This is a genomic window from Nocardioides aurantiacus (assembly GCF_003752505.1).
GTDB classification, from domain to species: domain Bacteria; phylum Actinomycetota; class Actinomycetes; order Propionibacteriales; family Nocardioidaceae; genus Marmoricola; species Marmoricola aurantiacus.
In genome coordinates, this window is record NZ_RKHO01000001.1 from 2,999,361 (window position 1) to 3,226,112 (window position 226,752).

The window sequence follows — 226,752 nt, forward strand, 5'->3', positions numbered from 1 at the left end:
GACACCAGTTACTCTAGGAAGACGAGACGTCAGGAGTCAACATGACTTTCGCCCATGACACCCAGATGGCGCTGGCCGCGGCCGCCGCGCTGGTCAACACCGACCCCGAGGGCGGGTCGGGCGAGGACACGCTGCAGACCCGCGACGACCTGGCGCGCTTCCTCGACGACCAGGGCTGGTACGGCGTGAGGCTGGGCGACGCCGGCGAGCTGGACGCCGTCCGGGCGCTGCGACCCGGGCTGCGACGGCTGTGGCACCTCGACGAGGCGTCCCTGGTCGCCCGGATCAACGAGATCCTCGCCGAGGCCCGAGCGCTTCCCCAGCTCGTCGACCACGACGGGCTCGGCTGGCACGTCCACGCCGTGCCGCAGCACGCCCCGCTCGACCAGCGGATGGCCGTCGAGGCGGCGATGGCGATGATCGACGTGGTCCGCTCGGGCGAGCTGGACCGCCTCAAGACCTGTGCGGCCGACGACTGCGAGGACGTCGTCGTCGACCTGTCCCGCAACCGCTCACGCCGCTTCTGCGAGGGCGGGTGCGGCAACCGGGAGAACGTCCGGGCCTACCGCGACCGCCGGCGCACCGACCCCTAGCCGGGATCAGTCCTGGGCCTGGCGCTCCGCGGTCGTCGGGCGTCCCGCCCGGTGCCGTACGACGTCGCGGGCGAACTCCCAGCCGGAGGTCAGGGTGAGCACCACGGCGACCAGCAGCGCCGCGGCGGAGAGCCACCACAGCGCGTCGCCGATGGTCTCGAGGCCGCCCTCGAGCAGCCCGAACGGCGCGACGAAGCCGCCCAGCGCCACCACCTGCATCGTGGTCTTGACCTTGCCGCTCTGCTTGGCGGGCATCACGACCTCGCGGGCCACCGAGAGCCGCGCCGCGGTCACCCCCCACTCGCGCACCAGCACCACCACGGTGACCGTCCACCACAGCCACGCCGGCAGGAAGTCGGCGATGATCGCGAGGCCGATGAGGGCCATGCCGGTCATCGCCTTGTCGGCGATGGGGTCGGCGATCTTGCCGAAGTCGGTCACCAGGTCGTGCTTGCGGGCGAGGTCGCCGTCGATCTTGTCGGTCAGCATCGCGACCGCGAACAGCGCCCAGGCCACCCAGCGCCAGGTGAGGTCCTGACCGCCGTCGTGCAGCAGCGCCCAGCCGAAGAACGGCACCATGACGATGCGGAGCGTGGTCAGGGCGTTGGGGACGTTCCAGTTGCTCACGGTGCGTCCGCTGTCGGTCATCGACCCGCCTCCCCCGCTGCTCGGCCCGCGACCTCCGCCACGAGGTCGACGCCGTCGGTCGCGACGACGCGTGCCCGGATCATGTCACCGACCGCGATCCCGGCGAGGTCGCCGCTCAGCAGCGTGCTGCCGTCGACCTCGGGACCCTGGTGCGCGGCGCGGCCCTCGACCTCCTCGTCGTCGACCGACTCCACGAGCACCAGCACCTCCTCGCCGACGCGCTCCTCGGCGCGCTGGGCGCTGAGCTCCTCGGCCAGCGCGGTCAGGTGCTCCACGCGCTCGGCGATGACGTCCTCGTCGAGCTTGTCGGTGAAGCCCTCGGCCTCGGTGCCGTCCTCGTCGGAGTAGCCGAAGACACCGATGGCGTCCAGGCGCGCCTGCGCGAGGAAGTCGCACAGCACCTCGAAGTCGTGCTCGGTCTCGCCCGGGAAGCCGACGATGAAGTTGGAGCGGGCCCCGGCCTGCGGCGCGAGCGCCCGGGCCTGCTCGAGCAGGCCGAGGAACGACTCGCTGTCGCCGAAGCGGCGCATCCGGCGCAGCACCGGGTTGGACGCGTGCTGGAAGGACAGGTCGTAGTAGGCCGCGACACCCGGGGTGCCGGCGATGGTCTGCACCAGCCCGGGCCGCGTCTCGGCGGGCTGCAGGTAGGAGACCCGCACCCGCTCGACACCCTCGACCGCGGCCAGCTCGGGCAGCAGCGTCTCGAGCAGCCGGAGGTCGCCCAGGTCCTTGCCGTAGGACGTGGAGTTCTCGCTCACCAGGAACAGCTCGCGGGCCCCCTGGTCGGCCAGCCACCGCGCCTCGGCCAGCACGTCGGAGGGCCGCCGGGAGACGAAGGAGCCGCGGAACGCCGGGATCGCGCAGAAGGTGCAGCGCCGGTCGCAGCCCGAGGCCAGCTTGAGCGGGGCCATCGGACCGCTGTCGAGGCGACGTCGCTCGCCGTGGCCGGGCTGGTAGGCCGGCGCGTCGGTGCGCTCGGCCGGCGAGATCGGCAGCAGCTTGCGGCGGTCCGACGGCGTGTGGGGGTGCTGCTGCTCCCCGGCGAGGATGCCGCGGAGCCGGGAGGCGATGTCGGGGTAGTCGTCGAACCCGAGCACCGCGTCGGCCTCGGGCAGCGAGGTGGCGAGGTCGGCGCCGTAGCGCTCGGCCAGGCAGCCCACGGCGACGACCGCCTGGGTGGTGGCGCCGCTGCCCTTGAGGTCGGCCGCGGCCAGCAGGGTGTCGACGGAGTCCTTCTTGGCCGCCTCGACGAAGCCGCAGGTGTTCACGACCACCGTCTCGGCCTGCTCGGGGTCCTCGACGAGCACGAACCCGCCGGCCTCGAGGCGGCCGGCGAGCTCCTCGGAGTCGACCTCGTTGCGGGCGCAGCCCAGCGTGACCATCGCGACGGTCGTGGGGGCGTGCGGGCGGGCGGTGGGCGCGGAGGCGGTGTCAGAGGTAGTCATGGGCCTCGTCGAGTATGACGGACGCCCCGCGCTCAGCCGAACTGCCGGTTGTCCGGCTGCTCGCCCTCGCCGACGGTGCCGCGCTTCTTGCCCAGGTAGGTGACCGTCACGGCCTGCCCGTTGCTGGAGGTGACGTCGAACGGCGCCAGGCCGATGACCTGCTGCTGCGACCCGTCGGCCAGGCGCGAGGCCAGCAGGATCTTGCCGTCGCGGTCGCGCACGACCACCTGGGGCGAGGCGCCCCGGGCCGACAGCGAGAGCGCCGCCAGCGTGGACTCCGGCGCCGCCTCGGTGTCCTCGCCGCTGGCCAGGCCGGCCACGTCGACGACGTCGGGCGCGGGGCTGACGAGCTCCTGCGGGGTGTCGTTGAACACGCGGGCCACGCCCCAGATCGCGACCAGGGCCAGCACGCTGGCGGCCAGCAGGCTCCAGCGCGGGCCCGAGGAGGCGGTCCGCACCCCGCCGCCGATCCCGGTGGCCAGCTCGGCCTCGAAGACCTGCCGCGCCTCGATCTCGGCCACGGCGTAGTGGCGGTCGTAGAGGTCCACCAGCTCGGCCGGGTCGAGGCCGAAGACGCGGGCCAGGGTCCGCAGGTGGCCCCGGGCGTAGAAGTCGCCGCCGCAGGCCTCGAAGTCGTCGACCTCGATGCACTCCAGCACGTGCGGCCGGATCCGGGTGCGCTCGCTCAGCGTGTCGATGCTGAGCCGGGCTCGCTGGCGCGCCGCCGCGACGAGCGGGCCGATCACGGGCTCGGCCACCGGGTGCGCCTGGTCCTCGCCCCACCCGGCGGACACGACCTCGCGGCTCGCGGCGTCGTCGATGCGGGCCACCAGGACCGGACCGCCGGGCGAGCGCTGGGCCGGCACGGTGGGCGGGTCGGGCAGGCGGCGTACGGACTCGCGACGGACCTCGGCGCGCGTGGCCGGGCGCGGCGCGCGGGTCGGGTCGACCGGCTCGTACGCCGCGACGCCCTCCTCGGGCTCGGGCTCGGGCTCGGGCTCGGGCTCGACCTCGGGCTCGGGATCCACGGCGACGGGCGCCACGACGGGCGCCACGACGGGCGTGCCGGCAGCCTCCTCGACGGGCCGCTCGGCGGGCCGCTCGACGGGCTCGTCGGCGGTCGCCTCGGCGGGCTCGGCCGGCTCGGCCGCGCGGGCCTCGCGCACCGGGCGGGTGAGCACCAGCACGGGGACCCGGCCCTGGCCGAGCGAGTCGAGGTCGGCGACCAGGTCGCCGGTCAGTCCGTCGTAGTCGATGCGGGTGGTCGGGCCCAGCGGCACCGACAGCGCGCGCAGCGCGACCGGCTCCACGGCGAGGTCGTCGGCAGCACCCTCCTCGGCGGCGGCGAGCGGGTCGGCCGGACGCACCCGCGGGTGGACCACGAGCCGGCCGTCGGAGAGCCACCGGCCGCCGGAACGCACCTCGACGCGGTCGACCGACTCCCACTGCACGCCGTGCCAGGTGACGCCACGACGGACGCGGACGCCCAGCTCGTCGGCGACCAGCAGCGGGGAGCGGGCGTCCCGCACCACGAGCAGCTGCAGCAGCCCGACCGCGGCCGGCACCAGGCACCACACCCAGTCGAACGGGTCCGCGGTGCCGAGCGCCCGGGCGAACCACGCCACGGTCAGGACCCCGGACAGCAGCGCCACGACGGCGGCGATCCTGGCGTCCTGGCGGACCGAGACCCCGATGGGTGTGATGCTCGTCGGTGCGTTCACTGCTCCCCCTGGATGGCGACGATGACCTCGTCGAGGTCGTCGGGCTTGATCAGCACGTCACGGGCCTTGGACCCCTCGCTGGGGCCCACCACCCCGCGGCTCTCCAGGATGTCCATCAGCCGGCCCGCCTTGGCGAAGCCGACGCGCAGCTTGCGCTGCAGCATCGAGGTGGAGCCGAACTGGGTCGACACGACCAGCTCGATGGCCTGGACCACGAGCTCCATGTCGTCGCCGATGTCGTCGTCGAGCTCGCGCTTGGAGGCGGCGGGCGCGGTGACGTCGTCGCGGTAGCTGGGCTCGAGCTGCTGCTTGCAGTCGGCGACCACCTGGGCGATCTCGGCCTCGGTGACCCACGAGCCCTGCACGCGCACCGGCTTGGAGGCACCCATGGGCAGGAACAGCCCGTCGCCCTGGCCGACCAGCTTCTCCGCGCCCGGCTGGTCGAGGATGACCCGGCTGTCGGCGAGCGAGCTGGTCGCGAAGGCCAGCCGCGAGGGCACGTTGGCCTTGATCAGGCCGGTGACCACGTCCACCGAGGGCCGCTGCGTGGCGAGCACGAGGTGGATGCCGGCCGCACGGGCCAGCTGGGTGATCCGCACGATGGCGTCCTCGACGTCGCGCGGGGAGACCATCATCAGGTCGGCGAGCTCGTCGACGATCACGCACAGGTAGGGGTACGGCGCGAGCACGCGCTCGCTCCCGGGCGGCACCTGCACCTTGCCGGCGCGGACCGCCTTGTTGAAGTCGTCGACGTGCCGGAACCCGAAGTTGGCGAGGTCGTCGTAGCGCAGGTCCATCTCGCGCACGACCCACTGCAGCGCCTCGGCCGCCTTCTTGGGGTTGGTGATGATCGGGGTGATCAGGTGCGGGATGCCCTCGTAGGCGTTCAGCTCGACCCGCTTGGGGTCGACCATGATCATCCGGACCTCGTCGGGCGTGGCCCGCATCAGCAGCGAGGTGATCATCGAGTTGATGAACGAGGACTTGCCCGAGCCGGTGGCGCCGGCCACCAGCAGGTGGGGCATCTTGGCCAGGTTGGCGACCACGAAGCCGCCCTCGACGTCCTTGCCCAGGCCGCAGACCATCGGGTGGTGGTCGTTGCGGGCGATCTGGCTGCGCAGGACGTCGCCGAGGGAGACGACCTCCTTGTCGCTGTTGGGGATCTCGATGCCGACCGCGGACTTGCCGGGGATCGGGCTGAGGATCCGCACGTCGGCCGAGGCCACGGCGTAGGAGATGTTCTTGGCGATGCCGGTGATCTTCTCGACCTTGACGGCCGGGCCGAGCTCGACGATGTAGCGCGTCACCGTGGGGCCGCGGGTGTAGCCCGTGACCTGGGCGTCGATGTCGAACTCCTCGAGCACCCGGGTCAGCCGGTCGACGACCGCGTCGGAGGCCTTGGAGCGGGCCTTGTGCACCGAGCCGGGCTTGAGCACCTCGCTGTCGGGCAGCGAGTAGGTGACGTCGCCGGACAACGCGAGCTGCTCCACCCGGGCGGGCAGCGGCGTGTGCGGCGGCGGCTCGAGGGCCTCCTTGGCGGCGGGCTCGGCGACCGCGGCGCGGGCAGGCGCGGCGCCGTCGGTGCCGTCGGTGCCGTCGGTCCCGTCGGTGAGGTCGAGGTCGATCTCGTGGTCCTTCTGCGGGTCCGACTCCGGGTCCTTCTCGACCCGGCGTCGCGAGCGACGCCTGACCTCGCGCTCCTCCAGCACCGGGGAGTCGTAGGCCGGGTCGCCCATCTCCGGGTCGATCTCGTCGTCGACCCGGCCGCGACGGCCGCGCGGGGAGCCCTCGTCCCGGTCCTCGTCGTCGAGCTGGTCGGGGTGGGTGCCCATGATCCGCTCGCCGAGCTCCCGGAAGCGCGCCGGGATCTGGTAGACGGGCGTAGCGGTCACCACCAGCACTCCGAACAGCGCCACCAGGGCCAGCAGCGGCACCACGACGTAGACCGACTGGAGCAGGTCGAGCAGCAGCTTGGAGACCACGAACCCGATGGCGCCACCCGCCTGCTGCAGCGGACGGGTGTCGCCGAGCTCGGGGGCCGGGGAGCCGTTGGCGATGTGCACGATGCCGAGCACGCCGAAGAGCAGCGCACCCCAGCCGATCACCTGCCGCCCGGCGGGACCGTTGCGCTCGGGGTCGCGCAGGTTGCGCCAGGCGACCACGGCGAGCAGCAGCGGCACGAACCAGGCGAGGAGGCCGACGGACCCGGCGACCACCGCGCGGGTGAAGTCGCCGATGCCGCCGGGGAGCTGCCACCACACGGCGGCGGCGACCACGAGGGCGGCGCCGAGCAGGAGCAGCCCGGCGCCGTCGCGGCGGTGCTCGGGCTCCAGCTCACCGGCGGAGTGGCCCAGGCTGCGGACGGCGCCACCGACGGCGTGGGCCAGGCCCAGCCAGGCGGTGACGAGCACGCGCGCGAGCGCGAGGAAGACCCGGGCGACCGGTCCGGTGCCGTTGCGCACCGCGCGGGGTGCCGGGCGACCCGCCCGGCCACGGCCCTTGGCCGGCCCCTTGCCACGGGCAGGGGCCTTGCGGGTGCTGCTTCCCGACGACCGGGTGCGCGTGCCCGCCCCCTTGCTGCCGGTCTTGCGGGCAGAGGAGGTGGAGCTGCGCGACCCCGGCGGGGAAGACGTACGGGTCGCCATGGTCGCGAATGTACCGGCGCACCACTCCCGTCCCGCGCGTCACACGCCGGACGGTCAGGAGGCCTGCGACCGCGCCGTGCCGCCGGGGTGCGCCATCGCCTCGGGCGGGAACGGGGCCGCGGACCCCTCGGGGGCCCCGGTGGGGACGCCGGGGGGGACGCGGGTGGGGGCGCCGGTGGGTCCGCCGCCGATGGCACCGGTCGGCTGCTGGTCGTCCTGGGCGCGCACCGGCAGCCGCAGCCGGAAGCTGCTGCCGCGGCCGAGCTCGGAGGAGACCAGGATCTCGCCGCCGTGCATCTGCGCGATGCGGCGCGAGATCGCCAGACCCAGGCCGGTGCCGGGGATCGACAGCGCCTCGGGGTTGGAGGAGCGGTGGAAGGCCGAGAACAGCTGCACCTGGTCGGCGGCGGAGATGCCGAGGCCGGTGTCGACGACCTCGACGAAGGCCAGCGGCCCGTCCTGGCCGACCGAGACCTCGACCGCACCGCCGGGCAGGGTGTACTTCACGGCGTTGCTGACCAGGTTGTCCACGACCTTGCCGAGCTCGTCGGGGTCGCAGGTGACCAGGACCTCGGCGTCGGGCACCGAGACCCCGATCGTCACCGAGCCCTGCTCGGCCGGCATCGCCATCAGGTCGATGCTCTGGGCCGCCAGCGCGCGCAGGTCGACCGGCACCCGCACCCGCTCGCGCTTGTCCTGGACCTGGGAGTAGTTCAGGAGGTTCTGCACCAGCCGGTTGAGCCGGTCGGCGTTGCGCGAGATCGCGTCGACCGAGGAGATGCCGGTGTCGAGGTCCTCGAGCAGCTCGATGTGGCCGATGATCGAGGTCAGCGGCGTCTTGAGCTCGTGGGAGATGGTCGCGATCAGCTCGCCCTTGTAGCGGTCGAGCTCCTGCAGCTCCCCCACCAGGTGGCGCTCGCGGTCGTAGAGCCGGGCGTTGAGCACGACCCGGCCGAGGGTCCGGCCGACCTCCATCACGGCGTCCTGCTCGTCGTCGCTCCAGGGCGCGCCGTCGTCGCGGGCGAGCAGCACGTAGCCGAGCAGCTCGCGACCCAGCCCGACCGGGGCGAACATCAGGCTCTTGTCGGGGTTCTCGTCGAGCAGCCCGAGCACGTGCTGCTGCTGGTCGGGGTCCAGGTGCGTGGCCAGCTCGTACGACGTCCGCGCGGTCACCACCACCGGCCGACCCAGGCGCGCGGCCCGCGAGGCCAGCTGCGCCTTGACCTGCACCAGGTCGGCGGCCTGCTCGCGCTCGTCGGGCGGGTACGCCGCGGACTGCTCGAGCTGGCCGAGGTCACCGTTGGGGAAGCAGCGGATCCACAGGTGCTCGGTGCGCAGCCCCCGGGCCACCGCCTGCGCGGCCTCGCGCAGCGAGACGTCGAGCTCGGCGAGCTGGCCGGCCGAGGAGACGGCGCGCAGCATCTCGCCCATCCGCACCTGGTCGCTGAGCCGCTCGCGCTGCTGGGCGTTGTACATCGCCAGGCCCGCCTGCACCACGAACATCTCGAGCAGCTCGCGCTCCTCGCGGTTGGGGATGCGGTTGCCCGGCGGCAGGTCGACCGACATGTTGCCGAGCAGCTGACCGGTCGCGGAGTAGAGCGGCGCGTAGAGCGCGTCGAGCGGGTGCCACGCGTCGGGGCGGGCGTCGGGCTCGAACTCCGGCACCCAGGCGGACTCCTCGAGGGCGTCGGGCATCCGGTCGTGCGGCACGAAGCGCAGCACGCCCCACTCGTCGGCCTGGGCGAACTCGTTGAAGATCGAGGCCACCGGCGTACGACGGCCGATGATCTGCTCCTGGACCTCGACCGGGCCCGCGACGGTGGTCATCACGAACGTCTCGCCCTCGAGCCGGGCGATGGCGGCGATGCCGTAGCCGAGGACCTCGACGACACCGCGGGCGATCTCGTCGAGCACCTCGGAGAGGTCCGTCGAGCTGTTGACGCGCAGCATCAGCTCGTACAGACGACGGATCCCCTCGGCCCGAGGGGACTCTGTGAGGTGCATCGGGTGTTTCCCCTACCCATCTCGACGGCAGGACGAGGGCGACCTGTAGGACCAGTCTAGGTGGCATTGTCCGGTTTGACTGCTGATCCTCCTACCCGACGGTACGCGCCGGGCCCCCCGTCGTGCATGGCACTGGGGGGCCATTCCCGCAGGTCGGTCGCGGGTCAGGCCTCCAGGACCACCGGGACGATCATCGGCCGGCGGCGGTGGGTGCCGCTGACCCAGCGTCCGACCACCCGGCGGATGGTCTGCTGCAGCTGGTAGGTGTCGGTCGTGCCCTCGGAGACCGCCCGGTCGATGGCGTCGACGATCGGGCCGGTGATGGAGGCGAACGTGGCGTCGTCCTCGGCGAAGCCGCGGGCGTGGATCTCGGGCCCGCTGACCACCTTGCCGGTCTGGGAGTCGACGACCACGATCACCGAGATGAACCCCTCGTCGCCCAGGATCCGGCGGTCCTTGAGGTCGCTCTCGGTGATGTCGCCCACCGAGCTACCGTCGACGAAGACGTAGCCGCAGTCGACCTTGCCGGTGACCTTGGCGCGCCCGTCGACGAGGTCGACCACGACGCCGTCCTCGGCGATCACGACCCGGTCGGCCGGCACGCCCGTGCGACGGGCCAGGGCGGCGTTGGCCAGCATGTGCCGGATCTCGCCGTGGACCGGGAGCACGTTGCGGGGCTTGACGATGTTGTAGCAGTAGAGCAGCTCGCCCGCGCTCGCGTGGCCGCTGACGTGGACCAGCGCGTTGCCCTTGTGGACCACGTGGGCGCCGCCGCGGGCGAGGCCGTTGATGACGCGGTAGACGGCGTTCTCGTTGCCCGGGATCAGCGAGGAGGCGAGCACGACCGTGTCGCCCTGCACCAGGTGGACGAAGTGGTGGCTGTTCTGGGCGATCCGGCTCAGCGCCGACAGCGGCTCGCCCTGGGAGCCGGTCGAGATGAGCACGACCTTCTCCGGCGGCATGTCGGCCAGGGCCTTGGCGTCGACCAGCAGGTCGGGCGGCACCGTCAGGTAGCCCATGTCGCGGGCGATCCCCATGTTGCGGACCATCGAGCGACCGACGTAGGCCACCTTGCGACCGTGGGCGGCGGCGGCGTCCATGACCTGCTGCACCCGGTGCACGTGGGAGGCGAAGCAGGCCACGATGATGCGCTGCTTGCTGGTGCGGAAGACGCCGTCGAGGACCGGCGCGATGTCGGACTCGGTGGTGGTGAAGCCGGGGACCTCGGCGTTGGTGGAGTCGGTGAGGAACAGGTCGACGCCCTCCTCCCCCAGCCGGGCGAAGGCGCGCAGGTCGGTGATCCGGCCGTCGAGCGGCAGCTGGTCCATCTTGAAGTCGCCGGTGTGCAGCACCATGCCGGCCGGCGTGCGGATCGCCACGGCGAGCGCGTCGGGGATGGAGTGGTTGACCGCGACGAACTCGAGGTCGAAGGGGCCGAAGCTGATCGTCTCGCCCTCGGCCACGATCGCCTTGACGGTGTTGCGCAGCCGGTGCTCGCGCAGCTTGGAGCCGAGCAGGGCCAGGGTCAGGTTGGACCCCACCAACGGGATGTCCTCGCGCTCGCGGAGCAGGTAGGGCACGGCGCCGATGTGGTCCTCGTGGCCGTGGGTCAGGACCAGCGCCTCGACGGTGTCGAGCCGGTCCCGGATGTAGTCGAAGTCGGGGAGGATCAGGTCGACGCCGGGGTGGTTCTCCTCGGGGAAGAGGACCCCGCAGTCGACGATCAGCAGCCGGCCGTCGTACTCGAAGACGGTCATGTTGCGACCGACCTCGCCGAGCCCGCCGAGGGGGACGACGCGCAGCCCGCCCTTCGGCAGCGGCGGCGGGGCGGACAGCTCGGGGTGGGGGTGGCTCACAGGAGTCCTGCCTTCTGGATCACGGCCCGCAGGGCCGCGACCTCGTCGTCGTCGAGCGGCACCAGGGGGCCCCGCACGTGGCGTCCGTCGAGGACGCCGAGCAGCTCGAGGGCCGCCTTGGCGGTCGTCGCGCCGTAGTTGGGCACGCCCATGACGGCGTCGAACACCGGCAGCAGCGTGGTGAACGTGTCGAGCGCGCCCGCCGGGTCGGAGCCGAACTGCTCCACCACGCGGCGCAGCTGCTCGCCGACCACGTGGCCGGCCACCGAGACCACGCCGCAGGCGCCGTGGGCGAGGTAGCCCAGCAGCAGGCTGTCGTCGCCGGCGTAGACGTCGTAGCCGAGCTGCCGCAGCGCGACCGCGTCGAGCGGGTTGCCCGTGGCGCTCTTGACCGAGGTGACGTTCTCGAGCCGGCGGGCGGCCTCGTAGGTCGAGGGCGCGATCGCCTGGCCGGTGCGACCGGGCACGTCGTAGAGCATCACCGGCAGGCTGGTGGCGCGAGCCACCTCGGTGAAGTGGTGCAGCATGCCGGCCGGGCCGGGCTTGTTGTAGTAGGGCGCCACCAGGAGCACGGCGTCGACGCCGACCTTCTCGGCCTGCACGGCGAGCTCCACGGAGTGGGCGGTGGCGTTGGTGCCGACCCCGGCCACGACCGTGCCGCGGTCGCCCACGGCGTCCTTGACGGCGCGGAGGATCTCGGTGTCCTCGGGGACGGTGGTCGTGGGCGACTCACCGGTGGTGCCGCTGACGACGACGCCGTCGTTGCCGTGGTCGAGCAGGTGCGAGGCCACCGCGGCGACCCCGTCGAGGTCGACGGCACCGTCGGCGGTGAAGGGCGTGACCATCGCGGTCAGCACGCGGCCGAAGGGCGCGGCAGGCAGGCTCATGGGCCCTACGTTATCCGGGACGCGGACCGTCGCGAGTCGCAGGCGCACGGCAGCCGTGGCGCGTATCTTGTGCCGCATGACGCAGAGCGACCAGCCCGACCCGTCGTACGACCCCCACGCCGGAGGCGGCCAGGCAGGCAGCGGCTACGGCGGCGGCCAGGGCGGCTACGACCAGGGCTACGGCCAGCCCGGGGTCCCCGCCCCGACCCAGGGCAGCTTCATGCTGGCCCACCTCGGCCAGGAGTACGGCCCCTACGGCTTCCAGCAGCTGCAGCAGATGGCGCTGGCCGGCCAGCTCAAGGGCGACGCGACCCTGCGGGAGTCCACCCAGGGCGGCTGGTTCCCGGCCAAGCAGCTGCCGGGGCTGTTCAGCCACCGCGAGTGGCTCACCGCCACGCTGCTCTCGGCCTTCCTCGGCGGCTTCGGCGTCGACCGGTTCTACCTCGGCCAGACCGGCCTCGGCATCCTCAAGCTGCTGACGCTCGGCGGCTGCGGCATCTGGTCGCTGATCGACTTCATCCTGATCCTGCTGCGCAAGGTCCCCGACGCCGACGGCCGCCCCTTGGCCTAGCGGCCCGGGGCCCCGCGGGCACCCCGGGTCCGCACGGAGATCTCAGTCCCTGCCGACCAGCTCCCCCAGGAGCTCGAGGTGGTCCAGGTCGTCCAGGTCGAGCACCTGCAGGTAGGCGCGGGTGACGCCCAGCTCGGCGTAGCGGCCCAGCTGCTCGCCGATCTCCTGGGGCGTGCCCGTGAGGCCGTTGCGGCGCAGCTCCTCGGGCGCCCGGCCCGCGGCCCGGGCGCGACGGTCCACCTCGGCGTCGTCACGGCCCGCGGCGACCGTGAGGGCCACCGACCAGGTGAGCTCGTCCGCGTCGCGGCCGATCTCCGCGCAGGCGTCGCGGACCCGCCCGACCTGGGTGCGCGTCACGTCCGGCGGTGCGAACGGCAGGTTGAACTCCGCGGCGTACCGCGCCGCCAGGGCCGGGGTGCGGCGCTTGCCGGTGCCGCCGACCACGATCGGCGGTCCCGGGCGCTGCACCGGCTTGGGCAGCGCGGGCGAGCCGGTGACCGGGTAGTGCGGCCCCGGGTGGTCGAACGACTCCCCCTCGGGCGTCGCCCACAGCCCGGTGACCACCGCCAGCTGCTCCTCGAGGCGGTCGAACCGCTCGCCCACGGCCGGGAACCCGATGCCGTACGCCGCGTGCTCGGCCTCGAACCAGCCCGCGCCCAGCCCCAGCTCGACGCGGCCGCCCGACATCTGGTCGACCTGGGCCACGGTGATCGCCAGCGGGCCGGGCAGCCGGAAGGTCGCCGAGCTGACCAGGGTGCCGAGCCGGATCGTGGTCGTCTCCCGCGCCAGGCCGGCGAGCGTCACCCACGCGTCGGTCGGACCGGGCAGCCCGTCGCCGCCCATGGCGAGGTAGTGGTCGGAGCGGAAGAACGCCCCGAAGCCGAGCGACTCCGCGGCCCGGGCGACCCGGAGCTGCTGGTCGTAGGTGGCGCCCTGCTGGGGCTCGACGAAGATGCGCAGGTCCATGGCGCCACCGTAGGTGGCGGGCGGCCGGAGCGGTCGGGCCTAGCGGCGCTCGAGCCAGCGGATCGTCCAGGCCGGGTCGTCGTCGAGGTGCTCCTCGCGGCGCGTCTCGGCCCAGTCGCCCTCGTCGAAGTCGGGGTAGTGGGTGTCGCCCTCGGGGGCGAGGTCGACCTCGGTGAGGACCTGCTCGGTCGCGAACCTGATGGCCTCGGCGTACAACCGACCGCCGCCGCCGACGTTGACGACCTCGTCCAGGCCGGCCCCGACCTCCAACGCCTCCTCGAAGGACCGCGCGACGAGCACGCCCTCGTGGGCCCAGCCCCGGTCGCTGGTGACCACGATGCTCTGCCGGTCGGGCAGCGGGCGGCCGATGCCCTCGAAGGTGGCGCGGCCGAGGACCAGCGGGTGGCCCACGGTGGTGCGCCTGAAGTGGGCGAAGTCGGCCGGGATCCGCCACGGGATGCCGCCCGTCGCGCCGATGACACCGTTGCGGGCGCGCGCGGCCACCAGCACGACCCGGGTCACCGGCCGCTCACCCATCAGACCGCGATGGGGGCGCGGATGCCCGGGTGGGGGTCGTAGCCCTCGAGGCGGACGTGCTCGAGGTCGAAGGCGTCGAGCTCGCGCACGCGGGGGTCGAGGTGGAGCGTCGGCAGCGGCCGCGGGTCGCGGGTGAGCTGGAGCTCGGCCTGCTCGAGGTGGTTGAGGTAGAGGTGGGCGTCGCCGAAGGTGTGCACGAAGTCGCCCACCTCGAGGTCGACGACCTGGGCGACCATGTGGGTCAGCAGCGCGTAGGAGGCGATGTTGAACGGCACGCCGAGGAAGACGTCGGCGGAGCGCTGGTAGAGCTGGCACGACAGCCGGCCCCGCTCCCCCGGCGCCGCCGGCGGGGCGACGTAGAACTGGAAGAGCGCGTGGCACGGCGCCAGCGCCATGTCGGGGATGTCTGCGACGTTCCACGCCGAGACGAGGTGGCGCCGCGAGTCGGGGTCGCGGCGCAGCTGCTCGACCACCTGCGCGACCTGGTCGACGTGGCGGCCGTCGGGGGTCGGCCACGAGCGCCACTGGTAGCCGTAGACCGGGCCCAGGTCGCCGTCGGCGTCGGCCCACTCGTCCCAGATCGAGATGCCACGGTCCTGGAGCCACTTCACGTTGGTGTCGCCCCGCAGGAACCACAGCAGCTCGCCGAACACCGAGCGGGTGTGGACCTTCTTGGTGGTGACCAGCGGGAAGCCGGCGGCGAGGTCGAGGCGGAGCTGGTGGCCGAAGACGCTGCGGGTGCCGGTGCCGGTGCGGTCGGACTTCTCGACGCCGTCCTCCAGCACGCGGCGGAGGAGGTCGAGGTAGGCCTGCATGGGGTCAACCTACCGTCGGTGCCAGGATGGCCCGGTGAGCAGTGCCGACGTCTCAGCCCGTGTCGCCTGGGCCGACGACGCCCCCGCGATCGCGGCCGTCCAGGTCCGCGCGTGGCGGACGTCGTACGCCGAGCTGCTGCCCGAGGAGGTGCTGGCGGCCCTCGACCCCGAGCAGCTCGCCGCCGGCTGGCGCGACGCGCTGGCCCGGCCCGCCGACGCCCGGCAGCGCACCCTGGTGGCGCTGGAGCGCAACACCGTGACGGGGTTCGTGCTCACCGGCCCGACGGCCGACCCCGACCGCGACCCGGTCGCGACGGGCGAGCTGACCGACCTCACCGTCGACCCGCACGTGCGCGGCGCGGGCCACGGCTCGCGGCTGCTCCAGGCCGCCGCCGACACGCTGGTGGCCGACCGCTTCACGCGGGCGGTGACCTGGCTGCCGGCGCGCGACGACGCGCTGCGGGCCTTCCTCACCGAGGCCGGGTGGGGACCCGACGGGGCGCACCGCACGCTGGACCTGCTCGGCGACGGCGCCGTGACGCTGCAGCAGGTCCGGCTGCACACGTCGTTCTCCGACTGAGAGCCCCCGGACGCACCTGACCGCCGGGGTTCCGAGCCACCCGAGAGGGGCCCGGACACGCACCGGCGGTCGGGAGGGTGGACGGGGGGCCACGTGTGCCCAACACGGGCCCCCCGTCCGGGGGAATCCTGACCTTCCAGGGGGGAGGAAGGTCAGGACACGTTGACCGCGCTCCAGGCGGCGGCCACCGTGGTGAACTGGGTGCTGGACGCGCCGTACAGGTCACGGGCGGCGTTCAGCGTGGCGGTGCGGGCCCCGGCGTAGTTCGTGCCGGAGGTCATGTAGACCGACAGCGCGCGGAACCAGATCTTGCCCGCTGCGTCGCGACCGATCCCCGTCACCGACGAGCCGTTGCAGGTCGTCGACGCGTGGGGCTTGCCGCCGATGGTCTTCGAGCCGGAGCCCTCGGCGAGCAGGTAGAAGAAGTGGTTGCCGATGCCCGAGGAGTAGTGCACGTCGGCGGTGCCGGCGGTCGAGGAGTAGCAGTTCAGCGAGCTGCCGTCCGAGGAGGGATTGTCCATCCGGCGGAAGCCGACGCCCTTGGCGAGGTCGAACTCCTCGCCGATGTAGTAGTCGGCCGGGTCGCTGGCGTTGGCGGCGTAGAACTCCACCAGGGTGCCGAAGATGTCCGAGGTGGCCTCGTTGAGGCCGCCGGACTCGCCGGAGTAGGTGAGGTCGGCGGTGTTCTCGGTGACGCCGTGGCTCATCTCGTGGCCGGCCACGTCGAGGGAGACGAGCGGGCCGAAGCTGGTGCCGTCGCCGTCGCCGTACGTCATCTTGGAGCCGTCCCAGAAGGCGTTGACGTACCTGTTGCCGTAGTGGACGCGGTTGAGCGAGCCGGTGCCGTTGCCGAAGATGCCGTTGCGGCCGTGGACCTGCGCGAAGTAGTCCCAGGTCTCGTTGCTGCCGTACTGCGCGTCGGCGGCGGCGCTCGCCCGGTTGGCGTTGGTGCCGTTGCCGAACGTCGTGGTCGAGGAGGTGACCAGCGTGCCGTTGGAGCAGCCGCTGCCGGTGACCTGGCAGATGTAGGAGTCCTGCTTGTTCTTCATGTCGGTGGTGTAGGTGCCGCCACGGACGCCGGCGTTCTTGAGCTGGTAGGACGACCCCGACGGGGTGACGCTCAACGGGACGCTGCCGCTGTAGAGCGTCTGGCCGGAGCCGTCGACGTTGACGATCTCCTGCTCGGTGCGGATGACCTGACCGGTCTTCGCGTCGACGTACGTCGCGAGGCGGCTGGGCGTCTGGTCGGCCTGGGTGCCGCCGCTCATGACCTTCCAGGCCAGGCGCGGCTGCGCGCCGCGGGCGTCGACCACCAGCGAGCTGCCCTCGAGCTCCTCGCCGGCGATGGCGCGGGTGACCTTGCTGGGGGCCAGCGCCTTCGCACCGGCGGCGGCCTTGCCGACGGCCGGGGTGACCGCGAGGGTCAGGTCGTCGGCGAGGGTCTGGCTCGCGCCCTTCCAGCCGCCGGAGGGGCCCTGGTGGACGACGAGGTCGCCGCCGACGACCGGGAGGCCGCGGTAGCTGCGCTGGAACCGGACGTGGCTGGTGCCGTCCGCGTCGACCACGGTGTCGACCGCCTCGAGCTGCTGCGACGCGGCGTAGCGGGTCGCGCCGGGGTGGGCCTCGACGGCGGCCCGGGCCCGGTCGACGCGGGCGCCGGACGGGTCGGCGGTGACCGAGGGGCCGGAGGCGGCGGTGGCCGGCGCGACCTGGGCACCCGCGGCCGCGGCCGAGGCCAGGGCCACAGCGGCAGCGCTGAGGAAGGCGGTGGTGGGACGCATGCAGCTGCTCGATTCGCAGGAGGAGGAAGAGATCCGGGAGGGCTTCCCGGGGGCTCCTCCAGCGTGCCCGTGGAGCGGCCTCCTGGCACCGGGCTGGCGGGTGCACGATGGTGCGTTGCACGTTCGTGCAGAGTTGCGCGTCCCCGACGCGTGCCGATGCGTGCCGGCGTGTGCCGGCGTCCTCAGGCGTCGAGGAAGGCTTCCAGGCCCACGGTGAGGCCGGGGTGGTCGGCGACCCGCCGCAGCCCGAGCAGCACGCCGGGGGTGAACGAGGCACGGTCCATCGAGTCGTGCCGGATGGTCAGGGTCTCCCCCAGCCCGCCGAGCACCACCTCCTGGTGGGCGACCATCCCGCGGATCCGGAGCCCGTGGACGCGGATCCCGTCGACGTCGGCTCCCCGCGCCCCGTCGAGCGCGGTGCTGGTGGCGTCCGGCGGGGCGCCGAGACCGGCCTCGGCGCGGGCGGCGGCCACCAGCTGCGCCGTACGACGTGCGGTGCCCGACGGCGCGTCGGCCTTGTCCGGGTGGTGCAGCTCGACGATCTCGACCGACTCGTAGAACCGCGCCGCCTCCGCGGCGAAGCGCATCATCAGCACCGCCCCGACCGAGAAGTTGGGGGCGATCAGCACGCCCGTGGCCGGGTGCTGCTCGAGCCACCCGCCGAGCGTGGCCAGCCGGTCGTCGTCGAACCCGGTGGTGCCGACCACGGCGTGGATGTCGTGCTCCACGCAGAACCGCAGGTTGTCCATCACCACGTCGGGGTGGGTGAAGTCGACCACCGCCTCGGCGCCCGCCTCGGTCAGCGTCGCGAGGTCGTCCCCGGCATCGACCCGCGCGACCAGCTCGAGGTCCTCGGCCGCCTCGACGGCCGCACAGACCTCACGACCGACCTTGCCCAGCGCGCCCAGCACGCCCACCTTCGTCGTCACGCAGGCGAGGCTATCGACCCGCGGCGGTTCGACGTGCAGTGCGGCGCGGTGCCGTGCGGGCGCCGGCTGCGCCGCGGCGTACGACAGAGGGATGAATCGGGCGGCTCCGGCGCCGAAACTGCCCGCGCCTGACCGTTATGCCCGTTCCCACGGGCAGTTTCACCGGCTAGCCGGTGAAACTGCCCCTCAGGCCGGCCCCACCGTCGCGAGCGTCTGCGGGCGGGAGAACACCTCGGCCGCGAGGGTGCGTACGTCGGTGGGGGTGATCGCCTCGATGCGGGTGAGGACCTCGTCGACGGAGCGGAGGCGGCGCTGGAACAGCTCGGCCTCGCCGAGGCGGGTCATCCGGGAACCGGTGTCCTCCAGCGAGAGCACCAGGCCGCCACGGGCCTGGCCCTTGCCACGCTCGACCTCGTCGTCGTCGAGGCCGTGCCGGGCCACCAGCGCCACCTGCTCGCGCACGACGCGCAGCAGCTCGTCGGCCTTGCCGGGGAGCGAGCCGGCGGCGACGCCGACCATGCCGGCGTCGGAGTAGCCCAGGCCGAAGGAGTAGACGGAGTAGGCCAGGCCGCGCTTCTCGCGCACCTCCTGGAACAGCCGCGAGCTGGAGCCGCCGCCGAGGCCGGCGTTGAGCACATTGAGGGTGAGCCGCCGGGGGTCGGACCGGGTCATGCCCTGCACGCCGAGCACGAGGTTGACCTGCTCGAAGGGACGGGTCGCGAAGACCTCCCCGACGCGGAAGTCGCGGGGCGCCTCGGCGATGCGGGGCCCACGCGGGGACGCGTCGGTGCCGAGGAAGCCGCGACCCGCGAACGCGGCGGTGACGCGACGCACGACGTCGTCGTGGTCGACGTTGCCGGCCACGGCGACCACCGTCGAGGCGGCGACGTAGTGGGTGCGGTAGTAACCCTCGACCTGGTCGCGGGTCAGGGCCCGGATCGACTCGGCGGTGCCGGCGATGGGCAGCGCGAGCGGGGTGCCGGCCCACGCGGTCTCGGCGAAGAGGTTGTGAACGACGTCGTCGGGGTCGTCGTCGTGCATCGCGATCTCGTCGAGGATGACCTCACGCTCGGCCTCGACGTCCTCGCCCGCGACGTGGGAGGAGGTGAGCATGTCGCCGAGCACGTCGAGCGCCATCGGGAGGTCCTCGTCGAGGACGCGGGCGTGGTAGCAGGTGTACTCACGCGCGGTGTAGGCGTTGAACTCGCCGCCGACCTCGTCGAAGGCGGTGGAGATGTCCATCGCCGACCGGGTCGGGGTGCCCTTGAAGAGCAGGTGCTCCAGGAAGTGCGAGGCGCCGTTGAGCTCGGCCGCCTCGTCGCGCGAGCCGACCTGCACGAAGACGCCGACCGCGGCCGAGCGGACGCCCGGCACGTGCTCGGTGACCACGCGCAGGCCGCCCGGCACGACCGTGCGGCGCACGCCGGCGGGCAAGGAGCCCGCCGGCGTGGCAGCAGGGTTCGTCACGCGGTCTCGGGCTCCGAGCCCTCGTCGTCGGCCGCGTCGGAGTCCTCGACCACGGGGGCCAGGGAGAGCTTGCCGCGGTCGTCGATCTCGGAGATCTGGACCTGGAGCTTCTGGCCGACCGAGACGACGTCCTCGACGTTGTCCACGCGCTTGCCGCCGGCCAGCGCACGCAGCTTGCTGATGTGCAGCAGGCCGTCCTTGCCGGGCAGCAGCGAGACGAAGGCGCCGAAGTTGGTCGTCTTCACGACGGTGCCGAGGTAGCGCTCGCCGACCTCGGGCATCGTCGGGTTGGCGATCGCGTTGACCGCGGCACGCGCGGCCTCGGCGGCCTCACCGTTGACGGCGCCGATGTAGACGGTGCCGTCGTCCTCGATCGACAGGGTCGCGCCCGTGTCGTCCTGGATCTGGTTGATGACCTTGCCCTTGGGGCCGATGACCTCGCCGATCTTGTCGACGGGGACCCGCACGGTGATGATGCGCGGCGCGTGGACCGACATCTCCTCGGGACCGTCGATGGCCTCGGCCATCACCTCGAGGATCGCCAGGCGGGCGTCGCGGGCCTGGGTGAGCGCACCGGCCAGGACCTCGGCGGGGATGCCGTCGAGCTTGGTGTCGAGCTGCAGCGCGGTGACGAACTCCTTGGTGCCGGCGACCTTGAAGTCCATGTCGCCGAACGCGTCCTCGGCGCCCAGGATGTCGGTGAGGGCGACGAACTCGTCCTTGCCGTCGACCTGGCCGGAGATGAGGCCCATCGCGATGCCGGCGACCGAGGCGCGCAGCGGCACACCGGCCTGCAGCAGCGACAGGGTCGAGGCGCAGACCGAGCCCATCGAGGTGGAGCCGTTGGAGCCCATGGCCTCGGAGAGCTGGCGGATGGCGTAGGGGAACTCCTCGCGGCTGGGCAGCACGGGCAGGAGCGCACGACGCGCGAGCGCACCGTGGCCGACCTCGCGGCGCTTGGGCGAGCCCACGCGACCGGTCTCACCGGTGGAGAAGGGCGGGAAGACGTACTTGTGCATGTAGCGGCGGTGCTTCTCCGGCGACAGCGTGTCGAGCTGCTGCTCCATCTTGAGCATGTTCAGCGTGGTGACGCCCAGGATCTGGGTCTCGCCACGCTCGAACAGCGCCGAGCCGTGCACCCGCGGGATCACCTCGACCTCGGCCGAGAGGGTGCGGATGTCGGTGAGGCCACGGCCGTCCATGCGGACCTTGTCGCGCAGCACGCGCTCGCGGACCAGCGACTTGGTCAGCGAGCGGAACGCGGCGCCGACCTCCTTCTCGCGACCCTCGAACTGGCCGGCGACCTGCTCCAGCAGCGAGGCCTTGACCTCGTCGAGGCGCTCCTCGCGCTCCTGCTTGCCGGCGATCGTCAGCGCGGAGGCGGTGTCGTCCTTGACGGCCGACTCGACGGCGGCGTACACGTCGTCCTCGTAGTCGAGGAAGATCGGGAACTCCTGGACGGGCTTGGCGGCCTGCTTGGCCAGCTCGGCCTGCGCCTCGCACAGCTGCTTGATGAAGGGCTTCGCGGCGTCGAGGCCCTGGGCCACGACCTCCTCGGTGGGCGCCTGCTGGCCCGACTGCACGAGCTCCCAGGTGGTCTCGGTGGCCTCGGCCTCGACCATCATGATGGCGACGTCACCGGTCTCGGTGACGCGGCCGGCCACGACCATGTCGAACACGGCGGTCTCGAGCTGCGCGTGGGTGGGGAACGCGACCCACTGGCCGTCGATCAGGGCGACGCGGGTGCCGCCGACCGGGCCGGAGAACGGCAGGCCGGAGAGCTGGGTGGAGGCCGACGCCGCGTTGATCGCGAGCACGTCGTAGGGCTGGTTGGGGTCGAGCGCCATCACGGTGATGACGACCTGGACCTCGTTGCGCAGGCCCTTCTTGAAGGTGGGCCGCAGCGGGCGGTCGATGAGGCGGCAGGTGAGGATCGCGTCCTCGCCCGGCCGGCCCTCGGAGCGGAAGAACGAGCCGGGGATCTGGCCCACGGCGTACATCCGCTCCTCGACGTCGATCGTCAGGGGGAAGAAGTCGAAGTGGTCCTTGGGGTGCTTGCCCGCGGTGGTCGCGGAGAGCAGCATCGTGTCGTCGTCGAGGTACGCCGTGACGGCGCCGGCGGCCTGGCGCGCGAGCAGCCCCGTCTCGAACTTGACGGTGCGCTGGCCGTGGGGGCCGTTGTCGATGACGGTCTCGACGGCGAAGACGTCGGTTCCTGTGGTGTCGGTCAAAAGATCGTCGCTTTCGTTGGCGAAGCGATCCGAGGCCGCGTCGTGGCCGATCTTCGATCGAAGCGACTGGTGTCCGGGAGGCGTGCCGCTGGTCACGGACGTGCTGACCTGCTGGCGTCGGTCCTCCGACGAGGACACCAATCCCTACTACCGAGGACCGGGCCGCAGGGCTCGCGGACCACTCCTGGGGGGATCAGGGATGTAGTTGTGTTCTAGCACGAACGGCCCACCCGGGAGGGTGAGCCGTTCGGGGTGTCAGCGTCGCAGGCCGAGGCGGGACACGATCGAGCGGTAGCGCGCGATCTCGGTCTTCTCCAGGTAGTTCAGGAGACGACGGCGCTGGCCGACCAGCAGCAGCAGGCCACGCCGGCTGTGGTGGTCGTGCTTGTGGGTCTTCAGGTGGTCGGTGAGGTGGGAGATGCGGTGGCTCAGCAGCGCGATCTGCACCTCGGGGGAACCGGTGTCGCCCTCGACGGTGGCGTACTCGGCGATGATCTTCTTCTTGGTCTCGGCGTCTGTACCGATCGACACGACGAACTACCCGTCTCTCTTTGTCTCGTTGCGCGGCGCGCCGGGGCCTGTTCACCCGGGCACTACTGGTCCGCGGCCGTTGCACGGCAGTGTCGCCCGGGCCGGGAACCGGCCCTGGGCAACTGCTCAAGGCTATCAGCGCAGGGCACCGCACCCGAAATCGTGCCTCACGCGTGCGCGTGGGCCTCCAGGACACGACGTACGTCGCACAGGGTGGGCCGCGCCGCCGGGTCGGGGCGCAGGCACGCGAGCAGCAGGTCGCCCACGTCGGCGGGCACCAGGCCGGCCGGCAGCCGCGGCGCCCGGGGGGCACGTCGGTGCAGCACCGGCAGCCGCCGCCGGGAGTCCCAGGTCGCCTCGTCGCCGTGGGGCAGGTCCGAGGTGAGGGCCTCGACCAGGGTCACCGCCAGCCCCCAGACGTCGGTGGCGGGACCGAGGCCGGTGCCACGGGCCTGCTCGGGCGCGAGGTAGCCGCGGGTGCCGGCACCCGGTCGTCCCTCCCCCGGTCGTCCGACGAGGCTGAGGTCGATGAGCGTCGCCCGGCCCCCGTCGACCACGACGTTGGCGGGCTTGACGTCGAGGTGCAGCCAGTCGTGGCGGTGCAGGTAGCCCAGCACCGAGACCAGCTGCAGCCCCAGCCCGGCGGTGTCGGCGAGGCCGAGCGGCTCGTCCTCGACCAGCGCCGCCAGCGTGGCGCCGCCGAGCACCTCCAGGACCAGCGCCGGGGGCTCCTCGTGGACCTCGTAGCACCGCACGAGGTGGGGGTGGGCGAGCGAGGAGAGGACCTCGCCCTCGCGTCGGGTCGCCGCGACGACCCGCGGCTCGTGGCGCCGGTCCGCGCGCAGCACCTTGACCACGCTGCGGCAGCCGCGGTCGAGGTCGCGGGCGTCGTAGGTGTCCATGCGGCGGCCGTGGGCGAGCAGCGCCACCACGACCTGCCCCGGCAGCACCTGCTCCCCCGGCGGCACCGTGCCCGCCGGGACCACCGCCGCCCGCCGGCCGCTCACGCCGGCACCGCCTGCAGCGAGGCGAGGTCGATCACGCGGTCGACGTGGGCGAGGACACGCGGGTCGTGGGTCAGCACCAGCACGGTGCGGCCGCGCTCGGCCGAGAGCGGCCCGAGCAGCCGCGCGGCCGCCTCGTCGTCGAGGCCGGTCGTCGGCTCGTCCAGCACCAGCACCGGGGCGTCGCGGAGCAGCGCCCGGGCCACGCACAGCCGCTGCCGCTGGCCGCCGGAGAGCAGCCGGCCCCGCTGGCCGACGCGGGCGTCGTACGCCCCGGGGAGGCGCTCGACGAACTCCTCGGCCCCCGCCCGGCGCACGGCGTCGCGCACCGCGGCCCGCGAGGCTCCGGGGCTGCCGAGGGCCACGTTGTCGTGGACGCTGGCGTCGAGCAGCAGCGTCTCCTGGAGCACGATCGAGACCGACGCCCGCACCGACTCCCGCGTGTGCTCGGCCAGGTCGTGCCCGTCCAGCAGCACCCTGCCCGCACCGGGCTCGAGGTGACGGGTGAGCAGGTAGGCGAGCGTCGACTTGCCGACACCGCTCGGGCCCACCAGCGCGACGCGCTCGCCCGCGGCGACCTCGAGGTCGAGGTCGCGGAGCACGTCGCGACCGGTCCCGGGGTAGCCCACGGTGACGCCCCGCAGGCTGACCGCGCCGGGACCGCGCGGGAGAGCGGTCGCCCCGGGACGGTCCTGCGGCGCGGGCTCGTCGAGCAGCTCGACCACGCGCTCGACCCCGGCCGAGGCGGCGAACATCTCCGGCAGCAGGTCGCCGAGGTCGCGGGCGGGCCGGTAGCACTGCACCAGCAGGGTGAGGAAGGCGAGCAGGCCGCCGAGCGTCAGCCGCTCGGAGTCCAGCGCCCACACGCCCAGGGCGACCACGAGCAGCACGCCGAGCAGCTCGACGAGGTCGACCACGGGCAGGAAGACGGCGCGCACCCGGCTCGAGGCGAGCTCGGCGGCCATGATGGCGCGGTTCTGCCGGTCGTACGCCGCCTCGGTCTCGCGCTCCGCGCCGGCGGTCTGCACGAGCGCCGCGCTCCCGAGGCTCTCCTCGGTGACCGAGCCGAGCGCCCCGCCCCGGCGGCGCCGCTCCCGGCTCAGGTCCTTGACGAGGTGGGCGAAGCGCGAGGAGACCCACCAGAAGGCGGGCACGACGACCAGCGAGGCCAGCGCGAGCTCCCACTGCAGGTAGAACAGCGCGCCGACGAAGAAAAGCAGCCGCAGCGCGGTCCCGACGACCTCGCTGAGCTGCCCGACCATGAAGGTCTCGACCTGCGCGATGTCGCCGCTGAGGCGCTGCAGCACGTCGCCGAGGCGGCGCTGGGCCAGCCGGGGCAGCGGCAGCGCGAGCGCGTGGGCGAAGGAGCGGCCGCGCAGCCGGACCAGGAAGTGCTGGGTGATCCAGGTGGAGAGGTAGTCGTCGGCGCCGGAGACGCCGGCGCTGAGCAGGTTGAGGCCGAGGTAGAACGCGACCAGCAGCGGCAGCGCCTCGAAGGAGGCGGGCACCAGGACGTCGTCGACGAGCCGCTGAAACAGCAGGATCTCGACCACCTCCACCGCCGGCGCCGCGGCCAGCAGGGCCAGCCCGAGCAGCAGGTGGCGGGAGTAGGGCCGCAGGTCGGGCCAGAACCGGCGTACGACCTGGGCGAGGGTGAGCCCGGGGGCCTCCTCGACCACCGGGGCGTCGTCGTGCTGGGGCCGGAGCAGGGCGCCGGCCCGCTGCCACCTCGTCGTCATCTCTCGCGTCCTCGCCGTGGGTTGCCGGTGCGTGCTCGAATGGCCGTCCGGGCGGGTGGCTCCCTGATCGAGCCACCCGCCCGGACCTGTGCCTGCGGTGGTGCCGTGCCGTCAGTCGGTGCTGCGGCTGCGGGCCGCGCGACGGCGACGCAACCGCCGGCGCCGCATGATCCGGCGGCGCCGACGACGCCGGCGGCGACGCTGGTCGTCGGAGCTGTCCGAGCGCGCCGAGCGCGCCATCCGGGCCGGCTGGAGCGAGGCGAGGATCGTGGAGCGTGCCATGGTCGTGCCTTCCTGTGGGGTGGTCTTCCCTGACGAGGAGGACACTCCCGGTGGCGCGTGAGGTGCGGGTGAGGTCAGCGTGAGAGGGCTCTCACGCGTGGGTCAGCGGGTGCTCCGCAGCTCCTCGACGCCCGCGTCGCGCCACTCCCCCGACCGCGGCGCCGGCGCCGCTGCGGAGTCGTCCTCGAGGCCCTCGGGGCGGCGGCGCTGCGTGCGAGGATGCCGGGCATGACGACGGCCCCCACCGATCCCGAGAGCACGACCCGGCTGACCGCCTGCAACCTGTGCGAGGCGATCTGCGGGCTGGTGCTCACGATCGAGCAGCGTCCCGACGGCCCCGCCGTCACCGGCGTGCGCGGCAACGCGGGAGACCCCCTCTCGCGGGGGCACGTCTGCCCCAAGGGCGTGGCCATCGCCGACGTCCAGGCCGACCCCGACCGGCTGCGGACCCCCGTGCGTCGTGTCGGCCGTGGCGCCGACGCGACGTGGGAGGAGATCTCCTGGGACGAGGCGGTCCGGCTCGCCGCGGACGGACTCGCCGACACCCAGCAGCAGCACGGTCGCGACGCGGTCGGCGTCTACCTCGGCAACCCCAACGTGCACTCGCTCGGCGCGATGACCCACGGGGTCCGGCTCGCCAAGACGCTGCGCACCCACAACACCTACAGCGCGACCTCGGTCGACCAGCTCCCCGCCCAGCTGCTCGCGTGGCAGCTCTACGGCCACCAGCTGATGATCCCGGTGCCCGACCTCGACCGCACCGAGCTGTTCCTCGTCGTCGGGGCCAACCCGATGGCCTCGAACGGCTCGCTGATGACGGTGCCCGACTTCCCCGCCCGGGTGCGCGAGCTCAAGGCGCGCGGCGGCCGGATGATCGTGCTCGACCCGCGTCGCACCGAGACCGCCGCGGTCGCCGACGAGCACCACTTCGTGCGGCCCGGCTCCGACGCCGCGGTGCTGCTCGCGATGGTGCACACGCTGCTCGCCGAGGACCTCACCGACGTGCCGTCCTACGTCCGCGGCGTCGAGGCGGTCCGGCTGGCCGTCGCCGACCTGACGCCCGAGCGGGCGGCGGCGGTCTCCGGGCTCGCGGCCGAGGAGATCCGCCGGTTGGCGCGCGACTTCGCTGCGGCCGGGCGCGCGGCGGCGTACGGCCGGATGGGCCTGTCCACGCAGGGCTTCGGGTCGCTCGGCCAGTGGGCGGTCCACCTGCTCAACGTGCTCACCGGCAACCTCGACCGCGAGGGCGGCGTGATGTTCACCGAGCCGGCGATCGACGTCGTCGGCAGGGGCCTGGTGGGCCGCGGCCACCTCGGCGCCTGGCGCAGCCGGGTGCGGGGGCTGCCGGAGTTCTCCGGCGAGCTGCCCGTCAGCGCGCTGCGCGAGGAGATCACCACCCCCGGCGAGGGCCAGGTGCGGGCGCTGCTCACGGTGGCCGGCAACCCCGTCCTCTCCACGCCCGACGGCGCCGGGCTCTCCCGCGCGCTGGAGGGCCTGGACTTCATGGTGTCGGTCGACATCTACCTCAACGAGACGACCCGGCACGCCGACGTGGTGCTGCCGCCGACCACCGCGCTCGAACGCGACCACTACGACCTGGTCTTCCACGCGCTGGCGGTGCGCAACACCGCGCGGTTCTCCCCCGCCGTGCTGCCCAAGCCGGCCGGGTCGCGCCACGACTGGGAGATCTTCCGTGACCTCGCGCTGCGCATCACCGGGCGGCGCCCCGCCCGTGGCACGGCGCGGCTCAGGCGCGTGGCCGACGCCGCGGTGCTGCGGACCAGCCCGACCCGGCTCGTCGAGCTGCTGCTCCTCGCCGGCCGTCGTACGACGCTCCGCGCGCTGCGCGCCCACCCCGAGGGCGTCGACCTCGGCGCCCTGCGCCCGGTGCTGCCCGGCCGGCTGCAGACCCGCGACAAGCTGGTGCACCTGGCCCCCGACCTGGTGCTGGCCGACCTCGACCGGCTCCGCCGCAGCCTCGACGCCCCGCAGGCGGCCGAGGGCGAGCTGCTGCTGATCGGCCGCCGCCACCAGCGCACCAACAACTCCTGGATGCACAACACGCCGCGGCTGACCCGGGGCAAGGCGCGCCACCAGCTCCTCGTCCACCCCGACGACCTGGCCGCCCACGGGCTGGCCGACGGCGACCGGGTGCGGATCACCTCGCGCGTCGGCAGCGTCATCACCGAGGTGCAGGCCACCGACGACGTGATGCCCGGCGTGGTCTCGCTGCCCCACGGCTACGGCCACGGCGGTCCGGGCAACGCGGGCACCCGGCTCGCGCACGCCAACGGCGTCGCGGGCGTCTCGGTCAACGACCTGACCGACCCCGAGCGCCTCGACGTCTCCGGCAACGCCGCGCTCAACGGCGTCCCGGTGACGCTCGCGCCGGCGGACGCCCACGACGACGGGACGGGGCACGACGCCGCCGCGGCGGTCACCGAGCCGACCCCGGCACACTCCTCCCGTGCCTGAGCCGCGCGCCGCCGTCCCCGGCCTCGACGAGGTCCTGGCCCCGCTCCCCGCGCACCGCCGGCAGCTGTTCGAGGCCCGGGTCGCACGCTGGCGACCCGACCTCGACGCCGCCCTGCGCCCGCTGTACGACGCGCCCGCCGCGGTCGGCGACCGGCTGGTGCTGCTCGCCGCCCGGGCGTTCGCCGCCCGGTCCGAGGAGCTGCACGCGCTCGACCTCGAGCGGTCGCTGGCGCCCGACTGGTTCCAGCGGCCCGACGTCGTGGGCTACGCGGCCTACGCCGAGCGGTTCGGCGGCGACCTCGCCGGGGTGGCCGCCCGGGCGTCGTACCTCCAGGAGCTGGGGGTGCGCTACCTGCACCTGATGCCGCTGCTCACGCCTCGGCCCGCGCCGAACGACGGCGGCTACGCCGTCATGGACTACCGCACGGTGCGCTCCGACCTCGGCACCGTCGACGACGTCGCCCGGCTGACCTCCGAGCTGCGCAGCCGCGGCATCAGCCTGTGCCTCGACCTGGTGCTCAACCACGTGGCCCGCGAGCACGACTGGGCCCGGCGTGCGGTGGCGGGCGAGCAGGACCACCGGGACTACTTCCTGGTCTTCGAGGACCGCGACCTCCCCGACGCCTACGAGCAGACGCTGCCCGAGGTGTTCCCCGACTTCGCGCCCGGCAGCTTCAGCCACGACGCCGGGCTCGACGCGTGGGTGTGGACGACCTTCAACGACTACCAGTGGGACCTCGACTGGTCCAACCCCGCGGTGCTGTGCGAGTTCGCCGACATCATCTGCTTCTGGGCCAACCACGGCGTCGAGGTGTTCCGGCTCGACGCGATCGCCTTCACCTGGAAGCGGATGGGCACCAGCTGCCAGAACCAGCCCGAGGTGCACGCGCTGACGCAGGCGCTGCGCACCGTGGCCCGGATCGCGGCGCCGGCGGTGCTGTTCAAGGCCGAGGCGATCGTCGGGCCGCAGGACCTCGTGGCCTACCTCGGCCAGGGCGCCCACCACGGCAAGGTCAGCGACCTGGCCTACCACAACAGCCTGATGGTGCAGCTGTGGTCGATGCTGGCCACCCGCGACGTGTGGCTCGCCAGCCGCGCGCTGCAGCAGCTCCCCGCCCCGCCCTCGACGACGGCGTGGGTGACCTACGCGCGCTGCCACGACGACATCGGCTGGGCCGTCGACGACGGTGACGCCGCGGCGGTCGGGATCACCGGCCACGGCCACCGCGCCTTCCTCTCCGACTTCTACTCCGGCGACTTCCCGGGCTCCTGGGCCCGCGGCCTGGTGTTCCAGGAGAACGAGGAGACCCGCGACCGGCGCATCTCCGGGTCGCTGGCCTCGCTCGCCGGCCTCGAGGCCGGCGACCCCGACGCCCCGGCCCGGATCCGGCTCGCCCACGCCCTGGTGCTCGGCTTCGGCGGGCTGCCCGTGATCTGGATGGGCGACGAGCTCGGGCTGGTCAACGACGCCGCCTGGGACGAGGTCCCCGAGCACGCCGAGGACAACCGCTGGGTGCACCGGCCGCTGATGCCGTGGCCCGATGACGGCTCGACGCCGCGCGACGCCCACGGCATCGGCGACGACCTGCGGCAGCTCGTGGCGGCCCGCCGGGGCCTGCCCCACCTGCACGCCTCGGTGGGCGCCGAGGTCCTCGACCCGGCCGACCCCGGCGTGCTGCTGGTGCTGCGGCGCCACCCCCTCGGACCGATGCTGGGCGCCTACAACGTGACCGGCTCGCCCCGCCCGGTGCCCGTCGAGGTGCTGCACTCCGTCGGGCTCGACCCCGCCGACCTGGTCGACCGGACGACCGGCGAGCAGCCGGTCGTGCGCGGCGGGGCGGTGCTGCTGCCGGCGTACGGCGCGGCCTGGCTGACCTCGGGCAGTTTCACCGGCTAACCGGGGAAACTGCCCTCCGACGTCCGGAATGCCCGGTCTCGCGGGCAGTTTTGCCCGCTCAGTCGCCCCGGGCGGCGAGGTAGGTCGCGCGCGAGGACACGGCGCGGTCGAGCTCGGCCTTGATCTCGGTGAAGAACTGCTCGCGGTAGGTCTCGTCGGTGACGGCGTAGACGGTGAAGTAGAGCCCCGAGAAGGCCGCGAGGAACACCGAGACCTGCACCAGCTCGACGGAGAGGTTGTCGGCCCACGGCAGCGCCGAGATCGAGTCCTGGCCGGTCCACGCCTCCTGCACGCCGTGGGTCATCACCAGGCCGCCGAAGACCATGAAGAAGGCGAACACCGACAGCGCGAGCAGCAGCACCTGCACCGCCTGGGCGACCATCAGCACGAGCACCAGGTTGGCCCGCTCGAGCCCGCTGATCTGCGGGGCGTCGACCTGGTCACCCACCCGGTCGAGCTCCTCGGGCAGCCGCGCCAGCAGGAACACCACGGCGATCGCGGCGAACATCAGCACCGTCAGCCAGAGCACGCCGCCGTCGAGGTTGGCCGAGAGCTGCCACACCTCGGCGTTGATGAACAAGAAGGTGATGAACAGCAGCAGCAGCGGCAGCGCCCGGGTCACCAGGGGCAGCAGCAGGTGCAGGCTGCGCAGCGTGTGGCGGCCGGCCCAGCGGGCGATCGGCCACGCCCCCAGCTTGGTCCCGGCGTACGCCGCCGCGGCGAGGCCGGTGACCGTCAGCAGCGAGGCGGGGGCCAGGCTGGGCGTCCCGGCCAGCCAGGCCAGCGCGATGCCGCCGAGCAGGCTGAGCAGCGCGACGCCGACGAGGCCCACCAGCAGGCGGGGGTCGTGCAGCGCCCGGTGGGCCCGCTCGCGGCGCTCGGGCACGAACCACGGCAGGCCGTGCTCGACGAACCAGCGGTCGTCCTCGGGCGAGGTGGCACGCGGACGGCCACGGAGCCGACCGGGCTGGCCGGGCTGGCCGGGTCGGCCGGGCTGCTCGGGCTGCTCGGGCTGCTCGGGGCCGGCGCTGAACGGGACGGTGGGCGGCTGCTCCTCGCTCACGCGGTGCCCTCCAGCAGCTCGCGGGTGCGCTCGACGTCGAGCGCCATCCGCTCCAGCAGCTCATCGACGCCGTCGAAGCGGACCATGCCGCGGATGCGGGCGGTGAAGGTCACCTCCACGGTGCGGTCGTAGAGCTCGATCCCCTCGTGGTCGAGCACGTAGGACTCCACGCGGCGGTCGCGCTCGCCCTCGAAGGTGGGGTTGGTGCCGACGCTGATCGCGACCGGCAGCCACGCGCCGTGGAGCGGGTCGCCCTCGTCGAGCACGCGCAGCCGGCCGGCGTACACCCCGTCGGCAGGGGCGGCGAGGCCGTGGGTGGGCACGTTGGCCGTGGGGTAGCCGAGCTCGCGGCCGCGCTGGTCGCCGCGGACCACCTGGCCGACGAGCGAGAACGGGCGACCGAGCGCCTCGGCGGCGCCCTCGACGTCGCCGGCGGCCAGGCAGGTGCGGACGTAGGTCGAGGACCACACCTGCGGGCCGCCGTCGAGCTCGATGCCCTCGGCGGTGAACCCGTGCTCGCGCCCGAACTCGCGCAGGAACGTCACGTCCCCGGCGGCGCGGGCACCGAAGCGGAAGTTGGCGCCGACCACGACCGCCCTCGCGTGCAGGCCGTCCACGACCACGCGCTGCACGAACTCCTCGGGCGTCCAGGCCGCCACCTCGCGGTCGAAGGGGAGCACGAACACGTCGTCCACCCCGGCGTCGGCGAGCAGGGCACAGCGGGTGCCGACCTCGGTCAGCGGCTGCGGCGCGTGGTCGGGCCGCAGCACCGCGATGGGGTGCGGGTCGAAGGTGACGGCGACGACGCGGTGCCCCAGCTCGTCGGCCAGCTCGCGGGTCCGACGCAGCACCGCCCGGTGGCCGAGGTGCACGCCGTCGAAGTTGCCGATGGTCACCACGGTGGCGGCGAGGTCGGCGGGGACGTCGTCCAGGGATCGCCAGATGCGCACGGACGAACCTTACTGGCGTCCGCTCAGACGAAGACGGCCACGGCCCGGGCCTGTGGCCCCGCCTGCTCGTAGAGCGCGAGGAAGGTGCCGTCGGGCGCGAACAGCGCCACCGGGCCCGGGCTGCCGAGCTCCAGCTCGAGCTTGCGGCCCACGCGCACGTCGGCCGCCCGCGTCTCGTCGAGGTCGACCGCGGGGAAGCCGCGGCGGGCGGCCGCGGCGATGGGCAGCACCTCCGGCTCGGCCTCGAGCTGCTCGAGGGTGCGGGCCACGTCGAGCGAGAACGGGCCCACCGTCGTACGACGCAGGGCGGTGAGGTGGCCCCCGGTGCCGAGCTGCTCCCCCAGGTCGCGCGCGACGGCGCGGACGTAGGTGCCGGTGGAGCAGTGCAGGGTCAGGTCGACGTCGAGCACCTCGTGGGCGTCGACGGCGGCGCGGCGTACGTCGTGGACGGTGAGCGCGTGGACCGTCACCCGCCGCGAGGCGAGCTCGACCTGCTCGCCGGCCCGCACCCGGTCGTAGGCGCGGCGGCCGTCGACCTTGATGGCCGAGACCGCCGAGGGCACCTGGTCGATCTCGCCGACGAAGCCCGCGAGCGCCTCCCGCACGGCCCCCGCCTCGACCCCCGCGACCGGCGCGGTGGCCAGCACCTCGCCCTCGGCGTCGTCGGTGGTCGTGCTCGCGCCGAGGCGCACCGTGGCGTCGTAGGTCTTGTCGGCCAGCTGCAGGTGGCCGAGCAGCCGGGTGGCGCGGCCGACCCCGAGGACCAGCACGCCGGTCGCCATCGGGTCGAGCGTGCCGGCGTGCCCGACCTTGCGGGTGCCGAGGATGCGACGGGTCCGGGAGACCACGTCGTGGGAGGTCATGCCCCCGGACTTGTCGACGACGACCAGTCCGTCGGGACCGTCGGGACGGCTCACGCCCGCGGGTCGTCCTCGTGCTCGTCCTCAGGGCCCTCGCCGAGGTCGTCGTCGTCGGACTCGGGCTCGCGCGGCTTCTTGTAGGGGTCCGCGTCCCCGGCGTACGCCCCCTCGGCGGCGCGTCGCGCCGCCTCCGCGTCGGCCGCGCGGACCCGCTCGAGCAGGTCGTCGATCTCACGCGCGGTCTCGGGCAGGGCGTCACGGACGAACTCCAGCGTCGGCACCTGCCGGATGCCGAGCTGCTTGCCCACCTCGGAGCGGATCAGCCCACGGGCCGACTCCAGCGCCGCGGCGGTGCCCTCGTGGTCGGACTCCTCGCCGAGGACGGTGTAGAAGATCGAGGCGTGCTGGGTGTCACCGGAGACGCGCACGTCGGTCACGGTGACGAACCCCAGTCGGGGGTCCTTGATCCGGCGCTCGAGCATCTCCGCCACGACCACCTTGATGCGGTCGGCGATCTTGCGCACGCGGGGGCTTGCCATGGTGGGTCCTGTTCTGTGCCTGGGGCCGTCGACGGTTTCCCGAGGTCGCCTGGGAATCCGTCACCTGGCCGGTGTCGCAACACCGGCCAGGCGGCGGTCTGCCAGGCGAACCTGGGAAACCGCCGCCGGGACGACCGGTGCTGCAGCCGTACGACGTGCCGCGGGGATCAGCTCCGCGGGATCTCCTTCATCTCGAAGGCCTCGACGATGTCGCCCTCCTTGATGTCGTTGAACCCGCGCAGGACCAGACCGCACTCGAAGCCCTCGCGGACCTCGGAGGCGTCGTCCTTCTCCCGCTTGAGCGAAGCCAGGTCCAGGTTGTCCTGGACCACGGAGCCGTCGCGGATCAGGCGCACCTTGGCGTTGCGTCGGATGACGCCGCCGGTGACCATGCAGCCCGCGATGTTGCCGATCTTGGAGCTGCGGAAGATCGCACGGATCTCCGCCTGGCCCAGGGTCGACTCCTCGTACTCGGGCTTGAGCAGGCCCTTGAGCGCCGCCTCGATCTCCTCGATGGCCTGGTAGATCACCGAGTAGTAGCGGATCTCCACGCCCTCCTTGTCGGCCATCTCCGTCACCTTGCCCTGCGGGCGGACGTTGAAGCCGATGATGATGGCGTCGGAGGCCGCGGCCAGGTCGACGTTGGTCTCGGTGATCGCACCGACACCGCGGTCGATGACGCGCAGCGAGACCTCGTCGCCGACGTCGATCTGGGCCAGCGAGTCCTCGAGGGCCTCGACCGAACCGGACACGTCGCCCTTGAGGATGAGGTTGAGCTCCTGGCTCTTGCCCTTCTCCATGGAGGCCATGAAGTCCTCGAGGCTGCGACGCACGCGGCGCTTGGCCTGCATGGCCGCCCGCTCGCGGGACTCGCGCTTCTCGGCGATCTGGCGGGCCATCCGGTCGTCCTCGACCACGATGAAGTTCTGGCCCGCACCGGGGACGCCGGAGAGACCGAGCACCATCGCAGGACGCGAGGGGTAGGCCTCCTCGATGTTGTCCCCGTGCTCGTCGATCATCGCGCGGACGCGGCCGTGGGCCGGACCGGCGACGATCGAGTCGCCCACGCGCAGCGTGCCGCGCTGGACCAGGATCGTGGCGACCGGACCGCGACCGCGGTCCAGGTGCGCCTCGACGACCAGGCCCTGGGCGTCCTGCTCGGGGTTGGCGCGCAGGTCGAGCGACGCGTCGGCGGTGAGCACGACGGCCTCGAGCAGCTTGTCGAGGTTGAGCTGCTCCCGGGCGGAGACGTCGACGAACATCGTGTCGCCGCCGTACTCCTCGGGGACCAGGCCGTACTCGCTGAGCTGGCCGCGCACCTTGGTCGGGTCCGCCGCAGGCACGTCGATCTTGTTGACCGCGACCACGATCGGCACGTTGGCGGCCTTGGCGTGGTTGAGCGCCTCGACCGTCTGCGGCATGACACCGTCGTCCGCCGCGACCACGAGGATCGCGATGTCGGTGGCCTGCGCACCACGGGCACGCATGGCGGTGAACGCCTCGTGACCGGGGGTGTCGATCAGGGTGATGTAGCGCTCGTCGCCGTCGACCTCGGCCGCGACCTGGTAGGCACCGATGTGCTGCGTGATGCCACCGGCCTCCTTGTCGACGACGTTGGCGCTGCGCAGCGCGTCGAGCAGCTTGGTCTTTCCGTGGTCGACGTGACCCATGACGGTGACGACCGGCGGCCGCGCCTCGAGCATGTCCTCGTCGCCCTCGTCGGAGCCGAACTGGACGTCGAAGGAGTCGAGCAGCTCGCGGTCCTCGTCCTCCGGGGAGACGACCTCGACGACGTAGTTGAGCTCGTCGCCGATCAGCTGCAGGGTGTCCTCGTTGACCGACTCGGTCGCGGTGACCATCTCGCCCAGGTGGAACAGCATCTGCACCAGCGAGGCGGCGTCGACGCCGATCTTCTCGGCGAAGTCGGTCAGCGAGGCGCCACGCGCCAGGCGGACGGTCTCGCCGTCGCCCTTGCGGACCCGCACGCCGCCGATCGTCGGGGCCTGCATGGCCTCGAACTCCTGACGACGGGCGCGCTTGCTCTTGCGACCGCGACGCGACGGGCCGCCGGGGCGACCGAAGGCGCCCTGCGTGCTGCCGCGCTGGCCGGGACGACCCCGACCGGGACCACCGGGACGACCGGGGGCACCGCCACCGGGCGCACCGCCCGGGCCGCCGCCGAAGCCGCCGCGGCCGGGAGGGCCACCGCGCGCCGGGGCGCCACCGGGACCACCGCGACCGGGACCACCGGGGCCACCGCGACCGGGGCCGCCGGGGCCACCACGGCCGGGACCGGCACCGAAGGCGGCCGGGGACTTGGGCATCATCGCCGGGTTGGGACGCGGCATGCCGTCGCGACCGGCCGGGGGCCGGGGCGGACGCTGGGCGTCGTCGCCGGGAGCGGCGGGCGCACCCGACTGCGGACGCGGCGCCGGGCGGCGACCCATGCCCTGGGTGGAGCTGAACGGGTTGTTGCCCGGACGCGGGGCGCCGGGACGGGGCGGCCGGGGGCCGGGCTTGAAGCCGGCGCCACCGGAGGGACGCTCCTCCTCGCCACCCTCACGGGCGGCGGGCGCCTCGGGAGCCGCGGGGCTCTCGGGGGCGGCCGGGGCCGCGGGGGCGCTCGCCGCGGGGGCGGGTGCCTCCGGGGCCGCGGGCTCGGGGGCGGGCTTGGCCCGGGGACCCGGGCGCGGACCCGGTCGGACGGGTGCGGCCGACGGCGCCTGGGCGGCCGGGGACGCCGGGGCCTCGGCGGCAGGAGCCTCGGGGGCGGGCGCCTCGGCGGCCGGCGCGGCCGGGGACGCGGGAGCCTCCGGCGCGGGGGCCTCGGGGGCAGGTGCCTCGGCGGGGGCCGCAGCCGCGGGGGCGGCGGGAGCCGGGGCCGCAGGGGCCGACGGGGTCGCGGACGGCGCCTTCTTGGCGGCCTTCTTGGCAGCAGCGGCGTCGGCCTTGGCCTTCAGCTCGCTGCCGTAGGTGTCGTTGAAGCGCTTCTCGACGAGGGGGTTGATGCCCGACGACGGCGCCTTGACGAACTCGCCCAGGTCGCCGAGGAGGGTGATGACCTCCTTGCTGGGCACGCCGTACTTCTTGGCGAGATCGCTGACTCGGGTGTTTGCCACGGATTTCCTCCTGGTCCGAGCCCGTCCAGGAGGGCAGCGAACCGCTAGTTGATGTGCTTGCTCATCGCGCGGTACTCATTGCGAGGGGTCTCATCGCAGGCTCATGAGCTCGTGCTCCCGTTCCGGATGGGTGCTGACTGGGTCTGTGCTGGTGTCGCGCGTGCTGGTGGTGCGTCGTGCGGTGCGAGGTGCCGGCGCAGCCGGTCGAGGCTGAGTGCTGCTCGGGCCTGAGCATCATGCCGCAGGGCCCGGGTGAAAGCACGTTTGCGCTCGGCCAGCGCCAGGCACGCGACCGTGGGGTGCAGGTGCGCCCCGCGGCCCGGTGCGGAGCCGACCGGGTCGGGCTCGACGTGCCAGGGGGCCTGGCCATCGGGACCCGCACGGACGACCACCCGCAACAGCTCGCGCTTGGGGGCCTTCTGCCGACACCCGACACAGGTCCGGACGGGTCCGTCGCCGCGCTGCGTGTCCTGCTGGAAAACCACCGTGGGCCACTCTACCGGGCGGCTCGCCCCAGCCCTAACCGGATCTCGGGGCCTCCCGGTCAGTCGGTCGGTGCCTCGTCGGAGCGGATGTCGATGCGCCAGCCGGTGAGGCGGGCGGCGAGGCGGGCGTTCTGGCCCTCCTTGCCGATCGCGAGCGAGAGCTGGAAGTCGGGCACCACGACGCGGGCCGAGCGGGCGGCGAGGTCGACGACGGTGACCTGGGAGACCCGGGCCGGGCTGAGCGCGTTGCCGACCAGCGTGGCGGGGTCGTCCGACCAGTCGACGATGTCGATCTTCTCGCCGTGCAGCTCGTTCATCACGTTGCGCACGCGCTGGCCCATCGGGCCGATGCACGAGCCCTTGGCGTTGACGCCCGGCACCTGGGTGTGGACCGCGAGCTTGGTGCGGTGGCCGGCCTCGCGGGCGATGCCGGCGATCTCGACGGTGCCGTCGGCGATCTCGGGCACCTCGAGCGCGAAGAGCTTCTTGACCAGGCTCGGGTGGGTGCGCGAGAGCATCACCTGCGGACCGCGCATGCCCTTGCGGACGCTGACCACCAGGCACTTGATGCGGGTGCCGTGGGAGTAGTCCTCCCCCGGGACGCGCTCGCCGGCGGGCAGCAGCGCCTCGAGCGAGCCCAGGTCGACCATGACGTCGTCGGGGTTGCGGCCCTGCTGGATGACGCCGGAGACGATGTCGCCCTCCTTGCCGGCGAACTCCCCGAACTTGCGCTCGTCCTCGGCATCGCGCAGCCGCTGCAGCATGATCTGCTTCGCGGTCGTCGCGGCGATCCGGCCGAAGCCCGCCGGGGTGTCGTCGTACTCCCCCACGACCTCGCCCTCGGCGTCGCGCTCCTGGGCCACCACCGTGACGTGGCCGGACTTGCGGTCCAGCTGGACGCGGGCGTGCTCCTGCGCCTCGTTGCTCTTCTGGTACGCCGTGAGCAGCGCCTGCTCGATGGCCTCCACCAGCACCTCGAAGGGGATCTCCTTCTCGCGCTCGAGCATGCGCAGCAGGTTCATGTCGATGTCCATCAGGACTCCTCGTGCTTGGTGAACTCGATCTGGACCTTGGCCTTGGTGACCTCGTCGAACCCGACGCGACGGGCGGTGCCGTCCACGTCGAGGTCGGCACCCTGCTCGTCGGCACCGACCAGCCGGCCGGTCACGTCGTCCTCGCCGGGCAGCGTGACCCTGACCAGGCGGCCGACGTTGCGGCGCCAGTGGCGCGGCAGGGTGAGCGGGCGGTCGACGCCGCGCGAGGACACCTCGAGGGTGTAGGCGCGCTCGCCCATGAGGCCGCGCTCGTCGAGCACGCGGGAGACCTCGCGGGTCGCCTCCGCGATCTCGTCCATGGTGACGCCGCCGTCCTTGTCGACGGCGACCCGCAGCACGCGGCGCTTGCCGGCGGCGGAGACGTCCACGGCCTCGAGGTCGAGCCCCAGCGCGAGCATGGGTGCGACGAGCTCCTCAGCGAGGCGATCCCTGGTGTCGGACGCAGTCATGTCCCAGACCCTCCCTGCTGTGCTGTTGTGGAGTGCCACCCTAACGCCCCGGTGGGGCACGCTCGGCGGCTGCGTCGGGCGGGCGGCCGCCGCCCCTAGGATGCTCGGGTGGTCGACCCGAGCCCGACGCGGCGCACGCTCTCGCGTCGCACGCTGGTCACCGGCGGGCTGGCCGTCGGGGCGGCCGCCACCGTGCTGCCGGGCTGCTCGGTCGACACGCCGCTGCGCGGGGACGACACACCCCGGCCACGCCGGCCCGCCCCCGACGTCGCGGTCGCGACCACCGCCCTCGCCGAGCTGCGGGCGACCCGCCGCGCGCTGGCCGCGACCACCCGCCGCTTCCCCGGGCTCGCCTCCCGGCTCGACCCCGTCGGGTCGATGCATCGGGCTCACGAGGCCTCCCTGGTCGACGCCGTCCCGGCGGGTGCCGACCCGAGCACCCCCGCCAGGCCGTACGCCGTGCCCCGCCGCCGTCCCGCCGCCCTGCGCGCCCTGGAGCAGCGGGAGCAGGAGCTGCACGACCGCCTGGCCACGCTGGCCGCGCAGGCGCAGAGCGGCGAGTTCGCCCGGCTGCTGGCGAGCATGGGCGCCGGCGTGCAGCAGCGCCTCGCCACCTGGCCGGCGTCGTGACCCCGGTCGAGGCGCTGCAGAAGGCGCTGGCCGCCGAGCACGCGTCGGTCTACCTCTACGGCCTGCTCGGGGCACGGGCCTCGGCGTCGGCTGAGCCGGTGCTGTTCGCCCGCCTCGAGCAGGCGTACGCCGACCACCGCACCGCCCGCGACGACCTGGTCGCCCGGCTGGCCCGGCGCGGCGTCGACCCGGTCGCGAGCGAGACCGACTACGCCCCGCCCGGACCGGTCTCGACGCCCGAGGAGATCGAGGCCGTCGCCCGCACGCTGGAGCGCCGGGTGGCGCTGACCTACGGCGAGGCCGTCGCCCACACGGCGGGAGAGGACCGGCTGGCGGCCATGGACGGGCTCGACGCCACCGCCGTCCGCGGCCTCGGGTTCGGCGAGCCGCCGACCGACTTCCCCGGGCTCGGCTGACTCCCGGGTCGCCCCCACGCGGACCGGCACCGGGGGCCCCGGCGCTGTCGGCCGGCCCGTCTAGGGTCGAGGACATGAGCGAGTTCGATGCCGCCCAGGCGGCCGTCCAGGCCGCGCTCGACGCCGGAGCGAGCTATGCCGACGCCCGGCTGATGCACCGGCGCTACGAGTCGATGTCGGCCCGCGACGGCGACGTCGACGACGTCACCCAGGACGCCGACTCCGGCATCGGCGTCCGTGCGCTGGTCGGGTCCGGCTGGGGCTTCTTCGCCACGCCCGACCTGGGCGACCGGTCGCTGCGTGACGCCGGCACCCGTGCCGCCGAGATCGCCCGGGCGAGCGCGCTGGTCAGCCGCGAGGGCCGCGGGATGATCCCCGGTGAGGCCTCGGTCGGCTCGTGGGCCAGCGAGTGCGTGACCGACCCGTTCGAGGTGCCGCTGTCGACCAAGGGCGACCTGCTCGTCCGGGCGACGCAGACGATGCTCGAGCACGGCGCCGACCTCGCGACCGGGTCCTACGACATCTGGGAGACGCGCAAGTGGTTCGTCTCCAGCGAGGGCCACCGCATCGACCAGCACGTCCGCGAGAGCGGGGCCGGCATCCAGGCCACCGCCATCGGCGAGCACGAGACCCAGCGCCGCTCCTACCCCGCCTCCCGCGGCCAGTTCGCCACCCGCGGCTGGGAGTTCGTCGAGGAGATCGACCTCGAGGCCAACGCCGCCCGGGTCGGCGCCGAGGCCCGTGAGCTGCTGACGGCGCCCGCCTGCCCCAGCGGCACCACCGACCTGATCCTGGGCTCCGAGCAGCTCGCCCTGCAGATCCACGAGTCGGTCGGCCACGCCATCGAGCTCGACCGCATCCTCGGCTGGGAGGCGGCCTACGCCGGCACCTCCTGGCTCGACCTCTCCCGGCTCGGCTCGCTGCAGTACGGCTCGGAGCTGATGAACATCACCGTCGACCCGACCATCCCGGGCGCGCTGGGGTCCTTCGGCTACGACGACGAGGGCTCGCCCGCGGTCAAGCGCGACGCCGTCCGCGACGGGGTGTGGGTGGGCGTCCTTGCCGGCCGCGACTCCGCGGCCGCCGCCGGGCTCGACCACGCCGGCTCGGTCCGGGCCGACGGCTGGTCGCGACTGCCGATGGTGCGGATGACCAACGTCGGGCTCGAGCCCGGTCCGCACACCCTGGAGGAGATCATCGCCGCGACCGACGACGGGATCCTGATGGAGAGCAACCGCTCGTGGTCGATCGACGACCGCCGGCTGAACTTCCAGTTCGGCACCGAGGTCGGCTACGAGGTGAAGAACGGCGTCCAGGGTCGGCTGCTGCGCAACCCGACCTACACCGGCATCGGCCCACGCTTCTGGGCCTCGATGGACATGCTCTCGAGCGAGTCGGTGGCCTGGGGCACCCCCAACTGCGGCAAGGGCCAGCCCGGACAGACCGGTCACACCGGTCACCCCGCGGCACCCGCCCGGTTCCGCGGCGTGCGGGTGGGGGTGCGGGCATGAGCACCCAGGAGACGCTGGCCGCACGCGCCGTCGAGCTCGCCTCCGGCGCCCTGGCCGGCGCGGAGGTCGGGGCCGAGGTCGCCCGCCACGAGATGGGGCTGACCCGCTTCGCGGAGTCCGTGATCCACCAGAACGTCGCCGAGGACGTCACCACGGTGCGCCTGGTGGTCCACCACGAGGGCCGCACCACCTCGGGCTCGGCCACGGTGGTCGGCGACGACGACCTGGCCCGCCTGGTCGAGCGGGTGGCTGCGTCCGCCCGGGTCGCCCCGCACGACCCGACCTGGCCCGGGCTGACCGGGTCGGTCGACCCGGCGACCGCCCCCACGCCCGACGCGGCGACGGCCCAGGCCTCCCCCGACGACCGCGCCGCCGTGGTGCGCGGGTTCGTCGAGGGCGCCGGCGGCCTCGAGACGGCCGGCTACTGCCGGACCACCTCCAGCCGCACCGCCTTCGCGAGCTCCGCGGGCCAGCTGGTCTCGGGAGCCGCGGCCGAGTGCGGCCTGGCCGGGGTCGCCCGCGCCGAGGCGACCGAGGGTCGTGCCGACGGCGTGGCCCGGCTGATGCCGCTGCGGCTCGCCGACCTCGACGGAGCCGCCCTCGGCGCCCGTGCCGCGGCCAAGGCCCGGGCGTGGACCGACCCCGTCGAGCTCGAGCCGGGCCGCTACGAGGTGGTCCTGGAGCCCGACGCCGTGTCCGACCTGCTGACCAACTACGCCTTCGCCGCCTTCAACGGCAAGGCCGTCAACGAGCGTCGGTCCTTCGTGCGGGTCGGCGCCGACCAGTTCGACCCGGCGATCAGCGTGGTCGACGACCCGCTGGCGGTGGGGCTGACCTTCGACTCCCAGGGCACGCCGCGCGAGCGCCTCGTGCTGGTCGAGGGCGGCCGCACGGTCGCGGTGACCCACGACCGCCGTACTGCCGCCGAGGCCGGTGACGGTGCCCGCAGCACCGGCCACGACGCCGAGAACCGGTTCGGGGCCGGCCCGTCGGCCCGTCACCTCGGCATCGTGCCGACGGGCGGCCTCGACGCCGTCGCCGCCGAGGCCGACGGGGTGGTGGCCGACGCCTCGGTCGCCGAGCTCGTCGCCGGGATGGAGCGGGGACTGCTCGTCACCGACCTCTGGTACACCCGCGTCCTGGACCCCCGCACGCTGTCGATCACCGGGCTGACCCGCAACGGCGTCTGGCTGGTCGAGGACGGGCAGGTCACGGCGCCGGTCGCGAACTTCCGGTTCACCCAGGCCTACGCCGCCGCGCTGGCGCCCGGCAACGTCCGCGCGGTCGGCCGCACGGCGACGCCGGTCCCCGGCGACACCTACACCGCGACCTCGCCGCGGTTCTCCTGCCCGGCCCTGCACCTCGCCTCGTGGAACTTCACCGGCGGCGCGTCCGGCTGACCCGGCCTCAGCGCCCGAAGTCGGCCTTGGTGATGAGCGCGTGGATGCCGGTCGTGCGGTCGACGACCTGCGAGCACTGGAAGTCGGCCGCCGCGGACAGGTAGGCGTAGGCCACCGGCCCGGCCATGCCCAGCTCGTCGGTCAGGAAGGCCAGCGCCTGCCGCACGGCGGCCTTCATGGCGAGGTCCAGGCTGGTGGCGTTGCCGCCGTTCTCCGGGCCGTCGGGGTCGCTCAGCCCGATCGGGATCCAGTGGTCGGGGGTCTCGGCGAACGGGCCGTCGAAGGCGGGACGCGGAGCACCGCGCGAGCCCCGCTTGACCACCGTGAGCCGGAAGGTCGGCCGCAGCGAGCCCTCCATCGCGGTCAGCGCCACCTCGCCGTCGCCCTGCGCCATGTGGGGGTCGCCGCTGTAGAACATCGCGCCGGGCACCTGCACCGGCAGGTAGAGCGTGGAGCCCACGGTCAGGTCGTTGATGTCGATGTTGCCGCCCGCGTCGGTCGGCGGGACCGAGTCCACCAGGGCCGAGGTGTCCCGGGCCACGCCCATCATGCCCATGAAGGGGTGCAGGTCGAACCCGACCGGCACCGACCCGGGCAGCCGGCCGCGCAGCCCGCCGCGGGAGCGCTCCGCGGCGGCGAAGACGCTGATGTTGCCGCCCTCGTTGAAGTAGCGCCGCGACGCGGGGTCGCCCTCGAACTGCTCCGGGTACTCCCCCGGCAGGGCGCCCTTGCCGTGGCGGTTGGAGATCACGCCGTACGGCACCCGCAGCGGGAGGTCGAGCACCTCGATCTTGAGCACGTCGCCGGGCTCGGCGCCACGCACCGCGATCGGGCCGGTCACGACGTGGGGGCCGGGTCCGTCGTGCCGCGTGCGCGCGGCCACCTCGACGGCGTCGCGGAGCACGGCGCGCTCGGGGACGCCGTACTGCTCGAAGAACTGACGGGGATCCTGGCCCTGGTCCTCGAGCAGGCCCTCGTGGGAGATCGTGTCGAGGGTGACCACGTCGCCGGAGCGCACCACGGCCACCGGCTCGGAGTCGCGGTTGGGCAGCCGACCCCAGAGCACCTCGTCGGCCTTCGCCCGGACGTAGCGTCCCCGGGTGCGACCGACGCCGGGCTGCAGCACCTGGAGCGGTCGGGACCGGGGCGACGGCGCGGCGCTCGCGGCTCCCTGCTCCCCCGTCACGAGGGCGGCGCCGAGGGCGCCGACCGCTGCCGCACGCAGCATCGAGCGGCGGGCCAGGGAGGCGGTGGGGGACGGCAGGGCGGGGTGAGCGGGCACGGGGGTGCTCCTCTGCTTCGGTGACGGGACCACGCCACCGAACCAGGAGAACGTTTCGTCCCGGAGACCTGAGATGTCCGGCAGGTCACGTCCCGCGCACGGCGTACGCCGCTCCGGGGCTCGTGCCGCTCAGAGGTCGGCGATCAGCCGGGGCAGGTCGGCGAGCTCGTGCGCGACCGCGTCGGGCACGCCCTCGGAGTGGCCGACCTGCTCGGTCGGGATCACGCTGTGCGGCACGTGGACGGCCCGCAGCCCGGCGTTCTGCGCACCCCAGACGTCGTCGTAGAGCCGGTCGCCGACGTAGACGCAGCGCGCGGGATCCGTCGCTCCGACGGCGGCCATCGCCGCGCGGAAGACCTCCGGGGAGGGCTTGGTCCAGGACACCTCGCTCGTGTAGACGGCGCCGTCGAGGAGGTCGAGCACCCCGTCGCGACGGAAGAAGTCCTCGTGCCAGGCCCGCGGCCAGATCGTGTTGGACAGCACGCCGACCCGGACCCCCGCCTCGCGCAGCCCGGCGAGCAGCGGCGCCACCTGCGGGTCGGTGGCGGTGTGGGGCTCCCAGAACTCGCGGTAGTGGGTCAGCAGCTCCGGGTCGTGGGGCAGCCCGGCCTCGTCGAACAGGTCGGCCACGGTCGAGCTGCGCTGGTGGTCGCGGCTGCGTCCCCAGATGACCTGGTTGGCGCGCTGCAGGGCATCGACGTGGACGTGCGGTGGGTGGCTCGAGCCGGTCACCGCGTGGGCGAGCGCGAGCGCCTCGGCGTGGAAGTCGACGTCGTGCCAGCGGGTCAGCGTCCCGCCCCAGTCGAAGATGACGGCCTCGGGCTGCATGGCGGCAGGCTAGTGGGGCGGGTGGGCTCCCGTCCGGCCGGTGGTGGGTCCCACGGGACCGGACGGGAGCCGCGGCCTCAGGCCCGGTAGGCCGTCCACATCTGGTCCATCCGGCTGTCCTGGCCGGCGCTGAACGTGGTGTAGCAGCTGTCGTAGCTGTAGTCCATGTAGTTGCGGACCGGGTCGAGGCCGGGCGCCGGGCAGGAGTCGCGGCCGGTGGGGCACCCCGTGGAGGGCGAGGCCTGGGCCGGGGTGTCGCTCACGGAGTCGCCCGGGTCGGCGCAGCCGCCCTGGAAGGTGTGGTAGAGCCCGAGCCAGTGGCCGGCCTCGTGGGTGGCGGTCTCACCGAGGTTGTAGTTGGTGGCCGGACCGCCCGGCAGCGAGGAGTACTGCACCCGGATGCCGTCGATCCTGGGCTGCTTGCTGTAGTCCCACGGGAAGGTGGCGATCCCGAGGTAGTCGAACTCGACGAGCCAGATGTTGAGCGCGTTCTTGCCACCCTGGCGGGTCTTGGCGCGGTACTGGGAGCTCTGCTTGTCCTGGTGCCAGGAGTTGTTCACGATGCGGTCGGTGCCGGCGAGCCGGAAGGCGACGCCGGTGTCGAGCCCGGCGCCGTTGACGTCGGCCCCGCCGTAGGTCTGGTTGAGCACGGCGACCTGCTGGGTGATCTGCGCGTCGCTGACGTTGCCGGCGTTGTTGTTGCCGACCATCACGTGGACGTAGACCGGGATGCTGGCGATGCTGTTGCCCGCCGCCGCCGTGGTGCGGTCGGCCCGCTTGTCCTGCACGATCTTCCGGGTCCGGGCGTCGATGGCCCGCTGCTCGGTCCTGCTCACCTCGCGGGTGTCCGCCTTGGAGCCGGCCTGGCCCGGACGGACCCGCGCCGAGGCGCCTGCCTCGTCGGCGTGCCCGGCATGGTCGGCGTCGGTGTGCTCGACGCAGTCGGCGGCCTTCGTGGCCCCCGACGCGGAGGCCACGGGGGCGGCGGCCGTGGAGGCCGCCCCGGTGGTGAGGGTGGTGGCGAGCGCGGCCGCGAAGGCGGCGCGCAGGAGCGTGCGAGTCATGGGTCTTCCTTCCCGAGAGGACCTCGACCGTAAGCCGCGGCGTACGACGGGCACCAGCCCCCGAGACCGGATCGTTGCCCACCGCAACCGCGGCAGACCCGCACGCTAGCCGCGCACGACCTCCACGAGGTGCGCCACGGCCTCGCCGACGGGCACCTCGGTGCGCTCGCCGGTGCGACGGTCCTTGACCTCGACGTTGCCCTCGACCAGGCCGCGACCGACGGTGACGATGGTGGGCACCCCGATCAGCTCGGCGTCCTTGAACTTCACGCCGGGGCTGACCTTGGGCCGGTCGTCGTAGATCACCTCGACGCCCTGGGCCGAGAGACCCTCGGCGAGCGTGGCGGCGGCCTCGAAGACGGCGGCGTCCTTGCCGGTGGCCACGACGTGCACGTCGGCCGGGGCGACCTCGCGCGGCCAGACCAGGCCGAGCTCGTCGTGGTTGTCCTCGGCGATCACGGGGACGGCGCGGGAGACGCCGATGCCGTAGGAGCCCATCGTGACCGTGACGAGCTTGCCGTTCTCGTCGAGCACCTTGAGGTCGAGCGCCTCGGCGTACTTGCGGCCGAGCTGGAAGATGTGGCCCATCTCGATGCCGCGGGCGGTCTCGAGGACACCGTCGTCGCAGTTCGGGCAGGGGTCGCCGTCGCGCACCTCGGCCGCCTCGATCGTGCCGTCGCCGGTGAAGTCGCGGCCGGCCACCAGGTCGACCACGTGGCTGCCGGGCACGTCGGCGCCGGTGACCCAGCGGGTGCCCTCGCCGACCCGGGGGTCGAGCAGGTAGCGGATGCCCGAGGCGTGGTCCGCGCCGAGCGCTCCGGGGCCGATGTACCCCTTCACCAGCGCCGGGTGGCGGGCGAGCTCGGCCTCGTCCATCGGCGCGACCTCGGTCGGCTCGAGCATCCCCTCGAGGCGCTTCTGGTCGACCTCGCGGTCACCGGGCACGCCGATGGCCAGCGGCTCGCGGGTGCCGTCGGCGTGCTTGAGCACCACCAGGACGTTCTTGAGGGTGTCGCCGGCGTGCCAGGGACGGTCCTCGCGGGGGAAGGCCTCGTTGAGGTGGTCGACCAGCGTGGCGATGGTCGGGGTGTCGGGCGTCTGCTCGGCGTGGGCGGCGGGCGCGTCGTCGTACGGCACGGGGGCGGGCGGGCGCACCTGGACGGCCTCGACGTTGGCGGCGTAGTCGCAGGTGGTGCAGCGGACGTAGGTGTCCTCCCCCACCTCGCTGCTCGCGAGGAACTCCTCCGAGCGCGACCCGCCCATCGCCCCGCTGGTGGCCCTGACGACGACGTAGTCGAAGCCGAGCCGGTCGAAGGTCTTCACGTACGCCGCCCGGTGCGCCGCGTAGGACGCCTCGAGGCCGGCGTCGGTGACGTCGAAGGAGTAGCTGTCCTTCATCACGAACTCGCGACCGCGCATCAGCCCGGCCCGGGGACGCGCCTCGTCGCGGTACTTGGTCTGGATCTGGTAGAGCCAGACCGGCAGGTCCTTGTAGGAGGAGTAGAGGTCCTTCACCACGAGGGTGAACATCTCCTCGTGGGTCGGCCCGAGCAGGTAGTCGCCGCCCTTGCGGTCCTGGAGCCGGAAGATGTTGGGGCCGTACTCCGTCCACCGGTTGGTCGCCTCGTAGGGCTCGCGCGGCAGCAGCGCGGGGAACTGCAGCTCCTGGGCGCCCATCGCGTCCATCTCCTCGCGCACGATCGCCTCGACCTTGCGGAAGACCCGCAGGCCGAGCGGCAGCCAGGTGTAGATGCCGGGGGCGGCGCGGCGGATGTAGCCGGCGCGGACGAGCAGCCGGTGGCTGGGCACCTCGGCGTCGACGGGGTCCTCGCGCAGGGTGCGGACGAACAGCGAGGACATGCGGAGGACGTGGGGTGTTGTCACCGGCACAGGCTAGCGACCGGGACGGGTCCTAGGCTGGGCGAGGTGGGACACCGGGAACGGCAAGCGGAGCAGGCGGGACTGCCGCCGACCCACGACGACGGTCGCCACCGCCGACGTCCCCTGGCGCGCCCCAGACCGCACGCCGGAGGGCGTCCCGGGCTCGCCCGGAAGCCGGGGTGGGGGCTCGCCGCCGGCGCCGCCTGCCTCCTGCTGGTCGCGCTGGTCGGCGTCGTGCCGGTCTGGCAGTGGCTGGTGGCGTACGCCGGGCCGGAGCCCGTCACCGCCTGGTCGCTGCTCGCGCGGCTGGTGGTCCTGGCGGCCACCGGCACCCTGCTCGTGACCTGGGTGCGGGCGCGGCTCAGCGGGTCCGACGACCCGCACGGGCGGCCCTGAGCGCGACCCGCAGCGGTGGCAGCTGGAGCGGCAGCCGGGCCCACGTGGCCGCCTTCACGGCCGTGCTGTCGCTGTGACGGGCGTCGCCGGCCATCTTCAGGTTGGCGGGGTAGACCGCGAGCAGCAGCGCCGCGCTCGCCCAGCCGGCGGCGGGGCGCGTGCGCGGGTGGAGCAGCCCCGCGGCGCACACCAGCTCGGCGACCCCGCTGGCGTACACGAGGCCGCGACGGGCGGGCAGCACCCGGGGCACCATCGGCTCGAAGGTCTGCGGGCGGACCAGGTGCACCACGCCCGAGGACGCGAACGCCGCGGCCAGGCCGAGCACCCCGAGGTCGGGACGACCGGGCTCGCGGCGGTGGGTCGGGCCGGTCAGCAGCGGGCCGAGGTGGGTCACGTCGCGCTCCTCGGGTCAGAACATGATGGTGGAGAAGGTGTCGGTCTGCTCGAACCCGGCCCGGGCGTAGGCCGCCCGCGCGGCGGTGTTGTGGGCGTTGACGTAGAGCGAGACCGCCGGGGCGATCTCGCGCAGGCAGGTGGCCACGACGGTCGCCATGCCGGCGGCCGCCAGCCCCTGTCCGCGCAGCTCGGGGTCGACGTACACGCCCTGGATCTGGCAGGCGCTCGGGCTGGCGCACGCCACCTCGGCCTTGAACAGCACCCGGCCGTCCTCGATGCGGGAGAACGACCAGCCGCGGCCGACGAGCTGGTTCACGCGGGCGCGGTAGAGGTCGCGGCCGCCGTCGACCTCGGGCGAGACCCCGACCTCCTCGGTGTACATCGCCACGCAGGCGGGGTAGAGCACCGCCGCCTCCTCGCGCGTCGTACGCCGGACCTGCTGGTCGCACGCGATGTCGGCCGCCCGGGTCGTGACGAGGTGGGGCTGGTCCCAGCGCAGCTCGCGCGGGCGGGGCCAGCTGTCCTCCAGCCCGGCCCAGAGCACCTCGACGGCGTCGCGCGGCCCCACGATGGTGGAGCTGCGGGGGCTGTTGCGGGTGGCCCGCTCGGCGAACGCCTCGCACGCCGCGGCACTCGCGGCGACGGGGACCAGGTTGGCGCCGACGTGGCACAGCGAGACGAGCTCGTCACCCTCGTGGTAGCCCCACATCTCGCCGCCCAGCCAGCGCGGGTCGAGCTGGGTGATGCGGGTGCGGTAGTCGGCGAAGACGTTGGCCACCGGGTCCCGGGCCACCACGGCGAGCGCGGCCGTCACGTCGGAGGGGCCCAGCACGCGCACGCTCTGGCTCGTCCGGACCACGCGGGGAGCCTACGGCAACGGGGGTCGCCGGGTTCGGGAGTCAGCAGACCCGCGCGAGGTCTACGGTGTGGCCATGTCTCACCCCTGGGCTCACCCCCGCCACCGGCTGCCGGTCCCCCTGCTGGCGCTGGCCCTGATGGGCGGTGTGCTCGCCGGGTGCGGCGGCGGCAGCGACGGCGACGGCGGCGACGGCGGCAGGGCCGAGCCGGCCGCCGAGAAGGTGGACCCGCAGGACGCGGCGTGCCGCACGCAGTGGCGCGAGCTGGCCGACGAGGTCGGCGACCGGTCGCAGGACGAGCACCCCTCCGCGATCGCCGGCCGGTGGACCAGCGTGTCCGCGACCCTCGACTACTACGCCGTCAGCGCCTCGGCCTCGGACTGCGAGAAGACGCTGGACACCCAGCGCGCCCAGGTCACCGCCCTGGAGGAGCTCAGCAGCTCGCTGCGCCGCTACGACGTGCTCTACCAGCACGACCGGCTGGCCGAGGACGCCGCGGCGTACACCCCGCCGAAGGCACGCAAGGGCACGCAGAAGCCCCCGAGCCGCGCCGCGGTCCGGTCCGCCCTGACGACGCTGCAGAAGCAGGCCCCACGGGCCGAGAAGGACCAGCTCGCCGGCTGGCAGCAGGCCACCGCGATCGACCCCACGGTGAAGAAGTCGGTGGCGAAGACCAAGAAGGACCTGGCCTTCCTGTCGCAGGAGAGCGCCGCCTGGCGCAAGGCGCGCACCGCGCAGCGCACGATCGAGCGCGGCCTGCGCGTCGCCGGCTGACCCCGCACGTCCCTCACCGCCGTCCTGCGATGCTTCGGCCGTGACCGACCGCGCCACCCACCCCGACCACCACCGGGCGGACGGCTGGCGCCCGCTGCTCTCCCGGCTGCTCCCCTGGGTGGGCCTCGCGGCCGCGGTGGGCGTCGTGGTGTGGGCGTTCTGGTGGCCGGGCCACAGCGGTGAGCAGGTCTACCCGCGGGCCCCGCGCAACGCCTCCGACCGGGAGGTGCCGCCGCTGCACGGGCTCTGGGAGCCGAAGTGGTGGGGCCCCGGCACGGCTCCCGCGGTGCTGCTGGCCCTGCTCGCCTGGAGGTACGCCGCCCGGGTCGCCGACCGGCTTTCCTGGCGCACGCTGCTGCTGACGTCGTACGCCGTGGGGCTGGGGTGGCTGTGCTCGCTCGCCCTCGTCGACGGCAGCGAGGGCCTGACCCGGCAGCTGGGCAACCCCTACGAGTACCTCGTCACCGCCCGCGAGGTCACCGACGTCCCGGCGCTGCTCGACACCTGGCAGAGCCGCATGCCGCTCTACTCCGACGGCGCGTTCCCGACCCACGTCGCGGGGCACCCGCCCGCGGCGCTGCTGTTCTTCGTCGGCCTGGTCCGCGTCGGGCTCGGCGGCGACCTGGCCGCGAGCGTCGTGGTGGTGCTGGTCGCGGCCAGCACCGCGCCCGCCGTGATGGTCGCGCTGCGGGCGCTGGACGCGGAGGGCACCGCGCGCCGTGCCGCGCCGTTCCTGGTGCTGGCCCCCACCGCGGTGTTCGCGGCGGTCTCCGGCGACGCGGTCTTCGCCGCCCTCGGCGCCTGGGGCATCGCCTGCCTCGCGCTCGGTGCCACGGCCGCCCGCCGCGGTCCCGCGCTCGCCTGGTCGGCGCTCGCGGGGCTGCTCCTCGGGACCGTGGTGATGATGTCCTACGGGCTCCCGCTGCTCGGCGTCGTCGCGGTGGCCGTGCTGCTCGCCGCACGGTCGTGGCTGCCGCTGCCGGTCGCGGCGGCGAGCGCGCTCGTGGTCGTGCTCGGCTTCGCCGCGGCGGGCTGGGCGTGGTGGGACTACTACCCCGTGCTGGTCGACCGCTACGAGGAGGGCATCGCCAAGGACCGGCCCGAGGACTACTGGCGCTGGGCCAACCTGGCACTGCTGTTCCTCAGCGCCGGGCCGCTCGTCGGGGCCGGGGTCGCCCACCTGCTCGCCACCACCCGCGAGGGGCTGCGCCGCCACCGGGCGCCGCTGCTGCTCGCCGCCGCCGGGGTCCTGATGGTCGCCGCCGCCGACGCGTCGGGGATGAGCAAGGCCGAGGTCGAGCGGATCTGGCTGCCCTTCATGCCCTGGCTGCTCGTCTCCTGCGCGCTGCTGCCCGAGCGGTGGCGACGCTGGGGCCTGGCGCTGCAGCTGCTGACCGCCCTGGTCGTGCAGCACCTCTTCTACACGGTGTGGTGACGGGCACCGGTTTCCCAGGTGATGAACCCGAACTGCCTCCTCACACACGTCGCACCGTGTGCGAGGACCCGGTTTCCCTTCATCACCTGGGAAACCGGACCGACGACGGCCGCGCCCACCGACGTACGCCGGCCTGCCGGACCTAGCTGACGCTCACCTGGGCCGACGCGCCCTCCTCGGCCTCCATGGTCTCGGCGATGCGCATCGCCTCCTCGATGAGGGTCTCCACGATCTGGCTCTCGGGCACGGTCTTGATGACCTCGCCCTTGACGAAGATCTGGCCCTTGCCGTTGCCCGAGGCCACCCCGAGGTCGGCCTCCCGGGCCTCGCCGGGACCGTTGACCACGCAGCCCATGACGGCCACGCGCAGCGGGACCTCCATGCCCTCGAGGCCGGAGGTGACCTCCTCGGCCAGCTTGTAGACGTCGACCTGGGCGCGGCCGCACGACGGGCAGGAGACGATCTCGAGCTTGCGGGGGCGCAGGTTGAGCGACTGCAGGATCTGGATGCCGACCTTGACCTCCTCGACCGGCGGGGCCGAGAGCGAGACGCGGATGGTGTCGCCGATGCCCTGCGAGAGCAGCGCGCCGAACGCGGTGGCCGACTTGATGGTGCCCTGGAACGCCGGGCCCGCCTCGGTCACACCGAGGTGCAGCGGCCAGTCGCCGGCCTCGGCGAGCAGCTCGTAGGCGCGGACCATCACCACGGGGTCGTTGTGCTTGACCGAGATCTTGAAGTCGTGGAAGTCGTGCTCCTCGAACAACGAGGCCTCCCACACCGCCGACTCGACCAGCGCCTCGGGCGTGGCCTTGCCGTACTTGTCCATGATCCGCTTGTCGAGCGAGCCCGCGTTGACGCCGATCCGGATCGAGGTGCCGTGGTCCTTGGCGGTCCGCGCGATCTCCTTCACCTGGTCGTCGAACTTGCGGATGTTGCCCGGGTTGACGCGTACGGCGGCGCAGCCGGCCTCGATGGCGGCGTAGACGTACTTGGGCTGGAAGTGGATGTCGGCGATCACCGGGATCTGCGACTTGGTGGCGATCGCCGGCAGCGCGTCGGCGTCGTCCTGGGAGGGGCAGGCCACGCGGACGATGTCGCAGCCCGACGCCGTCAGCTCGGCGATCTGCTGCAGCGTCGCGTTGATGTCGGAGGTCAGCGTCGTGGTCATCGACTGCACCGAGACCGGGTGGTCGCTGCCGACGCCGACCTTGCCCACCTGGATCTGGCGGGTGGGGCGACGCGGGGCCAGCACGGGCGGCGGGGCCGCCGGCATGCCGAGGGACACAGAAGTCATGGCCCCAGTCTAGGAGCGGGTCACGAGAGGGTGATCGGGGCCAGCACGTCGGCGACCACCAGCACGAGGCTGACCACCAGGATCACCGAGGCCATCACGTAGGTGACGGGCAGCAGCTTGGCCGCGTCGACCCCTCCCGGATCCGGCCGGCGGCGCAGCCGCGCGAACGCCCGCCGGACCGTCTCGTAGAGCGTGGTGGCCATCTGGCCGCCGTCGAAGGGCGGCAGCGGCACCAGGTTGACCAGGCCGAGGAACAGGTTGAGCCCGGCCAGGAGCGTGATGATCGCGAAGAACCGGTCGAGCGCGGGCACCCGGTCCTCCGAGGCCAGCTCCCCCGCGACCCGGCCGGCGCCCACGACGCTCATCGGGCCGTTGGGGTCGCGCTCCTCCAGACCGAGCGCGGCCTGGCCGGCGTCCCAGACCCGCGCCGGGAGGGTGCCGATGGTCCTCAGCGTCTGCCAGGTCCCGTCGGCCATCACCGAGACGACGTAGCCGAGGTCCTGGCGCTCCCGCTCCTGGGTGGGCACCACGCCCAGGAACCCGACCTCGGAGACCTCGGTCGGCTTCTCGGCGTCCGTGACCTGGGTGGTGACCGTGGTGGTGGGTCGCAGCGTGACCTCGCGACCGTCGCGCTCGACCACGACGGCGGCGGTCCGCTCGCCGTTGCCACGGATCGCCTGCTGGGTCTGGCGCCAGGTGCGCACCGGCTCGCCGTTGATCGAGACGAACCGGTCACCGGGCCGGAACCCGGCCTCCCGGGCGGGCGAGGCGGGGTCCTCGGCCGTGCAGTCGCGCTGCGGCTGGTCGGCCGTCACCGCGGTCACCGCGATCACGCACTCCGAGACCCGGGAGACCGTCGTGGTGGCCTGGTAGACGCCGTAGCCCATGAAGGTGATCGCGAACAGCACGAACGCGAGCACCAGGTTGATGGCCACGCCCGAGCCCAGGATGACCAGCCGCTGCCACCACGGCTTGTCGTAGAACAGGCGGCCGTGGTCGGCTGCGTCGACGTGCTCGTACTCCGCGTCCCGGGCGTCGCTGGCGAGCTGGGCGAACATCCCGGTGGGCCGGCTGCGGACCATCGTCGCCGTGGCGCCCTCGTCGGCGTTGGGCGGGACCATCCCGACGAGCTTGCAGTAGCCGCCGAGCGGGATCGCCTTGAGGCCGTACTCGGTCTCGCCGCGCTGCCGCGACCACAGCGTGCGGCCGAAGCCGATCATGAACTGCGTGACCTTGACGTGGAACAGCTTGCCCGGGATGAGGTGCCCGGCCTCGTGCAGGGCCACCGAGCCCAGCAGCCCGACCACGAAGACGAGGACGCCGAGGACGAACAGGAGCACGGTCATGCAGGGGCGTCCTTCAGCAGGCTCTGGGTGTGGTCGCGGGCCCAGCGGTCGGCGGCGAGCACGTCGTCGACGGTGAGCCGGGCCGCTGGCTGCTGCGAGGGTACGTCGTGCGCGGTCAGCGCCCGCAGCGTGAGGGCGACCGTGTCGACGATGTCGACGAACCGCAGCCGGCCCCGCCGGAACGCCTCCACGCACACCTCGTTGGCGGCGTTGTAGACCGCCGGGGCGGTGCCACCGCGGGTGCCGGCCTCGCGGGCCAGCCGCACCGCGGGGAAGGCCTCGTCGTCGAGCGGGGAGAACTCCCACGTCTGCGCGGTCGTCCAGTCCACGGCCGGCGCCGTGCCGGGCACCCGGTCGGGCCAGGCCAGGCCGAGGGCGATCGGGATCAGCATGGTCGGCGGGCTCGCCTGGGCCAGGGTCGAGCCGTCGGTGAACTCCACCATCGAGTGCACGACGCTCGTGGGGTGCACCACCACCTCGATGTCCTCGAACGGGATGCCGAAGAGCAGGTGCGCCTCGATCACCTCCAGGCCCTTGTTGACCAGGGTCGCGGAGTTGATGGTCACGACCGGGCCCATCGCCCAGGTGGGGTGGTCCAGCGCCTGCTCGGGGGTCACCTCGGCGAGCTCGTCGCGGGTCCGGCCGCGGAACGGTCCCCCGCTGGCGGTGAGGACGAGGCGGCGCACCTCCGCGGCGCCGCCGCCCCGCAGGCACTGCGCCAACGCGCTGTGCTCGCTGTCGACCGGCACGATCTGGCCCGGCGCCGCGAGGTCGGTCACGACCGGACCGCCGATGATCAGCGACTCCTTGTTGGCCAGCGCCAGCACGTTGCCGGCCTCGAGCGCGGCCACGGTGGGCCGGAGCCCGACGGCGCCGGTGATGCCGTTGAGGACCACGTCGCACCCCAGCCCGGCCGCCTCGACCGAGGCGTCCTCCCCCAGCCCGTGGAAGGCCGGGGCGAGCTCGGCGACCTGCTGCTCGAACAGCTCTTCCTGCGACCCCCCGGCGGTCAGCCCCACCACCCGGAACCGGTCGGGGTGGGCCCGGACCACGTCGAGGGCCTGGGTGCCGATCGAGCCGGTGGACCCGAGGATGACGACGTCACGGCGCTTGCTCACCGCCCCATGGTGGCAGCCGACGCCGGCGGGTGCCTCACGCACCGCTGGCTACGCTGGAGAGTCCAGCCCCGCTCCACCACCGCGGCCCCAGACGCGACGGAGCACCGCACCACCCTGCACCGCCGGCCGGCCCGGCCCGCCCGGGACGGCGCTCCGTCGTCTGCGGCTCCCGACAGGAGCGAGCGACCCCGTGTCCCACCCGTACGCCGCCTCAGCGACGGCGGCGCCAGCGTGCCTTCCCGTCGGCGCGGCGCAGCCGGCCCACCGGCGTCCAGCCGCCCCGCAACCCCTCGCGCCCGGTGTCGGCCGCGAAGACGTTGCCGGGGCCGTCGTCGGTGCTCGGGCCGCGCAGGGCGACCCGGTCGACCAGCGGGCCCGAGATGCGGTCGTAGACGAACGGCAGGTAGCGGAAGCCGAGCACGGCGAGCTTGTTGACCGGCCCGGCGTCCGCGGCCCGGCGCGGCCGGTCGAGCATCGCCAGGCACTTCGTGGCCACCGCCTCGGGCGTGATCACCGGCGGGGGCGCCGACCCGCGGCTCCCGGCGTACGACGCGGCCTGGTGGTAGATCGGGGTGTCGATGGCCCCGGGCTTGACCAGGCAGACGTGGATGCCGCGCTCGTGACGGGTCTCGGCCTGCATCGCCCGCACCAGGCCGAGCTGGCCCCACTTGGCGGCGCTGTAGACGCCCATCGAGGGGACCGCGATCTCGGCCAGCAACGAGCTGACCACCACCAGCGTGCCGCCGCCCTGGCGGCGGAAGACCGGCAGCACCTGCCGGGCCAGGTGGTGGGTGCCCATCACGGCCGTGTCGACCACCCGCTGCACCACCTCGGTCGGCACCTCCTCGACGTCGCCGTAGGCCATCACCTGGGCCGTCGTCACCACCGCGTCCAGCCGGCCGTGGCGCTCGAGCACCTCGGCCACCGCCCGCTCCACGGCCACGCCGTCGACCACGTCGGCGGCGATGCCGAGCGCCGGGCCCGGCAGCCCCGCAGCGACCTCGGCCACCCGGCCGGCGTCGCGGGCCACCACGGCGACGACGTCGCCGCGGGCGCTCGCGGCACGGGCCACGGCCAGTCCGATCCCCGACGTCCCGCCCACGACCATCAGCACGCACCCCGGACCCGCCACACCCTCGTCAGTCGTCACCCCTCGCACCCTACGGACAGGTAGATCACCCATGACCTCACGCACCGTCCTCGTCACCGGCGCCTCCAGCGGCATCGGCCGCGCCACCGCCGTCCAGGCCGCGGAGGCCGGCGACCACGTCGCCCTCCTCGCGCGGCGCAAGGAGAAGCTGGAGGAGGTCGCCGAGGAGTGCGCGGCCGCCGGCGCCTCCGGCACCACCGTCGTCGCGGCCGACGTCGCCGACGACACCGCCGTGGCCGACGCCGTCGCCGAGGTGGTCCGCACGACCGGTCGGCTCGACGCGGTGCTGCACTGCGCCGGCGTCGTCAGCTACGGCCGGACCGAGGACACCACGCCGGAGGACTTCGACTCGGTGGTCTCGACCAACCTGCTGGGGGCCGCCAACGTCGCGCGCCACGTCGTACCCGTCCTCCGGGAGCAGGGCGAGGGCACCCTCGTCCTCGTCGGCTCGCTGCTGGGCCACATCAACGTGCCCGAGATGACGCCGTACGTCGTGAGCAAGTGGGGCGTCCGTGCGCTGGCGCGCCAGCTGCACATCGAGAACCTCGACACCCCGGGCGTCCGCATCGTCCACGTCGCCCCCGGCAGCGTCGACACCCCGATCTACGGCAGCGCGCTCGACGCCGCCGGCGGCGTCAACACCCCGCCCCCGCCGACCATCTCCCCCGAACGCGCCGCCCGCGCCGTGCTGCGCCACGCCCACGGACGTCGTACGCCGACCCGCTCGGTGCAGACGGCCTGGAGCAACTACGCCATGCTGCTCGCCTTCAACCTCGCCCCGGCGATCTGGGACCGCACCGTCGGCCCCGCCTTCGAGCTGGTCTCCCGCCGCCGCGGCTCCTGACGCAGCGGAGCGACCTCAGAGCTTGACGGCGACGTACTTGGTCTCGAGGTACTCCGCGATCCCCTCATTGCCGCCCTCGCGGCCGAGACCCGACTGCTTGACGCCGCCGAAGGGGGCGCCGGCGTTGGAGACCAGGCCCTGGTTGAGGCCGATCATGCCGGTCTCCAGCGCCTCGCTGACCCGCAGCGCGCGGGAGAGGTCGCGGGTGAAGAGGTAGGCCACGAGGCCGAACTCGGTGTCGTTGGCCGCCGCGACCGCCTCCTCCTCGGTCGTGAAGGTGGCGATCGGTGCGACGGGCCCGAAGATCTCCTCCTTGAGCAGCCGCGCGTCCGTGGGTACGCCGGTCAGCACGGTCGGCTCGAAGAAGTAGCCCGCCCCGTCGCGGATCCCGCCGCCGGTCACGGCCGTGGCGCCCTTGGAGACGGCGTCGTCGACGAGCTCGGCGACCTTGCCGCGCTGGTCGGCGTCGATGAGCGGACCGACGTCGGTGCCCTCGTCGGCGCCGTGGCCGAGCGTGAGCGCCTGCATCTTCGCGGTCAGCCTCGCGGCGAACTCCTCGGCGACGGACTCCTGCACGTGGAACCGGTTGGCCGAGGTGCAGGCCTCCCCCATGTTGCGCATCTTGGCCACCATCGCCTGCTCGACGGCGGCGTCGAGGTCGGCGTCCTCGAAGACCACGAAGGGCGCGTTGCCGCCGAGCTCCATCGAGGTCTTCAGCACCTGCTCGGAGGCCTGCGCGATGAGGGTGCGGCCGACCTCGGTCGAGCCGGTGAAGCTGAGCTTGCGCAGCCGCGGGTCGGCGATCAGCGGCTTGGCCAGCTCGCTGGAAGAGGAGGTCGGCACCACGTTGAGCACGCCCGGGGGCAGTCCGGCGTCCTCGAGCAGCCTGGCCAGCGCCAGCATGGACAGCGGCGTCTGCTCCGCGGGCTTGACGACCATGGTGCAGCCCGCGGCGATGGCCGGGGCGATCTTGCGGGTGCCCATCGCGGCCGGGAAGTTCCACGGCGTGATGAACAGGCACGGGCCGACCGGCTGCTTCATCACCAGCACCCGGCTCTGCCCGTTGCCGGCCTGCTTGAAGTAGCCGTCGATGCGCAGCGCCTCGCCGGTGAACCAGCGGAAGAACTCCGCGGCGTAGGCGATCTCGCCCCGGGACTCCGCCAGCGACTTGCCCATCTCGAGCGTCATCAGCAGCGCCAGGTCGTCGCTGCGCTCCTGCATCAGCGTGAAGGCGCGGTGCAGGACCTCCGAGCGCTCGTTGGGCGGGGTCGCCGCCCAGTCGCGCTGCGCCGCGACGGCGGCGTCGAGGGCGGCCGCCCCGTCGGCGACGCTCGCGTCGGCCACCTCGCAGAGCGTCTCGCCGGTGGCGGGGTCCTCGACCGGCATCGTCGCGCCGCCCTCGGCGTCACGCCAGGCGCCCGCCACGTAGAGCTGTCGCGGGGCGGCGTCCAGGACGCGTCGGGCGTCGGGGTGGGTGCTCATGCGGGGTCCTTCCGGGTGGACGGCGTCGTCGCGGGCCCGTCTGCGCGCGGCCCGGCACCCACCCTAGGACCGGGCCTCAGACCTGCAGCAGCCGCCGCAGCGCCTCGGGGGCGTACGGCGCCGGCTCGGCCGCCAGGGCCTCGGCCTGCTCGACCACGCTCCGCGTCGGGGAGTACGCCGCTCCGGGCTCGAGCACCTGGCACGCGGCCGGGTCGGTGCGACCCGCGCGCAGCATCACCGACCAGTCGAGGTCGGGCTCGACCGCCACCTCGCCCTCCCGCGTCCGCACCAGCCGGGTGCGTCCGTCAGGAGCCGCGTCGGTGCCGCCGGAGACCACCGCGACCGGCGCGGCGGGGTCCTCGTCGGTGCGGACCACGCCGCCGACCCGGGCCGTGGCCAGCGCGGCCACGACCGCCTCCACGGCGTGGTCCTCGGCGAGGTCGACGACCACGGGGACGCCGGGGCCGACACCGAGGTGGTGCAGCAGGCCGCCGAGCGCGGCGACCTCCTCGAGCAGCCGGGCGTGGGTCCAGGTGCGCCCGGCGGCCGCCTCCAGGAACGGGTCCTCGCCGCGGCCGTGGATCACGGGGGCGTCGAGGAGGTCCCAGCTGACGTTGGTCACCGAGCGGCTGCGCATGGGACCACGCTAGCCGGGAGCCGCGCGGCGCCCACCGCTGCGGCATGATCGCCCGGTGACCCGCAGCGGCAGCCGGAACTGGCACGAGATCGAGTCCCCCGACGAGCTGGCCCGCGCGGTCCAGCAGGCGGGGGCGGGCGGCTCGATGGCCGGCTGGCAGCTCCAGGACGTCGACGCCTCCGCCCAGGAGGACGCGCTGCTGGCGCTGGACCCCGCCGGTGCCCTGGTGCTGGGCGGCACGATGTCCGCCGACCTCGAGCAGCACCTCCGCGACGGCGGCGCGCTCGTGTTCCCCGACGTGCCGGGGGTCCCGTTCGACCCGTGGCGCCCGCACCTCTACACCCCCGAGGAGCTCTACGCCGGCCTCGACGACGGCGGCTACCCCGGCACCCTCGACGCCCGCGTCTACGGCTGGTCGCGCCGCTCCCACCGCGGCCGGCTCGCCGACCAGCTCGCGATGGCCATCCACGACGCCTCGGTCGACGACGCGCTCGAGGAGCGGCTGCGCGGCCACCACGTCGTGGGGCTGATGGGTGGCCACGCCGTCAGCCGCACCGACGAGGTGTACGGCGCCGCCGCCCGCCTCGCCCACCGGCTCGCGGCCGGCGGGCTGACCGTCGCGACCGGGGGCGGACCGGGCGCGATGGAGGCGGGCAACCTGGGCGCCCGGCTGGGCGACAGCCCGCCCGAGGTGCTCGACGCCGCCCTCGCGGAGGTGGCCGCCGTCCCGTCGTACTCCCCCGACATCGGGTCCTGGGCCCGGACCGGCCTGGCCGCCGTCACCGGCCACGACGACCGGCCCGACAGCGGCCGTTCGGTCGGCATCCCGACGTGGCACTACGGCCACGAGCCGCCCAACGTGTTCGCCACCAGCACCGCGAAGTACTTCCGCAACGCCATCCGCGAGGACGTGCTGCTGGAGAAGTGCCGCGACGGGATCGTCTACCTGCCCGGCGCCGCGGGCACGGTGCAGGAGGTCTTCCAGGCGGCGTGCACCAACTACTACGCCGATGCCGACGACGTCGCGCCGATGGTCTTCGTGGGCGAGCACCACTGGACGCAGGTGCTACCGGTCTGGCCGCTCCTGCGCGCCCTCGCCGACGGACGTCCCATGGCCCGCTCCGTCGTCCTCGTCGACGACCCCGCCGACGCGGCCTCGGTCCTGCTCGGCTGAGCGGTCGCCGCGGCGCAGCGACCACGGCTCGAGGCGGCGGTAGCCCTTGACCGACGTACGCCGCACCCGGCGCAGCTTGAGCCCGTCGCGGTCCTGGAGCTCCTCGGCCAGGGCCCGGTCGACGAGCACGCGGCCGGGCCGCGAGGTGCCGGTGAGCCGGGAGGCCAGGTTGACGACCGGACCGAGCACGTCGCCGAAGCGCGCCAGCGCCCGACCCCAGGCCAGACCCACCCGCAGCTCGGGGAAGTCGCCGTCGCGGTCGGTCTCCTCGACGAGCTCGAGCGCGATCGCGGCGACGTCCTCGGGCCGGTCGGCGACGAAGAGCACCTCGTCACCGATCGACTTGATGATGCGGCCGCCGTGCGCGCTGACGATCTCCAGCGCCCGCTCCTCGAAGCGGTCCACCAGCCGGGCGGTCTCGCGCCGGCTCAGCGAGCGGCTCTGCCGGGTGAAGCCGACGATGTCGGCGAACCCGACGCCCATCAGCACGCCCTCGGAGTCCGTGCCCGCGTCGTCGTCACCGCTCGCCTCCGGGGCGTCGGCCAGCAGCAACCGGCTCGCGGTGGCGACGGTGTGCCGGCGCCAGACGTAGCTCTGCAGCTGCTCGACCGCGGGGGTGATGCGCTCCATCACCGCCGTGAGCTCCTCGACGCTCATCTCGTCGACGTCGACGACCCGGGCGAGCAGACCGAGCTGCCACTCGGTCAGGCGGGCGAAGCTGCGGCCCATGGTCCGCACCAGGGCCGACTGGTCCTCCTCGTCGACCACCCCGAGCTCGACGAGCTCCTGGGTCAGGCGCAGCGCGTCGAGGTCGGCCCGGGTGAAGGCGACCTCGTCGGGGTCCACCTCGGAGAACCCCAGCGAGCGCCAGCGCACGCGGGCGTCCTCGTAGGGGATGCCGACCTGCTCGGCGACCTGGGTCGCCGTCAGCGACGGCTCCTCGCCGAGCAGGAAGACCTCGAGCAGGTCCGCCAGCTCGCGGCGGCCGGCGTGCTCGCTCACCGGTGGGGCGACGGGCGGGTCATGCGGGGCTCATTCGGCCGGTGCGCCCAGGCGGTCCTCGGTGGTGCCGCGCAGCGCGTCGCCGAAGGCGGGCACCTCGTCGAGCAGGCTGGTCAGCGCCTCCTTGGTGAAGTGCACGACCTCGACGGGGGTCAGGCTGACGACGCTCGCGGAGCGCAGCTTGTGGCCCACGATCGCCATCTCGCCGATGACGTCGCCCGGACCGAGGCGGGTGACCTCCTGCTTGTTCTTGCGGACCGACACCTCGCCCTCGACGATCAGGTAGGCCTTGTCGCCGGGGGTCTTCTCCCAGATCAGCGACCAGTTGGCCGGCAGCCGCACGTGGCTGCCCCTGCTGACGACCTTCTTCAGGTCCTTCTGGCTCAGGCTCTCCAGCCGGTTCAACGATCCGAGCTTCTCGGGGTCCAGCTCCTCGGCCATCCGGGGGCCTCCTCACTCGTCGACGAACGTGTTACCGGTGAGTCTCCCGTGACCCCAGGGCCGTGTCCACCGATTCCCAGGGCCCCGAGACGAGGCTCACGTCGCTCGACCGCACGGCTCAGGCGCTGGCGCGGCTGCTCGGGGCGACGGCCACGGCGCGGTAGTGCTCCAGCAGCTCGGCGTTGACGGCCTCCCACGACCGGTGGAGCACGCTACGCCGGGCCGCGTCCGCCAGCCGCGCCCGGAGGGCGGGCCGGGCGCCCAACGCCTCGACGACGCCCGCCAGCCCGGCCGCGGAGCCGGGGTCGAAGAGGAAGCCGTTGCGGCCCTCGACCACCAGGTCGAGCGGTCCGCCGGCGCGCGGCGCCACCACCGGCACCCCGCTGGCCAGCGCCTCCTGCGCGGACTGGCAGAAGGTCTCGGTGCTGCCGGTGTGGGCGAAGACGTCCAGCGAGGCCACCACGCGGGCGAGGTCCTCACCGTGGCGCACGCCGAGGAACGACGCCCGCGGCAGCAGCTGTCGCAGCCGCGCCTCCTCGGGGCCTCCCCCCACCAGCACCAGCCGTACGCCGGCCAGGGCGTGCACGCCCCGGAGCAGCTCCAGCTCCTTCTCGGCGGCCAGCCGACCGACGTACCCCACGAGGAGGTCGTCGCCGGCCCGCAGCTCCTCGCGCAGCGCGCCCGTGCGTCGACGCGGGTCGAACAGCTCAGTGTCCACGCCGCGGCCCCAGCGGTGCACCCGCTGGATCCCGAGGCCGGCGAGCTGCTCGTGGCTGGCGCTGCTGGGGGCCAGGGTGCGGTCGGCCGGGCCGTGCACCCGCCGGGTCAGCGCCCGCATCAGCGACGCCGCTCCCGGGAACGGGTAGCGCTCGGCGAACCCGACCAGGTCGGTCTGGTAGACCGCGACCACGGGCACGCCCAGGCTGCGGGCGGCCTCACCGGCCTGGTGCCCGAGCCACGCCGGGGAGGCGAGGTGCACCACGTCGGGCATCACCTCGTCGACCAGCCGGCGCAGGTGCGCCCGGGTGGCGACCCCCACCGGGAAGTCGCGGTAGGTCGGCATCGCCACGCTGCGGACCCGGTGGAGCGGCGCCCCGGCGTAGGACCCGGGCCCGGAGGGGGCCACCAGGTGCGCCTCGTGGCCGTGGGAGCGCAGGTGCTCCAGGACGCGGCGCACGGAGTTGGTGACGCCGTTGACCTGGGGCAGGAACGACTCGGTGACGACCAGCACGCGCAGCGGCCGGGCAGGAGCCAGGGCGGGGATCCGGGCAGCGGGGAGACGTACGACGGTGTCCACGAACCCGCACGCTAGGAACGGCGGGTGTCCGGACCGCCCGGCCGCGCGGACGTGCCGGTGAACGACCGGTGGCCGTCACGCGGCGCCGGTCGCTCAGTCCTCCGAGACCTGGTCGCGCAGGGTGTCGCGCTGCTCGTGGAGCTTCCAGATGCGGTCGGCGAGGACGTCGGGGTCCTTCTCCGCGTCACCGGCGACGATGGCGCCACCGATGATCAGCTGGCCGACGTAGATGTCCTCCTCGCCGAGCACCTCGTGCAGCAGGTCGACGTAGGCCTTCTGTCCGGCGAACGCGATCGAGGTGCCGGTCACGTTGCGACCCGGCTTGACCGCCGAGCCGCCGTTGACGAACAGGATGCTGGGCTTGGCGCCCTCGGGCAGGAACCGCATGCCCGGGACGACCTGGTGGACGGCGGCGACGGGGCCGTAGATCGAGAACTCGACCGGACCGCGGAGGTCGGCCGGCGTGGTCTCCAGCACGGGGCGCATGAAGTCCTTCTGCGGCAGCGGGCTGTACTGCAGGACCTCGATCGGCCCGAGCGTCTCGGTCACCTGCTCCAGCGCGGCGGCGATGCTGTCGGGGTCGCGGACGTCGGCGGTGAAGCCCTTGGCCTGCACCCCGTCCTGCTCCAGCTCGCTGGCCAGCGCGTCCAGGCGCCCCTGGTGCCGCGAGATCAGGGCGACGGCGAAGCCCTCCTTGCCGAAACGACGGGCGACGGCAGCGCCGAGCCCCTTGCCTGCTCCGATGATGGCGAGAGTAGTCATGCAGGTTTCAACCAGCTGCCCCACCCGAGTCATTCCCGGTGGGGGCGTCGAGACGGTCGGAGCGACCCCTCGGGGAGCCCGGACCGGACCTCGCGACCCCGGGTCAGTCGTCGACCGCGGCCAGCTGGCCGCAGGCGCCGTCGATCTCGCTGCCGCGGGTGTCCCGCACGGTGGTGGGGACGCCCTTGGCCTCGAGGCGGCGGACGAACTCGCGCTCGTCGGCGGGGTCGCTGGCCGTCCACTTCGAGCCCGGCGTGGGGTTGAGCGGGATCAGGTTGACGTGGACCCAGCCCCAGTCGCCGTAGGAGTTGAGCAGGTCGCCCAGCAGGTCGGCGCGCCAGGCCTGGTCGTTGATGCCGCGCATCATGGCGTACTCGATGGAGACGCGGCGCTTGGTGACCCGGGCGTAGTTCCAGGCGGCCTCGACGGCCTCGGCGACCTTCCAGCGGGTGTTGACGGGCACCAGCTCGTCGCGCAGCTCGTCGTCGGGTGCGTGCAGGCTCAGCGCGAGCGTGACCGGGATCCCCTCCTCGGTCAGCTGGTTGATCCGCGGGACCAGGCCGACGGTGGAGACGGTGATGCCGCGGGCCGACATGCCCAGGCCGTCGGGGGTCGGGTCGGTGAGGCGGCGCACGGCCCCGATGACGGCCTTGTAGTTGGCCATCGGCTCGCCCATGCCCATGAACACCACGTTGGAGACGCGGCCGGGACCACCGGCGACCTCGTCACGCGCGAGCGCCCGGGCGCCGGCGACGACCTGCTCGACGATCTCGGCGGTCGACATGTTGCGCTGCAGACCACCCTGGCCGGTGGCGCAGAACGGGCAGGCCATGCCGCAGCCGGCCTGGCTGGAGACGCACATCGTGACGCGGCCGGGGTAGCGCATCAGCACCGACTCCACGAGCGCGCCGTCGAAGAGCTTCCACAGCGTCTTGACCGTGGTGCCCTTGTCGGCCTCGAGGGTGCGCAGCGGGGTCATCAGGTGGGGCAGCAGCCCGTCGACGAGCTCCTGGCGCTGACTGGCCGGCAGGTCGGTCATCTGCGCCGGGTCGTCGACCAGGCGCGAGAAGTAGTGGGTGGAGAGCTGCTTGGCGCGGAAGCCCGGCAGGCCCAGCTCCTCCAGGCGCGCCTTGCGCTCGGCGGCCGTGAGGTCGGCGAGGTGGCGCGGCGGCTTGCCGCGGCGCGGGGGCTCCTCGAAGACGAGGGGCAGGGTCTTGAGGGGTTCACTCATAGCCGGTCCATCCTCCCACCGGACCCGTGCCGCACCCCAATCGAGCGACCTGGGTCACGCGGCTCAGCCCGACGAGCCGAGCACGGCGACCAGGATGACCACGCACGCCCCGGCCAGCACGATCAGCACCGTCGCCGCCCCGGCGAGGAAGCCGATGGCCCACCAGCGGGTGCGCTCCACCACCAGCGCCGCCACCAGCCCGACGAGCTCCAGCACGCCGACGGCGAGCTGCGCGACACCTCCGACGGCGGGGTCCACCGACGGCAGCGCCGACAGCACGGCGGAGGGGATCGAGGTGAGGAAGGCCAGCACGAACATCAGCGGTGCGGCGAGGGCGAAGCCGATCCAGAACCTCGCCTTGTTGCTGAGCCCCGGACGGCCCGGGTGACCGGGCGGCGGGCTGCCGGGCGGGACCGGCGGACCGGCGTACGGCGGCGGCGGCTGCTGGCTCATCGGTGGTCCTCCCGGTGGGGTCGTGGGACGGCGAGGGGGTCAGACACCGACGTGCCCGCCCGTCAGGGCGTACGCCGTGCCGGCCGCTCCGGCGACCGCCAGCGCGACCAGGTAGGCGATCACCAGCCGGGTGTCGCCGAGCCTGCAGCGGGACCGGAGCAGCCCGGCCCGTCGGGCGCGGGTGTAGCCGACCGCGCCGAGCACCGCGAACCCGAGCAGCGCGACGGGACCCAGCAGCCAGGCGAGCAGGGCCACGGTGGCGTAGACGCACAGCCGCAGCGGGTCGAACGACTCGTGCGCCGGCGCCTCCTCGTGGGGCGGCGCGACCTGCCGCGGGTCGCTCACCGCGGCACCAGCGGCAGCCCGGCCGCGCTCGAGATCCGGCTGCGCGACAGCGGCGCCCACGCCTGCACCGCGCAGAACGGCGCGCACTGGTGGGCGGGCTCCCCCGCCTCGTCGCGCCCGACGGTGGCGACGTGCACGCAGCACTGCGTGAGCCGCTCCTCGATCATCGTGTTCATGTCCATGAACGGCTTGACCGTCACGCGCAGCACCCGCTCCCCCAGCAGCCGCCGCAGCCGCTGGTGGCCGCCGGGCAGGCGCGAGGCGGCCAGTGTCGTGAGCGTGCCGATGCCGAGGTCGCAGGCGGTGCAGATGTCCTTCCAGATCGAGCCCATGCTCGGGTGCGACAGCGACGACTGCTCCGAGAGCAGGTCGAGCAGCGACTGCTTGACCACGCCGCGCAGCTGGTCGGGGATGGCGTCGTCGGCGATCCGGTTGGCCAGCACGTCGGGCTCGAGGTCGAGCCACTGCTTGAGGCGCTCGTGGCCGACCAGGGAGACCAGCGAGCGCCAGCTGCCGGAGTCGTCGCGCAGCAGGTAGCCCACCGAGCAGCAGTGCGGGTGCGAGCACGGCAGCGCGGTCAGGTCGCGCCAGGTGACCACCCCGGCCGTCTGCTCCTCCAGCCGCGCGAGCACCCCGGTGTGGGTGAGCCGGTCCATCGGGTCCAGGCCGGCCGAGCGGCCCGAGCCGAAGACCGGCTGGATGGTCACGCCCCCGACGTACGGCGTGTCCAGGGCGCGCTCGAGCACCACGCCGATCTCGTCGTCGTTGACGCCGAGCGCCGCGGTCATGGTCAGCGTGGTGAAGATGCCGGCGCCCGAGAGCCGCTCGACGGCACGCTCCTTGAAGCGGCGGATGTCGGCGCCGCGGTGGTGGACCGAGGCCTCGGCCGACTCCCCGTCGTACTGCAGGTAGACCTCGACCCGCTCCCGGTGCCGCGTCAGCAGCGCCAGCAGGTCGTCGTCCCGGGCGATGGCCAGGCCGTTGGTGTTGACCAGCACCCGCACCACGGGACGGGCGGCGACGGCGTCGAGCAGCTCGGCCAGCCAGGGGTAGAGCGTCGGCTCGCCGCCGCTGAGCATGAGCACGTCGATGCGGCCGCGCTCCCGGGCCAGGCGGGCGTCGATCGAGGCCAGCACCTGCTCCAGCGGCGCCACCGAGGCCAGCGCGGGCGCCGAGGCGGCGAAGCAGGTCGGGCACTTGAGGTTGCAGTGGTCGAGCAGGTCCTCCAGCAGGATGCAGGTGTGCTGGGTCTGCATCTCCGGCAGCCCGTGCTCGTAGGCCGCGGGCACCGGCGCGAAGTTGCCGACCAGGTCGGGCGTGTGGACCTTGGTCGGCGCCGTCCACTGCTCGAGGTAGGTCAGGATCTCCGGCGACTCGTCGTACAGCGTGCGCACCAGGCCGTGGCCGGCGCAGCCGCGCTCGAGCCAGATGCGGCCGTCACGCTCCACCAGCCAGCCCGAGAGCCGCTGCACCTCGGCGAGCGGCCGGTCGGGCCGCTCCTCGTGGCACAGCGGGCAGAAGGCGTTGACGTAGCGGTGGACCCGGTCGCCGCGCAGGGGCATCCCCGGGCCGCGGGCCGGGACCGGACCGGTCGGTGGTGCGGTCATCGGGCGACCAGCTCCTCGGTGGTGGTGCCGGTGGGGCCGCGGTAGGCGCCGGAGCGCCACCGCAGCGCGATGCGCAGCAGCACCAGCGGGACGGTGACGGCGAGGAACAGCTGCGGCCGGGTCAGGCCGGCCCACACCACCTCGTTGCCGCGGGAGAGCTCGATGACGAACCGGAAGATCCCGTACGCCGCGACCCACCACACGAACAGCTCGCCCGGGGGGAGCGACCGGTGCCGCAGCCACCACCAGACCACGGCGAAGCTCGCGACGTGGAAGCCGATCTCGGGGACGAAGGACCAGTTGGTGCCGCCGCCCGGACGTGGCTCGGTCAGCAGGCAGCCGACCCGCCCCACCGCCATCCCGAGCGCCACCGCGGGGGCGAACAGGTCGCCGGTGCGCAGCCGGTAGCCCACCAGCCGCTTGGCCACGTGCACCCCGAGCCAGGCGCCGACCAGGCCGCCGAGGACGCTGCGGTTGCCGCGCAGCCACTGCTCGACCAGCGTCGCGTTGTCGCGGAGGTCGGCGTGCTGCAGCCAGGTGCCGAGCCGCATGAGCAGCGCGCCGCCGACCAGCGCACCGGTGACCACGACGAGCAGCCGGTCGTCGGTGTGCCCGCGCCGGCGGGCCTCGACGACGAAGACGCCGACCGCCACGGCGACCCCCAGCGCCACGAAGGTGCCGTGGGTGTCGACCGGCAGCGGGACGCCCAGCAGGTCACCGAGGGTGGGGAACAACCGCCGCTCCTTCCGGGACGCGTCCGCCGCGTGGGCGACACCCTGCCACGGCGGCCGTCACCACCGTCCACACCACGAGCACGACCCCGACCTCCGCCACGACGTACGCCGGCCAGGGACCGAGCAGGTCGAGCAGCGACCCACCCGACGGCTTGCCGTTGAGGTAGCCGTAGTTGGTGCCGATCGCGGCGTTGAGCACCATCACCGAGACCACCCACGCCAGCGTGGCCGCCACGGCGACGCGCAGCCCGCGCCAGCTCGGACGGCCCTGACCGGTGGCACCGAGGTGGACCGCCGACCAGATCGTCAGCAGGTGCATCGACCAGAACATCAGGTAGCGGGGGTCCGGGAACGTCTCCACCAGCGCCGGGGTGAGCACCGCCTGCGGCACCAGCGTCACGCCCCACAGCAGCAGCACCTGGGCGGGGCGCCGACGTCCCGTCCACAGCGCCCAGGCCGCCAGCATCCAGGCCAGGTCGCAGATCTGCAGCGGCAGCGAGGTGCCGAGCCGGAAGTCGCCGGGCAGCAGCTGCAGCACCTGCAGCGGCACCGTGGTCACGACCAGCAGCACCGCCACCGCGCGCCGGAACGACGGCTCCACCCCCCGAGCACGGAGCCGTCGTCCCAGCCACACGGCTCCCGCGCACCCGACCAGGCAGACCACGAGCCACGCGAGGTGGTCGGGTCCGAAGGCCTGGAACCGGGCGTCGGCGGGATCCATGTCGTGATCCTTCCGGGGTCACGGGGCGACGTCATGGGTGCAGGTACTCAGGACGACCCGGGTACCCGACGTCATCCTGGGGCCCGCCGGCGTCCTCCCGGGGCCATCATGGACCCGTGCCCTGGGTGCTGCACGTCGACATGGACCAGTTCATCGCCGCGGTCGAGGTCCTGCGCCGTCCCGAGCTCGCCGGCCGGCCGGTGGTGGTGGGCGGACGCGGCGACCCGACCGAGCGGGCGGTGGTGGCCACCGCGAGCTACGAGGCGCGCGAGCACGGCGTGCGGTCGGGCATGCCGCTGAAGACCGCCGTACGACGCTGCCCGGACGCCGTCCTCCTGCCCAGCGACCACGCGGCGTACGACGCGGCCTCGGCGGTCGTCATGGACACGCTGCGCGCCCAACCGGGTGCCGTGGTGCAGGTGCTCGGCTGGGACGAGGCGTTCGTCGGCGTCACCACCGACGACCCCGAGGCGTGGGCCCGCGCCGCGCAGGAGGCGGTCCTGGCCGCGACCGGGCTGCACTGCAGCGTCGGGATCGGCGACACCACGGTCCGCGCCAAGACCGCCACCGACCTCGGCAAGCCCCGCGGCCGGTTCCGGCTGACCCGGGAGAACTGGTTCGCGGTCATGGGCGAGCGCCCCGCGCGCGACCTGTGGGGCGTGGGCAGCCGCATCGCGGCGCGGCTGGCCGCGCTCGGCATCGCCACCGTCCGCGACCTCGCGGCGGCGGACGACGGGGTGCTCGCCGCGGAGTTCGGTCCCCGCACCGGCCCCTACCTGGGCCGACTGGGACGCGGGGTGAGCACCGACGTCGTGGACGACACCCCGTGGGTGGCCCGCGCCCACGGCCGCGAGACGACCTACCAGCGCGACCTGCAGCCCGGGCCGGAGGTCGGGGCGGCGCTGCTCGAGCTGGCCACCCGGGTCGTCGACGACGTCCGCGCCGAGGGACGCGCCTGCGTCCGCGTGCACCTCAAGGTCAGGTTCGCGCCGTTCTCCACCGTGACCCGCTCACGCACGCTCCCCACCCCGACGTACGACGCGCAGCTGGTCGCCGCGACGGCAGCCGACCTGCTCGCCGCGCTGGACGACGACCGACCGGTGCGCCTGCTCGGCGTGCGGGCCGAGATGGAGGCCCCGGAGGGCGGCTACTGAGGCGGGACCACGTCGTCGGGGTCGCTGGTGAGGCTGTCGGCGAGGCGGCTCAGCTCGGCCGTCCCGGGCCCGACCACCGAGGGGTCGAGGCGGGCGGTGGAAGGCACCGTGGCACAGCGCGAGGTGGTGGCGCGCATCTGGTCCCAGTAGCCCAGGTAGGCGGTGTGCGCGCCGGCGATCGCCGTCCGCGAGGTCCCGGTCGCAGCCGCGGTGGACAGGCGCAGCACGGCCTCGTCGTTGCGCCTCAGCGCGTTGTAGCCGAGGTTCTGGGCCCCGGTCCAGATGCTCCGGTCGACGCGCCCCAGGCCGTCCACGCCGTCGATGGCGATCAGCTTCTCGTGCACCCCGGTGGTGCAGCGGACGTTCAGACCGTCCTGGAGCATCCGGGCGACACCGGCGGTCTGCGCCGTCCCGACGGGCTGGTTGACCACGACCCGGACGTCGCATCCCTGGGCCTGCAGTCGCGCCAGCGCGTCGAGGATGCGCGGTCGGCTCGGCGTGACGAACATCTGGGCGACCCGGACCGTCCGGTGGGTCGCCGTGCAGGAGAAGCGTTCCAGGGCGTAGGCCATCCGGTCGGAGGTGTGCTGCGGGGAGAAGCTGACGCTGCTGCCGCGACCCGCCGTGCCCGGCCGCTCGGCGCTGGGTTCGGCCCACACCCCGTTGCCGAGGGTCATCGTGTAGCCCTCAGCGGTCGCACCGAAGCTGCGTCGGGCCGTGGCCCAGCTCCCACAGCGCGACGCGTCGGCGCAGCTGAGCAGCTGCTCGAACTGCACGCGGAACTCCCGGGTCAGCACCGGGTCGTCGTACTGCAGGACCGTGCTCTGCCAGTTGTTGTTGAACTGGGCGCGGCTCCAGTTGCCGGTCGAGCTCAGCACCAGGGGGTCGACGTCGCCGGCCCAACGCATGTCGGTGATCGTCATGAACTTGTGGTGCTGGATGCCCTGCGTGCCCCCGGTCGTGCTGACCGGGACGACGCTGTGGCACCCGAAGTCGCAGGTGACGACGTCGGCGAAGGTGCGCAGCTTGAGGTAGCTGGCCCGCAGCTCCAGTCCCGGGCGGACCAGACGACCCTCGAGCAGCACCCGCACCTTCACGCCGCGGTAGCGGGCCATCCGCTCCAGGGAGTCGACGATCAGGTTGGCCTCGGTCCACGAGCTGGCGTAGTAGCGGATGAAGTACATCGCGATGTCGATGCGCGACCCACGCTGCGCCGAGCAGATGGTCTGCGCGATCTTCCGCGCCGCGGTGGACGCGCCCGTCCCACCGGGCCGGTTGAAGAGGACCTCGGTGCCGTTGGCCGGAGCCGAGCGCGAGGTGCAGGACAGCGCGGAGAGGGTGAAGGACCGGGACACCGCGGCGGCGTAGGAGCGACTGCCGGCGTAGCGCACCCGGAAGCTCGCGGTGCTGCTGAGCGTCACGTCGAAGCCGAACCTCCGCACCGAGGTGGTGCGGGTGCTGGCCGCGGTCCTCCACGACGAGCCCACCTTGCGCTGCAGGCTCACCGTGGATCGAGCGGGCGCGCTGGCGACGCCGGTCACCCGCACCCGGTCGCCCTTGAGACCGGCACGGGTGCCGCTGTCCAGGCTGACCGACACCCGGCGCTTGGCGGCCTCGGCCGTGCTGGTCCCGCTGATCACCAGTGCCAGCGCCAGCACCGCGAGCAGCAGCAGCCGCAACGGCCGACCGGACGAGGTGGGCGTCATGGTCACTCCAGGGTTCCGAGCGCTCTGCCGACCAGGACGGCGAGACCCCGCATCCTAGACACTTCCGAGTCGCCGTCACGCCGGTACGACCGAAACGCGACCCTGCGTCCCACCCGTTGGGCAGCGACGCGGGAGCTCGACTAGAAGACGAGGTAGTGCAGCACCAGCCAGATCGGGGCGATGGTGGCCAGCAGCGAGTCGAGCCGGTCCATGAGACCGCCGTGACCCGGGATGATCTGGCTCATGTCCTTGATGCCGAGGTCGCGCTTCATCACCGACTCGCACAGGTCGCCCAGCGTGGCCATCACGACGGCGATCAGGCCGAGCAGGACGCCGATCCACCAGTCGGAGCCGAGCAGCAGCACGACGAGCAGGACGCCCGCCGCGACGCAGGCGAGGGCCGACCCGGCGAACCCCTCCCACGACTTCTTGGGCGAGATCACCGGTGCCATCGGGTGCTTGCCGAACAGCACGCCGGCGACGTACCCCCCGATGTCGGAGGCGACGGTGATCACCACGAAGGTCACGATCCCCTTGACGCCGTCGCTGCCGTCCTCGGCGAGCAGCAGCGCCACGAACGAACCCAGGAACGGGATGTAGATCAGCGTGAACACCGAGGCGGTGGCGTTCTGGACGTAGCCCTCGACCCCGCGGCGCAGCAGCCACAGCATCGTCACCAGGGCGGTGACGGCGGTGGCGGTGATGAGCGCGTCGGGCCCGTCGTCACGCCCGCCGAGGAAGGCGACGACGACCATGATCGAGCCGCCGAGCATCAACGGCTCCTGCGGCAGGTCGATCCCGCGCGCCTGCAGGCCCCGGTGCATCTCCCAGACCGCCACCAGGACGGCGGCGACCACGATCAGCATGAACGCCGGCTTCCAGATCACCAGCGAGAGGATGATCGCCGCGCCCAGCCCGACGCCCGAGGCGATGGCTGCGGGCAGGTTGCGACCTGCACGCGAGGTCTTCACGGCCTCGGCGGGCGGGTGGTCGACGGGGTCGGTCGGCTGCGGGGGCCGCTGTTCGGGCTGCTGCTGAGGCGACGGCGGCTGGGTCACGGGGCGACGGGCCGGACGGGCGAGTGCTCGGAGGTCCTCAGACCTCGAGCAGCTCGGCTTCCTTGGTCTTGAGCATCTCGTCGATCTGGTCGACGTGCTTCTTGGTGGTCCCGTCGAGCTTCTTCTCCGCGCCGGTGACGTCATCCTTGCCGACCTCCCCGTCCTTCTCCAGCTTCTCCAGCGCCTGCTTGGTGTTGCGGCGGATGTTGCGCACGGAGACCTTGCCGTCCTCGGCCTTGGCGCGGGCGATCTTGATGTACTCCTTGCGGCGCTCCTCGGTCAGCTCGGGGAAGACGCAGCGGATGATCTTGCCGTCGTTGGAGGGGTTCACGCCCAGGTCGCTGTCGCGGATGGCGCGCTCGATCGCCGGCAGCGCGCTCATGTCGTACGGCGCGACCAGGATGATCCGGGCCTCCGGCGCCGTGAACGAGGCGATCTGCTGCACGGGGGTGGGCGTGCCGTAGTAGTCCGCGGTCAGCTTGGAGAACATCTGCGGGTTGGCCCGGCCGGCGCGGATCGCGGCGAACTCCTCGCGGGTGACCTCGACGGCCTTCGCCATGCGCTGGTCGGCGTCGGTCAGGGACTGGTTGATCGTCACGGGGTTCTTCTCTCCTAGCGTGGGTGGCGCCCGTCGCTGCCGGGTCCGGCGCTGACGAGCGTTCCGATCTTCTCACCCTGGACGACGCGCAGGATGTTGCCTTCCGGACTCATGCCGAACACGACCATGGGCAGCCTGTTCTCCATGCACAGCGCGAACGCGGTGGCGTCGGCGACCTTGAGGCCCTGGCGCAGCGCGTCGTCGAAGCTGAGCTCGTCGTACTTCACGGCATCGGGGTGGGTGCGCGGGTCCGCGTCGTACACCCCGTCCACGCCGTTCTTGCCCATCAGCACGACCTCGCACTTGGTCTCCAGCGCCCGCTGGGCGGCGACCGTGTCAGTGGAGAAGTAGGGCAGGCCCGCGCCGGCGCCGAAGATGACGACCCGGCCCTTCTCGAGGTGGCGGATCGCCTTGCGCGGGATGTAGGGCTCGGCGACCTGGCCCATGGTGATGGCGGTCTGCACCCGCGTCTCGACGCCCTCCTTCTCCAGGAAGTCCTGGAGGGCCAGGCAGTTCATGACGATGCCGAGCATGCCCATGTAGTCGGCCCGGGCGCGGTCCATGCCGTGCTGCTGCAGCTCGGCGCCGCGGAAGAAGTTGCCGCCGCCGGTCACGATCGCGACCTGGACGCCGGCCTGCTGCACCGAGGCGACCTCGCGCGCGATGCCGCGCACCACGTCGGGGTCGACACCGACCTTGCCGCCTCCGAAGACCTCACCGGAGAGCTTGAGGAGCACCCGCTCGTACGCCATGCGCGATCCCTTCGCTACCCGTGGTCCCGACCCCAGGGAACCTACTCGACGCTCACCCCGAGCCGGAAACCGGTGGCCGGGGCGTCCGCGCCGGGTCGTGGCCGAGCACGACGAAGGGCGCCGTCCGCTGGACGACGCCCTTCGTGGATGACTCAGCGCGTCAGGCGCCGACCTCGAAGCGGGCGAACCGCTTCACGGTGACGCCGGCGGCGTCGAGGACGGCCTTGACCGTCTTCTTGTTCTCCGAGACCGACGCCTGGTCGAGCAGGACGACGTCCTTGAAGAAGCCGTTGAGACGACCCTCGGCGATCTTGTCGATCACCTGGTCGGGCTTGCCCTCCTCGCGGGCGATGGCAGCGCCGATCTCGCGCTCCTTGTCGACCACCTCGGCGGGCACCTCGTCACGGCTGAGGTACTGCGGCTTCATCGCCGCGATCTGCATCGCGGCACCGCGCGCGGCGTCGGCGTCCGCGCCGTCGTACTCCACGAGCACGCCGACGGCGGGCGGCAGGTCGGCCGCACGCTTGTGCAGGTAGACCACGGACTGACCCTCGAAGTGGGCGACCTCGCCGAGCTCGATCTTCTCGCCGATGGTGGCGGCGAGGTCGGCGACGACCTCACCCACGGTCTTGCCGTCCAGCTCGACACCCTTGAGGGTCTCGACGTCGCCGGCACGGGCCTGGTCGGCCGCCTCGGCGATGCGCTGGGCGGTGGCGACGAAGTCCGCGTTCTTGGCGACGAAGTCGGTCTCGCTCTTGAGCTCGACCAGCGCGCCCCCGGAGGAGACCACGAGGCCGGAGGTGGCCTCGCGCTCGGCGCCGCGCTCGGCGGCCTTCTTGCCCAGCTTGATGCGGAGCAGCTCGGCGGCCTTCTCGAAGTCGCCGTCGGCCTCGGTGAGGGCCTTCTTGCTGTCCATCATGCCCGCGCCGGTCTGGTCGCGGAGCTTCTTGACGTCGGCGGCGGTGATCGCCACGCTCAGTCCTCCTTCTTCTCGGTCTCCGCGGGGGCCGCCTCGGCGGCCGCGTCGGCGGTGTTCTCGGTCGGGGCCTCGGTCGAGGTCTCGGCGGTGTTCTCCACGGCGGCGGACTCCTCGGCGGGGGTCTCCGCAGCGGCCTCGGCAGGCGCCTCGGTCGCCGGGGCGGGGGCCTCGACGGCCTCGCTGCTGGCGCCGGTCGCCTCGGTCGCGGGGGTGGCCTCGGTCGCGGTGTCGCCACCGGTCGCGGCGACGGCGGCCTTCTCGACCTTCTCGCCGTCCTGGCCCTGCAGCAGGTCGCGCTCCCAGTCGGCCAGCGGCTCGTCGGCGCCCACGCCCGCGTCGGTGCCGGTCTTGGCGCCGGAGCGGGAGATGAGGCCGTCGGCGACGGCGTCGGCGACCACGCGGGTCAGCAGCGAGACGGCGCGGATCGCGTCGTCGTTGCCCGGGATCGGGAAGTCGACCAGGTCGGGGTCGCAGTTGGAGTCCAGGATCGCGATGATCGGGATCCGCAGCTTGCGGGCCTCCTCGACGGCGAGGTGCTCCTTGTTGGTGTCCACGATCCACACCGCCGAGGGGGTGCGGGTCATGTCACGGATGCCGCCGAGCGTCTTGTCGAGCTTGATCTGCTCGCGACGCATGTGCAGCAGCTCCTTCTTCGTGCGACCGGAGCCGGCCACCGCGTCGAAGTCGACGTCGTCGAGCTCCTTGAGGCGGTTGATCCGCTGGTGCACCGTCTGGAAGTTGGTGAGCATGCCACCGAGCCAGCGCTGGTTGACGTAGGGCATCCCGACGCGCGTGGCCTGCTCGGCGATCGCCTGCTGGGCCTGCTTCTTGGTGCCCACGAACATGATCGTGCCGCCCTTGGCGACGGTGTCCTTGATGAACGCGAAGCTCGTGTCGATGTAGGACAGCGACTGCTGCAGGTCGATGATGTAGATGCCGTTGCGCTCGGTCATGATGAAGCGCTTCATCTTGGGGTTCCAGCGACGGGTCTGGTGCCCGAAGTGGACGCCGCTCTCGAGGAGCTGGCGCATGGTGACGACTGCCATCTGTTTCTTTCCTGTTCGTGGCCCCGCACGCGGGCGCGCGTGGGCCGTGGTCAGTTCTCGCAGGGGCCCGCGGGTGCGGGGTGGCCTGCCCTGACGCTCGTGCGGGACCCCACCCACCGCAGCGGGCTGCGGTGGGACCGAGGGCCTCGCCCGTGGTGCTCCACCGGAGCGGAAGGGCACCGGTGGCACGGTCGACGAGCGTGCGAAGTCAACCCACGGATGGGTTGCTCCGGCCAGTCTAGGCCGGGGGCACAGGGATGTCGAAACGTCCACAGGGCCTGCCGCGGGGCCGTCCGTCCACAGCCCGGGCGGTGGCCCTGGCGCCGCGCGGCGGCGGGGCCGAGCCTGGCACGCATGACCTCCCGCACCCGGCTCCTCCCCCTCGTGGTCGTCCTGTCCGGCCTGGCGTCCCTGGCCGCCCTGCTCACCGGCCCGGTCCCGGCCGCCGGCGCCGCGTGGTGGGAGCCGACCCCGGCCCCCGCCCACGACGGCGCGTGGCCCCTCCTCCCCCGCCCGCGCATCGTGGCGGGCTTCGACCCGCCGGCCGTGCGCTGGGGGGCGGGGCACCGAGGCGTGGACCTCGCCGGCTCGCCGGGGTCGGCCGTCCGCGCGGCGCTGCCGGGCCGGGTCTCCTTCTCCGGGACCGTCGCCGGCCGCGGCGTGGTCGTCGTCGACCACGGCGGCGTGCGGACGACCTACCAGCCCGTGGCCGCCCGCGTCCCCGTGGGTCGGCAGGTCTCCCGCGGCGAGGTCGTCGGCCGACTGGCGCTGGCGGGGAGCCACTGCCTCCCCGCCGCGTGCCTGCACTGGGGGCTGCGCCGGGGCGAGGTCTACCTCGACCCGCTGACCCTGGTCGGCGGTGGTCCCGTGCGGCTGCTGCCGATGGCGGTCTGAGCGCGGCTCAGGCTCGCGGGTGCGCCAGCCGGTAGGCCGAGCGCAGCCGCTCGCTGCTCACGTGGGTGTAGATCTGCGTCGTGGCCAGCGAGGCGTGGCCGAGCAGCTCCTGCACCGTGCGCAGGTCGGCGCCGCCCTCCAGCAGGTGGGTCGCCGCGGTGTGGCGCAGGCCGTGCGGCCCCATGTCGGGAGCGTGGGGCACGTCGGCGAGACGGGCGTGCACCAGCGTGCGGACGGCCCGCTGGTCGACCCGCCCGCCCCGCGCGCCCAGGAAGAGCGCCGCCCCGGAGCCGCTGACGGCCAGCGCCGGACGTCCGGCGCCGAGCCACCGGCCCAGCGCGCGGTCGGCCGGCAGCCCGTAGGGCACGGTCCGCTCCTTGCGGCCCTTGCCCAGCACCCGCACCACCCGGCGCTCGCGGTCGAGGTCGTCCACGTCGAGCCCGCACAGCTCACCCACCCGGATGCCGGAGGCGTAGAGCAGCTCGAGCACCGCGACGTCGCGGAGCCCGACCGGGCTGCCGTCGTCGGCCCGCTCGGCGGCGGCGTCCAGCAGCAGTCGGGCCTGCTCGGCGCTCAGGGCGGCCGGCAGGGTGCGGTGGGCCTTGGGGGAGCCCAGGGAGGCGCCGACGTCCTCGGCGGTCCGGCCCGTACGCCGCGCCCACGCGGTGAACACCCGCACGGCGGTCGCGCGCCGGGCGATCGTCGTACGGGCCCGGCCGAGGGTCTGCTGCCTGGCCAGCCAGCTGCGCAGCGTGCGCAGCTGGAGCTGGTCGAGCTCGACGTGTCCCAGGGCCGCGGCGTGCTCGAGCAGGCTCGTGACGTCGCCGAGGTAGGCACGCACCGTGTGGGCGGTCAGGTCGCGCTCGGACCGCAGGTGCCGCTCGTAGTCGCCGAGGACCCGGGCGAAGGGCTCGGGCAGCCCCGGCTCGTCCAGCTCCCGCTGCTCGTCCTCGTCGCGACCGGCCACCGCCTCAGCGTAGGGAGGACGGCTCGTCGGGGCCCGCAGGCGCGTCGAGGCCGGGCAGCTCGTGGTCGCCGTCGCGCACCCGCCAGCGGCCGAGCCCGTGCTCGACCAGTCCGGCGCGGTGCAGCACGAGCAGCGCCTCCTGCGTGCGAGCGAGCGAGAGGCCGGCGGTGCGCCCCACCGAGCGGGCGTCGGCACCACGCACCAGCGGCACGGCGTCGAGCACCTGGCGCTCGCGGGCGGTGAGCCTGTCCCGGGCGGCCTCCGGCGCGCGTGGCTCGGCCAGCGCGAAGCTGCCTGCGGGACTCACCGCCTCCAGCACCTCCTCGCCGCAGGTGACGAGCAGGGCGTCGCGGGCCCGGACCATCTGGTGCACGCCCGCGGACGGCGCGCTGGTCACGGGCCCGGGCACCCCCATGACGACGCGACCGAGCCCCTGCGTCCAGCTCGCGGTGTTCAGGGCCCCGCTGCGCACCGCGGCCTCGACCACGACCGTCCCACGGGCCAGCGCCGCGATCAGCCGGTTGCGGGCCAGGAACCGGATCCGGGTGGGCGCAGCGCCCGGGGCCGCCTCGGAGACGACGAGCCCGACGTCGGCGACGTAGTCGATCATCGCGCGGTGGGCCGTCGGGTAGGCCCGGTCGGCGCCGCACGCGAGCACCGCCACGGTCGGGCCACGGGCCGCCAGGCTGCCCCGGTGGGCGGCCTGGTCGATGCCGAAGGCGGCGCCCGAGACGACCGTCCAGTCCTCGCGCGCCAGGACCGCGGCGATGTCGGTGGCCACCGCAGCGCCGTACGTCGTGGCCGAGCGGGAGCCGACCACCGCGACCGACCGCGCCACCGCCTCGTCGACCCGGAGCGGCCCGCGGCACCAGAGCCCGACGGGGACGCCACCGCGCTCGTGCAGGTGGGGCGCCAGGGCGAGGGCGTCGAGGCCCTCGGGCCACTCGTCGTCCCCGGGGACCACGAACCGCAGCCCACGCCGGGCGGCCGACTCCAGCTCGCGCCCGGGGTCGACGGAGGCGAGCCGGTCGCGCAGGTCGGCCGCGAGCTCGCCCGCCGCCGCCTGGTCGAGCAGCCCACCGAGCACGGTCGCGGCCCCGAGCTCGTGCACCAGATCGGTCAGCCGCGGGTCACCCGGCTCGCCGATGCGGGAGAGCACCACCCGGGCCAGCCGCTCGTCCGCTTCGCCCCTCACGCGGTCCTCCCCTGCACCGACCGCGGCAGGCTGCCGACCAGCAGCGGGGCCGCCGAGCGCAGCCGCAGGGCGACGTCGAGCTCCTCGGCGCCGGGCCGCTCGAGCCCGGCCAGGTCGGCGACCGACCAGGCGACCCGGTGTGCGCGCACCGCCCCGCGCCGGGTGAGGCGGGCGCGCATCACCTCGTCCTCGAGCCGGGACGCGGCGGCCGGTGCCAGCGGCCACTCCTCGCGCAGCACCGGGCCCGGGGCGTGGGCGTTGAGCCGCCACGGGAGGCCGGCGTAGCGCTCGGCCTGCCGCCGCCGCGCCTCGGCCACCCGGACGCGCACCTCCGCCGAGGACTCGGGACGCTCGTAGGGCAGGCTGCCCGCCGCCCCGTCGCGGACGGGCTCGACGAAGCGCGTGATGTCGATGCGGTCCGCGACCGGGCCGGAGACCTTCGCGCGGTACTCGCGGCGCGCCTGCTCCGAGCAGGTGCAGCGGTGGTCGCGCGCCCAGGGGTGGTACTCGCCGCAGCGGCACGGGTTGGAGGCGAAGACGAACATCGCCCGGGCGGGGAAGGTGGCGTCGTCCTCACCCCGGGAGATCGAGATCTCGCCCGCCTCCAGCGGCTCGCGCAGCGCGTCGACGACGTCGGAGGGGAACAGCGGGAACTCGTCGAGGAACAGCACGCCCAGGTGGGCCTTGCTGACGTCGCCGGGACGCACCCGCCCGGTGCCCCCGCCGAGGATCCCGCTGCGCGACGCCGAGTGGTGGGGGTTGCGGAACGGCGGGCGGACGATCCGGGTCGAGCCCGGCGGCAGCGAGCCGCACAGGGAGTGGACGGCCGTCAGCTCGAGCGACTCGGCGTCGGTGAGGTCGGGCAGCAGCCCCGGGATGCGCTCGGCGATCGTGGTCTTGCCCGACCCCTTGGGGCCGGTGAGCAGCAGGTGGTGCCCGCCCGCGGCGGCGACCTCCACGGCGTAGCGCGTGTCCGGGATGCCGAGCACGTCGGCGAGGTCGAGGTCGTCGAGGCGCTGCTCGCCGCGCCAGGTCAGCAGCGGCGGCCCGGTCATCGCCTCCACGGGAGGCGCGTCGGGCACCTCCTCCCCGGCCAGCAGCGCCACCGTCTGCCCGAGCGAGCGGATGCCGAACACGCTGAGGCCCTCGACCATCCGCGCCTCGTCGACCTGCGGCTCGGGCACGAAGACGGTGTGGATGCCGCGGGCAGCCGCAGCCATCACCATCGGCAGCACACCGGGGACGCAGCGGACGCGGCCGTCGAGGGTCAGCTCCCCCACCAGCGCGGTGCCCCGCAGCGACGACGCGGGGATCGTCGGGTCGGCGGCCGCCAGCACGGCCACGGCGATGGCCAGGTCGAAGTGCGGACCGCGCTTGGGCAGGTCGGTCGGCGAGAGCAGGATCGTCACGCGGCGGGTGTTGGGCCAGCGGCGCTTGTCGCTGTCGAAGACCGTGTTGCCGATCGCGGCCTTGCACCGGTCGCGCGCCTCGTTGATGGAGGTGTCGGGCCGCCCCACGAGGGAGGTGCCGACGACGCCGGCGGCGAGGTCGACCTGCACGTCCACGACGTGGCCGACGGTGCCCTGCAGCGAGACGGTGTGGGTGGTGGCGACCATCAGCCGATCCCCCGCACGTGCTCCACGTCGGCCACGCCGCGGTCGCGCATCAGCACCCCGACCACGTCGATGCGCACGCCGACCGGGCGCACGTCGTGCGCCTCCAGCCAGCGCGCGGCGAGCCGGCGGAGCCGCTGCGCCTTCGTGGCGTCGACCGCCTCCAGCGGGTGGCCGTACGCCGCGGAGCGGCGCGTCTTGACCTCGCAGAACACGAGCACGTCGCCGTCGCGCAGCACCAGGTCGAGCTCGCCGGCGTCACACCGCCAGTTGCGGTCGACCACGGTCATGCCCGCCTCGACGAGGCGACGGGCGGCCAGCCCCTCGCCGTACTGGCCCAGGCTCCTGTTGCGCTCTCCGGTCATGGGGGCAGCAGACACCTGACCGTGGTCGCGTGGCTGCTCGACGCGTGGAGCTGTGGACGGAGCCGGCCGCGGGCGCGGCTGTGGAGGCCGGGGCAGGCGGCGGGGTCAGCCGACGAGCCGGACGATCGTGTCCTCGACCGCCGCGTCGTAGCTGACGGTCTCGTCGGTCTCCGTCGTCGGCACGGCGGCCGGGTTGAAGGTGAAGACGTGCAGCACCTTGACCGAGTTGCCGTTGATCTCGAGGCCGTTGACGTGGCCCGAGGCGTCGTTGGGGCCTGCGGTCACCGTCTCCTCCGTGACGAATCCCGGCACGAAGCCGCGGATCGGCTGGTAGCCCTTCTGGGCCCGGTCGTTGGGGTAGACGACCGGGAGGTAGACGAAGCGGGGCGAGCGCTTGATGGACTCGTCGAGCATCGCGTCGGTCACCCCGGTGTCGGAGGCGATGTCGGCCAGCGTGGTGGAGCCCCGCAGGAAGCACCGGAGCGAGTCGTTGTTGACGAGCCTGCCGCCCACCGTCAGGTTGCTCCGACCGGCGCAGGTGGTGGTGCCGTTGGCCGCGTCGAGCCGACCGCGGAGGGTGTCGACGCCCGCGACCAGGCCGTCGTAGGTCTTGGGCCCGTCGTTGCCGGTGTCGCCGCGGATGCAGTTGGCGCCGTCGCCGGCGGCACCGCCCTGCGTGTCCAGCCTCGCACCGGGAAGCGTCGAGGCACCGGAGCCGCAGTCCTTGGTCTCGGCGAGCGTCGGCGGGAACGTGTAGGTGCGCAGCTGGTGGTCCAGGCCCGCCGCGACGTTGCGGGCGAAGGCCCTCTGCGCGTTGCTCTCGTCGGCCCGCGGGCTCTCCAGCTGGCCGAAGTTGCCGCGGTCCTGGCCCACGCAGCCGTTGTCGACGCTGGCCGGGGTGGTGGTCGTCGCCGTCGGGGCGGGGGTGGTGGTGACGGTGGCACTCGCGGTGGGCGAGCTGGACGTGGTCACCGAAGGCGTGGGGGTCGGCGTGGGGATCGCGGTGGGCGTCGGGCTGCTGGTGACGGGCGGCGTCCCGGTGACCCGGATCACCAGGCTGTTGGCCGAGTAGGCGAACTGGCCGTTGTCCTTGGCGGCCACGGCGAAGAGGTACCAGTCGCCGGTCGTGCCGGTCACGTCGTTGGGCCCGAGCTGGATGGCCGGCAGGGCGCCGTCGCCGTCGGTCTGGGCGGAGAAGTCGACGTACCTCGTGCCGTCGGGGGCGAAGGCCCGCAGCGACACCTTCTTGTACTGCGGGGGCACCCCGGTCACGGAGTAGCCGCTCAGCGTCCTGACGCTGCCGGCCACGACGGTGTTCAACGCGGTGCCGCCGACCCGGTGGTCCGCCGTCGGTTCCGGTGTCGGGGCGGCTGCGGGGGCACCCACCAGGTCGGGCGCGACCGCGCCACGCGGGAGGGTCCAGGCCGAGGACGGGGCCGGTCCGCCGTGGCCGTTGGTGGTGTCGGCGTGGGTGGGCCCGTAGCCGCAGCCGCTGGGCAGCCAGAACGGCAGCATGTCCTCCTTGCGGGGCAGGGACGTCCGGATCTCCACCGTCGCCCGTCGCTGCACCGTCGTCGAGCCGTCGACGTCCTCGAAGACGGTCGCGAAGCCGAAGCCCACGCGTGCCGCGGGGGCCACGACCGTCATCACCGGGCAGGGGCCGTCGGCCTCCAGGCACTCGGGCGTGCCCGCCGTGGCGTGGGCGCGGGTCTTGTAGAAGTGCAGGTCGCCGTTGCGCGGGTCGCCGTCGAGGAGGTCCGCCTCGACCTGGGACACGACCCCCGTGTCGAGGCTCCCGGGCGTGGCGTCGGCGTCGAAGGCGTGCTCCTGACCCACGGTCCCGTTCCTGACCAGGTACTCCGCCACCTGCCGTGCGACGTCGGCCTTCGTGTGGCCGGCGCGTGGCCCCATGGGCAGGGACGCACCGGCCGACACGGCCGACAGGTCGACCTGCTTCTGCACCGTGCGACCACGCGCCCAGGCGTTGCCCAGGTCGACGACCAGACCGGCCATCATGAAGAGCAGCAGGGCCAGGACGCCGACGACGATGGCGGTGGCGCCGGACTCGTCACGGCTTCGCACGGACACATCCCGAGTAGCTGGCGGCGGGGGCGAAGTCGACACGGGCGCTCGCACGCGAGGTCACCTTGCCGTCGTCGATGAAGGGCACGTAGGGCAGGTTGAGGTCGTAGCTGCGGAACTCGACCGTGACCGTCACGGTGCTGCCCACCGACCCGACCGCGCCCGTGCCGACGTAGTCGCGCGTCACGTAGACCTCGGTCGGGTCCGAGCTGATCGACCCCAGGCTGTCGGCCACCTGCGTCCGGAAGTCGCCGCAGGAGGCAGCCGAGCCCACCGACGCCAGCCGGGCGGCGTACCGCGCGGTGTCCGCCCCGCCCTGCATCGACCAGAAGTAGAAGCCGTACTGCATGATCCCGAACACGATGGCCAGCAGCGGCAGCATGATGAAGGCGAACTCCACCGCCGCCGCGCCGTGCTCGCCGCGTGGGCGTCGGGTCCGGTCCACCTGGCTCCGCCTCGTCTCCTGGGGCAGGCGGGGGCCTGCGGAGCCAGAATAGGGCGGCTTATGCCCGTTTCGAGGGGTTTTGGAAGGAGGGTGGGTGCTGGTGCAGTCCAGTCCTCAGACCTTGGGGGGCTCGATCTCGCTGTGGCTGATCTCCTCGACGTTGACATCCTTGAAGGTCAGCACCTTGACGTTCTTGGCCAGTCGGCGGGCGGGGCGGTACATGTCCCAGACCCAGGCGTCGGTCAGCGTCACCTCGAAGAACACGTCGCCGGCCTCGGTGCGGGCCTTCACGTCGACCTGGTTGCACAGGTAGAAGCGCCGGTCGGTCTCCACGACGTACTTGAAGATGCCCACCACGTCGCGGTACTCGCGGTAGAGGGTGAGCTCCATCTCGGTCTCGTACTTCTCGAGATCCTCGGCGCTCATCGCACTGCCTCCTGCAGGTCGTGACGGGTGGGTCGGGGTCCGGTCGCGGAGCCGTCGTCGACCTCGAACAGCTGCGGCTCCAGCGTGAGCGGTGGTGCGTCGACGATCCCGGCGGCGCGCCGTACGTTGACGAAGCGCATCCGGTGCACCGCACTGGGACCGTGCTCGGTGAGCGCGGCGGCGTGCTCGTCGGTGATGTAGCCCTTGTGCGTGGCGAAGTCGTACGCCGGGTGGTGCTCGTGCAGCTCGGCCATGATGCGGTCCCGGGTCACCTTGGCGATGACCGAGGCCGCCGAGATGCACGCGGCGACCCGGTCACCCTTCCACATCGCCAGGCCCGGCACCTCGAGCCCGTCCACGGGGAACCCGTCGGTCAGGACGTACGCCGGACGCGTGGTCAGCCTGGCCAGGGCACGGCGCAACGCCTCGACGTTGGCGACGTGCATGCCGAGCCGGTCGCACTCCCCCGGCGGCACGACGACCACGGACCACGCCGTCGCCCGCCGCACCACCTGCGCGTAGCACCGCTCGCGCGCCCGGGCGGTGAGCAGCTTGGAGTCGGCCAGCTCCGGGACGATGCCGGCCCGTCCCTCGGGCAGGATCGCCGCGGCGGCGACCAGCGGCCCGGCGCACGCCCCGCGACCGGCCTCGTCGACCCCGGCGACGGGCGCGAGCCCGACCCGGCGCAGCGCGCGCTCGTAGCCGTAGAGACCGGCGTCGCGCCGGACGGTGGCACCGCGGGGCAGGGTCGTCACCGCACGCCTCAGGAGGTGCCCGACCGTCGGTCGGGCACGTCGGCGAAGGTGGCGGGGCGGTGGACGAGCTCGGCGCGGTCCCAGGGCCAGATCAGCGAGAACACCTTGCCCACGACGAGGTCCTGGTCGACGAAGCCACCGCCGGGACCGCCCATGTGGCCGCGGCTGTCGTAGGACGCGCCACGGTTGTCGCCCATCATCCACAGGTGCCCGTCCGGCACCGTCTTGTCGAAGGTGATGTCGGAGGGGGCCGTGCCCTCGGGCAGGTAGGCCTTCTCGTCCAGCGCCTGGTCGTTGACGGTGATGCGACCCCGGTCGTCGCAGCACACGATGTGGTCACCGCCCACGGCCATCACCCGCTTCACGAGGTGACCGCCCGCGGGGTAGAGGCCGACGCGCTCCAGGGCCTTGCTGACCGGACTGGTGGGGCCGGCGGAGTCGGCCGGGTCGAGCCAGCCGCCGGGATCGGCGAAGACGACGATGTCGCCCCGCTCGGGGGTGCCCGAGCCCCAGTAGGAGACCTTCTGGACCAGGATCCGGTCGTTCTCCACGAACTGCGGGACCATCGACGGCGAGGGGATGTAGAACGCCTGCAGGAACAGCGTCTTGATCACGATGGCCAGCACGAGCGCCAGCCCGAGCAGCAGCACGCTCTCCTGCCACAGCGGCATCGGCTTGCGGGACCGCGACGACCGCCGGCGACCTCCCGGGCTCTCGGGCGCCGGGGCCGCCTCGTCCACGTTGGTCACCTTCGGGAGCCTAACCGTCGGGGAGCAAGCGGCGGGGCGTCGCGCCTGCTCCGGTCGTCGTCCGGACGCACCACCGGCCGGCCACGAGGGGCCGGCCGGTGATGTCGCGCGCGGGTCAGGACTCGCGACGCTCCTTGATCTTGGCGGCCTTGCCGCGGAGGTTGCGCAGGTAGTAGAGCTTGGCGCGACGGACGTCACCGCGGGTCACGATCTCGATCTTCTCGAAGATCGGGGAGTGCAGCGGGAAGGTGCGCTCGACGCCGACACCGAAGGAGACCTTGCGGACGGTGAAGGTGCGGCCGATGCCGGAACCCTGCACCTTGATCACGACGCCCTGGAAGACCTGCACGCGCGCGCGGTTGCCCTCGACGATGTTGACGTGCACCTTGATGGTGTCGCCGGCCCGGAAGGCGGGGACGTCGTCGCGCTTGACGGCGCTGCTGAGCGTGTCGATGACGTTGGTCATGTGTGTCTCCTCGTGACTGCCACAGGTCACCCACGGATAGGTGTCTCGAATGAATGGTCGACCCGTCGTACGCCGATCCGGTCGTCCCCCTGTGGCAGGTGACCGTGGCAGCCGGGCCAACGGGAGATTCTGCCACGCGGGGCGGCGTACGACGAAATCAGCGGACACCCACCGTCCGCGCGACCTGGTAGATCCTCTTCCATGGAGCTGACCCGCGAGCAGGTGCTGCGCCACCGCGTCCACGTGCAGCAGCTGGACCGCCCCGGGACGCATTCCGACGCCGCCGTCCTCGACCTCGGCGTGCAGGACACCGGGACCGACGGGGCGGGCTGGGCGCTGGCCCTGCGGGGCTGCGAGCCCGACCCGGCGGCCCTGGTCACGGCCTGGACGCTGCGGGGCGCTCCCCACGTCCACCGTCGCGCCCAGGTCGCCGAGGTGGCCACGGCCGTGGCGCCCTGGTCCGAGGCCGACGCCGGCAAGCGCATCTTCGACGCGGCCCGGCCGCTGCGTGCCGCGGGCCTCGAGGTCCGCGGGGCCCTGGCCCGCGTCGCCGAGGAGATGGCCGACGTGGTGCAGCAGCCGACGGTCAAGGGCGCGCTGTCGGCCGAGCTCGGCCGACGGCTGCCGCCGCCCTACCTGCGCTGGTGCCGGCCGTGCGACGCCGAGCACGTCCACGAGCAGACCTTCCGGCTGGCCGCGCTCCAGGCGGGCCTCGAGCTGCGGCCGGGCACCTCGCCCCCGGTCCTCGAGCCGGTGCCCGGCTGGTCGGGGCCGGCGGACGACCCCGACCCGGCGCTCGACCCCGTCCGGGCCGCCCTGCACCTGCTCGGCCCGACCACCCCGCAGCTCGTGGCGGCCTACGTCGACGCCCCCGTCGCCGAGGTGCGCCGGCGGTGGCCGGGGGACGTGGTCGAGGTGTCGGTGGCCGGGGAGCGCCGCTGGGCGCTGGAGGCCGACCGCGACGCGCTCGCCGACCCGCCGTCGGGCGGCGCCGTGCGCCTGCTCGCGCCGTTCGACCTCCACCTCCAGGCCCGCGACCGCGACCTGCTCGTGCCCGACGAGGCGGTACGCAAGGACGTGTGGCGCACCCTCGGCCGCCCCGGCGCGGTCCTCGTGGGCCACGAGCTGCAGGGCAGCTGGCGGCCGCGTGCGAGCGGCGGCGTGCTGCGGCTGCTCGTGGAGGAGTGGGCGCCCCTGCCCGACCGGACCGACCTCGCCGAGCAGGCCGAGCGGCTGGCGGCGCACCGCGGGCTCCGGTTCGGCGGGTTCGTGGACCGCTAGTGCGGCTGTGCCGGTCGGGCGCGGCGGCGCTTGCCGAGGACGACGGCCCCGGGAGGCGCCGTCGCGTCGGGCACCAGGCGGTAGCCCGCCTTGCGGTACATCGCCAGGTTGCGGGTGCTCCCGGCGCCGGTGAAGAGCACGAGCTCCCTCGCCGCGTCCGGCGCGGCGTCCTCGATCGCCGCCAGCAGCACCCGACCGAGACCACGCCCCTGCAGGTCGGGCGCCACCATCAGCCGACCGACGTCCCAGGTGGTGCCCCCGACCAGCCGGCCGCGCACCGCGGCCACCAGCCGGCCGCCGCTGCGCACCACCAGGGTCGTCCACTCCCCCAGCCACGCCACCACGTCGTCGAGGTCCTCGTGCAGCGCCGGGATGCGGGTCCCGGGGTTGGCGAGCTGCTCCTGCACCCAGCACGCGCGCTGCAGCGTGAACAGCTCTCCGGCGTCGCCCACGGTGGCGGCCCGCAGCAGGCCGTCCAGGTCGGCGGCCCCCAGGGCCTGCGCGGGGTGGGCCAGGTCCGGTCGGCGCTCGGCGGTGCGGCGTACGGACTGGTCGTGGCGCCACGCGGCGATCCGCGCGTGGTCGCCGGAGAGCAGCACCTCGGGCACGTCGTGGCCGCGCCAGGAGGCGGGCTTGGTGTAGACGGGGTACTCCAGCAGGCCGTCGGCGTGCGACTCCTCGGCGAGCGAGTCGGCGTTGCCCATGAACCCCGGCAGCAGCCGCACGACGGCCTCGACCACGACCAGCGCCGCGACCTCGCCCCCGTTGAGGACGTAGTCGCCGACGGAGAGCTCGAGGACCTCGAGCCGGCCGGAGGCGTCGTCGACCACCCGCTGGTCGATGCCCTCGTAGCGGCCGCAGGCCACCACCAGGTGCTCGCGCGTCGCGAGGTCCGCGGCCACGGCCTGGGTGAAGGGCCGACCGGACGGGGTGGGCACGACGAGCGTGGCGCCGTCAGGGGCCACCGCGTCGAGCGCCTCGCCCCAGGGGCCGGGCTTCATCACCATGCCGGCGCCGCCGCCGTAGGGGGTGTCGTCGACGGTGCGGTGCCGGTCGTGGGTCCAGGTGCGGAGGTCGTGGACGTGCAGGTCGAGCAGCCCCGCGCGCCGGGCCCGACCCGGGAGCGAGAGGTCCAGGGCGTCGAGGTAGGCGGGGAAGATCGAGACGACGTCGACGCGCACGCCTACTCCAGGTCCAGCAGGCCGGGGGCGTCGTCGAGCACGAGCAGGCCCCCGTCGAGGTCCACCTCGGGCACGAGCGCGGCCACGAAGGGGAACAGCATCTCGCCGCGGTCGGTGCCGATGACCAGCAGGTCCTGGGCGCCGTGGTGCTCCACGCGCAGCAGCTCACCGACGGCCGCGCCGTCGGTGGTGACGACCCGCAGGCCGACCAGCTGGTGGTCGTAGAACTCCTCGGGGTCGGCCGGGCTCTCGGCGGGGTCGACCAGGACCCGGAGCTCGGTGCCGCGCGCCGCCTCGGCGGCGGTCCGGTCCGCGAGCTCCTCGAAGCGGACCAGCAGCCGGCCGGAGTGCATCCGCGAGCTCGCCACGGTCAGCCGTCCGGTGGGCGTGCGGAGCGAGGCGCCGTCGGCGAAGCGCCGCTCGGGCTCGTCGGTGCGGACGTCCACGGCGACGTCGCCCCGGATGCCGTGGGCGCGGCCCACGCGACCGACGACGACCCAGTCACCGGTCGAGCCGCCCTCGCCGGCCGAGCCCGTCGAACCTGTCGAGACCACGCTCACTCCTGTCGTGCACGGCGAAGGCACCACCCCGGACAGGTCCGGGATGGTGCCTTCGGGGGTGTCCTAGCGCCGACGGTCGACGTCGACGAAGTCGATCCTGGCGCCCTCGCGGCCGGCCAGCGACGACACGACCGTGCGGAACGCGGTGGCCGTGCGGCCGCCGCGGCCGATCACCTTGCCGAGGTCGTCGGGGTGCACCCGGACCTCGAGGATCGAGCCACGACGCAGCTGCTTGTCCCGCACGACGACGTCGTCGGGGTGCTCCACGACACCGCGGACGAGGTGCTCGAGGGCGTCGGCCAGCATCGGCTCAGGCCTCCGACTTCTCGGCGGACTCCTGCTCGGCGGGAGCCTTGGCGGCCGGGGTCTCCTCAGCCGCGGGGGTCTCCGCGGCGGGGGTCTCCTCGGCCTTGTCGGCCTTCTTCGTGGACTTCTTGGTCACCGCGGCGCCCTTGGGCTCGTTGGCGGCGTCCTTGAGGGCCTCGTTGAAGAGCTCCTGCTTGTCGCGCTTGGCCTCCTTGACGCGCAGGGTGCCCTCGGTGCCCGGCAGGCCCTTGAAGCTCTGCCAGTCGCCGGTCACCTTCAGGAGGGCCTCGACGGCCTCGGTCGGCTGCGCGCCGACACCCAGCCAGTACTGCGCCCGGTCGGAGGTGATCTCGATCAGCGAGGGCTCCTCCTTGGGGTGGTACTTGCCGATCTCCTCGATGACCCGGCCGTCCCGCTTCTTCCGGGCGTCGACGACGACGACGCGGTAGAACGGCTGACGGATCTTGCCCATGCGCTTGAGGCGAATCTTGACGGCCACGTGTGTGGTGTCTCCTTGACGGTTCGTGTGGTGGTTGGGTCCTCCTCGACCCCGTGGGGACAGGGCGGTGGGACCCGATGGCGTGCACCGGACGGGTGAGAGGGCCCGGTCGGCGTACGACTCAGCCGGTGATTCTGCCACGCCCTGCCCACCACGACCGAATCGAGCCACCTCGACGCCGGTGCGGTGCGACGATCCAGCGGTGAGCCAGCCGTCACCGCAGGTCCCGCCGCCCCCGTACGACGCCCTGCCGGCCAGGCCCCGGCCGCGTCGCGGCTGGTTCGCGGTCGGGGGCGTGCTGCTGGCCCTGGCGGCGGTGGTCTTCGTGGTCGGGCTGGTCACGACGGTCGGCCGCGGCACCGACACCGACGTGGTGGCGTTGGTGCCCGGGCCGGGGCAGCCGATCAGCGCCGGCGTGCCCGTCGGGGAGGAACGGATGCTGTTCGTGCCCGCGGGCGAGCCCGCGCCCCGGTGCCGTGTCGTCGACGGCCGGGGCCGCGAGCTGCCGCTGCGCCCGACGACCGTCGCCACCACGGTGACGACGATGGGCACGACCTGGACGGGGGTCTCGACCTTCACCAGCCCCACCACCGCGGAGGTCCGGGTGGGGTGCGAGGCCCCGGTGGAGCAACTGCGGATCGGGAGCCCGCTGGGTGCGGGGTTCGCGATCGGCCTGGTGCTGACGATCCTGGGCCCGCTGGCGCTGGGCGGCGTGGGCCTCGTGGTCCTGGTCGTCACCACCGTGCTGTGGTCCACCCGACCACCGCGGTCCCCCCGCGGACACCACGGTGGACCGGGCGGCGCGCCAGCACCACCGTCGAGCCCGTCCCGCGGGTGGTGACGACCTCGGCGTCCAGCCCCGCGGCGACGCAGGCCGCCACGGACCCGGGGGCCTGGTCCTCGCTCGTCTCCAGGAGCAGCGCGCCGCCGGGCGCGAGCCAGTCCGGGGCGGCGGCCGCCACGCGACGGTGCAGGTCGAGGCCGTCGGTGCCGCCGTCGAGCGCGACGCGGTGCTCGTGGTCGCGGGCCTCGGGCGGCAGCAGCGCGATCGACCCCGTCGGGACGTACGGCGCGTTGCAGGTCACCAGGTCGACCCCACCGCGCAGCCGGCCGGGCAGCGCCGCGAACAGGTCGCCCTCGTGGACGCCCGCCCCCGGGAGGTTGAGCCGGGCGCAGGCCACCGCGACGGGGTCGAGGTCGGCGGCGTGCACCTCGGCGCCGGGCACCTCCTCGCCGACCACCAGCGCCAGCGCGCCCGTCCCGCAGCACAGGTCGACCACGACCGGCGCGGCGTGGTCGGCCAGGAGCCGGACCGCCAGCGCCGCCACCGCCCCGGTGCGCCGGCGCGGCACGAAGACGCCCGGCAGCACCCGCACCCGCCGCCCCGCGAACTCCGCCCACCCCAGCACCTGCTCGAGCGGCTCCCCCGCGACCCGACGGGCCACCAGGGCCTCGAGGACCGGTCCGGTGGCGCCGGTCCCCTGCAGCAGCGCGGCCTCGTCCTCGGCGTACACGCAGCCGGCGGCCCGGAGCCGGGCGACCAGCCCGGGAGCGGGGTCAGGCGACGACGCGGCCACGCAGCACGACGGCGGTCGGGCGCCGCAGCACCGTGAGGTCCTCGCGCGGGTCGGCGTCGTAGACCACGAAGTCGGCCGAGGTGCCCTCCTGCAGGTAGCCGTCCAGGCCGAGCCACTCCCGCGCCCGCCAGGACGCCGCGCCCAGCGCCTCCTCGGTGCTCAGCCCGAGGTCGTGCAGGGCGACCACCTCGCCGGCGAGGTTGCCGTGCCGCGACAGCCCGCCCCCGTCGGAGCCGGCGTAGAGCGCGACACCCGCCTCGTGGGCGTTCATCAGGGTCTCGCGGCGCCGGGCGTGGAGGTCGGTCATGGTGGCGGCGTAGTCGGGGAACTTCGCGGCCCCGGCCTCGGCGTACTCCGGGAACTTCTCCAGCTGCATCACCGTGGGCACCAGCGCCACCGACCCGGCCACCATCCGCTCCACGAGGTCGGGGGTCAGTCCGGTGCCGTGCTCCACGCAGTCGATGCCGGCGTCGATCAGGCCGCCGAGCACCTCGTGGCCGAAGCAGTGCGCGGTCACCTTGGCGCCGTGCTCGTGGGCGGTGCGGATCGCGTCGGCGAACGCCTCGGGACCGAAGGAGGGCGCGAGGTCACCGCTGTCGCGGGAGATCCAGTCGCCCACCAGCTTGACCCAGCCGTCGCCGCGCTGCGCCTCCTGGGCGACGTACGCCGACAGCTCCTCGGGCTCGACCTCGTGGGCGTAGTTGCGGATGTAGCGCCGGGTGCGGGCGATGTGCCGCCCGGCCCGGACCAGCCGCGGCAGGTCGTCCCGCTCGTGGATCCACGAGGTGTCGGCGGCCGAGCCGCAGTCGCGGATCAGCAGCGCCCCGCCGTCGCGGTCGTCGATCGCCTGCTGCTCGGTCTCGGCCTGACCCAGGGCACCGTCGTCGTCGAGGCCGAGGTGGCAGTGGGCGTCGACCAGCCCCGGCACGATCCACCCCTGGGCGACGGTGTCGGCGCCGGGCTGCCGCTCGTAGGTGACCTGCCCGTCGACGACGTAGAGGTCCCGGGTCTCGCCGTCGGGGAGCACCGGGCCGGCGAATCGCTGCGCTGCCATGGCGGGGACGCTATCGCGACCCAGGACGTCGTACGACGCCGGCGAAGTGTCGCGACTGGCCCGGCTATGACCGCATTTCGCGACCTAGACCGGGGTTGCGGTCTCGAAATGCTCGTGTCCACGGTGTGGGATCCACGTCACACCGCTCCGGGAGCCACCGATGTCACGCACCGTCCGACCCCTCCACCTGACCGCCCTGCTCGGCACCGCGCTCGCGACCGCCGCCGTGGCCCTGACCCCACCGGCCACCGCGGGGACGACCGCCGCCGCCGAGCAGTCCGAGCGCCACGGCCGCACCGTGGTCGCCACCGGTCTCGACAACCCCCGCCAGCTCTCCTTCGACCGCCGCGGCCGGCTCTTCGTGGCCGAGTCGGGCCAGGGCGGCAGCGGCCCCTGCGTGGGAGGCGCCGAGCAGGAGGAGATCTGCCTGGGCGCGAGCGGCGCCGTCACGATGGTCGCCGGCGGCCGGCAGCGCCGGGTCGTCACCGGGCTGCCGTCGCTGGCCGGCGAGGGGGGCGCCCAGGCCACCGGCCCGACCGACGTCTCGGTCGACCGACGCGGCCACTACCGGATCTCGATGGGGCTCGGCGGCGACGAGGCCTTCCGCAACCGGCTCACCCCGCCCGCGCGGCGGCAGCTCGGCACCGTCCTGGCCGGCCGGCTCGGCAGCGCGCCCTTCGTGTACGCCGACCTGGCGGCGTACGAGCAGGACGTGAACCCCGACGGCAGCGTCGATCCCGAGACCGGCGACCCGGCTCCCGACAGCAACCCCGGCGGACTGACCCGCACCGGCCGCGGGCTGCTCGTCACCGACGCCGGCGGCAACAGCCTGGTGCGCGCCCGGTTCGGCCGGGTCACCACCGTGGCGACGTTCCCGAAGCGTGAGGTGGCGAACCCCTTCGGCGGTCCGCCCGTCCCGATGGACGCCGTGCCCACCTCGGTCACGCCCGGGCCGCGCGGCTCCTACTTCGTCAGCCAGCTGACCGGCTTCCCGTTCCCGAAGGGCGGCGCCCGGATCTACCGGGTGGTGCCCGGCCGGGCGCCGACGGTCTGGGCCTCTGGCCTGACCAACGTCACCGACCTGACCTGGAGCAAGGGTCGTCTGTACGCCGTCCAGCTGGCCGACGGCGGCCTGCTGGCCACGCCCGAGGGCCAGCTGCCCACCGGCTCGCTGGTGCGGGTGCCGCCCGGGTCGACGGCGCCGACGACGGTCGCCTCCGGCCTGGCCGCGCCCTACGGCGTGGCGGTGCGCGGGTCCTCGGCGTACGTCACGACCTGCAGCGTCTGCGCCGACGGCGGCACCGTCACCCGGGTCCGCCTGCGGTGACGGGCCGCCCGGTCGCGGCTACTTGAGGTACTTGGACAGGTCGGGCAACTGCGAGGGGTCGAACTCCTCGCCGCCCTGGCCGGCACCGAGGCCGAAGGCCGCGCCGGGCGCCGCCTCGGGCGTCGTGTCGGCCGCGGGCGCCGGGGTGCGCTTGGCGGGGTTGCCGGACTGACGGCGACCCTTGGCCTTGCGCGGCTGCGGCGCCTGGCGGCCCTTGGCCTTCTTGCCCATCCCGACGCCGGGCATGCCGGGCATCGCCGGGGCGCCGCCGCGGGCCATCTGCTGCATCATCTTGCGGGCCTCGAAGAACCGGTCGACGAGCTGGTTGACGTCGCTGACGGCGCGGCCGGAGCCCTTGGCGATGCGCGAGCGGCGGGAGCCGTCGATCATCTTGGGGTTGGCCCGCTCGGCCGGCGTCATCGACTGGATGATCGCCTGGATCCGGTCGATCTCGCGCTCGTCGAAGTTCTCCAGCTGCTCGCGAAACTGGCCCATGCCGGGCAGCATCCCGAGCATCTTGGTCAGCGAGCCCATCTTGCGGACCTGCTGCATCTGCTCGAGGAAGTCGTCGAGGGTGAACTCCCCGCCCTGGCCCTGGAGCTTGGCTGCGGCCTTGGCGGCCTGGTCGGCGTCGAAGGTCTTCTCGGCCTGCTCGATCAGGGTGAGCAGGTCGCCCATGTCGAGGATGCGCGAGGCCATCCGGTCGGGGTGGAAGAGGTCGAAGTCGGTGAGCTTCTCGCCGTTGGAGGCGAACATGACCGGCTTGCCGGTCATCGAGGCGATCGACAGGGCCGCGCCGCCGCGGGCGTCGCCGTCGAGCTTGGTCAGCACGACCGCGTCGTAGCCGACACCGTCGAGGAAGGCCTGCGCGGTGTTGACCGCGTCCTGGCCGATCATCGCGTCGACGACGAAGAGCACCTCGTCGGGCTGGACCGCGTCGCGGATGTCAGCGGCCTGCTGCATCAGCTCGGCGTCGATGCCGAGCCGGCCGGCGGTGTCGACGATGACGACGTCGTGCAGGGTGCGCTTGGCCTCCTCGATGGCCCGGCGGGCCACCGCGACCGGGTCGCCGACGCCGTTGCCGGGCTCGGGGGCGAAGACGGTGACGCCGGCTCGCTCGCCGTTGACCTGGAGCTGCTTGACCGCGTTGGGGCGCTGGAGGTCGGCCGCGACGAGCATCGGGCTGGTGCCCTGGCCCTTGAGCCACAGCGCGAGCTTGGCCGCCAGCGTCGTCTTGCCGGCGCCCTGGAGGCCCGCGAGCATGATGACGGTCGGGGGCTGCTTGGCGAACCGCAGCCGCCGGGTCTCGCCGCCGAGGATCCCGACGAGCTCCTCGTTGACGATCTTGATGACCTGCTGGGCCGGGTTCAGCGCCCCGCTGACCTCGGACCCGCGTGCCCGCTCCTTGACCGAGGCCACGAACTGCTTGACCACCGGCAGCGCGACGTCGGCCTCGAGCAGCGCGAGCCGGATCTCGCGCGCGGTCGCGTCGATGTCGGCCTCGGAGAGCCGACCCTTCCCGCGGAGGTTCTTGAAGGTGTCGGAGAGGCGGTCGGAGAGCGTGGCGAACACGGTGGGCGATTCCTCGGGTGACGACGTCAGGGGCGGCGACGCCCCGGGGGGCCGGTACGCCGGACGGCCAGCCTAGCCCCGCCCCGGACCCGCCGCTCCCGCGCCCGAGGGGGCGTACGTCGTGACGAGGGCCTCGCGCACCGCGTGCGCCGCCGAGGCCGCCCGCTCCTCCGACAGCGCTCCGGCCGAGGCCTCCTGCACGTAGAAGACGTCCACGGCCTGGGGCCCGAGCGTGGAGACGTGGGCCGAGCGCACCGAGACGTCCATCCGGGCCAGGGCCGAGCAGACGGTGTGGATCAGGCCCGGCCGGTCGGCCGAGCGGACCTCGACGACGGTGGCGGTCGTGGAGGCGTCGGTGCGCACGGCCACCGTGGGCTCGAGCCGCACCGGGGTGGGGCGGCGCAGCCGGGCGGCGGCGTCGACCCGGCCGTCGACGACGGCCTCGAGACGCTGGCGCAGCAGGATCTCGTCGAGGCCCGACTCCACGACGTCCCACACCGAGACCCCGACGCCGTCCTGGGTCCAGGCCCGCGCGGCGCGGACCGAGACACGCTGCAGGGCGAGCATCGCCGCGGCGTCGGCCAGCAGGCCGGTCCGGTCGCCGGAGACGACCTGCACCCGGGCCCCGTCGGCGACCTCCTCCACGGTGACGGCCACCGCGCGCGGGTCCTCGCGGACCGACGCGGGCACCTCCACGCGGTCGACCTCGTCGGCCGGGAGCGGCTCGTCGGCCAGCACCGCCCCCGCGCGGCGCACGAGACCCGCGACCAGGGAGGCCCGCCAGCGGGTCCAGGCCTTGTCCGAGGTCGCCCGGGCGTCGGCCTCGGTCAGCGCCGCGAGCAGCTCCAGCTCCTCGCGGTCGCGCACCCGCGCCGTGACCAGGGCGACGGTGGCCGGGTCGTCGGGGTCCCGGGTGGTGGCGGTCTCGGGCAGCAGCAGGTGCCAGCGCACCAGGTCGCCGACCAGGTCGACCTCGTCGGCGTCGAAGCCGATGCGCTGGGCGATCCGGCGCGCGATGGGCTCGCCGGCGACGCAGTGCTCGGTCAGCTGGCCCTTGCCGATGTCGTGCAGCAGCGCGGCCACCATCAGCACGTCGGGCCGGGCGACCCGACGGATCAGCGCGGCCGCCTCGGTGCAGGTCTCGACGAGGTGGCGGTCGACGGTGAACCGGTGGATCGCCGAGGCGTGCGGCAGCAGCCGCACCCGCTCCCACTCGGGCAGCACCGACTCAAGCGCCCCGGTCTCGTCGAGGGTCTCCCAGACGCCGAGCAGGCCGGGGCCGGCGGCGAGCAGCCGGACCAGCAGGTCGCGGGCACCGTCGGGCCACGGGTCGGGCAGCGGGGCGCCCTCGCGCACCAGCCGCGCCACGGTCGGGGGCGCGAGCACCAGGTCGCGCTCCGCGGCCTCGGCGGCGCACCGGAGCAGCAGCAGGGGGTCCTCGGCCACCGGGGCGCCCCGGTCCAGGACGACCTCCTCGAAGGACAGCGCGACACCGGGGGCCACCCGCGTCAGCTGCGGGGCGCGGCGCCGGGTCGGGTGGGGCTCGCGCAACGTGGCCTCGGCGCGACGCCAGGCCAGCCGCGAGAGGTGGGTCAGCCGCCGGGCCAGGCCGCGCGTGTGCGCCTGGGCGGCGTCGGGACCGGGCAGGCCGAGCGCCTGCGCCACGTCGGGCCAGTACTCCGGCACCACCCGGTCGGTGGCCCGTCCGGCCACTTCGTGGACCGCGTCGCGCACGTCGAGCAGCGCCACCCGGCAGCGCTCGAGCTCGCCGTGGGGCACGTCGACGACCCAGCTCGCCACCAGCGCCTTGAGCACGGTGGCGTCGCGGAGGCCGCCGGCCGACTCCTTGAGGTCGGGCACGGAGGCGTGGGCCAGCTCGCCGCTGCGCCGACCGCGCTCGAGCACCAGCTCGCGCAGCTCGCCGAGCCGGGTGCGGGCGTCGCGGCGCCACTGCGTCAGCACGGCGGTGCGCAGCTGCAGCGTCAGCCCCGGGTCCCCCGCCAGGTGGCGTACGTCGAGCATGCCGGCCGCCACCCGCAGGTCGGCCGCCGCCTGCGCGAGCACCTCGCTGACCGTGCGCACCGCGTGGTCGATGGTCCACCCGGAGTCCCAGAGCGGGTACCACAGGTCCCCCGCCCACGCGCCGACCTCGACGTCGTCGGCCAGCACCAGGACCACGTCGAGGTCGCTGTGGGGCGCGAGCTCGCCGCGGCCGTAGCCGCCGACGGCCACCAGCGCCACCCCGGTCTCGGGGCAGCCGGCCGCGCGGAAGGCCTCCAGGCACAGCGCGTCGGCCGAGCGGGTCCGCGCGGCGCGCTCCGCGTCGGTCACGCGCGCGCCCCCGGCAGGGACGCGCGCGGCCCGGTGCTCAGAGCGCCGACCCGTCCCGGTCGCCGGTGCGGACCCGGACCACGGACTCGACCGGGGAGACCCAGACCTTGCCGTCTCCGATCCGGCCGGTGCGGGCCGCCTCGACGACCGCCTCGGTCACCGCCTCGACGTCGGCGTCCTCGAGCACGACCTCCAGGCGCACCTTGGGCACCAGCGACACGTCGTACTCCGCGCCCCGGTAGACCTCGGTGTGGCCCTTCTGCCGGCCGTAGCCGCTGACCTCGCTCACCGTCATGCCGGTCACGCCGACCGCCTCGAGCGCGGTGCGGACCTCGTCCCACCGGTGCGGCTTGATGACCGCCGTCAGGATCTTCATGGCTCCACCCTCTCAGTCCTGCGCGTCCGGCGACATAAGCGCCGGGACGCGCACGACGCCCGCAGCGGCACCGACCGTGACCAGCACGGTGGCACCCCTGCGGGCGTCGTCATCGGATCGCCTCAGATGGCGGCTTCGTCGCGGTCGCCGGTGCGGACGCGGACGACCGACTCCACCGGCGAGACCCAGACCTTGCCGTCACCGATCCGGCCCGTCTGCGCGGCCTTCACGACGATCCCCGACACGTCCTCGACGTCGGCGTCGTCGACGATGATCTCGATGCGGATCTTGGGCACCAGGGCGATGTCGTACTCCGCCCCGCGGTAGACCTCGGTGTGACCCTTCTGCCGGCCGTAGCCGCTGACCTCGCTCACCGTCATCCCGGTGACGCCGAAGGCCTCGAGGGCCGCGCGGACGTCCTCCCACTTGTGCGGCTTGATCACCGCGGTCACGAGCTTCATGCGTTGACCCCCCTCGCCTCGGCGTCGGCCTGGGCGCCCGGCTTGAGGGCACCGCCGCTCAGGATGCTGGAACCGCCCGAGCGCGACACGAAGTCGTAGCCGGTCTCGGAGTGCTCGGTGAAGTCGATGCCCTCGACCTCGTCGTCCTCCTCGATGCGGAACCCGATCGTCTTGGAGATCGCGAGCCCGATGACCATCGTCAGGACGAAGGAGTACGCCAGGACGGCGAACGCCCCGACGGCCTGGCGCCACAGCTGGTCGACGCCGCCACCGAAGAAGAGTCCGTCGACACCCGCGGGGGCGTTCGAGGTGGCGAAGAAGCCCACCGCGATCGTGCCCCAGAGACCGCCCACGAGGTGGACGCCGACGACGTCGAGCGAGTCGTCGACCCCGAAGCGGTACTTCAGGCCGACCGCGAGGGCGCAGAGCACGCCGGCGATCGCACCGAGGACCAGGGCACCGACGGGGTTGACCGCGGAGCAGGCCGGGGTGATCGCGACCAGGCCGGCGACGACGCCCGAGGCGGCACCCAGCGAGGTGGCGTGACCGTCGCGCAGCTTCTCCACCAGCAGCCAGCCCAGGGCGGCGGCAGCGGTGGCACCCAGGGTGTTGACCCAGGTGACGGCGGCGATGGTGTTGGCGCCCAGCGCGGAGCCGGCGTTGAAGCCGAACCAGCCGAACCACAGCAGACCGGCGCCGAGCATCACCAGCGGCAGGTTGTGCGGCCGCATCGGGTCGCGCTTCCAGCCCAGGCGCTTGCCGAGCACGATGGCCAGGGCGAGACCGGCGGCACCGGCGTTGATGTGGACGGCCGTGCCGCCCGCGAAGTCGATGGCCGCGAGCTTGTTGGCGATCCAGCCGCCGACGGGGGCGGTGCCCTCGTCGAAGGAGAACACCCAGTGCGCGACGGGGAAGTAGACGACCGTGGCCCAGATGCCGGCGAACAGCATCCAGGGGCCGAAGCGGGCCCGGTCGGCGATCGCGCCCGAGATCAGCGCGACCGTGATGATCGCGAACACGGCCTGGAAGCCCACGAAGGCGAGCGAGGGGACCGTGAAGACGAGCGAGTCCTCGCTCATCAGGCCCTTGAGGCCGAAGAACTCGGTCGGGTCGCCGAGCAGCCCGCCACCGAGGTCGTTGCCGAACGCCATCGAGTAGCCGTAGAGGATCCAGAGGACGCTGATCAGGGCCAGCGCTCCGAAGCTCATCATCATCATGTTCAGCACGCTCTTCGCGCGGACCATGCCGCCGTAGAACAACGCCAGGCCGGGTGTCATCAGCAGCACGAGGGCTGCCGACGTGAGCACCCAGGCGGTATCGCCCGTATCCATGGGACCTCCAGTGGTGAGTGGACTGCACGGACCGCGCCCCGACCGACGGCATCGTCGGCCGGCGCGGTCCCGGTGGCGTGAACTCTGCGTGCGCGAGGTTTCGCCGACCTGTGACCGGTGTTTCGGCGGTGTCACGCTTGGGTCCCCGGTGTTACGACTACGTGAACGACGAGATTTGCGTAAACCGGGTATACGTGTATTAATCGGACATTACTCTTCACTCGTGGACGCCACTGCGACGGACGCCCGGACGGGCACCCGAACCGAAGCCCTGACGGGGCCCCCCGCCGTCCGCCGCAAGCGCGGCCGGCCGCGTGACCCGGAGGCCGACGGTCGCATCCTCGCCGCTGCCTCCGCGCTGATCCTGCTGCGCGGCTTCGACTCGATGACCGTCGACGAGGTCGCGAGCAACGCGGGCGTCGGCAAGGCCACGGTCTACCGCCGCTGGGCGCGCAAGGAGGACCTCGCCGTCGCGGCGATGGAGCAGCTCTACCGCGACGAGATGCCCACGCCGGACACCGGCAGCCTGCGCGGCGACCTCGTCGAGGCGTTCCGTGCGACGCTGGTCTTCGCCAACTCCCCGGCCGGCGGGGACTACCTGCGCACCCTGGTGCGCGAGTCGATGCGCGACGAGCGGATGGCCGCGCTCTACCGCGAGGCCAGCCGCCGGGCGGCCGAGAGCGCGGAGCAGGTCTTCGAGCGCGCCTGGACGCGCGGCGAGCTGCGTCCCGACGTGCCCGTGGAGGCGGCGGTCCGGCTGCTCACCGGCCTGGTCGTGATGGCCACCGTGATGCGCACCCCGCCGCCGACCATCGCCGACCTCGACGCACTCGTCGACCTCGTGATGGTCGGCGTCAGCGCCTGAGCGAACCCCGGACCCGGGTCGCTCCCCTACGCCGGGTCGAGCAGCGCGTCGACGAACGTGGCGGGGTCGAAGGGCGCGAGGTCGTCGGCCCCCTCCCCCACGCCGACCAGCTTGACCGGCACGCCCAGCTCGCGCTGGACCGCCACGACGATGCCGCCCTTGGCGGACCCGTCGAGCTTGGTCAGCACGATGCCGGTGACGTCCACGGCCTCGCGGAACACCCGGGCCTGGACCAGGCCGTTCTGCCCGGTGGTGGCGTCGAGCACCAGCAGCACCTCGGTGACGGCCGCCTGCTTCTCGACCACCCGCTTGACCTTGCCGAGCTCGTCCATCAGCCCGGCCTTGTTCTGCAGCCGGCCGGCGGTGTCGACCACGACCACGTCCACGCCCTGCTCCACGCCGGTGCGCACCGAGTCGAAGGCGACGCTGGCCGGGTCCGAGCCCTCGGGGCCGGTGACGACGTCGACGCCGACGCGCTCGCCCCAGGTGCTGAGCTGCTCGGAGGCAGCGGCACGGAAGGTGTCGGCCGCCCCCAGGACGACCGTCTTGTCCTCGGCCACGAGCACCCGGGCCAGCTTGCCGACCGAGGTGGTCTTGCCGGCCCCGTTGACACCGACGACCAGCACGACGCCCGGCTTGCCCTCGGCGCCGGTGACGGCGATCCGGCGGTCCATCGAGGGGTCGACGAGCGTCAGCAGCTCCTCGCGCAGCACCGCCCGGGCCTCGCTCGCACCGCCCTCGACGCGCAGCCGGGTGCGCAGCCGACCGACGAGCTCCTGGGTGGGCCCGACGCCCACGTCGGCGGTGATGAGGGTGTCCTCGATCTCCTCCCACGTGTCCTCGTCGAGCCGGTCGCGGGAGAGCAGGAGCAGCAGGCCGCGGCCCAGGCCGCCCTGGGACCCCGAGAGACGCTGACGCAGCCAAACCAGCCGGCCGGCCGTGCCCTCGGGCCGCTCGAGCAGCCGGGTCGCACCGGTGTCGGCCGGGGTCTCGGGCTCCGGCTCGAGCGCCGGGTCCGGCGTGCCGGGCGGTCGCTCCTCGGTGATGACGCCGCCGCCGCGCCCCTCGACCGGGGGCTTGGGCTGCTTGCGCCCGTTGACAAAGGCGACGAGGCCGATGCCTCCGGCCAGGACCAGCAGGGCGACGGCGATGACGACGTACAGGGTGACACCGGAGATCATGCGTCGATCCAAACAGACGCCTGCTCAGCGGCGCGAGGCGGCGTGCTCCCGGGCGTCGTCCTCGGCGTGCGCGACGTCGATGGTGGGCAGCGAGCTGACGCCGCGACTCATCACCTCGCCGATGCGGGGCGAGACCGGGGTGGCCTCGCCGCGGTAGGGGTAGGCGGCGTACACGATGACAGCGGTGGCCAGCACGAGGGCGAGCAGCACCACGACCACGATGGTTCCCATGAGGGCTCCTTCGTCGGGGAAGAGTCGAAGCGGTTCCGCTCGAGCGTGACAGACCCCGCCACGACCGACAAATCCCCCTAGGCCCCGCGCGTCTCCCGCAGCAGCGGGGTCACGGCGTCCCGCACCGCCTCCGGCAGCGGGCGTACGTCGCGGCCGGCGCCGGTGTTGTCGACGTAGACGTGGACGAACCGCCCCTCGGCCGCCGCCGTGGCGCCCTCGCCGTCCGGGTCGCCCTGGAACAGCCCGACCCGGTAGGTCACCGACGACGTGCCGACCCGGTCGACGACCAGGCCGAGGTCGACGGGCCGGGGGTAGCCCATCTCGCGGAAGTAGCGGCACCCCACCTCGGCCACCACCCCGACCGCGTCGAGGCGACGGATGTCGACCCCGGTCGCCTCGGCGAGGTGGGCGTTGACCGCGGTGTCGATGAGGTCGAAGTAGCGGGCGTTGTTCATGTGGCCGTAGACGTCGTCGTCGGACCAGCGGGTGGTGGCCAGCCGCCACACGGCGTACTCCTCGCGGGCCGGGGGCCCCGGGCGGGACGCGCTCACGCGGGCTCGCTCTCGCGCAGCCGCTGGCTGATCACCGCCGAGACGCCGTCTCCGCGCATGGTGACGCCGTAGAGCGCGTCGCCGACCTCCATCGTCCGCTTCTGGTGGGTGATCACGAGCAGCTGCGAGCTCTCGCGCAGCTCCTCGTAGATCTCCAGCAGCCGGCCGAGGTTGGTGTCGTCGAGCGCGGCCTCGACCTCGTCGAGGATGTAGAACGGCGAGGGGCGGGCCTTGAACAGCGCGACGAGGAAGGCCACCGCCACGAGCGAGCGCTCGCCGCCGGAGAGCAGCGAGAGCCGCTTGACCTTCTTGCCCGGCGGGCGGGCCTCGACCTCGACACCCGTGGTGAGCATGTCGGAGGGGTCGGTCAGCACCAGCCGGCCCTCGCCGCCCGGGAACAGCCGGGCGAAGGTCTGGTCGAAGGCGGCGCTGACGTCGGCGTACGCCTCGGTGAAGACCTGCTCGACGCGCTCGTCGACCTCGCGGACGATGTCGAGGAGGTCCTTGCGGGTGCCGCGGAGGTCCTCGAGCTGCTCGGTCAGGAAGCGGTGGCGCTCCTCCAGGGCCGAGAACTCCTCCAGCGCGAGGGGGTTGATGCGCCCCAGCTGCGCCAGGGCGCGCTCGGCCAGCCGGAGCCGGGCCGTCTGCTCCTCGCGGTCGTAGGCGGTGGGCTCGGGCGGCTCCTCGCCCTCGGCGACCTCGACGGTGGAGGGCACCGGCTGCTCGGGGCCGTAGTCGGCCACGAGGGCGTCGGGGTCGAGGCCGAGCTCCTCGAGCGCCCGCTCGGAGAGCTGCTCGATCCGCATCGTCTGCTGGGCCCGCGCCATCTCGTCGCGGTGGCTCTCGTTGACCAGCTCGTCGAGCTCGCGGCCGAGGTCGCGCAGCCGGACCCGTGTCTCGCGCAGCTCGGTCTCGCGCCCGGCCCGGGCCTGCTCGACCCGGGTCCGCTCGGCGGCGGCGCGCTCCACGGACTCCTCGAGCCGGGCCAGGACGACGCCCACGGCGTGGCCGACGGCCTCGCCGACCCGCCCCTCCGCCAGCAGCTGCTCGCGGCGGGCGACCGCGGCGGCGCGGGCCTCGCGCTCGGACCGGGCGCGTCGGCGCAGGCCCTCGGCCCGGCCGGTGATGGCCCGGGCCCGCTCCTCGCTGGTGCGCAGCGCCAGCCGGGCGTCGGTCTCGGCGGCCCGGGCGGTGCGCGCCTCCTCCCCCAGCCGGTCGCGGGTGTCGGTGTCGGGGTCCTCCTCCGGCGCGTGCTCGGCCTCGCGCAGCCGCGTCTCCAGCGCGGCCAGCCCCTCCAGGTCCGTGACCCGGCCCGCCTCGGCCTTGGCGACCGCCTCGGCGAGGCGCTGGGCCTCGGCCTTGGCGTTGCGGACCTGGGAGCCGTACTGGCCGAGCTCCTCGGCGACGGCGGCCAGGGTGGCGTCGGACTCGTGCAGCTTGGCCAGGGCGACGTCGACCCGCCGACGGGCCTCCTCGCGCTCGCGCTCCAAGGTGGCGACGTCGAAGCCGAGCCGCTCGAGCGTGTGGGAGGCGGCGGTGAGCTGCTCGGCCGCCTCGTCGACGGCCGCCTGCACCTCGATCAGGCTGGGTTGGCTGGTCGAGCCGCCCGCCGCGAAGTGCGTGCCCAGGAGGTCGCCGTCCCGCGTCACCGCGGTGACGCCGGGCTGGCGGTCGACCAGCGAGCGGGCGGCCGCGAGGTCGTCCACGACCACGACGCCCGCGAGCAGCCGCTCCAGGGCGGGCCGCAGCCCGCTCGGGCACTCCACCACGTCCAGGGCGTACGTCGCCCCGGTGAACAGGTCGCCGACCGGCGCCGGCCGCAGGTCGACCCCGTCCGGGACGGACCCGGCCAGCAGCATCCCGGCGCGGCCGAGGTCGTCGTCCTTGAGGTGGTCGATGGCGCTGAGCGCGGCCCCGACGTCGGAGACGGCGACCGCGTCGGCGGCACCGCCCAGGGCGGCCGCGACCGCGGTCTCGTAGCCCGACCGGACGCTCAGCAGGGCCGCGACCGACCCGAGCAGGCCGGTGACCTGGTCCGTGGCGGCCAGCAGCGCACCGGTGCCGTCCTTGCGGTTGAGCCCGACCTCCAGCGCCTCCCGGCGCGCGGTCAGGCTGCTCCGCTCACGCTCGGCCGCGGTCACGTCGAGCCGCAGCTTGCCCAGCCGGTCGTCGAGGTCCTGCAGCAGCGCGGTGGCGGCCTCGTGCTCGTGGTCGAGGCCCTCCTCGCCGGCGTCGAGGCCCGCGACCCGGGACTCCAGCGAGGTGAAGTCCTGCTGCGCCCGCTCGGCGCGCGACAGCGCCTGGGCGCGGGCCTCGCCGAGCCGGCCCACCTCCTCCTCGGAGGCGGCGACCCGGCTGCGGAGGCCGCCCACCTGGCCCTGGAGCCGGGCGAGGCCCTCGCGACGGTCGGCGGCGGCGCGCTGCAGGTCCGCGACCCGGCGGTCCTCGGCGGCGGCCGCGGTCTCGGCGGCCTGGCGACCGCTCACCACGCCGTCCAGCGCCGCCCGGTGGCGGGCGACCTCGGCGGCGATCTCGTCCTCCTGCACCTGTACGCGGGCGGCCTCGGCCTCCATCTCGTCGGGGTCGCGGCCCTGCGGCACCTCGGGCTGCGAGGCGGCGTTGCGGACGCGCTCCGCGGCGAGCGAGGCGGTGCCGCGCAGCCGCTCGCGCAGCCCGGACAACCCGAACCACGTCTCCTGCGCCGCGGCCAGCGCGGGCAGGTCCTCGCGCAGCGCCTCCTCCAGCGCCGCCTCGGCCTCACGGGTGGCGGTCAGGGCCTGCTCGACGTCGGCGCGCCGCTGGGCGAGCACGGTCTCGTCGGCCAGCTCCTGCTCCAGCGAGCGGCGGGCCGTGGCCAGGTCGTCGGCGAGCAGCCGCGCCCGGGCGTCGCGGGCGTCGGCCTGGACGACGGCGGCCCGCCGGGCCACATCGGCCTGCCGCCCCAGCGGCTTGAGCTGGCGCCGGATCTCGACCAGCAGGTCCCCGAGCCGGGCGAGGTTGGCCGAGGTCGACTCCAGCTTGCGCAGCGCCTTCTCCTTGCGCTTGCGGTGCTTCAGGACGCCCGCGGCCTCCTCGATGAAGCCGCGCCGGTCCTCCGGCGTGGCGCGCAGGATGGAGTCGAGCTGGCCCTGGCCGACGATCACGTGCATCTCGCGGCCGATGCCGGAGTCGCTGAGCAGCTCCTGCACGTCGAGCAGCCGGCAGCCGTGCCCGTTGATGGCGTACTCCGAGCCGCCGTTGCGGAACATCGTGCGGCTGATGGTGACCTCGGCGTACTCGATCGGCAGCGCACCGTCGGTGTTGTCGATGGTCAGCGCGACCTCGGCGCGACCCAGCGGCGGCCGTCCGGCCGTGCCCGCGAAGATGACGTCCTCCATCTTGCCGCCGCGCAGCGACTTGGCGCCCTGCTCGCCCATCACCCAGGCGAGGGCGTCGACGACGTTGGACTTGCCCGAGCCGTTGGGGCCCACGATGCAGGTGATGCCCGGCTCGAGCTGGAGCGTGGTCGCGGAGGCGAAGGACTTGAAGCCCTTGAGCGTGAGGCTCTTCAGGTACAACGTCTGCTCCCTGTGGTCGACCGGCCCTCGGCGCTGGACGCGGCCCCCGACCCGGCGCACCGTGGGGCGGGGCCGGACCGTGCTGTGCCGCGCCGGGGAAGCAGCGCGCCGCCGACCCTACCCGCGGAGGGCCGCCGTGTCGGGCAGGCGTGCCGGGGCCGGACGCGGGTGCCCGACGGCTGGCGCGACGGCTGCCTCAGCGGCTGCCCAGGAGCATCAGCACGCCGCCGACCAGCGCGCTCACGGTGCGGACGTGGTTGGCCCCGGTCCAGCGGCGGGCCCAGTGGCGCCACTCCCGGTGGGCCGCCTCGTCGTCCATCGACTCCAGCCGCACGTTGCGCGGCACGTGGTAGCCCACCGTCACGCCCACCACCCCGAGGACGTACGTCGCAGCGCCGACCAGCTCGAGGACGGACCGCTCCCCCTGCCACACGAGCAGGGCGTGGACCGCGACGGAGAGGCTGAGCAGCCCGGGCCCGAACAGCGTGGCCATGAACAGCGGCGACCGCGGGGCCGCGATGTTGACCTGCCGCATGGCGTGGACGCCCTCGTCGGCCCCCAGCCGACCCAGCCCGGACATCACGAAGGTGGAGAAGGACAGGAACACGCCCGCGCTCACCAGCGCCCAGGCTCCTGCCAGACGCTCCACCACGTCCCACACGCGCCACACCCTAGGTGCTGGCCGGCTCCTGCGCGTCGGTGTGGGCGATGTGGACCAGCTGCCGCCAGATCAGCACGAGGAACACCGCCGAGCCGCCGAAAGCGAACCAGAACGGTGCCGTGACGCCCCAGCGCGAGGCGATCACGCCGCCCAGCAGCGAGCCCACCACGATGCCGCCGGTGACCCCGATGAGGTAGACGCTCTGCACCCGACCCTGCATCGCCATCGGCACGGCCCGCTGCCGGACGGCCGCCGAGGTGGTCCCCCAGACGAAGGCGTGGACGCCGAAGACGAAGAAGATGGCGAGCGCGACGGCGGGCGTGGTGGTCAGGGCGAGCCCGAGGTGGGTCAGCGTCTCGACCACCAGCCCGACCCGCATGATGTTGCCCAGGCTGACGTGGCGCTCCAGCCAGCCGTAGGAGAAGGTCCCGAGGATGCCGCCGGCGGCCAGGGCCGAGGTGAGCAGGCCGAACCCGAGGGCACCCATGTCGAGCCGCTCCAGCGAGTAGAGCACCAGCACCGACCAGGCCGCCCCGAAGGTGACGTTGAAGGTCACGATGGTGAGCACGAGCGTGCGCACCGCCGCGTGGTGGCGCACCCACCGCAGCCCGTCGGCGATGTCGCGGCGCACCGACGTCGTCCGGGTGGTCCCCCGCCGGCCGTGGCTCGGCAGCCGCAGCCGGCGGACCATCACGACCGCGGCGAGCACGCACACCACCTGCACCAGGAACGGTGCGGCGCGACCCAGCCCGAACAACAGCGCCCCCAGGGGCGGGCCGACCAGCTGGTTGAGGGTGACCACCCCCGCCAGCAGCCGGGCGTTGCCGGTCCCCAGGTCCTCCCGGTCCACCAGCATCGGCAGCAGCGTCGCCGAGGTGGTGTCGGCGAAGGTCTCGGCCACTCCCACGCAGAACAGCGCGACGAGCACCACGGCGATGCTCACGTGCCCGGTGAGGACCGTGGCCGACAGCGCGCCCACCAGCACCACGCGGCACAGGTTGGCGACGGTGATCAGCAGCCGGCGGTCGACCCGGTCGGCGACCACGCCCGCGAGCAGGCCGAGGAGCAGGGGCGGGGCGAACCCCAGCGTCCAGGCCATCGCGACCAGGAACGGGTCACGCGTCTCCGAGGCGACCAGCAGCGGACCCGCGGCGATGACGATGCCGTCGCCGAGGTTGCTCGCCCAGCCGGCACCGACCAGCCACCGGAACGAGGTCCCCATCCGGGGTGGGAACACCCGCTCGAGGAGTCCAGCAACGGCGACGGGCACGAGGGTCGATGCTGGCACCCGTCCTCGGCCGGGGCAACACGGGTCGGGCGGGCAACCGCACCCCCGGGAGGTCGACGCGGTCGTCGTCGGGCCCGCGCAGCAGGTCCGCGGAGCGGGCCAGGTCGGTCCAGCGCGGCGCCGTCACGCCGCGCCGGTCGTGGACCGGCGCCCAGCAGCCGTCCGCGCACCCACCCACGCCACGAGGCCCCGCCCGGGTGGTCGCCCGGGCGGGGCCTCGTGGAGGTGCTGCGTCGTGCGCGCTGCGGGAGCGGCGGGCTCAGACGGGCTGCTTCTCCGGCTCCGGCTCGTCGCCCTCGAGCGCCTCGATGACCTCGGTGTGCTCGCCGCGGGCGCGACGGACCGCGATGGCGAGCAGGGTCGCGGCGACGACGCCCAGCACGGCGTACGCCCCGGCGCTCTCGGCGTCGAAGGCGCGCAGCAGCGTGCGCGAGTTGGTGATGAGGATGACGCTGCCGACCAGGGCGCCCAGGACGGGCAGCGAGACGTGCCGCACGAGGTACGCCGCGAACGGTGCCGCGACGACGCCACCCAGCAGCAGGCCGCCGACCACGCGCCAGTCGATGGCCTCGCTGCCGAGGCCGATCAGGAAGCCGACGCTGGCGGCGACGGTGACCGCGAACTCCGCGGTGGAGACCGAACCGATGACCTTGCGGGGGTGCAGCCGACCGCTGGAGATCAGCGTGGGCGTCGCGACCGGACCCCAGCCGCCGCCGCCGGTGGCGTCGACGAAGCCGGCGAACAGGCCGAGCGGGGCGAGGAAGCGGGTGCCGGGCCGTCGGGTGACCACGACCGGCTTCTTGCCGAACACGAACCGCGCCACGATGTAGACGCCGAGCAGGAGCAGCAGCACGGCCACCCAGGGCGTCGCCGACTCGGTCGAGAGGTTCGAGAGCACGCTGGCCCCGACGAACGCGCCGATCGCGCCCGGGACCGCCAGCCGGGCGACCACGCCCCACTCGACGTTGCCGAAGCGCCAGTGGGAGAAGCCCGACACCGCCGTGGTGCCCACCTCGGCGAGGTGCACCGAGGCCGAGGCCACGGCGGGGGCGACGCCGTTGGCGAGCAGCAGCGTCGAGGCAGTGACGCCGTACGCCATGCCGAGGGACCCGTCGATGACCTGCGCGAGCAGGCCGACGAAGGCGAAGACGAAGAGACGTTCCACGGGGCTGGCTCCTGTGTCAGACGATCAAATTTAGTAATCGACTAGACTTTAAACCCATAAGCGTCGGATCGCCTAACCGCCGCGCGGCGGAGAGGACCGGCGGGTCGCTCAGGCGCGGCTGAGGGAGCCGTCGCGGGCGACGGCCTCGTCGACCGAGGCGGAGGCCACGGCGGCCAGCGCGTCGTTCTCCTGCTGGAGCCGGAGGACCAGGTCCTCGAGGTCCGCGACCCGCTGCCGGAGGACGCGGTTGTCCGCCGTGAGTCGGTGGACGAGGTGCGGATCGGTGCCGGTCGAGAAACCGAGAAGCGCCTTGGCCATGTGGTGTGTGCCTTCCGAACGTCCGTGCTCAGGCCCGATCGGGCCGTCTAGAAGAGTCTCACGCCGGAGCCTCCGGCATCAAGATCGCGAGCGCGGCGGGGGCTGGCACACCGGGCAGAAGTACGACGAACGGTTGGTGAACGCCACCCGCCGCACGGGCGTGCCGCACCGCGAGCACGGCCGGCCCTCCTGCCCGTAGGCCTCCAGCGACCGGTCGAAGTAGCCGCTCTCCCCGTTGACGTTGACGTAGAGCGCGTCGAAGGAGGTGCCGCCCTGGTCGAGTGCTGCGCCCATCACCTCGCGGGCGCCGTCGAGCACCCGCTGGACGTCGAGGACCCGCAGCCGCGAGCCGCGGCGCTCGCCGTGCACCCGGGCGCGCCACAGCGCCTCGTCGGCGTAGATGTTGCCGACCCCGGAGACGACCGCCTGGTTGAGCAGCAGCCGCTTGACCCCCGACTCGCTGCGCCGGACGCGGCGCACGAAGGCCGCGTCGTCGAAGGCGGGGTCGAGCGGGTCGAGCGCGATGTGCGCGAGCTCGGGCGGCACCACCGCTCCCCCGGACGAGACGAGCAGGCCGCCGAACATCCGCTGGTCGACGAAGCGCACCTCGCTCGCCGCGCCCGCGTCGGCCCCGGTCTCGGGGACCAGCGCGAAGCGGACCCGGAGGTGACGCTCGTCGAGCGCGCCGGCGGGCTGCACCAGCACCTGGCCGGACATGCCGAGGTGGCCCAGCACGGCGTCGCCGTCGTCGAGGGCCAGCCACCAGAACTTGCCGCGGCGGTGGGCCCCGGTGACGGTGCGACCGCGCAGCCGCTGGGCGAAGTCGTCGGCGCCGGCGAGGTGACGGCGCACCGGACGGGGGTGGAGCACCTCGACGTCGGCGACGGTGCGGCCCACGACGTGGGTCTGCAGACCGCGACGGACGACCTCGACCTCGGGCAGCTCGGGCACGGGCGGGTCAGGCGTCCGAGCCGACGGCGGGGTCGGGCTCGTCGGCGACGACGGCCGGCGGGGCCGTCAGCTCCGCGTGCAGGGTGCGGTAGGCCGCCTCGGCCGCCTGCTGCTCGGCCTCCTTCTTCGACCGCCCCACCCCGTGGCCGTGGAGCCGGCCGGCGACGCGGACGCGGGCGGTGAAGGTCTTCATGTGGTCGGGGCCCTCGGCCTCGATGACGTACTCCGGGACACCCAGGTCGTGCAGCGCACCGAGCTCCTGGAGGCTGGTCTTCCAGTCCAGGCCGGCGCCGAGCGCGGCGGCCGCCTCGAGCATCGGGTCGAAGAGCAGGTGGACCACGTCGGCCGCGGCCGGGAAGCCGCCGGAGAGGTAGACCGCCCCGATCAGGGCCTCGACGGTGTCGGAGAGGATCGAGGCCTTCTCGCGGCCGCCGGTGCTCTCCTCGCCCTTGCCGAGGTGGATGTGCGGGCCGAGCCCGATGGTGCGGGCGACCTCGGCCAGCGCGCGGGCGTTGACCACGGCCGCGCGCAGCTTGGCCAATCGACCCTCGGAGAGGTCGGGGTGGCCGCGGTAGAGCGTCTCGGTCACGACGACGCCGAGCACCGAGTCGCCGAGGAACTCCAGGCGCTCGTTGGTCGGCAGGTTGCCGTTCTCGTAGGCGTAGGAGCGGTGGGTGAGGGCGAGCCCAAGGAGCTCGGGGTCCAGGACGGGGTCCCCGAGCGCCTCACGCAGGTCGTCGGCCGCCGCCCGACCGGCTGCCGACGTCGTCATGTCGCCGGACGTGGTCAGAGGACCTGACGGCGGTCGGCGCGTGCGCCGTACTGACCGCACTCGGGGCAGGCGCGGTGGGGCAGGTGCTTGCTGCCGCACGCGGGGTTGCTGCAGGTCACCAGCGACGGCGCCACGGCCTTCCAGGCCGAGCGCCGGTGACGGGTGTTGCTGCGCGACATCTTCCGCTTGGGGACGGCCACGGTTGCTCCTTGGGTCTCAGGTGGTGCTGGTGGGGTGGTGCGGTTCGGGTGGTGCTGGTCAGTCCTGCGGTCGGTCCGCGGGGACCTCCTGGGCCACGGCGACCTCGCCGAGGGCGGCCCAGCGGGGATCGATCGGGTCCTCGTGCCCGTGGTCCGGGTCGTCCGCGAGCCGCGCGCCACACTCGACGCACAGGCCCGGGCAGTCGTCCCGGCACAACGGTTGGTAGGGCAGTGCGAGCACGACCGCGTCCCGCAGCAGTGGCTCGAGGTCGAGCAGGTCGCCCTCGAGCCGGCTGACATCAGCGTCCTCGTCGTCCCCGCGGGGGGCGCCGTGGTCGTCGTCGTAGACGAACAGCTCCTGGAGGTCGACCGTGATGCGTTCGTCGATCGGCTCCAGGCACCGCACGCACTGGCCCTCGAGGTCGGCCGTGGCCGTCCCGGTGACCAGCACGCCTTCCATGACCGCCTCGAGGCGCAGGTCGAGGTCGACCGTGCTGCCCTCGGGGACGCCCAGGACGTCGATGCCGAGTCCTGCCGGAGCCTCGACGGAGGTCGACTTGGTGCGCTGGGTCCCAGGGCGGCGGCCGAGCTCGCGGGTGTCGAGCACGAGCGGCGCTCTCGGGTCGAGGGTGCGCAAGAGGTCAACTCCGTCGTGGTACAGGCAGAACCTGCTGGACTCTACCGGTGCAGGCACCGCGGGGCCAAAACGCACCACCCCGACCCGGACCGCGGGGCGGGGACGGGCTCAGGACCCGTCGGCGGCGGCTGCGCGCTCGGCCAGCCGCGCGGTCAGCCGCTCGAGCACGTCGGGCGGCACGAGCGCCGAGACGTCGCCCCCGAAGGTCGCGACCTCCTTGACCAGCGAGGACGCCAGGAAGGAGTACTCCGGGCTGCAGGGCACGAACACCGTCTCGACCTCGGTCAGCGAGGCGTTCATCTGCGCCATCTGCAGCTCGTAGTCGAAGTCGGTGACCGCGCGCAGGCCCTTGACGATGGCCTGCACGTCGTGGTCGGCGCAGAAGGTGGTGAGCAGGCCCTCGAAGCCGGCGACCGAGACGTTGGGGAACGGCTCGACGACCTGCTCGAGCATCGCCATCCGCTCCTCGGGGCTGAACAGCCGCGCGGAGGACTTGGACTTGTTGACGCCCACGGCCACGACGACCTCGTCGAAGAGCCGCGAGGCGCGCTCGATGATGTCGAGGTGACCGTTGGTCACCGGGTCGAAGGAGCCCGGACACACGGCTCGTCGCACGGCTCGGCGCACTGGTCGTCTCCTCGGTCGGTCACGGCTCGGTGACGCAGTGGGACTCCCCGGCGTCGGGCCGGCCGGGATCGGCGCGAACGTACCAGAGCGTGGTCTCGCCGTAGTCCTTCCGGCGCTCGCTCCCCCACCCCGGCGGCCAGGCCGGCTCGGGGCTGCGCGCGGACCGCTCCACGACCAGCACGGCGTCGGCGTCGAGCCACCCGTGGGAGGTCAGCAGGTGGAGCACCTGGCCGAGCTCGACCTCGGCCACGGCGTACGGCGGGTCCACCAGCACGAGGTCGTACGCCGCCCGCGGCTGCTGCGCCAGGAAGCGGGCCACCGGGAGCGCGACCACCTCGACCATGGCGAACCCCAGCTCCCGGGCGTTGTCCTGCACCAGCCGGGCGGTGCGCCGGTCGGACTCCACGCTGGTCAGCACCTGCGCCCCGCGCGAGACCGCCTCGAGGCCGAGGGCCCCCGACCCGGCGTACAGGTCGAGGACGCGCAGGCCCTCCAGGCTGCCGAGGGCCGACTCGAGCGAGCTGAACATCGCCTCGCGGACGCGGTCGCTGGTGGGCCGGGTGCCCGACCCCGGCGGGGTGCGGAGCCTCCGACCGCCCGCGGCGCCGCCGATCAGCCGGGTCACGTCATCTCCAGGTACTCGGCCTGCTCGGAGTCCTCGAGCCGCCGCACCGCCGCCGCGAGGTCGGGCGAGCCGACGAGCGCGGGGTCGGCGCGCAGCACCTCGAAGGCCGCCTCGCGGGCGTCGGCGATGACGGCCTCGTCGCGCAGCACCGAGAGCAGCTTGAGCCCGCCGGCCCGGCCGCCGCTCTGCTGGGTGCCGAGCACGTTGCCCTCGCGGCGCTGCTCCATGTCGATGCGCGAGAGCTCGAAGCCGTCGCGGGTGCCGGCCACGGCGAGCAGCCGCTCCATCGACGGGCCGAGCGGGTCGGCGGCGGTGACGAGCAGGCAGAGGCCGGCGTGGCCACCGCGGCCGATCCGGCCGCGCAGCTGGTGGAGCTGGGAGACGCCGAACCGGTCGGCGTCGAGGATCACCATCACGGTCGCGTTGGGCACGTCGACCCCGACCTCGATGACGGTCGTGGACACCAGCACGTCGACCTCGCCGGCCGCGAAGGCCGACATCACGCGGTCCTTGTCCTCGGGCGGCATCCGGCCGTGCAGCACCTCGACGCGCAACCCGGCCAGCGGGCCCTCGGCCAGCTCGGGCGCCAGCTCGTCGACGGCGTAGAGGGTGCGCGGCGCGTCCTCGGGCGCACCGGCCGGGGCGTCCGCGGTGGAGACCTCGTCGTCGCCGGGGTCGATCCGGGAGGCCACGACGTAGGCCTGGTGGCCGGCGGCGACCTCCTCGCGGACCCGCTGCCACGCGCGCTCGAGCCAGGCGGCCCGGGCCCGGATCGGCACCACGGTCGTCTGCACCTCGCCGCGCCCGGCCGGGAGCTCGGACAGGGTGGAGGTGTCGAGGTCGCCGAAGACGGTCATCGCCACCGTGCGCGGGATCGGGGTCGCGGTCATCACCAGCACGTGCGGCGGCGTGCCGGCCTTGGCGCCCAGCGCGGAGCGCTGCTCCACGCCGAAGCGGTGCTGCTCGTCGACGACGACGAGGCCGAGGTCGGCGAACTGGACCCGGTCCTCCAGCAGCGCGTGGGTGCCGATGACGATGCCGGCCTCGCCGCCTGCCGCGGCGGCCAGTGCCGTACGCCGGGCCGCCGCCCCGAGCGACCCGGTCAGCAACGCCACCCGGGTGCCGTGCTCGGACCCGCCGAGCATGCCGCCCTGGGCCAGCTCGCCGAGCATCCTCTCCAGGGAGCGCTGGTGCTGCTGGGCGAGCACCTCGGTGGGCGCGAGCAGGGCCGCCTGCCCCCCGGAGTCGACGACCTGCAGCATCGCGCGCAGCGAGACCACGGTCTTGCCCGAGCCGACCTCGCCCTGGAGCAGCCGCTGCATCGGGTGGTCGCGCGCGAGCTCCTCGGCGATCTCCTCCCCCACCCGGACCTGGCCCTCGGTGAGCGCGAACGGCAGCCGGGCGTCGAAGGCGTCGAGCAGGCCGCCCGGCCGGCCCGGACGCGGGTTGGCGACGGTGCCCTCGACGAGCAGCCGGCGCCGGGCCAGCACGCTCTGGGCGACGAACGCCTCGTCGTACTTCAGGCGCTTCTCGGCCATCGCCTTCTGGGCACGGGTGTCGGGCCGGTGGATCCACCGCAGCGCTTGACGGGTGGGCAGCAGGTCGCGCGACTGCACCACCGCGGGCGGCAGCACCTCGGGGACGCGGTCGAGCAGCGTCAGCGCCAGCTCGATGGTCTCCTCGAGCTGCCAGGTGGTGATGCCGCCGACCGAGCTGTAGATCGGGATCAGGTCGGGCATCGTGTCGACCGCGTCGTCGCCCTCCTCGTAGAGCCGCGACGCGGGGTTGGTCAGCTGCCACTCGTCGCGGAACCACTTCAGCCGGCCGCTGAACACCCCGACGCGGCCGACGGGGAGCTCGGTCTGCAGCCGCCAGTCGGCGGTGTGCTTGGCCTTGTCGAAGTAGGTCATCAGCAGGGCGCCGTCCTCGGCCCGGACCCGGACCTCGAGGCGGTAGGCCGTGCGGCGGGTGCGCTTGTCCTGGTAGCTGAACTGCCGGGCGCTCGCGACCTCGCCGACGAAGGAGACGAGGTCACCCGCGGTGAGCTCGTCGAGCTGGCTCAGCGAGCCCTTCTGCACGTGCTGCTTGGGGTAGGTGGCGACGAGGTCGCCGACGGTCGCGATGCCCGGCAGCTTCGCGAGCTTGGCCGCGTGCTTGCCGCCCACCGCCGTCACGGGGCTCTCCCAGGTCACCTCCACGCCGACCATGGTGGCTCACTCCACCGACACGAGCAGGGGGTAGTGCTCCTGGCCGCCGGCCAGCACCATCACGTCGACGCCCGGGTGGGCGTGGCCGACCCAGTGCTCGCACGCCTGCGCCAGGTCCCCCGCCTCGGCGCCCGCGACCAGGGTGACCAGCTCGCCGCCCGTGCCGAGCAGCCGCTCCAGCACGCCGGTGGCCACCTCGAAGAGGTCCTCGCCCACGATCACGAAGTCGCCCTGCACCGCTCCGAGGACGTCGCCCGGGGAGCAGGGGCCGGCGGTCGTCATGGCCGGCTCGGTGGCCACGGTGAGCGCGCCGTGACGCGCACCTCGCGCGGCGTCGGTCATGTGCACCACGTCGTTGTCGAGCGAGCGGCCGGGCTCGTGCACGGCCAGCGCCGCGATGCCCTGCACCTGGGCGCGGGTGGGGACGACCACGACCCGGCGGCCGCGCTGTGCCGCCTCGTGGGCGGCCGCCTCGGCCACGGCGACGGTGCCGGCGTGGTTGGGCAGCACCACGACCTCCTCCGCCGGGCAGTCGAGCACCGCCCGCAGCAGGTCGGCGCTGGTGGGGCGCCGGGTCGTGGTGACCTCGAGCACCTCGGCACCGGCCTCCCGGAACAGCGCCGCCAGCCCCGGCCCCAGCGCGAGGGCGAGCACGGTCCGGCCGCGCGGCCCGTCGTCGCCGGCCCGCCCGGCCCGGCCGGCGCGGGCGCGCTCGACCTGCTCGGCGAAGTGGACGACCTCGACGCGACGCGGCGTGCCGGCCCGGATGCCGGCCTCGATCGCGGCGCCCACGTCGTCGACGTGGACGTGGACGTTCCACAAGCCGTCGCCGCCCACCACGACCAGCGAGTCGCCGAGCGGTGCCAGCTCGGCGCGCAGCGCGGGCACGGCGGCGTCGTCGGCGGCGAGGAGGTACATCACCTCGTACGCCGGCCCGTCGGCCGTCAGGTCCCCGGTCGGCAGCGCGGCCACCGGCAGGTGCGGGGAGCCCAGGACGTGCAGCGGCGCGACGGTGTGCTCGCCGGTGACCGCCGACTCCATCGCGGCGAGCACCACGCACAGCCCGCGGCCACCGGCGTCGACCACCCCGGCACGGGCGAGGACGGGCAGCTGCTCGGGGGTGTGGCCGAGCGCCTCGCGGGAGGCGCGCGCGGCCGCGTGGACCACGTCACCGAGCCGGGCGCCGGGCTCCTCCACGGCCACGGCGGCGGCCTGCGCGGCGGCGCGGGCGACGGTGAGGATGGTGCCCTCCACCGGCGTCCCGACCGCGTCGTACGCCGCGTCGACGGCCAGGCGCATCCCGTCGGCGAACACCGCGGCCGACCGGTCGCCCGGCCCCGCCCGGCCGATCCGCCGCACCAGGGCGCCGACGAGCTGGCTCAGGATCACCCCGGAGTTGCCGCGGGCGCCCAGCAGCGCCCCGTGGGCGTAGGCCCGGATGGCGCCCCGGAGGTCGTCGGGCTGCTCCTCCAGCCGGGCGAGCAGCGCCTCGCGGGCCGCCTCCACGGTGAGGAACATGTTGGTGCCGGTGTCCCCGTCGGGCACGGGGTAGACGTTGAGGGCGTCGACCTCCTCGCGGGCGGCCCCCAGCGCCTCGACGGCCAGGTCGGCGAACCGGCGTACGGTCACGAGGTCGAAGGTGGCCACGTCGTCGCGGCGGCCCTGCCGGTCGTCGTGCTGGTTCGCCGTCACGCCCCGCTCCCCTCCTCCACCGCTGGTCAGGAGCGCTCACCGTAGTGGGTGGATCGCTCGATTTCCGTCCGGAGGCCGGGCTGAGTTATTCTCGTGCGGTTGTCCGGCGGCGTCGCCCCGGACCCCTGACTCTCGTTTCCCAGTCCTACCCGAGGAGTGCACGGTGGCTGCCGTCTGCGACATCTGCGCCAAGAAGCCCGGCTTCGGCAACAACCGCCCGTGGTCGCGCAAGATCACGAAGCGCCGCTTCGACCCCAACATCCAGCGCGTGCGTGCCACCGTCAACGGCACCCCCAAGCGTCTCAACGTCTGCACCGGCTGCCTCAAGGCCGGCAAGGTCACCCGCTGACCGCCTGAACGTCCGCGACGACGCCCCCGACCTCCGGGTCGGGGGCGTCGTGCTGTTCCCCGGGCCGCTCGGGCCTCCCCGGGCTCAGCTGCTGGTGGCGAAGTGGGTCCAGCCCCTCGGCCCGTCGTACGCCGCCCCGTCGACGGTCACGACCGGTCCGGGCTCCCCCGGCTCGGCCACCGTGCCGATGACGGTGAAGCCGTCCGGCAGGGTCGCGTCGGCGGCGAAGGTCGCCGCGATGGCGTGGTCGTCCCCGCCGCCGAGCACGAACCGCAGCGGGTCGACCCCGAGGGCCGCCCCGACCGCGCGCATCGGCTCGGCCAGCGCGAAGGCGTCGCGGCGCACGTCGAGGGCCACCCCCGACGCCTCGGCGACGTGGGCCAGGTCGGCGAGCAGGCCGTCGGAGACGTCGATCATGGCGGTGGCGCCGGCGACGGCGGCGGCCGCGCCCGCGTCGTACGGCGGCTCGGGACGCTGGAAGGCCTCGACGAGCGCGCGCGGCGAGCGGAACCCGCGGGTCAGCACGGCCAGTCCGGCCGCGGCCCAGCCCTGGCGACCGGCCAGCGCGACCACGTCGCCGGGGCGGGCGCCGCTGCGCAGCACCGGCGCCTGGTCGCAGGTGCCGAGCACGGTGACGGCCACGACCACCTCGCTGCCCGTGGTCAGGTCGCCCCCCACGATGCTCGCGCCGACCAGCCCGGCCTCCTCGGCGATGCCGTCGGCGAGGTCGCTGAGCCACTGCGCCGGCAGGTCGGCCGGAGCGGCCAGGCCGACGGTGAGGGAGTGGGCGCGGCCGCCCATCGCGTTGACGTCGGAGAGGTTGGCCGCGGCCGCCTTGCGCCCGATCGAGCGGGCGTCGGCCCACTCGCGGCGGAAGTGCCGGCCTTCCACGAGCACGTCGGTGGAGACCACCACGTGGCCGCGCGGGGTGCGGAGCACGGCGGCGTCGTCCCCCGGCCCGACGTACACGTGGTCGCCCTGGGGGAAGCGGGTGGTGAACGAGCCGACCAGGCCGAACTCCCCCACGTCGGCGAGGGTCGACCCGGGCGCGAACGGAGGCGGTGAGGTCATGGCGCCATCCCACCAGACGGGTCCGCGGGACCTCGGGGACGGCCGAGTTCCACGCGGGGCGGGTGTCGGGTAGGTTGCCCCGAGGTGCTCCCCGGTCGACCGGGTCCGGGGGCAGCAGCACCGCCACCGACACCTGACCTGAGGGAGTGCACATGGTCGTCCAGGCCTACATCCTGATCCAGACCGATGTCGGCAAGGCCGCCGAGGTCGCCCAGCAGATCACCGACATCAAGGGCGTCATCCTGGCCGAGGACGTCACCGGTCCCTACGACGTGATCGTCCGCGCCGAGGCCCGCAACGTCGACGAGCTGGGCAAGCTCGTGGTCGCCAAGGTGCAGACCCTCGACGGCATCACCCGCACCCTGACCTGCCCGGTCGTCCACATCTGAACGCGCTGAGCACCACCGCGCGACCCCGGCGCCCGTCACCCCTCGTGGTGGCGGGCGTCGTCGCGCTCGGGGCCCTGCTGGCCGGCTGCGGCGGCGGCGTCGAGGTCTCCCCCAGCCGCACCGACGGCGCCCTGCCCGCCGCCGAGCGGCGGGCCTGCGAGCGCCTGGTCGACGACCTCCCCGACGCCGTCGGCGACCAGCCCCGCGAGGAGGTCTCCGGCAACCCGCTGGCGGCCGCGTGGGGCGACCCGCCGGTGGTGCTGCGCTGCGGCGTCGGCAGCCCCGCCGACTTCACGCCGCTCTCGACGTGCCAGGAGATCAACGGCGTGCTGTGGTTCGTGCCCGAGGGCCAGATCACCGACCAGGGCGCCGACGTGGTGGCGACCTCGATGGGCTCGCTGCCCCGGGTCGAGGTGGCGGTCCCCGCCGCCCTGCGCCCGCCCCAGGGCATCCTCACCGACCTCTCCGACGCGCTGCGCGCGCAGGGCCGCACGCCCGACCCCGACGAGCCCTGCAGCTGAGCCGGACGAGGTCCCGTCGCCCGAGACCACCCGAGCCCGCCCGAGACCCTGGGGCCACCCGGGACCACCCGGGCCTGCGCGGCTAGCGCAGGCCGGTCTCGCGCTGCGCGGCCAGCGTGACGAGGCGCTCGACCAGCGCCGGGTAGTCCAGGCCCGACTCCCGCCACATCAGCGGGAACATCGAGGTGGCGGTGAAGCCCGGCATGGTCTCGACCTCGTTGACCACGACCCGCCCGTCGGCCATCACGAAGAAGTCCACCCGGGCGAGGCCCTCGACGTCGAGCGCCTCGAAAGCCCGCACCGCCAGCGCGCGCACCTGGGCCCGGACCTCCTCGGGCACCGAGGCGGGCAGGGTGAAGCTCTGCTCGAGGTACTTCGCCTCGAAGTCGTAGAACGCGTGCTCGGCACCCACGGTGATCTCGGCCAGCTCGCTGGTCTCGGGGTCGCCGCCGTCGAGGCCCTCCAGCACGCCGACCTCGATCTCGCGGGCGCCGACCGCGGCGGCCTCGACGAGCACCTTGGGGTCGTGTCGCCGCGCCTCCTCGATCGCCGCGTCGAGGTCGGCGAGGTCGTCGACCCGGCTGATGCCGAAGCTCGACCCGGCGCGGGCCGGCTTGACGAAGACGGGCAGGCCCAGCGCCGCGACGGCCTCGCGCACCGCACCGGGGTCGCGCTCCCAGGTCCGGGGCCGGACCAGGACGTAGGGCAGCACCGGCAGCCCGGCCGCGCTGAAGACCTGCTTCATGAAGTGCTTGTCGGTGCCGACCGCGCTCGCCAGGACGCCGGCGCCGACGTAGCGGACCCCGGTCATCTCCAGCAGCCCCTGCAGCGTGCCGTCCTGGCCCCACGGCCCGTGCATCACCGGGAAGACCACGTCGACCTGGCCGAGCACCTCCGGGACGTCGCCGGCGTCGGTCACCACCAGGCCCTGCCCGGCGGTCAGCGTGACCTCACGGTCGCCCGTCACCGTCGGCAGCTCGCCGGAGGGACCCAGGGCGAGGCGGGCGGGGTCGGCGGACTCCAGCACCCAGCGGCCGTCGGTGGCGATGCCGACGGGCACCACGTCGTAGCGCTCGGGGTCGAGCGCCGCGATGACGCTGCCGGCCGAGATGCACGAGATGGAGTGCTCGCTCGACCGACCTCCGAAGACGACGGCCACCCGGGGCCGACGGGCGGGTGCTGGCTGCTCGCTGGTCACGCGGCGACCCTACGGCGTACGCCGGACGCGGCACCGGACCCGCACCGCGCGCCCCACCGCCTGCTTCCTAGGCTGGACCGATGCGCCCCGCCACCCAGGCCGTCCACGTCGGCCGCCCGCCCCACGAGCCCGACCAGCCGCTGAACACCCCGATCACGATGGCCTCGACCTACGTCGCGGGCGGCGACCTGGAGTACGGCCGCTACGCCAACCCGACCTGGGACGCCTTCGAGCAGGCGCTCGGCACCCTCGAGGGCGGCCGCTGCCTGGCCTTCTCCAGCGGCCTGGCCGCCGTGGCGACCATCCTCGACCTCGTCGGGCAGGGCCAGAAGGTGGTCGCCCCGCGGCACTCCTACACCGGCACCGTGATGCAGCTCAACGACCTCGAGCTGCGCGAGCGCGTGGCCCCGGTGCTGGTGGACATGACCGACCTCGACGCCGTCGTCGCCGCCTGCGACGACGCCTCGCTGGTGTGGCTGGAGTCGCCGTCCAACCCCGCGATGGAGGTCGTGGACGTCGAGGCGATCACGAAGGCGGCCCACGCGGCCGGGGCCTACGTCGTGGTCGACAACACCTTCGCGACGCCGGTGCTGCAGCGGCCGCTGGAGTGGGGCGTCGACCTGGTCGTGCACTCGGCCACGAAGTACCTCTCCGGCCACTCCGACGTCCTCATGGGCGCCGTGGTCACCCGCGACGAGGAGCTGCTGCGGGTGCTCAAGGGTCGCCGCGACCTCCTCGGCGCCATCCCCGGCACGTTCGAGGCGTGGCTGGCGCTGCGCGGCCTGCGCACGCTGCACCTGCGCGTGGAGAAGGCCCAGGCCAACGCCCAGGAGCTGGTGCGCCGCCTGGGAGAGCGCACCGACCTGACCGAGGTCCGCTACCCCGGCTTCGGCGGCATGGTCTCGATCGTGCTGCCCACCGGCGACCACGCCGACCTGGTGCAGCACTCCACCCGGCTGTGGGTCTACGCCACCTCGCTCGGCGGCGTCGAGTCGACGCTGGAGCGCCGCCGCCGCTGGCAGGCCGAGGCGCCCACCATCCCCGACGGCCTCCTCCGCCTCTCCGTCGGCATCGAGGACGTCGAGGACCTCTGGGACGACCTCTCCCAGGCGTTGGACGTGGCGGGGCGGTAGGTCCGTGGGGCAGTTTCACCGGCTAGCCGGTGAAACTGCCCTCCGGAAGGGGCGAACCGGGCGTTCGTGGGCAGTTTCGCTGCACCCGTCGCCCGATACGCGTCCTTCGTCCGTACGCCGCCCCGCGGCGTACGTCCTGGACTCTGGTCACCCCGACGTCCGAGGAACCGGTCGCTCACCGGGACACCACGGTCGCTGGCGACCCCCACGTCCGAGTCATCCGCGCCCACGCCGCACCAGGCCCGCCGGACCCCCATGTCCGGACGACGGGCCGCAGCGCCCGGCGGTCAGTCCTTCTCGTGCTTGGTGTCGCGCGCGATGAAGGCGTACATCATGTCGCGGGCGCTGATCTCGCCCCGGACGACACGGTCGACGTGCTCGGCCACGGGGGCGTCGACGCCGTGCTTGGCGGCGAGGTCGTAGATCGAGGCGCACGACTTGGCGCCCTCGGCGACCTGGCGGGTGGAGGCGATGATCTCCTCGGTGGTCATCCCCTGGCCCAGCTTCTCGCCGAAGGTGCGGTTGCGGCTCAGCGGCGAGGAGCAGGTGGCGACGAGGTCACCGAGGCCGGCCAGGCCCATCAGCGTCATCGGGTCGGCGCCGAGGCGCTGGGCGAGCCGGGCGGTCTCGGCGAGGCCGCGGGTGATCAGCGAGGCGGTGGTGTTGTCACCGAACCCCAGGCCGACCGCCATGCCGACGCACAGCGCGATGACGTTCTTGTAGGCGCCGCCGAGCTCGCAGCCGAGCACGTCGGTGCTGCGGTAGGGCCGGAACGCCTGGGTGTGGCACAGCTGCTGCACGCGGTGCGCGACGTCCTCGTCGGCGCACGCGACGACGCTGGCGGCGGGCTCGCGCAGCGCGATCTCGCGGGCGAGGTTGGGACCGCTGACGACGCTGATCCGCTCGGGGCCGGCGCCGGTCACCTCGGCGATGACCTCGCTCATCCGCTTGGTCGAGCCGAGCTCGACGCCCTTCATCAGGGAGACGAACACGGCGTCGGGCGGCAGCACGCCGGTCCAGGTGGTGAGGTTCTCGCGCAGCTTCTGCGAGGGCACGGAGAGCACCACGAACTCCGCCTCCCAGGCGGCCTCGCCCGGGTCGGTCGTCGCGCGCACGGTGTCCGGCAGCTCGATGCCGGGGAAGTACTCCCGGTTCTCGTGCTGCTCGTTGATCGAGGCGCACACCTCCTCGCGGCGGGCCCAGATCGTCACCTCGTTGCCCGCGTCGGCCAGCACCCGGCTGAACGCCGTGCCCCACGAACCGGCACCGAACACGGCCACCTTGGTCATCGACGCCCTCGCTTCTTGTGGTGGGGGTTGCCGATCACGCGCGCGCCGGTGGTCGACGGGTCGAAGCGTACGGCGGGTGCGGGCTCGCCCCGCAGGTCGGCCACGAGCACGGTGATCGCGGCCATGATCCGGTCGGTCGCCTCGGCCAGCACCTCGGGGGTCAGCTCGCGCCCGGCCAGGTCCTGCAGGTCGACGGGGTCGCCCACCTTGTAGTGCGTCGTACGCCGGGGCAGCACGTGCGGCCTCGCGGTGTACGCCGGCAGCACCTCCTGCGCGCCCCACTGGCCGATCGGAACCACCGGCGCGCCGGTCGCGAGCGCGATCCGCGCGGCTCCGGTCTTGCCGCGCATCGGCCAGCCGTCCGGGTCGCGGGTGATGGTGCCCTCGGGGTAGACGCCGACGCACTCGCCCCGACGTACGGCCTCCACGGCGGCGTCGTAGGCGCTCACCGCCCGGTCGGTCTGCCGCGCGACGGGGATCTGGCCCGCGTCGCGCACGATGTGCTTGAGCACCGGGGTGCGGAACAGCGCGTCCTTGGCGAGGTAGCGCACCAGCCGGCCGTGCTCGTAGAGGAAGTGGCCCAACGTCATCGGGTCGAGGTGGGAGACGTGGTTGACCACCACGATGCAGCCACCGGTCGCCGGCACCTTCTCGCCGTCGATCCAGTCGCGCTTGGTGGTGAGCACCAGGGTCGGCTTCACGATCGAGACGACCACGGTCCACGCCCAGCCGCGTCGCTCCTGCAGCCTGCGGACCTTCGTCACCCGACGCTCACCTGACCTCCCACCGACGCACCTCGTCGTGCGTCTCGGACACCGTTCTCCTGCCGCCGGGCCCTGCCTGGGCCCGCGCCGGACGCGAGCCTATCGCCGGGCGGCGGTGTCGCCCGGGTCTGCCGCTCTGGGATGATCGGGCGGATGTCCACGTTCGTCCTGCTGGTCCCGGTCAAGACCCTGGCCCGGGCCAAGACCCGGCTCTCGCCCCGGCCGGACCGCGACCTGCTGATGCGGGCCTTCGCCCTCGACGCGCTCGCCGCCGTCCGGAGCAGCGCGTCGGTCGCGCACACCTACGTGGTCACCGACGAGGACGGCTTCGGCGAGGCGATCGGTGACGAGGGCGACGGCGACCTCAACCTGGCGCTGCGCGTCGCCGAGCGCGAGGTGCGGCTGCGTCACCCGGGCCTGGGCGTCGCAGCCCTGCTCGCCGACCTCCCCGCGCTGCGCACCTCCGACCTCGACACGGCGCTCGGCGCCGGGCTGCACGCGCGGTGGTACGTCGCGGACGCCGACGGCACCGGTACGACGCTGCTCGCCGCGGGCCCCGGCACCGACCTCGACCCCCGCTTCGGCGACGGCTCGGCCGCGCGCCACGAGGTGTCCGGCGCGGCGCCCGTGCGTGCGGAGGTCCCCACGCTGCGTCGCGACGTCGACACCGACGTGGACCTGCGGGCCGCCCTCGACCTCGGCGTCGGCGTCCACACCCGCGCCGCCCTGGGCGTCACTCCGGCCGGGTAGCCCCGGGCCGACCGGGTGGTCCCTGACGTTCGCGCCCCTCCCGGGGTGGTTCCAGGGCGACAACGTCAGGGACTACCGCCTCAGCTGCCGGACTTCTTCGCCGCCGACTTCTCGGTGGTCGACTTCTTGGCGGGCGACTTCTTCGCCGTCGACTTCTTCGCCGAGGACTTCTTCGCCGGGGACGAGGCGGCGGAGGACTTCGCGGTCGTCGACTTCTTGGCCGGCGAATTCTTCGCCGTCGACTTCTTCGCCGTCGACTTCTTGGCGGGGGACTTCTTCGCCGAGGACTTCTTGGCGGGAGACTTCTTCGCCGGGGACGAGGCGGCGGAGGACTTCGTGGTCGTCGACTTCTTGGCCGGCGACTTCTTCGTCGTCGACCTCGTCGCGGGCGTGGAGTCGGAGGAGCCGCCACCGGCGGCCCGGCGGGCGACGGCCGCGGCCTGGGCGATGGCGGGCTGGGCGACGGCGGGGGCGGCGGCCTCGACGGCGGCCAGCGTCAGCGCGGGCAGCTTCTTGGCCCCCGACACCACGTCACGCAGCTGCGCTCCGGGCTTGAAGGCGGGCACGGCCTTCTCCGAGGACTGCATCCGCGCGCCGGTGGAGGGGTTGCGCACCCAGCGGGCTCCGCGGACGCGCTTCTCGAACGAGCCGAAGCCGGTGATGGCGACCTTCTCGCCCTTGGCCACCTCACGGGTGATCGTGTCGAGCACGGAGTCGAGGGCGTGGGCCGCCGCCTTGCGGTTGCCCTCGAACCGTGCCGCCAGGGTGTCGATCAGCTGGCTCTTGTTCACGCTGGTCCCCTTCGCGGACGCACCGACGGGGCCTCGTGCCCGGCCGTGCAGAGCACGCTAGGGGGTCGTGACGCGCACCACAACGAGGCGTCCGAGGTGGCGGCTCAGTGCTGGGTGACCGGCTTCCAGGACGGCCGGTGCTGCTCGAACGCGGTGATGTCGTCCGCGTGCGAGAGCGTGATGCCGATGTCGTCGAGGCCCTCGAGCAGCCGCCAGCGGGTGTAGTCGTCGATGTCGAAGGAGTCCTCGATCGCGTCGGGGCCCTCCCCCGCACGCACGGTGCGGGTCTCGAGGTCGACGGTCACCGTCGCACCCGGGTGCTCCGCGAGGTGGTCCCACAGGCGCTGCACGACCTTCTCGTCGACCTGGGCGGCGAGAAGCCCGGCCTTGCCGGAGTTGCCGCGGAAGATGTCGGCGAAGCGGGAGCTGATCACGGCCCGGAAGCCGTAGTTCTGCAGCGCCCACACCGCGTGCTCGCGCGAGGAGCCGGTGCCGAAGTCGGGCCCGGCGACGAGGACCGAGCCCTCGGCGTACTCCGGACGGTTGAGCACGAACTCCGGGTCGTTGCGCCAGGCGGCGAACAGCCCGTCCTCGAAGCCGGTGCGGGTCACCCGCTTGAGGTAGACCGCGGGGATGATCTGGTCGGTGTCGACGTTGCTGCGCCGCAGCGGTACGCCGACCCCGGTGTGGGTGGTGAAGGGGTCCACGGCTCAGGCCTCCTGGGTCTCGACGGGCTCGAGGTCGGCGGGCGAGGACAGCGTGCCGCGGACCGCGGTGGCGGCGGCGACCGGGACGGAGACCAGGTGGGTGCGACCACCCTTGCCCTGGCGGCCCTCGAAGTTGCGGTTGGACGTGGACGCGCTGCGCTCGCCGGGGGCGAGCTGGTCGGGGTTCATGCCCAGGCACATCGAGCAGCCCGCGCCGCGCCACTCCGCACCGGCCTCCTTGAAGATCACGTCGAGGCCCTCGTCCTCGGCCTGCAGCCGCACGCGGGCCGAGCCCGGGACGACGAGCAGACGGGTGTCGGCGTCGACGGTGCGACCGCGCAGGATCCCGGCGGCCAGACGGAGGTCCTCGATGCGACCGTTGGTGCACGAGCCCACGAAGACGGTGTCGACCGCGACCTCGCGCATCGGGGTGCCGGCCTCGAGGGCCATGTAGCGCAGGGCGTTCTCGGCGGCCACGCGGTCGTCGTCGTCCTCGAAGGACGCGGGGTCGGGGACGGCGCCGCCCAGCGGCACGCCCTGGCCGGGGTTGGTGCCCCAGGTGACGAACGGCGTCATGGTCGAGGCGTCGAGGACGATCTCGGCGTCGAACTGGGCGTCGTCGTCGGTGCGCAGGCTCGTCCAGTGCTCCACCGCGGCGTCCCAGTCGGCGCCCTTCGGCGCCTCGGTCCGGCCCTCGATGTAGTCGAAGGTGGTCTGGTCGGGGGCGATCAGGCCGGCCTTCGCGCCCCACTCGATGCTCATGTTGCACACGGTCATCCGGCCCTCCATGGAGAGCTCCTCGATGGCCTGACCGCGGTACTCCACGATGTAGCCCTGGCCGCCGCCGGTGCCGGTGTGGGTGATCAGCGTGAGCACGAGGTCCTTGGCGGTGACGCCCTCGGGCAGCGAGCCGTTCACGGTGACGGCCATCGTCCGGGGCCGGGTCTGCATCAGCGTCTGGGTCGCGAGCACGTGCTCGACCTCGGAGGTGCCGATGCCGAAGGCGATCGCACCGAAGGCGCCGTGCGTGGAGGTGTGGCTGTCGCCGCACACGATCGTCATGCCCGGCTGGGTCAGGCCCAGCTGCGGGCCGATGATGTGGACGATCCCCTGCTCCTTGTCGCCGAGCCGGTGCAGGCGCACCCCGAACTCCTCGGCGTTGGCCCGCAGGGTGTCGACCTGGGTGCGGGAGACGGGGTCGGCGATCGGCTTGTCCCAGTCGACCGTGGGCACGTTGTGGTCCTCGGTGGCCAGGGTCAGTTCGGGCCGACGTACGCCGCGACCGGCGAGCCGCAGGCCCTCGAAGGCCTGCGGGCTGGTCACCTCGTGGATGAGGTGGAGGTCGATGAACAACAGGTCCGGCTCGCCGTCGGCACTGCGGACGACGTGCTCGTCCCACACCTTCTCGGACAACGTGCGTGGCGGTGTGCCGCCAACCTCGGTATTCCCGGCTGCTGTGGCCATGACCTCTTCCGACCCCTCTCGTTTCACATGCTGAACGCCTGCGGACCCTCGCCGGCGTCCTGGATCCAACTGAACGACAAGTCCGGCGCCGCCGCGAAATCCCGCGGCTTTGCATCCCAACATCTGAGACGGCAGTATTACATCATGGACAACTCCAGCGGAGTGGGCGTGCTCGACAAGGCCGCCCTCGTGCTCACGGCCCTCGAGTCCGGCCCGGCGACCCTCGCCGGTCTCGTGGCCGGGACCGGTCTGGCGCGCCCCACGGCCCACCGCCTGGCGGTCGCGCTCGAGCACCACCGGCTCGTGGCACGGGACATGCAGGGACGGTTCGTCCTGGGGCCCCGGCTCTCCGAGCTCTCGGCCGCCGCGGGCGAGGACCGCCTGCTCGCCACCGCCGGCCCCGTGCTGGCGCGACTGCGCGACATCACCGGCGAGTCCGCCCAGCTGTGGCGCCGTCAGGGCGACCACCGCGTGTGCGTCGCCGCCGCCGAGCGCCCCAGCGGGCTGCGCGACACCATCCCCGTCGGGTCGCAGCTGACGATGCGCGCCGGGTCGGCCGCGCAGGTCCTGCTCGCGTGGGAGGACCCCGAGCGGATGCACCGCGGGCTGCAGCACGCGGCGTACTCCGCCACCGCCCTGGCCGGCATCCGCCGCCGCGGCTGGGCCCAGTCGATCGGCGAGCGCGAGCAGGGCGTGGCCTCGGTCTCGGCCCCGGTGCGCTCCCCCAGCGGCAAGATCATCGCAGCCGTGTCGGTCTCGGGCCCCCTCGAGCGGCTCTCGCGCCAGCCCGGGCGGATGCACGCCCCGGCGGTGCTCGCCGCGGCCGAGCGGCTCTCGGAGTCGCTGCGCCGCTCCTCCTCCGACTAGTCACAGGGTCGGCGCACGGCGCGGGCTCACCCCTTCGGGGCCGGTGAACTGTAGTGTCCTGATGGTCTTTTCCCGGTCGTCCGCCCTCACCTTGGAGGCCCCGATGCCGCTCCCCGACGTGCGCGGGCGCGGGTCGGGTGCGGCCGTGGACGACGACGGTCTCCTCGTGCCCGACGTCGAGGGCTCGGTGGTGGTGCGGTTCGAGGACCAGTTCGTGTGGTCGTTCACGCCCCGCCGCGACGGCGACGTCGTGGGCGGCGCCCGCCGCGTCGCCTGGCCGGTCGTCCTCGGGGAGAGGCTGCGCGGCACCACCCGGGTGCGGGTCACCGACGCCGCCGGCACCGTGCTGCACCTCGACGAGGTGGTCCGCTTCGGCGGGGTCGCCGAGCCGCTGCGGCTGGTCGACCGCCACGGCCACCCGCTGGCCGTGGACCGGGCCCACCACCTCACCCGCGTCTTCTCCGAGACCTCCGACGACGGGCGCCGCCAGGTCGCCCTCGGTGCGGCGCGGGCGCTGGCCGACCTGCGGGACCACCTCGGCGTCGACGCCCACCTCAGCTACGGCTGCCTGCTCGGCGCGGTGCGCGACGGCCGGATGATCGGCCACGACTCCGACGCCGACCTGGCCTACTACAGCCACCACGCGCACCCCGTCGACGTGGTGCGCGAGTCCTTCGCGATGGAGCGGGGCCTGCGCCGGCTCGGCTGGAAGGTCGTGCGGATGTCGGGCGCCGACCTCAAGCTGTTCCTCCGGCTCGACGACGGTCGTGTCGTCCAGATCGACGTGTTCGGCGCCTTCCACGCGAACGGCGTGTACTACCAGCTCGGCGGCCGCAGCGGCGCCCTGCCCGCCGAGGCGCTGACCCCGGCCTCCACGGTGGTGCTGGAGAGCGTCGAGCTGGCCGCGCCGGCCGATCCCGAGCGCGTGCTGGCCTTCCTGTACGGCGACTCCTGGCGGGTGCCCGACCCGGCCTTCGTCCCCCTCGACCCGGCCGCCGGCATCTGGCGCCTCGACGGCTGGCTGCGCGGCCCCCGCGACGGGGTGGCGGAGTGGAACGAGCTCTACCGCTCCCGCGGCCCCGACCTGCCCAAGGGCGGCAGCGACTTCGCCCGGTGGGCCGCCGAGCGGGTGCCCGCCGGGGCCGTCGTCGTCGACGTCGGGTCCGGCACCGGCCGCGACGCCGCCTTCTTCCGCCGCCGCGGACACCGCGTGACGGCCCTCGACTACGCCGGCGCCGCGCTGACCCACTCGCGGCGGCGGATCGCCCGGGCGGGCGCGGCCGCGCCCGACGTACGCGTGCTGAGCCTGAACGACGCCCGCACCGCGCTCGTCGCCGGCGCCGAGCTGGCGCGCGAGGAGTCCCCGCCCTGGCTCTGCGCCCGGGGGCTGCTGGGGTGCCTGGACCTGGAGGCCCGCACCCACCTGTGGCGGGTGTGCTCGATGGCGCTGCGTCGCGGCGGCGCGCTGCTGCTCGAGCAGGCCGCCACCCGCGCCGACCTGCCCCCCGACCGGCTCGGCGGCATGGTCTCGCGCGTCTCCACCGACGCGCTCCGGGCCGAGGTGGAGGCCGCCGGCGGGCGCGTCACCCACGAGGAGCACGTCGCCGGGCACGACGTCCTCGGCGCGGACGACCCCTGGGTGTCCCGGCTCGAGGTCCGCTGGGACCACCTCCGCCCGACCCGCCCGCCCCGTCCTGTCACCGCCACCCCCGAGGAGACCCCGTGAGCCGCTTCAGCGACGCGGTGCGCAGCCGTCGTACGACGATCCGCGCGACCGCCGGAGGACGTCTGGTGCTCGACGGGGCACCGCCCGTGCGGCGCGGCCGGATCGCCGCCCTGCTCTCGTTGCCCGAACGCCTGCGCGAGGTCGAGGCCGCGGTGCACGAGAACCGCCGGCTGCAGCGCCGCGTGGCCGAGCTGACCGACGTGGTGGCCGAGCTCCTGGTGCCGCTCGCGGACCGCGACGAGGAGAAGGTGCGCGAGCTGCTGCAGCGCTACCGCGACGAGTCCTTCCCGCCCTAGCCGGTCGTGGACGGACCCTCGACCGGCGACCCACCCTCGGGCAGGTCGGAGTCGCGGTGCGGCGGGGGGCCGACCTCGAACAGGCCGGGGCGCTCGAGGTCGAGCAGCAGCTGCTTGCGCTCCAGCCCGCCGGCGTAGCCGGTCAGCCGGCCGTCGGCCCCGACGACGCGGTGGCAGGGCACCACGACGGGGATCGGGTTGCGGCCGTTGGCCAGCCCGACCGCCCGGGAGGCGGCGTGGGTCATGCCCAGGCGGCGGGCCACCTCGCCGTAGGACGTGGTGGTGCCGTAGCCGATCTGAGCGAGCTCGGCCCACACCCGCTGCTGGAACGGCGTGCCGCCGGGGTCGAGCGGGAGGTCGAACTCGCGCAGGTCGCCGGCGAAGTACGCCGCGAGCTGCTCGGCCGTGCGCCGCAGCACCGGCAGGTCGTCGTCGCGCTCGCCCACGGCCTCGACCTCGGCCGGCGGCCAGGGGCTGAACCCGATGGCCCGCAGCGCCTCGCCGCGGGCGACCAGGCGGAGCGGCCCGATCGGCGAGCCGACCTCGGTCCAGGCGCTGCTCGCGTCGCCGCGGGCCGGCTCGGCGGCCGCCTCGTCGGCCGCCCCGTCGGGGGCGGTGGCCAGGGTGTCGTGGGTGCTCACGGGTGCCTCCTCGTGGTGTCGCGGCGCTGCTCGCGCTCGCGGAGCTGGTCGAGCACGACCGACCACAGCCGCAGCAGCGCGTAGGAACGCCACGGTCGCCAGTCGTCGCTGCGCCGGGTGACGTCGTCGATCCCGAGCGCGGTGGCGGCGTTGCGCACGCCGATGTCGGTGGGCAGGTAGACGTCGGGGTCGCCGAGGGCGCGCATGGCGACGTAGTCGGCCGTCCAGGGGCCGATGCCGCGCAGGCCGGTCATCGCCGCCCGGGTCTCGGCGCGGTCCACGCTGCGGTCGAGCACGACCGTGCCGTCGGCCAGGGCGCCGGCCAGCGTGGTCAGCGCCCGGGCGCGGGCACGCGGCATCCGGAGCACCTCGGGGTCCTCCGGGTCGAGCGCGGCCAGCGTCTCCGGCGACGGGAACAGCCGGGTCACCTCGTGCGGGCCCTCGAGGCCCAGCGGGTCGCCCCAGCGCTCGACGAGGCGGGCGGCGGCGGTACGGGCCGAGGCCAGGCTCACCTGCTGCCCCAGGACGGTCTGCACGGCCACCTCGGCGCCGTCGAGCTGGCCGGGGACCCGCAGGCCCGGACGCGCACCCACCAGGGGCGCCAGCAGCTCGTCCTCGGCGAGCGCGGCGTCGACCGCGAGGGGGTCGGCGTCGGCGTCCAGCAGCCGCCGGGCGCGCTCGGTGGCCGGCGCCAGGTCGCGGGTGTCGGCCAGCGTCAGGGTGCACGGCACCACGCCCGGCGTACGGCCACTGAGGTCGACCCGGACCACGCCCGGGCCGTGCGGCAGCCGCAGCGAGCGCTCGTACCAGTCCTCGCCCACCGCCTCCAGGCCCGGCACGGCGTGCACGGCGAGGAACCAGTGCAGGTCGGCCGCCGCGAACGGCTCGCGCACCGCGACCCGGGTGTGCAGCGTGCCCGGCACCAGGCTGGGGCGGTGCCCGGAGGCGGCGGCGCGCAGCTGGGTGGGCGAGGCGGCGTACACCTCGCGGACGGTGTCGTTGAACTGCCGCACGCTGGTGAAGCCGGCGGCGAAGGCCACGTCGGCGAAGCGGAGGTCGGTGGTCTCGATCAGCACCCGGGCGGTCTGCGCGCGGCGCGACCGGGCCAGCGCGAGCGGCCCGGCGCCGTACTCCCCGGTGACGACGCGGTGCAGCTGACGCACCGAGTAGCCCAGCCGGGAGGCCAGCCCCTCGACGCCCTCGCGCTCCACGACCCCGTCGGCGACCAGGCGCATGGCGCGGCCGGCGGCGTCGGCCACGACGTCCCAGCGGGGCGACCCCGGGGTGGCGTCGGGCAGGCACCGCCGGCACGCCCGGAAGCCGGCGTCCTGGGCCCCCGCCGCCGTCGGGAAGAAGGTGACGTTGTGCCGGCGCGGGGTGATCGCGGGGCAGGAGGGGCGGCAGTAGATGCCGGTGGTGCGGACCGCGGTGTAGAACATGCCGTCGAAGCGGCGGTCGCGCCCCTGCACGGCGCGGTAGCGCGCCTCCCACTCGGTGTCGGTGCCGGTCATGGCACCAGTGTGCCTGCCGACCCGACCCGGTCCTCGCGGGAATCGGACGCGCACGCACGAGCCCGGCAAGCACAGCAGCCCGGCCTCTGCGAGACCGGGCTGCTGGGTGGTACCCCCGACGGGATTCGAACCCGCGCTACCGCCTTGAGAGGGCGGCGTGCTAGGCCACTACACAACGGGGGCCTGAGCCAGCGGAACTGTATCGGCTGGTTGAACCAGCCACCAAATCCGTGACATCGCTGGGGTACTAGGACTCGAACCTAGACTAACTGGACCAGAACCAGTCGGGCTGCCAATTACCCCATACCCCATGGGATCGGTCCGCCTGTCAGGCCCGGAGGCTGTGGGGCGAACCGAGGGTCAAAGATACACATCCGGCTCCGGCGCCACCAATCGGGGGCGCCCTCAGACGGTGTGAGGTACGCCGCCCCGCTCCACCTGGGGCGGGCTGCTGGTCCGCTCGAGGCCCATCCGCCGCGCCACGACCAGCACCAGCACGAGGTAGAGGCCGTTCTGCACGACGGTCACGGGCAGCTGCCACCACGAGGCCTCGGAGACCGTCAGGGTCCCGGAGAGCTGGTCGAAGGCGATCGCGAAGCCGAACGCGACCAGGTTGTTGACCACGTGCAGCGCGATGCCGGCCTCGAGGCCGCCGAGCAGGATCACGGTGGTCCCGGCGATCATGCCGAAGGCGAACCGGTCGAAGAACAGCGGGAAGTTCTGCGCGCCGTGGGCGAAGGCGAACAGCACCGAGGTGGCGACCAGGGCCACCCAGGGATTGCCGAGGAGCGAGCCGAAGGCCTGCATCAGGTAGCCCCGGAAGGCGTACTCCTCCCCGATGGCCTGCAGCGGCGTCGTCAGCAGGATCACGACGGTGGTGGCGAGCAGCTGCCCCGTCGGGAACGCCGCCTGCCCGCTGACGGTGTCCTGCGGCCCGGCGGGCAGCAGCAGGCTGATCGCCGTGGAGACGACCAGGGCGACCACCGACAGGCCCGCACAGGCCCACAGGAAGCGCCAGCGGATGCCCGGCCGCACCGAGGCCAGCCACCTCGGCCGCATGCCGTGGACGACCCGCACGATGAGCATCGCCAGGACGGTCAGCGACGCGAGCGCGAGGTTGAGGTAGAGCATCGAGCTGGGCGTGACCGAGGTCAGCGACGCCGCGGCCTCGACCCGGTCGCCGTAGGAGCCCTCCCCGCCCTCGAGGGCGACCCCGATGAACAGGATCGGGATCAGCACGAGCGGGAAGACGATCAGGCCGCCCACGACCATGGTGAGGATGCCGACCACCGGGCGCCACCAGGCATAGCTCCAGGTGCGGAGCATGAGGGGGTAGGAGCGGGGCTCGGGGTGCGGGTGGCTCGGGCGTGGGGCCCACCCGGGCGGCGGACCCTGCTGCGTCCCCTGGGGCGGACCCTGGGGCGGACCCTGCGGCGGGGGGTAGCCGGGCGGCCCGGCGTACGGCGGGGGCGGGTAGCCCGCGCTCACGAGGCGGGCGCCTCGGGACGGGGCGCCCCGGCCAGCCGGGCCAGCGACGCCTCCCGCCCGAGCAGCTCGAGGGACTCGAAGAGCGGCGGCGACACCCGACGCCCGGTCACGGCCACCCGCACCGGCCCGAAGGCGACGCGGGGCTTCAGGCCGAGCCCGTCGATCAGCGCCGCGCGCAGCGCCTCCTCGATGGCCGGGGTGGTCCAGTCGTCGAGGGCCGCCAGCGCGTCGTGGGATGCCTCGACGATGCGGCCGCCGTCGCCCGAGAGGAGCTTGGCCACGTCGGCCTCGTCGTAGACCGGCTCGTCCAGGAACAGGAAGGCCAGCATGTCGGCTCCCTCCCCCAGCGTCCCGACGCGCTCGTGGACCAGCACGCTCCCCTCGGTGAGCTTCAGCTGCTCCTCGGGCGTCGGCGGGTCGGCGACGAGGTCGGCCTCGACCAGGAACGGCAGCAGCCGCTCCTCGAGCTCCTGCACGCTCAGCAGCCGCATGTGGGCGGCGTTGATCGCCTCGAGCTTCTTGAGGTCGAAGCGGGCCGGGTTGGGGTTGACCCGGCGGATGTCGAAGGCCTCGGCCATCTCGGCCATCGTGAACACGTCGCGGTCCTCGGCGATGCCCCAGCCGAGCAGCGCGAGGTAGTTGAGCAGGCCGGCCGGCAGGAAGCCGCGCTCGACGTACTCCGCGAGGCCCGAGCCGGCGTCGCGCTTGGAGAGCCGCTTGTTGCCCTCCCCCATCACGATCGGCAGGTGGCCGAAGCGCGGGGCGCCGGTGCCGATCCCGATCGCCTCGAGGGCCTCGTAGAGCGCGACCTGGCGCGGGGTGCTGGAGAGCAGGTCCTCGCCGCGGAGCACGTGGGTGATGCCCATGAGGGCGTCGTCGACCGGGTTGACCAGCGTGTAGAGCGGGTCGCCGTTGGCGCGCACGATCGCGAAGTCGGGCACGTGCTCGGGCAGGAAGGTGACCTCGCCGCGGACCAGGTCGTCGAAGACGATGGGACGGTCGGGCATCCGCACGCGGACGACGTGGCTGCGACCCTCGGCCTCGAGGGCGGCGCGGTGCTGGTCGGTGAGCGCGCGGCAGTGGCCGTCGTAGCCCTGGACCTTGGAGCCCGAGGCCTTGCGGCGCGCCTCGACCTCCTCGTTGGTGCAGTAGCAGTCGTACGCCGCTCCCGACTCCCGCAGCCGCGCGACGACGTCGCGGTAGGTGTCGAACCGCTCGGACTGCAGGTAGGGGCCGGACGGCCCGCCGACGCCCGGGCCCTCGTCGTAGTCGATGCCGAGCCAGGCCAGGGCGTCCATCACCGAGGCGTAGCCCTCGGGGGTGTTGCGGGCGAGGTCGGTGTCCTCGATGCGCAGCACGAGGGTGCCGCCGTGGTGACGGGCGAAGGCCCAGTTGAACAGCGCCGAGCGGACGTTGCCGACGTGGAGGTTGCCGGTCGGGCTCGGGGGGAACCGCACCCGGACCTGCTCGGGGGCGAGGTCACCCAGGACGGAGTCGGTGCTCATCGGCGTACCACCTTGTTGGTCAGGCTGCCGATGCCCTGGACGACGACCTCGACCTCGTCACCGGCCTCCATCGGACCGACACCCTCGGGGGTGCCGGTGAGGATCACGTCGCCGGGCAGCAGCGTCATCACGCTGGTGACGTGGGCGATCAGCGTCGGGACGTCGAAGATGAGGTCGCTGGTGCGGCCGTCCTGCTTCACGTCGCCGTTGAGGAAGGTCTGCACCCGCAGGTCGCTGACGTCGAGCTCGGTCTCGACCCACGGGCCGAGCGGGCAGAAGGAGTCGAACCCCTTGGCCCGGGTGAACTGGCCGTCCTTGCGCTGCAGGTCGCGCGCGGTGACGTCGTTGCCGATGGTGAAGCCGTGGACCACGTCGGCCCACTTCTCCTTCGGCACGTCGCGGCAGATCCGGCTGATCACGACGGCGAGCTCGCCCTCGTAGTGCAGCTCCTCGGTCTGGCGGGGGTAGAACACCGGGTCGCCCGGGCCCACCACCGAGGTGTTGGGCTTGAGGAACATCAACGGCTCCTCGGGCAGGTCGTGGCCCAGCTCGGCGGCGTGGGCGGCGTAGTTGCGACCGATGCCCACCACCTTGCTGCGCGGCAGCACCGGCGACAGCAGCCGGGCGTCGGCGAGGCGGACCTGCTCGTCGGTCGGCTGCAGGCCGACGTAGAGCGGGTCACCCACCAGCGCGGTGATCAGGGAGTCCTCGTCGGGGATCCCGTGGTCGTCGACGTCTCCGGTGACGAGCCCGAAGCGGGGGTCGTCCCCGGTGGTGAACCTGGCGATACGCACCACGTGAGCCTACCGAGCGCCGACGGGGCCGGAGGAACTACCGTCGTCGCCTGTGGAGATCCTCGCCCGCGACGCCTGGCAGGCGCGTGCCCGCGCGCACGCCGAGCGCGTCGACGTCTGGGTGCAGCCCCACCTCGAGCGCCGCCGCAGCGGCGAGAAGCACCCCGTCCACGACTTCCTGTTCACCTACTACTCCCAGCGCCCCGCCGCGCTCCGCCGCTGGCACCCGGGCTGGGGGGTGGTGCTGCTGGACGCGCCGGAGTTCGACGGTGCGCGGGGATACTCCGAGACGTTCGGCACCCCCACGTCCCCTTCCGACGGTGCCGAACGTCTCGGACTATCCGTCGGCCGCGACCACCTCGCCAAGCAGCGGCCGGTGGTGGAGGCGATCCACCGGCTGCTGGTGGCCACCCAGGGGCGGCCGGCGACGCTCGGGTGCTTCGGGCTGCACGAGTGGGCGATGGTGCACCGGCTGCCCGACGACGGCACCCGGCACGACCTGCCCCTGCGGCTCGGCGGCGCCGGCACCGACGCGGTCGTCGAGGGGCACCGGATCGCCTGCTCGCACTTCGACGCGTTCCGCTTCTTCACCGACACCGCCCGGCCGCTGAACACCCTCTCGCCGGGCCGCGACGACCGGGCGGCGTACGAGCAGCCGGGGTGCCTGCACGCGGGGATGGACCTCTACAAGCACGCCTTCCGCCTCAGCCCGCTCGTGCCCAGCGAGCTGGTGGCCGACTGCTTCGCGCTGGCGTGGGACATCCGCGAGCTCGACATGCGCGCCTCGCCGTACGACCTGGCCGGGCACGGCTACACCCCGGTGCGGATCGAGACCGTCGAGGGCAAGCAGGAGTACGCCGCGGCGCAGCGCGGGTTCGCCGAGCGCGGCGCCCCGCTGCGGGCGGCGCTCGTCACGTGGTGCGAGCGGCTGCTCGCCGCCGCCGAGCACCCCGTGGCAGAGCCGGCCGGACCGGTTCCGACCGGCTCCTGGCCCGGGCGCACGAGCGGTCCCGCGGGCTCCGACGTGGTCGGTCGCCCTGCGCGGTCCGTCGGGACCGGCACCTCCTGAGCGAACCCGAGGTCGACGACGCGCTGCGGGTCCTCGGGCCGGCCGCGGCTGCCGCCGCAGCGGCGGCAGCGTCCCGGTGCGGCCGCGCCGGTGTGGTCCACTGGCCCCCGCCATGACCGCCCGCCCGGAAGGCCCCCGGTGAGCCACTCGCACGTCCACGACCCCGCCGACCTGGCCGAGGTGGCCGTCCGGCCCGCCGCGCGTGTCGCCCTGCTGGTCTCATTGGCCGTCGCGGGCCTCGCCACCGTGCTGGGGCTGGTGCTGCTCTGGCCGTCGGGCGACCCCCAGGTGGAGGACCCGAGCGCGGCGTTCGCGGCCCCCGGTGTGACCTTCCACAAGGCCGACGTGACCGCGGTCGCCCCGGCCTGCGAGAGCGCGGAGGCCAGCGCGCAGGGCGGCGAGGACGGCCAGCGCTGCGGCGCGGTCCGCGCGACCGTGCTCTCGGGCAGCCGCGAGGGCGAGCGGATCTCGATCCAGGTGCCGCCCGAGGTCAGCAGCTCGGGGCTGCGCGCCGGTGACCGCATCGAGGTGATGCAGCTGCCCGACAGCGGCGCCGAGCCGACCGGCACCGAGCAGCAGTTCTCCTTCTTCAGCGTCGACCGCAACGCACCGGTGGGCTGGCTCGCGCTCGCCTTCGTGCTCGCGGTCGCCGCCGTCGCCCGGCTGCGCGGCGTCCTGGCGCTGGTGGGCCTGGGCTTCGGTGCCTTCGTGCTGGTGCGGTTCATGCTGCCCGCGCTGCTCGAGGGGTCCGACGGCCTGCTCGTGGCGGTGGTCGGCTCCTCCGCGATCATGTACGTCGTCCTCTACCTCGCCCACGGCCTGTCGATCCGCACCAGCGCGGCGCTGGCCGGCACCCTGCTCGGCGTCGCCGTCACCGCCCTGATCGGCGTGCTGGCCATCGACCGGACCCGGCTCAGCGGGGTCAGCGACGAGACCGGGTCGCTGCTCTCGACCTTCGTCACCGACCTGGACTTCCAGGGCCTCCTGACCTGCGCGGTGATCGTCGCCGGCCTCGGCGTCCTCAACGACGTCACCATCACCCAGGCGTCCTCGGTCTGGGAGCTGCGCGGCGTCGCCCCCGAGCTCGGCCGGGCCGAGCTGTTCTCGCGCGCCATGCGGATCGGCCGCGACCACATCGCCTCGACCATCTACACCGTCGTGTTCGCCTACTCCGGCGCGGCGCTGTCGGTGCTGCTGCTCCTCTACTTCTACGAGCGTCCCGCCCTCTCGCTGGTCTCGACCGAGGAGATCGCCGAGGAGATCGTCCGCACCCTCGCCTCGGGCATCGGCCTCGTCCTCGCCGTCCCGATCACCACCGCCATCGCCGCCCTGACCGTCGAGGGACCGCGGGTCCGGGTCGGTGCGGGCGCCACGTCCCACCGCGCGGGGTAGCGGCTCGTCGAGCGGTGGGGCTGCGGGCGGTGGACCGCGCCGTGCGCACGGACGTCCCGGGCGCCCGGCCACACCGATCCCGCCGCCCGACGCCCCTCACCACCCGGGCGGCACCCGGTCGCGCCAGGCGCGCCCCTCCTCGGCGTACGACGCCTCGACCTGGGCGGCGACGGACAGCAGGAGCGCCTCCTCGCCGGGGCGGGCGGCGAGCATCGTGCCGACAGGGAGGCCCTCGGGGGTGTGGTGGGTGGGCAGCGAGACCGCGGGGCTGCCGGTGAGGTTCCACAGCGAGGTGTACGGCGTGAACTGCTTCTGCGCCTCGAAGTCGGCCGCGGGGTCGGCGTCGTCGCGGATCGCGCCGACCGGGAGCGGCGGGGAGGCGAGCGTCGGCGTCAGCACGAGGTCGTACGCCGCGAGCCGGGTCAGCGCCCCGGCGGCGAGCCGTCGCAGCTCGCCGATCGCCAGCCCGAACGCCACCCCGGAGACCTCCTCGGCGCGGTCGGCCAGCCACCGGGTCAGCGGCCGGATGACCGCGCGCTGCTCCGGTGACAGGCCGACGACCGACTGCGCGGTCAGCACCGACCAGCAGGTCTCGAACACGGGCACGGCCTCGTGGGGCAGCGGTGAGGGCACGTCGACGACCTCGTGACCCAGCGCCTCCAGCCGGGCGCTCAGCTCCTCCCACGCCGCGACGCACCCGGGGTCCACGGCCACGTCGGCGATGACCGGATCGACGAAGCGCGCCACCCGCAGTCGGCCCGGCTCCCGGTCGCACGCGGCGAGGAACGGCGTGGCCGGCGGGGGCGCCCACGACGGGTCGCCGACGGCCCGGCCGGCGAGCACGTCGAGGAGCGCCGCCGCGTCGCGCACGGTGCGGGCGAGGGTGCCGCTGGTCGAGAGCCCGACCGGGTCGCCGTACGTCGGGGCGGCGCTGATCCGGCCCCGGCTGGGCTTGAGCCCGACCAGGCCGCAACAGCTGGCCGGGATCCGGATCGACCCGCCGCCGTCGGATCCCTGCGCGACCGGCACCAGGCCGGCGGCGACGGCGGCCGCCGCTCCCCCGCTGGAGCCCCCGGCCATCCGGGTGGGGTCCCACGGCGTGACGGCCGGCGGCCGACCCTCGGGCTCGGTGTAGCAGGGCGAGCCGAACTCGGGCGTCGCGGTCTTGCCCAGCACCGGCATCCCGGCCACCCCGATCCGTCGCACGACCTCGTCGTCGACGTCGGGCACGAACCCGGCGTACGCCGCGGAGCCGAGCTCGGTGGTCACGCCGGCGGTGAGGTTGAGGTCCTTGACCGCGGTCGGCACCCCGGCGAGCGGACCGTCCCCGTCGGTCGACGCGGCCCGCGCCCGGTCGGCGGTGACGGTGACGAAGGCGCCGTACGGCTCGGTCTCGATGCGTCGCAGGTAGTGCTCGACGAGCTCGGCGCTGGTGGTCTCCCCCGCCCGGATCGCGGCTCCCTGCTCGAGGGCGGTCAGGTCGTGCAGCTCGGCCATGGCCCGACGCTAGCCCGATCGCCGGGCGGTCGTGTGGCTCAGGAGAGCTGCGGCAGCTTGGTCAGCGCCTCGGCGACGGCCGACTGGAGGGCGTCGTCCTCCCAGGAGGTGTCCTCGATGGTGCCGGCGAGGTAGGAGGCGTAGGCCGGGAGGTCGAGGTGGCCGTGGCCGCACAGGGCGGTGAGGATGACCTTCTCCTCGCCGGTCTCCTTGCAGCGCAGCGCCTCCTCGATCGCGGCGGCGAGCGCGTGGGTCGGTTCGGGCGCCGGGACGATGCCCTCGGTGCGGGCGAAGAGCACACCGGCGGCGAAGCACTCCGACTGGGGCTTGGCCACCGCGCCGATCTCGCCGGTCTCGTAGAGGTGGCTGATCAGCGGGCTCATGCCGTGGTAGCGCAGCCCACCGGAGTGGATCGGGTCGGGCACGAAGTCGTGGCCCAGCGTGTGCATCTTCATCAGGGGCGTCATGCCCGCGGTGTCGCCGAAGTCGTAGGCGTAGGTGCCCTGGGTCAGGGTCGGGCAGGCGGTGGGCTCGACGGCGCGCACCTCGGGCGACATCCGCCCGGCCCACTTCTCGCGCAGGAACGGGAACATCAGCCCGCCGAAGTTGGAGCCGCCGCCGGTGCAGCCCACCAGCAGGTCGGGGGTCTCCCCCACCTTGGCCAGCTGGAGCAGCGCCTCCTCCCCGATGATCGTCTGGTGCAGCAGCACGTGGTTGAGCACGCTGCCGAGGGCGTAGTTGACCGTCGGGTCCTGCGCGGCGACCTCGACCGCCTCGCTGATCGCGATGCCGAGGGAGCCGGTGGAGTCGGGGTGCTCGGCGAGGATCGCCCGGCCGGCCTCGGTCAGCTCCGAGGGGCTGGGGTGCACGGTGCCGCCGAAGGTCTCGATCATCATCCGGCGGTAGGGCTTCTGGTCGTACGACGCCCGCACCTGCCAGATCTCGCACTCCATGTCGTACTGCGCGCACGCGAACGCCAGCGACGTGCCCCACTGGCCCGCACCGGTCTCGGTGGTGAGCTTCGAGATGCCCGCCTGCTTGTTGTAGAACGCCTGCGGCACGGCGGTGTTGGGCTTGTGGGAGCCGGCGGGCGAGACGCCCTCGTACTTGTAGTAGATCCGCGCCGGGGTGCCGAGCGCCTTCTCGAGGCGGTGCGCCCGGAACAGCGGGCTGGGCCGCCACAGCCGGTAGACGTCGAGCACCTCCTCGGGGATGTCGAGGTACTGCTCGGTGGAGACCTCCTGCTCGATCAGCGCCATCGGGAACAGCGGCGTGAGGTCGTCGGGGCCGATCGGCTGGCCGGTGCCGGGGTGCAGCGGCGGCGGCGGGGGCGTGGGCAGGTCGTGGAGCACGTTGTACCAGCGGGTGGGCATCTCGCCCTCGTCCAGCAGGATCTTGTGCTGCTTCACGTCCGTCATCGCGTGGCCTCTCGGGGTCGCCGGGCCGCTCGCCCGGGGTGGTGCGCGTGAATCTAGCGGGAGGCACCCACGGCGGCAGCCGGGTCAGGCGTCGTGGCGGCGCAGCCCGAAGGTCAGGCCGTCGATGAGCGCGTGCCAGGACGCCTCGATGACGTTGGGCCCCACCCCGACGGTGACCCACGAACCCTGGCCGTCGGTGGTCTCGATGAGCACCCGGGTGATCGCGTCGGTGCCGTGGCCCTGGTCGAGGATCCGGACCTTGTAGTCGATCAGCTCGAACTTCACGATCTCGGGGTAGAGCTGGCTGATCGCCTGCCGCAGCGCCGAGTCCAGCGCGTTGACCGGGCCGTTGCCCTCGCCGGTCACCACGATCCGGGCGCCCCCGGCCCGCAGCTTGACCGTCGCCTCGGACAGCGCGTCGGCGGCGACCCGGGTCTCGGTGATGACGCGCCACGACTCCACCTCGACGTACGACGGCCGCGTCCCCTCGACCTCCTCGAGGAGCAGCAGCTCGAACGACGCGTCGGCCGCCTCGAAGGTCCAGCCGCGCGACTCCAGCTCCTTGACCCGCCCGGTGACCCGCTGCACCAGCTCGGGGCCGAGCTCGAAGCCGAGCTCGCGCCCCTTCAGCTCGATCGAGGCCCGTCCGGCCATGTCGGAGACCAGGAGCCTCATGTCGTTGCCGACGCCCGCGGGGTCCATGTGCTGGTAGAGGTCGGGGTCGACCTTGATGGCGCTGGCGTGCAGGCCGGCCTTGTGCGCGAAGGCCGAGGTGCCGACGTAGGGCTGGCGCGAGGCGGGCGGCACGTTGGTGACCTCGGCGACGGCGTGCGCGACCCGGGTGGCCTCGGCGAGCAGGCCGGGGGGCAGCACCTGCCGGTCGAGCTTGAGCTCGAGGTTGGCCACGACCGTGACGAGGTCGGCGTTGCCGGTGCGCTCGCCGTAGCCGTTGAGCGTGCCCTGCACGTGGGTGGCGCCGGCGTCGACGGCGGCCAGGGTGTTGGCGACGGCGCAGCCGGTGTCGTTGTGGCAGTGGATGCCGACGCGGACGCCGGTGGTCTCCACGACGTCGTGCACCACGTCGCCGACCCAGCCCGGCAGCATGCCGCCGTTGGTGTCGCACAGCGCGGCGACCTCGGCGCCGGCCTCGAAGGCGGTGCGCAGCACCTCGAGGGCGTAGTCGCGGTTGTCGCGGTAGCCGTCGAAGAAGTGCTCGGCGTCCAGGAAGACGCGCTGTCCCTCCGCCCGCAGGTGGGACACGGTGTCGCGCACCATCGCGAGGTTCTCGGCCAGCGTGGTGCGCAGGGCCAGCTCGACGTGGCGGTCGTGCGACTTGGCCACGAGCGTCACCACGCCGGCGCCGGAGTCGCGCAGCGCGGCCACGAGCGGGTCGTCGGCGGCGGCCAGGCCCGCGCGCCGGGTCGCACCGAAGGCCGCCAGCCGGGCGTGCTCGAGGTGGAGCTCCGCGCGGGCCCGCCGGAAGAACTCCGTGTCACGGGGGTTGGCCCCCGGCCACCCGCCCTCGATGAACCCGACCCCGAGCCCGTCGATGTGCCGCGCGACCGCGAGCTTGTCGGCGACCGAGAGGGTCAGGCCCTCCTGCTGGGCACCGTCGCGCAGCGTCGTGTCGTAGACGTGGAACAGGTCACCGGTGGGGGTCATGGACCAGGTCCTTCGGGGTGCGGGAGTGTGCGGGGGACGTGCCGGGGCAAAGAAAAAGACCCCCCGTGAGGACGAGAGGTCGGCGCGACGGCCAGGTGAGCGGGGCCGTCGCGCTAGGCGATGATGCGGGTGCGGTGCTGCATGGCGGCGAGTCTGCCACGGATGTCCGGCGCTCGGAACGCCCGACCGGCATCCGGTCCGGCGTACGACGCGTCAGGGCGCGGCGGGCGCGACCGGGGCCACCGCGACGGCACCCGCGGAGACGATCCCGCCCGTGAGCGTGCGGGCCAGCCCGTAGCGGTTGACCAGCCCGACGGTCACGCAGTCGCTGTCGAGCCCGGACGGCTCGACCCAGGCGCCTGCGGACACCGGCGCGAACTCGCGCACGACGTCGACCGGCTGCTGGGCGCAGTCGCCGGTCCACAGCCGGAGCTCGACGAGCGACCCGGCCGGCACCGACGTCGGCGGCCGCCAGGTGACCGCGAGGCCGCCGGCCCGGACCGAGATGTCGACCCCGCCGAGGCTCCCGGGCAGCGGGTCGATGAGGCACCAGCCCCGCGGGGCAACCCGCGGGGAGCCGCCGTAGAGCCGCACCAGGCGGGAGGCCAGCGGTGCGTCGATGGTCCGGCAGCCGTAGGCGCCGGGGTGCTCCGCGGCGACCACGCCGCACCCGGCGACGTCGAGCACGGGGGCCATCAGCGAGCAGGCCGTGGTGGTGTGGTCCAGGCCGAGCACGTGGCCGAGCTCGTGGGCGAGGACGTTCATCACCTCGACGCGGGTGTGGGCGCTGGTGGCATCGGCCACGCGGTACGCCGAGCTGAGCTCGACGAACGCGCCGCGGGTGCGTCCCACCGTGGCCAGGCCGGCCGCCCCGCCGGTGTCGCCGTAGGACACGGTCACCTGGGCGACCCGGCGGCTGGTCGTGCGGACGAGCGTGATCCGCGAGCCGGAGGCGTTCCACGTGGCGATGGCGGTGCGCAGGCTCCAGTCCCACCGGGCCGGCAGGGTCTCGCGGACGTAGAGCCGCGACCCGCGCCACGCGATGGCCGCCCGGGCGGTGCCGGAGGTGCGCGCGTGGACCGCGTCGTCACCGAGGTGCAGGGCGTCCGCGCCGTCGGCGTCGTCGCGGCCCGGGGTGGCGGCCGGGGTGACGGCCGGGGCGACGGCCGGGGTCACCGCGGGGCTCGTCGCGGCGGACGCCGGGGCGAGCGGGGCCAGCAGGCCCGCCAGCACCGCGAGCACGACGGCGCTCAGCAGGGCGGCCGGCGCTACCGACGTACGACGGGGACTCATGTCCGTATCGTGGCGTGCTGGCCGGGATAGGTGAACTGCCCGGATTCTGCGCACTAGACCGGTTCTGCGGACTCAGCCGAACCGGTGGCGGAACGCCCCGGGAACCGCTGCGCGACCCGTGTCGGGGCGCGCGGGCCCGTCCGGGTCCGTTCGGGTCGGTCCGTGCCGAGGACGGCTAGCGCCAGGGAGCACCGACGCCGGGGGCCCAGTTGGGGCCGCCGGAGAACAGCAGGCCGAGCACGACCGCAGCGCCGAGCAGCGCCATCACGCCGACGAACCAGCCGACGAACTCCGTCCGCGCGGTGCGGGTGACCGTCGCCCGGGTGGTCTCGCGCAGCCGCTGCGACCCCGGACCCCACCACAACGTCGGCACGAAGCCGACGCCGGCGAGGACCAGGCAGGTGCTGAGCGGCTGCTGGAGCAGGTAGCCGACCGAGAACGCGGCCAGGGCCACGACGGCGGCGACCACCACTCCGGACACGGCGCCGACCAGGGCCACGGCGGCGTACCCCGGGGAGGCGACGACCGAGGCGGGCACGTCCCACCAGCGCTCGCGGCCGCGCAGCCGGCGGCGGCGCTCGTGGCGCTGGCGGGTGACCGACGCGGTGCGCAGCACCAGCACGACCAGTCCGACCAGGGCGGTGCCGAGGTAGGGCGCGTAGGCCACGACCGACCCGGCGAGCGCCCCGAGCCCGACGAGCTGGAGCAGCCGCTGCGGCCGGCTCGCCTCGCGCGGCGTCGGCGCCAGCCACGGCGGCGGACCGGCGGGCAGCGGGGTGGCGCGGGTCGGGTCGGTCTGCGGGACCGAGGTCGTGGGCGCGGAGGTCGTGGGCGGGGAGGTCGTGGGCGGGGAGGTCGGGGTGGGGCGGGCCGGGGCGAGCACCTGGGTGGCCGCCTCGGGCCGCGCGGCCGGCGGCTCCTGGTAGGGGGTCGCCTCGCGGTAGGCGGGGATCTCGGTGGTCGCCGGGTCGGCGTACGACGCGGCGACGGGAGCAGCGGCGTGACCGGCGGCGGGCGCGCCGGTGGGGGTGGCCTCGGGAGCCGGGTCGGGCGCGGCAGCGGCCGCGGTACCGGCCGCCGCGAACGGCATCGTCCACTGCTCCGGCGCCGGGGCCGGGCGGCTCCCGGTCCGGGCGGCGCGCGGCTCCTGGCCGGCCTGCAGCTGACCGACCCGGTCGCGGATCTCGCGCAGCGTCGGGCGCTCGTGGGGCTCCGTCGCCAGGCACGCCGTCAGCAGCCCCGCCACCGGCTCGGGCACCCCGGTCAGGTCGTGCTCGCCGCGGCGGACCCGGTCCATCACGCCCATCCACGGTCCCCCGCCGTACGGCGATCGGCCGGTCGCGGCGAAGACCAGGGTCGCCGCGAGGGCGTGGACGTCGGACGCGGCGGACGCGTCCTCGCCGTAGAGCACCTCGGGGGCGAGGTAGCCGGGCGTGCCCAGCAGCCACCCGGTGCGGGTCAGCCGCGGGTCGTCGGAGACCCGTGCCAGCCCGAAGTCGATGAGGACCGGCGAGCGTCCCTCCATCAGCACGTTGGTCGGCTTGACGTCGCGGTGCAGCACCCCGACGTCGTGGACCGCCTGCAGCGCCTCGGCCAGGCACGCGGTGGCGTGGAGCAGGTCGCGGCCCTGGACCGGACCCTCCTCGTCGACGTGGTGGTAGAGCGAGAGGCCGGGGACGTAGCGCGTCACGACGTAGGGCATCGGGCCGTCGGGGTCGGCGTCGATGATCTCGGCGATGCGCGGGCTGCGGATCCGGCGCAGCGAGCTGACCTCGAGCGCGAGCCGCTCGCGGGCCTCGCGGTCGCCGATGACGTGGGGACGCAGCACCTTCAGCGCCACCCGGCTGCCGTCGGGGGCCATCGCGAGGTGGACCACGCCCATGCCGCCCTCGCCGAGCTGGGCGAGCAGCCGGTAGGGACCGACGTGCTCCTCCGGTTCGTCCCGGCGTGCGCTGCTGGTCACCGGCACACGGTAGCCCGCGGCCCGGCGCCGGCCCCGTCGTCGGCGCCGGTGTCGTGACCTGCGCGACACCCGCGGCGACGCTCGACGTAGGCTCGGTCCTCATGACCACCGACGAGGGCACGACCGAGACTCCCGCCGAGGCCTCGGTCGGGAACCCGACCGGCACCGCCCGGCACCGCACCGCCCGCGTCAGCATCGACGTGTTGGCCGAGCCCGAGCGGATCTGGACCGCGCTGGTGCGCCCGATGAGCCTGGCCACCTGGCTGGGTCGCGTCGTGGAGGGCAACCCCGGCCCCGGCCCCGGCTTCGCGCTGGAGCACTCGCGCGGCCAGCGCTCGCGCCACACCGTGCGCCGCTGGGAGCGGCCCCGCCGCTTGGCGCTGACCTGGGACTTCCCCGACGAGCCGCGCAGCACCGTCGGCTTCGACCTCGAGGTGCTCCCCGAGGGCACCCGCGTCACGGTGGTTCACGAGGACCTCGACGACCCGGCGTCGTACGCCGCGGGTTGGCACCGCCACCTGCAGTACCTCGCCGCCCACGTCGACGGCGACGCGCTGCCGTGGGACGAGTTCTGGGACGGCTACGACGAGCTGCGGGCGGCGTACGCCGCGACGGCGTAGCGCCCCCTGCCCCCGGACACCTCCGGGGCCGACCCCGCGGTCACCCGCGGGTGGTTCAGACGACCCGGTGCATCCAGGCGAAGGTGTCCTCGGCGCGGCCGTACTGGATGTCGACCAGGTCCTGGCGGATCTCCAGGGTGAGCGGACCGGCCTCCTCGGTGGCCTGGCCGCTGACCTCGCCACCGTCCCAGCGCAGTGTGCCCACGGGCGTGACCACGGCGGCCGTCCCGCAGGCGAAGACCTCGGTGATCTCGCCCGACGCGACACCCTCGCGCCACTCGTCGATGGCGAACTTGCGCTCCTCGACCCGGTGGCCCTTCTTCTGGGCCAGCTCGATGATGGCCGAGCGCGTGATGCCCTCGAGGATCGTGCCGGTCTCGGGGGTGACGACGTGACCGTCGGCGTGGACGAAGTACAGGTTCATGCCGCCGAGCTCCTCGACGTACTTCCCCTCCGCGGCGTCGAGGAAGACGACCTGGTCGCAGTCGTGCGCGCTGGCCTCCTGCTGCGCCACCAGCGAGCTGGCGTAGTTGCCGCCGGTCTTGGCCGCACCCATCCCGCCGCGGCCGGCACGGGTGTAGTCCTCGGTCAGCCACAGCGACAGCGGCTTCACGCCGCCCTTGAAGTAGGCCCCGGCCGGCGAGGCGATGACCATGAACGTCACGTGCTGCGAGGGCCGCACGCCGAGGAACGCCTCGGAGGCGAACATGAACGGCCGCAGGTAGAGGCTCTTCTCGCCGGTGCCCTCCGGCACCCAGCGTCGGTCGGCCTCGACCAGCGCGTCGACGCAGCGCACGAAGTCCTCGGGATCGAGCACCGGCAGCGCCAGCCGGTGGCTCGAGCGCGCCATCCGCGCGGCGTTCTCGCCGGGACGGAAGGTCCAGACCGACCCGTCGTCGTGACGGTAGGCCTTCATGCCCTCGAAGATCTCCTGGGCGTAGTGCAGCACCGCGGTCGCCGGGTCCAGGCTGAGCGGGCCGTACGCCGTCACCCGCGCGTCGTGCCAGCCCTGCTCCGGGGTCCACTCCACCGTCAGCATGTGGTCGGTGAAGTGGGTGCCGAACCCCGGGTTGGCCAGGATCTCGGCCAGCTCGGCGTCGCTGCGCGGGGAGGTCGACGTCGTGACGGAGATGTCGAGGGTCATGGGGGCACGGTATCTCTCGGGTCGGGGCTGTCCGGGTGGGGTCGTCGGGCCGCCCTGCCGGCCTCAGCCGGCGACGCGGGCGGCGACCGAGTCGCCGACCTCGGCGGTGACGACCGGGGCGCCCGGGGTGCGGGCGGCGAGCTCCTCGACGACGGCGCGTTCGACCGCGGCGGCCGCGTCGTCGAGGCCGAGGTGCTCGAGCAGCAGCGCTCCGGAGAGGATCGCGGCGACCGGGTCGGCCGTGCCCTGGCCCGCGATGTCGGGCGCCGAGCCGTGGACCGGCTCGAACATCGACGGGGTGGTGCGGTCGGGGTTGACGTTGCCGCTCGCGGCCAGGCCGATGCCGCCGGTGATCGCGGCGGCGAGGTCGGTGACGATGTCACCGAAGAGGTTGTCGGTGACGAGGACGTCGAAGCGCGAGGGGTTCGTGACGAGGTGGATCATCGTCGCGTCCACGTGCATGTAGTCGACCGTGACGTCGGGGAACTCCGGCGCGACCTCCTGCACGAGCCGCCACCACACCGCGCCGGCGTGGACGAGCACGTTGGTCTTGTGGACCAGGGTGAGCTTGCGGCGACGCTTCTGGGCGCGGGCGAAGGCGTCGCGGACGACGCGCTCGACACCGAAGGCGGTGTTGACCGAGACCTCGGTGGCGACCTCGGCCGGGGTGCCGACGCGCAGGGCGCCGCCGTTGCCGGTGTAGGGACCTTCGGTGCCCTCGCGGACGACCACGAAGTCGACCTCGCCCGGATCGGCCAGGGGTGAGGCCGCACCGGGGAAGATGCGCGAGGGGCGCAGGTTGACGTAGTGGTCGAGCTCGAAGCGCAGCCGCAGCAGCAGGCCGCGCTCGAGGAGGCCGGGCGGGAGGTTCGGGTCTCCCGGCTTCCCCCCGACGGCGCCGAGGAGGATCGCGTCGTGGGCGCGTACCTCCTCGAGCACCGTGTCGGGCAGCACCTCGCCGGTGGCGAGGTAGCGCTCGGCGCCGAGGTCGTAGCGGGTGGGCTCGAACTTCACGCCGGTGGGCGTGGCCTCGAGCACCTTCAGGGCCTCGGCGGTCACCTCGGGCCCGATCCCGTCGCCGGGGATGACGGCGAGCTGGACGGAGCGGGAGGCGTCGGGGGTCACGGGGGCATCGGGCATGCGGGCGATGCTAGTTGTCGTCGGGCCGCTGCCCGCCGCCGTCCCGCAGGTCGAGCGCGGTCTGGAGGGCCCGGTAGGTGGGGCTCTCGGGGTTGTTCTTGGCGGGTCCCCACTCGGGGTAGAGGTCGTACATCGTCGTGTCTCCTGGTTCGCGGATCGGATGTGGATCGACGCGAGGGAGGTGGACGGTCTCGACAACCACGGATCACGCGGAGGAGGCCCGTCCGGCGAGAGGTGAGGGGTGGACGTCTCTGTCTCGCTCGCGGAGAGGGTGACAGGCCGTCAGTGGCGTGTGCGTACGCCGGACTCCGCGGCGAGGTGGCCCGTCAGTCAGGCCCCGCCACGGCAGCGAATAAGTACGCACTGGTTCCGCATGGTCGGACCAGCCTGACCCCGCTCGTCCGCGGTGACCACCCCTCGGATGATCCGTCCCACTGAGTGAGACGGATTCTCGCCACCGGGGCCGGTGGCCACGATTTGCGAGACTGGTCACATGAGTGCCCCACCCGACCTGCCGCCGATCGTGTCCCGGGCCTTCGACGTCTCCCGGCGGGCCGGCTACGTGTCCTTCTGCCGCAACGAGACCGGCCGCCTGCTCGCGGCGCTCGCCGCCACCCGCAGCGGGATCATGGCCGAGTTCGGCACCGGCTGCGGGGTCGGCACGGCCTGGCTGCGGTCGGGCGTGCGCCCCGGCGCCCACATCCTCTCCGCCGAGCTCGACCCCACGCTCGCCACCGCGGCGCAGGACATCTTCACCGACGACCCGCAGGTCGAGGTCCTGGCCGCCGACTGGTCGACGCTGCGCAACAAGGGCCCCTACTCGCTGCTCTTCCTCGACCCCTCGGTCCCCGAGGACGCGAGCGCCGAGGCCGTGGCCGACCTCGTCGAGCCGGGCGGCATCGTGGTGCTCGACGACTTCACCCCGTGCGAGTTCTGGCCGCCGATCACCGGTGGGCGCGTCGACGTGCTGCGCGAGACCTGGCTCACCGACGAGCGGTTCACCGCCGTCGAGGTGATGGTCGCCCCCGACGCGGCGGTGCTGCTCGCGACCCGTCGCTGACGGCCCTCAGCGAGCCGGGGTGTCGGGGAGCTCGACGACGCACCAGGGCAGCATCAGCTGCACCAGCGGGCCGACGGCGAGGGCGTAGAGCAGGGTGCCGAGACCGACGACGCCGCCGAGCAGCCAGCCCAGCGCGACGACCGTGGCCTCGATGCCGGTGCGGACGACCCCCACCGGCAGGCCCGTACGACGGTGCAGCCCGGTCATCAACCCGTCCCGGGGACCGGGGCCGAGCTGCGAGCCGATGTAGAGCGCGGTCGCCAGGCCGTTGAGCACCACACCACCGACCAGCAGCACGACCCGGAGCCACGGCTCGTCGGGCGCGGCCAGCACGGCCAGCGCCCGGTCGGCGACCAGGCCGACGACGAAGGAGTTGGCGACCGTGCCCAGGCCGGGCTTCTCGCGCAGCGGGATCCACAGCAGCAGCACGAGCAGGCTCATCACGATCACGGCCGTGCCGATCGACATCGGCAGGTAGCGCGCCAAGCCCTGGTGCAGCACGTCCCACGGGGAGTTGCCGAGGGTCGCACGGATGACCATCGCCAGGGTGACGCCGTACAGCGTGAGGCCGACGGCCAGCTGGCCCAGCCGGCGCGGGAGCCGTCCGGCGCGCAGCTGGGCGACCGGGCCGAGGGCGGCGAGGCGGCGGTCGCGCCGCGCGGTCGGCGCGGTCCCGTCCAGGGTGGGGCAGGTCGTCATGGCTCCATCCTGAATCAGAAGTGGCCTGGTTGGACATGGCCAATCGTGATTCACTGGCCTGCATGTCCCGTCACCTCGCCGCCTCCCGGGTGGCCACCCTGCTCGGCGACTTCGACCGCTCCCCCGCCTACCGCGGCCTGGCCGAGGGCCTGCGGGTGCTCATCACCGACGGCCGCGTGCCCGTCGGCGTGCGCCTGCCCAGCGAGCGCGACCTCACCGAGGCGCTCGAGGTCAGCCGCACCACCGTGGCCCGGGCGTACGCCGAGCTGCGCGACCACGGCTTCCTGGTCTCCCGACAGGGGTCCGGCAGCGTCGCCCACCTGCCGGCCGGGCGCCGTGGCCAGGACGACCACCTGCTGCGCCTGACCGAGCACCCCGACGGCAAGGCCGACCTGACCTGCGCGGCCCCGCTGCCGGGACCCGGCCTGCTCGCGGCCTACGAGCGGGCGGTGGCCGAGCTGCCCCGCCACCTCGCCGGGCCGGGCTACTTCCCCACCGGGCTGCCGGTGCTGCGCGAGGCCGTCGCCGACGCCTACGCCGCCCGCGGGCTGCCCACCGGTCCCGACCAGGTGATGGTCGTGCCGGGCGCCCAGGCGGGGGTGGCCATCGCCGCCCGGGCGCTGCTGGGGGCCGGCGACCGGGCCGTGACCGAGAGCCCGACCTACCCCAACGCCATCGCCACGCTCGCCGGGAGCGGCGCCCGCGTCGTGGGGGTCGAGGTGCCGCGCGACGAGACCGACACCGAGGCGATGACCACGACGCTGCGCCAGGTGGTGCCGCGCGCGGCGTACCTCATCCCGGACTTCCACAACCCGACCGGCTCGCTGCTGCCCGACGAGGCGCGCGAGCGGGTCGCGCACGCGCTGGCCCGCACCCGGACGACGGCCGTGGTCGACGAGTCGATGGCGATGCTGCCGCTGGAGGGGCAGCGGATGCCGGCACCGTTCGCGTCGTACGCCGCGGACGCGGTGAGCGTCGGCAGCGTCAGCAAGCCGTTCTGGGGCGGGCTGCGGATCGGCTGGATCCGGGTGCCGGCGGCCCGCGCCGACGCGGTGTTCCGGGCGCGCCTCACCCTCGACCTGGGCACCTCGCCCCTGGAGCAGCTCGTGGCCGCCGACCTGCTGCGCGACGGCGAGGACCTGCTGGCGCACCGCCGCGAGCAGCTGCGGACCTCCCGCGACGCGGCGCTGCTCGCGCTCGCCACGCACCTGCCTGACTGGCGCCCGACCCGACCGACGGGCGGGCTCAACCTGTGGTGCGAGCTCCCCGAGGCGCTCTCGACGGCGCTGGTGCCGCGGGCCGAGCGCCACGGCGTGCTGCTCGCGTCGGGACCGAGCTTCGCGCCCGAGGGCGGGCTCGACCGGTTCGTGCGGATCCCGTTCACCCAGCCCGCGCACGTGCTCACGGCCGCGATCGAGCGGCTCGCCCCCGCCTGGCGCGAGACGCTGGCCGACCCCTACCCGCGGCCCCGCCGCGCCACCCCCGGACTGGTGGCCTGACGTTCACCCAGGGGTCGGCCACCCGTCCCCACGGGGGTCTTGGCTCGCGCCATGGACATCTCTCGGACCCCGCTCGCCGCGCCCACGCGCCGTACGCTCGTCAGGACGGGGCTGGTCACCGGCGCCGTCGTCACCGCCGGCGGCCTGCTCGGCCCCCGCCCTGCCGTGCTCGACTCGCGGGCCAGCGCCGCCTCGCCTCCGCTGGCGCGCAACCCCTTCACGCTCGGCGTCGCCAGCGGCGACCCCAGCCCCGGCGGCGTCGTGCTGTGGACCCGGCTGGCCGTGGACCCCCTGGACGACTCGGGCCTGGGTGGGATGCCCGAGCGCGACTACGAGGTCCGCTGGCAGCTCGCGCGCGACGAGCGGTTCCGGCGCGGTGTCCGCTCGGGCACGGTCCGGGCCACCGCCGGCGCGGCGCACTCGGTGCACGTCGAGCTGTCAGGGCTGCGGCCGGGCACGGAGTACTTCTACCGCTTCCGCGTCGGTCGGTGGGTCTCCCCCGTCGGTCGCACCCGGACCGCGCCGGCGTACGACTCCCTGGGCAGCGCGCTGGCGATGTCCTTCGTCAGCTGCAGCCAGTACGAGCACGGCTTCTTCACCGCCTACCGCCGCCTCGCCGAGGACCAGCCCGACCTGGTGCTCCACCTGGGCGACTACCAGTACGAGTACCGGGCCGGGGGCTACGTCGCCCCGGGCGGCAACGTCCGCGACCACCGTGGGCCCGAGACCACGACGCTGGCCGGCTACCGCCAGCGGCTGGCGCAGTACAAGTCCGACGCCGACCTCCAGGCCGCCCACGCCGTGGCGCCGTGGCTGGTGGCCCTCGACGACCACGAGGTCGACAACAACTGGGCCGACGACGTCGCCGAGAAGCCCGCGGAGAGCGCCGCGCTCCCGGCCCGACGCGCCGCGGCGTTCCAGGCGTACTACGAGAACATGCCGCTGCGCCGGGCCTCGGTCCCCCGTGGCCCGGACATCTCCATCTACCGCCGGCTGCGCTGGGGCAGGCTGGCCAGCTTCCACATGCTCGACACCCGGCAGTACCGCGACGACCAGGCCTGCGGCGACGGCTACAAGGACTGCGCGGACGCCGACGCCCCCGAGCGCTCCCTGCCCGGCCTCGAGCAGGAGCGGTGGCTGGCCGACGGATTCTCCCGGTCGCAGGCGCGCTGGGACGTGCTCGGCCAGCAGGTGTTCTTCGGCCGCCGCGACAGCACCGCGACCCCCGACGACACCGTCTCGATGGACTCCTGGGACGGCTACCGGCCCTCGCGGGACCGTGTGGTGCGGTCCTGGCAGGACGCCGGCGTGCGCAACCCGGTCGTGCTCACCGGCGACGTCCACGCCCACTGGGCCTCCGAGGTGCTCCAGGACTTCCGGGCGCCCGACTCCCCCGTCGTGGGCTCGGAGTTCGTCTGCTCCTCGGTCACCTCCGGCGGCGACGGGTACGACGAGCCGACCGGACAGCACCCGTGGGCGGCGTACAACCCGAACCTGCGGTTCTGGACCAACCTGCGCGGCTACGTGAACACCCGGATCACGCCGGAGTCGTTCCAGGTCGACTACCGCTGCGTGACGCGGGTCAAGATCCCCGACCAGCCGGTCTTCACCCGCGCCAGCTTCGTCGTCGACGACGGCGTGCGCGGCATGCGGCAGACCTTCGACAACCCGCTGCCCACGCAGGGCTCGACCCTGCGCGCCCTCCCGGCCCCGCGCACCGACGCCCAGAAGATCGCCGACACCCTTGAGGCCGAGACGCAGTAGGTGGTGGGTGGGCCGGTCCTACAGGTCGATCGTCCGGGCGGTCTCCGCCTGGATCGTCACGCGGATCTCCTCGAGCACCTCGGCCGGCACCGAGGAGTCGACCGAGAGCGCGACCAGGGCGTGGCCGCCGCGGCGGTCCCGGGAGACCTGCATGCCGGCGATGTTGACGCCGGCGCGGCCGAGGATGCCGCCGACGGTGCCGATCACGCCGGGGCGGTCGGCGTACCGCAGGAAGGCGAGGTGGTCGCTGGGCTCGAGGTCGACGTCGAACCCGGCGACCTCGACGACCCGCTCGCGCTGGGTGATGCCGACCAGGGTGCCCGACACCGACACCGAGGACCCGTCGGCGAGGGTGCCGCGCAGGGTGATCAGGTTGCGGTGGTCGGGGCTCTCGGACTCGGTCACCAGCCGCACCTCAACACCGCGCTCGGCGGCCAGGAGCGGGGCGTTGACGTAGGACACCGTCTCCCCCACGACGTCGGCGAAGACGCCCTTGAGCGCAGCCAGCTCGAGCACCTTGACGTCGTGGTCGACGATCTCGCCGCGCACCTCGACGTCGACCTGCTGGGCGACCTCGCCGGCCAGGGCCGTGAAGATGCGGCCGAGCTTCTCGGCCAGCGGGATCCCGGGTCGCACCACCTCCGCGATCGAGCCGCCCTGCACGTTGACGGCGTCGGGCACCAGCTCGCCGGCCAGGGCCAGCCGCACCGACCGCGCGGCCGCCAGGCCGGCCTTCTCCTGCGCCTCGTGGGTGGCGGCGCCGAGGTGCGGGGTGGCCACCACGTTGTCGAGGCCGAGCAGCGGCGAGCCGGTCGCGGGCTCCTCGGCGAAGACGTCGAGGCCGGCTGCGGCGATGCGACGGGTCTTGAGCGCGTCGTAGAGGGCTGCCTCGTCGACGATGCCGCCGCGCGCGGCGTTGACCAGGATCAGGCCGGGACGGGCGAGCGCGAGCTCCGCGGCCCCCACCATCCCGACGGTCTCCGCGGTGCGCGGCAGGTGGACGCTCAGGGCGTCGGACCCACGCAGCAGCTCCTGCAGCCCGACCATCCGCACCCCCATCTGCGCGGCCTTGCCGGCGCGCACGTAGGGGTCGTGCGCGATCACCTGCATCCCGAAGGCGGCCAGCCGCTGCGCGACGAGCACGCCGACGCGGCCCAGGCCGAGGATGCCGACGGTCTTGCCGTGCAGCTCGGTGCCGGTGAACCGGCCGCGCTCCCACTCGCCGCGCACCAGCGCGGCGTGGGCGGGCCCCACGTGGCGAGCGGCGGCCAGCAGCAGCGCCACGGTCAGCTCGGCCGCGCTGACGACGTTGGAGGTCGGCGCGTTGACCACCATGACGCCGGCCTGGGTGGCCGCGCGCACGTCGACGTTGTCCAGCCCGACCCCGGCGCGGGCCACCACGCGCAGCCGGGGCGCCAGCGCGAGCGCCTCGGCGTCGATCCGGGTCGCCGAGCGCACCAGCACCGCCTCGGCCTCGGGCAGCGCGGCGAGCAGCGCGGCGCGGTCGGCGCCGTCGAAGCGGCGCACGTCGGAGGAGTCGCCGAGCGCGGCCGCCGTGGCCGGGCTGAGCTCCTCGGCGACGAGGACGACGGGCCGGCGGGCCGGCGGGGGTGCAGGCGTGGTGGTCACGGCAGTCCTGACGTAGGGCCTGACGGGTGAGGGGCACGACGCTGTGCGCGTCGGCCAGCCTACGCGAGGACGGGGGCGAGCCGGTCGGGTCCGGGGCGGGTCAGATCGCGCAGCCGTCGGGCCCGCAGGCCTCGTCGGTGCCGCCGACCGTCTGCAGCCGGGGGTGGGTGTCGTCCCAGGCCTGGGTCAGCACCTGCGTGAACGTCTCCGCAGGCTGGGCGCCCGCGATGCCGTAGCGGCCGTCGACGACGAAGAACGGCACGCCCGTAGCGCCGTACGCCGCGGCCTGCCGGATGTCGGCCTCCATCGCGTCGGCGTACTCCCGGCTCCCGAGGACCTCCTCGACGCGCGCGGTGTCGAGGCCGACCGTCGCGGCGGCGGCGCGCAGCACGTCGTGGTCGGCGACGTTCTCGGCACGCACGAAGTACGCCGCCAGCAGCTCCTCCTTGAGCGCCACCTGCGTGGTCGGGCCGTCCTCCAGCGCGAGGTGGAGCAACCGGTGGGCGTCGACGGTGCCCACGTGCTGGGCCTCGCCCAGGCGGAACAGCAGCCCCTCCTCGGCGGCGACGGCCTCCATCTGGTCGACCATCTTCTGACCGGCGGCCGGGCCGCCGCCGTACTTGCGGCCCAACGACGCGGCGACCGTCTCGGTGGGCACCAGCGGGGCCGCCGGGTCGAGCTGGAAGGACCGGTAGACCAGCTCGACGTCGTCGGCGTGCTCGAAGGCCGCCAACGCGGTCTCGAGCCGGCGCTTGCCGACGTAGCACCAGGGACACACGACGTCAGACCAGATCTCGATTCTCACGTGCGTCCCAACCGCTCGGGGTGGTCGACTGTTCCCGTGAGCGGACACAACGACGTGGTGGTGGCGACCGAGCGGCTCGACGTGCGTCCCTGGCGGCACGAGGAGGCCGACCGGCTGCTCGACATCCTGAGCCGGGTCGAGGTGGTGCAGTGGCTCGACGACGGGCCGCCGAGGCCGATGGCCGACCTCGACGCCGCCCACGCCGCCATCGACCGCCAGCACGCGCGCTCGACCACGCCCCCGCTCGGGTTCTGGGCGATCGTGCCACGCGCCACCGGGGTCCCGGTCGGGTCGGTGCTCACCCTCGAGCTCCCCGACGCCGAGGCCGGCGAGGTCGAGATCGGCTGGCACCTGCACCCCGACAGCTGGGGCCAGGGGTGGGCGCGCGAGGCGGCCGCGGCGGTCCTGGGCCGCGCCCTGGACCACGGCCTCGAGGAGGTGTGGGCGCTCACCCACGTCACCAACCACCCGTCGCGGGCGGTGGCCGCCGCCATCGGGATGCGCGACCTCGGGGTGCACACCTGGTGGTACGAGGAGCCCTCCCAGGTCTTCCGCGCCGACCGCGTCACCCACCCCCGACCCTGACCCGACCCCGGGGGTGACCGGGGTCGGTCCCAGGGGTGGGTCCAGGGCGTCACCCGATGTGGCCGGGCCCGGTAGCGGCGAGGCTGCAGCCATGATCAGCATCGAGTCCCTGACCAAGAGGTACGCCGGCTTCACCGCCGTCGACGACGTCAGCTTCACCGCCCGTCCGGGCCGCGTGACCGGGTTCCTCGGTCCCAACGGCGCCGGCAAGTCGACCACCATGCGCGTCATGGTCGGCCTGACTCCCGCCACCTCCGGGACGGCGACGATCGACGGGCGGCGCTTCGCCGAGCTGCCCAACCCCGGCCGCGAGGTCGGGGTCCTGCTCGACGCCTCCGCCCAGCACGCCGGCCGGACCGGTCGGGAGATCCTGCGGATCGCCGCGGCCACCATGGGCCTCCCCCGGGCCCGCGTCGAGGAGATGCTCGACCGGGTCGGCCTCACCGACCGCGAGGCCGAGCGGCGGGTGCGCCACTACTCCCTCGGCATGCGGCAGCGGCTCGGCGTCGCCACCGCGCTGATCGGCGACCCCCGGGTGCTGGTGCTCGACGAGCCGGCCAACGGCCTGGACCCCGCGGGCATCCGCTGGATGCGCGACCTGCTCCGGGGGTACGCCGACGCCGGCGGCACCGTGCTCCTCTCCTCGCACCTGCTGCACGAGATCGAGGTCGTCGCCGACGACCTCGTCGTGATCGGCCACGGCCGGATCGTCGCCCAGGGCACCAAGGCCGAGCTGCTCGCCGGCGCCGGGAGCGTCGTACGGGCCCAGGACGCGACGGCGCTCGCCGCCGCCCTGGCCGGCGCCGGGATCGAGCACACCGTGGCGCCCGACGGCGCCGTCCTGGCCACGGCCGAGACCGCCCGCATCGGGACGGTCGCGCACGCCGCCGGGGTGCCGCTGACCGAGCTCCGGTCCGCGGACAGCGCGGGTCTCGAGGAGATGTTCCTCGAGCTCACCGCCTCCAGCCAGCGCGAGGGAGTCGCAGCATGAGCACCGCCACCACCGCCAGCACCGCCGTCCCCCGGTCCGCCGAGGCGACGCCCACCGACCTGGCCGCACCGCGGCCCGACCTGCCGCCGATCCCGTTCACCCGGCTGCTCGGGGTCGAGGCGCGCAAGACCTTCGACACCCGCTCGGGGTTCTGGCTGCTCGCCGGCATCGGCATCGCGGCCACCCTGGCCACCGCCGCGGTCATCGTCTTCGCCCCCGACTCGGCCCAGGTCTACGGCAGCTTCGCCCAGGCCGTCGGGTTCCCGATGGCGCTGCTCCTGCCGGTCGTGGCCGTCCTCGCGGTCACCAGCGAGTGGTCCCAGCGCAGCGGCCTGACGACCTTCACCCTCGTCCCGCACCGCGGGCGCGTGCTGCTGGCCAAGGGCGTGGTCGCCGTGGCCGTCGGCGTGGTCTCGATGGTGCTCGCGATGGGCATCGGCGCGCTGGGCAACCTGCTCGGCGCGGCGATCAACGGCGTGGACCCGGTCTGGGACTCCTCGGTGCAGCAGCTCGCCATGATCGTGCTGGCCAACGTGCTCGGGCTGCTCGTCGGCTTCACCCTCGGAGTGCTGCTGCGCAGCTCGCCGGCGGCCATCACGGCCTACGTCGTCTACTGGTTCCTGCTGCCGACGATGTTCGGGCTGCTCGCGGCCTACCAGTCGTGGTTCGCCGACGTGCAGGGCTGGATCGACTTCCAGTACTCCTCGACGTTGCTCTACGAGGGCGACCTCGGTGCCACCGAGTGGGCCCACCTCGGCGTCTCGGGACTGCTCTGGCTGGTCCTGCCCCTCACCGTCGGGGTGCTGCTCGTGCGGCGGTCGGAGGTGAAGTAGCCCTGGGGCCAGGCTGCGTCCTGCGGGGAGCCGGCGCCTAGTCGGGTCGGTGACCCCGGGCCGAGCGGGCCGTCAGCAGCCCGCCGAGCGCCCCGCCCGCGTGGGCCTGCCAGGAGATCCCGGCGTCGGTCGGCAGCACGCCCCACAGCAGGCCGCCGTAGAACAGGAACAGCACCACCCCGGTCGCCACCTGGCCGGGGCTGCGGGAGTAGAAGCCGCGGACCATCAGGTAGGTCAGCCAGCCGAAGACGACCCCGCTCGCGCCCAGGGTCAGCGAGCCGGGCGGGGAGAACAGCCACACGGCGGCGCCGGAGACCAGGACCACGACCAGGCTGGTGCGCAGCCAGCGGCCCCAGCCGTCCATCAGCACGATCACGCCCAGCACGAAGAACGGCACCGTGTTGGAGACCAGGTGGGCGTAGCCGCCGTGCAGCCACGGCGCGTAGAACACGTTGTCGAGGCTGTCGAGCTGCCGCGGCTCGATGCCGTAGGGGTCCAGCGCGTTGTCGGTCGCCTGGTCGACCCCCTCGAGCACCCACAGCACCACGACGAGCACGCCCATCGCCACGCCGGCCGGCACCAGCCCCATCCGTCGGCTCCGGGCGGGCGTGTCCAGCTGGCTCATGGGGCCAGTGTCGCGGGTCGCCCAAGCGGCGTACGGCGGCTGCTCGGCCCGGCACTGCGCCGGAGACACGGACGCTCCGCCGGGACCGTGGTCCCGGCGGAGCGTCTGCTTCCCAGGCGGACCTGGGGATCCGTCGACGAGCGACGGGTCGATCAGCGCGTCGAGGTGCCCTCGACGTAGTCCGAGTCGTGGCTCTTGACCCAGGCCATGAGCTTGCGCAGCTCGCGGCCGGTCGACTCGATCGGGTGCGACTCGCCCTTCTTGCGGAACTCGGTGAACTCCGGGGAGCCGTTGTCCATGTCGGTGATGAACCGCTCGGCGAACGCGCCGTTCTTGATGTCCTCGAGGACCTCGACCATGTTGGCCTTGACGTCGGGGGTGATGACGCGGGGGCCGGAGACGTAGTCGCCGAACTCGGCGGTGTCGGAGACCGACCAGCGCTGCTTGGCGATGCCGCCCTCGTACATCAGGTCGACGATCAGCTTCAGCTCGTGGAGGCACTCGAAGTAGGCCACCTCGGGCTGGTAGCCGGCCTCGGTGAGGACCTCGAAGCCGTACTGCACCAGCTGCGAGGCGCCGCCGCACAGGACGGCCTGCTCGCCGAACAGGTCGGTCTCGGTCTCCTCGGTGAAGGTCGTCCTGATGCCGCCGGCACGCAGGCCGCCGATGCCCTTGGCGTAGGACAGCGCGAGGTCCCAGGCCGTGCCGGAGGCGTCGGCCTCGACGGCGACGAGGACGGGTACGCCGCGCCCGTCGACGTACTCGCGGCGCACCAGGTGACCGGGGCCCTTGGGGGCGACCATGAACACGTCCACGCCCTCGGGCGGGGTGATGTAGCCGAAGCGGATGTTGAAGCCGTGGCCGAAGACCAGGGTGTCGCCGGGGGCGAGCTGCGGCTCGATCTCCTCGGCGTACAGCGTGCGCTGGTGCTGGTCGGGGGCGAGGATCACCACGACGTCGGCCTCCTCGGCCGCCTCGGCGGGGGTCACGACGCGCAGGCCCTCGGCCTCGGCCTTGGCGCGGGACTTCGAGCCGGGCTGCAGGCCGACGCGGACGTCGACGCCCGAGTCGCGCAGCGACAGCGCGTGGGCGTGGCCCTGCGAGCCGTAGCCGATCACGGCCACGTTCTTGCCCTGGATCAGGGACAGGTCGGCGTCGTCGTCGTAGAACATCTCAGCCACGGGGGGCTTCTCCTTCGGTAGGGGTGGATCTGACTTCGCGAGGGTGGTGGACGGTCTCGGCCCGGCAGGAGCCGTGTTGAGCGTCCATAACCCCGATTTACATGTGGGGGGCGGGCTCAGCCGCGGACGGCGGTGGCCACGGGGACCGGCACGGGGACGGGGCGGACGGTGCGCTCGGAGATCGAGCGGCTGCCGCGGCCGATGGCGACCATGCCCGACTGGACGAGCTCGCGGATGCCGAAGGGCTCCAGCACCGCGAGGAAGTCCTTGAGCTTGTCGGAGTTGCCGGTCACCTCGATGGTCACCGCGTCGGGGGCGACGTCGACGACCTTGGCGCGGAACAGCTGCACCGCGTCGACGACCTGGCCGCGGGTCTCGGCGTCGGCGCGGACCTTGACGAGCAGCAGCTCGCGGGTGACGGCCTCGCGGTAGTCGAGCTCGACGATCTTGAGCACCTCGACCAGCTTGTTGAGCTGTTTGGTGACCTGCTCGAGCGGGAGCCCCTCGACGCTGACCACGATGGTCATCCGCGAGATCTCGGGATGCTCGGTCGGGCCCACGGCCAGCGAGTCGATGTTGAAGCCGCGGCGGCTGAACAGCGCCGCGACGCGGGTCAGCACGCCCGGCTTGTTCTCGACGAGGACGGAGAGGGTGTGGGTGGTCATCGGACGGGGTCCTCGCGAAGGTGGGGGCGGAAGGAGCGCAGCGGGAGGAGCCCGCAGCTTCGTGGGGTGCTCACAGGTCGTCCTCCTCGAAGTCGGGGGCCAGGTCGCGGGCGTACTTGATCTCGTCGTTGGACGTGCCCGCGGCGACCATCGGCCAGACCATGGCGTCGCGCTCGACCCGGAAGTCGATCACGACCGGCACGTCGTTGATCTCCATCGCCTTGCGGATCGTCGCGTCCACGTCGGCCGGGTCGTCGCAGGTGAGGCCGACGGCACCGTACGCCTCGGCCAGCTTGACGAAGTCGGGCACCCGCTTGGAGTGCAGGTCGGTGTTGGAGTAGCGACCCTCGTAGAACAGGGTCTGCCACTGCCGCACCATGCCGAGCGACTCGTTGTTGATCAGGGCGACCTTGATCGGGATGCCCTCGATGGTGCAGGTGGCCAGCTCCTGGTTGGTCATCTGGAAGCACCCGTCACCGTCGATGGCCCACACGACCGCCTCGGGTCGGGCGACCTTGGCGCCCATGGCGGCGGGGACGGCGTAGCCCATGGTGCCCAGGCCGCCGGAGTTGAGCCAGGTGCGGGGGTGCTCGTACTGCACGAAGTGCGTCGCCCACATCTGGTGCTGCCCGACGCCGGAGACGTAGACCGCCTCGGGACCGGCGATGGCCGAGAGCCGCTCGATGACGTACTGCGGGGCCAGGCCCTCCTCGGGGGTGTCGTAGCCGAGCGGGTAGCGCTCCTTGACGCCGGTCAGGAAGCTCACCCAGCCGGCGTAGTCGCCGGTGCGGCCCTGCTGCTGCTCGGCGCGCAGCGCGGTGACCAGCTCGCTGATCGTCTCGCGGGCGTCGCCCACGATCGGGACGTCGGCGATGCGGTTCTTGCCGATCTCCGCCGGGTCGATGTCGGCGTGGACCACCCTGGCGTTCGGGGCGAACGAGTCGAGGTTGCCGGTGACGCGGTCGTCGAAGCGGGCGCCGAGGCTGATCAGGAGGTCGCTCTTCTGCAGCGCCGCGACGGCCGCGACGGTGCCGTGCATGCCCGGCATGCCGAGGTTCTGCGGGTGGCTGTCGGGGAACGCGCCGCGCGCCATCAGCGTGGTCACGACCGGCATGCCGGTCAGCTCGGCGAGCTCGAGCAGCTCGGCCGAGGCGTCCGCGCGGATCACGCCGCCCCCGACGTAGAGGACCGGCTTGCGGGCCTCCAGGACGTGGCGGGTGGCCTCGCGGATCTGCTTGGCGTGCGGCTTGGTGACGGGCCGGTAGCCGGGCAGGCTCAGCTCGGTCGGCCACACGAAGGTGGTCGTCGCCTGGAGCGCCGACTTGGCGACGTCGACGAGCACCGGGCCCGGACGACCGGTCGAGGCGATGTAGAACGCCTCGGCCACGACGCGCGGGATGTCGGCCGGGTCGGTGACGAGGAAGTTGTGCTTGGTGATGGGCATCGTGATGCCCCGGATGTCGGCCTCCTGGAAGGCGTCGGTGCCGATCATGCTGGCGCCGACCTGACCGGTGATGGCCACGATCGGGACCGAGTCCATGTGGGCGTCGGCCAGCGCGGTCACCAGGTTGGTGGCACCGGGGCCCGAGGTCGCCATGCACACGCCGACGCGGCCGGTCGCCGCGGCGTACCCCTGGGCGGCGTGGCCGGCGCCCTGCTCGTGGCGCACCAGGATGTGGCGGATGGAGGAGTCGAAGAGCGGGTCGTACGCCGGGAGGATGGCGCCGCCGGGGATGCCGAAGATGTCGGTCACGCCCGCGTGCTCCAGCGACTTGATCAGGCTCTGGGCGCCGGTCACGGTGGGCGCCTCGGGGACCGCGGGGCCCTGCGCCACGCCCTGGGCCAGCCGCTGACCGGGGTTGGGACGTGTCGTCTGACCCGCGTGCTGCTCGCTCATCTGCTCATCTCTTCGTCGGTCGTCAGGTGGTTCGGTGGCAACAAAAAACCCCTCGAGCCGGTCGGCTGACGAGGGGTCGACGCGTGGCCGCGAGTCCGGCTGGGGACTCAGCTCACGCGTCGCGTGCGTACGAGGAGGTCGGAACGCATGGCTCCAGCATGCCCCCACCCCCGTCAGGGCTCAACCCAGTGTGACCGGCGTCCCAAGGAGTGGGACGCCGGTCCCGGATGTCGGACACCCCGGCCACGGCGCACGCCGGTCAGTCCCGCGCCTGCCAGGTGGTGATGCACGACCGGTTGCCCTCGGGGTCCTCGACCACCCAGAAGGCCGGTGCCCGCTCGTCGTCGACCAACCGACCGCCGGCGCCGAGCACGGCCCGCAGCCGGTCCTCGGCCTGGTCGTGGGGCACCCGGACGTCGAGGTGCCAGCACTGCCGGCCGGCCTCGGAGGAGTCGCTGTGCTGGAACCACACCGACGGCCCGCGCGAGCCCGGGTCGACCACGTCGTCGGGCGAGGACCGGTCGTAGCCGAGCAGCGCGGCGTAGAACGGCGCCACCCGGTCCTGGTCGGCGGTGTCGAGCGCGAGCTCGAGGGTGTCGGGGACCTGGCCGGGCTCGACACCGAGCTCGGTCGCCGCCGCGGCGATCGCCGCCGCCAGCCGCAGGTCCCGGCGCGTCACCGCACCGACGTCGTGGCTGCTCAGCCCCACGGTCACGTGGGGGTAGCGCAGGTCGACGTCGGGGTGGTGGTCGGCCTCGTCGGCGAGCTCGGCGACGCGCTTCACCAGCCGCGCGCCGGTGGTGAAGTCGCCGGTGGCGTAGCGCACGACCACCTGGCCGAGCAGCAGCCGCCACCCGTCGGGGAGGCCGTCGCTGACCTCCTGGGAACGCAACGGCTGCCGGTCCTGCTCGCTGATCGCCATGCGAGCGACCCTAGACCCGGCTGCGGACAGCCCGGGTCCTAGAGCTCCAGCTCGTCGGCGAGCGCGCGCAGCAGCTTGGCCGTCGGCTTGGCGGTGCGGGCGTCGGGGTGGCGACCGTGGCGGTAGCCCTGCTCGACACCCTCGAGCAGCCCGATCAGGTCCTCCACGATGGTGACCATCTCGTCGGGCTTGCGGCGCTGGGCGGCGCGGCGGTTCTGGCTCACCGAGGCCGGCGCCTCGAGGACGCGCACCTGGTGGGCCTGGTCGCCCTTGCGGCCCGAGAGCACGCCGAACTCGACGCGGGTGCCGGCCTTGAGGGTCTCGACCCCCGAGGGCAGGTTGGACGAGCGGACGTAGACGTCCTCGCCGTCCTCGCGCGAGAGGAAGCCGAAGCCCTTCTCGGCGTCGTACCACTTGACCTTTCCGGTGGGCACCGCAGCGGCCTCTCTGTGCGTCGGGGGTGGGTCGCGGTCCTGGAGGCCGCGACGGCCCAGCGTAGTGGGTGGTCGGCCGGGGCGGCCACGCAGTTCAGCGCCAGCGCTCGGGGTCCGGGAGCAGCGCGTTCATCGAGCCGGACCGGAAGCCCAGCGGGTCGACCTCGACCGCGTCGAAGCCCGCGGCCCGCACCACGTCGAGGTGGTGGGCGGCCTCGTCGACCAGGTCGCGATCGACCTCGACCCGGGCGGTCTCCCCCAGGTCGCGCACGCGCACGTCGCGCACCGCGTGCCCGGCCGTCTCGAGCGAGGCCCGCAGGTCGGCCTCCGCGCGCTCGACCCGAGCCAGCCGCGACGGGGTGATCTCGATGCCGTAGGCCACCCGCGAGGACAGGCAGGCCGCGGCCGGCTTGTCCCAGGTCGGCAGGCCCCACGCCCGCGAGGCGGAGCGCACCTGCTCCTTGGTGATGCCGGCGTCCAGCAGCGGCGTCACCGCGCCGCGGTCGGCCGCGGCGGCGATGCCCGGGCGGAACCCGGCGCGGGCGTCGTCGGCGTTGGTGCCGGTGGCCACGACGGCGTACCCCTCGGCGGCGGCCAGCGGGCCGAGCACCTCGAGCAGCTCGGACTTGCAGAAGGCGCAGCGGTCGCCGGCGTTGGCGCGGTAGCCCTCGCGGTCCATCTCGTGGGTCTGCGGCGTCAGCACCCGCACCCCCAGCGACTCGGCGAAGGTGCGGGCCGGGTCGCGCTCGGAGAGCGGCAGCGAGCTGCTGTACGCCGTCGCGGCGCCGACGCGGTCGGGCCCGAGCGCGCGCACGGCGGCCGCCAGCAGGAACGCGCTGTCGGCTCCCCCGCTGAACGCCACCAGCACCCGCTCGTGGGCGCGCAGCGACGCCGCCAGGCGCTCGAGCCGGGCCTGCAGCACGAAGTCGTCGAGCCAGGCGGGGAACCCCGACAGGTCGTCGAGCACCACGTCGGTGCCGGCGGAGCGCAGCTGCTCGGCCGTGCAGCCGCCGGTGAGCACGGAGACGCTGGGCACGCCGGCCGCCTGCGCGCCCTCGACGTCGTGGACGTGGTCGCCGACGTAGAGGTGGGCGCCGTGGCGGCGCAGCACCTCGCCCTTGGCCCCGCCCCACACCTCGCCCTCGACCACGTCGACGTCGAGGCCGAGGTGCTCGACGTGCAGCCGGGCGTTGGGGGTGAACTTGCCGGTGACCAGCAGCGTGCGGCCGCCGTGGCGGCGTACGGCGGCCAGGGCCTCCGCCGCGCCCGCGGTCGCCGGGGTCGGGACGACCGCGGTGCCGGGGTAGATCTCGCGGAACCGCGCGATGGCGGCCGGCACCTCGTCGGCGGGCAGGTGCGGCCCCAGCAGCAGGTCGAGGGGCGGGCCGAGGTTGCCGGTCAGCTCCGCCACCGGGAGGTCCACGCCCAGCTCGGAGCCGAGCACCTCCAGCGTCGCCGCGAAGCCGGGGACGGTGTCGATCAGCGTCATGTCGAGGTCGAACCCGACCACCAGCTGCTCGTCCACGACTCCAGGCTACGTCCGTGTCCCGGGTCCGCGACGGGCCAGGGTCGGCCCCCTAGATTCGCAGTGTGCTGATCACCAACCACGTCCTGTCCGGCGCGCTGGTCGGCCGTGCGGCCCCCGGTCCGGTCTCGGCGTTCGCGCTGGGCGTGGCCTCGCACTTCGCGATCGACACGGTCCCCCACTGGGGCGACGACCGGATCTTCCTCCAGGTCGCGGTGCCCGACGGCCTGGTGGGCCTGGGCGCGATGGCCTGGGTGTGGCGCACCACCGAGGCGTCCGCCCGCGTGCGGGTCCTGGCCGGCATGGCGGGCGCGTGCCTGCCCGACGCCGACAAGCCCAGCACCCTGTTCTTCGGCCGTTCCCCGTTCCCGGCGGCCGTCGACGAGTGGCACCGCGGCATCCAGCGCGAGTCGGTGCGCCGGCTCCCCCAGGAGTTCGCGGTCGCGGCGCTCGGGGTGCTCGTGGTGCGGCGGCTCAGCCGCGCAGCAGGCCGTCGCGCAGCGCGACCGACGTCGTCGGGCTGAGCGGCAGCCGGGGCACGAGCGTGGCCCCGACGGCGTGGTAGACGTCGGGCTTGCCCGCCCAGGTAGTGGCGCTGGGCCGGTTGCCGGGGTCGAGCTCGTGGTGCCAGGAGCCGCGCTCGTGGTCGAGCAGGTGCGTCTCGGCGTACGACCACCAGGCGGCCTCGTGAGCGGCGTACGACGCCTCGCCGGTCGCCTCGTGCAGGGCCGCCGCGGCCGCGAGCGCCTCGGCGACCACCCAGTGCATCCGCTGGCGCACGACCGGGCGGCCGTCCCAGTCGACGGTGTAGACGAACCCGTCGGCGCCGTCGGCGTGCCAGCCCTCGCGGACCGCGGCGTCGAAGAGCCCGACGGCGTGGTCGAGCATCCAGGCCGGCGCGTCGGCGCCGAGCGCGGCGCGCAGGTGCAGCGTCAGCCGGGACCACTCCAGCCAGTGGCCGATGGTGGCGCCGTACGGCCGGAAGGGGTGGGCGGGCTGGTCGTGGTGGTAGTCGGGCAGCGGTGTCCAGGTGGCGTCGAAGTGCTCGGGGATCCGCCAGTCGTGGGCCGGGGCGAGGTCGTGGACGACGCGGGTGAGGATGCGCCCGGCCCGCTCGCGCAGGGTCGGGTCGTCGAGCACGTCGGCGGCCGCGAGCAGCGCCTCGACGCCGTGCATGTTGGCGTTGACGCCGCGGTAGCCGTCGAGCGCGGTCCAGGCGGCGTCCCACTCCTCCACCAGCATCCCGGCGTCGTCGTCCCAGAAGTGGTCCAGCAGCACCGCGACCGCGTCGGCCAGCAGCTCGCCGGCGCCGGGTCGACCGGCGGCGGCCGCGCTGGAGGCGGCCAGCACCACGAAGGCGTGCTCGTAGGCCGTCTTCGCGGTCGTCAACGGGCCTTCGGCGTCCACCTGCGCCCACCAGCCGCCGTGCTCGGCGTCGTGGAACCGGCCCCGGAGCCCCGCCAGCCCGACGTCGGCCAGCGTGGCCGCGCCGGGACGCCCCAGCAGGTGGCCGAGGGCGAACACGTGGGTCATCCGGCAGGTGATCCACAGCTCCAGCGGCCGGCCCGGCACCGGGCGCCCGTCGTCGTCGAGGTAGCCGAACCCGCCGTCCGGGTCGGCCGCCGCCTCGGCGAACCGCAGCAGCCGGTCGAGCTCCGCGGCCAGCCAGCGGTCGCCGCCGACCGCGCCGGCCGCGCCCGGGGTGCCGGCCCCGGTGGTCACGACAGCCGGCTCCGCACCACGTCGTCGAGCACGCCGAGCGGCAGCGAGCCCGAGTCGAGCACCGCGGAGTGGAAGGCCTTGACCGAGAAGCCCTCCCCCTGCCGCGCCTGGGCCTCGGCGCGCATCCGCTGGATCTCCACGCGGCCGACCATGTAGGAGCAGGCCTGGCCGGGCGTGACGGCGTAGCGGTCGATCTCGGGACGCACCATCGACTCCCGCAGCGGCGAGTGGGCGACCATGTAGTCGATCGCCTCGCGGCGGCTCCACCCGAGCGCGTGCATGCCGGTGTCGACGACGAGCCGGCAGGCGCGCATCGAGTCGGCGGCGAGCATGCCGATCCGGTCGACGGGCCCGGAGTAGAGCCCCATCTCGTCAGCCAGCCGCTCGGTGTAGAGGCCCCAGCCCTCGGCGTACGCCGCGTTGTGGAGGTGCTTGCGGAACTCCGGCACGCCGGTGAGCTCGCCGGCGATGGTGAGCTGCAGGTGGTGGCCGGGGATGCCCTCGTGGAAGGCCATCGACTCCAGCTCGAAGGTGCCCCACGACGACGGGTCCTCGACGTTGATGAAGAACGTCCCGCCACGGCTGCCGTCGGAGGCGGGAGGGAAGTAGAACGCCTTGGCACCGGTGGTGGTGCCCTGGACGCCGCAGGGCGCCTGCGGGAGCACCTCGAACCAGTCCGGCATCGCCTCCCAGGCGCGCGCCATCGCGACCTCGGAGGCCTCCACCAGCTGCTCGCCGCGCTCGAAGTGCAGCGCCGGGTCGGTGCGCAGCGCGTCGAAGATCCCCTGGAGGTCGTCGGTCCCGACGACGTCGGGACCGAGCGCGCGGTACTCCTCGGCCAGCGCGGCCACCGTCTCCAGCCCGAGGTCGTGGATCTCCTGGGCGCTCTTGTCGGTCGTGGTGAAGTAGCGCAGTGCCGCGGCGTAGGACGCGTCGCCGCCCGGCAGGTGGGTCAGGCCGACCCGCTCGTCGGAGCGGGCGTGCTCGAGCAGCTCGTCGCGCAGCACGTCGCGGTAGGCCGCCATGCCGGGCCGGACCTCGTGCTCGACGACCTGGCGCAGCCGCGCCTTCCAGCCGTCGACGTCGAGCCCGTCCGGCGGGCGGGTGGTCAGCAGCAGGCCGTCGTCGGCCACGGGGGTGCCGAGGATCCGCTCGAGCTGCACCAGGGTGTCCTCGACCGCGAACGCGGCCGGGAGCCGGCCGGCCGCGACGCCCTCGCGGAGCCGCTGGGCGGCCTCGCGGTAGGAGCGGCCGACGCCGGCGTACTTGTCCACCAGCGCCTCGGCGACCTCCGGGGTCGGCAGCGCGAGCATCCCGGCGAGCAGCGGCATCGTGACCTGCGGCCCGAAGATCGGGTCGACCGCGATCTCGGCCAGCCGCTCCTCGAGCAGCGCCGAGCGGGAGCGGGCATCGTCGAGGAGCACGGCCCGGGTGATCCGGTCCTGCTCGTCGAGCCCGTCCGCGGGCACCGCCTCGGCGCGCTGCGCCAGGTCGCGCAGCGCCGCGACGTCGGCGTCCTCCGACGCCCGGTCGCCGCGCTCGAACTCCCCCGGCGCGCGGTAGTCGCCGATCAGGTGGGCGCTGGTCGGGTTGGTCGCGAGGTGGTGCTGCCAGTACTCCTCGGCCAGGCGGGTGACGGACTCGTGGGGGGTGGGGTCGGTGCTCACCGGTCCAACCTACGAGGTCGGCTGGCCCTGCTGGTCCGGTCGGTCGGCCCGGCCCGGCGAGGGCGAGGCAGGCCCGGACCGCGCGACCAGGGACGCCGCGGCCAGCGCGAGGGCGATGAGGGCCCAGCCTCCGAGCTCGAGTCCTTCCTCGACGACGGCCTCCCACTCGTAGCCGATCTGGCCGTGGTCGAACCCGAGGGCGAAGAGTGCCGGGGAGGCCATCTCGAGCAGCACCGCCGCACCCAGGCCGAGCAGCGCCGCCACCACCAGCCGCCCCTCGGCCCGTCTCATCCTGGTGGCGAGGGCGAGCAGCACGAGGAGGACGAAGGCGAGGAGGGGGAGGTAGACGAGGGGCCAGAACGTGCGTGAGAAGTGGGCGATGGGCCCCAGCTGCGTCTTCCACTCCGAGACCCGCTCGTGCAGCTGGACCGAGTCGTCCAGCGAGAGGAAGGCGACCGCCCCCGCGACCGCCACCAGGAGCGCGGCGCGTCGGGTTGCCTGCGCTGCCAGCACCAGCAGCTGGAAGGCGACCGCGAACGTGACGACCACCGACGCCCACGAGAAGACCCCACCGTCGATGTCGAGGTTGAGGAGGTCGATCCCGAGGTCGAAGACCACCAGGTTGACGAGGTGCACGGCGCTCTGGACGAGGACGGCGAGCAGCACGAGCGGGACGCCGAACCGTCTCAGCCTCGCGGCGCCCGAGGGCTCGGGCAGGTCGTGGCCCAGGTCGGGCGCCCAGCTGCCGAGCACGCGGCCCGCAGCAGCGAGGATCCGGTCGATCATCTCCCCAGCATGCCGCAGATGCTCCCGACCGCCCTCCTCGGCGACGCCGGCGCGGTCGCCTCAGGCGTGCCCGGCGCCGAGGCCCAGCTGGCGGGTGGTCTCCTCGCGCATCTGGACCTTGCGGATCTTGCCGGTGACGGTCATCGGGAACTCCTCGACGAGCAGCACGTAGCGCGGGATCTTGTAGTGCGAGAGCCTGCCGGTGGCGAACTCCCGGACGCCGGCCGCGTCGAGCGGCGAGGCACCGGCGCGCAGCTTGACCCAGGCGCAGAGCTCCTCGCCGTACTTCTCGTCGGGGACGCCGATCACCTGGACGTCCTCGACGTCGGGGTGGGTGTAGAGGAACTCCTCGATCTCGCGGGGGTAGATGTTCTCCCCGCCGCGGATGACCATGTCCTTGATGCGGCCGACGATGTTGCAGTAGCCGTCCTCGCGCATCTCGGCGAGGTCGCCGGTGTGCATCCAGCCGTCCGCGTCGATGGCCTCGTCGGTCTTCTCCTCGTCCTGCCAGTAGCCGAGCATCACCGAGTAGCCGCGGGTGCACAGCTCGCCCGGGGTGCCCCGCTCGACGGTCTCGCCGGTGGCCGGGTCGACGACCTTGACCTCGACGTGGGGGTGGACCCGCCCGATCGTGGCCGTACGCCGCTCCAGGTCGTCGTCGGCACGGGTCTGGCACGACACCGGCGAGGTCTCGGTCATGCCGTAGGCGATCGACACCTCGGCCATGTGCATGTCGTCGATGCAGTGCTTCATCACCTCGACCGGGCAGATCGACCCGGCCATCACGCCGGTGCGCAGCCCCGACAGGTCGTGCTCGGCGAAGGTGGGGTGGTTCTGCATCGCGATGAACATCGTCGGCACGCCGTACAACGCCGTGCAGCGCTCCTCGACCACGCAGCGCAACGTCGTCTCGGGGTCGAACCCGGGCGAGGGGATCACCATCGTGGCCCCGTGGGTGGTGCAGCCGAGGTTGCCCATCACCATGCCGAAGCAGTGGTAGAAGGGCACCGGGATGCAGAGCCGGTCGGCGTCGGTGAAGTTGACCAGCTCGGTGGTGAAGAAGCCGTTGTTGAGGATGTTGGTGTGGCTCAGCGTGGCGCCCTTGGGGTAGCCCGTGGTGCCGCTCGTGTACTGGATGTTGATGGCGTCGCCGGGCGACAGCGTCGCCATCCGCTCGGCCACGGCGTCCGCGGGCAGGCCCTCCCCGTCGGCCAGCAGCGCGTCCCACTCCTCGGTGCCGATGTGCACCGTGCGCTCCAGCGAGCCGGCCTCGCCCGCGGCCACCACGTCGGTGACCATCGCGCGGTAGTCGCTGCCCTTGAAGCTCTCCGCGCTGACCAGCAGCCGCATCCCCGACTGCTGCAGCGCGTAGGACAGCTCGTGGGTGCGGTAGGCCGGGTTGACGTTGACCAGCACCGCGCCGGCCTTGGCCGAGCCGTACTGCGCGATCGTCCACTCCGCGCAGTTCGGCGCCCACACGCCGATCCGGTCGCCCTTGGCGATGCCGGCGCCGATCAGCCCGCGGGCGAAGGCGTCGACGTCGCGGTCGAGCTCGGCGTAGGTCCAGCGCCGCCCGGTGGCGTGCTCGACCAGCGCCTCGTGGTCGGGGTACGCCGCCACCGCCGCCTCGAAGTTGGCCCCGATCGTCTGCTCGATGAGCGGCGGGGTGGTCTCTCCGGCGGCGTAGGACTCCATGCCCGGCACCCTAGCCACGCGGTGTGACCCGGGTCACGGGTCCTCTCGCCGACTACTCGGGGAGCGGACGGGCCGCCGTCTCGGGCATCCGGACGTAGACCACGAGCGAGACCAGGCACAGCGCCGCGACGTACCACCCGAACAGCCCCGGGTTCCCGAGCGTGGTGAACAGCGTCCCCACGTAGGGCGCGGTGCCACCGAACAGCGCCACCGTCAGCGGGTAGGGGAAGCCGATGCCCGCGGCGCGGACGTGGCCGGGGATCAGCTCGGCGTTGACGGCGGCGCTGACCGAGGTCCACAGGCCGACCACGACCATCCCGACCGCGCGCGTCATACGGAACGGTCGACCCGACCACCGCTCCGCATGACGCACCCCGTGGCGTCATACGACGTGGTCGGCCGAGCGACGAGGACGTATGACGCTCCGCCGACCCACGGCCGGCGCCAGATGGCCACGACCAGGCCGGCGACGGCGAGGTTGGCGAGGTTGGCGAGGTTGGCGAGGTTGGCGAAGCCGACCAGGGCACGCCGAGCAGCCACGCGGGGATCCCTCCGAGGTCGGCCATGGCGCCGACCGTCCCAGCCCGTGGGACCTCGGAAAGAAAAGTCGCCGACCGTTCAACACGGGCGGGGGCCGAGCCGTACCCACGGGTGCACGCACACTCCACCGACCCGTAGGAGCTCCACGATGCACCGCACCTCCACCGTCCTCGTCGCCGGCGGCATCGCCGCCGCGCTCGTCCTGCCCCTCGGCCCCGCCGTCGCCGGCGGACGCGACTCCGACCGCTCGCACGGCCACCGCCACGGCGGCACCACCGCCGTCGGCCTCGCGGGCGACACCCTCGTGTCGTTCTCCACCACGAAGCCCTCCAAGCCGCGCGTCGTCGGTGAGGTCAGCGGCCTGAGCGGCGACACCCGCCTGGTCGGCATCGACCACCGCGTGCAGGACGGCAAGCTCTACGGCGTGGGCGACCGCGGCGGCGTCTACACGATCAGCGGCAGGGCCGTGGCCACCAAGGTCAGCCAGCTCACGGTCGCGCTGGCCGGCTCCACCTTCGGCGTCGACTTCAACCCCGCCGCCGACCGGCTGCGCGTCATCAGCGACACCGGCCAGAACCTGCGCCACGACGTCAACCCCGGTGGCGCGACCATCGTCGACGGCACCCTGACCTACCCGGCGACGCCGACGGCCCCCGCCGCGACCGGGACCGGCGTGACGGGTGCGGCGTACACCAACAACGACCTGGACGGCGCCACGGCCACGACGCTGTTCGACATCGACACCGCCCTCGACCAGGTCGTCACCCAGGTCCCGGCCAACGCCGGCACCCTGTCCGCGACCGGCAAGCTGGGCGTCGACGCCGGCACCGACGCGGGCTTCGACATCGACCAGGAGAACCGCGGCTGGGCGGCGCTCAGCGTGGGCGGCGCGTACGGTCTCTACGAGGTCGACCTGCTCACCGGCGAGGCCGACCGCACGGGCTCGTTCCCGAGGTCGCTGCAGGTCAGCGACGTCTCCGTCCCGTTCCGCCGCTGACGCAGGGAGCCACCCCGACCCGATGGCGCTGACCCGCCGCACCTCGCGCGCCCCCACCTTCTCGCGGGAGGAGGGGGTGCGCGAGGCGTACGCCGCGCACGGCGGCGAGCTCTACCGCTTCGCGCTGCGCGGGCTGGGTGACGTCGGGCTGGCGCAGGACGCGGTGCAGGAGACCTTCCTGCGGGCCTGGCGCGCCCGGGAGCGCTACGACCCCCAGGTCGCCGCGCTGCGCACCTGGCTCTTCGGGATCGCCCGCAACGTCGTGGTCGACCTGCACCGTGCCCGTGGCGCCCGGCCCTGGCTGCGCAGCCTGGCCGACCACGAGACGCTCGCGGAGTCGCCCGAGGTCGGGCCCGACGCGTGGGAGGCTCTGGTGCACCGCTGGTTGGTGGAGGAGGCGCTGCGGCGCCTGGGCCAGGACCACCGGGTGGCGCTGGAGCAGACCTACCTGCTGGACCGGTCCTACGACGAGGTGGCGGCCGAGCTGGGCATCCCGGCGAGCACGTTGCGCAGCCGGGTCTTCTACGGCCTCAAGGCGCTGCGCGTGGTGATGGAGGAGATGGAGGTGTCACCGTGAACGAGCACGAACGACTGCGGACCGACCTGGGCGCCTACGTGCTGGGCCAGCTGGACGAGGCGTCCGCGGCCCGGCTGGAGCAGCACCTCGACGGGTGCGCCACCTGCACCGCCGAGCTGGGGGAGCTGACCCCCGTGGCAGCGGCGCTGGCCGACCTGCGCGTGCGCCCCGCCCCGGCGGCCGGCGACGTGCCGCCCGGCCTGGCCGACCGGGTGGTGGGCACCGTGGAGCTCGCGGCGCGGTCCGAGCGGCGTACGACGTGGGCGCGGACGGCGGGGGTCGCGGGCGTCGCGGCCGCCCTGGCCCTGGTGCTCTCCTTCGGTGTCCAGGCGCTGCGCGACGACCCCACGCCGACCACCCCCTCGGTGCCCACCGAGGCGGTCGGGATCCGCGACGAGGCGCCCGGGGTGCAGGCCTCCGCCGCCCTGGTCAACCACACCTGGGGGGTCGAGGTGAAGCTGCGCGCCAGCGGCTTCGAGGACGGCGGGCGCTACCGCGTCGACGTCCTCGGCACGGGCGGGCGGCGCTACCCGGCCGGCGAGTTCGTCGGCACCGGCGCCCGGGAGATGGACTGCAACCTCAACAGCGCGGTGCTGCGCGACCGGGCCGCCGGCTTCGAGGTCACCGACAGCGACGGCCGGGTGGTCGCCGCCTCGACCTTCAGCTAGGCGGCACGGTGCCGCGGACGCGGTCGACGTACGCCGCGAAGCGCGCCTCGTCCCAGCCGCGCGACTCCCGCAGCCCGGTGGCGAGCATCGCGAGGTAGTGCGGCGCCGGCTGCGTGTGCGGCACCGCGTCGATGCCGTGCGGCGAGGTGAAGACCAGCAGCGGCAGCCCCTCGAGCCGCCCCACCTCGAGCAACGTCTCGTAGCGCCCGGGCCCGACCTCGTGGCGGCCCTCGAAGCCGTCGAGGAGCACCTGCTCGACGGGATCCCCCTCGGCGGGCACGCGATGCATCTCCTGCGCCGCCACGTCGGCGAACTGCGCGGCGGTCACGAGGTAGGCGCGCGCGGCGGTCGGGCCGCGGTCGGTCGCGTCGTGGTCGTAGAACGCCACTCCCCCGCCCCACTGCGGCGACTCGCCCGCGAAGTAGAGCGCGCCCGGGAGGTCGACCGGCTCGCTCCGTCGTGGCGGGGTGGCGTCGCGGGCGCCGGGGTTGGCGCGGCGACCCCCGGCCGGGACGCCGCCGGCCAGGTAGGCCGCGAGGCGGTCGGCGGCCATGTTGGAGCCGTAGCTGACGTACCAGACCAGGGGTGCTTCGGGAGTGACGGACATCGGCGTCGAGGCTAGCGTCGGGCCATGGCGGTCCGGGACGGGGAGCAGCTCCACGTCGAGCGCGCGGAGCAGTGGCGCGACTGGCTCGCCGTCCACCACGACCGCGGCACCGGCGTGTGGGTGGTGTGGTGGAAGCGGTCGACGGGTCGCCCTGCCCCGTCGTACGACGACCTGGTGCTCGAGGCCCTCGCGCAGGGCTGGATCGACGCCACCTCCAAGGGCCTCGACGACGAGCGCACGATGATGTGGTTCACGCGTCGACGTCCGGGCAGCGGCTGGTCGCGGCCCAACAAGCAGCGCCTCTCCCGGTTGCACGACGAGGGCCGGATGCGCCCGGCCGGGCAGGCGGTGGTCGACGCCGCGGTCGCCGACGGCTCCTGGACGCTGCTCGACGACGTGGAGGACCTCGTCGTGCCCGACGACCTGGCCGCGGCCCTCGACCACCGCAGCGCCCGTGCGACGTGGGACGCGCTCGGTCGCTCGGCCCGCCGCGCCGCGCTGGTGCACCTCGTCGGCGCCAAGCGGCCCGCGACCCGTGCCCGCCGCGTCACCGAGGTCGCCGACCGGACCGCGGCGGGCGAGCGCCCGGCGGGGTGATCCGGTTTCCCAGGTGATGAAGGGAAGCTGCCTCCTCGCACGCAGAACTGCCTCTCCACACACGACGTGCCGTGTGCGGAGAGGCAGCTCGGGTTCATCACCTGGGAAACCGGCAGGCCCGGCCCCCGGACGGATCAGTCGTGCGCACCCCGCACCACGCGGTCGTGGCGCAGCGAGGTGTTGCGGGTCTCCTTGGCGGCCAGCACGGCAATGATCGTCAGCACGGAGGTGACGGTGATGTAGAGGCCGACCGCGAAGGTGTTGGACTCCTCGACCGAGCCGAGCAGCTTCAGCGCCACGATCGGGGCGATGGCGCCGGCCAGGATCGAGGCGAGCTGGTAGCCCACCGAGGCGCCGGTGTAGCGCACCGAGGTGCCGAACAGCTCGGAGAAGAACGCCGCCTGCGGGGCGTACATCAGCCCGTGCAGCATCAGGCCGACGACCACGGCGATGATCAGGTTGCCCTGGGTGCCGCTCTCGACCAGCGGGAAGAAGAAGAACAGCGTCCACACGGCGACGCCGACGGCACCGGCCAGGTAGAGCGGCTTGCGGCCGACCACGTCGGACACCGCGCCGACGATCGGGATCCACACGAAGTGCACGACCGAGCCGATCAGCAGCGCCTGCAGGATCGGGCCACGCTCCTGTCCGTCGTACGTCGTGACGAAGGTGATGACGATGATCGTGAAGATGTAGTAGCTGGTGTTCTCGGCCAGGCGCATGCCCATCGCGGAGAAGACCTCGCGGGGGTAGTTCTTGAAGACCTCCAGGATCGGGATGTGGTTGGCCTCCTGCTTCTTCTCCACGATCTCGGCGTGGGCCTCCTTGAAGACCGGGGACTCCTCGATCGACAGGCGCACCCACAGGCCGATCAGCACGAGCACGGCGGAGAGCAGGAACGGGATCCGCCAGCCCCACGCCTCGAAGGCGGCGTCGCTCTGGAAGGCCGCGAGCACGAATAGCACGCCGGTGGCGAGCAGGTTGCCCAGCGCCACGCCGGCCTGCGGCCACGACGACCAGAAGCCGCGCTGGCTGTCCTTGCCGTGCTCGGCCGCCATCAGGACCGCGCCGCCCCACTCGCCGCCGACGGCGAAGCCCTGCACCAGCCGGCAGACCAGCAGCAGGATCGGCGCCGCGATGCCGATGGTGGCGTACGTCGGCAGCAGGCCGATCGCGAAGGTCGCGATGCCCATCATCAGCAGCGAGGTGACGAGCATCTTCTTGCGGCCGACCCGGTCGCCGAAGTGGCCGAACACGACGCCGCCGAGCGGTCGGGCGACGAAGCCCAGGGCGTAGGTGCCGAACGCGAGCAGGGTGCCGGTGACCTCGTCGCCCTCGGGGAAGAACAGCACCCCGAAGACGAGAGCCGCGGCGGAGCCGTAGAGGAAGAAGTCGTACCACTCGACGGCGGTGCCGATCAGGCTGGCGAAGACGACCTTGACGATGCCCGGTCCGGGCTTCTCGGTCTGGGGGCTGGTGGCCCCGGTGGTGGGTGCTGACATGGGTGGATCTCCTGTGGTGTGGGCGGTGGTGCGGTGCAGACGGGTGGTGCGTGGTGGTGCGGGGGCTGTGGTGGGGACGGCCGGCGCTACTGCGCGGTCCAGCCGCCGTCCATGAGGAAGGAGGAGCCGTTGACCGACTGCGAGCCGGGGCCGCAGAGGTAGGCGACGGTGCGGGCGACCTCGTCGGGCTCGACGAGCCGCTTCACCGGCGTACGGGCGAGCAGGACGGTGTCGAGGACCTCGTCCTCGGGGATGCCGTGGCTGCGCGCCTGGTCCGCGATCTGGCCCTCCACGAGCGGGGTGCGCACGTAGCCGGGGCAGACGGTGTTGCTGGTGACGCCCTTCGCGGCGCCCTCGAGGGCGAGGACCTTGGACAGGCCCTCGAGCCCGTGCTTGGCGCTGACGTAGGCCGACTTGTACGCCGAGGCACGGTGGCCGTGCACCGAGGAGACGTGGACCAGCCGACCCCACCCCGCGGCGTACATCCCGGGCAGGACGGCGCGGGCGAGCAGGAACGGCGCCTGCAGCATGATCCGGTGGATCAGCGCGAACCGGTCGGGGTCGAACTCCTCGACGGGGGCGACGTGCTGGATGCCGGCGTTGTTGACGAGCACGTCGATGCCGCGCGAGCCGAGCCCGAGCGCGTCGATCGCGGCCGGGTCGGACAGGTCGGCCACGAGGGCCTCGCCGCCGACGGCCCGGGCGGCCTCGGTGGCCCGGTCGCCGTCGACGTCGAGCGCGAGCACGGTGGCGCCCCGGTCGGCCAGGGTCTCGGCCACGGCGCGGCCGATGCCGCTGCCCGCGCCGGTGACGAGGGCGGTCCGGCCGGCGAGCTCGGGCGCACCGGGTGTGAGGGAGGTCATGCCCCGGGACGCTACGGCGGGTCACCGCCGCGTGGCCATGTGACGGGGACCACCATCCAGCGGGATGTGTGTGCCCGGGTCACATGAGGTCGCGGAGACGGTGCGTCTGCACCGCCAGGTGCACGTCGAGCCGCCGGGCGCCCTGGCGCCAGTCGGGGCCGAGCAGCCGGCCCACCCGGTCCAGCCGCTGGGTGACGGTGTTGGGATGCACGTGCAGCCGCTCCGCGGTGTCGCGCAGGCCGCCGCTGGCGTCGAGCCAGACCGCGAGCGTCTCGACCAACCGGGTGTCGCGCTCGGCGTCGTAGCGCAGCAGCGGGCCGATGGTGCGGTCGACGAACTCCTCGACCTCCGCGGGCCCGTTGTCGCCGAGCAGCAACCGGGCCAGCCCCAGCGCTGCGGGGTCACCCACCTCGCCGGTGCGGCCCAGGCGGTAGAGCACCCCCAGGGTCCGGCGGGCCTCCCGCCACGCGGCGGCCACCCCGGTGAGCCCGCCCTCGACGTGGCTGACCCCGACGGTGGCACCGCCCAGCCGGTCGCGGAGCTGCTCCCCCAGCGCCACCGGCTCGGCGCGCGCGACCAGCACCACCTGGCCCTCGTGGACCGTCCCGAGCCCGCGCAGCTCGCGCGCCAGGCTGCCGACGACGCGCTGCCCGGCGCGCTCGGAGGCGTGCCGGGCGACGGCCACGGCCAGGTCGCCGTCCACGTCGGCCCCCTGCTGCCGCGCCCGCACCCGCAGCCGCTCCGGGTCCTGCGACCGGGCGGCCAGCAGGTCGGCCACCAGCTCGCCGCGCACCCGGCTCTCGGCCTCGGCCTCGCTGCGGCCGAAGAGCAGCACCATCGCCGTCACGAGCGCGGCCCGCTCCAGGGTGCGCCGCTCGGGCAGCCCCATCGGGCCGTCGGTGCGCAGCACCAGGGTGGCGAGGTGCTCGTCGCCCGCGGTGGCCGCGGCGACCCAGACCCCCGCGTCGGTGCGGGTGCAACGTCCCGAGGTCCGGGCCCGGGCGACGGCGTCGGCCAGACCGTCCGGCGGCGCGGCCGGCTGCCCGGCGAGCTGGCGGTCGTCCTCGTCGTACGCCTCGACGTGGCCGCCGAGCACCTCGGCCAGCACCTGTCCGACCTCGACCACGCCGCCGCGGTGCAGCAACACGTCGGTCAGCAGGTCGTGGGCGTGCGCGGCGCGCTCCGTGGCCGCGGCGCGAGCCCGCAGCTCGGCGCTCGCCGCGTCCGCCGCGGCCGCGGCGTCGCGCGCTTGCTGGAACAGCCGCGCGTTCTCCAGCGCCACCGCGGCGTGGGCCGCGAAGGAGGTCAGCAGCGTCACCTCGTCGGCCGGGAACGGCCGCACCCGGCGGTGCACCGCGAGCAGCGCCCCGATCACGGTGCCCTCGACCTCCAGCGGCACCCCGAGGATGGCCCGGATCTGCTCGCCGTCGACGGCGGTGTCGATGTACTCGCGGTGCACGAAGCGCTCGTCGGCCTGGTAGTCCTCGGTGAAGTACGGCGCCCCCGCCTGCGCCACCAGCCCGAGCAGCCCGGTGCCGAACGGCAGCCGCAGCGTGCGGAACTCGGGGGTGAGCGCCCCGTCGGTCACCTTCATGTACGACGCCCCGTCGGCCTCGTCGTTGAGCGAGAGGTAGGTCATGTCGGCGCCCAGCAGCTGGCGCGCCCGTCGCACGATCGCGGCCAGGATCTCGTCGAGGTCCCGGATCGCGGTGAGGTCGCGGGCGGTCTCGTAGAGACCCGACAGCTCCGCCTCACGGCTGCGCTGGCGCTCCATCTGGTCCCGCACCCGGGCGGCGAGGTCGCGCACCCGCGCCAGCTCGCGCGGCTCGACCTCCCGCTCGGCGCGGGCGAGGGTGGCCTCGAGCTCCTCGCGGCCGGCGCCGGCGAGCAGCTGCTCCAGGATGTCGCCGGCCACGTCCACGACCCCGATCCTGCCAGCGACGCTCGCGGGGCGACGACCCCACGAGCGGGCCCGTAGAATTCGACGGATGTCCACCGCCGCCCCCCGCTCCCTCGCCGACCAGCTCCGCGGCTGGCCCGACGAGCGGCTGGCGGCGCTCCTCCTCGCCCGTCCCGACCTCGCCACCCCGGCGCCGCACGACTCCTCGCAGCTCGCCGCGCGGGTGGTGGTCCGCAGCTCGGTGCTGCGCGCGCTCGACGGCCTCGACCTGCTCGAGCTGACCGTGCTGCAGGCGCTGGTGCAGCAGACCGACCCCCACGACCTGCCGGCGGCCGCCGGGTCGGTCGACGCGGCGCTCGACCGGCTCGACCTGCTGGCGCTGGTGTGGGGCACCCCCTCGCGGCCGGTCAGCGTGGTCACCGACCTGCTCGCCGTGCCCCCCGGTCCCGACGCCGCGCGCGTCCCCGACCTGCTCGCGGGCCTCGACCCGCAGGCCCGGGCCATCCTCGACCACCTCGTGACCACCCTGGCCGACGGCCGCTGGGGCGGGCGCCCCGGCCCGACCGCCGACCTCGTCGCCGCGGGCCTGCTGGCCCGGCGCGACGAGCGCCACGTCGTGGTGCCGTGGACCGTCCGGCTCGGGTGGTACGCCGCCGCCGAGCACCCGCTCGACGCCCCGCCCGCCCTGGCCACCTCCGACCGGGGCGCGGCGCTCGTCGACCGGGCCGCCGCCGGCGCCGCCTTCGAGGCCGTACGACGCACCGAGCTGCTCCTCGACCGCTGGGGCACCCACGCCCCACCGGCGCTCAAGGGCGGCGGCCTCGGCGTCCGCGAGCTGAAGGCGACCACCGGGCTGCTCCACGTCGAGAGCGACGTCGCCGCCCTGGTCGTCGAGACCGCCGCCGCCGCCGGGTTGCTCGCCCAGGGCATGACCGACGACCTCGACGGGGCCTGGCTGCCGACCGAGGCGTACGACGCGTGGCTGGTCGGCGACGCCGCCCACCGCTGGCTGCGGCTGGCGCGGGCCTGGCTCGACTCGCCGCGCCTGGTCTCGCTCGTCGGCGCCCGCGTGGCCGACAAGCCCGTCAACGCCCTCTCCCCCGACCTCGAGCGCAGCTGGCTGCGCGACCTGCGCCACGACGTGCTCGCCGAGCTGGCGACGCTGCCGCCGGGCGAGGTGCTGGCCCCGGTCACCGGTGTCCCGTCGCTCGTCGAGCGGCTGCGCTGGCGTCGCCCCCGCCGGCCCGCGTCGCGCTGGCAGCAGGTCGCCCCGCTGCTCGCCCAGGCCGCGCTGCTGGGGCTCACCGGGCTCGACGGCCCGCCCGACCACGCGCGCCGCCTGCTCGCCGGCGACGAGCAGGGCGAGGTCGTCGACGCCCTCGCCGCGCTGCTGCCGACCCCCGTCGACCAGGTGCTGCTCCAGGCCGACCTCACCGCCGTCGCCCCGGGTCCGCTCGAGCACGACGTCGCGCGGCGGCTGGCGATGGTGGCCGACGTCGAGTCGCGCGGCGGCGCCACCGTCTACCGCTTCGCCGGCTCCTCGGTGCGACGCGCCTTCGACGCGGGCTGGTCCGCGGCCGAGGTCCACGACTTCGTCGGCAGCGTCTCGCGCACCCCCGTGCCGCAGTCGCTGACCTACCTCGTCGACGACGTCTCGCGCCGGTTCGGCACGCTGCGCGCCGGCCGCGCCGAGTCGTTCCTGCGCAGCGACGACGAGACCGCGCTGACCGAGCTGCTCCACGCCCCCGGCGCGGCCACGCTGCGGCTGCGCCGGCTCGCCCCGACGGTGCTGGTCTCCGACGTCGCGCTCGGCACGCTCCTGCCCCGGCTCCGCGAGCTCGGCCTCGCGCCCGTCGTCGAGGCCGCCGACGGCACCGTCCAGGTCGCCCGCCCCGACGTCTTCCGGGCCCGCGCCCCGCGACGCGGCTCCCCGCCGGCGGTCCGCACCGCCGCCCGCACCGGCGCCGTGGTCGCAGCCGTCCGCTCCGGCGACCGCACCACCCGCACCCGGACCGGGCGCACCCTGAGCGCCTCCACCCCCGCCGACGTGATCGCCCTGCTCCGCGAGGCCGTCGAGACCCGCGGCGAGCTGGTCATCGGCTACGTCGGCAACGACGGCACCGTCGCCGAGCGCGTCGTGACGCCCGTCCGCGTCGAGGGCGGCCAGCTCACGGCGTACGACGAGCGCAGCGACGCCGACCGCACCTTCGCCGTCCACCGCATCACCGCCGTCACCCGCCAGCCGGGGTAGCCGCTCCCGATCACCCGGACGTCCGGGTGATCGGGGACATGTCCGCTGTCGTGACGGCGGACATGTCCCCAGGACGGCTGACAGGTCACCGATGAGTACGCCCCGCACGCCCCCTCCGTAGGCTCGAGCGGTGAACGACGGCCCCCTCATCGTCCAGTCGGACAAGACCCTCCTCCTCGAGGTCGACCACGAGCAGGCCGACGCCGCCCGCAAGGCGATCGCGCCGTTCGCCGAGCTCGAGCGCAGCCCCGAGCACATCCACACCTACCGGCTCACCCCGCTCGGGCTGTGGAACGCCCGCGCCGCGGGCCACGACGCCGAGCAGGTCGTCAACGTGCTGCTCACCTTCAGCCGCTACGCCGTGCCCCACGCGCTGCTGGTCGACGTCGCCGAGACGATGGACCGCTACGGCAGGATCCGCCTCGACAAGCACCCCGTCCACGGCCTGGTGCTCTCCAGCTCCGACCGCGCGGTGTTCGAGGAGGTGATCCGCTCCAAGAAGGTCTCCGGCATGCTCGGCGAGCGGCTGGACCCGGAGAACGTCGCCGTCCACCCCAGCCAGCGCGGCAACCTCAAACAGGCGCTGCTCAAGCTCGGCTGGCCCGCCGAGGACTTCGCGGGGTACGTCGACGGCGAGGCCCACCCGATCGAGCTCGACCAGGCCGACTGGCAGCTGCGCCCCTACCAGCGCGAGGCGGCCGAGTCGTTCTGGCACGGCGGCTCCGGCGTCGTGGTGCTGCCCTGCGGCGCCGGCAAGACCCTCGTCGGTGCGGCCGCGATGGCCCAGGCCAAGGCGACCACGCTGATCCTGGTCACCAACACCGTCAGTGCCCGGCAGTGGAAGAGCGAGCTGGTGCGCCGCACGTCGCTCACCGAGGACGAGATCGGCGAGTACTCCGGCGCCAAGAAGGAGGTCAAGCCGGTCACCATCGCGACGTACCAGGTGCTCACGATGCGTCGCAAGGGCGTCTACCCCCACCTCGAGCTGCTCGACGCCAAGGACTGGGGCCTGATCGTCTACGACGAGGTCCACCTGCTGCCCGCCCCGATCTTCCGGATGACCGCCGACCTCCAGGCCCGTCGCCGCGTCGGCCTCACCGCCACCCTGGTGCGCGAGGACGGCCGTGAGGGCGACGTGTTCAGCCTGATCGGCCCGAAGCGCTACGACGCCCCCTGGAAGGACATCGAGAGCCAGGGCTGGATCGCTCCCGCTGACTGCGTCGAGGTGCGGGTGACGCTGCCCGACTCCGAGCGGCTGGCCTACGCCACCGCCGAGCCCGAGGAGCGCTACCGCCTCGCCAGCTGCACCCACGAGAAGGTCAAGGTCGCCGAGCACCTCGTCTCCCAGCACCCGGGCGAGCCGACGCTGGTGATCGGCCAGTACCTCGACCAGCTCGACGAGCTCGCCGCCCACCTCGATGCCCCCGTGATCAAGGGCGAGACGAGCGTGAAGGAGCGCGAGCGGCTCTTCGAGGGCTTCCGCCACGGGGAGATCCCGCTGCTGGTCGTCTCCAAGGTCGCCAACTTCTCCGTCGACCTCCCCGGTGCCGCCGTCGCGATCCAGGTCAGCGGCTCCTTCGGCTCCCGCCAAGAGGAGGCCCAGCGCCTCGGCCGGCTGCTGCGCCCCAAGGCCAAGGGCGCCGACGGCACCCAGAAGCCTGCCCGGTTCTACACGATCGTGTCCCGCGACACCGTCGACGCCGACTTCGCCCAGAACCGCCAGCGCTTCCTCGCCGAGCAGGGCTACGCCTACCGGATCCTCGACGCCGGCGACCTCTGAGGCGGCTGGGTACGTCGGGCCGGTCCGAGCCCGGTGATCTGCACGGATGAGTACCCAACTCATCCACCTAGCCGGCAGAGTCGGACGAACCCGGACACGAACCAGGCGGGTTGGCGGCTTGGGTACGCATCCGTGCAGGAGGCGCCACCGGGCGCCCGCACCACCGCCACTCGGGCCGGACCAGGACCGCGACGAGTCCGCCGGTCACCGGTCGCACCCCCACTCCCACACCCTGGACCCGGTCGGGAGAGATCCTCGACGGCCGTAAACTCGGGGCCGTGACCAAGCCCGAAGTCCTCCTGCTCGAGAACATCCACCCCGTCGCGACCGAGGTGTTCGAGCGCAACGACGTGCTGGTGCACACCCGCGCCGGTTCGTTGGGCGAGGACGACCTGATCGAGGCGCTGCAGGGCAAGACCATGGTGGGGATCCGGTCCAACACCAAGGTCACCGAGCGCGTGCTGGACGCCTGCCCCGACCTGCGGGCGATCGGCGCGTTCTGCATCGGCACCAACCAGATCGACCTGGCGGCCGCGGCGGCTCGCGGCGTGGCGGCGTTCAACGCGCCGTACTCCAACACGCGCAGCGTCGTGGAGCTGGTGATCGGCGAGATCATCGCGCTGGCCCGCCGGCTCCCGGAGAAGACCGAGAAGATGCACGCCGGCGTCTGGGACAAGTCGGCGCAGGGCAGCCACGAGGTCCGCGGCCGCACGCTCGGCATCATCGGCTACGGCAACATCGGCACCCAGCTGTCCAACCTCGCGGAGTCGATGGGCCTGCGGGTGATCTTCTTCGACACCGCCGACCGGCTCGCCCACGGCAACGCCCGCCGCGTCTCCACCATGGAGCAGCTGCTCGAGGAGGCCGACGTGGTCTCGCTGCACGTCGACGGGCGCCCGGGCAACGCCGGCATGTTCGGCGCCGCGCAGTTCGCGCAGATGAAGCCGCGCTCGCTGTTCATCAACGCCGCCCGCGGCATGGTCGTCGACGACGTCGCGCTGCGCGAGCACATCCTCTCGGGCCACATCGCCGGCGCCGCGCTCGACGTGTTCCCGGTCGAGCCCAAGGCGCAGGGCGACGAGTTCGAGTCGGCGCTGCGCGGGCTGCCCAACGTCATCCTCACCCCCCACGTCGGCGGGTCGACGCAGGAGGCGCAGGAGGAGATCGGCTACTTCGTCTCCGGCAAGCTCTCGCGCTACCACGCCGGCGGCAGCACCGAGCTGTCGGTCAACCTGCCCGAGGTGCCGGTCCCCGCGCTCACGCACGGCTCACGGATCGCGCTGCTGCACCACAACATCCCCGGCGTCCTCGCCTCGGTCAACCAGGTCCTGGCCGAGCAGCAGGCCAACGTGACCGCGCAGTACCTCGCCACGCGCGGCGAGCAGGGCTACGTCGTCACCGACGTCGAGACGGCGCTGTCGGACGCCGCTATCGCCGGCCTGCGCGACGCGGCGTCGACGATCTGGTTGCGCACCCACCACGCCTGAGCCGTACGCCGCCCGCGACCGCCCTCGGTGCGGCACCATGTCCGGGTGAGCGGTCCCCACCTCCGTGCCTCCGAGCAACCCGAGCCCCTGCTCGTGAGGTCGCCGCTCGGCCAGGACCTGGTCGCAGCCGTGGTGGGGCTCGCGACCGCCGCCGGACTGGTCTGGCTGGTCGCCGGTGGCTGGTTGACCGCGACCGGCAGCCCGCGGGCGGGTGCGGGTGTGGTCGCTGCCGTGGTCGCCGCTGCCCTCGCCGGCCCGGCCGGCGCCTGGTTCCTGGTGCGGGCGCTGCTGCGGCTGCCGCTGCTCCGGGTCGACGAGCGCGGCATCACCACGACCTGGACCTGGGACGCCACCGGCCTCGTCCCGTGGGAGGAGGTGACCCGGATCAGGCTCGGCAGCGAGCACGTCGTCGTCCGGGTGCGCGACCCCGAGGCGGTCCTGCGGCGGGTGCCGTCCCACCGACGCGGCTCGCTGCGCCTTCGGCAGCGACGCCACGGCAGCCCGGTGACGCTCCAGCTCGGGCCGCTGCGACCACGGGTCAGCCAGACCGTGGCCCTGCTGCACCACTGGCGCAGCCACGCCGCCTGGGCCCGCCGCAGTCGGTCGGGCTGACCTAGCCGGCCGGCACGCCCAGCGCGAGGTCCACGGCGTCGTCGAGCAGCATCCGCCAGGTGCGTACCCGGGTGGCGTCGACCGACGCGCGGTTCCACGAGCCGCCCTCACGGGCCGAGGCCCCGACGGCGAAGCGGCGTACGCCGGCACGCGCGAGCCACGGCACCAGCGCCGGCGTCAGGCCGCCACCGGCGACCACGAGCGGGGCGAGCGAGGGGTCGGTGTGGAGCCGGGCCAGCAGCTCCTCGGCGCCGTGGTCGAGCCCGCGGGTGGACCCGGCGGTGACCACGCCGTCGAGCCCGGGCAGGTGGCGCACGTCGCGCCAGGCGGTGCGCTGCTCCAGGGTCGCGTCGAAGCCGTCGAACAGCCACGGCACGTGGCCGAGCTCGCGCGACATCTCCGCACAGGAGGCACCGTCGACCTCGAGGTCACGGTCGAGGAAGCCGAAGGCGAGGCCGGCGGCCCCGAGCTCGAGGTACGTCGCCCCGAGCGCCACCAACCGGTGGAAGGGCAGCTCGTCGTGGCGCAGCACCACCCACACGGGCAGGTCGGTCTCGCGCACGACGGTCGAGAGCAGGGCCGGCTCGGGCGAGTGGTGGCCCTGGTCAGGGGCCCCGCCAGGGAACGAGCCGAGCAGCAGCCGGTCGGCGCCACCGGCCTGGGCGGGCGCCGCGTCGCGTCCGCGCGTGACGACGACGTCGAGGCGTGCGGGGTCAGGGGTCACAATGGTCATCGTGACATCCCCCGACCCCGTCATGGCGGCACGCGCCCTGGTGTTGCACGACCTGGAGGCCAGCGGGGTGGCCGACGCGGCCTCGGTGTCTCTCCTCGAGTCCGCCCTCGCCGACCGGGGGTGGTGGCTCGAGCAGTGGGCCGAGGGCCGCGACTTCGTCGTCGGCCTGGTGGCGCAGGACGTGCAGGACGCGCTGCTCGACTCCCGCGGCCGGTGGCCGCTGTGCCACTGGTGCGACCACGCCGACCCCCACCCGGTCCACGTGCAGCCCGACCTCGGCGGCCCCGAGCCGACCTGGGTCTGCGAGGTCTCCCAGACCGCCGTGGCCCCCGTGGGCGAGCTGCCCACGACCCGGGCGGGCTAGCGCGAGGCGGGTCGGGTTCCCCCTTGTAAATCGGGGTTATGGACGCTCATCAGGCGTTGATCCGGCACGAAGGAGTCCACAGACCCGCGGTAGATCCTGTTCAGAGGCGCGGGCGGGCCACGCGCATCCTGCGGACCCCGCGGCGTACCCAGCATGGGTCTTGGCGAGGGTTGTGGACGGTTCGGGACCGGCACAGCCCGTGGAGCGTCCATCACCCGATCTACATGCCGTACGACGCGCCGCCGCGCCCCCCGCCGCCTCTCAGCGCAGGTGCTCGGGCCGGAGCACCGGCACCCACAGCGTGTAGCGGTCGGCGCGGTAGACGCTGCGCGTCACCTCGACGACGTTCTCGCGGCAGAACGCCCGCCGTGAGATGTGCAGCACCGGCGCGCCGGGCTCGAGCTCGAGGTGCTCGGTCTCGTCCTCGGTGGCGATGCCCGCCAGCACCGAGTCCTCGCCCCAGGTGGGCATCAGGTCGCGCATGGCGAACCAGAAGTAGAGGCTGCTGGGCAGGGCCTCGTCGAGGAAGGTCGGGAACAGGTCGAGCGAGAGGTAGACGTGCTGGATCGCCATCGGCACGCCGTCGGCGAGGCGGAGCCGCTGCCAGTGGACGATCGAGGACCCCTCCTCGATCTCCAGCGCGCGGGCCACGCCGGGGCCGGCGCTCTCGCGCCGGGCGAGGAGGGTCTTGGACTCCGGCTTCTTGCCGCGCCGCTCCATCTCCTCGGTGTACGCCGAGAGCCGCATCTGCATGTCGATCAGCGGCTTGGTCACGAAGGTGCCGCGGCCGGCCACCCGCTCGAGCAGCCCCTGGGCCACGAGCGCGTCGATGGCGTGCCGCACGGTCATCCGGGCGACCCCGAACTGCTCGGCCAGGTCGCGCTCCGAGGGGGCGGGCGTGCCCGGCTCGGCGCTGACGATCACCGACCTGACGTACTCGCGGACGAGCACGTGCTTGCGGCCACGACGGCCCCCGCCGCGCGTCGAGCGCTCCTCTGTCACGTCGGTGACTCCTTCTCCGGGTCGGTCCAGCGTGCCACCCGAGCAACCTAGCCGGGGTCGGTGCCGCCGTGGGCGCTCGGGCCCGAAAATCTTGGTCCGGACGGGGTGATCGGCGTCATCACTCGTGGGACACCGCGTCGAGGACGTCCAGCCGCGCGGCCCGGCGGGCCGGCAGCACCGCGGCGACCAGGCCGATGACGACCGCGGCGAGCAGGTAGCCCGCCAGGCTCCACCAGGGCACCCGGGTCACCTCCAGGCCCTCGTCGCGCAGCGACTGCATCAGCGCCAGCCCGAAGACCAGGCCGAGGCCCAGCCCGAGGAGCGCCCCCAGCACCGCGATCGCCACCGACTCCAGCCCGATCATCCGCCGCAGCTGCCGACGGTCGACACCGATGGCGCGCAGCAGGCCGATCTCGCGGGTGCGCTCGACCACCGACAGGCCCAGGGTGTTCACGACCCCCAGCACGGCGATCACCAGCGCCAGGCCGAGCAGGGCGTAGATCATCAGCACCAGCCGGTCGATCGGCTCGCGCTGCTCCGCGGCGTACTCCACCTGGTCCTTGACGGTGAGGATCGGCAGGTCGGCGGTGACGTCCTCGATGCCGGTCTTGACGGCGGCGGCGTCCGCTCCCGGGGCGACGGCGACCAGCAGCGCGGAGTCCTCCGGCGGGTAGCCGCCCTCGCGCAGCACCTGCAGCGTCGTCAGGTAGCCCGCGACGGTCGCGTCGTGGATGCCCACGACCCGGAGCTCGCGCGGGCCGCTGGGGAAGCGGAAGGTGACCTCGTCGCCGACCGCCAGGCCCTCCTCGCGCGCCCTCTCCTCGCCCACCAGCAGGGTGTCGCCGCGCAGGTCCGCGAGCGACCCGGCGACCAGGTCGAGCCGCAGCACGTCGGGCAGCGTGCGCGGGTCGGCGGCGGTCAGGAAGGCGCGGCCCTCGTCGGTGCGGCTCTCCGCGGTCCGCAGCCGGGTCACCGACCCGACGCCCTCGACCCCCTCGACGCGCGAGGCCACCTCGGCGCTGAACGGCTGGCCCACCGCGTTGCTGACCACGACGTCGCCGAGGAAGCTGCGGGCCACGGTGCGGTCGACGCTGGCCCCGGCCGAGCTGCCCGCCACCGACATCGTGGTGACCAGGGTCAGCCCGATCATCAGCGCCGACGCGGTGGCGGCGGTGCGGCGCGGGTTGCGCAGCGCGTTCTCGCCGGCCAGGCGACCGACCGTCCCGAAGCCCCGGGTGTACGCCGCGCCCACGACGCGCAGGAACGGCCGGGCGAGCACCGGGCTGGCCGCGGCGACCCCGAGGATCGCCAGCAGCGCCCCGACCCCGACCCAGTAGCCGGGCTGCGACACCGCGGCCAGCAGGCCGACCGCCCCGAGGGCCGCTCCGGCCAGCACCAGCAGCAGCCCGGCCCAGCCGCGCAGCCGCAGCGTCGACTCCGGCATCGCCACGTCGTCGCGCAGTGCGGCGACCGGGGCGATCCGCGCCGAGCGACGGGCGGGGAGGTACGCCGCGACGACGGTGACCAGCACCCCGACGCCGAGGGCGGCGACCGGCGTACGCGTCTCCACGACCAGGGGCTGCGAGCTGAGGTCGAGCCCCAGCCGGGAGAACAGCGCCTGGATGCCGAGCGCCAGGAGCACGCCGAGACCCAGCCCCACCGCGCTGCCGAGCAGCCCGACCACCAGCGCCTCGAAGAGCACCGACCGGGTGACCTGGCCGCGCGAGGCGCCCAGGGCGCGCAGCAGCGCCAGCTCGCGGCTGCGCTGCGCCACCAGCATCGAGAAGGTGTTGACGATGAGGAACGAGCCGACCACCAGCGCGATCCCGGCGAAGACGAGCAGGAACACCGTGAGGAACGAGATCGCCTCCAGCAGCCCGCTGGCGGAGGCGGCCGCGGCCCTCTCCCCGGTCTGGGCGGTGAGCCCGTCGGGGAGCACCCGCGCCACCTGCGCGCGCAGCTCGTCCTGGCTCACCCCGGGACGTGCGGTGACCCATACGCTGGTGAAGACGTCGCGGTCCTCGAGGAAGAGCCGCTGGGTGGTCGCCGTGTCGAACAGGGCCACGCTGGCCCCGTTGAGCGAACCACCGTCGGGGAAGCCGGCCAGCCCGACCAGCGTCGGGGTGAGCAGCGCCCGCTCGCCGACGCTGACCAGCCGGACGCGGTCGCCGAGCGCGTAGCCGGCCCGGCGGGCGGTAGCGGTGTCGACGGCCACCTCCTGCTCCCCGCGGGGGGAGCGTCCCCGGAGCACCTGCAGCGGCTCGACGCCGCCGGCGGCCGGGGCCGTGGAGTCGTTGCGCCAGATGCCGGGGGCGCCCTGGCCGCCGACCACCCGGCCGTTGGCGCCGACCACGAAGACGCCCGAGCCCGAGGCCCGGCCGTCGGCGCGGGCGGCCCCCGGGAGCGCGGCCAGGTCGGCGACCACGCCGGCGGGCACGGTGAGCGTCGTACGGTCCGAGCCGCTGCTGGCCGCGCCGGTGGGCTGCACGACGACGTCGCCGACCGAGCTGTCGAAGATGGAGGTGAAGCTGCGGTCGAGGGTGTCGGTGAAGATCAGCGTGCCGGCGACGAAGGCGACGCCGAGCACGATGGCGAGCGTGCTGGTCAGCAGCCGGAGCCGGCGTCCGAGCAGGCTCCGCCACGCGGCGCGCAGCACGGTCAGGCGCCCCGCTCGTGGTCGGCCATCCGCGCCAGCACCGTCTCGCGCGTGGGCGAGCGCAGCTCGCCGGCGACGCGGCCGTCGGCGAGGAAGACCACCCGGTCGGTCCACGCGGCGGCGACCGGGTCGTGGGTGACCATGACGATCGACTGGCCGAACTCGTCGACGGCCCGCCGCAGCAGGGCCAGCACCTCCGCGCCCGACCGGGAGTCCAGGTTGCCGGTCGGCTCGTCGGCGAACACCACGGTGGGCCGGCTCATCAGCGCCCGGGCCACGGCCACCCGCTGCTGCTGGCCGCCGGAGAGCTGCTGCGGCCGGTGGGAGAGCCGGTCGGCGATCCCGACGGCGTCGACCACGAGGTCCCACCAGGCGGGGTCGGGACGACGGCCCGCGATGGCGAGGGGCAGCGCGACGTTCTCCTCGGCCGACAGCGTCGGGACCAGGTTGAAGGACTGGAACACGAAGCCGATCCGGTCGCGGCGCAACCGCGTCAGGCGGGCGTCGTCGAGCCGCGCGAGGTCGTCGTCGCCCAGCAGCACCTGGCCCGACGTGGGGGTGTCCAGCGCCGCGCAGCAGTGCATCAGGGTCGACTTGCCCGAGCCGGAGGGACCCATCACGGCCGTGAACTCGGCCCCACCGAGGTCCAGGCTCACCCCGTCGAGCGCACGGACCTCGCCGGCGCCCGTGCCGTAGACCTTGGTCAGGTCGCGGACCACCACCACCGGCGCCACCGGACCCGCCCGGACCGCGCCCACCTCCCCCGCCACCATGCGGTCCAGTCTGCCCCGGTGCGCCACGCCGGGCCCGGGGCGTGTCCCGCGCGTGGCCCCGCAGGCGCGCGGGTGCGCCCGGGTTGGGTCGCTGGCTAGGGTCGGGGTAGCCGCATCCCACCCAGGAGCTCTGCCCCGTGACCGTGCGACCCGCGTCCACCTCGACGGCCGTCCCCGACGACGTCGTCCTGCTCGACGACGACGGCACCCCCACCGGCACCGCGCCCCGGCTGGCCGTGCACGACACCGACACGCCGCTGCACCTCGCCTTCTCGCTGCACCTGCTCGACCCCGAGGGCCGCACGCTGCTCACCCGGCGCGCGCTGCCCAAGCGCACCTGGCCCGGCGTCTGGACCAACTCCTGCTGCGGCCACCCCCGGCCCGGCGAGTCCCCCGCGGCCGCGTCCCGCCGCCGCGTCGCCGAGGAGCTCGGCGTCGACGTGGGCGAGCCGACGCTGGTGCTGCCCGACTTCCGCTACCGCGCCGTCGACGCCGGCGGCGTGGTGGAGAACGAGATCTGCCCGGTCCACGCCGTGGCCGTCGAGCCCGACCTCGCGCTGCGGCCCGACCCGGCCGAGGTGGCCGAGACCGCCTGGGTGCCGTGGGCCGACCTGCACGAGGCCGTGACCCGCACCCCGATGGTCTTCAGCCCCTGGATGGTGCTGCAGGTCCGCGCCCTGGGTCCCGACCTCCCGCTGCCCGCGACCCGCGAGGGCGGCCCGCGACCGTGAACGCCGCCCTGGCGCCCGTCCCGCAGCCGGTCCACGACGCGGAGGCCTCGCTGCAGGCCGTCGAGACGCTGCTCCACCAGCGGCTGGCGGCGCTGCGCGAGGAGTGGCACGCCGGCGCGGAGGCACGCGACACGGTGCTCGGCGACCACGACGTGCCCGACCTGCTGAGCGACCTGGTGGTGGCCGGCGGCAAGCGGTTCCGGCCGCTGCTGTGCCACTGGGGCTGGGTGGCCGTGCCCGAGGCCGCACCGGGCACCCACGACGACATGGTCGCGGTGGGCGCGGCGCTGGAGCTGCTGCACGCCTTCGCCCTGGCGCAGGACGACGTGATGGACCGGTCGGGCACCCGGCGCGGCCGCCCGGCGGTCCATGTGCTCGCCACCGAGCGCCACCGGGCGGCGCACGGCCACGACGACGCCGAGCGCTACGGCGACTCGATCGCGGTGCTGGCGGGCGACCTCGGTCACGCGGAGGCCGACGACCTCGTGGGCGAGCTGCCGTCCGACGTACGCCGGCTGTGGCGACGCACCTGCGTGGAGCTGGTGCGCGGCCAGGCCCGTGACCTCGCCGACGCCGCCCGCGGCGGCGACGGCGACGCGCTGCGCCGGGCGCTCGAGGTGGCCCGCGCCAAGTCCGGCGCCTACACGATCCAGCGGCCCGTCGAGCTCGGCGCCACCGTCGCCGGCGCCGATGCCGCGACCCTGGAGCCGCTGGGCGACTACGGCCGCCACCTCGGCGAGGCGTTCGCGCTGCGCGACGACCTGCTCGGCGTCTGGGGCAGCCCCGAGGCCACCGGCAAGCCGGTCGGCGACGACCTGCGCCTGGGCAAGTCCACCGTCCTGCTCGCCCTCGCCGAGCAGCGCCTCGGCGGCACCGGAGCCGCCGCACTGCGACGCGTGCGCCGCCAGACCCACGACGAGGCCGACGTCGTCACCCTCGCCGAGGCGATGGTGGCGGACGGCGTCCGCGACGAGGTGGAGGAGATGGTCGAGCAGCGCGTCGACCGCTCCCTCGCCGCCCTCGACCACCACCGGCTCAGCGACGAGGGTGTCGCCGGGCTGGCCGAGGTCGCCCGCCGTGTCGCCTGGCGACAGCGGTGAGCGCCACCCCCCACCCCCCTGAGGACTCCCCATGAGCACTGTCGTCGTCATCGGAGCCGGTCTCGCCGGACTCGCCACCGCCTGCCACCTCGTCGGCAGCGGCCACGAGGTCGTCGTCGTCGAGCGCGGCACCATCCCGGGCGGTCGCGCCGGCCGCATCGAGCGCGACGGCTTCACCTTCGACACCGGCCCGACCGTGATGACCATGCCCGGGCTGCTCGAGGACGCCACCCGTGCCGCCGGCAGCGACCTGTCCGACGTGATCACGCTGCGCCAGCTCGACCCGGCGTACCGTGCCCGCTTCGCCGACGGCAGCGAGATCCACGTCCGCGCCGGCCACGAGGCGATGCGCGCCGAGATCGAGCGCACCTGCGGCAGCAAGGACGCCGTGGCCTTCGACGGCTTCGTCGACTGGCTGCAGCGGCTCTACGCGATCGAGATGCCGCACTTCATCGACACCAACTTCGACTCCCCGCTCGACCTGCTGCGCAACCCCGGCGCGGCGGCGCGCCTGGTCGCGATGGGCGGCTTCGGCAAGCTCGGCCCGGCCGTGCGCCGGCGCTTCTCCGACGAGCGGCTGCGACGGCTGTTCACGTTCCAGGCGATGTACGCCGGCCTGCCGCCCAGCTCCGCGCTGAGCCTGTACGCCGTGATCACCTACATGGACTGCATCGAGGGCGTCTACTTCCCCGAGGGCGGCATGAGCGAGGTGCCGCGCTCGCTGGAGCGGGCCGCCACCCGCGGCGGCGTCGACCTGCGCTACGGGCAGACCGTGACCCGGATCCTGCGCCGCGGCGTCGACGGCGGCGTGGCCGGTGTGGAGGTCGACGGGGGTGAGCAGCTGCGCGCCGACGCCGTGGTCTGCACGCTCGACCTGCCCGTCGCCTACGAGCGGCTGCTGCCCGACCTGCGCCCGGGGCGCGTCGTGCGGGGCGGCACCTACTCCCCCTCCGCGGTGGTCTGGCACGTCGGCGCCCGCGGCCAGGTCGCGCCCGGCACCGACCACCACAACATCCACTTCGGCGAGGCCTGGGACAGCTCCTTCGACGCGCTGATCAACCAGGGCCGGCTGATGCCCGACCCGTCACGGCTGGTCACGGTGCCCTCGCTCAGCGACCCCTCGCTGGCCGCGCCCGGCGGCACCACGATGTACGTCCTGGAGCCGGTGCCCAACCTCGCCGGCAAGGTCGACTGGTCGGCGCAGCGGGCGCCGATGCGCGACTCGCTGCTGCGCTTCCTGGAGACCGAGGGCTACCCCACCGACATCGTGGCCGAGGAGCTCGTCGACCCGCTCGACTGGCAGGCCGACGGCATGGCCCAGGGCACGCCGTTCGCGCTGGCCCACACCTTCGCCCAGACCGGCCCGTTCCGGCCGCCCAACGTGGAGAAGCGGGTGCCCGGGCTGTTCTTCGCCGGCTCCGGCACCACCCCCGGGGTGGGCGTCCCGATGGTGCTGGTCTCGGGCAAGCTCGCGGCGCAGCGCGCCACGGCGTACCTCCCGACGACGCGGCGCCAGGCGGTGGTGGCCTCGTGACCCTGCTCGACCCGACGCTCGAGGTCGGCTACCGCCAGGCGGCCGACCTGACCCGCAAGCACGGCACGACGTACTTCTGGGGCGCGGCGCTGCTGCCCGCCGCCCAGCGCCGCCACGTGCACGCCGTCTACGCGCTGTGCCGGCTCGCCGACGACATCGTCGACGACGCCGTGGCGCTGGGCCGCGACACCGCGCAGACCCGCGCCGAGCTGGCGTCCTTCCGGGCCCGCTTCACCGAGGCCGTGGCCACCGGCGGCAGCCCCGACCCGGTGCTGGCCGCGGTGGCCCGCAGCGTCGAGGAGTGCGGCATCGACCCCGGCTGCTTCGACCGGTTCTTCGACGCCATGGCGCAGGACCTCGACACCAGCAGCTACCGCAGCTGGGAGGACCTGCTCGGCTACATGGACGGCTCGGCGGCCGTCATCGGCGAGATGATGCTCCCGGTGCTGCAGCCGCGCAGCACGGCGGCCTTCGAGCCCGCCCGCGCTCTGGGCCTGGCCTTCCAGCTCACCAACTTCCTGCGCGACGTCGCCGAGGACCTCGACCGCGGCCGGGTCTACCTGCCCCAGGAGGACCTCGAGCGGTTCGGCGCCGACCCCGCCGCCCGCACCGTCACCGAGGACTGGCGCCGGCTGATGCGCTTCGAGATCGAGCGCAACCGCGAGCTGTACGTCGAGGCCGACCGCGGCCTGGCCCACCTCACCGGTGCCGCCGAGCGCTGCGTGCGCACCGCCCGGGTCCTCTACTCCGGCATCCTCGACAAGATCGAGGAGTCCGACTACGACGTGTTCAGCCAGCGGGCCCGGGTGCCCACCTGGCGCAAGGCCGGCACCGCCGCGCGCACCGTCGTCGCCCGGCGCCCCGCGGCGCCGGCGCCCTCCCCCGCAGCACCCGCGGCCCCGGCGGCCCCGGCGCGGTCGCGGGTGCCGGTCGAGCTGCGCCGGATGCCGCCGCGCGACCGGCTGGCCCCCAGCTGGCGCGACGCGTCCCCGCGGCGCATCGCTCGCTCGCTCGACGCCGCGCTCGCCCGGGACCCCGGCGGCTGGTACGTCGTCGGCGCCAGCGACGACCTGCACGACCGCTCGATCGTGCGCATGCTCGGCGGGCGCGAGGTCACCCTGTGGCGCTCCTCGACCGGGGTCGTCGCCGGCCCCGGCAGCTGCCCCCACCTCGGCGCGCTGCTGGAGGACTGCGAGGTGCTCGGCGACCAGCTGCACTGCCGGTGGCACGGCCTGGCGATCGGTGCCGACGGGGCGCCCGGCTGGACGCCGTACACCGCCCACGACGACGGCGTGCTGCTCTGGGTCCGGCTGCCGACCCAGGGCGAGACCCCGCTGCCCCGACCGCGCCTGACCGCGCGCCCCGAGACCTTCGACTCGGTCGCCGCCGTGATCGAGGTCGAGGGCGTCTGCGAGCCGCGCGACATCATCGCCAACCGGCTCGACCCCTGGCACGGCTCGTGGTTCCACCCCTACTCCTTCAGCCACCTCGCGGTGGTCGAGGAGCTCAGCGACGACCATGTGCTGACCGTCGACGTCACCTTCCGGCTCAGCCGCACCTGGGGGGTGCCGGTCCGCGCGGAGTTCGCCTGCCCCGACGCCCGCACCATCGTCATGACCATCACCGAGGGCGAGGGCGCCGGCAGCGTGGTCGAGACCCACGCGACCCCGCTCGGCCCGGGCCCCGACGGCCGGCCGCGCACGATGATGACCGAGGCCACCATCGCCACCTCCGACCGCGCTGGCTTCGCCGTCGCCCGCCACCTCGCCCCGGCGCTGCGCCCCGCGATGCGCAAGGTCGCCCGACGCCTCTGGGTCGACGACCTCACCTACGCCGAGCGCTCCTACGAGCTGCGTCGTCGCGGCGAGCACTACGGCATCTGACCCGCGGCTCGGGTCGTTGTGGCTTGCGGTCGGGAGCCGGTCATCGGGCGCGGTGTACGGCATGTAAATCGGGGTTATGGACGCTCCACACGGGTCCTGACAGCGTGAAACCGTCCACAACCCTCCCCCAGAGCTTCACGGCGTACGCCGCGGGCCAACCGACGGCCCGACCGCGACTACCGCGGGTCTGTGGACGCTCCGGGGCCGGAACAGCGCTTGTCCAGCGTCCATAACGCCGATTTACAAGCGGGCCCGGGCCCGCCCGCCCACCTACCCCCGGCGGTCGAGCAGCCGGGCGAGGGCGGGGACGACGCGGTGGCGGTGGGAGGTGGGCACGGTCCAGACACCGTGGCCCGTGACGCCGTACGACGCCAGCAACCGGTCGGCCGCCTGGAAGCCGGTCGTGGCCGCCCGCTCCATCAGCGCCACCGGGAGCTCACAGCGCACCCCGTCACCGGCCAGCACCACCCGTGGGTCGGGGGTGACGACGCCGGGTCGGGAGGCCCACGGCTCGGTGCCCACGAGCGGGCAGTCGTCGCGCCAGAGCCACTCCTCGTGGCGGATCCGGGCGCCGTCGAGCTCGGGGTGCAGCACCAGCAGCTCGCGCCAGAGCCGTTCCCGCAGCGCCTGCACGTCGGCGCCCGCGTCGACGGCGTAGGCGTGCAGCTCCACCACCGAGCCGTCGTGCTCGCCCGTCCAGCGCGCGGCGCCCTCCTCGAGCAGCTCGAGGACCGAGACGTTGTCGAGGGGGCCGAACCCGCTGGTGGCGCGGAACGGTGCCGAGCCGGGCGCGACGCGGCGGTCGAGCCACAGCCGCCAGACCGCGAAGGGCGGCGCCGAGCGCTGCGCGGCCAGGGAGGCGCGCCAGGCGTCGTCGCCGAGGCCGGGCGAGGCCGCGACCAGCTGCTGGAGCGGCGTGCGGTCGAGCGCGAGGACGACCCCGTCGACGCGGGTCGAGCCGGCGCCGGTGAGCACGTCGAGGGCGCCGTCGCCGGCCGAGGTGACCGACTCGACGGCCTCGCCGGTGCGGACCTCGGCGCCGTGCGCGTCGAGGTGACGACCCAGCGGCGCCCACAGCGCGGTGTCGTAGTCGTCGACCGGCACGTCGAAGAGCAGCCCCTCGGCCGAGCCGAGGAAGTAGGAGTGGAACATCGCGACCAGCTCGCCGGCCGAGAAGTCCCGGGCGTCGGCGAAGAAGCTCCGGGCGAACACCTCGAGCGCCAGGTGACGGGCCTGGTCGGGGAACCGCAGCCGGTCGAGGTACGCCGCGGCGCTGACGCCGTCGTAGCGCTCGAACGTCGCCGGGAAGTCGACGTCGAGCAGCTCCATCGCCGCGCCCACGTCGACGGCCGCGAGGTCTCGGAGCCGGAAGGTCGGCGAGCGCAGCACGAAGGACATGATGTTCAGCGGCGGCGTCAGCGCGATGCCGGTGAAGGAGTCGGTGGGGCCGCCCTTGAGCGAGAGCGGGTAGTCCTCGACGGCGTGCAGCCGCTCCAGCGCGGGGTCGGTGCGGCGCAGCAGCGAGCGCAGGTTGTAGTACTGCCGGAAGAAGGCGTGGAACCCGCGGCTCATCGCCGTCGTGGTGCCGTCCACCGTGACCGGCCACGAGGCCACCCGGCCGCCCAGGCGGTCACCGCGCTCGAGCAGGGTCACCCGGACCCCGCGCTCCGCCAGCGCGGTGGCGGCGGTCAGGCCGGCGATGCCCCCGCCGACGACCGCGACGTGGTGGCGCTGCCCGTCGTGGCTCGCCCCGCCCGCAGGGGCGTGCCACTCGGCACGACGGTCCCGGCCGGGGCGCCAGCCGGGTCCGGCGGCTCCGCTCACGCGGGCCGGCGTCCGACGAACGTGTGCAGCACGCCACGCTGCCAGCCGCCGAAGCTGCGGCTGCGCACGTCGACGAGGCCGGCGGCGACCATCCGGCTGCGCAGCAGGTGCGTGCTGTCGAAGTCGACCACGCTGCGCCACAGGTAGCGGTAGATGGGGCTGCGCGGCGCCGTCAGCAGGCCCAGCGGCACCACCACGCCCCACGAGACGGCGTCCCAGACCCGCCGGCCGACGCGGCTCTCGGCGACGCTGTACTCGTGGACCACCACGGCCCCGCCGGGCACGAGCAGCCGCACGATCCCGGCCAGCAGCGCGTCGCGAGCGGTCACGTTGCGCACGAGGTACGCCGCGAACACCCCGTCCACGGTGCCCTCGCCGTCGAGGTGCGAGCGGCCCCACGTGCCGGGGTCGAGGTGCTCGGCGTCGTCCTGCACGAAGTGCACCGGGCTCGTCCACGTCTTGCGCCGGGCCTGCTCGAGCATCCCGGCGGAGCCGTCGACGCCGACGATCTCGTGCGGCACCCCGGCGGCCTGGAGCGCGGCCTCGAGGGCCCGCGTCGAGGCGCCCGAGCCGCACCCGAGGTCGACGACCCGGACCGGTCGGTCGGCGGGCCGCGGCAGCGCGGCCACGAGCACCTCGGCGGACCGGCGCAGCTGGGCGTGGTAGCCGGGGTTGAGGGCGACCATCAGGTCGTACGTCGGGGCCACCCCGTCGAAGGTCTCGGGGACGCTGGGGGCGGTGGCGGTGGTCATGGGGTCCTCTGCTCGGACGTGGTGGTGGTGGACGTGGGGTCAGGGCGGTGACCCAGGCGCAGCCAGAGCAGCAGCGTCAGGGTGACCATGCTGAAGCCGAAGGCGAAGTCCTCGACGGGGATGTCCCAGGGGATCCGCCACCCGGTCATCTCGCGCTCCTCGTAGAGCACGATCGGGTCGGAGAGCTTGGTCAGCCAGCCGTCGACGGGCACCTGGAAGCCCATCACGATCGCCATCGCGAGCCAGTACTGCAGCGAGCGGAAGACGCCGGTGCGGAACCACAGCAGCTCCAGCGCGACCACGACCACGACCGACAGCACGGCGAAGACGGTGTACTCCAGCATCAGGCACCCCGCTCGGCCGGCGCCGTCGCGGTCGTACGCCGCCGGGCTCGCCACCAGCCCAGGGTGTTGCCGACCGCCTCGTAGGTCAGCAGCCCGCAGATGGGGATGACGACGAAGAAGACGAGCTCCTCCAGCGGCATCTCGAAGGGCAGCAGGACGCCGGTGGTGTAGCGCTCGCTGTAGTCCCAGGTGCCGCGGGCGATGGCCACGACGTCCCAGACGCCGTAGACGACCACGACGGGGAGCAGCGCGAGCAGCAGGCGGCGCGGCCGGCGCCACACCCGCGCCCCGAGCACGAGCTCGAGGGGAAGGGTGAGCAGCAGGCAGCCCGCCATCAGCAGGAGGTACTGGTACTGGTCCACCGCGGACAGCCTAGGAGGCGGGTGGTCGTGACCACCCGCCCCCCGTGACTAGGACGACCGGCGGCCCAGCAGCTTGGACAGGACCCACAGCACGACGAGCCCGCCGAGGGCCTGCCTCCAGTAGAGCTTGGCCAGCACCGGGAGCACGGTGGCCCCCAGGTCGAGGGCGTCGTCGTTGCTGCCCGAGCCGCCCGACGCTGCCGCCGGAGCCGCCTGGCGACCCGTCGAGGAGGGCGCGGAGCCGCCCCCGTCGGTGGAGGCCAGCCGCCGGACGTTGCCGGCGCCCTCCTCGGTGGCCCGGCCGGCGTCCGCCGGTGTGGCCGGGGCCGGGTCGGCCGCTCCCGCCGGCGGCTCCGGCTCGGAGACCGGGCCGGCGGGGGCGCCCACCTTCTGCTCGAGGCAGGCGGTGAACTGGCCGAGCAGCTTGTCGCTGACGTCCTGGATGACGCCGCGACCGAACTGCGCGGGCTTGCCGGTGATGTTGAGGTCGGTGGTGACCTCCACCCGCGTGGACCCGCCGCCCACGTCGCTCATCCGGGCCAGCACGTCGGCGCCGGCGGTGCCGTTGCCGCGCTTGTCCTTGCCCTTGGCCTCGATCTTCATCGTGCGCGCCGACTCGTCCTTCTCCAGGAACGTGCCGGTGCCGCTGTAGACCAGGGCGATCGGGCCGAGCTTGACCTTGACCGTGCCCTTGAACGTGTCACCTTCGACCGAGGTCACCTGCGCGCCGGGGAAGCACTCCCCCACGCTGGCGATGTCGTTGAAGGCGTCCCACGTCTCCTGGAGCGTGGCCGGGACCGTGAACTCGTGCTTGAGGTCCATGTCAGCTCGAGCCTGCCGCCTTGAGCACCGCGCGCCGGGTCAGCACCGTGGCGAGGTGCGAGCGGTACGCCGCGTCGCCGTTGAGGTCCGAGGGCGGGTTGGTGCCCTGGGCCGCCAGGTCGCACGCGGCGCGGACGCCGTCCTCGGTGGCCTGCTGGCCGACCAGCGCCTGCTCGGTCGCGGTGGCCCGCAGGGCGGTGGAGCCCATGTTGACCAGGCCGATCCGGGCCTCGCTGATGGTGCCGCCGTCGACCTTGACCGCGGCGGCCACCGACACGATCGGCCACTGGTGGGCGACGCGCACGAACTTCTCGTAGTGCGAGCCCCAGCCGTCGTGCTTGCGGAACCGGACCGCGGTGAGGATCTCGTCCTCGCCGACGGCGGTGGTGAAGAGGTCCTCGAAGAAGTCCGTCGCCGCCACCGTGCGCTCCCCGCCCGGGCCCTGGATGACCAGGTCGGCCTCCAGCGCCAGGGTCGGCGCCCCGCAGTCGCCCGCGGGGTCGGCGTGCACGAGCGCGCCGCCCAGGGTGCCGCGGTGCCGGATCTGCGGGTCGGCGACCTCGGTGATCGCCTTGTGCAGCAGGCTCAGGCTGTCCCGGATGCCGGCGTCGCCCAGGATCTGGGCGTACGTCGCCATCGCGCCGATGCTGATCGAGTCGCCCTCGTCGCGGATCTCCCGCAGCGAGTCGATCTTCCCGATGTCGATGACCACCTCGGGGGCGTTGAGGCGCATCCGCAGCACGGGGAGCAGCGACTGCCCCCCGGCCAGGATCTTGGCCTCGTCACCGTGCTCGGCCAGCGCCGCGAGGGCCTCCTCGACCGACGTGGGTGCCACGTAGGCGAACTGGGTGGGGATCACTGACCTGCTCCTTCGCTGCTGTTGCCGTCGTGGCGCTGGGACTGGCCCTCGCCGTCGGTGGCGGGGTCGAAGTGGGCGGCCGCGGCCCCCACGGTGTCCTCGGTGGCGCCGGCGGTGCCCTGCTGGATGGCCTTCCACACCCGCTCGGGCGTGCAGGGCATCTGGATGTCCTTGACGCCGAACTGCCGGATCGCGTCGAGCACGGAGTTGACCACGGCCGGCGTCGAGGCGATGGTGCCCGCCTCGCCGACGCCCTTGGTGCCGAGCGTGTTGGTCAGCGACGGCGTGGTGTTGTGGCCCACGTCGTAGTTGATCGTGTCGGCGGCCGTCGGGACCAGGTAGTCCACGAACGAGGCCGACACCAGGGTCCCGGAGTCGTCGTACACCGCCTCCTCCCACAGCGCCTGGGCGATGCCCTGGACGAGGCCACCGTGGACCTGGCCCTCGACGATGAGGGGGTTGATGACGTTGCCGATGTCGTCCACGCAGGTGTACTTGCGCATCTTGACCTGACCGGTCTCGGTGTCCACCTCCATGGCGCACAGGTGCGTGCCGTGGGGGTAGTTGAAGTTGATCGGGTCGTAGGTCGCGTCGGAGTCCAGCGAGGGCTCCATGCCGTCGGGCAGGTTGTGCGCGACGAACACCGCGCCCGCGACGTCCTGGATCGAGACCGCGGCGTCGGTGCCGCGGACCCCGAAGCTGCCGGCCTTGAACTCGATGTCCTCGACGTTGGCCTCGAGGAGGTGGGCGGCGACCGGCTTGGCCTTCTCGACCACCTTGTCGGTGGCCTTGACCAACGCCTCGCCGCCGACGACGAGCGAGCGCGAGCCGTAGGTGTCCAGGCCCTTGGCAGCCACCTGGGTGTCCCCGTGCAGCACCTCGACGTCCTCGAAGGGCACGCCGAGCCGGTCGGCGACGATCTGGCTGAACGCCGTCTCGTGGCCCTGGCCGTGCGCGCTGGCGCCGGTGACGATCTCGACCTTGCCGGTCGCGAGCATCCGCACCGAGGCGTGCTCCCAGCCGCCGGCGCCGTAGTCGAGCGACCCGAGCACCCGGCTGGGGGCGAGGCCACACATCTCGGTGAAGGTCGAGACGCCGATGCCGAGCTGGACCTTGTCGCCGGACTCGCGACGCTGCTTCTGCTCGGCGCGGAGCTCGTCGTAGCCGAACATCTCCTTGGCCTTGGCGGTCGCGGCCTCGTAGTTGCCGGAGTCGTACTCCAGGCCGGCCACCGTGGTGAAGGGAAACTCCTCGGCCTTGATCCAGTTCTTCTCGCGGACCTCGAGCGGGTCCACGCCGAGCTCGAGGGCGAGCTCGTCCATGATCCGCTCGATGCCGAACGTGGCCTCGGGCCGGCCGGCGCCGCGGTAGGCGTCGGTCCAGGTCTTGTTGGTGAGCACCGTCTGGCAGGCGAAGTGATAGGCCGGGAACTTGTAGATCGCGTTGAACATGAACGCGCCCAGCACCGGGACGCCGCCGCCGACGAGGCTGACGTAGGAGCCGAGGTCGGCGAGGAGCTCGACCTTGAGGCCGGTGACGGTGCCGTCCTTCTCGGCGGCCAGGGTCAGCTTCTGCCACTGGTCACGACCGTGGTGGGCCGACATCAGCGACTCCGACCGGGTCTCGGTGAACTTCACCGGCTTGCCCGTGCGGCGGGCCACCGCGACGGTGATCCACTCCTCGGGGGTGGTCTGCAGCTTGCCGCCGAACCCGCCGCCCACGTCGGGGGCGATCACGCGGATCTTCGACTCCGGCATGCCGGTGGTCGCGGCGAGCGCGAAGCGCAGGATGTGCGGGATCTGGGTCGCCGACCACATCGTCAGCTGCTCGCCGGTGGGGTCGACCACGGTGGAGCGGGGCTCCATGAAGGCGGGGATCAGGCGCTGCTGACGGAACTCGCGCTCGACGACGACACCGCTCTCGCGGGCCTTGCTGATCGCCTCCTCGACGTCGCCGCCCGTGCCGGCCTCGGCCGAGTCGAACTTCCACAGCGCCGACTTGTTGGTGCCGAGGTCGGGGTGGGCGAGGACCGTGTCGGCGGCCGCCTCCTTGAGGTCGAGCGCCGCGGGCAGCTCCTCGTAGTCGACGTCCACGAGCTCGGCGGCGTCGCGGGCCTCGGCCTGCGAGCGCGCCACGACCACCGCGACGATCTCTCCGGCGAAGCTGACCCGGTCGGCCGGGACCGGCAGGTGGGTCGGGGTGACCTGGTCGGGCGTGATGGGCCAGGCGTTGATGAGCACGCCCTGGGTCTCGGCCAGGTCGGCGCCGGTGAGCACGTCGACCACGTTGCGCGAGGCCTTGGCCTCTGAGACGTCGATGTTGGTGATCTTGGCGTGGGCGAAGGGGCTGCGCACCATCGCGAGGTGCAGCATGCCGTTGATCTGGATGTTGTCGGTCCACTTGGTGCGGCCGGTGATGAGGCGCTGGTCCTCCTTGCGGCGGCGGTCGCGACCGATCTCGAGGCGGGGCTCGGTGGTGGGGGCGTCCTGGGTGGCGGTCATCTCAGGCCTCCGTCTTCTGGCCGGCCGCGGTCTGCACGGCCTTGACGATGTTGTGGTAGCCGGTGCAGCGACACAGGTTGCCCTCGATGCCGACCCGGATCTCCGCCTCGGAGGGGTTCGGGTTGTCCTTGAGCAGGTCCACGGACTGCATGATCATGCCGGGGGTGCAGAAGCCGCACTGGAGCGCGTGGCACTCGTGGAACGCGGCCTGCACGGGGTGCAGCTCGCCGTCCGTGGCGAGGCCCTCGATGGTGGTCACCTCGGCGCCGTCGGCCTGCACGGCGAGCACGTTGCAGGACTTCACGCTGCGGCCGTCGAGGTGCACGGTGCAGGCACCGCAGTTGCTGGTGTCGCACCCGATGACGGTGCCGGTCTTGCCGAGCTTCTCGCGGAGGTACTGCACCAGCAGCATCCGCGGCTCGACGTCGTCGGAGACGGTCGCGCCGTCGACCTTGAGTTCGATCCTGGTCATGTGTGAGGACTCCTCGGGACAGGTGAGCACAGACGTCGTGTGACGCCGCTCACGCTAGGTCTCCGTGGTTGGACAAAGGTTGGTGGCCGGTAGCCTGGCGCGCATGTCCCAGCACCCCGCCGACAGCCCCGAGGACCACACCGACGGACCCGCCGACGACGCCACCCGGGCCTGGGGCCACGGGGTCGCGACGATCGCCGCGGACGGCACCGTCCTGGACACCTGGTACCCCTCCCCCGCCCTGGGCCGGGCGCCCGCCGACGCCGCCACCGAGGTGCCGGCCGGGCTGGCCGCGCTGGCCGGGGAGCACCCCGAGCGCCGGGTCCGGACCGAGGTCGTCACCACCGACATCGAGCTCGCCGCCGCCCCCGCCGACGCCGCCGACGCCTACCTGCGGCTCCACCTGCTCTCCCACCGCCTCGTGCGCCCCCACGGGCTGTCCTTCGAGGGCGTCTTCGGCACGCTCGCCAACGTGGTGTGGACCAGTGCCGGTCCCTGCGCCGTCGAGGGCTTCGAGGACGTCCGGGTCGGCCTGCGCGCCTTCGGCCACGTCCAGGTGTTCGGGATCGACAAGTTCCCCCGGATGACCGACTACGTCGTGCCGAGCGGCGTACGCATCGCCGACGCCGACCGCGTCCGGCTCGGGGCCCACCTCGCTCCCGGCACCACCGTGATGCACGAGGGCTTCGTGAACTACAACGCCGGCACGCTCGGGTCCTCGATGGTCGAGGGCCGCATCAGCGCCGGCGTCGTGGTCGGCGACGGCTCCGACGTCGGGGGCGGCGCCTCGATCATGGGCACGCTCTCGGGCGGCGGCACCCAGGTGATCTCGCTGGGCGAGCGCTGCCTGCTCGGCGCCAACGCCGGCATCGGCATCTCGCTCGGCGACGACTGCGTCGTCGAGGCCGGCTGCTACGTCACCGCCGGCACCAAGGTCACGCTGGTCCGACCCGGCGAGGAGCCGACGGTCGTCAAGGCGCTGGAGCTCTCGGGCAGCGACGGCGTGCTGTTCCGGCGCAACTCGGTCACCGGCGCCGTCGAGGCGGTGCCGCGCTCCGGGCACGGCATCACGCTCAACGACGCCCTGCACGCCAACTAGCGACCCGCTGCTCCGTCGTGCGCCTGCCCACCCTCGTCCTCCTCGTGGTGCTCGCCCTCGTCGTGGGCGTCGGCGTCGCCACCTGGCGCGGGTCCGGGCCCCTGCCCGACCCCGAGGGATGCGCGGCCGAGCTCGACGGCCTGCGGGTCGAGCTCTCCCCGGAGCAGGCCCGCAACGCCACGCTGATCGCGGCGGTCGGCGTACGCCGCGGCCTCCCCGCCCGCGCGGTGTCGATCGCCCTGGCCACGGCCTACCAGGAGAGCAAGATCGTCAACATCGACTACGGCGACCGCGACTCCCTCGGGCTGTTCCAGCAGCGACCCTCGCAGGGCTGGGGCACCGCCGAGCAGGTGCAGGACGAGTACTACGCGACCAACGCGTTCTACGACGCCCTGGAGAAGATCGACGGCTACCAGGGCATGCGGATCACCGAGGCGGCGCAGCTCGTGCAGCGCTCGGGCTTCCCCGAGGCCTACCAGGACCACGCCGCCGACGCCCGGGCGCTCGCCTCGGTGCTGACCGGCTACAGCGGCGGGGGCCGGTTCAGCTGCGTGGTGCGCGAGCCCGACTCCCCCGGTCGCGCCCCGCGGGTGGTGCGCACGCTGGAGCGCGCCTTCGGTCCGCTCGACACCTCCGTCGGGCCGCGTCGCGACGTGACCGTGCGGGTGGCCGGCGACGAGGCCGGCTCCCGGCGGGGCTGGGCGGTGGCCCAGTTCGTGCTGGCCCACGCCGCCGACCTGGGACCGGCGGCCGTGGAGCACGACGGTCGCCGGTGGCGCACCGGCGACGACTCCGAGGCCGGCTGGGTCACGGCCGACGGGGTCGCCGGCCCGCGCTCGGTCGCCGTACGGCTGGGGTAGCTGCGGCGTACGCCTGGGGCGGGGGTCCGCGTGGGTCCGGTTTCCCAGGTGATGAACCCGATCTGCCTCCTCACACACGACGCACGGTGTGTGAGGACCCGGTCTGGGTTCATCACCTGGGAAACCGCCGCCGGCGTCAGGCCCGGGCCAGCCTCTCGGCGGCCGCGGCGACGCGCTCGTCTGTGGCGGTGAAGGCGACGCGGACGTGCTGCTCGCCGGCGCGGCCGTAGAAGGACCCGGGGGCGACCAGGATGCCGCGCTCGGCCAGCGAGGCGACGGTGTCCCAGCAGGACTCGGCGCGGGTGGCCCAGAGGTAGAGCGAGGCCTCGGAGTGGCTGATCGCGAAGCCCGCGCCCTCCAGCGCCTCCCTCAGCACGCCGCGGCGCGCGGCGTAGTGGGCGTGCTGCTCCCGGGCGTGGTCGTCGTCGTCGAGGGCGGCCACCATGGCGCGCTGCTGCGGGCCGGGCATCATCAGGCCGAGGTTCTTGCGCACGGCCAGCAGCTCGGCGACGACGACGGGGTCACCGGCCACGAAGGCACAGCGGTAGCCGGCGAGGTTGGACCGCTTGGACAGCGAGTGCACCGCCAGCAGCCCCTCGTGGGAGCCGCCGCTGATGTCGGGGTGGAGGACCGAGAGCGCCTCGCCCTCCCAGGTGCACTCGAGGTAGCACTCGTCGCTGACCAGCAGCACACCGCGCTCGCGGCACCACTGCACCACCTTGCGCAGGTGGTCGGGCGGCAGCACGCGACCGGTCGGGTTGGACGGGGAGTTCAGCCACAGCAGCGCGGGGGTGCGCGGCCCGATCGCGGTCAGCGAGTCGGTGGCGAGCGTCTCGGCCCCGACCAGCGCGGCGCCGACCTCGTAGGTCGGGTAGGCGACCTCGGGCAGCACCACGAGGTCGCCGGGACCCACGCCGAGGTGGGTCGGCAACCCGGCGATCAGCTCCTTGGAGCCGACCACGGGGAGCACGCCGTCCAGGCCGAGCCCCGTCACGCCGTGGGAGCGGGCCAGCCAGTCGACCGCCGCCTGACGGGTCGCGGGCAGCCCGAGCGTCGTCGGGTAGCCCGGCGAGTCCGCCGCGTCACGCAGGGCCTGCTGCACCACCTCGGGCGTCGGGTCGACCGGCGTGCCGATGGAGAGGTCGACGACCCCGTCCGGGTGGGCACGGGCCGTCGCGGCGTACGGCAGCAGCTGGTCCCAGGGGAAGTCCGGGAGCCGGCGGGAGACGGGGGTGCGCGTCACTCCTGGTTCTGGGGCGGCAGCGCGGCGACCAGGGCGTGGTCCTTGTCGATCTCACCCATCTTGGCCGCACCACCGGGAGAGCCGAGGTCGTCGAAGAAGTGGACGTTGGCGTCGTAGTACTCCTTCCACTCCTCCGGGGTGTCGTCCTCGTAGTAGATGGCCTCGACCGGGCACACCGGCTCGCAGGCACCGCAGTCGACACACTCGTCGGGGTGGATGTAGAGCATCCGCTTGCCCTCGTAGATGCAGTCGACGGGGCACTCGTCGACGCACGCACGGTCCTTCAGGTCCACACAGGGCTGGGCGATGACGTAGGTCACCTGGATCCTCCTACACGCAGATGGGGTCCGGGAGCGGACCATGCTGAGCCTAGTATCCCCTCGTGCCTGGCTCGGACGGACCCTCTTGCAACACGGCGGACGATCCCGTCGGCGCCCACACCCTGGGACCCCACGTGGTCGGGACCCGCGTCGTCGTGCGGCGGCTGGTGCGTGGCGAGACCGGCCCCTCGGGAGGCCCCGCGATGACCGACGTCCTCGGCGAGTGCGTGGCGTGGGCCGACGGTGTCGTGGCCGTGCGCCGGGAGAACGGCGACGTCGTGCGGATCCCGCTCGCCGACCTCGTCGCCGGCAAGCCGGTGCCGCCGCGCCCCTCGGTCCACCACCGCCTCGACCCCGGCCGCGCCGACCGGCTGGCCGCCCCCGGCTGGCCGGCGGCGGAGCAGGAGCGCCTCGACGACTGGCTGCTGCGCGCGTCGGGAGGCTTCTCCTCGCGGGCCAACTCGGTGCTCGCCGTCGGCGACCCCGACCGTCCCCTCGACGACGCGGTGGCCCACGTCGAGGAGTGGTACGCCGCCCGCTCGCTGCGCCCCCGGGCGCACGTGCTGCCCGGCAGCGCGCAGATGCACGCCTTCGAGGACGCCGCGTGGGCGCCGTACGAGACGACCTCGCTGATGCTCGCCTCCCTCTCCCGCGTCGTACGCCGCCTCGAGGCGCCGGACGTCGTGGTCACCGAGCACCGCCACCTCGACGACGGCTGGCTCGCGACCGACGAGCGCGCCGCCCGCTTCGGCGGGGCCGCCCGGGCCGTGATGGAGGCGGGCGAGGTCACCCTGGCGACCGTCCGCGACGAGGAGGGCCGGGTGCTGGCCCGGGGCCGCGGCACGGTGCACGGCGACTGGTGCGGCGTCTCCGGGCTCTGGACCCGCGAGGACCGGCGCGGCCAGGGCCTGTCGCGGGCCGTGCTCGCCGCCCTGCTGGAGCGGGGCGCCGAGGCGGGCGCAACCACGGCGTACCTCCAGGTGGTGGAGTCCAACGAGACCGCGCGCGGGCTCTACGAGACGCTCGGCTGGGCCGAGCACCACCAGTACGTCTACCTCGCCGCTCCCTGAGGGCCCGCACCTCCGCGCCCGGCGTCACCCAGCACCGCCACGGCGATCAGACGGATCACCGTCAGCACCACGAGCATGACAAGAGCCATGCCGGTCATCAGCCACCGGTACCCGGCCGGCTGCGCCAGCCAGCCCGGCGTGCCCGCCAGGGTGGGACAGGTGACCCGGACCCCTGCCTCGGTGGACCCGAGGTGCGCGACGACGTGGGGCGATGCCGAACCCCAGGACCATCACGGCCAGGAACACCGCGGCGACGGGGTAACCGGCGCGCGCGAAGCCCGCCGGGTCGGAGGGCACGCCGTCGGGCCTGCCCGACCCCGAGCGGCCGCTCACGGCAGGCACGACGGCCGGTACGTCGGACTGGCCGGCCCACGACGGGCCAGCGCGTGCAGCACCACCCGGACTGCCACCCCGTCGGAGGGCAGCAGCAGGTGGCCCGGGAGGTGCACCCGGCACTTCTGCTGCACCACGACGTTGGTGGCGCCGTCGAGGAAGCCGGACGTGTACGGCACCACCACCTCGTCGAGGCGGGTGACCACGGTGGTGTAGCTGACCGGGCCCGGCGTCTCGTCGCCCGCGTTAAGCCGCTGCAGGAACGCCGACCCGGCGGCCTGCTGCCGGCAGGCGGGGCAGAGCACCGACAACCCCGGGGCGAGCAGCAGCGGGGTCCGGGTGCCGTGGTTGGACGGGGCCAGCCCGACGAGGTCGTCGACCTTGGCCGCACCGCCGAGGAAGCGCAGGTAGTAGCGCGGCATCATGCCGCCCTGGGAGTGACCCACCAGCGAGACCTTGCGGGCGCCGGTGGCGGCCAGCACCCGGTCGACGACGTCCCGCAGCTCGGCCGCGGACCCCTCGATCGGTGCGGTGGCCCGCCGGCCGTAGTCGATCGAGAACACGCAGTACCCCGCCGCCAGGAGCGAGCCGCGGAGCCGCCGCAGCAGGGTGGCGCCGTCACCGAACGTGCCGTGGACGACCACCACCGGCGTCGGCCGGGCGGCCGTCGGCCGGCAGGACCAGTCGTTGACGGCGGCGACGCGGACGGGCAGCGCGGTCGGCGCGGCCGCGGTGGCCGGCGCCGCGGGAGGCACGACGAGCATCCCGGCGAGGGCGACCGCCACGACCAGCAGGCCGCGGACCGCCCTGCTCGGGTCAGAGGGTCGGCGCACGGCGGCCTCCAGGGTCTCAGCCCGGCGGCTCGCAGACGACCGTGTCGGCCGGGATGTAGTCGGTGTGGAACTTCTCGGTCCTCAGCACCTTGGCAGAACCGGGCCGCTTGAAGTCGCGGAACACGTCGACGCTGAACCCGCCGGTGCCGGTCGCGGCTTCGCAGTCCTCGTCGTCCAGGGTGCGTGTCGCCGGCGAGGTGAAGGCGTAGCGGTCGCTCGTGCGCGACTCGACGTCCCACCGCTTGGTCGACCACATCTCCACCGTCGCGGCGCCCTGGGTGCCCGGGGTCGAGGGCGTGACCGAGGCCGTGACCAACACCCCGTGCGGGCTGTCGTTCTTGAACGACATGTCGAGCGTCGGCCAGGCCACCGTCGCCTCGCGCCCCTCGGGGTAGCGGTCGATGTAGACCGAGTGGGGCTTGTGCTCGACGTCCTGCAGCCCGGCGAAGAACATCGCGTTGAAGGTCGTGGTCGCGATCTGCGAGACACCGCCGCCGAGGTCCTTGCGGAAGATGCCGTCGCTGACGACGTAGCCCTCGGTGAAGCCGTTCTCGGCCGTCCGCTCCCCCACGATCCCGTTGAGGCTGAAGGTCTCGCCGGGCAGCAGCAGGGTGCCGTCGATCAGCTCGGCGGCCCGGGAGAGGTTGACGTTGCGGTACTCGGCGTACGGGAAGTTGGTGGTGAAGCTGCTGACCTTCTCGCGCACGCCCAGCTCACGGGCCTCGCCCGTGGTGAGGTCGGGTCGGGCGCGGCGGCCGTCCACCTGCAGCCGACGCTTCTCCCCGGATGCCGTGGCGGCCTCGACGAAGCCCTCCTCCAGCTCGGCGGGGTCGAGCTCCAGCCCCGGCCGGGAGGGTACGACGCGCGGCCGGCCGTCGCGGATCTCGACCGTCGCGTCCACCGGTGCCCGACCGACCTGCGCGACCACCGGGGCGAGCGCCTCGATCATGCGTTCGCCGTCGACCTCGGGGACGAGGTCGCCGTCGCGCTCGACCATCCGCAGGCCGCGACCGAACAGCCGCGGCGGAGCCTGCAGCTCGCGGCCCTCGAGCACCAGCGCGACCGGTCCCGACATCGCCGGCCGCGCGACGTCGCGCATCGCGGCCCGCACCTCGGCCTCGGACACGTCGGGCTCCACCTCGACGACCGGCAGCGGCACCCGGCCCCCGCGCAGGAAGCGGTCCTGCAGCAGCTGCTCGGTGGCGTCGCGGTCGACGGCGGCGCCGGCCCGCCCGATCACGGGACGCGCCTCGCCGTCGCGGAAGCGCACGGTGCCCTCGACGGCGGGACGGCGCAGCCCGTCGGTCAGGGTGTCGAGCGTGGCGTCGAGGCGGGCGCTGTCGAAGCGCACCGTGGGAGCGAGCTGGTCGCCCCCGGCGACCAGCGCCCACACGCGGGCCGGCGCGAACCGGGCACCGCCCGAGGCGCGGTCGAGGGTGTCCTCGAGGTCGAGCCGCCCACCCGCCTCACGGAGGTCGACGGGCTCGACGCGACCGTCGGCGTAGGTGAGCCGGACCTGGCGCGCGGCCCGCTCACCCAGCTCGGACTCCAGCCGGGCCTGCGCCCGGTCACGGTCGAGGCCGCCGACGGCGACCCCGCCCACCGAGGTGCCGCGGGGCATCCGGTCGCCGCCCCACAGCCCCACGCCGAGCCACACCAGGGCGACCAGACCGACCAGACCGACGCCGCCGAGCGCGGCGCGGCGACGCCGAGCGGGTCCACGCGACGTCGGGTGCTCCTCGGCCACGCTCAGACCAGCCCGGCGAAGAGGTCGTCCTCGAGCGCGTCGCCCTCGGTCGGTGCGGGGACTCCCTTGGCGATGCGGAAGTACTCCGTGCCCCAGATGTTGGCGCCCTGGTTGTTCGACAGCGCGAAGAACGGGCCGTCCACGGCGATCTGGGTGCGGTGGGCCTTGAGCGCCTCGGTCTTGGCGGCGGCGTAGTCGGTCGCGTCGACGGCCGCAGTCAGCGCCGCGTCGGGGACCATGAACGCCGGCAGGTCACCGTCGGGCTCCATGCCCTCGAAGGTGGTGGTGTCGCCCGCGTCGCGCAGCGCGCGCAGGCCCTCGCGGACCTTCTCGGCCGACATCGCGCCCCAGTAGACCTTGGCCACGTCGTGGTGCTCGCCGAGGTCGGGGCGGTAGGAGGGCACGGCGGCGAGGGCCACGGCGTACGTCGCGACGCGGTGGGCCTGCACGTGGTCGGGGTGGCCGTAGCCGCCGAACTCGTCGTAGGTGACCAGCACCTGCGGTCGCACCTCGCGGATCACCTCGACCAGCAGCGTGGCCGCCTCGGTCAGGTCGGCGTGCCAGAACGCGTTGGCGGGCACGTCGTCGGCGGCCACCGCGTGGCCGTCGGCGTGCCACTGCATGCCGGAGTCGCGGAACCGGCCGAAGCCGCCGAGGTAGCGGTGGTCGGTGACGCCCAGGGCCTTCATCGCGTTGGCCAGCTCACCGCGGCGGTGCTCGCCGAGGCCGTCGTCACGGTCGGCGGCGAGGTGCTCGAGCTCGGGCACCAGGATCTCGCCCATCTCGCCGCCGGTGCAGGTCACCAGGGTGACGCCGACCCCCTCGGCGACGTAGCGGGCCATGGTCGCGCCCTGCCCGATGCTCTCGTCGTCGGGGTGGGCGTGCACGAGAAGCAGGTGCTTGTCCATGCCCTCAGCCTAGGCGTGGGTCCCGACGGTCCCCCGGGGTGTCGCGGTGCAGCCGCCTCGGCGCCTGCGGCAGCACGAGCGGCGCGGGCGGCGGTGGGGCCGCCTCCTCCTCGAGCCAGCCCTCGTGGGCCTCCACCAGCAGCTCCAGCATCACCGCCGGGGCATCGGTCACGACCACCCACGGGTGGTCCTCGTCGTCGTCCTCGCCGGCCAGCGGCTGGCGGGCGACCTCGGCCTCGAAGCCGTCGCGGCGCAGCCGCTCGGCGGCCCGGCGGGCGTCGTCGCCGTCGAAGAAGACGCCCCGCACCCCGGCCACCTAGAGCCACCCCCGCACGAGGTCCAGGAACGGTCGGTCGCCCTCGAGCCAGCCGACCTCCTCGAGCTGGTCGGCCGCCAGCCAGCGCACGGCGTCGTGCTCCTGCGGCACCGGCTCGCCGTCGACGAGGTCGGCGACCACGACGTGCAGCACCAGCGGCCACGCGAGCGGCACCTGGCGCGGGAGCACGCCGACGCAGCGGACCTCGCAGCCGAGCTCCTCGCGCACCTCGCGGACGCCGGCCTGCTCGAGGGTCTCGCCCGGGGCGACCTTGCCGCCGGGGAGCTCCCAGCGGCCGGCCAACGCCACGGGTGCCGTACGCCGCGCCGCCAGGACCCGCCCCCCGGCGCGCACCGCCACTCCCACCACGCTCACGACGACGATCGTAGGCGGGCTCCTAGATTGGGGCCGTGACCATCCACCTGCGCCGCACCGACGAGAACGTCGACGAGATCGAGGCCGTCGCCTCCCAGCTCGGCCGTCGCGTGGGGGTGGCCGGGCTGCTGCCGCACCTCAACCGGCAGGCCGAGCTCGCCCGCGTCCCCGGGCGGGCCGTGGAGTGGGGCTGGACCTGGCAGCCCAGCGACGTGCGCAACCGCCGCTGGTGGCCGCAGGGCATCACCACCTCCGCCGACGCCGACGACCCCGCCGTCACCGCGGGCAGCCGGCTCGTGGTGGTCAGCTGGTACGCCCACGAGGTCGACGGGCAGCACCACGGCAGCAGGATCACGGTCGTGGACCTCGACACGCTGCGCTACCGCCACGTGCTCCTGGTCGAGCCGGTCGTGGACCGTCACGGCCGGGCACGGTTGAGGCCGGTGCAGGTGCACGCGGGCGGACTGGTGTGGTGGGGCCCCTACCTGCACGTGGCCGGCACGCGGCGCGGCCTGGTCAGCTGCCGCCTCGACGACCTGGTGCGGGTCGACGACGTCGAGGACGCGCTCGGCTACCGCTACGTGCTCCCGGTGCGCTTCGCCTACCGGGCCGAGCACGACGACGACACCGAGGAGATGCGCTACTCCTTCTGCTCGCTGGACCGCGGCGCCGACCCGCCGCAGCTGCTGGCCGGCGAGTACGCCCACGGCAGCGACCAGACCCGGCGCATCGCGCACTTCCCCCTCGACCCCGAGACGCACCTGCTCAGCACCACCGAGGACGGTCGCTGCTCGGCGCTGCAGCTGCACGACAGCGGCCTGGGCCAGATGCAGGGCGCCGCAGTGGTCGGCGACACCTACTACGTCACCAGCAGCCGGGGCCGGTTCCGCCACGGCACGTTGTACGTCGGCCGGCCGGGCCGCTTCCGGGGCTTCCCGGGCGCCCTGCCGATCGGGCCCGAGGACATCGCCTACTGGCCCGAGCTCGACCTGCTGTGGTCGGTCACCGAGCACCCGGGGCGGCGCTTCGTGTTCGCGATGCGCCGCGGCACGGTCGACATGGGCTGACCGGCCCGGCCCCGAGGGGACCGGTCGGTCCCGGTCAGGCCGCGGGGGTGCCCTGGCAGAGCTGCTCGAGCCTCACCAGGGTCCCGTCGGGGAGCACCACGGTGCCCTCGGCCTCGCCCAGCGTGAGCTGCGGGTGGGTGGCCGCGTCGACCGGCGCGGGCTCCGGCAGCGCCGGGTCGGGCTCCACGCACACCGGCAGGTCGGCGAGCGCCGGGACCGCCGGGGCCGGCGTCGGCTCCGGGTCGGGCGTCGGCGTCGGGTCGGGAGTGGGCTTCGGGTCGGGGGTCGGCGTCGGGCTGCCGGGCTCGGTGGGCGCCGGGCCGGCCGGGTCGCTCGGGGACGGCGTGCCGCCCGGGGTCGCCGGGGTCGTCGGGGTGGCCGGGGTGCTCGGCGAGGTGCCCGGGGTCGCCGGGTCGCTCGGGGTGGTGCCGGGCGTGCTCGGGGTGGTGCCGGGGGCGCTCGGGGAGGTGCCGGGGGCGCTCGGGGTCGCGCCGGGGGTGCCGGGCGAGGCCGGGCCGGAGGGCGTCGGCCGCGAGGGCGTGCCGACGGCGCTGCCGCTGCCGGTGCTGCCGGAGGTCCTCGTGCTCGTGGGGCGCGACTCGCGGGCCCCGACCGGGACGGGACGGACGGCCTCGGCGACGTCGACGCGCGACGCCTCGACCGGGGTCGAGACGGCCCAGGACGAGAAGGCCGGCATCGAGGTCAGCTGGTCGAGCTCGGCGGCGTCGAAGGTGGTCTTCCAGCGCAGCACCTGGGAGAGGTAGGCCTGCGAGCGGTTGTAGGAGAGCACCGCGTCGCGGAGGTCGGCGTCCTGGGCCAGGTCGCGGCCCTCGCCGCACAGGTAGACCATGGCGCCGCCGGCGGCGTCGTAGATGCTCTGCGGGTCGCGGGTGCCGTCGGCGTCGAGGTCGACGCCCACCGAGCGCCAGGTCGAGGGCAGGAACTGCAGCGGCCCGAGGGCCCGGTCGAACTTCCGGTCGCCGTCGAGCTGGCCCTTGTCGGTGTCGGCCACGGCCGTGAACGCGCCGCCGTCCAGGCGCGGGCCGACGAGGGCGGGGGTGACCCGGTGGCCCTCGTCCATCGCCCGGCCGACGAGGTTGCCGCTCTCGACCTGGCCGATGGCGGCGAGCAGCGGGACGGTCAGGTGGCAGCGCTCGGGGGCGAGCGCGGCGGCGCGGGTGTAGGCGTCCAGGACGACCGAGGAGAGCCGGTCGGGGGCGACCCCGGTGGGGGCGGCCCCGGACGCCCAGGAGCGAGCACCGGTGGCGGCGGGGACGACCACGGCGTCGGGGAGCGGGACGTCCGTGGTGGCGGTCGAGGTGGCGGTGGGGACGGTCTCGGCGGCGGCCTGCTCGGGCTGCAGCGCGGTGGGGCCCTGGCTGGAGGACGCCACGGGAGCGGCGAGCAGCGCGCATCCCAGCAGTCCGGCCACGGTCGTTCGACGGCTCATGCCCCGAGTCTCCACCTTTGTCCTGATTTACGGGCCTTTTTGCCCGGGTTCGAGCCTCTATCTTGCGGTGCTCCGGGTCACAGCGGAACACCCACAGGGCCAACACGCGGCAAACAGGCACCGGATCGTGACGGGCGACTAGACCGGCCCCGGGACGCATGTGACGCGTGGGTCAGGAAGGGGTCCGAGGGGCGCGTGGGAGGAGCGCCAGCTGCCGCGCCTGGGCGACGAGATGGCCCGCCTCGTCCCAGATCTCGCAGTCCTCCTCGAAGCTCCCACCGGCGACGGTCCGGGTCGCGTGGCGCACCCGCAGCCAGCCGTCCACCGGACGCTGCCGCACGTGCACGGTGAGCTCCACCGTGGGGGCCCACCCGGGCAGGCCCAGGTCGAAGCTCACCGGCGGCAGGGCGTCGGCGACGACGAGCAGCGACCAGGGGTCGGGCGGGCGGTGGTCGGCCAGACGCAGCCAGCCCTGGACCACGCCGGCCCGGCTGGGTCGCCCGACCGCCCAACCGGCGTACGCCGGGTCGAGGCGGAGGTCCAGCCGCTGCATCAGGGGCGGCGCGAGGCGGGCGCCGTCAGGGTCGTCGGCGGCACTGACGCACTCCTCGACCGGTGGCAGGTCGACGGGCGCAGGCTCGCGGCGTACGGCCTCGAGGGCCGCGTCGGACGCCGGGGCGCCGCCCGCCTCGACCGTGCCCAGGACCGCCAGCACCGTCAGTCGGTCGACCTCGACGCCGTCCTGCTCCTGGCTCAGCGTCGCCGCCACCGTCGAACGACGGCCGCCGGTGCGCAGCACACGGGTGCGGACCGTGGCCGGGCCGGGCACGCTGGGCGAGAGGTAGTAGCCGCTCGTGCTCACCGGGTCGAGGTGGCCGACCCCGGCGAGCTCGGCGCGCAGCGCGGCGGTCGCCACGGCCAGCACGTAGCCACCGTTGACCCCGCCGCCGACGACCCAGCCGGGGTCGAGGTGGGCGGCGTACGCGCCCGCGCCGAGGGACGTGACGGCGGCGGTGCGATCGAGCTCGTGGGTCATGGCCGCAAGGCTAGAGGCGCCCGTGGTGGGGGCAGCGGTCGGTCGACCCCTTCACCTGGGGCCCCGGCCCGCCTAGATTGGGAGGGCTGGCCACCGGGCATCGCGACGGGGCCACGGGGGTGGAGAGGTGACGGCGATGGATTCCTCCGGGGCTGCACCGGCAGCGGTCGACGACGTCCTCCGCGTCCTCGCGGGGCCCGACGACGTCGACCTGCAGGACCTGCTGCGGCTCGCGGCCGTGCTGTGCGACGCCGAGGCCGCGGGAATGACCATCCGCCGCCAGGACTGCTTCCACGTCCCGCTGACCTTCGGCATCGAGCCCTTCGTCTGTCCCGCCGACGACACCTTCTGCGCCACGGTGATGGACCGCGACGAGGTGGTCGTGGTCCCCGACGCGCAGGAGCGCGCCGAGTTCCGCACCATCAGCTGGGTCGACGGCACCCGGGCCAGCACCCGCTTCTACGCCTCCGCCCCGCTGCACTCCCCCGACGGCGGCTCGCTGGGACGGCTGTGCGTCATCGACCCGCGCCCGCACGACCTCGGACCGTTGCAGCGCCGGTCGCTCGGGACCCTGGCCGCGAGCGTGACCCAGCTGATCGAGCTGCGGCTGCGTCGCGAGACCGACCTGGGCACGAGCCGCCCCGAGGGCGAGGCCGCCACCACGGTCGTCAGCCAGATCGCCGCCGAGCTCAGCCACGACATGCGGGTCCCCCTCGCGGCGCTGACCGCGGGGGTGGAGCTGTTGGAGGACCAGCTGGCCGACCACCGGACCCCGACCGTCGACACCCTCCTGGAGCGGATGCGCAGCTCGGCCGGCCGGCTGCTGCGGATGCTCGAGCAGAACCTCGACCTCGACCCCGCCGAGACCCGGCGCACGAGCACCGACGTCGACCTCGGCCGCGTGGTGGAGCGGCTCGTCGCCGACTCCGCCCACGTGCTGGACCCCGTCGGCGCGGTCGTGGAGACCCGGAACCTGCCGGTCGTCCGGGCCGACCCCGACGCGATGTACGCCGTCCTCCAGAACCTGCTGGGCAACGCCGTGAAGTTCGCCCGTCCCGACGTGGCGCCCTGGATCCGCGTGACCGCGCGGCGCCGCCCCGGGGGCTACCGGATCGCGGTGCGCGACAACGGCGTCGGCATCCCCGACGAGCGGCGGGCGCAGGCGTTCGCGCTGTTCCAGCGGGGCGACCACGACGTCGAGGGCCACGGCATCGGGCTGGCCACGGTCTCGCGGCTGGTCCGGGCCCACAGGGGCGACGTCGGCATCGACGCGGTGCCCGAGGGCGGCACCGAGGTGTGGTTCGAGCTGCCCGACGAGCCCTGAGGACCACACCCGACCGACGGCCTCGCGCCCGGCTGGCTACCGTCGCGGCATGACGAACTCCGACCTGGGCTCCCTCGGCTCCCTGCCCGTCCACCGCAGGGGGTACGGCGCGATGCAGCTCCCCGGCCCCGGCGTGATGGGCCCGCCCCGCGACCGCGACGAGGCGCTCGGCGTGCTCCGCCGGGCCGTCGAGCTGGGCGTCGACCACGTCGACACCTCGCAGTTCTACGGGCCCGACGTCGCCAACGAGCTGATCCACGACGCACTGCACCCCTACCCGGAGTCGCTGGTGCTGGTCTCCAAGGTCGGCGCCCGGCGCGACGCCGAGGGCGCCTGGCTCCCCGCGCAGCGGCCCGAGGAGCTGCGGAGCGGGGTCGAGGACAACCTGCGCACGCTCGACGTCGAACGGCTCGGCGCGGTCAACCTGCGGCTGATGGACGCCGGCCACGACGTGCCGGCCGACCAGCTCGTGCCCCTGGAGGACCAGCTCGCCGAGATGGTGGCGCTGCGCGAGGAGGGCAAGATCGGCGGTGTCGGGCTGTCCAACGTGACGCTCGAGCAGGTGCGCGCGGCCGTGGAGACGACCGAGGTCGTCTGCGTCCAGAACCCGTTCAGCCTCGTCGACCAGCACGACCTCGACGTGCTCGACCTGTGCGCCGGGCTCGGCATCGCCTACGTGCCGTTCTTCCCGCTCGGCTCGGCCTTCCCGGGCATGCCCAAGGTCAGCGACGACCCGCGGGTCGTGGCGGTGGCGAGGCGCCGCGGCATCACCCCCGCCCAGGTCGGCCTGGCCTGGCTGCTTGCGCTCCGCGACAACGTGCTCCTCATCCCGGGCACCTCGCGGGTGGCCCACCTCGAGGAGAACCTCGCCGTGCGCGGCGTCGAGCTCACCGAGGACGACCTGGCCGAGCTCGCCGGCTGAGGGCTCAGCGCTCCCCGGCGAGCAGCGGCTCGAGGGTGAGGTCGGGGTGGTCGCGCTCCATCACGCTCATCCGCCACTTGTCGGGCGCGAGCACCAGCAGGGTGCCGTCGTTGCGCTCGAGCACCTCCACCCCGCGGACGCCGGCGAAGGTGGGTGCCGAGGCGGCATCGGTGCGGCGGGCCTGGCTGTAGCCCAGCGTCTCCAGGCGGATCGCCGCACCGAACTCGTCGGCCATCCGCGCCGAGGCGACCTCGAACTGCATCGGGCCGACCGCGGCGAGCACCGGCGACTGGTTGCCCCGCAGGTCCGAGCGCAGCACCTGCACCACGCCCTCGCCGTCGAGCTGGTCGATCCCACGCTGGAACTGCTTGAACCGACCGCGGTCGACGGCGGTCGCCACGGCGAAGTGCTCGGGGGCGAAGGTCGCGATCGGCGGGAACTGCACCGGCTCGTCGACGTAGATGGTGTCGCCGATCTTGAGGGCGTTGGCGTTGACCAGGCCCACGATGTCGCCGGGGTACGCCGTGTCGAGGACCGCTCGGTCGCGACCGAAGACGCTCTGGGCGTACTTGGTCGCGAACGGCCGGCCGCTCTGCGCGTGCACCACGACCATGCCGCGCTCGAAGACGCCGGAGCAGACCCGGGCGAAGGCCAGCCGGTCGCGGTGGTTGGTGTCCATCCCCGCCTGGACCTTGAAGACGAAGGCGCTGAACGGCGCGGTCACCTCCCGTACCTCGGCGGGCCGGCCGTCGGCGTCCTCCGTGCCGTGGTGGAACGGCGCCGCCGGGGGCGCCAGCTCGACCAGCGTCTCCAGGATGGTGGCGACGCCGAAGTTGAGGATCGCCGAGGCGAACAGCACGGGTGTGGTGAACCCGGACAGGAAGAGGTCCTGGTCGTGGTCGGCGCCGTCGGCCGCGAGCAGCTCGGACTCCTCGACGCTGGTCGTCCAGACGTCGCCCTCGCGCTGCTCGGCCGCGCCGGCGTCCAGCCGCTCCTCCGGAGCGCGGGTCGCACCGCCCGCGGTGCGGGTGTAGGCGACGTAGCCGCCGGTGCGGCGGTCGAGCACACCGCGGAAGTCGCCCGCGATGCCGACCGGCCAGGTCAGCGGCGTCGGCACCAGCCCGATCTGGTCCTGGATCTCCTCCATCAGCGCCAGCGGGTCCAGGCCCGGACGGTCCCACTTGTTGATGACGGTGATGACCGGGATGCCGCGGGCCTTGCAGACCCGGAACAGCTTGAGCGTCTGCGGCTCCAGCCCCTTGGCCGCGTCGACCAGCATCACGGCCGCGTCGACGGCCGAGAGCACGCGGTAGGTGTCCTCGGAGAAGTCGGAGTGACCGGGGGTGTCGACCAGGTTGACGACGTGCTCGCCGTAGGCGAACTGCAGCGCCGCCGAGGTGATGGAGATGCCGCGGGCCTTCTCCATGTCCATCCAGTCCGAGACGGTCGCGCGGCGGCCGGCCTTGCCGTGCACGGCACCCGCCTCGTTGATGACCTGGGCGTGCAGCGCCAGCGCCTCGGTCAGCGTCGACTTGCCGGCGTCGGGGTGGCTGATGACGGCGAACGTGCGGCGGCGCAGCGCCTCCCGGCGTACGTCGTCGGTGGCGTGCTGCGAGGCGGACTGCGAGGCGGGCGGCCTGGCGTCGGTGGGCGTGGGGATGACGGGTCCTGGGTTCTCGTGGGCGGGCAGCCTCCCATGCTACGTCGGCGGGCGGCTCACCCCGCCGGGCAGCGGGGGTAGAGCGCCCGGGTGGGGAACAGCCCCGGCGAGGCGTACGCCGCGGGGTCGGTGAAGCGGCAGCCGTACGTCGGGGAGGCGACCGTCGACGCGGTCAGCACGTCGTCGCCGGCCGGGCGTGCGACCGGGCGGCCCTTCGCGAGCCCGCGGCCCGGGCCGCGCGACTCCACCCAGCGGGTCAGGTCGTCCCAGGCCCGGCCGACCTCGGTCGGCGTGAACTCGCAGTGGCCGGCGGCGCGGACGGCGCGCTGGACCAGCAGGTCGGAGCGTCCCTGGCGGGCGACCTCGCGGCGGTAGACCTGCTCCATCGAGAACGGCACGAACAGGTCGCCGAGGCCGTGCAGCGTCATCACCGGCACGCGCGGGCGGCCCTCGATGCGCGGCACCTGGGTGAGCCGGTGGGTGCGGCGCGACACCGGGTCGGTCGGCGCCACCCGCTGCACGCTGGCGTTCACGTCGACCGGGGCGTTGGGCGCGTAGGTGGTGCGCAGGTTCTGCGCCAGCCGGCCGGCGTTCTGCGACAGCGGGCCGCCGTTGTCGGGCGTGTAGAGCGTGAACAGGAAGTCCTTCCAGACCGCGAAGGCCTGGTCGGCGCCCGGACGCGGACCGCCGGAGAGGTTGGTGGTGACCGCGCGCAGCTGCTTGCCCAGCGCGTTGGTGGTGTCCGGCCCGCCCGGCCGCAGCCCGGCCAGCCCCAGCCGCTGCTGGATCACGGGCACGTCGGCGGTCAGGTAGTCCGCGGGCGGCGGGTAGACCTGGCGGTCGGCGAGGTCCTGGGCCACCAGGTTGTAGCCCAGGAAGTAGTCGAACAGCTCCTGGTCGCCGAGCACGCCGCACATCGGCAGCGCCCCGTCGTACGCCGTGGGGTACTGCTCGAGCGAGCGGCCGATGACGTGGCCGCCCATGGAGACCCCGGCGAGGTAGGTGCGCCGCGGCTCCCGACCGAGCGTCCTCGCGGCGAGGTCGGCCAGGCCCTTGGTGGTGGTGACGCCGGTGCGGACGTCGTAGTCGTTCTCGGCGTAGCTCGACGCCGCCCAGGCGTAGCCCTGGCGCAGCAGCCGCTCGCGCAGCCCGAACTGCGGCGGGTCGACGGTGAGCACCCGGCCGGTGCCGCGGTAGCCGTGGGCCCACATCACCAGCTCGCCGTTCCAGCGGGCCGGCACCTCGATGTCGTACGCCGCGTGCTGGTGCACGCCCTGGACCACCCGCGTCGGGCGGCCGTCGACGACCAGCGGCGCGAGCGGCGGGTTGACGATCGTGTAGCCCGGCAGCGGCTGGTCGCCCGGGACGGCTGCGGGACGCCCGGCCTGCCGGACCTCGGCGACGCCGGTGCCCGGCACGAGCGCGAGGGTGGTGGCCGCGGTGACGGCGGCGAGCGCGCCCGCGAGGGCGCGGCGGTGACGGACCAGCATGACGACCTCCGAGCAGGACGTGACGGGCGTCACAGTGGCGCCCGGCGCCCACCCTAGACCCGATCCCCACCCGTGGCGCCCCCTGTCGCCGGTAGCGTCCGCCGTGTGAACCGCAGCTGGGCCCTCTCCCCGTGGTTGCAGCTGCCGGTCGGGCTCGTGCTGCTCGCGGCCGGCCTCTACGCCCCCTGGCTCTTCGACGAGGACCGGCAGCGGGCCGAGGTCGTGGCCTCCGACCGGGTCTGTGCCACCGGCACGGCCGTCGGCGCCGACGACTGCCTGGTGCCGGTGCCCGGGAGCCTCACCGACCGCCGTGGCCGCACCTCCCAGCGCTACCACTTCGAGCCGGACGACCCGGCGGTCGACGACGCCTGGGTGCGCTTCTCGGGTGACGAGACCAGCCGGGGCGGGGCGATGCCCACGCTGCTGGCGGGGGCTCCCGTCACGGCGCTGTACGCCGGCGACACGGTCGTCGCGTTCGACGTCGACGGCGAGCGGGTGGTCGAGATGTCGGGCGAGCCCGGCAGCGACCGGACCACCCTGTGGGCGGGCCTCTGGCTCGGCTCGCTCGGCGCGATGATGCTGCTCGGCGTCTGGCACCGCCGCACCTCCTGGGACGACTTCCCCCGGCGGGGGCGGACCGGCCTCGTCGGCGCGACCCTGACCACCGTCATGCTCGGGTCGCTCTGCGCTTTCTTCGCCGGCTCGCTGCGCGCCGAGCTCGTCACGTTCGGCGTGGTCGCCGGTCCGGTGGCGCTGCTCCTGCTCTGGGGCCGGTGGCGGACGCGTCGCCGGACGCAGCGGTGGCCCGCCTAGCGCGGGAAGACTCCCGCCAGGTCGCGCCGCACGATCCGGGCGCGGGTCATCAGGCGCAGCATCACGGCGTTGGTGACGGCCTGCCCCGCCATCAGCCCGACCAGCACCAGCACCTGGGCCGAGGCCGCCTCCAGGGGCGTACCGCCGCCGAGCAGCACGCCGATGAAGGCGCCGGGCAGCGTCACCAGGCCGACGGTGCGGGTCTGGTCGATGCCGGGCACCAGTGCCTCCCGGGCCGAGGGCTCGACCACCAGGAAGGCCGCCTCGTGCTGCGGCAGCCCGAGGGCGAGGGCGGCCTCGTAGCGTCCGTGCTGCTGCGCCAGCTCGTCCGACGTACGCCGCCCGGTCAGCGTCGCCGCCGTCATCGTCCCACCGACGACGATGCCGGCCACCGGCACGATCCCGGCCCCGGAGAACGGGACCACGCCCGACCCGAGGCTGAGCACCAGCACCGGGAGCGCGCCCGCGGCCACGGCCAGGCCGACCCACCCGGCCTGGCGCGCCGGCACGTCGACCCGCCTCGTGGCGGTGGCCACCGCCACGGCGTACATCCCGAGGACGACCAGCAGCGACCACCAGACCGACGAGAGCGCGGCCGCGATGACCAGCGAGACGGCCGCGAGCTGCACCACCGCCCGCACCGCCGCGACGAGCTGCTCGCGGGCGACGCCGGTGCGGGCCAGGAGCGAGACGCCGACCGCCAGCGCGACGAGCAGAACCAGCACCACGCCCAGCCGCCAGTCCGGTGCCGGCGCGACCGACCCCGCGAGCAGGATCATGAGCGCAGACCCAGGACGACCGCGGCGCGGCCGTGGACCACGGCCTCCTGCTCGACCCGCAGCCCGACCTTCTCCGCGACCCGGCGCGAGGGCGCGTTGTCCGGGACGACGATCGCGACCACGCGCGACTCCCCCACGGCACCGAGGGCCAGCTCCACACAGGCTCGGGCGGCCTCGGTGGCGTACCCGCGCCCCTGCAGTGCCGCCACCACGTGGTAGCCGACCTCGAGCACCTGCGCCCCGCCCACCGGTTGCCAGGTCAGCCCGCAGTCACCGACGAACTCACCCTCGTGGGTCTCCAGGACCCACAGCCCGTGGCCGTGCTCCGCGTAGCCGCGCCGGCTCCAGCGGATCCACTCCAGCGCCTCGTCGCGGGTCTTGGGCGCCGGGTAGAAGCGCATCACCTCGGGGTCGCCGAGCAGCGCGGCCATCGCGTCGAGGTCGGCCTCCTCCATCTCGCGGAAGCGCAGACGTTCCGTCGGGGCCGGGATCACGCGGTCAGGCTAGGCGGAGACGCCCCTCCCCCGAGTCGTGTGGTCCAGCGGGCGCGCTGGCGCCCCCTCACCCACACGACTCGCTCGCCGCGGACGCCTCAGACGTTGAAGCGGAACTCCACGACGTCGCCGTCGGCCATGACGTAGTCCTTGCCCTCCATGCGCACCTTGCCGGCGCTCTTGGCGGCGGCCATGGAGCCGGCCTCGACGAGGTCGTCGAAGGAGACGATCTCGGCCTTGATGAAGCCCTTCTGGAAGTCGGTGTGGATGACGCCGGCGGCCTCGGGCGCGGTGGCGCCCTTGCGGACCGTCCAGGCGCGCGACTCCTTGGGGCCGGCGGTGAGGTAGGTCTGCAGGCCGAGGGTGTCGAAGCCGACCCGGGCCAGGACGTCGAGCCCGGGCTCGTCGACCCCGGTCTCGGCGAGCATCTCGCGCGCCTCCTCGTCGTCGCCGAGCTCGACCAGCTCGGCCTCGAACTTCGCGTCGAGGAAGATCGCCTCGGCCGGCGCGACGATGTCGCGCATCCGCTGCTTGAGCTCCTCGTCGCCGAGCTCGTCGGCGTCGCAGTTGAAGACGTAGATGTAGGGCTTGGCGGTCAGCAGCGACAGCTCGCGGACGAGGTCCCGGTCGATCTTCGTCGAGCTGATCGGCGTACCGGCCTCGAGTGCCTCCAGCGCCTCGCGGGCGGCGGCGAGGTTGGCCGCCTTGGCCTTGTCGCCGCGGGCCTCCTTCTCCAGCCGCGGCACGGCCTTCTCGACCGTCTGCAGGTCGGCGAGGATCATCTCGGTCTGGATGGTGGAGATGTCCGAGGCGGGGTC

At 74.0% G+C, this 226,752-nt stretch carries 215 protein-coding genes and 2 tRNA genes (1 of these 217 cut by a window edge); 58 read left to right on the forward strand and 159 right to left on the reverse strand.

The features are described from left to right. Positions 1 to 41 precede the first annotated feature (41 nt). On the forward strand, positions 42 to 593 hold the full coding sequence (locus tag EDD33_RS14565; RefSeq protein WP_123391686.1) for a CGNR zinc finger domain-containing protein: 552 nt from the start codon (positions 42 to 44) through the stop codon (positions 591 to 593). A 6-nt stretch (positions 594 to 599) separates the two neighbouring features. Here EDD33_RS14565 and pgsA read toward each other — a convergent pair whose 3' ends face one another. The 7 genes from pgsA to dapA form a co-directional block, all read right to left on the reverse strand. Continuing rightward, positions 600 to 1,241 (reverse strand): CDP-diacylglycerol--glycerol-3-phosphate 3-phosphatidyltransferase, encoded by a 642-nt coding sequence (pgsA, locus tag EDD33_RS14570; RefSeq protein WP_123391687.1) that lies wholly within the window; start codon positions 1,239 to 1,241, stop codon positions 600 to 602. Further along, complete coding sequence (rimO, locus tag EDD33_RS14575; RefSeq protein WP_123391688.1) at positions 1,238 to 2,686, reverse strand: 30S ribosomal protein S12 methylthiotransferase RimO; 1,449 nt, start codon at positions 2,684 to 2,686, stop codon at positions 1,238 to 1,240. The genes pgsA and rimO overlap by 4 nt, the downstream gene beginning before the upstream one ends. A 32-nt stretch (positions 2,687 to 2,718) precedes the next feature. After that, positions 2,719 to 4,407, reverse strand: coding sequence for a helix-turn-helix domain-containing protein (locus EDD33_RS20365; RefSeq protein ID WP_123391689.1), 1,689 nt, complete (start codon positions 4,405 to 4,407; stop codon positions 2,719 to 2,721). After that, on the reverse strand, positions 4,404 to 7,052 hold the full coding sequence (locus EDD33_RS14585) for an FtsK/SpoIIIE family DNA translocase (RefSeq protein ID WP_123391691.1): 2,649 nt from the start codon (positions 7,050 to 7,052) through the stop codon (positions 4,404 to 4,406). Before EDD33_RS14585 ends, EDD33_RS20365 begins: the two co-directional genes overlap by 4 nt. A 54-nt stretch (positions 7,053 to 7,106) precedes the next feature. Then, entirely contained in the window at positions 7,107 to 9,056 is a 1,950-nt protein-coding gene (locus EDD33_RS14590; RefSeq protein WP_123391692.1) for an ATP-binding protein, read from the reverse strand. A gap of 164 nt (positions 9,057 to 9,220) precedes the next feature. Further along, complete coding sequence (locus tag EDD33_RS14595) at positions 9,221 to 10,912, reverse strand: ribonuclease J (RefSeq protein ID WP_123391693.1); 1,692 nt, start codon at positions 10,910 to 10,912, stop codon at positions 9,221 to 9,223. Further along, complete coding sequence (gene dapA, locus EDD33_RS14600; RefSeq protein WP_123391694.1) at positions 10,909 to 11,799, reverse strand: 4-hydroxy-tetrahydrodipicolinate synthase; 891 nt, start codon at positions 11,797 to 11,799, stop codon at positions 10,909 to 10,911. Before dapA ends, EDD33_RS14595 begins: the two co-directional genes overlap by 4 nt. Before the next feature lie 76 nt (positions 11,800 to 11,875). Between dapA and EDD33_RS14605 the strand changes: the two genes are divergently transcribed. After that, the gene (locus EDD33_RS14605; protein WP_211332559.1) at positions 11,876 to 12,370 is read left to right on the forward strand and encodes an NINE protein; all 495 of its coding nucleotides are present in this window, start codon (positions 11,876 to 11,878) and stop codon (positions 12,368 to 12,370) included. A 42-nt stretch (positions 12,371 to 12,412) separates the two neighbouring features. Here the strand turns inward: EDD33_RS14605 and EDD33_RS14610 are convergent, their stop codons facing one another. The 3 genes from EDD33_RS14610 to EDD33_RS14620 are packed head-to-tail and all read right to left on the reverse strand — an operon-like array spanning position 12,413 to position 14,688. After that, on the reverse strand, positions 12,413 to 13,336 hold the full coding sequence (locus tag EDD33_RS14610; protein WP_123391695.1) for an LLM class F420-dependent oxidoreductase: 924 nt from the start codon (positions 13,334 to 13,336) through the stop codon (positions 12,413 to 12,415). Positions 13,337 to 13,375: 39 nt separating this feature from the next. Continuing rightward, entirely contained in the window at positions 13,376 to 13,873 is a 498-nt protein-coding gene (locus tag EDD33_RS14615) for a dihydrofolate reductase (RefSeq protein WP_123391696.1), read from the reverse strand. After that, positions 13,873 to 14,688, reverse strand: coding sequence for a thymidylate synthase (locus tag EDD33_RS14620; protein WP_123391698.1), 816 nt, complete (start codon positions 14,686 to 14,688; stop codon positions 13,873 to 13,875). Before EDD33_RS14620 ends, EDD33_RS14615 begins: the two co-directional genes overlap by 1 nt. A gap of 34 nt (positions 14,689 to 14,722) precedes the next feature. Between EDD33_RS14620 and EDD33_RS14625 the strand changes: the two genes are divergently transcribed. Beyond that, a complete protein-coding gene (locus EDD33_RS14625) occupies positions 14,723 to 15,268 on the forward strand; it encodes a GNAT family N-acetyltransferase (RefSeq protein ID WP_246003530.1) in 546 nt (181 codons plus the stop codon). A 152-nt stretch (positions 15,269 to 15,420) separates the two neighbouring features. Here the strand turns inward: EDD33_RS14625 and EDD33_RS14630 are convergent, their stop codons facing one another. From EDD33_RS14630 to EDD33_RS20115, 8 genes are all read right to left on the reverse strand, one after another. Continuing rightward, positions 15,421 to 17,049, reverse strand: a complete 1,629-nt coding sequence (locus EDD33_RS14630; RefSeq protein WP_123391700.1) for a M4 family metallopeptidase — start codon at positions 17,047 to 17,049, stop codon at positions 15,421 to 15,423. A gap of 182 nt (positions 17,050 to 17,231) precedes the next feature. Continuing rightward, complete coding sequence (gene dapB, locus EDD33_RS14635) at positions 17,232 to 17,978, reverse strand: 4-hydroxy-tetrahydrodipicolinate reductase (protein WP_123391701.1); 747 nt, start codon at positions 17,976 to 17,978, stop codon at positions 17,232 to 17,234. Between the two features lie 186 nt (positions 17,979 to 18,164). Beyond that, complete coding sequence (locus EDD33_RS14640; protein ID WP_123391702.1) at positions 18,165 to 19,445, reverse strand: M16 family metallopeptidase; 1,281 nt, start codon at positions 19,443 to 19,445, stop codon at positions 18,165 to 18,167. Next, on the reverse strand, positions 19,442 to 21,676 hold the full coding sequence (locus tag EDD33_RS14645) for a polyribonucleotide nucleotidyltransferase (protein ID WP_123391704.1): 2,235 nt from the start codon (positions 21,674 to 21,676) through the stop codon (positions 19,442 to 19,444). The genes EDD33_RS14640 and EDD33_RS14645 overlap by 4 nt, the downstream gene beginning before the upstream one ends. Before the next feature lie 255 nt (positions 21,677 to 21,931). Beyond that, entirely contained in the window at positions 21,932 to 22,207 is a 276-nt protein-coding gene (gene rpsO / locus EDD33_RS14650) for a 30S ribosomal protein S15 (RefSeq protein WP_123391705.1), read from the reverse strand. 167 nt (positions 22,208 to 22,374) lie between these two features. Then, positions 22,375 to 23,214: a serine/threonine-protein kinase gene (locus EDD33_RS14655; protein WP_123391706.1), complete on the reverse strand. Its 840-nt coding sequence runs from the start codon at positions 23,212 to 23,214 to the stop codon at positions 22,375 to 22,377. Next, positions 23,211 to 24,950, reverse strand: coding sequence for an ABC transporter ATP-binding protein (locus EDD33_RS14660; RefSeq protein WP_123391707.1), 1,740 nt, complete (start codon positions 24,948 to 24,950; stop codon positions 23,211 to 23,213). Before EDD33_RS14660 ends, EDD33_RS14655 begins: the two co-directional genes overlap by 4 nt. Before the next feature lie 111 nt (positions 24,951 to 25,061). After that, the gene (locus tag EDD33_RS20115) at positions 25,062 to 25,232 is read right to left on the reverse strand and encodes a hypothetical protein (RefSeq protein WP_170169837.1); all 171 of its coding nucleotides are present in this window, start codon (positions 25,230 to 25,232) and stop codon (positions 25,062 to 25,064) included. A 228-nt stretch (positions 25,233 to 25,460) separates the two neighbouring features. On the opposite strand from EDD33_RS20115, the gene EDD33_RS14665 reads away from it, so the two are divergent. Both EDD33_RS14665 and EDD33_RS14670 read left to right on the forward strand, forming a co-directional pair. Further along, entirely contained in the window at positions 25,461 to 27,707 is a 2,247-nt protein-coding gene (locus tag EDD33_RS14665; RefSeq protein WP_123391708.1) for a molybdopterin-dependent oxidoreductase, read from the forward strand. Beyond that, entirely contained in the window at positions 27,700 to 29,604 is a 1,905-nt protein-coding gene (locus EDD33_RS14670; RefSeq protein ID WP_123391709.1) for an alpha-amylase family protein, read from the forward strand. Before EDD33_RS14665 ends, EDD33_RS14670 begins: the two co-directional genes overlap by 8 nt. Before the next feature lie 58 nt (positions 29,605 to 29,662). Here EDD33_RS14670 and EDD33_RS14675 read toward each other — a convergent pair whose 3' ends face one another. The 8 genes from EDD33_RS14675 to rimP form a co-directional block, all read right to left on the reverse strand. Beyond that, complete coding sequence (locus EDD33_RS14675) at positions 29,663 to 30,667, reverse strand: hypothetical protein (RefSeq protein WP_211332560.1); 1,005 nt, start codon at positions 30,665 to 30,667, stop codon at positions 29,663 to 29,665. Then, positions 30,664 to 31,617, reverse strand: coding sequence for a bifunctional riboflavin kinase/FAD synthetase (locus EDD33_RS14680; RefSeq protein ID WP_123391711.1), 954 nt, complete (start codon positions 31,615 to 31,617; stop codon positions 30,664 to 30,666). The genes EDD33_RS14675 and EDD33_RS14680 overlap by 4 nt, the downstream gene beginning before the upstream one ends. A gap of 23 nt (positions 31,618 to 31,640) precedes the next feature. After that, entirely contained in the window at positions 31,641 to 32,534 is an 894-nt protein-coding gene (gene truB, locus EDD33_RS14685; RefSeq protein WP_281274179.1) for a tRNA pseudouridine(55) synthase TruB, read from the reverse strand. Next, the gene (gene rbfA, locus EDD33_RS14690) at positions 32,531 to 33,016 is read right to left on the reverse strand and encodes a 30S ribosome-binding factor RbfA (protein ID WP_123391712.1); all 486 of its coding nucleotides are present in this window, start codon (positions 33,014 to 33,016) and stop codon (positions 32,531 to 32,533) included. Before rbfA ends, truB begins: the two co-directional genes overlap by 4 nt. A 167-nt stretch (positions 33,017 to 33,183) precedes the next feature. Further along, the gene (gene infB, locus EDD33_RS14695) at positions 33,184 to 36,135 is read right to left on the reverse strand and encodes a translation initiation factor IF-2 (RefSeq protein WP_123391713.1); all 2,952 of its coding nucleotides are present in this window, start codon (positions 36,133 to 36,135) and stop codon (positions 33,184 to 33,186) included. Between the two features lie 101 nt (positions 36,136 to 36,236). After that, a complete protein-coding gene (locus EDD33_RS14700; protein WP_123391714.1) occupies positions 36,237 to 36,620 on the reverse strand; it encodes a YlxR family protein in 384 nt (127 codons plus the stop codon). A 59-nt stretch (positions 36,621 to 36,679) separates the two neighbouring features. Continuing rightward, positions 36,680 to 37,654 carry a transcription termination factor NusA gene (gene nusA / locus EDD33_RS14705; protein WP_123391715.1) on the reverse strand — a complete coding sequence of 325 codons (975 nt, stop codon included), beginning with the start codon at positions 37,652 to 37,654 and terminating at the stop codon, positions 36,680 to 36,682. Further along, on the reverse strand, positions 37,654 to 38,124 hold the full coding sequence (rimP, locus tag EDD33_RS14710) for a ribosome maturation factor RimP (RefSeq protein WP_123391717.1): 471 nt from the start codon (positions 38,122 to 38,124) through the stop codon (positions 37,654 to 37,656). Before rimP ends, nusA begins: the two co-directional genes overlap by 1 nt. Positions 38,125 to 38,232: 108 nt before the next feature. Between rimP and EDD33_RS20120 the strand changes: the two genes are divergently transcribed. From EDD33_RS20120 to EDD33_RS14725, 4 genes are all read left to right on the forward strand, one after another. Further along, on the forward strand, positions 38,233 to 38,754 hold the full coding sequence (locus tag EDD33_RS20120; RefSeq protein ID WP_170169838.1) for a hypothetical protein: 522 nt from the start codon (positions 38,233 to 38,235) through the stop codon (positions 38,752 to 38,754). Then, positions 38,751 to 39,170, forward strand: coding sequence for a ferritin-like domain-containing protein (locus EDD33_RS20125; RefSeq protein ID WP_170169839.1), 420 nt, complete (start codon positions 38,751 to 38,753; stop codon positions 39,168 to 39,170). The genes EDD33_RS20120 and EDD33_RS20125 overlap by 4 nt, the downstream gene beginning before the upstream one ends. Positions 39,171 to 39,244: 74 nt before the next feature. Further along, the gene (locus EDD33_RS14720) at positions 39,245 to 40,681 is read left to right on the forward strand and encodes a TldD/PmbA family protein (protein WP_123391719.1); all 1,437 of its coding nucleotides are present in this window, start codon (positions 39,245 to 39,247) and stop codon (positions 40,679 to 40,681) included. Beyond that, a complete protein-coding gene (locus EDD33_RS14725) occupies positions 40,678 to 42,081 on the forward strand; it encodes a TldD/PmbA family protein (RefSeq protein ID WP_123391720.1) in 1,404 nt (467 codons plus the stop codon). Before EDD33_RS14720 ends, EDD33_RS14725 begins: the two co-directional genes overlap by 4 nt. A gap of 7 nt (positions 42,082 to 42,088) precedes the next feature. Here the strand turns inward: EDD33_RS14725 and EDD33_RS14730 are convergent, their stop codons facing one another. The 4 genes from EDD33_RS14730 to EDD33_RS14745 all read right to left on the reverse strand — a co-directional run bounded on the left by EDD33_RS14730 (position 42,089) and on the right by EDD33_RS14745 (position 47,115). Further along, positions 42,089 to 43,363 carry an acetamidase/formamidase family protein gene (locus tag EDD33_RS14730; RefSeq protein WP_246003531.1) on the reverse strand — a complete coding sequence of 425 codons (1,275 nt, stop codon included), beginning with the start codon at positions 43,361 to 43,363 and terminating at the stop codon, positions 42,089 to 42,091. Positions 43,364 to 43,492: 129 nt separating this feature from the next. Then, the gene (locus EDD33_RS14735; protein WP_123391721.1) at positions 43,493 to 44,191 is read right to left on the reverse strand and encodes an HAD family hydrolase; all 699 of its coding nucleotides are present in this window, start codon (positions 44,189 to 44,191) and stop codon (positions 43,493 to 43,495) included. A gap of 77 nt (positions 44,192 to 44,268) precedes the next feature. After that, positions 44,269 to 45,255, reverse strand: coding sequence for a zinc metalloprotease (locus EDD33_RS14740; RefSeq protein WP_123391722.1), 987 nt, complete (start codon positions 45,253 to 45,255; stop codon positions 44,269 to 44,271). Between the two features lie 105 nt (positions 45,256 to 45,360). Beyond that, positions 45,361 to 47,115 carry a proline--tRNA ligase gene (locus EDD33_RS14745; RefSeq protein WP_123391724.1) on the reverse strand — a complete coding sequence of 585 codons (1,755 nt, stop codon included), beginning with the start codon at positions 47,113 to 47,115 and terminating at the stop codon, positions 45,361 to 45,363. A 66-nt stretch (positions 47,116 to 47,181) separates the two neighbouring features. On the opposite strand from EDD33_RS14745, the gene EDD33_RS14750 reads away from it, so the two are divergent. Further along, a complete protein-coding gene (locus tag EDD33_RS14750) occupies positions 47,182 to 47,532 on the forward strand; it encodes a hypothetical protein (protein ID WP_123391725.1) in 351 nt (116 codons plus the stop codon). Here EDD33_RS14750 and EDD33_RS14755 read toward each other — a convergent pair. Both EDD33_RS14755 and EDD33_RS14760 read right to left on the reverse strand, forming a co-directional pair. Continuing rightward, positions 47,498 to 47,926, reverse strand: coding sequence for a DoxX family protein (locus EDD33_RS14755; protein ID WP_246003532.1), 429 nt, complete (start codon positions 47,924 to 47,926; stop codon positions 47,498 to 47,500). The genes EDD33_RS14750 and EDD33_RS14755 overlap by 35 nt on opposite strands. A gap of 15 nt (positions 47,927 to 47,941) precedes the next feature. After that, positions 47,942 to 48,787, reverse strand: a complete 846-nt coding sequence (locus EDD33_RS14760) for a GNAT family N-acetyltransferase (RefSeq protein WP_123391726.1) — start codon at positions 48,785 to 48,787, stop codon at positions 47,942 to 47,944. Between the two features lie 73 nt (positions 48,788 to 48,860). On the opposite strand from EDD33_RS14760, the gene EDD33_RS14765 reads away from it, so the two are divergent. Continuing rightward, a complete protein-coding gene (locus EDD33_RS14765) occupies positions 48,861 to 49,559 on the forward strand; it encodes a hypothetical protein (protein WP_148077106.1) in 699 nt (232 codons plus the stop codon). Between the two features lie 40 nt (positions 49,560 to 49,599). Continuing rightward, entirely contained in the window at positions 49,600 to 50,994 is a 1,395-nt protein-coding gene (locus EDD33_RS14770; RefSeq protein ID WP_246003533.1) for a hypothetical protein, read from the forward strand. Positions 50,995 to 51,136: 142 nt separating this feature from the next. Here the strand turns inward: EDD33_RS14770 and ispG are convergent, their stop codons facing one another. From ispG to EDD33_RS14790, 4 genes are all read right to left on the reverse strand, one after another. Continuing rightward, positions 51,137 to 52,288 (reverse strand): flavodoxin-dependent (E)-4-hydroxy-3-methylbut-2-enyl-diphosphate synthase, encoded by a 1,152-nt coding sequence (ispG, locus tag EDD33_RS14775; RefSeq protein ID WP_123391728.1) that lies wholly within the window; start codon positions 52,286 to 52,288, stop codon positions 51,137 to 51,139. A gap of 20 nt (positions 52,289 to 52,308) precedes the next feature. Further along, complete coding sequence (locus EDD33_RS14780) at positions 52,309 to 53,634, reverse strand: M50 family metallopeptidase (protein ID WP_123391729.1); 1,326 nt, start codon at positions 53,632 to 53,634, stop codon at positions 52,309 to 52,311. Then, positions 53,631 to 54,752 (reverse strand): 1-deoxy-D-xylulose-5-phosphate reductoisomerase, encoded by a 1,122-nt coding sequence (locus tag EDD33_RS14785; protein WP_123391731.1) that lies wholly within the window; start codon positions 54,750 to 54,752, stop codon positions 53,631 to 53,633. Before EDD33_RS14785 ends, EDD33_RS14780 begins: the two co-directional genes overlap by 4 nt. Before the next feature lie 211 nt (positions 54,753 to 54,963). Beyond that, a complete protein-coding gene (locus EDD33_RS14790) occupies positions 54,964 to 55,902 on the reverse strand; it encodes an SDR family NAD(P)-dependent oxidoreductase (RefSeq protein WP_170169840.1) in 939 nt (312 codons plus the stop codon). 31 nt (positions 55,903 to 55,933) lie between these two features. On the opposite strand from EDD33_RS14790, the gene EDD33_RS14795 reads away from it, so the two are divergent. After that, complete coding sequence (locus EDD33_RS14795) at positions 55,934 to 56,746, forward strand: SDR family NAD(P)-dependent oxidoreductase (RefSeq protein WP_123391733.1); 813 nt, start codon at positions 55,934 to 55,936, stop codon at positions 56,744 to 56,746. A gap of 15 nt (positions 56,747 to 56,761) precedes the next feature. Here EDD33_RS14795 and EDD33_RS14800 read toward each other — a convergent pair whose 3' ends face one another. Next, complete coding sequence (locus EDD33_RS14800; protein ID WP_123391734.1) at positions 56,762 to 58,228, reverse strand: NAD-dependent succinate-semialdehyde dehydrogenase; 1,467 nt, start codon at positions 58,226 to 58,228, stop codon at positions 56,762 to 56,764. A gap of 76 nt (positions 58,229 to 58,304) precedes the next feature. After that, a complete protein-coding gene (locus EDD33_RS14805; RefSeq protein WP_123391735.1) occupies positions 58,305 to 58,865 on the reverse strand; it encodes an AMP-binding protein in 561 nt (186 codons plus the stop codon). Positions 58,866 to 58,920: 55 nt separating this feature from the next. On the opposite strand from EDD33_RS14805, the gene EDD33_RS14810 reads away from it, so the two are divergent. Next, positions 58,921 to 60,039 carry an LOG family protein gene (locus tag EDD33_RS14810; RefSeq protein WP_246003534.1) on the forward strand — a complete coding sequence of 373 codons (1,119 nt, stop codon included), beginning with the start codon at positions 58,921 to 58,923 and terminating at the stop codon, positions 60,037 to 60,039. Here EDD33_RS14810 and EDD33_RS14815 read toward each other — a convergent pair. The 10 genes from EDD33_RS14815 to EDD33_RS14860 all read right to left on the reverse strand — a co-directional run bounded on the left by EDD33_RS14815 (position 59,932) and on the right by EDD33_RS14860 (position 68,632). Then, positions 59,932 to 61,041, reverse strand: coding sequence for an adenylate/guanylate cyclase domain-containing protein (locus EDD33_RS14815; protein ID WP_246003535.1), 1,110 nt, complete (start codon positions 61,039 to 61,041; stop codon positions 59,932 to 59,934). The two genes, EDD33_RS14810 and EDD33_RS14815, sit on opposite strands and share 108 nt — an antisense overlap. A gap of 30 nt (positions 61,042 to 61,071) precedes the next feature. Next, positions 61,072 to 61,482, reverse strand: coding sequence for a Crp/Fnr family transcriptional regulator (locus EDD33_RS14820; protein WP_123391736.1), 411 nt, complete (start codon positions 61,480 to 61,482; stop codon positions 61,072 to 61,074). Positions 61,483 to 61,600: 118 nt separating this feature from the next. After that, the gene (locus EDD33_RS14825; RefSeq protein ID WP_246003536.1) at positions 61,601 to 62,779 is read right to left on the reverse strand and encodes a glycosyltransferase family 4 protein; all 1,179 of its coding nucleotides are present in this window, start codon (positions 62,777 to 62,779) and stop codon (positions 61,601 to 61,603) included. 93 nt (positions 62,780 to 62,872) lie between these two features. Beyond that, complete coding sequence (locus tag EDD33_RS14830) at positions 62,873 to 63,541, reverse strand: SDR family NAD(P)-dependent oxidoreductase (protein WP_123391737.1); 669 nt, start codon at positions 63,539 to 63,541, stop codon at positions 62,873 to 62,875. A 103-nt stretch (positions 63,542 to 63,644) separates the two neighbouring features. Next, on the reverse strand, positions 63,645 to 64,772 hold the full coding sequence (gene rlmN, locus EDD33_RS14835; RefSeq protein ID WP_123391739.1) for a dual-specificity RNA methyltransferase RlmN: 1,128 nt from the start codon (positions 64,770 to 64,772) through the stop codon (positions 63,645 to 63,647). 63 nt (positions 64,773 to 64,835) lie between these two features. After that, positions 64,836 to 65,225 carry a hypothetical protein gene (locus EDD33_RS14840; RefSeq protein ID WP_123391740.1) on the reverse strand — a complete coding sequence of 130 codons (390 nt, stop codon included), beginning with the start codon at positions 65,223 to 65,225 and terminating at the stop codon, positions 64,836 to 64,838. 39 nt (positions 65,226 to 65,264) lie between these two features. Then, a complete protein-coding gene (locus tag EDD33_RS14845; RefSeq protein WP_123391741.1) occupies positions 65,265 to 65,570 on the reverse strand; it encodes a hypothetical protein in 306 nt (101 codons plus the stop codon). Then, positions 65,567 to 67,177, reverse strand: a complete 1,611-nt coding sequence (locus EDD33_RS14850; RefSeq protein ID WP_211332561.1) for a radical SAM protein — start codon at positions 67,175 to 67,177, stop codon at positions 65,567 to 65,569. Before EDD33_RS14850 ends, EDD33_RS14845 begins: the two co-directional genes overlap by 4 nt. Next, positions 67,174 to 67,911: a prolipoprotein diacylglyceryl transferase gene (locus EDD33_RS14855; protein WP_123391742.1), complete on the reverse strand. Its 738-nt coding sequence runs from the start codon at positions 67,909 to 67,911 to the stop codon at positions 67,174 to 67,176. The genes EDD33_RS14850 and EDD33_RS14855 overlap by 4 nt, the downstream gene beginning before the upstream one ends. Then, positions 67,892 to 68,632 (reverse strand): YwaF family protein, encoded by a 741-nt coding sequence (locus tag EDD33_RS14860; protein ID WP_123391743.1) that lies wholly within the window; start codon positions 68,630 to 68,632, stop codon positions 67,892 to 67,894. Before EDD33_RS14860 ends, EDD33_RS14855 begins: the two co-directional genes overlap by 20 nt. 116 nt (positions 68,633 to 68,748) lie before the next feature. On the opposite strand from EDD33_RS14860, the gene EDD33_RS14865 reads away from it, so the two are divergent. Further along, the gene (locus EDD33_RS14865; RefSeq protein ID WP_246003537.1) at positions 68,749 to 69,786 is read left to right on the forward strand and encodes a DNA polymerase IV; all 1,038 of its coding nucleotides are present in this window, start codon (positions 68,749 to 68,751) and stop codon (positions 69,784 to 69,786) included. Here the strand turns inward: EDD33_RS14865 and EDD33_RS14870 are convergent. The 6 genes from EDD33_RS14870 to rpsB form a co-directional block, all read right to left on the reverse strand. Further along, positions 69,780 to 71,492: a phospholipase D-like domain-containing protein gene (locus tag EDD33_RS14870; RefSeq protein WP_148077107.1), complete on the reverse strand. Its 1,713-nt coding sequence runs from the start codon at positions 71,490 to 71,492 to the stop codon at positions 69,780 to 69,782. The genes EDD33_RS14865 and EDD33_RS14870 overlap by 7 nt on opposite strands. Positions 71,493 to 71,632: 140 nt before the next feature. After that, complete coding sequence (locus tag EDD33_RS14875; protein WP_342773624.1) at positions 71,633 to 72,550, reverse strand: phosphatidate cytidylyltransferase; 918 nt, start codon at positions 72,548 to 72,550, stop codon at positions 71,633 to 71,635. Positions 72,551 to 72,587: 37 nt separating this feature from the next. Beyond that, positions 72,588 to 73,142 carry a ribosome recycling factor gene (frr, locus tag EDD33_RS14880; protein WP_211332721.1) on the reverse strand — a complete coding sequence of 185 codons (555 nt, stop codon included), beginning with the start codon at positions 73,140 to 73,142 and terminating at the stop codon, positions 72,588 to 72,590. 20 nt (positions 73,143 to 73,162) lie between these two features. Beyond that, a complete protein-coding gene (gene pyrH / locus EDD33_RS14885; RefSeq protein WP_123391748.1) occupies positions 73,163 to 73,900 on the reverse strand; it encodes a UMP kinase in 738 nt (245 codons plus the stop codon). Between the two features lie 160 nt (positions 73,901 to 74,060). Next, positions 74,061 to 74,873 (reverse strand): translation elongation factor Ts, encoded by an 813-nt coding sequence (gene tsf / locus EDD33_RS14890; RefSeq protein WP_123391749.1) that lies wholly within the window; start codon positions 74,871 to 74,873, stop codon positions 74,061 to 74,063. A 2-nt stretch (positions 74,874 to 74,875) separates the two neighbouring features. Then, positions 74,876 to 75,925: a 30S ribosomal protein S2 gene (rpsB, locus tag EDD33_RS14895; protein ID WP_123391751.1), complete on the reverse strand. Its 1,050-nt coding sequence runs from the start codon at positions 75,923 to 75,925 to the stop codon at positions 74,876 to 74,878. Between the two features lie 354 nt (positions 75,926 to 76,279). On the opposite strand from rpsB, the gene EDD33_RS14900 reads away from it, so the two are divergent. Then, on the forward strand, positions 76,280 to 76,819 hold the full coding sequence (locus EDD33_RS14900; protein ID WP_123391752.1) for a peptidoglycan DD-metalloendopeptidase family protein: 540 nt from the start codon (positions 76,280 to 76,282) through the stop codon (positions 76,817 to 76,819). Positions 76,820 to 76,826: 7 nt separating this feature from the next. Here EDD33_RS14900 and EDD33_RS14905 read toward each other — a convergent pair whose 3' ends face one another. From EDD33_RS14905 to rplS, 10 genes are all read right to left on the reverse strand, one after another. Continuing rightward, a complete protein-coding gene (locus tag EDD33_RS14905) occupies positions 76,827 to 77,786 on the reverse strand; it encodes a tyrosine recombinase XerC (protein ID WP_123391753.1) in 960 nt (319 codons plus the stop codon). 4 nt (positions 77,787 to 77,790) lie between these two features. Then, positions 77,791 to 78,981 (reverse strand): DNA-processing protein DprA, encoded by a 1,191-nt coding sequence (dprA, locus tag EDD33_RS14910; protein ID WP_123391754.1) that lies wholly within the window; start codon positions 78,979 to 78,981, stop codon positions 77,791 to 77,793. Continuing rightward, positions 78,978 to 80,597, reverse strand: coding sequence for a YifB family Mg chelatase-like AAA ATPase (locus EDD33_RS14915; protein WP_246003538.1), 1,620 nt, complete (start codon positions 80,595 to 80,597; stop codon positions 78,978 to 78,980). Before EDD33_RS14915 ends, dprA begins: the two co-directional genes overlap by 4 nt. After that, positions 80,597 to 80,959, reverse strand: coding sequence for a YraN family protein (locus EDD33_RS14920; RefSeq protein WP_123391756.1), 363 nt, complete (start codon positions 80,957 to 80,959; stop codon positions 80,597 to 80,599). The genes EDD33_RS14915 and EDD33_RS14920 overlap by 1 nt, the downstream gene beginning before the upstream one ends. A 105-nt stretch (positions 80,960 to 81,064) precedes the next feature. Beyond that, positions 81,065 to 83,041, reverse strand: coding sequence for a TadE/TadG family type IV pilus assembly protein (locus EDD33_RS14925; RefSeq protein WP_123391758.1), 1,977 nt, complete (start codon positions 83,039 to 83,041; stop codon positions 81,065 to 81,067). Further along, positions 83,028 to 83,486, reverse strand: coding sequence for a TadE/TadG family type IV pilus assembly protein (locus tag EDD33_RS14930; protein WP_123391759.1), 459 nt, complete (start codon positions 83,484 to 83,486; stop codon positions 83,028 to 83,030). Before EDD33_RS14930 ends, EDD33_RS14925 begins: the two co-directional genes overlap by 14 nt. Before the next feature lie 114 nt (positions 83,487 to 83,600). Continuing rightward, positions 83,601 to 83,912 (reverse strand): DUF2469 domain-containing protein, encoded by a 312-nt coding sequence (locus EDD33_RS14935; protein WP_056542209.1) that lies wholly within the window; start codon positions 83,910 to 83,912, stop codon positions 83,601 to 83,603. Beyond that, on the reverse strand, positions 83,909 to 84,667 hold the full coding sequence (locus EDD33_RS14940; protein WP_123391760.1) for a ribonuclease HII: 759 nt from the start codon (positions 84,665 to 84,667) through the stop codon (positions 83,909 to 83,911). The genes EDD33_RS14935 and EDD33_RS14940 overlap by 4 nt, the downstream gene beginning before the upstream one ends. Before the next feature lie 8 nt (positions 84,668 to 84,675). Further along, on the reverse strand, positions 84,676 to 85,416 hold the full coding sequence (gene lepB, locus EDD33_RS14945) for a signal peptidase I (protein WP_246003539.1): 741 nt from the start codon (positions 85,414 to 85,416) through the stop codon (positions 84,676 to 84,678). Between the two features lie 115 nt (positions 85,417 to 85,531). Next, on the reverse strand, positions 85,532 to 85,882 hold the full coding sequence (rplS, locus tag EDD33_RS14950; protein WP_123391761.1) for a 50S ribosomal protein L19: 351 nt from the start codon (positions 85,880 to 85,882) through the stop codon (positions 85,532 to 85,534). A gap of 201 nt (positions 85,883 to 86,083) precedes the next feature. On the opposite strand from rplS, the gene EDD33_RS14955 reads away from it, so the two are divergent. Beyond that, complete coding sequence (locus EDD33_RS14955) at positions 86,084 to 87,163, forward strand: DNA glycosylase AlkZ-like family protein (RefSeq protein ID WP_123391762.1); 1,080 nt, start codon at positions 86,084 to 86,086, stop codon at positions 87,161 to 87,163. Here EDD33_RS14955 and trmD read toward each other — a convergent pair. The 4 genes from trmD to rpsP form a co-directional block, all read right to left on the reverse strand. Further along, complete coding sequence (gene trmD / locus EDD33_RS14960; RefSeq protein ID WP_123391763.1) at positions 87,160 to 88,344, reverse strand: tRNA (guanosine(37)-N1)-methyltransferase TrmD; 1,185 nt, start codon at positions 88,342 to 88,344, stop codon at positions 87,160 to 87,162. The genes EDD33_RS14955 and trmD overlap by 4 nt on opposite strands. A 2-nt stretch (positions 88,345 to 88,346) precedes the next feature. Continuing rightward, entirely contained in the window at positions 88,347 to 88,898 is a 552-nt protein-coding gene (gene rimM, locus EDD33_RS14965) for a ribosome maturation factor RimM (protein WP_123393501.1), read from the reverse strand. A 69-nt stretch (positions 88,899 to 88,967) separates the two neighbouring features. Then, positions 88,968 to 89,210: an RNA-binding protein gene (locus EDD33_RS14970; protein ID WP_123391765.1), complete on the reverse strand. Its 243-nt coding sequence runs from the start codon at positions 89,208 to 89,210 to the stop codon at positions 88,968 to 88,970. Between the two features lie 4 nt (positions 89,211 to 89,214). Then, positions 89,215 to 89,709, reverse strand: a complete 495-nt coding sequence (gene rpsP, locus EDD33_RS14975; protein ID WP_123391766.1) for a 30S ribosomal protein S16 — start codon at positions 89,707 to 89,709, stop codon at positions 89,215 to 89,217. Positions 89,710 to 89,911: 202 nt separating this feature from the next. On the opposite strand from rpsP, the gene EDD33_RS14980 reads away from it, so the two are divergent. Further along, positions 89,912 to 90,550: a hypothetical protein gene (locus EDD33_RS14980; RefSeq protein ID WP_123391767.1), complete on the forward strand. Its 639-nt coding sequence runs from the start codon at positions 89,912 to 89,914 to the stop codon at positions 90,548 to 90,550. Here EDD33_RS14980 and EDD33_RS14985 read toward each other — a convergent pair. Together EDD33_RS14985 and EDD33_RS14990 are read right to left on the reverse strand one after the other, a co-directional pair. Then, positions 90,444 to 91,286, reverse strand: coding sequence for a putative protein N(5)-glutamine methyltransferase (locus EDD33_RS14985; RefSeq protein ID WP_123391768.1), 843 nt, complete (start codon positions 91,284 to 91,286; stop codon positions 90,444 to 90,446). The two genes, EDD33_RS14980 and EDD33_RS14985, sit on opposite strands and share 107 nt — an antisense overlap. Beyond that, entirely contained in the window at positions 91,267 to 92,340 is a 1,074-nt protein-coding gene (locus EDD33_RS14990; RefSeq protein ID WP_123391769.1) for an amidohydrolase family protein, read from the reverse strand. The genes EDD33_RS14985 and EDD33_RS14990 overlap by 20 nt, the downstream gene beginning before the upstream one ends. Before the next feature lie 160 nt (positions 92,341 to 92,500). Here EDD33_RS14990 and EDD33_RS14995 point away from each other — a divergent pair, with 160 nt between their 5' ends. Then, positions 92,501 to 93,667 carry a ScyD/ScyE family protein gene (locus EDD33_RS14995; RefSeq protein ID WP_123391770.1) on the forward strand — a complete coding sequence of 389 codons (1,167 nt, stop codon included), beginning with the start codon at positions 92,501 to 92,503 and terminating at the stop codon, positions 93,665 to 93,667. A gap of 18 nt (positions 93,668 to 93,685) precedes the next feature. Here the strand turns inward: EDD33_RS14995 and ffh are convergent, their stop codons facing one another. From ffh to EDD33_RS15020, 5 genes are all read right to left on the reverse strand, one after another. Beyond that, the gene (ffh, locus tag EDD33_RS15000) at positions 93,686 to 95,239 is read right to left on the reverse strand and encodes a signal recognition particle protein (RefSeq protein ID WP_123391772.1); all 1,554 of its coding nucleotides are present in this window, start codon (positions 95,237 to 95,239) and stop codon (positions 93,686 to 93,688) included. Between the two features lie 72 nt (positions 95,240 to 95,311). Further along, positions 95,312 to 97,570, reverse strand: a complete 2,259-nt coding sequence (locus tag EDD33_RS15005) for a [protein-PII] uridylyltransferase (protein ID WP_123391773.1) — start codon at positions 97,568 to 97,570, stop codon at positions 95,312 to 95,314. Between the two features lie 37 nt (positions 97,571 to 97,607). Next, positions 97,608 to 97,946, reverse strand: a complete 339-nt coding sequence (locus EDD33_RS15010) for a P-II family nitrogen regulator (RefSeq protein ID WP_123391774.1) — start codon at positions 97,944 to 97,946, stop codon at positions 97,608 to 97,610. Positions 97,947 to 98,068: 122 nt separating this feature from the next. Further along, entirely contained in the window at positions 98,069 to 98,407 is a 339-nt protein-coding gene (locus EDD33_RS15015) for a P-II family nitrogen regulator (RefSeq protein ID WP_123391775.1), read from the reverse strand. Beyond that, positions 98,404 to 99,738, reverse strand: coding sequence for an ammonium transporter (locus tag EDD33_RS15020; RefSeq protein WP_123391777.1), 1,335 nt, complete (start codon positions 99,736 to 99,738; stop codon positions 98,404 to 98,406). The genes EDD33_RS15015 and EDD33_RS15020 overlap by 4 nt, the downstream gene beginning before the upstream one ends. A 223-nt stretch (positions 99,739 to 99,961) precedes the next feature. Between EDD33_RS15020 and EDD33_RS15025 the strand changes: the two genes are divergently transcribed. Continuing rightward, on the forward strand, positions 99,962 to 100,603 hold the full coding sequence (locus tag EDD33_RS15025) for a TetR/AcrR family transcriptional regulator (protein ID WP_170169841.1): 642 nt from the start codon (positions 99,962 to 99,964) through the stop codon (positions 100,601 to 100,603). A gap of 26 nt (positions 100,604 to 100,629) precedes the next feature. Here the strand turns inward: EDD33_RS15025 and ftsY are convergent, their stop codons facing one another. The 16 genes from ftsY to EDD33_RS15105 form a co-directional block, all read right to left on the reverse strand. Then, positions 100,630 to 101,784, reverse strand: coding sequence for a signal recognition particle-docking protein FtsY (gene ftsY, locus EDD33_RS15030; protein WP_123391782.1), 1,155 nt, complete (start codon positions 101,782 to 101,784; stop codon positions 100,630 to 100,632). A 24-nt stretch (positions 101,785 to 101,808) separates the two neighbouring features. Then, the gene (locus tag EDD33_RS15035) at positions 101,809 to 102,015 is read right to left on the reverse strand and encodes a hypothetical protein (RefSeq protein ID WP_123391784.1); all 207 of its coding nucleotides are present in this window, start codon (positions 102,013 to 102,015) and stop codon (positions 101,809 to 101,811) included. Positions 102,016 to 102,092: 77 nt separating this feature from the next. Next, positions 102,093 to 102,566: an acyl-CoA thioesterase gene (locus EDD33_RS15040; protein ID WP_246003540.1), complete on the reverse strand. Its 474-nt coding sequence runs from the start codon at positions 102,564 to 102,566 to the stop codon at positions 102,093 to 102,095. Beyond that, positions 102,563 to 106,123 (reverse strand): chromosome segregation protein SMC, encoded by a 3,561-nt coding sequence (smc, locus tag EDD33_RS15045; protein ID WP_123391786.1) that lies wholly within the window; start codon positions 106,121 to 106,123, stop codon positions 102,563 to 102,565. The genes EDD33_RS15040 and smc overlap by 4 nt, the downstream gene beginning before the upstream one ends. Before the next feature lie 196 nt (positions 106,124 to 106,319). Further along, positions 106,320 to 106,784 carry an anthrone oxygenase family protein gene (locus tag EDD33_RS15050; RefSeq protein ID WP_148077109.1) on the reverse strand — a complete coding sequence of 155 codons (465 nt, stop codon included), beginning with the start codon at positions 106,782 to 106,784 and terminating at the stop codon, positions 106,320 to 106,322. A 10-nt stretch (positions 106,785 to 106,794) separates the two neighbouring features. Next, entirely contained in the window at positions 106,795 to 108,006 is a 1,212-nt protein-coding gene (locus tag EDD33_RS15055; protein ID WP_123391790.1) for an MFS transporter, read from the reverse strand. A 325-nt stretch (positions 108,007 to 108,331) separates the two neighbouring features. Further along, positions 108,332 to 109,237, reverse strand: a complete 906-nt coding sequence (locus EDD33_RS15060; RefSeq protein ID WP_123391792.1) for a sulfite exporter TauE/SafE family protein — start codon at positions 109,235 to 109,237, stop codon at positions 108,332 to 108,334. 108 nt (positions 109,238 to 109,345) lie between these two features. Next, positions 109,346 to 109,555, reverse strand: coding sequence for a hypothetical protein (locus tag EDD33_RS15065; protein ID WP_056542163.1), 210 nt, complete (start codon positions 109,553 to 109,555; stop codon positions 109,346 to 109,348). 78 nt (positions 109,556 to 109,633) lie between these two features. Continuing rightward, positions 109,634 to 110,506, reverse strand: coding sequence for a bifunctional DNA-formamidopyrimidine glycosylase/DNA-(apurinic or apyrimidinic site) lyase (gene mutM, locus EDD33_RS15070; protein WP_123391794.1), 873 nt, complete (start codon positions 110,504 to 110,506; stop codon positions 109,634 to 109,636). A 7-nt stretch (positions 110,507 to 110,513) separates the two neighbouring features. After that, on the reverse strand, positions 110,514 to 111,278 hold the full coding sequence (rnc, locus tag EDD33_RS15075; RefSeq protein ID WP_123391796.1) for a ribonuclease III: 765 nt from the start codon (positions 111,276 to 111,278) through the stop codon (positions 110,514 to 110,516). Positions 111,279 to 111,292: 14 nt separating this feature from the next. Further along, a complete protein-coding gene (gene rpmF / locus EDD33_RS15080) occupies positions 111,293 to 111,478 on the reverse strand; it encodes a 50S ribosomal protein L32 (RefSeq protein WP_056542157.1) in 186 nt (61 codons plus the stop codon). 58 nt (positions 111,479 to 111,536) lie between these two features. Further along, on the reverse strand, positions 111,537 to 112,115 hold the full coding sequence (locus tag EDD33_RS15085; protein ID WP_123391798.1) for a YceD family protein: 579 nt from the start codon (positions 112,113 to 112,115) through the stop codon (positions 111,537 to 111,539). Positions 112,116 to 112,223: 108 nt separating this feature from the next. Then, on the reverse strand, positions 112,224 to 112,730 hold the full coding sequence (gene coaD, locus EDD33_RS15090) for a pantetheine-phosphate adenylyltransferase (RefSeq protein ID WP_123393504.1): 507 nt from the start codon (positions 112,728 to 112,730) through the stop codon (positions 112,224 to 112,226). Between the two features lie 31 nt (positions 112,731 to 112,761). Then, a complete protein-coding gene (rsmD, locus tag EDD33_RS15095; protein ID WP_123391800.1) occupies positions 112,762 to 113,367 on the reverse strand; it encodes a 16S rRNA (guanine(966)-N(2))-methyltransferase RsmD in 606 nt (201 codons plus the stop codon). Beyond that, positions 113,364 to 115,565 carry an ATP-dependent DNA helicase RecG gene (locus tag EDD33_RS15100; protein ID WP_246003541.1) on the reverse strand — a complete coding sequence of 734 codons (2,202 nt, stop codon included), beginning with the start codon at positions 115,563 to 115,565 and terminating at the stop codon, positions 113,364 to 113,366. Before EDD33_RS15100 ends, rsmD begins: the two co-directional genes overlap by 4 nt. Before the next feature lie 15 nt (positions 115,566 to 115,580). Next, on the reverse strand, positions 115,581 to 117,266 hold the full coding sequence (locus EDD33_RS15105) for a DAK2 domain-containing protein (RefSeq protein WP_246003542.1): 1,686 nt from the start codon (positions 117,264 to 117,266) through the stop codon (positions 115,581 to 115,583). Between the two features lie 163 nt (positions 117,267 to 117,429). Here EDD33_RS15105 and rpmB point away from each other — a divergent pair, with 163 nt between their 5' ends. Then, positions 117,430 to 117,615 carry a 50S ribosomal protein L28 gene (rpmB, locus tag EDD33_RS15110; protein ID WP_011756723.1) on the forward strand — a complete coding sequence of 62 codons (186 nt, stop codon included), beginning with the start codon at positions 117,430 to 117,432 and terminating at the stop codon, positions 117,613 to 117,615. A gap of 84 nt (positions 117,616 to 117,699) precedes the next feature. Here rpmB and EDD33_RS15115 read toward each other — a convergent pair whose 3' ends face one another. After that, positions 117,700 to 118,686 (reverse strand): thiamine-phosphate kinase, encoded by a 987-nt coding sequence (locus tag EDD33_RS15115; protein ID WP_123391803.1) that lies wholly within the window; start codon positions 118,684 to 118,686, stop codon positions 117,700 to 117,702. 152 nt (positions 118,687 to 118,838) lie between these two features. Between EDD33_RS15115 and EDD33_RS15120 the strand changes: the two genes are divergently transcribed. Both EDD33_RS15120 and EDD33_RS15125 read left to right on the forward strand, forming a co-directional pair. Beyond that, the gene (locus tag EDD33_RS15120) at positions 118,839 to 119,075 is read left to right on the forward strand and encodes an Lrp/AsnC family transcriptional regulator (protein WP_123391805.1); all 237 of its coding nucleotides are present in this window, start codon (positions 118,839 to 118,841) and stop codon (positions 119,073 to 119,075) included. Positions 119,076 to 119,122: 47 nt separating this feature from the next. Then, positions 119,123 to 119,596, forward strand: a complete 474-nt coding sequence (locus EDD33_RS15125) for a DUF3515 domain-containing protein (protein WP_170169842.1) — start codon at positions 119,123 to 119,125, stop codon at positions 119,594 to 119,596. 82 nt (positions 119,597 to 119,678) lie between these two features. Here EDD33_RS15125 and EDD33_RS15130 read toward each other — a convergent pair whose 3' ends face one another. After that, on the reverse strand, positions 119,679 to 120,794 hold the full coding sequence (locus tag EDD33_RS15130) for a D-alanine--D-alanine ligase family protein (protein WP_123391809.1): 1,116 nt from the start codon (positions 120,792 to 120,794) through the stop codon (positions 119,679 to 119,681). An 80-nt stretch (positions 120,795 to 120,874) separates the two neighbouring features. Between EDD33_RS15130 and EDD33_RS15135 the strand changes: the two genes are divergently transcribed. Continuing rightward, positions 120,875 to 121,927, forward strand: a complete 1,053-nt coding sequence (locus EDD33_RS15135) for a trans-sulfuration enzyme family protein (RefSeq protein ID WP_123391810.1) — start codon at positions 120,875 to 120,877, stop codon at positions 121,925 to 121,927. Between the two features lie 287 nt (positions 121,928 to 122,214). Here the strand turns inward: EDD33_RS15135 and EDD33_RS15140 are convergent, their stop codons facing one another. Continuing rightward, entirely contained in the window at positions 122,215 to 123,216 is a 1,002-nt protein-coding gene (locus EDD33_RS15140) for an NAD(P)H-dependent glycerol-3-phosphate dehydrogenase (RefSeq protein ID WP_123391811.1), read from the reverse strand. Further along, positions 123,213 to 123,980, reverse strand: coding sequence for a lysophospholipid acyltransferase family protein (locus tag EDD33_RS15145; protein WP_211332562.1), 768 nt, complete (start codon positions 123,978 to 123,980; stop codon positions 123,213 to 123,215). Before EDD33_RS15145 ends, EDD33_RS15140 begins: the two co-directional genes overlap by 4 nt. 153 nt (positions 123,981 to 124,133) lie before the next feature. Here EDD33_RS15145 and cofC point away from each other — a divergent pair, with 153 nt between their 5' ends. Further along, positions 124,134 to 124,730, forward strand: a complete 597-nt coding sequence (cofC, locus tag EDD33_RS15150; protein WP_123391812.1) for a 2-phospho-L-lactate guanylyltransferase — start codon at positions 124,134 to 124,136, stop codon at positions 124,728 to 124,730. An 80-nt stretch (positions 124,731 to 124,810) separates the two neighbouring features. Here the strand turns inward: cofC and EDD33_RS15155 are convergent, their stop codons facing one another. The 3 genes from EDD33_RS15155 to leuC all read right to left on the reverse strand — a co-directional run bounded on the left by EDD33_RS15155 (position 124,811) and on the right by leuC (position 127,692). Then, complete coding sequence (locus EDD33_RS15155) at positions 124,811 to 125,521, reverse strand: HU family DNA-binding protein (RefSeq protein WP_123391813.1); 711 nt, start codon at positions 125,519 to 125,521, stop codon at positions 124,811 to 124,813. 104 nt (positions 125,522 to 125,625) lie between these two features. Then, entirely contained in the window at positions 125,626 to 126,228 is a 603-nt protein-coding gene (gene leuD / locus EDD33_RS15160; protein ID WP_123391814.1) for a 3-isopropylmalate dehydratase small subunit, read from the reverse strand. 3 nt (positions 126,229 to 126,231) lie between these two features. Further along, entirely contained in the window at positions 126,232 to 127,692 is a 1,461-nt protein-coding gene (leuC, locus tag EDD33_RS15165) for a 3-isopropylmalate dehydratase large subunit (RefSeq protein WP_123391816.1), read from the reverse strand. A 144-nt stretch (positions 127,693 to 127,836) separates the two neighbouring features. On the opposite strand from leuC, the gene EDD33_RS15170 reads away from it, so the two are divergent. The 3 genes from EDD33_RS15170 (at position 127,837) to EDD33_RS15180 (ending at position 130,581) form a co-directional block, all read left to right on the forward strand. Beyond that, positions 127,837 to 128,559: an IclR family transcriptional regulator gene (locus EDD33_RS15170; protein ID WP_123391817.1), complete on the forward strand. Its 723-nt coding sequence runs from the start codon at positions 127,837 to 127,839 to the stop codon at positions 128,557 to 128,559. Positions 128,560 to 128,662: 103 nt separating this feature from the next. Beyond that, entirely contained in the window at positions 128,663 to 130,285 is a 1,623-nt protein-coding gene (locus EDD33_RS15175) for a methyltransferase domain-containing protein (RefSeq protein WP_123391818.1), read from the forward strand. Continuing rightward, positions 130,282 to 130,581 (forward strand): DUF6752 domain-containing protein, encoded by a 300-nt coding sequence (locus tag EDD33_RS15180; RefSeq protein ID WP_123391819.1) that lies wholly within the window; start codon positions 130,282 to 130,284, stop codon positions 130,579 to 130,581. Before EDD33_RS15175 ends, EDD33_RS15180 begins: the two co-directional genes overlap by 4 nt. On the opposite strand, the gene EDD33_RS15185 is transcribed toward EDD33_RS15180, so the two are convergent. The 7 genes from EDD33_RS15185 to EDD33_RS15215 form a co-directional block, all read right to left on the reverse strand. Continuing rightward, positions 130,578 to 131,222, reverse strand: a complete 645-nt coding sequence (locus EDD33_RS15185; RefSeq protein ID WP_342773626.1) for a methylated-DNA--[protein]-cysteine S-methyltransferase — start codon at positions 131,220 to 131,222, stop codon at positions 130,578 to 130,580. The two genes, EDD33_RS15180 and EDD33_RS15185, sit on opposite strands and share 4 nt — an antisense overlap. Further along, the gene (locus EDD33_RS15190) at positions 131,219 to 132,733 is read right to left on the reverse strand and encodes an AlkA N-terminal domain-containing protein (protein WP_123391820.1); all 1,515 of its coding nucleotides are present in this window, start codon (positions 132,731 to 132,733) and stop codon (positions 131,219 to 131,221) included. The genes EDD33_RS15185 and EDD33_RS15190 overlap by 4 nt, the downstream gene beginning before the upstream one ends. A gap of 107 nt (positions 132,734 to 132,840) precedes the next feature. Further along, positions 132,841 to 132,916: transfer RNA gene (locus tag EDD33_RS15195), tRNA-Glu, on the reverse strand. 56 nt (positions 132,917 to 132,972) lie between these two features. Further along, a tRNA-Gln gene (locus tag EDD33_RS15200) sits at positions 132,973 to 133,044 on the reverse strand. A gap of 94 nt (positions 133,045 to 133,138) precedes the next feature. Continuing rightward, positions 133,139 to 134,221, reverse strand: a complete 1,083-nt coding sequence (locus EDD33_RS15205) for a CPBP family intramembrane glutamic endopeptidase (RefSeq protein WP_148077110.1) — start codon at positions 134,219 to 134,221, stop codon at positions 133,139 to 133,141. Next, positions 134,218 to 135,726, reverse strand: a complete 1,509-nt coding sequence (gene gltX / locus EDD33_RS15210) for a glutamate--tRNA ligase (protein ID WP_123391822.1) — start codon at positions 135,724 to 135,726, stop codon at positions 134,218 to 134,220. Before gltX ends, EDD33_RS15205 begins: the two co-directional genes overlap by 4 nt. After that, positions 135,723 to 136,520 (reverse strand): fumarylacetoacetate hydrolase family protein, encoded by a 798-nt coding sequence (locus EDD33_RS15215; protein ID WP_123393512.1) that lies wholly within the window; start codon positions 136,518 to 136,520, stop codon positions 135,723 to 135,725. The genes gltX and EDD33_RS15215 overlap by 4 nt, the downstream gene beginning before the upstream one ends. A 52-nt stretch (positions 136,521 to 136,572) precedes the next feature. Here EDD33_RS15215 and EDD33_RS15220 point away from each other — a divergent pair, with 52 nt between their 5' ends. Continuing rightward, the gene (locus EDD33_RS15220; RefSeq protein ID WP_246003543.1) at positions 136,573 to 137,589 is read left to right on the forward strand and encodes a 3-methyladenine DNA glycosylase; all 1,017 of its coding nucleotides are present in this window, start codon (positions 136,573 to 136,575) and stop codon (positions 137,587 to 137,589) included. 138 nt (positions 137,590 to 137,727) lie between these two features. Continuing rightward, positions 137,728 to 138,981, forward strand: coding sequence for a YibE/F family protein (locus EDD33_RS15225; protein WP_246003544.1), 1,254 nt, complete (start codon positions 137,728 to 137,730; stop codon positions 138,979 to 138,981). A 96-nt stretch (positions 138,982 to 139,077) separates the two neighbouring features. Here EDD33_RS15225 and EDD33_RS15230 read toward each other — a convergent pair whose 3' ends face one another. The 5 genes from EDD33_RS15230 to EDD33_RS15250 all read right to left on the reverse strand — a co-directional run bounded on the left by EDD33_RS15230 (position 139,078) and on the right by EDD33_RS15250 (position 146,814). Next, positions 139,078 to 140,478: an amidase gene (locus tag EDD33_RS15230; RefSeq protein WP_123391824.1), complete on the reverse strand. Its 1,401-nt coding sequence runs from the start codon at positions 140,476 to 140,478 to the stop codon at positions 139,078 to 139,080. A gap of 38 nt (positions 140,479 to 140,516) precedes the next feature. Then, the gene (locus EDD33_RS15235; protein WP_123391825.1) at positions 140,517 to 141,896 is read right to left on the reverse strand and encodes a TrpB-like pyridoxal phosphate-dependent enzyme; all 1,380 of its coding nucleotides are present in this window, start codon (positions 141,894 to 141,896) and stop codon (positions 140,517 to 140,519) included. Positions 141,897 to 141,980: 84 nt separating this feature from the next. Further along, a complete protein-coding gene (gene cimA, locus EDD33_RS15240) occupies positions 141,981 to 143,558 on the reverse strand; it encodes a citramalate synthase (protein WP_123391827.1) in 1,578 nt (525 codons plus the stop codon). A gap of 213 nt (positions 143,559 to 143,771) precedes the next feature. Continuing rightward, complete coding sequence (locus EDD33_RS15245; RefSeq protein WP_148077111.1) at positions 143,772 to 144,851, reverse strand: matrixin family metalloprotease; 1,080 nt, start codon at positions 144,849 to 144,851, stop codon at positions 143,772 to 143,774. A 175-nt stretch (positions 144,852 to 145,026) separates the two neighbouring features. Next, complete coding sequence (locus tag EDD33_RS15250) at positions 145,027 to 146,814, reverse strand: serine/threonine-protein kinase (protein ID WP_148077112.1); 1,788 nt, start codon at positions 146,812 to 146,814, stop codon at positions 145,027 to 145,029. A gap of 101 nt (positions 146,815 to 146,915) precedes the next feature. Here EDD33_RS15250 and EDD33_RS15255 point away from each other — a divergent pair, with 101 nt between their 5' ends. Next, complete coding sequence (locus EDD33_RS15255; RefSeq protein ID WP_123391832.1) at positions 146,916 to 147,434, forward strand: SRPBCC domain-containing protein; 519 nt, start codon at positions 146,916 to 146,918, stop codon at positions 147,432 to 147,434. A 55-nt stretch (positions 147,435 to 147,489) separates the two neighbouring features. On the opposite strand, the gene EDD33_RS15260 is transcribed toward EDD33_RS15255, so the two are convergent. The 3 genes from EDD33_RS15260 to EDD33_RS20725 form a co-directional block, all read right to left on the reverse strand. Beyond that, entirely contained in the window at positions 147,490 to 148,578 is a 1,089-nt protein-coding gene (locus EDD33_RS15260) for a branched-chain amino acid aminotransferase (RefSeq protein WP_123391834.1), read from the reverse strand. Between the two features lie 63 nt (positions 148,579 to 148,641). Next, positions 148,642 to 149,718 (reverse strand): 3-isopropylmalate dehydrogenase, encoded by a 1,077-nt coding sequence (locus tag EDD33_RS15265; RefSeq protein ID WP_123391836.1) that lies wholly within the window; start codon positions 149,716 to 149,718, stop codon positions 148,642 to 148,644. Between the two features lie 10 nt (positions 149,719 to 149,728). Continuing rightward, positions 149,729 to 149,851 (reverse strand): hypothetical protein, encoded by a 123-nt coding sequence (locus EDD33_RS20725; protein ID WP_281274181.1) that lies wholly within the window; start codon positions 149,849 to 149,851, stop codon positions 149,729 to 149,731. A 360-nt stretch (positions 149,852 to 150,211) separates the two neighbouring features. Between EDD33_RS20725 and EDD33_RS15270 the strand changes: the two genes are divergently transcribed. After that, the gene (locus EDD33_RS15270; RefSeq protein WP_056542101.1) at positions 150,212 to 150,778 is read left to right on the forward strand and encodes an O-methyltransferase; all 567 of its coding nucleotides are present in this window, start codon (positions 150,212 to 150,214) and stop codon (positions 150,776 to 150,778) included. 6 nt (positions 150,779 to 150,784) lie between these two features. Here EDD33_RS15270 and yczE read toward each other — a convergent pair whose 3' ends face one another. Beyond that, positions 150,785 to 151,477: a membrane protein YczE gene (gene yczE, locus EDD33_RS15275; RefSeq protein WP_123391838.1), complete on the reverse strand. Its 693-nt coding sequence runs from the start codon at positions 151,475 to 151,477 to the stop codon at positions 150,785 to 150,787. Between the two features lie 62 nt (positions 151,478 to 151,539). Here yczE and yczR point away from each other — a divergent pair, with 62 nt between their 5' ends. Further along, the gene (gene yczR / locus EDD33_RS15280) at positions 151,540 to 152,976 is read left to right on the forward strand and encodes a MocR-like transcription factor YczR (RefSeq protein WP_123391840.1); all 1,437 of its coding nucleotides are present in this window, start codon (positions 151,540 to 151,542) and stop codon (positions 152,974 to 152,976) included. A gap of 51 nt (positions 152,977 to 153,027) precedes the next feature. Beyond that, on the forward strand, positions 153,028 to 154,740 hold the full coding sequence (locus EDD33_RS15285; RefSeq protein WP_123391841.1) for an alkaline phosphatase D family protein: 1,713 nt from the start codon (positions 153,028 to 153,030) through the stop codon (positions 154,738 to 154,740). An 18-nt stretch (positions 154,741 to 154,758) separates the two neighbouring features. Here the strand turns inward: EDD33_RS15285 and serA (EDD33_RS15290) are convergent, their stop codons facing one another. Beyond that, positions 154,759 to 156,369 (reverse strand): phosphoglycerate dehydrogenase, encoded by a 1,611-nt coding sequence (serA, locus tag EDD33_RS15290; protein ID WP_123391843.1) that lies wholly within the window; start codon positions 156,367 to 156,369, stop codon positions 154,759 to 154,761. Between the two features lie 100 nt (positions 156,370 to 156,469). Continuing rightward, the gene (locus EDD33_RS15295) at positions 156,470 to 157,174 is read right to left on the reverse strand and encodes a DsbA family oxidoreductase (RefSeq protein ID WP_123391845.1); all 705 of its coding nucleotides are present in this window, start codon (positions 157,172 to 157,174) and stop codon (positions 156,470 to 156,472) included. A 36-nt stretch (positions 157,175 to 157,210) separates the two neighbouring features. Here EDD33_RS15295 and EDD33_RS15300 point away from each other — a divergent pair, with 36 nt between their 5' ends. From EDD33_RS15300 to EDD33_RS15310, 3 genes are all read left to right on the forward strand, one after another. After that, the gene (locus EDD33_RS15300; RefSeq protein ID WP_123391847.1) at positions 157,211 to 157,759 is read left to right on the forward strand and encodes a GNAT family N-acetyltransferase; all 549 of its coding nucleotides are present in this window, start codon (positions 157,211 to 157,213) and stop codon (positions 157,757 to 157,759) included. A gap of 91 nt (positions 157,760 to 157,850) precedes the next feature. After that, a complete protein-coding gene (locus EDD33_RS15305) occupies positions 157,851 to 158,750 on the forward strand; it encodes an ABC transporter ATP-binding protein (RefSeq protein ID WP_123391849.1) in 900 nt (299 codons plus the stop codon). Next, positions 158,747 to 159,583, forward strand: a complete 837-nt coding sequence (locus EDD33_RS15310) for an ABC transporter permease subunit (protein WP_123391851.1) — start codon at positions 158,747 to 158,749, stop codon at positions 159,581 to 159,583. Before EDD33_RS15305 ends, EDD33_RS15310 begins: the two co-directional genes overlap by 4 nt. A gap of 37 nt (positions 159,584 to 159,620) precedes the next feature. On the opposite strand, the gene EDD33_RS15315 is transcribed toward EDD33_RS15310, so the two are convergent. The 7 genes from EDD33_RS15315 to larE all read right to left on the reverse strand — a co-directional run bounded on the left by EDD33_RS15315 (position 159,621) and on the right by larE (position 166,832). Continuing rightward, positions 159,621 to 160,208, reverse strand: coding sequence for a rhomboid family intramembrane serine protease (locus EDD33_RS15315; protein WP_211332563.1), 588 nt, complete (start codon positions 160,206 to 160,208; stop codon positions 159,621 to 159,623). A gap of 152 nt (positions 160,209 to 160,360) precedes the next feature. Further along, complete coding sequence (gene ilvC / locus EDD33_RS15320) at positions 160,361 to 161,389, reverse strand: ketol-acid reductoisomerase (RefSeq protein ID WP_281274182.1); 1,029 nt, start codon at positions 161,387 to 161,389, stop codon at positions 160,361 to 160,363. Positions 161,390 to 161,505: 116 nt separating this feature from the next. Beyond that, positions 161,506 to 162,054 carry an acetolactate synthase small subunit gene (gene ilvN, locus EDD33_RS15325; RefSeq protein ID WP_123391854.1) on the reverse strand — a complete coding sequence of 183 codons (549 nt, stop codon included), beginning with the start codon at positions 162,052 to 162,054 and terminating at the stop codon, positions 161,506 to 161,508. Between the two features lie 70 nt (positions 162,055 to 162,124). Then, entirely contained in the window at positions 162,125 to 163,951 is a 1,827-nt protein-coding gene (locus EDD33_RS15330) for an acetolactate synthase large subunit (protein ID WP_123391856.1), read from the reverse strand. A gap of 259 nt (positions 163,952 to 164,210) precedes the next feature. Beyond that, positions 164,211 to 164,873: a VOC family protein gene (locus EDD33_RS15335; protein WP_123391858.1), complete on the reverse strand. Its 663-nt coding sequence runs from the start codon at positions 164,871 to 164,873 to the stop codon at positions 164,211 to 164,213. Between the two features lie 38 nt (positions 164,874 to 164,911). Next, positions 164,912 to 165,307 (reverse strand): cold-shock protein, encoded by a 396-nt coding sequence (locus EDD33_RS15340; RefSeq protein WP_123391861.1) that lies wholly within the window; start codon positions 165,305 to 165,307, stop codon positions 164,912 to 164,914. 94 nt (positions 165,308 to 165,401) lie between these two features. Then, positions 165,402 to 166,832, reverse strand: a complete 1,431-nt coding sequence (larE, locus tag EDD33_RS15345) for an ATP-dependent sacrificial sulfur transferase LarE (protein WP_246003545.1) — start codon at positions 166,830 to 166,832, stop codon at positions 165,402 to 165,404. Between the two features lie 65 nt (positions 166,833 to 166,897). On the opposite strand from larE, the gene EDD33_RS15350 reads away from it, so the two are divergent. Next, positions 166,898 to 167,356, forward strand: a complete 459-nt coding sequence (locus EDD33_RS15350; protein WP_211332564.1) for a hypothetical protein — start codon at positions 166,898 to 166,900, stop codon at positions 167,354 to 167,356. Here EDD33_RS15350 and EDD33_RS15355 read toward each other — a convergent pair. From EDD33_RS15355 to EDD33_RS15380, 6 genes are read right to left on the reverse strand one after another with little or no spacing between them, the layout of a single operon-like run. Continuing rightward, on the reverse strand, positions 167,307 to 168,554 hold the full coding sequence (locus EDD33_RS15355; protein WP_123391863.1) for an AGE family epimerase/isomerase: 1,248 nt from the start codon (positions 168,552 to 168,554) through the stop codon (positions 167,307 to 167,309). The genes EDD33_RS15350 and EDD33_RS15355 overlap by 50 nt on opposite strands. Continuing rightward, positions 168,551 to 170,221 carry a DUF885 domain-containing protein gene (locus EDD33_RS15360; protein WP_123391865.1) on the reverse strand — a complete coding sequence of 557 codons (1,671 nt, stop codon included), beginning with the start codon at positions 170,219 to 170,221 and terminating at the stop codon, positions 168,551 to 168,553. The genes EDD33_RS15355 and EDD33_RS15360 overlap by 4 nt, the downstream gene beginning before the upstream one ends. Before the next feature lie 9 nt (positions 170,222 to 170,230). Next, on the reverse strand, positions 170,231 to 171,007 hold the full coding sequence (locus tag EDD33_RS15365) for a hypothetical protein (protein WP_123391867.1): 777 nt from the start codon (positions 171,005 to 171,007) through the stop codon (positions 170,231 to 170,233). A 60-nt stretch (positions 171,008 to 171,067) separates the two neighbouring features. Continuing rightward, positions 171,068 to 172,702 carry an AMP-binding protein gene (locus EDD33_RS15370; protein WP_123393520.1) on the reverse strand — a complete coding sequence of 545 codons (1,635 nt, stop codon included), beginning with the start codon at positions 172,700 to 172,702 and terminating at the stop codon, positions 171,068 to 171,070. A gap of 52 nt (positions 172,703 to 172,754) precedes the next feature. Then, positions 172,755 to 173,036, reverse strand: coding sequence for an MFS transporter (locus tag EDD33_RS15375; RefSeq protein WP_211332565.1), 282 nt, complete (start codon positions 173,034 to 173,036; stop codon positions 172,755 to 172,757). Continuing rightward, positions 173,033 to 173,242 carry a hypothetical protein gene (locus tag EDD33_RS15380; RefSeq protein ID WP_123391869.1) on the reverse strand — a complete coding sequence of 70 codons (210 nt, stop codon included), beginning with the start codon at positions 173,240 to 173,242 and terminating at the stop codon, positions 173,033 to 173,035. The genes EDD33_RS15375 and EDD33_RS15380 overlap by 4 nt, the downstream gene beginning before the upstream one ends. A 148-nt stretch (positions 173,243 to 173,390) precedes the next feature. On the opposite strand from EDD33_RS15380, the gene EDD33_RS15385 reads away from it, so the two are divergent. The 3 genes from EDD33_RS15385 to EDD33_RS15395 are packed head-to-tail and all read left to right on the forward strand — an operon-like array spanning position 173,391 to position 175,484. Then, the gene (locus EDD33_RS15385; protein ID WP_123391870.1) at positions 173,391 to 174,239 is read left to right on the forward strand and encodes a DUF4394 domain-containing protein; all 849 of its coding nucleotides are present in this window, start codon (positions 173,391 to 173,393) and stop codon (positions 174,237 to 174,239) included. Positions 174,240 to 174,261: 22 nt separating this feature from the next. Continuing rightward, positions 174,262 to 174,816, forward strand: coding sequence for a sigma-70 family RNA polymerase sigma factor (locus EDD33_RS15390; RefSeq protein ID WP_123391871.1), 555 nt, complete (start codon positions 174,262 to 174,264; stop codon positions 174,814 to 174,816). Beyond that, entirely contained in the window at positions 174,813 to 175,484 is a 672-nt protein-coding gene (locus EDD33_RS15395; RefSeq protein WP_123391872.1) for an anti-sigma factor family protein, read from the forward strand. Before EDD33_RS15390 ends, EDD33_RS15395 begins: the two co-directional genes overlap by 4 nt. On the opposite strand, the gene EDD33_RS15400 is transcribed toward EDD33_RS15395, so the two are convergent. Then, the gene (locus EDD33_RS15400; RefSeq protein WP_123391873.1) at positions 175,477 to 176,091 is read right to left on the reverse strand and encodes a histone deacetylase; all 615 of its coding nucleotides are present in this window, start codon (positions 176,089 to 176,091) and stop codon (positions 175,477 to 175,479) included. The two genes, EDD33_RS15395 and EDD33_RS15400, sit on opposite strands and share 8 nt — an antisense overlap. 24 nt (positions 176,092 to 176,115) lie before the next feature. Between EDD33_RS15400 and EDD33_RS15405 the strand changes: the two genes are divergently transcribed. Next, positions 176,116 to 176,688: a YdeI/OmpD-associated family protein gene (locus EDD33_RS15405; RefSeq protein ID WP_123391875.1), complete on the forward strand. Its 573-nt coding sequence runs from the start codon at positions 176,116 to 176,118 to the stop codon at positions 176,686 to 176,688. A 134-nt stretch (positions 176,689 to 176,822) separates the two neighbouring features. Here the strand turns inward: EDD33_RS15405 and EDD33_RS15410 are convergent, their stop codons facing one another. The 3 genes from EDD33_RS15410 to EDD33_RS15420 form a co-directional block, all read right to left on the reverse strand. Next, on the reverse strand, positions 176,823 to 178,190 hold the full coding sequence (locus EDD33_RS15410) for an MFS transporter (protein WP_123391876.1): 1,368 nt from the start codon (positions 178,188 to 178,190) through the stop codon (positions 176,823 to 176,825). Positions 178,191 to 178,276: 86 nt separating this feature from the next. Continuing rightward, on the reverse strand, positions 178,277 to 179,053 hold the full coding sequence (locus tag EDD33_RS15415) for a 3-hydroxybutyrate dehydrogenase (RefSeq protein ID WP_123391877.1): 777 nt from the start codon (positions 179,051 to 179,053) through the stop codon (positions 178,277 to 178,279). Between the two features lie 79 nt (positions 179,054 to 179,132). Next, a complete protein-coding gene (locus EDD33_RS15420) occupies positions 179,133 to 180,974 on the reverse strand; it encodes a helix-turn-helix domain-containing protein (RefSeq protein ID WP_123391878.1) in 1,842 nt (613 codons plus the stop codon). Positions 180,975 to 181,041: 67 nt separating this feature from the next. Here EDD33_RS15420 and EDD33_RS15425 point away from each other — a divergent pair, with 67 nt between their 5' ends. From EDD33_RS15425 to EDD33_RS15440, 4 genes are all read left to right on the forward strand, one after another. Further along, positions 181,042 to 183,204 carry a helicase-associated domain-containing protein gene (locus EDD33_RS15425; protein WP_123391879.1) on the forward strand — a complete coding sequence of 721 codons (2,163 nt, stop codon included), beginning with the start codon at positions 181,042 to 181,044 and terminating at the stop codon, positions 183,202 to 183,204. Between the two features lie 130 nt (positions 183,205 to 183,334). Then, positions 183,335 to 184,984, forward strand: a complete 1,650-nt coding sequence (locus tag EDD33_RS15430) for a DNA repair helicase XPB (protein ID WP_123391880.1) — start codon at positions 183,335 to 183,337, stop codon at positions 184,982 to 184,984. Positions 184,985 to 185,262: 278 nt separating this feature from the next. Next, positions 185,263 to 186,471 carry a phosphoglycerate dehydrogenase gene (gene serA / locus EDD33_RS15435; RefSeq protein WP_123391882.1) on the forward strand — a complete coding sequence of 403 codons (1,209 nt, stop codon included), beginning with the start codon at positions 185,263 to 185,265 and terminating at the stop codon, positions 186,469 to 186,471. Between the two features lie 45 nt (positions 186,472 to 186,516). Next, on the forward strand, positions 186,517 to 187,083 hold the full coding sequence (locus tag EDD33_RS15440) for an STM3941 family protein (protein ID WP_123391883.1): 567 nt from the start codon (positions 186,517 to 186,519) through the stop codon (positions 187,081 to 187,083). Between the two features lies 1 nt (position 187,084). On the opposite strand, the gene EDD33_RS15445 is transcribed toward EDD33_RS15440, so the two are convergent. Then, entirely contained in the window at positions 187,085 to 187,816 is a 732-nt protein-coding gene (locus tag EDD33_RS15445; RefSeq protein WP_170169843.1) for a copper homeostasis protein CutC, read from the reverse strand. A gap of 1 nt (position 187,817) precedes the next feature. Here EDD33_RS15445 and EDD33_RS15450 point away from each other — a divergent pair, with 1 nt between their 5' ends. Then, positions 187,818 to 188,180, forward strand: a complete 363-nt coding sequence (locus EDD33_RS15450) for a hypothetical protein (protein WP_235562023.1) — start codon at positions 187,818 to 187,820, stop codon at positions 188,178 to 188,180. Between the two features lie 261 nt (positions 188,181 to 188,441). On the opposite strand, the gene EDD33_RS15455 is transcribed toward EDD33_RS15450, so the two are convergent. The 3 genes from EDD33_RS15455 to EDD33_RS15465 all read right to left on the reverse strand — a co-directional run bounded on the left by EDD33_RS15455 (position 188,442) and on the right by EDD33_RS15465 (position 192,611). Continuing rightward, the gene (locus EDD33_RS15455) at positions 188,442 to 189,182 is read right to left on the reverse strand and encodes a GntR family transcriptional regulator (protein WP_123391885.1); all 741 of its coding nucleotides are present in this window, start codon (positions 189,180 to 189,182) and stop codon (positions 188,442 to 188,444) included. Positions 189,183 to 189,300: 118 nt separating this feature from the next. Beyond that, positions 189,301 to 191,838 carry an ABC transporter permease gene (locus tag EDD33_RS15460; RefSeq protein ID WP_123391886.1) on the reverse strand — a complete coding sequence of 846 codons (2,538 nt, stop codon included), beginning with the start codon at positions 191,836 to 191,838 and terminating at the stop codon, positions 189,301 to 189,303. 2 nt (positions 191,839 to 191,840) lie between these two features. After that, the gene (locus EDD33_RS15465; RefSeq protein WP_123391887.1) at positions 191,841 to 192,611 is read right to left on the reverse strand and encodes an ABC transporter ATP-binding protein; all 771 of its coding nucleotides are present in this window, start codon (positions 192,609 to 192,611) and stop codon (positions 191,841 to 191,843) included. Positions 192,612 to 192,748: 137 nt separating this feature from the next. On the opposite strand from EDD33_RS15465, the gene idi reads away from it, so the two are divergent. Genes idi through EDD33_RS20370 form a run of 4 tightly spaced genes read left to right on the forward strand, consistent with a single transcriptional unit; the run spans position 192,749 to position 197,859 of the window. Further along, entirely contained in the window at positions 192,749 to 193,342 is a 594-nt protein-coding gene (idi, locus tag EDD33_RS15470; RefSeq protein WP_211332566.1) for an isopentenyl-diphosphate Delta-isomerase, read from the forward strand. Beyond that, positions 193,339 to 194,442, forward strand: coding sequence for a polyprenyl synthetase family protein (locus tag EDD33_RS15475; protein WP_170169844.1), 1,104 nt, complete (start codon positions 193,339 to 193,341; stop codon positions 194,440 to 194,442). The genes idi and EDD33_RS15475 overlap by 4 nt, the downstream gene beginning before the upstream one ends. A 31-nt stretch (positions 194,443 to 194,473) precedes the next feature. After that, positions 194,474 to 195,976 carry a phytoene desaturase family protein gene (locus EDD33_RS15480; protein WP_123391890.1) on the forward strand — a complete coding sequence of 501 codons (1,503 nt, stop codon included), beginning with the start codon at positions 194,474 to 194,476 and terminating at the stop codon, positions 195,974 to 195,976. Beyond that, positions 195,973 to 197,859 carry a DUF5914 domain-containing protein gene (locus tag EDD33_RS20370; protein ID WP_211332567.1) on the forward strand — a complete coding sequence of 629 codons (1,887 nt, stop codon included), beginning with the start codon at positions 195,973 to 195,975 and terminating at the stop codon, positions 197,857 to 197,859. Before EDD33_RS15480 ends, EDD33_RS20370 begins: the two co-directional genes overlap by 4 nt. A gap of 270 nt (positions 197,860 to 198,129) precedes the next feature. On the opposite strand, the gene EDD33_RS15495 is transcribed toward EDD33_RS20370, so the two are convergent. Genes EDD33_RS15495 through EDD33_RS15530 form a run of 8 tightly spaced genes read right to left on the reverse strand, consistent with a single transcriptional unit; the run spans position 198,130 to position 205,795 of the window. Beyond that, positions 198,130 to 199,683 carry an FAD-dependent oxidoreductase gene (locus EDD33_RS15495; RefSeq protein ID WP_123391891.1) on the reverse strand — a complete coding sequence of 518 codons (1,554 nt, stop codon included), beginning with the start codon at positions 199,681 to 199,683 and terminating at the stop codon, positions 198,130 to 198,132. Then, positions 199,680 to 200,435, reverse strand: coding sequence for a class I SAM-dependent methyltransferase (locus tag EDD33_RS15500; protein ID WP_123391892.1), 756 nt, complete (start codon positions 200,433 to 200,435; stop codon positions 199,680 to 199,682). Before EDD33_RS15500 ends, EDD33_RS15495 begins: the two co-directional genes overlap by 4 nt. Continuing rightward, complete coding sequence (locus tag EDD33_RS15505) at positions 200,432 to 200,833, reverse strand: lycopene cyclase domain-containing protein (protein ID WP_246003546.1); 402 nt, start codon at positions 200,831 to 200,833, stop codon at positions 200,432 to 200,434. Before EDD33_RS15505 ends, EDD33_RS15500 begins: the two co-directional genes overlap by 4 nt. Further along, the gene (locus tag EDD33_RS15510; protein ID WP_123391893.1) at positions 200,779 to 201,141 is read right to left on the reverse strand and encodes a lycopene cyclase domain-containing protein; all 363 of its coding nucleotides are present in this window, start codon (positions 201,139 to 201,141) and stop codon (positions 200,779 to 200,781) included. Before EDD33_RS15510 ends, EDD33_RS15505 begins: the two co-directional genes overlap by 55 nt. 48 nt (positions 201,142 to 201,189) lie before the next feature. Then, the gene (locus EDD33_RS15515) at positions 201,190 to 201,963 is read right to left on the reverse strand and encodes an SRPBCC family protein (RefSeq protein WP_123391894.1); all 774 of its coding nucleotides are present in this window, start codon (positions 201,961 to 201,963) and stop codon (positions 201,190 to 201,192) included. A gap of 1 nt (position 201,964) precedes the next feature. Then, positions 201,965 to 202,822 (reverse strand): FAD binding domain-containing protein, encoded by an 858-nt coding sequence (locus EDD33_RS15520; protein WP_123391895.1) that lies wholly within the window; start codon positions 202,820 to 202,822, stop codon positions 201,965 to 201,967. Next, positions 202,819 to 205,323: a xanthine dehydrogenase family protein molybdopterin-binding subunit gene (locus EDD33_RS15525; RefSeq protein ID WP_123391897.1), complete on the reverse strand. Its 2,505-nt coding sequence runs from the start codon at positions 205,321 to 205,323 to the stop codon at positions 202,819 to 202,821. Before EDD33_RS15525 ends, EDD33_RS15520 begins: the two co-directional genes overlap by 4 nt. Before the next feature lies 1 nt (position 205,324). Then, the gene (locus tag EDD33_RS15530) at positions 205,325 to 205,795 is read right to left on the reverse strand and encodes a (2Fe-2S)-binding protein (RefSeq protein ID WP_056541428.1); all 471 of its coding nucleotides are present in this window, start codon (positions 205,793 to 205,795) and stop codon (positions 205,325 to 205,327) included. A 103-nt stretch (positions 205,796 to 205,898) separates the two neighbouring features. On the opposite strand from EDD33_RS15530, the gene dapD reads away from it, so the two are divergent. Together dapD and EDD33_RS15540 are read left to right on the forward strand one after the other, a co-directional pair. After that, on the forward strand, positions 205,899 to 206,894 hold the full coding sequence (gene dapD, locus EDD33_RS15535) for a 2,3,4,5-tetrahydropyridine-2,6-dicarboxylate N-succinyltransferase (RefSeq protein ID WP_123391898.1): 996 nt from the start codon (positions 205,899 to 205,901) through the stop codon (positions 206,892 to 206,894). Positions 206,895 to 206,911: 17 nt separating this feature from the next. After that, positions 206,912 to 207,754 carry a hypothetical protein gene (locus EDD33_RS15540; RefSeq protein ID WP_123391899.1) on the forward strand — a complete coding sequence of 281 codons (843 nt, stop codon included), beginning with the start codon at positions 206,912 to 206,914 and terminating at the stop codon, positions 207,752 to 207,754. A 136-nt stretch (positions 207,755 to 207,890) separates the two neighbouring features. Here the strand turns inward: EDD33_RS15540 and dapC are convergent, their stop codons facing one another. Both dapC and fdxA read right to left on the reverse strand, forming a co-directional pair. Further along, the gene (gene dapC / locus EDD33_RS15545; RefSeq protein ID WP_123391900.1) at positions 207,891 to 208,997 is read right to left on the reverse strand and encodes a succinyldiaminopimelate transaminase; all 1,107 of its coding nucleotides are present in this window, start codon (positions 208,995 to 208,997) and stop codon (positions 207,891 to 207,893) included. Next, positions 208,994 to 209,317 carry a ferredoxin gene (fdxA, locus tag EDD33_RS15550; RefSeq protein ID WP_056541444.1) on the reverse strand — a complete coding sequence of 108 codons (324 nt, stop codon included), beginning with the start codon at positions 209,315 to 209,317 and terminating at the stop codon, positions 208,994 to 208,996. Before fdxA ends, dapC begins: the two co-directional genes overlap by 4 nt. A 134-nt stretch (positions 209,318 to 209,451) precedes the next feature. On the opposite strand from fdxA, the gene EDD33_RS15555 reads away from it, so the two are divergent. Next, entirely contained in the window at positions 209,452 to 210,387 is a 936-nt protein-coding gene (locus EDD33_RS15555; protein ID WP_123391901.1) for a GNAT family N-acetyltransferase, read from the forward strand. Positions 210,388 to 210,716: 329 nt separating this feature from the next. Here the strand turns inward: EDD33_RS15555 and EDD33_RS15560 are convergent, their stop codons facing one another. The 5 genes from EDD33_RS15560 to EDD33_RS15580 are packed head-to-tail and all read right to left on the reverse strand — an operon-like array spanning position 210,717 to position 214,899. After that, positions 210,717 to 211,553: an esterase/lipase family protein gene (locus EDD33_RS15560; RefSeq protein WP_246003547.1), complete on the reverse strand. Its 837-nt coding sequence runs from the start codon at positions 211,551 to 211,553 to the stop codon at positions 210,717 to 210,719. 16 nt (positions 211,554 to 211,569) lie between these two features. Then, complete coding sequence (locus EDD33_RS15565) at positions 211,570 to 213,300, reverse strand: VanW family protein (RefSeq protein ID WP_123391902.1); 1,731 nt, start codon at positions 213,298 to 213,300, stop codon at positions 211,570 to 211,572. 2 nt (positions 213,301 to 213,302) lie between these two features. Further along, positions 213,303 to 214,208: an N-acetyl-1-D-myo-inositol-2-amino-2-deoxy-alpha-D-glucopyranoside deacetylase gene (mshB, locus tag EDD33_RS15570; RefSeq protein WP_123391903.1), complete on the reverse strand. Its 906-nt coding sequence runs from the start codon at positions 214,206 to 214,208 to the stop codon at positions 213,303 to 213,305. A gap of 4 nt (positions 214,209 to 214,212) precedes the next feature. After that, entirely contained in the window at positions 214,213 to 214,524 is a 312-nt protein-coding gene (locus EDD33_RS15575) for a hypothetical protein (protein ID WP_123391905.1), read from the reverse strand. Then, complete coding sequence (locus tag EDD33_RS15580) at positions 214,525 to 214,899, reverse strand: (deoxy)nucleoside triphosphate pyrophosphohydrolase (protein ID WP_246003548.1); 375 nt, start codon at positions 214,897 to 214,899, stop codon at positions 214,525 to 214,527. It abuts the gene before it with no gap. Positions 214,900 to 214,934: 35 nt separating this feature from the next. Between EDD33_RS15580 and EDD33_RS15585 the strand changes: the two genes are divergently transcribed. Beyond that, positions 214,935 to 215,966 carry a hypothetical protein gene (locus EDD33_RS15585; RefSeq protein ID WP_123391906.1) on the forward strand — a complete coding sequence of 344 codons (1,032 nt, stop codon included), beginning with the start codon at positions 214,935 to 214,937 and terminating at the stop codon, positions 215,964 to 215,966. Between the two features lie 34 nt (positions 215,967 to 216,000). On the opposite strand, the gene EDD33_RS20730 is transcribed toward EDD33_RS15585, so the two are convergent. After that, a complete protein-coding gene (locus tag EDD33_RS20730) occupies positions 216,001 to 217,416 on the reverse strand; it encodes a lytic transglycosylase domain-containing protein (RefSeq protein ID WP_148077113.1) in 1,416 nt (471 codons plus the stop codon). Between the two features lie 172 nt (positions 217,417 to 217,588). Beyond that, positions 217,589 to 218,452, reverse strand: a complete 864-nt coding sequence (locus tag EDD33_RS15595; protein WP_123391908.1) for a thioesterase family protein — start codon at positions 218,450 to 218,452, stop codon at positions 217,589 to 217,591. A gap of 136 nt (positions 218,453 to 218,588) precedes the next feature. On the opposite strand from EDD33_RS15595, the gene EDD33_RS15600 reads away from it, so the two are divergent. Next, positions 218,589 to 219,776 (forward strand): sensor histidine kinase, encoded by a 1,188-nt coding sequence (locus EDD33_RS15600; protein ID WP_123391909.1) that lies wholly within the window; start codon positions 218,589 to 218,591, stop codon positions 219,774 to 219,776. Positions 219,777 to 219,825: 49 nt separating this feature from the next. Then, positions 219,826 to 220,698 (forward strand): oxidoreductase, encoded by an 873-nt coding sequence (locus tag EDD33_RS15605; RefSeq protein ID WP_123391911.1) that lies wholly within the window; start codon positions 219,826 to 219,828, stop codon positions 220,696 to 220,698. Between the two features lie 4 nt (positions 220,699 to 220,702). On the opposite strand, the gene EDD33_RS15610 is transcribed toward EDD33_RS15605, so the two are convergent. Continuing rightward, entirely contained in the window at positions 220,703 to 222,388 is a 1,686-nt protein-coding gene (locus EDD33_RS15610; RefSeq protein ID WP_342773657.1) for a peptide chain release factor 3, read from the reverse strand. A gap of 26 nt (positions 222,389 to 222,414) precedes the next feature. Next, positions 222,415 to 223,848, reverse strand: a complete 1,434-nt coding sequence (locus EDD33_RS15615) for a hypothetical protein (RefSeq protein WP_123393531.1) — start codon at positions 223,846 to 223,848, stop codon at positions 222,415 to 222,417. A gap of 105 nt (positions 223,849 to 223,953) precedes the next feature. Here EDD33_RS15615 and EDD33_RS15620 point away from each other — a divergent pair, with 105 nt between their 5' ends. After that, entirely contained in the window at positions 223,954 to 224,661 is a 708-nt protein-coding gene (locus EDD33_RS15620) for a hypothetical protein (RefSeq protein ID WP_123391913.1), read from the forward strand. Here EDD33_RS15620 and EDD33_RS15625 read toward each other — a convergent pair. The 3 genes from EDD33_RS15625 to ychF all read right to left on the reverse strand — a co-directional run. Next, a complete protein-coding gene (locus EDD33_RS15625) occupies positions 224,658 to 225,440 on the reverse strand; it encodes an ABC transporter permease (protein ID WP_211332568.1) in 783 nt (260 codons plus the stop codon). The two genes, EDD33_RS15620 and EDD33_RS15625, sit on opposite strands and share 4 nt — an antisense overlap. After that, complete coding sequence (locus tag EDD33_RS15630; protein ID WP_123391914.1) at positions 225,437 to 225,934, reverse strand: GNAT family N-acetyltransferase; 498 nt, start codon at positions 225,932 to 225,934, stop codon at positions 225,437 to 225,439. Before EDD33_RS15630 ends, EDD33_RS15625 begins: the two co-directional genes overlap by 4 nt. Before the next feature lie 98 nt (positions 225,935 to 226,032). Then, positions 226,033 to 226,752: the 3' portion of a redox-regulated ATPase YchF gene (gene ychF / locus EDD33_RS15635; RefSeq protein WP_123391915.1), read on the reverse strand. Its footprint extends 357 nt past the window's final position; only the last 720 of its 1,077 coding nucleotides appear in the window; its start codon lies beyond the right edge, outside the window; its stop codon occupies positions 226,033 to 226,035.

Bases quoted from the DNA above. Each gene is read 5' to 3' on its own strand.
- EDD33_RS14990 (WP_123391769.1), bottom strand. From the start codon at position 92,340: ATGGCAGCGCAGCGATTCGCCGGCCCGGTGCTCCCCGACGGCGAGACC.
- EDD33_RS14745 (WP_123391724.1), bottom strand. From the start codon at position 47,115: ATGTCCTCGCTGTTCGTCCGCACCCTGCGCGAGGACCCCGTCGACGCC.
- EDD33_RS15410 (WP_123391876.1), bottom strand. From the start codon at position 178,190: ATGTCAGCACCCACCACCGGGGCCACCAGCCCCCAGACCGAGAAGCCC.
- EDD33_RS15135 (WP_123391810.1), top strand. From the start codon at position 120,875: ATGCGCCCCGCCACCCAGGCCGTCCACGTCGGCCGCCCGCCCCACGAG.
- EDD33_RS15120 (WP_123391805.1), top strand. From the start codon at position 118,839: ATGGTCGTCCAGGCCTACATCCTGATCCAGACCGATGTCGGCAAGGCC.
- EDD33_RS15445 (WP_170169843.1), bottom strand. From the start codon at position 187,816: ATGACCATTGTGACCCCTGACCCCGCACGCCTCGACGTCGTCGTCACG.
- EDD33_RS14860 (WP_123391743.1), bottom strand. From the start codon at position 68,632: ATGGATCCCGCCGACGCCCGGTTCCAGGCCTTCGGACCCGACCACCTC.
- EDD33_RS15525 (WP_123391897.1), bottom strand. From the start codon at position 205,323: ATGACCGCCACCCAGGACGCCCCCACCACCGAGCCCCGCCTCGAGATC.
- yczE (WP_123391838.1), bottom strand. From the start codon at position 151,477: ATGACGACCTGCCCCACCCTGGACGGGACCGCGCCGACCGCGCGGCGC.
- dapA (WP_123391694.1), bottom strand. From the start codon at position 11,799: ATGAGCCTGCCTGCCGCGCCCTTCGGCCGCGTGCTGACCGCGATGGTC.
- EDD33_RS15255 (WP_123391832.1), top strand. From the start codon at position 146,916: ATGACCACCGACGAGGGCACGACCGAGACTCCCGCCGAGGCCTCGGTC.
- EDD33_RS15390 (WP_123391871.1), top strand. From the start codon at position 174,262: ATGGCGCTGACCCGCCGCACCTCGCGCGCCCCCACCTTCTCGCGGGAG.
- EDD33_RS15400 (WP_123391873.1), bottom strand. From the start codon at position 176,091: ATGTCCGTCACTCCCGAAGCACCCCTGGTCTGGTACGTCAGCTACGGC.
- cimA (WP_123391827.1), bottom strand. From the start codon at position 143,558: ATGACCCCCACCGGTGACCTGTTCCACGTCTACGACACGACGCTGCGC.
- EDD33_RS15020 (WP_123391777.1), bottom strand. From the start codon at position 99,738: ATGGATACGGGCGATACCGCCTGGGTGCTCACGTCGGCAGCCCTCGTG.
- EDD33_RS14660 (WP_123391707.1), bottom strand. From the start codon at position 24,950: ATGACGACGAGGTGGCAGCGGGCCGGCGCCCTGCTCCGGCCCCAGCAC.
- rnc (WP_123391796.1), bottom strand. From the start codon at position 111,278: ATGACGACGTCGGCAGCCGGTCGGGCGGCGGCCGACGACCTGCGTGAG.
- EDD33_RS14870 (WP_148077107.1), bottom strand. From the start codon at position 71,492: ATGACGCCCACCTCGTCCGGTCGGCCGTTGCGGCTGCTGCTGCTCGCG.
- EDD33_RS14830 (WP_123391737.1), bottom strand. From the start codon at position 63,541: ATGACTACTCTCGCCATCATCGGAGCAGGCAAGGGGCTCGGCGCTGCC.
- EDD33_RS15375 (WP_211332565.1), bottom strand. From the start codon at position 173,036: ATGACGCGCGCGGTCGGGATGGTCGTGGTCGGCCTGTGGACCTCGGTC.
- EDD33_RS14955 (WP_123391762.1), top strand. From the start codon at position 86,084: ATGGAGCTGACCCGCGAGCAGGTGCTGCGCCACCGCGTCCACGTGCAG.
- EDD33_RS15310 (WP_123391851.1), top strand. From the start codon at position 158,747: ATGAGCACCGCCACCACCGCCAGCACCGCCGTCCCCCGGTCCGCCGAG.
- EDD33_RS15605 (WP_123391911.1), top strand. From the start codon at position 219,826: ATGACGAACTCCGACCTGGGCTCCCTCGGCTCCCTGCCCGTCCACCGC.
- EDD33_RS15415 (WP_123391877.1), bottom strand. From the start codon at position 179,053: ATGACCTCCCTCACACCCGGTGCGCCCGAGCTCGCCGGCCGGACCGCC.
- EDD33_RS20730 (WP_148077113.1), bottom strand. From the start codon at position 217,416: ATGAGCCGTCGAACGACCGTGGCCGGACTGCTGGGATGCGCGCTGCTC.
- EDD33_RS14620 (WP_123391698.1), bottom strand. From the start codon at position 14,688: ATGCAGGCCTACCTCGACCTCCTCCGCCGCGTGCTGGAGGACGGCGTC.
- EDD33_RS15235 (WP_123391825.1), bottom strand. From the start codon at position 141,896: ATGACGGACGTGAAGCAGCACAAGATCCTGCTGGACGAGGGCGAGATG.
- EDD33_RS14590 (WP_123391692.1), bottom strand. From the start codon at position 9,056: ATGCACCTCACAGAGTCCCCTCGGGCCGAGGGGATCCGTCGTCTGTAC.
- EDD33_RS15330 (WP_123391856.1), bottom strand. From the start codon at position 163,951: ATGAGCGAGCAGCACGCGGGTCAGACGACACGTCCCAACCCCGGTCAG.
- pgsA (WP_123391687.1), bottom strand. From the start codon at position 1,241: ATGACCGACAGCGGACGCACCGTGAGCAACTGGAACGTCCCCAACGCC.
- rimO (WP_123391688.1), bottom strand. From the start codon at position 2,686: ATGACTACCTCTGACACCGCCTCCGCGCCCACCGCCCGCCCGCACGCC.
- yczR (WP_123391840.1), top strand. From the start codon at position 151,540: ATGTCCCGTCACCTCGCCGCCTCCCGGGTGGCCACCCTGCTCGGCGAC.
- EDD33_RS14840 (WP_123391740.1), bottom strand. From the start codon at position 65,225: ATGAGCCAGCAGCCGCCGCCGCCGTACGCCGGTCCGCCGGTCCCGCCC.
- EDD33_RS15265 (WP_123391836.1), bottom strand. From the start codon at position 149,718: ATGCCCGATGCCCCCGTGACCCCCGACGCCTCCCGCTCCGTCCAGCTC.
- EDD33_RS14725 (WP_123391720.1), top strand. From the start codon at position 40,678: ATGAGCACCCAGGAGACGCTGGCCGCACGCGCCGTCGAGCTCGCCTCC.
- EDD33_RS15530 (WP_056541428.1), bottom strand. From the start codon at position 205,795: ATGACCAGGATCGAACTCAAGGTCGACGGCGCGACCGTCTCCGACGAC.
- EDD33_RS15315 (WP_211332563.1), bottom strand. From the start codon at position 160,208: ATGAGCCAGCTGGACACGCCCGCCCGGAGCCGACGGATGGGGCTGGTG.
- EDD33_RS15425 (WP_123391879.1), top strand. From the start codon at position 181,042: ATGTCCACCGCCGCCCCCCGCTCCCTCGCCGACCAGCTCCGCGGCTGG.
- cofC (WP_123391812.1), top strand. From the start codon at position 124,134: ATGTCCACGTTCGTCCTGCTGGTCCCGGTCAAGACCCTGGCCCGGGCC.
- EDD33_RS14995 (WP_123391770.1), top strand. From the start codon at position 92,501: ATGTCACGCACCGTCCGACCCCTCCACCTGACCGCCCTGCTCGGCACC.
- EDD33_RS20115 (WP_170169837.1), bottom strand. From the start codon at position 25,232: ATGGCACGCTCCACGATCCTCGCCTCGCTCCAGCCGGCCCGGATGGCG.
- EDD33_RS15140 (WP_123391811.1), bottom strand. From the start codon at position 123,216: ATGACCAAGGTGGCCGTGTTCGGTGCCGGTTCGTGGGGCACGGCGTTC.
- EDD33_RS14820 (WP_123391736.1), bottom strand. From the start codon at position 61,482: ATGGCCGAGGAGCTGGACCCCGAGAAGCTCGGATCGTTGAACCGGCTG.
- EDD33_RS15335 (WP_123391858.1), bottom strand. From the start codon at position 164,873: ATGGCGATCAGCGAGCAGGACCGGCAGCCGTTGCGTTCCCAGGAGGTC.
- EDD33_RS15015 (WP_123391775.1), bottom strand. From the start codon at position 98,407: ATGAAGCTCGTGACCGCGGTGATCAAGCCGCACAAGTGGGAGGACGTC.
- ispG (WP_123391728.1), bottom strand. From the start codon at position 52,288: ATGACTTCTGTGTCCCTCGGCATGCCGGCGGCCCCGCCGCCCGTGCTG.
- rplS (WP_123391761.1), bottom strand. From the start codon at position 85,882: ATGACCAACGTCATCGACACGCTCAGCAGCGCCGTCAAGCGCGACGAC.
- mshB (WP_123391903.1), bottom strand. From the start codon at position 214,208: ATGGACAAGCACCTGCTTCTCGTGCACGCCCACCCCGACGACGAGAGC.
- leuC (WP_123391816.1), bottom strand. From the start codon at position 127,692: ATGGCCACAGCAGCCGGGAATACCGAGGTTGGCGGCACACCGCCACGC.
- EDD33_RS14805 (WP_123391735.1), bottom strand. From the start codon at position 58,865: ATGCGCAGCCGCTCGGTGACCAACGTCAGCTGGGACCTCCTCGACGCC.
- EDD33_RS14765 (WP_148077106.1), top strand. From the start codon at position 48,861: ATGTCTCACCCCTGGGCTCACCCCCGCCACCGGCTGCCGGTCCCCCTG.
- gltX (WP_123391822.1), bottom strand. From the start codon at position 135,726: ATGAGCACCGACTCCGTCCTGGGTGACCTCGCCCCCGAGCAGGTCCGG.
- EDD33_RS14780 (WP_123391729.1), bottom strand. From the start codon at position 53,634: ATGACCGTGCTCCTGTTCGTCCTCGGCGTCCTCGTCTTCGTGGTCGGG.
- EDD33_RS15065 (WP_056542163.1), bottom strand. From the start codon at position 109,555: ATGGCCAAGGCGCTTCTCGGTTTCTCGACCGGCACCGATCCGCACCTC.
- ilvN (WP_123391854.1), bottom strand. From the start codon at position 162,054: ATGACCACCCACACCCTCTCCGTCCTCGTCGAGAACAAGCCGGGCGTG.
- EDD33_RS15035 (WP_123391784.1), bottom strand. From the start codon at position 102,015: ATGGGAACCATCGTGGTCGTGGTGCTGCTCGCCCTCGTGCTGGCCACC.
- rbfA (WP_123391712.1), bottom strand. From the start codon at position 33,016: ATGGCAAGCCCCCGCGTGCGCAAGATCGCCGACCGCATCAAGGTGGTC.
- EDD33_RS15305 (WP_123391849.1), top strand. From the start codon at position 157,851: ATGATCAGCATCGAGTCCCTGACCAAGAGGTACGCCGGCTTCACCGCC.
- EDD33_RS15500 (WP_123391892.1), bottom strand. From the start codon at position 200,435: ATGACCACCGCCACCGCCCCCAGCGTCCCCGAGACCTTCGACGGGGTG.
- EDD33_RS14665 (WP_123391708.1), top strand. From the start codon at position 25,461: ATGACGACGGCCCCCACCGATCCCGAGAGCACGACCCGGCTGACCGCC.
- EDD33_RS14915 (WP_246003538.1), bottom strand. From the start codon at position 80,597: ATGGTCGCCACCACCCACACCGTCTCGCTGCAGGGCACCGTCGGCCAC.
- EDD33_RS14615 (WP_123391696.1), bottom strand. From the start codon at position 13,873: ATGGGTGAGCGGCCGGTGACCCGGGTCGTGCTGGTGGCCGCGCGCGCC.
- EDD33_RS15515 (WP_123391894.1), bottom strand. From the start codon at position 201,963: ATGGACCTCAAGCACGAGTTCACGGTCCCGGCCACGCTCCAGGAGACG.
- EDD33_RS15465 (WP_123391887.1), bottom strand. From the start codon at position 192,611: ATGGTGGCGGGGGAGGTGGGCGCGGTCCGGGCGGGTCCGGTGGCGCCG.
- EDD33_RS20725 (WP_281274181.1), bottom strand. From the start codon at position 149,851: ATGTACGACCTCTACCCCGAGTGGGGACCCGCCAAGAACAACCCCGAG.
- EDD33_RS14585 (WP_123391691.1), bottom strand. From the start codon at position 7,052: ATGGCGACCCGTACGTCTTCCCCGCCGGGGTCGCGCAGCTCCACCTCC.
- EDD33_RS15010 (WP_123391774.1), bottom strand. From the start codon at position 97,946: ATGAAGATCCTGACGGCGGTCATCAAGCCGCACCGGTGGGACGAGGTC.
- EDD33_RS15480 (WP_123391890.1), top strand. From the start codon at position 194,474: ATGAGCACTGTCGTCGTCATCGGAGCCGGTCTCGCCGGACTCGCCACC.
- EDD33_RS15270 (WP_056542101.1), top strand. From the start codon at position 150,212: ATGAGTGCCCCACCCGACCTGCCGCCGATCGTGTCCCGGGCCTTCGAC.
- EDD33_RS15615 (WP_123393531.1), bottom strand. From the start codon at position 223,848: ATGCTGGTCCGTCACCGCCGCGCCCTCGCGGGCGCGCTCGCCGCCGTC.
- EDD33_RS15405 (WP_123391875.1), top strand. From the start codon at position 176,116: ATGGCGGTCCGGGACGGGGAGCAGCTCCACGTCGAGCGCGCGGAGCAG.
- ftsY (WP_123391782.1), bottom strand. From the start codon at position 101,784: ATGATCTCCGGTGTCACCCTGTACGTCGTCATCGCCGTCGCCCTGCTG.
- dapD (WP_123391898.1), top strand. From the start codon at position 205,899: ATGTCCCAGCACCCCGCCGACAGCCCCGAGGACCACACCGACGGACCC.
- EDD33_RS15230 (WP_123391824.1), bottom strand. From the start codon at position 140,478: ATGGCCGAGCTGCACGACCTGACCGCCCTCGAGCAGGGAGCCGCGATC.
- EDD33_RS15175 (WP_123391818.1), top strand. From the start codon at position 128,663: ATGCCGCTCCCCGACGTGCGCGGGCGCGGGTCGGGTGCGGCCGTGGAC.
- EDD33_RS15600 (WP_123391909.1), top strand. From the start codon at position 218,589: ATGGATTCCTCCGGGGCTGCACCGGCAGCGGTCGACGACGTCCTCCGC.
- EDD33_RS14740 (WP_123391722.1), bottom strand. From the start codon at position 45,255: ATGACTCGCACGCTCCTGCGCGCCGCCTTCGCGGCCGCGCTCGCCACC.
- EDD33_RS14920 (WP_123391756.1), bottom strand. From the start codon at position 80,959: ATGACCGGAGAGCGCAACAGGAGCCTGGGCCAGTACGGCGAGGGGCTG.
- EDD33_RS14735 (WP_123391721.1), bottom strand. From the start codon at position 44,191: ATGCAGCCCGAGGCCGTCATCTTCGACTGGGGCGGGACGCTGACCCGC.
- EDD33_RS14610 (WP_123391695.1), bottom strand. From the start codon at position 13,336: ATGGACCTGCGCATCTTCGTCGAGCCCCAGCAGGGCGCCACCTACGAC.
- EDD33_RS14630 (WP_123391700.1), bottom strand. From the start codon at position 17,049: ATGCGTCCCACCACCGCCTTCCTCAGCGCTGCCGCTGTGGCCCTGGCC.
- EDD33_RS15190 (WP_123391820.1), bottom strand. From the start codon at position 132,733: ATGACCGGCACCGACACCGAGTGGGAGGCGCGCTACCGCGCCGTGCAG.
- EDD33_RS14935 (WP_056542209.1), bottom strand. From the start codon at position 83,912: ATGAGCGCCGAGGATCTCGAGAAGTACGAGACCGAGATGGAGCTCACC.
- EDD33_RS15595 (WP_123391908.1), bottom strand. From the start codon at position 218,452: ATGACCCACGAGCTCGATCGCACCGCCGCCGTCACGTCCCTCGGCGCG.
- nusA (WP_123391715.1), bottom strand. From the start codon at position 37,654: ATGGACATCGACATGAACCTGCTGCGCATGCTCGAGCGCGAGAAGGAG.
- EDD33_RS15365 (WP_123391867.1), bottom strand. From the start codon at position 171,007: ATGATCGACCGGATCCTCGCTGCTGCGGGCCGCGTGCTCGGCAGCTGG.
- EDD33_RS15285 (WP_123391841.1), top strand. From the start codon at position 153,028: ATGGACATCTCTCGGACCCCGCTCGCCGCGCCCACGCGCCGTACGCTC.
- EDD33_RS14605 (WP_211332559.1), top strand. From the start codon at position 11,876: ATGACGCAGAGCGACCAGCCCGACCCGTCGTACGACCCCCACGCCGGA.
- EDD33_RS14800 (WP_123391734.1), bottom strand. From the start codon at position 58,228: ATGAGCACCCACCCCGACGCCCGACGCGTCCTGGACGCCGCCCCGCGA.
- pyrH (WP_123391748.1), bottom strand. From the start codon at position 73,900: ATGGCGTACGAGCGGGTGCTCCTCAAGCTCTCCGGTGAGGTCTTCGGA.
- EDD33_RS15170 (WP_123391817.1), top strand. From the start codon at position 127,837: ATGGACAACTCCAGCGGAGTGGGCGTGCTCGACAAGGCCGCCCTCGTG.
- EDD33_RS14795 (WP_123391733.1), top strand. From the start codon at position 55,934: ATGACCTCACGCACCGTCCTCGTCACCGGCGCCTCCAGCGGCATCGGC.
- rimP (WP_123391717.1), bottom strand. From the start codon at position 38,124: ATGACTGCGTCCGACACCAGGGATCGCCTCGCTGAGGAGCTCGTCGCA.
- EDD33_RS15260 (WP_123391834.1), bottom strand. From the start codon at position 148,578: ATGACCCTCGACATCTCCGTCACGACGTCGACCTCCCCGCGCAGCGAC.
- EDD33_RS14720 (WP_123391719.1), top strand. From the start codon at position 39,245: ATGAGCGAGTTCGATGCCGCCCAGGCGGCCGTCCAGGCCGCGCTCGAC.
- EDD33_RS15385 (WP_123391870.1), top strand. From the start codon at position 173,391: ATGCACCGCACCTCCACCGTCCTCGTCGCCGGCGGCATCGCCGCCGCG.
- EDD33_RS15370 (WP_123393520.1), bottom strand. From the start codon at position 172,702: ATGGAGTCCTACGCCGCCGGAGAGACCACCCCGCCGCTCATCGAGCAG.
- EDD33_RS14970 (WP_123391765.1), bottom strand. From the start codon at position 89,210: ATGCTGGCCGACGCCCTCGAGCACCTCGTCCGCGGTGTCGTGGAGCAC.
- EDD33_RS14850 (WP_211332561.1), bottom strand. From the start codon at position 67,177: ATGACCGCACCACCGACCGGTCCGGTCCCGGCCCGCGGCCCGGGGATG.
- EDD33_RS14900 (WP_123391752.1), top strand. From the start codon at position 76,280: ATGACCTCCCGCACCCGGCTCCTCCCCCTCGTGGTCGTCCTGTCCGGC.
- rpsB (WP_123391751.1), bottom strand. From the start codon at position 75,925: ATGGCAGTCGTCACCATGCGCCAGCTCCTCGAGAGCGGCGTCCACTTC.
- EDD33_RS15115 (WP_123391803.1), bottom strand. From the start codon at position 118,686: ATGACCTCACCGCCTCCGTTCGCGCCCGGGTCGACCCTCGCCGACGTG.
- rlmN (WP_123391739.1), bottom strand. From the start codon at position 64,772: ATGAGTGAACCCCTCAAGACCCTGCCCCTCGTCTTCGAGGAGCCCCCG.
- EDD33_RS15625 (WP_211332568.1), bottom strand. From the start codon at position 225,440: ATGATCCTGCTCGCGGGGTCGGTCGCGCCGGCACCGGACTGGCGGCTG.
- EDD33_RS14565 (WP_123391686.1), top strand. From the start codon at position 42: ATGACTTTCGCCCATGACACCCAGATGGCGCTGGCCGCGGCCGCCGCG.
- EDD33_RS15245 (WP_148077111.1), bottom strand. From the start codon at position 144,851: ATGAGTCCCCGTCGTACGTCGGTAGCGCCGGCCGCCCTGCTGAGCGCC.
- EDD33_RS15055 (WP_123391790.1), bottom strand. From the start codon at position 108,006: ATGGGGACCTCGTTCCGGTGGCTGGTCGGTGCCGGCTGGGCGAGCAAC.